The organism is Chryseobacterium sp. FW101-FHT12H09 (genome assembly GCF_058790395.1).
In genome coordinates this window covers 1-185677 of the sequence record NZ_JBYTCP010000001.1, presented here as the reverse complement: position 1 = coordinate 185677, position 185677 = coordinate 1, and the positions used below count along the sequence as shown (strand labels likewise).

General features: G+C 35.1%; 154 protein-coding genes, 1 tRNA gene and 2 pseudogenes. 84 read left to right on the top strand and 73 right to left on the bottom strand.

The window, feature by feature from the left end:
* Window positions 1-573: 573 nt before the first annotated feature.
* Together AC3WRL_RS00785 and AC3WRL_RS00780 are read right to left on the bottom strand one after the other, a co-directional pair.
* Complete coding sequence (locus tag AC3WRL_RS00785; protein ID WP_492329518.1) at window positions 574-1482, bottom strand: helix-turn-helix domain-containing protein; 909 nt, start codon at window positions 1480-1482, stop codon at window positions 574-576.
* A 96-nt stretch (window positions 1483-1578) separates the two neighbouring features.
* Window positions 1579-2562: an aldo/keto reductase gene (locus AC3WRL_RS00780; protein ID WP_492329517.1), complete on the bottom strand. Its 984-nt coding sequence runs from the start codon at window positions 2560-2562 to the stop codon at window positions 1579-1581.
* A 290-nt stretch (window positions 2563-2852) separates the two neighbouring features.
* On the opposite strand from AC3WRL_RS00780, the gene AC3WRL_RS00775 reads away from it, so the two are divergent.
* Window positions 2853-3797 carry an alpha/beta fold hydrolase gene (locus AC3WRL_RS00775; RefSeq protein WP_492329516.1) on the top strand — a complete coding sequence of 315 codons (945 nt, stop codon included), beginning with the start codon at window positions 2853-2855 and terminating at the stop codon, window positions 3795-3797.
* A 43-nt stretch (window positions 3798-3840) separates the two neighbouring features.
* Here AC3WRL_RS00775 and AC3WRL_RS00770 read toward each other — a convergent pair whose 3' ends face one another.
* The 6 genes from AC3WRL_RS00770 to AC3WRL_RS00745 all read right to left on the bottom strand — a co-directional run bounded on the left by AC3WRL_RS00770 (window position 3841) and on the right by AC3WRL_RS00745 (window position 9735).
* Window positions 3841-5355 (bottom strand): hypothetical protein, encoded by a 1515-nt coding sequence (locus AC3WRL_RS00770; RefSeq protein ID WP_492329515.1) that lies wholly within the window; start codon window positions 5353-5355, stop codon window positions 3841-3843.
* Window positions 5356-5542: 187 nt separating this feature from the next.
* A complete protein-coding gene (locus AC3WRL_RS00765; protein WP_492329514.1) occupies window positions 5543-7060 on the bottom strand; it encodes an amidohydrolase family protein in 1518 nt (505 codons plus the stop codon).
* A 102-nt stretch (window positions 7061-7162) separates the two neighbouring features.
* Entirely contained in the window at window positions 7163-7903 is a 741-nt protein-coding gene (locus AC3WRL_RS00760; RefSeq protein WP_492329513.1) for a LytTR family DNA-binding domain-containing protein, read from the bottom strand.
* Between the two features lie 64 nt (window positions 7904-7967).
* Window positions 7968-8228 carry a hypothetical protein gene (locus tag AC3WRL_RS00755; protein WP_492329512.1) on the bottom strand — a complete coding sequence of 87 codons (261 nt, stop codon included), beginning with the start codon at window positions 8226-8228 and terminating at the stop codon, window positions 7968-7970.
* Between the two features lie 191 nt (window positions 8229-8419).
* Window positions 8420-8926, bottom strand: a complete 507-nt coding sequence (locus AC3WRL_RS00750; RefSeq protein ID WP_492329511.1) for a hypothetical protein — start codon at window positions 8924-8926, stop codon at window positions 8420-8422.
* A gap of 176 nt (window positions 8927-9102) precedes the next feature.
* Entirely contained in the window at window positions 9103-9735 is a 633-nt protein-coding gene (locus AC3WRL_RS00745) for an NAD(P)H-dependent oxidoreductase (protein WP_261511618.1), read from the bottom strand.
* Window positions 9736-9914: 179 nt separating this feature from the next.
* Here AC3WRL_RS00745 and AC3WRL_RS00740 point away from each other — a divergent pair, with 179 nt between their 5' ends.
* A complete protein-coding gene (locus AC3WRL_RS00740) occupies window positions 9915-10301 on the top strand; it encodes a winged helix-turn-helix transcriptional regulator (RefSeq protein ID WP_214831737.1) in 387 nt (128 codons plus the stop codon).
* Window positions 10302-10457: 156 nt separating this feature from the next.
* Here AC3WRL_RS00740 and AC3WRL_RS00735 read toward each other — a convergent pair whose 3' ends face one another.
* A complete protein-coding gene (locus AC3WRL_RS00735; RefSeq protein WP_492329510.1) occupies window positions 10458-11414 on the bottom strand; it encodes an AraC family transcriptional regulator in 957 nt (318 codons plus the stop codon).
* Between the two features lie 102 nt (window positions 11415-11516).
* Between AC3WRL_RS00735 and AC3WRL_RS00730 the strand changes: the two genes are divergently transcribed.
* The 20 genes from AC3WRL_RS00730 to AC3WRL_RS00635 all read left to right on the top strand — a co-directional run bounded on the left by AC3WRL_RS00730 (window position 11517) and on the right by AC3WRL_RS00635 (window position 38239).
* The gene (locus AC3WRL_RS00730; protein ID WP_492329509.1) at window positions 11517-12632 is read left to right on the top strand and encodes an FAD-dependent monooxygenase; all 1116 of its coding nucleotides are present in this window, start codon (window positions 11517-11519) and stop codon (window positions 12630-12632) included.
* A 275-nt stretch (window positions 12633-12907) separates the two neighbouring features.
* Window positions 12908-13468, top strand: a complete 561-nt coding sequence (locus AC3WRL_RS00725) for a recombinase family protein (RefSeq protein ID WP_492329508.1) — start codon at window positions 12908-12910, stop codon at window positions 13466-13468.
* A 59-nt stretch (window positions 13469-13527) separates the two neighbouring features.
* Window positions 13528-15102 carry an SIR2 family protein gene (locus AC3WRL_RS00720; RefSeq protein WP_492329507.1) on the top strand — a complete coding sequence of 525 codons (1575 nt, stop codon included), beginning with the start codon at window positions 13528-13530 and terminating at the stop codon, window positions 15100-15102.
* A 184-nt stretch (window positions 15103-15286) separates the two neighbouring features.
* Window positions 15287-16087, top strand: coding sequence for an ABC-three component system protein (locus AC3WRL_RS00715; protein ID WP_492329506.1), 801 nt, complete (start codon window positions 15287-15289; stop codon window positions 16085-16087).
* Window positions 16084-16317, top strand: a complete 234-nt coding sequence (locus AC3WRL_RS00710) for an ABC-three component system middle component 6 (protein WP_492329505.1) — start codon at window positions 16084-16086, stop codon at window positions 16315-16317. Before AC3WRL_RS00715 ends, AC3WRL_RS00710 begins: the two co-directional genes overlap by 4 nt.
* Window positions 16308-18002, top strand: a complete 1695-nt coding sequence (locus AC3WRL_RS00705) for a DUF2326 domain-containing protein (protein WP_492329504.1) — start codon at window positions 16308-16310, stop codon at window positions 18000-18002. The genes AC3WRL_RS00710 and AC3WRL_RS00705 overlap by 10 nt, the downstream gene beginning before the upstream one ends.
* Before the next feature lie 266 nt (window positions 18003-18268).
* Window positions 18269-19411, top strand: a complete 1143-nt coding sequence (locus AC3WRL_RS00700; RefSeq protein ID WP_492329503.1) for a hypothetical protein — start codon at window positions 18269-18271, stop codon at window positions 19409-19411.
* Window positions 19412-19521: 110 nt separating this feature from the next.
* Window positions 19522-19824: a hypothetical protein gene (locus tag AC3WRL_RS00695; protein ID WP_492329502.1), complete on the top strand. Its 303-nt coding sequence runs from the start codon at window positions 19522-19524 to the stop codon at window positions 19822-19824.
* Window positions 19825-19863: 39 nt separating this feature from the next.
* On the top strand, window positions 19864-20340 hold the full coding sequence (locus AC3WRL_RS00690; RefSeq protein ID WP_492329501.1) for a DUF2628 domain-containing protein: 477 nt from the start codon (window positions 19864-19866) through the stop codon (window positions 20338-20340).
* 431 nt (window positions 20341-20771) lie between these two features.
* Window positions 20772-21137 (top strand): helix-turn-helix domain-containing protein, encoded by a 366-nt coding sequence (locus AC3WRL_RS00685; protein WP_492329500.1) that lies wholly within the window; start codon window positions 20772-20774, stop codon window positions 21135-21137.
* Window positions 21138-21353: 216 nt separating this feature from the next.
* A complete protein-coding gene (locus AC3WRL_RS00680) occupies window positions 21354-22304 on the top strand; it encodes a hypothetical protein (RefSeq protein ID WP_492329499.1) in 951 nt (316 codons plus the stop codon).
* A 321-nt stretch (window positions 22305-22625) separates the two neighbouring features.
* The gene (locus AC3WRL_RS00675) at window positions 22626-24167 is read left to right on the top strand and encodes a T9SS type A sorting domain-containing protein (protein ID WP_492329498.1); all 1542 of its coding nucleotides are present in this window, start codon (window positions 22626-22628) and stop codon (window positions 24165-24167) included.
* A 3-nt stretch (window positions 24168-24170) separates the two neighbouring features.
* Window positions 24171-27743, top strand: a complete 3573-nt coding sequence (locus AC3WRL_RS00670) for a DUF5977 domain-containing protein (protein WP_492329497.1) — start codon at window positions 24171-24173, stop codon at window positions 27741-27743.
* Window positions 27744-27753: 10 nt separating this feature from the next.
* On the top strand, window positions 27754-31356 hold the full coding sequence (locus AC3WRL_RS00665) for a DUF6443 domain-containing protein (RefSeq protein ID WP_492329496.1): 3603 nt from the start codon (window positions 27754-27756) through the stop codon (window positions 31354-31356).
* Window positions 31353-31883, top strand: a complete 531-nt coding sequence (locus AC3WRL_RS00660; protein ID WP_492329495.1) for a hypothetical protein — start codon at window positions 31353-31355, stop codon at window positions 31881-31883. The genes AC3WRL_RS00665 and AC3WRL_RS00660 overlap by 4 nt, the downstream gene beginning before the upstream one ends.
* Before the next feature lie 581 nt (window positions 31884-32464).
* On the top strand, window positions 32465-32956 hold the full coding sequence (locus AC3WRL_RS00655) for a hypothetical protein (protein WP_492329494.1): 492 nt from the start codon (window positions 32465-32467) through the stop codon (window positions 32954-32956).
* Window positions 32957-33311: 355 nt separating this feature from the next.
* Window positions 33312-33551 carry a hypothetical protein gene (locus AC3WRL_RS00650; RefSeq protein WP_492329493.1) on the top strand — a complete coding sequence of 80 codons (240 nt, stop codon included), beginning with the start codon at window positions 33312-33314 and terminating at the stop codon, window positions 33549-33551.
* A 399-nt stretch (window positions 33552-33950) separates the two neighbouring features.
* Complete coding sequence (locus AC3WRL_RS00645) at window positions 33951-34295, top strand: hypothetical protein (protein ID WP_492329492.1); 345 nt, start codon at window positions 33951-33953, stop codon at window positions 34293-34295.
* A 417-nt stretch (window positions 34296-34712) separates the two neighbouring features.
* Complete coding sequence (locus AC3WRL_RS00640) at window positions 34713-37079, top strand: TonB-dependent siderophore receptor (RefSeq protein WP_492329491.1); 2367 nt, start codon at window positions 34713-34715, stop codon at window positions 37077-37079.
* A 14-nt stretch (window positions 37080-37093) separates the two neighbouring features.
* Window positions 37094-38239 carry a PepSY-associated TM helix domain-containing protein gene (locus AC3WRL_RS00635; protein WP_492329490.1) on the top strand — a complete coding sequence of 382 codons (1146 nt, stop codon included), beginning with the start codon at window positions 37094-37096 and terminating at the stop codon, window positions 38237-38239.
* A 33-nt stretch (window positions 38240-38272) separates the two neighbouring features.
* Here the strand turns inward: AC3WRL_RS00635 and AC3WRL_RS00630 are convergent, their stop codons facing one another.
* Entirely contained in the window at window positions 38273-39103 is an 831-nt protein-coding gene (locus tag AC3WRL_RS00630) for a GLPGLI family protein (protein WP_261511639.1), read from the bottom strand.
* 259 nt (window positions 39104-39362) lie between these two features.
* Between AC3WRL_RS00630 and AC3WRL_RS00625 the strand changes: the two genes are divergently transcribed.
* From AC3WRL_RS00625 to AC3WRL_RS00615, 3 genes are read left to right on the top strand one after another with little or no spacing between them, the layout of a single operon-like run.
* The gene (locus AC3WRL_RS00625; protein ID WP_492329489.1) at window positions 39363-40613 is read left to right on the top strand and encodes an alkaline phosphatase family protein; all 1251 of its coding nucleotides are present in this window, start codon (window positions 39363-39365) and stop codon (window positions 40611-40613) included.
* Window positions 40614-40628: 15 nt separating this feature from the next.
* Window positions 40629-43586: a SusC/RagA family TonB-linked outer membrane protein gene (locus AC3WRL_RS00620; RefSeq protein ID WP_492329488.1), complete on the top strand. Its 2958-nt coding sequence runs from the start codon at window positions 40629-40631 to the stop codon at window positions 43584-43586.
* A 17-nt stretch (window positions 43587-43603) separates the two neighbouring features.
* Window positions 43604-45058 (top strand): SusD/RagB family nutrient-binding outer membrane lipoprotein, encoded by a 1455-nt coding sequence (locus AC3WRL_RS00615; protein ID WP_492329487.1) that lies wholly within the window; start codon window positions 43604-43606, stop codon window positions 45056-45058.
* Between the two features lie 313 nt (window positions 45059-45371).
* On the opposite strand, the gene AC3WRL_RS00610 is transcribed toward AC3WRL_RS00615, so the two are convergent.
* The 4 genes from AC3WRL_RS00610 to AC3WRL_RS00595 all read right to left on the bottom strand — a co-directional run bounded on the left by AC3WRL_RS00610 (window position 45372) and on the right by AC3WRL_RS00595 (window position 48618).
* Window positions 45372-46202 (bottom strand): universal stress protein, encoded by an 831-nt coding sequence (locus AC3WRL_RS00610; RefSeq protein WP_492329486.1) that lies wholly within the window; start codon window positions 46200-46202, stop codon window positions 45372-45374.
* A 44-nt stretch (window positions 46203-46246) separates the two neighbouring features.
* Window positions 46247-47662: an inorganic phosphate transporter gene (locus AC3WRL_RS00605; protein WP_492329485.1), complete on the bottom strand. Its 1416-nt coding sequence runs from the start codon at window positions 47660-47662 to the stop codon at window positions 46247-46249.
* A gap of 93 nt (window positions 47663-47755) precedes the next feature.
* The gene (locus tag AC3WRL_RS00600; RefSeq protein WP_261511644.1) at window positions 47756-48004 is read right to left on the bottom strand and encodes a hypothetical protein; all 249 of its coding nucleotides are present in this window, start codon (window positions 48002-48004) and stop codon (window positions 47756-47758) included.
* A 218-nt stretch (window positions 48005-48222) separates the two neighbouring features.
* The gene (locus tag AC3WRL_RS00595) at window positions 48223-48618 is read right to left on the bottom strand and encodes a VOC family protein (RefSeq protein ID WP_214834103.1); all 396 of its coding nucleotides are present in this window, start codon (window positions 48616-48618) and stop codon (window positions 48223-48225) included.
* A gap of 227 nt (window positions 48619-48845) precedes the next feature.
* On the opposite strand from AC3WRL_RS00595, the gene AC3WRL_RS00590 reads away from it, so the two are divergent.
* From AC3WRL_RS00590 to AC3WRL_RS00575, 4 genes are all read left to right on the top strand, one after another.
* On the top strand, window positions 48846-49595 hold the full coding sequence (locus AC3WRL_RS00590) for a hypothetical protein (RefSeq protein WP_492329484.1): 750 nt from the start codon (window positions 48846-48848) through the stop codon (window positions 49593-49595).
* A gap of 155 nt (window positions 49596-49750) precedes the next feature.
* Window positions 49751-50260 (top strand): GNAT family N-acetyltransferase, encoded by a 510-nt coding sequence (locus tag AC3WRL_RS00585; protein ID WP_492329483.1) that lies wholly within the window; start codon window positions 49751-49753, stop codon window positions 50258-50260.
* Between the two features lie 29 nt (window positions 50261-50289).
* A complete protein-coding gene (locus AC3WRL_RS00580; RefSeq protein ID WP_261511646.1) occupies window positions 50290-50874 on the top strand; it encodes a Crp/Fnr family transcriptional regulator in 585 nt (194 codons plus the stop codon).
* 61 nt (window positions 50875-50935) lie between these two features.
* Window positions 50936-51562, top strand: coding sequence for an FMN-dependent NADH-azoreductase (locus tag AC3WRL_RS00575; RefSeq protein WP_492329482.1), 627 nt, complete (start codon window positions 50936-50938; stop codon window positions 51560-51562).
* A gap of 16 nt (window positions 51563-51578) precedes the next feature.
* Here the strand turns inward: AC3WRL_RS00575 and AC3WRL_RS00570 are convergent, their stop codons facing one another.
* Window positions 51579-52895: a sensor histidine kinase gene (locus AC3WRL_RS00570; RefSeq protein WP_492329481.1), complete on the bottom strand. Its 1317-nt coding sequence runs from the start codon at window positions 52893-52895 to the stop codon at window positions 51579-51581.
* Between the two features lie 101 nt (window positions 52896-52996).
* Window positions 52997-54340: a sigma-54-dependent transcriptional regulator gene (locus AC3WRL_RS00565; protein WP_492329480.1), complete on the bottom strand. Its 1344-nt coding sequence runs from the start codon at window positions 54338-54340 to the stop codon at window positions 52997-52999.
* Window positions 54341-54549: 209 nt separating this feature from the next.
* On the opposite strand from AC3WRL_RS00565, the gene AC3WRL_RS00560 reads away from it, so the two are divergent.
* The 4 genes from AC3WRL_RS00560 to AC3WRL_RS00545 all read left to right on the top strand — a co-directional run bounded on the left by AC3WRL_RS00560 (window position 54550) and on the right by AC3WRL_RS00545 (window position 60495).
* Window positions 54550-55791: an efflux RND transporter periplasmic adaptor subunit gene (locus tag AC3WRL_RS00560; RefSeq protein ID WP_492329479.1), complete on the top strand. Its 1242-nt coding sequence runs from the start codon at window positions 54550-54552 to the stop codon at window positions 55789-55791.
* Window positions 55792-55926: 135 nt separating this feature from the next.
* Window positions 55927-56649 carry an ABC transporter ATP-binding protein gene (locus AC3WRL_RS00555; RefSeq protein WP_214834127.1) on the top strand — a complete coding sequence of 241 codons (723 nt, stop codon included), beginning with the start codon at window positions 55927-55929 and terminating at the stop codon, window positions 56647-56649.
* A gap of 78 nt (window positions 56650-56727) precedes the next feature.
* Window positions 56728-59142, top strand: a complete 2415-nt coding sequence (locus AC3WRL_RS00550) for an ABC transporter permease (protein WP_261511651.1) — start codon at window positions 56728-56730, stop codon at window positions 59140-59142.
* A gap of 54 nt (window positions 59143-59196) precedes the next feature.
* Window positions 59197-60495, top strand: coding sequence for a TolC family protein (locus AC3WRL_RS00545; protein WP_214834132.1), 1299 nt, complete (start codon window positions 59197-59199; stop codon window positions 60493-60495).
* 107 nt (window positions 60496-60602) lie between these two features.
* Here the strand turns inward: AC3WRL_RS00545 and AC3WRL_RS00540 are convergent, their stop codons facing one another.
* On the bottom strand, window positions 60603-61418 hold the full coding sequence (locus AC3WRL_RS00540) for a DUF4249 domain-containing protein (protein WP_214834135.1): 816 nt from the start codon (window positions 61416-61418) through the stop codon (window positions 60603-60605).
* Between the two features lie 3 nt (window positions 61419-61421).
* The gene (locus AC3WRL_RS00535; protein ID WP_214834138.1) at window positions 61422-63764 is read right to left on the bottom strand and encodes a TonB-dependent receptor; all 2343 of its coding nucleotides are present in this window, start codon (window positions 63762-63764) and stop codon (window positions 61422-61424) included.
* Window positions 63765-64222: 458 nt separating this feature from the next.
* Between AC3WRL_RS00535 and AC3WRL_RS00530 the strand changes: the two genes are divergently transcribed.
* Window positions 64223-64597 (top strand): VOC family protein, encoded by a 375-nt coding sequence (locus AC3WRL_RS00530; RefSeq protein WP_214834140.1) that lies wholly within the window; start codon window positions 64223-64225, stop codon window positions 64595-64597.
* A 139-nt stretch (window positions 64598-64736) separates the two neighbouring features.
* Here AC3WRL_RS00530 and AC3WRL_RS00525 read toward each other — a convergent pair whose 3' ends face one another.
* The 5 genes from AC3WRL_RS00525 to AC3WRL_RS00505 all read right to left on the bottom strand — a co-directional run bounded on the left by AC3WRL_RS00525 (window position 64737) and on the right by AC3WRL_RS00505 (window position 68702).
* On the bottom strand, window positions 64737-66347 hold the full coding sequence (locus AC3WRL_RS00525) for a serine hydrolase domain-containing protein (protein WP_492329478.1): 1611 nt from the start codon (window positions 66345-66347) through the stop codon (window positions 64737-64739).
* Window positions 66348-66553: 206 nt separating this feature from the next.
* Complete coding sequence (locus AC3WRL_RS00520; protein ID WP_214834146.1) at window positions 66554-66901, bottom strand: 4Fe-4S dicluster domain-containing protein; 348 nt, start codon at window positions 66899-66901, stop codon at window positions 66554-66556.
* A gap of 74 nt (window positions 66902-66975) precedes the next feature.
* Window positions 66976-67542, bottom strand: a complete 567-nt coding sequence (locus AC3WRL_RS00515) for an NADPH-dependent FMN reductase (protein WP_492329477.1) — start codon at window positions 67540-67542, stop codon at window positions 66976-66978.
* A gap of 6 nt (window positions 67543-67548) precedes the next feature.
* A complete protein-coding gene (locus AC3WRL_RS00510; RefSeq protein WP_492329476.1) occupies window positions 67549-68049 on the bottom strand; it encodes a DUF2480 family protein in 501 nt (166 codons plus the stop codon).
* 26 nt (window positions 68050-68075) lie between these two features.
* The gene (locus tag AC3WRL_RS00505) at window positions 68076-68702 is read right to left on the bottom strand and encodes a superoxide dismutase (RefSeq protein ID WP_492329475.1); all 627 of its coding nucleotides are present in this window, start codon (window positions 68700-68702) and stop codon (window positions 68076-68078) included.
* Between the two features lie 191 nt (window positions 68703-68893).
* On the opposite strand from AC3WRL_RS00505, the gene AC3WRL_RS00500 reads away from it, so the two are divergent.
* Complete coding sequence (locus AC3WRL_RS00500) at window positions 68894-69514, top strand: helix-turn-helix transcriptional regulator (protein WP_214834157.1); 621 nt, start codon at window positions 68894-68896, stop codon at window positions 69512-69514.
* A 100-nt stretch (window positions 69515-69614) separates the two neighbouring features.
* Complete coding sequence (locus tag AC3WRL_RS00495; protein WP_261511656.1) at window positions 69615-70382, top strand: hypothetical protein; 768 nt, start codon at window positions 69615-69617, stop codon at window positions 70380-70382.
* Window positions 70383-70407: 25 nt separating this feature from the next.
* Here the strand turns inward: AC3WRL_RS00495 and AC3WRL_RS00490 are convergent, their stop codons facing one another.
* The gene (locus AC3WRL_RS00490) at window positions 70408-70911 is read right to left on the bottom strand and encodes a DinB family protein (RefSeq protein ID WP_214834163.1); all 504 of its coding nucleotides are present in this window, start codon (window positions 70909-70911) and stop codon (window positions 70408-70410) included.
* Window positions 70912-71317: 406 nt separating this feature from the next.
* Between AC3WRL_RS00490 and AC3WRL_RS00485 the strand changes: the two genes are divergently transcribed.
* Window positions 71318-73450 carry a S8 family peptidase gene (locus tag AC3WRL_RS00485; RefSeq protein WP_492329474.1) on the top strand — a complete coding sequence of 711 codons (2133 nt, stop codon included), beginning with the start codon at window positions 71318-71320 and terminating at the stop codon, window positions 73448-73450.
* 198 nt (window positions 73451-73648) lie between these two features.
* Window positions 73649-75097, top strand: a complete 1449-nt coding sequence (locus AC3WRL_RS00480; protein WP_492329473.1) for a serine hydrolase — start codon at window positions 73649-73651, stop codon at window positions 75095-75097.
* 16 nt (window positions 75098-75113) lie between these two features.
* On the opposite strand, the gene AC3WRL_RS00475 is transcribed toward AC3WRL_RS00480, so the two are convergent.
* Entirely contained in the window at window positions 75114-75740 is a 627-nt protein-coding gene (locus tag AC3WRL_RS00475; protein WP_214834172.1) for an RNA polymerase sigma factor, read from the bottom strand.
* 267 nt (window positions 75741-76007) lie between these two features.
* Between AC3WRL_RS00475 and AC3WRL_RS00470 the strand changes: the two genes are divergently transcribed.
* The 16 genes from AC3WRL_RS00470 (at window position 76008) to AC3WRL_RS00395 (ending at window position 95477) form a co-directional block, all read left to right on the top strand.
* Window positions 76008-76955 (top strand): FecR family protein, encoded by a 948-nt coding sequence (locus AC3WRL_RS00470; RefSeq protein ID WP_261511661.1) that lies wholly within the window; start codon window positions 76008-76010, stop codon window positions 76953-76955.
* Window positions 76956-77027: 72 nt separating this feature from the next.
* The gene (locus AC3WRL_RS00465; RefSeq protein WP_492329472.1) at window positions 77028-80324 is read left to right on the top strand and encodes a TonB-dependent receptor; all 3297 of its coding nucleotides are present in this window, start codon (window positions 77028-77030) and stop codon (window positions 80322-80324) included.
* 339 nt (window positions 80325-80663) lie between these two features.
* Window positions 80664-81980, top strand: coding sequence for a beta-helix domain-containing protein (locus AC3WRL_RS00460; protein ID WP_214834177.1), 1317 nt, complete (start codon window positions 80664-80666; stop codon window positions 81978-81980).
* 64 nt (window positions 81981-82044) lie between these two features.
* Window positions 82045-82965, top strand: a complete 921-nt coding sequence (locus AC3WRL_RS00455; RefSeq protein WP_261511663.1) for a T9SS-dependent choice-of-anchor J family protein — start codon at window positions 82045-82047, stop codon at window positions 82963-82965.
* A 184-nt stretch (window positions 82966-83149) separates the two neighbouring features.
* A complete protein-coding gene (locus AC3WRL_RS00450) occupies window positions 83150-83887 on the top strand; it encodes a hypothetical protein (RefSeq protein ID WP_214834183.1) in 738 nt (245 codons plus the stop codon).
* A gap of 46 nt (window positions 83888-83933) precedes the next feature.
* Complete coding sequence (locus AC3WRL_RS00445) at window positions 83934-85262, top strand: S41 family peptidase (protein WP_492329471.1); 1329 nt, start codon at window positions 83934-83936, stop codon at window positions 85260-85262.
* 83 nt (window positions 85263-85345) lie between these two features.
* Entirely contained in the window at window positions 85346-85624 is a 279-nt protein-coding gene (locus tag AC3WRL_RS00440; RefSeq protein WP_214834185.1) for a hypothetical protein, read from the top strand.
* A 248-nt stretch (window positions 85625-85872) separates the two neighbouring features.
* The gene (locus AC3WRL_RS00435; protein ID WP_492329470.1) at window positions 85873-87342 is read left to right on the top strand and encodes a hybrid sensor histidine kinase/response regulator; all 1470 of its coding nucleotides are present in this window, start codon (window positions 85873-85875) and stop codon (window positions 87340-87342) included.
* A gap of 6 nt (window positions 87343-87348) precedes the next feature.
* Window positions 87349-90969, top strand: a complete 3621-nt coding sequence (locus AC3WRL_RS00430; RefSeq protein ID WP_261511665.1) for a response regulator — start codon at window positions 87349-87351, stop codon at window positions 90967-90969.
* Window positions 90970-90983: 14 nt separating this feature from the next.
* Entirely contained in the window at window positions 90984-91349 is a 366-nt protein-coding gene (locus AC3WRL_RS00425; protein WP_214834194.1) for a response regulator, read from the top strand.
* Window positions 91350-92180: a CheR family methyltransferase gene (locus AC3WRL_RS00420; RefSeq protein WP_492329469.1), complete on the top strand. Its 831-nt coding sequence runs from the start codon at window positions 91350-91352 to the stop codon at window positions 92178-92180.
* Window positions 92181-92189: 9 nt separating this feature from the next.
* On the top strand, window positions 92190-92771 hold the full coding sequence (locus tag AC3WRL_RS00415) for a chemotaxis protein CheB (protein WP_261511666.1): 582 nt from the start codon (window positions 92190-92192) through the stop codon (window positions 92769-92771).
* Between the two features lie 18 nt (window positions 92772-92789).
* A complete protein-coding gene (locus tag AC3WRL_RS00410) occupies window positions 92790-93155 on the top strand; it encodes a response regulator (RefSeq protein ID WP_214834203.1) in 366 nt (121 codons plus the stop codon).
* A gap of 161 nt (window positions 93156-93316) precedes the next feature.
* Window positions 93317-93808 carry a MarR family winged helix-turn-helix transcriptional regulator gene (locus AC3WRL_RS00405; RefSeq protein ID WP_261511667.1) on the top strand — a complete coding sequence of 164 codons (492 nt, stop codon included), beginning with the start codon at window positions 93317-93319 and terminating at the stop codon, window positions 93806-93808.
* Window positions 93809-93813: 5 nt separating this feature from the next.
* Window positions 93814-94572 carry a hypothetical protein gene (locus AC3WRL_RS00400; RefSeq protein ID WP_261511668.1) on the top strand — a complete coding sequence of 253 codons (759 nt, stop codon included), beginning with the start codon at window positions 93814-93816 and terminating at the stop codon, window positions 94570-94572.
* Between the two features lie 176 nt (window positions 94573-94748).
* Entirely contained in the window at window positions 94749-95477 is a 729-nt protein-coding gene (locus tag AC3WRL_RS00395; RefSeq protein WP_261511669.1) for a sterol desaturase family protein, read from the top strand.
* Window positions 95478-95484: 7 nt separating this feature from the next.
* Here AC3WRL_RS00395 and AC3WRL_RS00390 read toward each other — a convergent pair whose 3' ends face one another.
* From AC3WRL_RS00390 to AC3WRL_RS00380, 3 genes are all read right to left on the bottom strand, one after another.
* Entirely contained in the window at window positions 95485-96348 is an 864-nt protein-coding gene (locus AC3WRL_RS00390) for an NAD(P)-dependent oxidoreductase (RefSeq protein WP_492329468.1), read from the bottom strand.
* A gap of 190 nt (window positions 96349-96538) precedes the next feature.
* Window positions 96539-97489, bottom strand: coding sequence for an NAD(P)H-dependent oxidoreductase (locus tag AC3WRL_RS00385; RefSeq protein ID WP_261511671.1), 951 nt, complete (start codon window positions 97487-97489; stop codon window positions 96539-96541).
* A 46-nt stretch (window positions 97490-97535) separates the two neighbouring features.
* The gene (locus tag AC3WRL_RS00380) at window positions 97536-98369 is read right to left on the bottom strand and encodes a sigma-70 family RNA polymerase sigma factor (protein ID WP_261511672.1); all 834 of its coding nucleotides are present in this window, start codon (window positions 98367-98369) and stop codon (window positions 97536-97538) included.
* Window positions 98370-98476: 107 nt separating this feature from the next.
* Between AC3WRL_RS00380 and AC3WRL_RS00375 the strand changes: the two genes are divergently transcribed.
* Together AC3WRL_RS00375 and AC3WRL_RS00370 are read left to right on the top strand one after the other, a co-directional pair.
* Window positions 98477-99040: a Crp/Fnr family transcriptional regulator gene (locus AC3WRL_RS00375; RefSeq protein ID WP_214834221.1), complete on the top strand. Its 564-nt coding sequence runs from the start codon at window positions 98477-98479 to the stop codon at window positions 99038-99040.
* A 98-nt stretch (window positions 99041-99138) separates the two neighbouring features.
* Window positions 99139-99528 carry a RidA family protein gene (locus AC3WRL_RS00370; protein ID WP_214834224.1) on the top strand — a complete coding sequence of 130 codons (390 nt, stop codon included), beginning with the start codon at window positions 99139-99141 and terminating at the stop codon, window positions 99526-99528.
* Between the two features lie 173 nt (window positions 99529-99701).
* On the opposite strand, the gene AC3WRL_RS00365 is transcribed toward AC3WRL_RS00370, so the two are convergent.
* Window positions 99702-100763 carry an NADH:flavin oxidoreductase gene (locus AC3WRL_RS00365; protein ID WP_492329467.1) on the bottom strand — a complete coding sequence of 354 codons (1062 nt, stop codon included), beginning with the start codon at window positions 100761-100763 and terminating at the stop codon, window positions 99702-99704.
* A 133-nt stretch (window positions 100764-100896) separates the two neighbouring features.
* Between AC3WRL_RS00365 and AC3WRL_RS00360 the strand changes: the two genes are divergently transcribed.
* The 3 genes from AC3WRL_RS00360 to AC3WRL_RS00350 all read left to right on the top strand — a co-directional run bounded on the left by AC3WRL_RS00360 (window position 100897) and on the right by AC3WRL_RS00350 (window position 102813).
* A complete protein-coding gene (locus AC3WRL_RS00360; RefSeq protein WP_214834230.1) occupies window positions 100897-101244 on the top strand; it encodes a winged helix-turn-helix transcriptional regulator in 348 nt (115 codons plus the stop codon).
* A 238-nt stretch (window positions 101245-101482) separates the two neighbouring features.
* The gene (locus AC3WRL_RS00355; RefSeq protein ID WP_492329466.1) at window positions 101483-102541 is read left to right on the top strand and encodes a 3-oxoacyl-ACP synthase III family protein; all 1059 of its coding nucleotides are present in this window, start codon (window positions 101483-101485) and stop codon (window positions 102539-102541) included.
* A 187-nt stretch (window positions 102542-102728) separates the two neighbouring features.
* Window positions 102729-102813 (top strand) — tRNA-Ser (locus AC3WRL_RS00350).
* Between the two features lie 725 nt (window positions 102814-103538).
* Here the strand turns inward: AC3WRL_RS00350 and AC3WRL_RS00345 are convergent.
* Both AC3WRL_RS00345 and AC3WRL_RS00340 read right to left on the bottom strand, forming a co-directional pair.
* Window positions 103539-104291, bottom strand: a pseudogene (locus tag AC3WRL_RS00345) (recombinase family protein); the annotation flags it as partial.
* On the bottom strand, window positions 104278-104472 hold the full coding sequence (locus AC3WRL_RS00340) for a hypothetical protein (RefSeq protein WP_492329465.1): 195 nt from the start codon (window positions 104470-104472) through the stop codon (window positions 104278-104280). The pseudogene AC3WRL_RS00345 and the gene AC3WRL_RS00340, both read right to left, overlap by 14 nt.
* Window positions 104473-105090: 618 nt before the next feature.
* Between AC3WRL_RS00340 and AC3WRL_RS00335 the strand changes: the two genes are divergently transcribed.
* Entirely contained in the window at window positions 105091-105534 is a 444-nt protein-coding gene (locus AC3WRL_RS00335) for a JAB domain-containing protein (RefSeq protein WP_492329464.1), read from the top strand.
* A 204-nt stretch (window positions 105535-105738) separates the two neighbouring features.
* Here AC3WRL_RS00335 and traN read toward each other — a convergent pair whose 3' ends face one another.
* The 12 genes from traN to AC3WRL_RS00275 form a co-directional block, all read right to left on the bottom strand.
* Window positions 105739-106626, bottom strand: a complete 888-nt coding sequence (traN, locus tag AC3WRL_RS00330; RefSeq protein ID WP_492329463.1) for a conjugative transposon protein TraN — start codon at window positions 106624-106626, stop codon at window positions 105739-105741.
* Between the two features lie 20 nt (window positions 106627-106646).
* Window positions 106647-107954 carry a conjugative transposon protein TraM gene (traM, locus tag AC3WRL_RS00325; protein ID WP_492329462.1) on the bottom strand — a complete coding sequence of 436 codons (1308 nt, stop codon included), beginning with the start codon at window positions 107952-107954 and terminating at the stop codon, window positions 106647-106649.
* A 272-nt stretch (window positions 107955-108226) separates the two neighbouring features.
* Window positions 108227-108850: a conjugative transposon protein TraK gene (gene traK, locus AC3WRL_RS00320; protein WP_492329461.1), complete on the bottom strand. Its 624-nt coding sequence runs from the start codon at window positions 108848-108850 to the stop codon at window positions 108227-108229.
* Between the two features lie 15 nt (window positions 108851-108865).
* Window positions 108866-109858 (bottom strand): conjugative transposon protein TraJ, encoded by a 993-nt coding sequence (gene traJ, locus AC3WRL_RS00315; protein ID WP_492329460.1) that lies wholly within the window; start codon window positions 109856-109858, stop codon window positions 108866-108868.
* 1 nt (window position 109859) lies between these two features.
* Window positions 109860-110492: a DUF4141 domain-containing protein gene (locus AC3WRL_RS00310; RefSeq protein ID WP_492329459.1), complete on the bottom strand. Its 633-nt coding sequence runs from the start codon at window positions 110490-110492 to the stop codon at window positions 109860-109862.
* An 11-nt stretch (window positions 110493-110503) separates the two neighbouring features.
* Window positions 110504-113020: a TraG family conjugative transposon ATPase gene (locus AC3WRL_RS00305; RefSeq protein WP_492329458.1), complete on the bottom strand. Its 2517-nt coding sequence runs from the start codon at window positions 113018-113020 to the stop codon at window positions 110504-110506.
* Window positions 112983-113348, bottom strand: a complete 366-nt coding sequence (locus AC3WRL_RS00300; protein WP_492329457.1) for a DUF4133 domain-containing protein — start codon at window positions 113346-113348, stop codon at window positions 112983-112985. The genes AC3WRL_RS00305 and AC3WRL_RS00300 overlap by 38 nt, the downstream gene beginning before the upstream one ends.
* Window positions 113349-113359: 11 nt before the next feature.
* The gene (locus AC3WRL_RS00295) at window positions 113360-113665 is read right to left on the bottom strand and encodes a DUF4134 domain-containing protein (RefSeq protein ID WP_214834259.1); all 306 of its coding nucleotides are present in this window, start codon (window positions 113663-113665) and stop codon (window positions 113360-113362) included.
* Between the two features lie 686 nt (window positions 113666-114351).
* Window positions 114352-114591 carry a hypothetical protein gene (locus tag AC3WRL_RS00290; protein ID WP_492329456.1) on the bottom strand — a complete coding sequence of 80 codons (240 nt, stop codon included), beginning with the start codon at window positions 114589-114591 and terminating at the stop codon, window positions 114352-114354.
* A gap of 381 nt (window positions 114592-114972) precedes the next feature.
* On the bottom strand, window positions 114973-115524 hold the full coding sequence (locus AC3WRL_RS00285; RefSeq protein WP_492329455.1) for a conjugal transfer protein TraD: 552 nt from the start codon (window positions 115522-115524) through the stop codon (window positions 114973-114975).
* 3 nt (window positions 115525-115527) lie between these two features.
* Window positions 115528-115953 carry a DUF3408 domain-containing protein gene (locus tag AC3WRL_RS00280; RefSeq protein ID WP_492329454.1) on the bottom strand — a complete coding sequence of 142 codons (426 nt, stop codon included), beginning with the start codon at window positions 115951-115953 and terminating at the stop codon, window positions 115528-115530.
* Between the two features lie 4 nt (window positions 115954-115957).
* Window positions 115958-116725: a ParA family protein gene (locus tag AC3WRL_RS00275; protein WP_492329453.1), complete on the bottom strand. Its 768-nt coding sequence runs from the start codon at window positions 116723-116725 to the stop codon at window positions 115958-115960.
* 667 nt (window positions 116726-117392) lie between these two features.
* On the opposite strand from AC3WRL_RS00275, the gene mobA reads away from it, so the two are divergent.
* Both mobA and mobB read left to right on the top strand, forming a co-directional pair.
* Window positions 117393-117824 carry a conjugal transfer protein MobA gene (gene mobA, locus AC3WRL_RS00270; RefSeq protein ID WP_214834266.1) on the top strand — a complete coding sequence of 144 codons (432 nt, stop codon included), beginning with the start codon at window positions 117393-117395 and terminating at the stop codon, window positions 117822-117824.
* A gap of 7 nt (window positions 117825-117831) precedes the next feature.
* A complete protein-coding gene (gene mobB / locus AC3WRL_RS00265) occupies window positions 117832-119112 on the top strand; it encodes a conjugal transfer protein MobB (RefSeq protein ID WP_492329452.1) in 1281 nt (426 codons plus the stop codon).
* 29 nt (window positions 119113-119141) lie between these two features.
* Here the strand turns inward: mobB and AC3WRL_RS00260 are convergent, their stop codons facing one another.
* A complete protein-coding gene (locus AC3WRL_RS00260; RefSeq protein ID WP_492329451.1) occupies window positions 119142-120149 on the bottom strand; it encodes a PDDEXK nuclease domain-containing protein in 1008 nt (335 codons plus the stop codon).
* Between the two features lie 176 nt (window positions 120150-120325).
* Here AC3WRL_RS00260 and mobC point away from each other — a divergent pair, with 176 nt between their 5' ends.
* On the top strand, window positions 120326-122326 hold the full coding sequence (gene mobC, locus AC3WRL_RS00255) for a conjugal transfer protein MobC (protein ID WP_492329450.1): 2001 nt from the start codon (window positions 120326-120328) through the stop codon (window positions 122324-122326).
* Window positions 122327-122407: 81 nt separating this feature from the next.
* Here the strand turns inward: mobC and AC3WRL_RS00250 are convergent, their stop codons facing one another.
* The 9 genes from AC3WRL_RS00250 to AC3WRL_RS00210 all read right to left on the bottom strand — a co-directional run bounded on the left by AC3WRL_RS00250 (window position 122408) and on the right by AC3WRL_RS00210 (window position 131888).
* On the bottom strand, window positions 122408-124483 hold the full coding sequence (locus tag AC3WRL_RS00250) for a type IA DNA topoisomerase (RefSeq protein ID WP_492329449.1): 2076 nt from the start codon (window positions 124481-124483) through the stop codon (window positions 122408-122410).
* A gap of 3 nt (window positions 124484-124486) precedes the next feature.
* Window positions 124487-125542, bottom strand: coding sequence for a DUF3945 domain-containing protein (locus AC3WRL_RS00245; protein ID WP_492329448.1), 1056 nt, complete (start codon window positions 125540-125542; stop codon window positions 124487-124489).
* Between the two features lie 24 nt (window positions 125543-125566).
* Complete coding sequence (locus AC3WRL_RS00240; RefSeq protein WP_492329447.1) at window positions 125567-125794, bottom strand: hypothetical protein; 228 nt, start codon at window positions 125792-125794, stop codon at window positions 125567-125569.
* Window positions 125795-126204: 410 nt separating this feature from the next.
* On the bottom strand, window positions 126205-127449 hold the full coding sequence (locus tag AC3WRL_RS00235; RefSeq protein ID WP_492329446.1) for a chloride channel protein: 1245 nt from the start codon (window positions 127447-127449) through the stop codon (window positions 126205-126207).
* Window positions 127450-127792: 343 nt separating this feature from the next.
* A complete protein-coding gene (locus tag AC3WRL_RS00230) occupies window positions 127793-128194 on the bottom strand; it encodes a cytochrome C (RefSeq protein WP_492329445.1) in 402 nt (133 codons plus the stop codon).
* A gap of 11 nt (window positions 128195-128205) precedes the next feature.
* On the bottom strand, window positions 128206-128466 hold the full coding sequence (locus tag AC3WRL_RS00225; protein ID WP_492329444.1) for a hypothetical protein: 261 nt from the start codon (window positions 128464-128466) through the stop codon (window positions 128206-128208).
* 1 nt (window position 128467) lies between these two features.
* Window positions 128468-129457: a cytochrome c gene (locus AC3WRL_RS00220; protein WP_492329443.1), complete on the bottom strand. Its 990-nt coding sequence runs from the start codon at window positions 129455-129457 to the stop codon at window positions 128468-128470.
* Window positions 129457-131190, bottom strand: coding sequence for a cbb3-type cytochrome c oxidase subunit I (locus tag AC3WRL_RS00215; RefSeq protein WP_492329442.1), 1734 nt, complete (start codon window positions 131188-131190; stop codon window positions 129457-129459). Before AC3WRL_RS00215 ends, AC3WRL_RS00220 begins: the two co-directional genes overlap by 1 nt.
* Window positions 131191-131288: 98 nt before the next feature.
* Window positions 131289-131888 carry a Crp/Fnr family transcriptional regulator gene (locus tag AC3WRL_RS00210; RefSeq protein ID WP_492329441.1) on the bottom strand — a complete coding sequence of 200 codons (600 nt, stop codon included), beginning with the start codon at window positions 131886-131888 and terminating at the stop codon, window positions 131289-131291.
* A gap of 516 nt (window positions 131889-132404) precedes the next feature.
* Between AC3WRL_RS00210 and AC3WRL_RS00205 the strand changes: the two genes are divergently transcribed.
* Window positions 132405-133217 (top strand): hypothetical protein, encoded by an 813-nt coding sequence (locus AC3WRL_RS00205; RefSeq protein ID WP_492329440.1) that lies wholly within the window; start codon window positions 132405-132407, stop codon window positions 133215-133217.
* 411 nt (window positions 133218-133628) lie between these two features.
* A pseudogene (locus AC3WRL_RS00200) lies at window positions 133629-133733 on the top strand (helix-turn-helix domain-containing protein); the annotation flags it as partial.
* On the opposite strand, the gene AC3WRL_RS00195 reads toward AC3WRL_RS00200, so the two are convergent.
* Window positions 133721-134899 (bottom strand): NUMOD4 domain-containing protein, encoded by a 1179-nt coding sequence (locus AC3WRL_RS00195; protein ID WP_492329439.1) that lies wholly within the window; start codon window positions 134897-134899, stop codon window positions 133721-133723. The pseudogene AC3WRL_RS00200 and the gene AC3WRL_RS00195 overlap by 13 nt on opposite strands.
* A gap of 215 nt (window positions 134900-135114) precedes the next feature.
* The gene (locus AC3WRL_RS00190) at window positions 135115-136536 is read right to left on the bottom strand and encodes a hypothetical protein (RefSeq protein ID WP_492329438.1); all 1422 of its coding nucleotides are present in this window, start codon (window positions 136534-136536) and stop codon (window positions 135115-135117) included.
* 322 nt (window positions 136537-136858) lie between these two features.
* On the opposite strand from AC3WRL_RS00190, the gene AC3WRL_RS00185 reads away from it, so the two are divergent.
* Genes AC3WRL_RS00185 through AC3WRL_RS00175 form a run of 3 tightly spaced genes read left to right on the top strand, consistent with a single transcriptional unit; the run spans window position 136859 to window position 145685 of the window.
* The gene (locus tag AC3WRL_RS00185) at window positions 136859-138403 is read left to right on the top strand and encodes a T9SS type A sorting domain-containing protein (RefSeq protein ID WP_492329437.1); all 1545 of its coding nucleotides are present in this window, start codon (window positions 136859-136861) and stop codon (window positions 138401-138403) included.
* Window positions 138403-142089 carry a DUF5977 domain-containing protein gene (locus tag AC3WRL_RS00180; protein WP_492329436.1) on the top strand — a complete coding sequence of 1229 codons (3687 nt, stop codon included), beginning with the start codon at window positions 138403-138405 and terminating at the stop codon, window positions 142087-142089. The genes AC3WRL_RS00185 and AC3WRL_RS00180 overlap by 1 nt, the downstream gene beginning before the upstream one ends.
* Window positions 142090-142100: 11 nt before the next feature.
* On the top strand, window positions 142101-145685 hold the full coding sequence (locus tag AC3WRL_RS00175; RefSeq protein ID WP_492329435.1) for a DUF6443 domain-containing protein: 3585 nt from the start codon (window positions 142101-142103) through the stop codon (window positions 145683-145685).
* 487 nt (window positions 145686-146172) lie between these two features.
* On the opposite strand, the gene AC3WRL_RS00170 is transcribed toward AC3WRL_RS00175, so the two are convergent.
* The gene (locus tag AC3WRL_RS00170) at window positions 146173-147447 is read right to left on the bottom strand and encodes a hypothetical protein (RefSeq protein WP_492329434.1); all 1275 of its coding nucleotides are present in this window, start codon (window positions 147445-147447) and stop codon (window positions 146173-146175) included.
* Window positions 147448-147794: 347 nt separating this feature from the next.
* On the opposite strand from AC3WRL_RS00170, the gene AC3WRL_RS00165 reads away from it, so the two are divergent.
* Window positions 147795-149066 carry a serine hydrolase domain-containing protein gene (locus AC3WRL_RS00165; protein WP_492329433.1) on the top strand — a complete coding sequence of 424 codons (1272 nt, stop codon included), beginning with the start codon at window positions 147795-147797 and terminating at the stop codon, window positions 149064-149066.
* 194 nt (window positions 149067-149260) lie between these two features.
* Window positions 149261-150193, top strand: a complete 933-nt coding sequence (locus AC3WRL_RS00160) for an alpha/beta fold hydrolase (RefSeq protein ID WP_492329432.1) — start codon at window positions 149261-149263, stop codon at window positions 150191-150193.
* 65 nt (window positions 150194-150258) lie between these two features.
* Here the strand turns inward: AC3WRL_RS00160 and AC3WRL_RS00155 are convergent, their stop codons facing one another.
* The gene (locus tag AC3WRL_RS00155; RefSeq protein ID WP_492329431.1) at window positions 150259-150933 is read right to left on the bottom strand and encodes an NUMOD4 domain-containing protein; all 675 of its coding nucleotides are present in this window, start codon (window positions 150931-150933) and stop codon (window positions 150259-150261) included.
* A gap of 313 nt (window positions 150934-151246) precedes the next feature.
* Between AC3WRL_RS00155 and AC3WRL_RS00150 the strand changes: the two genes are divergently transcribed.
* Genes AC3WRL_RS00150 through AC3WRL_RS00135 form a run of 4 tightly spaced genes read left to right on the top strand, consistent with a single transcriptional unit; the run spans window position 151247 to window position 160320 of the window.
* The gene (locus tag AC3WRL_RS00150; RefSeq protein WP_492329430.1) at window positions 151247-152779 is read left to right on the top strand and encodes a T9SS type A sorting domain-containing protein; all 1533 of its coding nucleotides are present in this window, start codon (window positions 151247-151249) and stop codon (window positions 152777-152779) included.
* Between the two features lie 6 nt (window positions 152780-152785).
* A complete protein-coding gene (locus AC3WRL_RS00145) occupies window positions 152786-156493 on the top strand; it encodes a DUF5977 domain-containing protein (RefSeq protein ID WP_492329429.1) in 3708 nt (1235 codons plus the stop codon).
* A 12-nt stretch (window positions 156494-156505) separates the two neighbouring features.
* Complete coding sequence (locus AC3WRL_RS00140; RefSeq protein ID WP_492329428.1) at window positions 156506-159955, top strand: DUF6443 domain-containing protein; 3450 nt, start codon at window positions 156506-156508, stop codon at window positions 159953-159955.
* A 44-nt stretch (window positions 159956-159999) separates the two neighbouring features.
* Window positions 160000-160320, top strand: coding sequence for an immunity 53 family protein (locus AC3WRL_RS00135; RefSeq protein ID WP_492329427.1), 321 nt, complete (start codon window positions 160000-160002; stop codon window positions 160318-160320).
* Between the two features lie 109 nt (window positions 160321-160429).
* Here AC3WRL_RS00135 and AC3WRL_RS00130 read toward each other — a convergent pair whose 3' ends face one another.
* The gene (locus AC3WRL_RS00130; RefSeq protein ID WP_492329426.1) at window positions 160430-160762 is read right to left on the bottom strand and encodes a helix-turn-helix domain-containing protein; all 333 of its coding nucleotides are present in this window, start codon (window positions 160760-160762) and stop codon (window positions 160430-160432) included.
* 161 nt (window positions 160763-160923) lie between these two features.
* On the opposite strand from AC3WRL_RS00130, the gene AC3WRL_RS00125 reads away from it, so the two are divergent.
* From AC3WRL_RS00125 to AC3WRL_RS00110, 4 genes are read left to right on the top strand one after another with little or no spacing between them, the layout of a single operon-like run.
* Complete coding sequence (locus AC3WRL_RS00125; RefSeq protein WP_492329425.1) at window positions 160924-161244, top strand: CHC2 zinc finger domain-containing protein; 321 nt, start codon at window positions 160924-160926, stop codon at window positions 161242-161244.
* Window positions 161245-161273: 29 nt separating this feature from the next.
* Complete coding sequence (locus AC3WRL_RS00120) at window positions 161274-162008, top strand: toprim domain-containing protein (RefSeq protein WP_492329424.1); 735 nt, start codon at window positions 161274-161276, stop codon at window positions 162006-162008.
* Window positions 161992-162159: a hypothetical protein gene (locus tag AC3WRL_RS00115; protein ID WP_492329423.1), complete on the top strand. Its 168-nt coding sequence runs from the start codon at window positions 161992-161994 to the stop codon at window positions 162157-162159. Before AC3WRL_RS00120 ends, AC3WRL_RS00115 begins: the two co-directional genes overlap by 17 nt.
* Window positions 162135-162446 (top strand): N-acetylmuramidase domain-containing protein, encoded by a 312-nt coding sequence (locus tag AC3WRL_RS00110; RefSeq protein WP_492329422.1) that lies wholly within the window; start codon window positions 162135-162137, stop codon window positions 162444-162446. The genes AC3WRL_RS00115 and AC3WRL_RS00110 overlap by 25 nt, the downstream gene beginning before the upstream one ends.
* A gap of 9 nt (window positions 162447-162455) precedes the next feature.
* On the opposite strand, the gene AC3WRL_RS00105 is transcribed toward AC3WRL_RS00110, so the two are convergent.
* The 3 genes from AC3WRL_RS00105 to AC3WRL_RS00095 form a co-directional block, all read right to left on the bottom strand.
* Complete coding sequence (locus tag AC3WRL_RS00105) at window positions 162456-162794, bottom strand: hypothetical protein (RefSeq protein WP_492329421.1); 339 nt, start codon at window positions 162792-162794, stop codon at window positions 162456-162458.
* A 4-nt stretch (window positions 162795-162798) separates the two neighbouring features.
* Window positions 162799-163743 (bottom strand): toll/interleukin-1 receptor domain-containing protein, encoded by a 945-nt coding sequence (locus AC3WRL_RS00100; protein WP_492329420.1) that lies wholly within the window; start codon window positions 163741-163743, stop codon window positions 162799-162801.
* Window positions 163744-163823: 80 nt separating this feature from the next.
* Window positions 163824-164093: a hypothetical protein gene (locus AC3WRL_RS00095; RefSeq protein ID WP_492329419.1), complete on the bottom strand. Its 270-nt coding sequence runs from the start codon at window positions 164091-164093 to the stop codon at window positions 163824-163826.
* 268 nt (window positions 164094-164361) lie between these two features.
* Between AC3WRL_RS00095 and AC3WRL_RS00090 the strand changes: the two genes are divergently transcribed.
* Entirely contained in the window at window positions 164362-164634 is a 273-nt protein-coding gene (locus AC3WRL_RS00090; RefSeq protein ID WP_492329418.1) for a hypothetical protein, read from the top strand.
* A 65-nt stretch (window positions 164635-164699) separates the two neighbouring features.
* On the opposite strand, the gene AC3WRL_RS00085 is transcribed toward AC3WRL_RS00090, so the two are convergent.
* Window positions 164700-165914 (bottom strand): AbiH family protein, encoded by a 1215-nt coding sequence (locus AC3WRL_RS00085; protein WP_492329417.1) that lies wholly within the window; start codon window positions 165912-165914, stop codon window positions 164700-164702.
* A gap of 404 nt (window positions 165915-166318) precedes the next feature.
* Between AC3WRL_RS00085 and AC3WRL_RS00080 the strand changes: the two genes are divergently transcribed.
* Window positions 166319-166648: a hypothetical protein gene (locus AC3WRL_RS00080; protein WP_492329416.1), complete on the top strand. Its 330-nt coding sequence runs from the start codon at window positions 166319-166321 to the stop codon at window positions 166646-166648.
* Between the two features lie 122 nt (window positions 166649-166770).
* Here AC3WRL_RS00080 and AC3WRL_RS00075 read toward each other — a convergent pair whose 3' ends face one another.
* Window positions 166771-167079, bottom strand: coding sequence for a helix-turn-helix domain-containing protein (locus AC3WRL_RS00075; protein ID WP_492329415.1), 309 nt, complete (start codon window positions 167077-167079; stop codon window positions 166771-166773).
* Window positions 167080-167775: 696 nt separating this feature from the next.
* Here AC3WRL_RS00075 and AC3WRL_RS00070 point away from each other — a divergent pair.
* From AC3WRL_RS00070 to AC3WRL_RS00060, 3 genes are read left to right on the top strand one after another with little or no spacing between them, the layout of a single operon-like run.
* A complete protein-coding gene (locus AC3WRL_RS00070; RefSeq protein ID WP_492329414.1) occupies window positions 167776-170718 on the top strand; it encodes a SusC/RagA family TonB-linked outer membrane protein in 2943 nt (980 codons plus the stop codon).
* Between the two features lie 2 nt (window positions 170719-170720).
* Window positions 170721-172118 (top strand): RagB/SusD family nutrient uptake outer membrane protein, encoded by a 1398-nt coding sequence (locus tag AC3WRL_RS00065; protein WP_492329413.1) that lies wholly within the window; start codon window positions 170721-170723, stop codon window positions 172116-172118.
* On the top strand, window positions 172105-174570 hold the full coding sequence (locus AC3WRL_RS00060) for an alpha/beta hydrolase family protein (RefSeq protein ID WP_492329412.1): 2466 nt from the start codon (window positions 172105-172107) through the stop codon (window positions 174568-174570). Before AC3WRL_RS00065 ends, AC3WRL_RS00060 begins: the two co-directional genes overlap by 14 nt.
* A 284-nt stretch (window positions 174571-174854) precedes the next feature.
* On the opposite strand, the gene AC3WRL_RS00055 is transcribed toward AC3WRL_RS00060, so the two are convergent.
* The 10 genes from AC3WRL_RS00055 to AC3WRL_RS00010 form a co-directional block, all read right to left on the bottom strand.
* A complete protein-coding gene (locus AC3WRL_RS00055; protein ID WP_492329411.1) occupies window positions 174855-175619 on the bottom strand; it encodes a T9SS type A sorting domain-containing protein in 765 nt (254 codons plus the stop codon).
* A gap of 473 nt (window positions 175620-176092) precedes the next feature.
* On the bottom strand, window positions 176093-176788 hold the full coding sequence (locus AC3WRL_RS00050; protein WP_492329410.1) for an ABC transporter ATP-binding protein: 696 nt from the start codon (window positions 176786-176788) through the stop codon (window positions 176093-176095).
* Window positions 176782-178128 (bottom strand): DUF3526 domain-containing protein, encoded by a 1347-nt coding sequence (locus AC3WRL_RS00045; RefSeq protein WP_492329409.1) that lies wholly within the window; start codon window positions 178126-178128, stop codon window positions 176782-176784. Before AC3WRL_RS00045 ends, AC3WRL_RS00050 begins: the two co-directional genes overlap by 7 nt.
* Window positions 178129-179574, bottom strand: a complete 1446-nt coding sequence (locus AC3WRL_RS00040) for an ABC transporter permease (RefSeq protein ID WP_492329408.1) — start codon at window positions 179572-179574, stop codon at window positions 178129-178131. It lies immediately after the preceding gene.
* A 3-nt stretch (window positions 179575-179577) separates the two neighbouring features.
* Window positions 179578-181893 (bottom strand): TonB-dependent siderophore receptor, encoded by a 2316-nt coding sequence (locus tag AC3WRL_RS00035; protein ID WP_492329407.1) that lies wholly within the window; start codon window positions 181891-181893, stop codon window positions 179578-179580.
* Window positions 181894-182018: 125 nt separating this feature from the next.
* Window positions 182019-182372 carry a hypothetical protein gene (locus AC3WRL_RS00030; RefSeq protein ID WP_492329406.1) on the bottom strand — a complete coding sequence of 118 codons (354 nt, stop codon included), beginning with the start codon at window positions 182370-182372 and terminating at the stop codon, window positions 182019-182021.
* Between the two features lie 133 nt (window positions 182373-182505).
* The gene (locus AC3WRL_RS00025; protein WP_492329405.1) at window positions 182506-182772 is read right to left on the bottom strand and encodes a DUF6520 family protein; all 267 of its coding nucleotides are present in this window, start codon (window positions 182770-182772) and stop codon (window positions 182506-182508) included.
* A 24-nt stretch (window positions 182773-182796) separates the two neighbouring features.
* Window positions 182797-184302 carry a MauE/DoxX family redox-associated membrane protein gene (locus AC3WRL_RS00020; RefSeq protein ID WP_492329404.1) on the bottom strand — a complete coding sequence of 502 codons (1506 nt, stop codon included), beginning with the start codon at window positions 184300-184302 and terminating at the stop codon, window positions 182797-182799.
* Window positions 184303-184326: 24 nt separating this feature from the next.
* On the bottom strand, window positions 184327-184503 hold the full coding sequence (locus AC3WRL_RS00015; protein WP_492329403.1) for a hypothetical protein: 177 nt from the start codon (window positions 184501-184503) through the stop codon (window positions 184327-184329).
* A 4-nt stretch (window positions 184504-184507) separates the two neighbouring features.
* Entirely contained in the window at window positions 184508-184714 is a 207-nt protein-coding gene (locus AC3WRL_RS00010; protein ID WP_492329402.1) for a hypothetical protein, read from the bottom strand.
* A 458-nt stretch (window positions 184715-185172) separates the two neighbouring features.
* Here AC3WRL_RS00010 and AC3WRL_RS00005 point away from each other — a divergent pair, with 458 nt between their 5' ends.
* Window positions 185173-185514 (top strand): hypothetical protein, encoded by a 342-nt coding sequence (locus tag AC3WRL_RS00005; protein WP_492329401.1) that lies wholly within the window; start codon window positions 185173-185175, stop codon window positions 185512-185514.
* Window positions 185515-185677 lie beyond the last annotated feature (163 nt).

Genomic DNA, 185677 nt, shown 5'->3' with positions numbered 1-185677 from the left:
AGTCTTGAACTTTTGGTCCATTTTGCTTCAAGGCAAAAGGACAGATAAAAATAAAGAAATATTTATTGAGATTGCTTGGTGCCTCGCAATGACGATGGGATCTGTCTCTCGCAGATTATGCAGATTACGCAGATTAAAACGACAAATATTTAAAACATAAACCACCACCACTAAACGACCTAGGAAGCTGCAGCGTTAAAAAAATAAGTTCTGTGAACGTAAAAAAAATTCTACTGTCCGAAGCGCGGGACCTCAAATTCAATAATAAATTCACATTAAATCCGCGCAAGTTTAGAATTTTTAGTTAACAGACCTTATTTTTAGCGAAAGTTTCCAGTCTTGAACTTTTGGTCCATTTTGCTTCAAGGCAAAAGGACAGATAAAAATAAAGAAATATTTATTGAGATTGCTTCGTACCTCGCAATGACGGTGGGGTCTGTCTCTCACAGATTAGGTCCATTTTGCTTCAAGGCAAAAGGACATAAAAAAATAAAAAAATATTTATTGAGATTGCTTCGTTCCTCACAATGACGATATAGCAATTACCTGGGAAGATAAGATTGATTAAAAAACTTAATTAAACGACTCCCTGAACTCAAGGGGAGTCCTCTTCGTCATTTTCTTAAAAAATTTACTAAAAGATTGCGGATGTTCAAATCCCAGTTCATAAGCAATTTCACTTATAGATAAACTGCTAACAGACAGTTTTTCCTTTGCCAGATTACTTAATTTATGATGAATATGCTGTTGTGTACTTTGCCCAGTAAGGGAACGTAACAAGTCACTCAGATAGCTTGGCGAAATATTTAACTTTTCGGCAAGGAAATGCACGGTAGGAATTCCTTGTTCCAGTAAAGCGGAGTTGTTGAAATAATCGTTCAGAGTCTCTTCAAATTTTTCCAGTAAGCTGTGATTGACAGCTTTTCGGGTAATAAACTGTCGTTTATAAAAACGGTTGCTATAGCTTAACAGAAGTTCTATTTGTGCGATCATTACATCCTGACTAAAATCGTCTATTCTGTTATTTAATTCTTCCTCAATAATGGTAAAAACTGATAAGATGGTTTCCTTTTCTTTTTCAGAAAGGTGTAAAGCTTCATTGGTGGTATAAGAAAAGAATCCATATTCCTTGATTTTTTTAGCCAAAGGATAGGACAGAAGAAGATCGGGATGGAAAAACAGGAGATAGCCGGAATTGGCTTTATTATTAGGACTTTCAAAGACCTGATTGGGAGCCGTGAACACCAATCCACCTTCTCCGAAATCATAATAATTCTGTCCATATCTTGCCTGACTGCACAGATCTGTTTTATAAGCAACTTTATAAAAATTCAGCATCATGGTTGGAGACAGCTCATCCGGATTAATTTTAATGTCTTTGATATTGATAAAACTTACCAAAGGATGTAAGGGCTTTTTCAGCCCAAACACCTTATGTAATTCGGATAAAGATTCAAATTTTTGTGGAATATTTTTATCCATTTCAAATGAATGTATTAATGTTGTTTTCTTATTCAGGGAATTTAATGACAATTTAGGAATAAATCTCTTTTACCAGTCCATTCCTGTGTTGTAAAATTAATCTTTTAATGTTCGCAATTTGATAAGATCTTCATCTCTTCGGTTACCGTGAATCTGAATGGTCGATAATGCAGTTTCTATTTGGTTAAATTCATCCTCACTCAGTACAATTTCAGCTGAAACCATATTCTCCTGAATCCTTTTCAGATTTCTTGAACCAGGAATAGGCACGATAAAATCATTTTTATGAAGCATCCAAGCCAGGGAAACCTGTGCCGGAGTCGCTTCTTTTATGGTGGCAAACTGATGCAATACTTCTAACAAAGGCTGGTTGGCAATGATATTGTCCTTCTCAAAACGGGTAATAACCCTTCTGGCATCAATTCCCTTAAACTGTGTTTCTGCATTCACCTGGCCAGATAAGAAACCATTAGCAAGGGGTGAAAAGGCAACAAAACCAATTCCAAGTTCCCCACAGGTTGGAATGACATCCTTTTCAAACTGTCGCGCCATGATGGAATATTCACTCTGAATGGCAGTGATTGGAGTCACCGCATGAGCCCTTCTGATTTCCTCTTCCGTTGACTGTGATTGACCCCAACCCAATATTTTTCCTTCTTTGATCAGTTCACCCATGCAATAAGCAATGTCTTCAACTGGAATATCTTTATTGACCCGATGCTGATAATACAATTCGATATGGTCTGTTTTCAGTCTTTTTAATGAGTTTTCTAGTTTGTTTTTAATGATACTCATTAATTTTTCTGTGGAATAATCTTCGATACTTTCCTGAATCCAGAACTTAGTGGCAATGCTGACTTTATTTCGGATGTCGGCTAAAGCCTCACCCAACAATTCTTCATTGGCTCCCATTGCGTAGGCTTCAGCAGTATCAAAAAAGGTACAGCCAAGATCATAAGTGTTTCGAATTAATTCAATAGATTCCTTTCGATCCGGTACTGATCCATACCCCTGACTTAGTCCCATACTTCCATAGCCGATTGCCGATACTTCCAGGTCTCTTAATTTTCTTGATTTCATTTTTTCTTATTTAAAGTTTACTAAGCAAAGGTCATCTTATCGTAAGACTTGCACGTAGCCTGATTGAGGGATCACGTAGCCTGATTGCGGAAAGTAAGTTGAATTAAATAAAATTAAAGTTTTGAGCATTTCTAAAATACCAAAGCGAATACCAAAGAATATCTCCGTAATTTTTGAGATTCCGAAATGTCTGATTAACCCCTGAAAATGTCTGTTTAAAGTACTTTGTACGTGATCCGCTTGCCTGTACTTTTTAAGTTTGCATCATAATCATACAAAAATAAACGATAATGAAAGCATTCAGAACAATTTCAGCAGCAAGTATTTTATGTGTAACTCTTTTTACTGTAGTTACCGTATCGTGCACAGAGGAGAGTGAGGTGATCACCCAGGAAGTACAGGTATTAAATCACCGTAACGCTAAAACTAAATTTGTAAAAGTCAAAGGTAATGATTTTGCGTACCGTACCTGGGGTAAAGAAGATGGAATTCCTTTGGTATTGTTACCGGGATTAGGAGGTTCTATGGACGATTGGGATCCTGCAGTAACGGACGGACTGGCGCAGAAGTATAAGATCATCATCTTCGATAACCAAGGAGTCGCAGCTTCCAAAGGAACTACCCCAAACACCGTACAGGCTATGGCAGATGATGCCATCGATTTTATCAAAGCTTTAAACTTTACTAAAGTCAATATCATGGGATTCTCTATGGGTGGATTTGTAGCGCAAAGAGTGGTTTTAACCCAACCCACACTGATCAACAAAGTGATCCTAACAGGGACGGGACCAAAAGGAGCAATAGGATTATCCAATTTACCTAATATCATTGCCGGAACAGCAGGATTAAGTGCTGAAGAATCTTTCCTGAAATTCGGATTTACACAATCTGCAGCGAGTATTGCAGCTGGAAAAGCGTCGTATGCCAGAATCCAGCTTCGTACCACCGACAGAGATCTTCCATTAAGTGATGCCACTTCCAATTCACAGTTTACTGCGGTTTTAAGTTGGGCACAGCCTGATGCCAATTCACTTGAAGATATAAAAATGATTAAAAATCCTGTGCTTATCGTTCATGGAGAAAATGATCTTCCCATATCGGTTCAGAATGCACAAAATATGAAGCAAAATTTAGAACATGGCGAACTTCTGGTTTTTCCGGATTCAGGTCATGCGTCTTTCTTCCAGAATCATGACGCGTTTGTAGCGAAAGCTGTTGCGTTTTTAGGTGAGTAGTTTTGTTTTTGTGGTTAAGAGCTTACCGTTTATCGGTAGGCTTTTAATTTTTATATAACCTTAATTCAAAAATGTATTTGCTGAGTGATAATTCAACTGATTTATTGCCATTCTTCCATTTCACAGTTGAATTTTCTTTATCCCGATTATTTAAAATAGGACTTCCTAGTTTTCGCGTTAGAAAAGAAAAGAGCCAGTCAAATTTTGATTTATATAACTTTTGTGTATCGATATTAGAGGTAGTTCGATCTTCTTCTACACTATCAAAATGTGATTTAATACCCCATTCAAATTCTATCAATTCAATTGATTTTTCCTTTGCTGTATAATAATACATTGTTATCAGATGAATAGAAGGACTTTCCTTTTTTCGATAAATTCTAGGAGTTTCTATATCTTTTCCGTCAAGTAGGTAGTGAGAGATTTTGTGACTCTGGGTTAAGTCCCTTGCATTTTCCTTTTGCTCAATATCATCAATTTTATCTAAAGACAAGGTATCTAAGTTAGAATAGAAGTAATCGAAATTTTTTTCAACCCAGCTCCTTGCCCAGTCTTCATCCATAATAGGTTCCTTGTAAGAATTTTTAAATGAAGTCACATTGATTTGATCTTTTTTAATTTCAATGATCCCAAAAGTATTTTTATCGTTAGTAGCAAACTGAATAGTTTGATATAGATTGTTCTGTATTGGGTTTCTTGTATCATAATACCATTTGAACGGGCGGAGATCATATTTAAAATCAAAAATTGGTATTAACTTTTTATTCTCGAGTCTTCCGATTTTTGTTGAAATACCATCGTTAAATAAATGATAAAATTTATTGTTCGCTACAAAAGAGGTTGCTATCGAACGTTTAGATTTATCATCAGTTGTATCAATATATATAACTTCACCTCCTTTCATTGAGACGCTCCCTTCTCTGAAATAACGTTCTGCTAATACTGCTTTTTTATAATCGTAAGTTTTTTTACTTATTGCTAATTTTCTAGGATCTGATACTCTAAGGATGTATTTACTTGTCGTTAAATAATAGGCATTATCAAATTTATTGATCACTGGATCTGTTGCGGCTATTTCATATTGTTTATGAGTTAAATTATCTTTGAACCAAGTTACCCCGCCCCATTCCCCGAAGTCGCGAGCATATATGGTGTATTTTTTATCTTGATATACAAGATCAATTCCTTTTTTAGTTTCAATCCATTCTTTATTTTTTTCATCAAGATAAAAAGTATGATGATTATAATACTCTGTGGTAAAGATGGAATCATTTTTTATATATAAATCGTAGTAATAGGTTTGGAGCTTTTCAGGAACACTTATTTTAGAATTAACTTTTCCTTCCTCATCTAAAATGTAAAAGTTGTGATTAGAACCAGAGCTGAATTTATCATTATCAGTCTGAAAATAACAATAATATTTGGAATTATATTTTAACCAGGGTCCAGGACTTCCGGGAATATTAATTTCTATGGTTTTATAGTCAACTTTTAATTCTTGTGAATGACAAGATTGTATAGAAAATATTACGATAAAAATGAGGATAATGTTTTTCATGGAGCTAACTGTAATGATGCTAACTTACTATTAATTCTGAGATTAATTTATATTCTACTTGCTGAAAATCTTAGATTTTCTTACGCCTTAAAAACAGCATAATATTCGAAATTCCCTTGCGCCTTTGCGATTAACTAAATGAAACTCAGTAATAGGTTAGCCCTTTTTATAATCTCTAATCTCTTTTTCAATGTAAATATTCATTAATGCTTATATCCCTGTTTTTATTATTGGCCTCTTCTATAGCCTTTAAGATCGTTTTTATTTGAATTTTATCGATCATGTATTGATCAAAAAACACATATTCAATCGTTTTTGTGTTTTTAATATTTTCTAAAGGATCTTTTGTAAGAAGTACCAAATCAGATTGATATCCTTTTTTTATTTTTCCCGTATTGCTTTTCATCCAATTACCTGGAGCGACGGTTGCGGAATAGATTGCCTGTGAATTGGTCATTCCGGATTTAGATAAAGATTCCAGTTCATTATGAAGGGAAAAACCGGGAACAACAGTTGCTACATTGGCATCTGTACCAGCCATAATGTTTACTTTTTGATCGACCAATGCTTTGGTCATGATGTGAATTGCTTTTGTATAGGTATTCCAAAAAACCTTAGAGGCCTCTTTTGCATCTGGTTCATCTTTTCCAGAATATTCATATCCATTTTTACCAGGTAACCAACCTAATTTGTAAAGTGGTGTTCCTTCGATAATTTTGGGATTTACATATTTTAATTCTATTGTTTTAAGCTTAGACTTTAAGTCAAATTTTTGGCTTAGAAAACCTTCACATAACCAAACCGTTGAGGTAACACTAATGTTATTCTTTTTTAACTTTTTTGCAATTTCGGGGGCACGTGCTTTTAGAAAATTGAGGTATTCTTCAGGGTTTTTAGAAATTGATTTTCCAAAATCATCAATCGTTTTAACGGTTAATTCTTCAATGTGAGCAACTTCATTTTGACCTGACTGATAAAGAGTTTCTAAATCCACTAATGGGATATGACCAATAACAGGAATGTTATTTTCTTTGGCAATCTCTATGGTTGTTTTAAACATTTCCGGATTTACGAAGCCATACATTTTAATGGCATCATAACCTTGTTCCTTGATTTTTTTTATTGCTTTTTGAGCATCCTTTTTATTGGAGTAATTAATAGAATGTCTGGTCCAGCTGTAATAATAACCTGCCAATCCGCGCTCACTAAATATTGGGGGAGAGGCAATAAACATTCCCGGACCCATGTTATTTTTCTGTATTGATTTTCTCCATTCTAAATTGACAGGCTGTCCGGCCATCTCTCTAACATAGGTAACACCATTTACTAAATACAAAAATAGATCATTCTTACTTTCTTTTAAATGAACATGACTGTCTACAAGACCTGGAATGAGGTATTTGTTGGTGCCATCAATGATTGTTGCTGTATTATTTAGTGGTTGATTTTTGCCTAAACGAATGATGATACCATCTTGAATGAGTACATCCTGGTTTTTAATAAAATGGGTACAATCTTCTGAAAGAATACTGACGTTTTTTATCTGAATTATTTTGGCTGGTTTAACGATCGAAGATATATTGATGAGCTCAGTAGACTTACCCAAAACCTTATTTAATTCATGATCTGCCCATATAAAAACGACCATAAGAATACCGGACAATATAATGACCGAATACAGAACTCTTCTTAACCAAAGTTTCATAAATTATTTATTTTTATCTGCGACAAAAGTAAATGGAAATTGATCCTTAGAGGTTATGAATAGGGGAATTAGGTACGAAATAAGCCGTTTTAGGGACGAGAATTATAAGGCCAATAGATCTTTCCTGTAATTTTTAGAAACAGGCAATTCAATTTGAGTAAGAGAAATGGTATCCTGATTTTTCCATGCCTTAAAATGAACGGGATTTATTAAATGTGACCGATGGACCTGAATTAAAAAATCAAAATCATTCTGGACTTTTTTTAATGTACTCCGAATTAATTTCTTTTTCATTTGACTTCCATCGGTAAAGAAGATCTCGACATAATTTTGTGAATTTGAAACACAGATCAAATCCCCTTTTTTTATTTTTAAAATGTCCAGTTTATTTTCTCCCCGGATAATGATGATATCGTCTTCAGCAGGAATTAAAGAGACCACATATATTCTTGCCAAAATTATTATGGGAGTGGAAATCAGGGCTGATTTAAGAATGATCATTTTAAAAAATTTAAAAAAATCATATCCACCATGTAAAACAGGACTTTTATAAAAGCAGTATGTGCTTACCCAAAAAAGGAGCTGGAAAAAAAAGAGACTGGCTATTTCAAAACCAATATTCCATTTTGAGAGTTTCTGATAAATACTTTTTTGAATGACTGAAAGCAATGCATAACAGAAAAATGCAATCACGCTAAATCCAATACTGATAATTACCCATACTTTAAAACTTACCGTCCCATCGTCAAATGGCCTTATAAAAAAAGCGAAGACAAAGAGCCAGGTACTGATGAAAATTCCTATCAGTAAATGATGCTTAATCGAAGGGTTTAATTTTTTCATTGAGTAAAAAGAGGTCTGCCGTATCTTGAAATATTTGTTTCTGGAAGTCTTTGGTTGAGGGATATTATTGCAGGTTTCGGGATGCTATTTCTTGCTTTACTTTCTTTTCTAAGATGGTATTGCTTGCAAAACTCCTGGCGATCAGAATTGCTGCGACCAAAGTAAAGAAAGTGAAAAATCCAAACCCATTTTTTACGGCACTATACACTACAATTCCGATAGTAACTCCGATAATGGTAGCATTAATTAATTTATCGGTTTTTAAGTTTTTTAGTTTCTTTAAAAGCTCTTCATTGCTTAACGCTGTCAGGTTTTCAGGTTTCATGGATTTAGTTTTTACTAAGGGCTAAAATAAAATAATTTTGGTTAATGTACATCTACGTTTGAGTGAATAGTTATTATTTTAAGTAAATAAAAAAGTTCACCGATAATCAGTGAACTTTTTTTTTGGATTAATGAATCAGGATCTTATTTTTTAAGATCATCAATCTTATTTTTAGCTTCTACAAAAGCAGCTTATATTGTATCTCCATTATCGATAAATAAGGTGTTGTCTGAACCATACTTTTCTAATTTAATATACCATTTAGCCTTCCCCTGACTTACATAATATCCAACCTGAAAACCATCTACAGTTACAAATTTATTTTCCATATAATCTGGATTGGAGATAATATCACTATTAACTTCTGCTTTTAATATGGCTATGGCTTTTAAAACTTCGATCAAGTCACTATATTCAATAGATGCAGTTGTATTATTGTATTTACCTGTTTTTTCAATTTGATAGAAATAAGCGTTTGACGAACCATTTGAGATCTTTCTGACTCTTGTTTCAGAGGACTCATAAGTAGCCTTTAATTTAGGGAGTTTAGTGTCTACAAATTTTGTAATGCTTCCTGTTTTTGATGCAAAAACATCCATTTTGGTTTTTACAGGTTCTGATTCCTTTTTCACATCTTGTCCATAGGATGTTATTGAAATAAAAATGATTGCACTAATGGAGAGTATTTTTTTTACCATTTTATCTATTTTTTAATGTGAAACAAATTTGGTTGTTTAATTCTTTTATCTGATACGGAAATCCACAGTGTCTAAAAATAATTTTTAGGATATTAGAAATAAACCCATCTTATGAAAATAATAAAAACCCCATTAATGTTAATTTAATAGGGTTTCAAATCTTAAGGTTTTGAATTCTAATTGAGTTCAATAAACAGCTCCTCGTTAGACCGCCTTACTTTTTTAAGATTCACCAGCCAGTCATTCTCTTCATCTCGGTATCCTAAAGCCATAAGAACTGTACTCTTTAATCCCTGCTCACGAAGATGAAGGATCTCATCATAAGCTTCACTGTCAAATCCTTCCAAAGGAGTGGCATCTACTTTGAGATGGGCCGCGGCAAGAAGACCAAATCCCAATGCGAGGTAAGCCTGATGGGCGGCACCTACAAAATGCTGGTCCTTACTTCTTTGATCCAGGATACCAAGAAGTTTTAAACGGTAGTCATCAGTAGCACTGGAAGGCAGGTTACGTTCCTTATTGCTGAATTCAAAAAATGTATTCACTCTTTCCGGGGTGTACTCATCCCATGCGGCAAAAACCAGCAGGTGAGAAGCCTGAAGAATCTGCTTCTGTTCCCATGATACGGGATATAACTTTTCCTTTAATTCCTGATTGGTGATCACAAAAACTTTAAAAGGCTGTAAGCCTGAACTCGAAGGCGACAAACGGATCGCTTCCAGGATCTGGTCGATCTTTTCATTTTCTATTGTTTTCCCATTAAAACTTTTTGTGGCAAATCTCCATTGTAATGTTTCCTGTAATGACATAATGTTGCGTGTTTTTTATTAAAAATCTGTTGAGGTTTTAATCTCATTTATGGGTACAAAGTTAGGGTGTTTAGGTTTCCAAAATACACCTGTTCCCTGTTGGTAACCAGTTACAAAAAAGTAACCAGGTGAATTTTTATAGGAAGATTTGCGTAATTTTGATTAATAATTTTCAGGGTATGAAAAAAGATAAAATTGAAATCGGCGAAAAATGTAAAAGCCACATTCGCGGAGTAAAGGATACTATGGATCTGCTTGATGGAAAATGGAAAACCCTTATTATAAGCCAATTATACTACATTGGGAAATTGCGTTTTATGGATTTGAAAAGGCAGGTAGAAGGTATCGCTTCAAAAACCCTTTCCAAGGAATTGAAGGATCTGGAAATGAATAACCTTATCAAAAGAACGCAGAATAATACCATGCCCGTTTCTGTGGATTATGAACTGACCTGTTTTGGAGAAAGCCTGCATACGATTATTGATACGATGGGTGAGTGGGGGATCAAGTACAGGAAAGATTTGTTAGGAAAAGAGACTAAAGTGGTTGCTGAAGTTGTAAATTGATCCGTAAGGTTTATTTTCTCGGATCTATTATTATGTTTTCGTTTAAATTTGTAATTAAAGAATGCATAACGAATCCGACATTCACGAAAGCGATATAGGCATAACCTATCTGGTATATGATCAAATTCGCTATAGTTGAGTTATTTTTGCCTTCCTTTATTTCAGGTTATTACTGTATTTTTTCGGCTTTTGGCCTATATGTTTTTCAAATACCCTTGAGAAATGACTTAGGTTTTCAAAACCCATTTGATAGCCTGCTTCTGATACGGACAGTTTTTCATCCCGCAAAAGCCGGGCAGCCTCTTTCATGCGTAAGTGCTGATAGTAATCGTAAATTCCCATACCGAAAATCTGGGTGAATATTCTGCGGAGCTTAAGTTCATTCATTCCTGCAATCTGTTTCATCTCTGCAATGCTGGTCGGTTGGCTTAATGAGGAAACTATTTTGTCGCGTACCTGGTAAATAGATTTTATTTCCTTTCCGCTTAGTTTTTGGTGGACTGAACCTTCCCGTTTGCGCAAACTTTCAAATAAATAAAAAAGAAGTTCCATCGCCTTGATTTTGTAGTAATAACTTTTCATTGTGCTTGGTGCTTCTTTTTTCACAATATCGTTTACGGTGCGCAAAATATCATCGGTCATCAATTCTTCAATCAGAAAACTGTTGGTATCATCGAACAGGAATTGAAAATAGGGAGACTCCTCTTTTAAAAAGCTTTTCAAATAATCGGCACTGATGCTGATGGAAACATAGGTGGCCTGTGTATTTTTTGTAAAATTGATTTTCTGCTGTATCGTAAATGGGAATATCCGTACAAATGGTGCATCTCCGGACAGTTTGATTGTACTTATACCAGAAGAGGTCTGATCATCCTCAAAAATGTTGTAAAATAAAAAACCAATACTGTCTTTGATTGATGATGTCGCGGTTTTGCGGATAAAATTCTTTTTAATGTTAAACGTACCAAAATGCATGGCTATATCCGGCAAAAACGTGAAGGCTTTAAAAAGTTTGACCTCGACATACTGTAGCTCGTCCAGTGTAGTCAGTCCTACTTTGGCTGCATAATCAAGAATTCTGTGGTCTATATCTTTATGATCTGCTCCACTCATAATTTTTACGACTATTTTTAATAGGTATTGGAGTATTTTAATCGTAAAGTTACTGCTAATTTTGATCTATCAATGTTACAATGACAATTAAATTTTCAAGCTATGAAAAAACAAGTTTTGATCTCAGGGGCAAGCTTTGCCGGATTAACGTTAGCCTATTGGTTAAACAAATTTGGCTGTAAGGTGACGGTCGTAGAAATCGGCCAGGATCTTAGAAAAGGTGGTTCGCCTATCGATGTCCGTGGAAAAGCCCTGGATATTGTAAAAGAAATGGGAATATTGCAAAAAATAAAGGATCATGAATTTATCCATACCGATGAGGTTGTCAATACCAAAGGCGAAACACTGACTACTTTTTCAATCAACGCACTGGAAGAATATCTCGGTGATATTGAAATCCATCGCAGCGACCTGGTCGATATTATTTTCGATATTGTTCCTAAGGATGAAGTCGAAATTGTTTTCGGCAACAGCATAAAAGCGTTGATCCAGCATGAGGATCGCGTTGATGTATCCTTTGAACATGGAGCGGATAGAAGTTTTGATTTCGTATTTGGAGCAGACGGTACGCACTCTATCGTAAGGAAACTTGTATTTGGTCCTGAAGAAAATTTCAAAAAGTTTTTCGGGGTTTACTTTGCTTTTGCTAAAGCAGATCATATCCAAACAGGCAAGTCAGGTAACACGGGAATCGTATACCGGGAGCTGGGCAAACAGGCGGTTATCTACCATTTCAAAGAGGGAGCGAATGCTATACTCATGTTTAGGGCACCTCAATTGGATTGGGATTATAGAAATGATGACCAACACAAGCAAATTCTAAAAGAATATTTTGGCAATAATACAAATTGGAAAATCCCTGAAATATTAGACACCATGCTTCATTCCGATAATTTGTATTTTGATGAAGCCTGTCAAATTCATATGCCGGACTGGACAAAAGGACGTGTTGCCCTGATTGGCGATGCTGCGCATGCACCAAGTTTTTTTACTGGTATGGGTACAAGTCTGGCTTTACAGGGCGCAACGTTATTAGCAAAAGAGCTTAACAAAAATGACGACTATAGAACTGCTTTTGAGAAGTATCATGAAATCTTCAAACCAGTTGCAGAAGACATTCAATCCCGCATTACACGAGGGTTAAAAGTTCAGCTACCCGAAACAGAAGAAGAGTTAGAGGCATCTTTCGCAGCGATGACTAATAATAAGCCGTCTTAATTGCCGAAATTGAAAGGGTTTAAAAGAAATCTCACATTCGGTCATCCATCCTTATTCGTGTCCAATGAATAACATCTTACATAATAATTCGGGAAACTTAAGTATCTCGAATTTTTCATTATTTTTTCGGTTGCATTTATAATAAAAAAAGAGTCGGTTTTCTGTACTAGTTTTGATGAAGGATATCAAAGCTTATTTATTTTCATTTTAGTCCATTTTCGTTGTACATAAAATCAAATTACATTATATTTGATTATAATGAGTAAAGTGAACTTATGTTAATTGGATATGCAAGAGTAAGCAAGTTTGAACAGAATCTTGATTTACAAACTGATGCCTTAAAGAGTTTAGGAATTGAAAAAATTTTTATTGACAAGGTTAGTGGTGTTAAATCAGAAAAGCCGCAGCTTAACGATTTATTAAATTTCGTACGAAAAGGGGATACTTTAGCAGTGTGGAGATTAGACAGGATCGGGAGGACTACAGTTGGGCTAATTCAGTTTGTGACAGAGCTGAACGAAAAAGGAATATATTTTAAATCTATTTCTGAAAACATTGATACAAGTTCAGCAAGTGGAAAATTAATTTTCCAGATTTTCTGTGTTTTAGCTGAGCACGAAAGAAATGTTTTGATTGAGAGAACAAATGCAGGATTGAAGTCAGCGAGGGCAAGAGGGAAAAACGGAGGAAGACCAAAGGGTATGACCGAAAAATATAAAAAAATTGCACCTTTAGTAAAGAGCTCCTATGAAAGTAAGAATGTTCCAATTGAGGAAATTATGAAAGCATTTAATATTGGAAGTAAAGCAACTTTTTATAAAATAGTTAAAAGTTAGTATTATAAAAGAAAATAATCAATTATATCAAAATTTAAAAGCTAATAAAAATTTCGAAATTGAAAAAATTACCGAATATTCTTCATTTGGAAAAAGGTATTACAATTACAACACTTAAAAAAAATATAAAAATAACCATGATCATTGAGGAATTTATAAGCCATTATAGAAATCATCCCGTGCTATTTATTGGAACCGGCATAAGCCTTAGATATCTGAAAAATTCATTTACCTGGGATGGATTATTAAAGCAAATATGCATAGATTTTAAAGGCAATAAAGAATATTATTTAGATATTAAGTCTCAATTTGAGAAGGATGGGGCATTTGACTATACAAAAATTGCGACTGTTATTGAGAAGGAATTTAATGAAAGCTTAATGGTAGATCGCAATGGTAAATTCAAGGAAATAAATGATATTTTTTATCAGAAAATGGATGAAGGAATTAGCTTAAGTCGATTCAAAATTTACATTTCAAAATTATTGTCAAATCTAGAATTAAAGAATGATAAAGAACCAGAACTACGTATTTTTAAAAAAATAAGAAAAAATATTGGCTCTATAATAACTACAAATTATGATGGTTTAATTGAGTATGTCTTTGAATTTGATAAACTTATTGGCAATAACATACTTCTTAGCAATCCTTATGGTTCGGTGTATAAAATTCACGGATGTTTTGAAAATCCAGAAAAAATTATAATTACGGAGTCTGACTATGAGTTTTTTGAGAAAAGATATGAATTAATCCGAGCACAATTACTTTCATTATTTATACATAATCCAATAATATTTTTAGGTTATGGAGTAGGTGATGAAAACATAAAGAAAATTCTTAGAACTATATTTTCATATGTACAGCCAAATTCAGAAGCAGCGACCCAGATAAAACGAAACTTCCTCTTAATTGAGTATGGAGAAAATATTGAACAAGTTGATGTTGTAGAGCATGATATTGTTTTAGAAAATAATTTAACTATCCAAATTAATAAAGTAAGAACAGACAATTATAGCCGTATTTATGAGGCGATTTCTAACTTAAATTTACCTGTAAGTGCTTTAGACATTAGAAAAGTTCAAAATATTGTTAAAGAGATTTATGCAGGAGGAGATATTAAAGTAAGTATTACAGAAGATTTGGATGACTTAAAAAGTAGTGATAAGGTTCTTGCAATTGGATCAGATAAAACAATCAAATATCACTTTCATACTGCAAAGGAATTACTATCAAAATACTTTGAAATAATTGATGAAGCAAATTCACAAATGTTAGAGTGTATAGATCATTACAATATTCAATCTAGCCAATATTTTCCAGTTTTTGGTTTTGAGAAAATAAATCCAAATTTGGAGTCTATAAAAGAATTGAAGACTCAGCAAGAAAAGAATTTACAATCCCACTTGACAAAAATTACTGATTCTGCAAAAAAAACACATAACTCAATAAATGATATTTTTGAAGATGAATTTGTTGCATCTACGCATAAAATAAATTGTATATTTTGGAATTTATTAAATGATAATGTTAGTAGTAATGATGTAGAAGTGTTTCTTAGGGAAAATATAAATGATTCAACTAGACCAGATTTTAGAAAACTTTTAAGTGCTTATGACTATAAAAAATATGCTTGATTGCGGAAGATGTTTTAGTGTATAAATAATCTTAAAAAACGATCAAATAAATTTTTATATTAGTGACGTAAATGGTTTTTACGAAATTATTATAGTTTGGATTGACGCAATGCTCAAAGACAAACGTTATCGGTAATTTTAAACCCACACAACTAGAATTAACTTAAATTTTTAACTTTGCAAAATGGGAAAAGGACCGAGAAATTATTCAGATAAGACACTAAAAAGACTATTTGGTCTATCAGGAAATAAATGCGCTTTCCCAGGATGTGAAATAATTTTAGTAAATAGAGATAATGCTTTAGATTCAAATATTTGTCATATTGAAGCTGCTTACGAAGGTGGAGAAAGATATAATGAAAAAATGACTGATTCAGAACGAGCAGATTATGCAAATTTAATATTATTATGTAGGCATTGTCATGACAAAACTAATGATGTTTCAGTTTATACAGTTGACATTTTGAAAAAAATGAAAAACGACCATGAAAGTTACTACTTACTTCAAAAATTAAACAACAACCCTTCAATGCTAAAAAATGCAATAAATGCAATAGCTAGTATTAATTTGGATTCAATTGAAGATCCAAAGGATTTCAAAACATATGATCTAAAAGAAAAATTATCGTATAATGGAATCAAAGATTGTTGTGTAACTATTGACTCTTATAAAGTATATCAAGGTAAAATAAATTCATTATATGAAGAACTTGAAAATCAAGGGTCAATAAAAAAAGAAAAATTATTATCTGTTATACATCAAACATATAATAGAGTCAAAGGTCAATTTATAAAAGATTCATTAGATTCAATTGATATTATCAGACAAAACTCTGATAAAATTTATAATATAGTATATGATGAAATTTATAAGCAAATGAAAGATTCTGCTTTCTTTGAAGAAGATTTAGTTTTAGGAATAAATATTATTTTAGTCGATGCATTTATTAGATGTAAAATTTTTGAAGAGCCTGTAAGTTTATGATAGTAAGCAGAGATATTAATCCAGAAAAAGATTTTTACTATTTAGGTGGTAAAATAATTGAGATTCTATCTAAGACAGATGAAATCAAAGTAGACTTTTTCAATGTTTATAATACATTAAAAGTTAATGAAAATATCAGTATTAATTTATTTACATTAACTCTAGATTGGCTATTTTTAATTGGTGCTATAGAGAAATCAGAAAAATCACACATTGTAAAATGTTTTTAGAAAGTTTAGTAATACGAAATAAAGAAACAATTATTAGAGAAATCCCTTTCCATAAAGGTATCAATCTAATCGTTGACGAAACTCTTAGCCCAAATAAAACTGAATCTGGTAATGGTGTTGGTAAAACAACAGTTTTGAGGTTAATCGATTTTTGTTTGGATGGTGATGGAAAAAATATCTATATAGATCCAGAGTTTAAAAATACTAATCAAAAAATTGAATCATTTTTAAAAGAAAATAATATAATTATAACTTTAACTCTTGTTGAAGATATTGATGATCCTAAATCACACAGAATAGTTATAGATAGAAATTTTTTGAATTACAAAAACAAAATTCAAAGAATTAATGGGGAAAGTTTATCGAATGAGGAATTTTCATCTAAGCTAAAAGAACTAATATTTGATTCAACTGCTAAAAACCCTACACTTAAGCAGTTAAAATCAAAAAACATAAGAGATGAAAAAAATAAATTAACTCAAACCATTAGAGTTTTACCTCAAAATGTAACAACAGATGCAATATATGAATCTTTACATTTATTTTGGTTTGGGATAGATATAGATACATCAAAAGATCAGCTTGTTAGAGATAAAAATATTGAAGAAAGATTACAATCTAGACTAAGAAAAGAAAGTAATTTGTCTCAAATCAATCAATCTTTAGTTATCATAAATAAGCAAATAGAAGCATTAAATTTGAAAAAGAATCAATTTAATATTAATGAAAAATATGAAGAAGATTTAAATAAATTAAATGATATTAAAGCAAGTATAAATAAAATTTCAACAATTATTTCTCGTTTAGAATTGCGCAGAGAATTGATTATTGAAAGCAAAAATGATCTTGAAAATGATTTAAGTAATATTAATACTAATCAGATAAAAAGATTATATGAAAAAGCAAAATTATTAATTCCTGATTTACAAAAATCTTTCGAAGAAACTGTGAATTTTCATAATCAAATGATTAAACAAAAAGTTGAGTACATAACAGAAGAGTTACCTACACTCGATCATGAAATTCGTAAACATAAAAGAGAATTAAATTTATTAATATCTAATGAAAAGGAACTGTCTATAGCACTAGGTAAATCAGGAGCTATTGAAGACTTACAGTTAATTATTAATGAACTTAATGAATATTATGAAAAGAAAGGTAATCTGGAAGAATTGAAAAGATTATGGGAAAAATCTAACGAAAACTTAAAAAGCATTAACGATCGTATAGAAACTATAAATACTAATATTGTTTCAAAAGATGAAGTTATCCAAAAAAGAATTGAAGAATTTAACGAATATTTTTCTGAAATTTCAAACAAATTAGATGGTGTTCATTCATATTTAAGCGCCGATAATGATGGAGGTATATATAAGTTTAAAATTTCCACTTTAGAAGAAAATCCTGGTACTGGTAGTAAAAAAAGCCAAATGGCTTCATTTGATTTAGCATATATTAAATTTGCAGATGCGAATAATATACCGTGTCTACATTTTATTTTGCAAGACCAAATTGAAAACGTTCATTCAAATCAAATTACTAATTTATTAACAGAAATTGTAGATGATGTGAATTGTCAATATATTCTATCAGTTTTAAGAGATAAGTTACCAAGTAGTATAAATATTTCTAGTTATCAAATAGTTTCTCTTTCACAGAATGATAAATTGTTTAAAGTACAATAAAAACTGCCTTTAACATCGTAATGGCGAAATGGCAGATTAAGGGAGAAATGAAAGTTTCTTTTTTTTTGTATCAACAGCCTTTTATATATCCTTTTTTCATAAACTTAGAAAATGATAAAAGGCTTTTGCTTAGGGTAGTGCAAGTCTAAAAGTTTTGGCTTTCTAATTCGGCGCTATCGCCAAAATGCAACCCGTTATATATCATATTAAATCTCAGAAAACGATTATAAGAAATCGACTGAAAAACTTGATGCATTAACATTTATATGGATAATATTTACAAAAAACTAGAGACAATTAGGGATGTTTGGAATTTTAATATCTGGGATTATCCATATTGTCAAAGCGAAATAAATTTTAATGAAGATGCCAAAACAAATTATTTTGGTGATATGATGGGATATTTTCACGATACACTTGATATGTTGAAAATATCTGTTGATAGAAGCGGTCTGCCAGAAGTTTTTTCATATCATATTAGTTTACTACAGATTGTATATGTACAGCAAGACTTTATAGAGGATATGCTAAGATTGTTTTCAACTAATTTTAATAAGGGGGATTTAAAGAATGATGAAAATTATGCAATTAATAGAGACATAAGAAATGAATTGGTGGGTCATCCTATTCGACGTGATAAAATAGGAAAACTAGTGTCTTCTTCTTTATTTTCTTACGAGGCACTTCAAGGGAAAATCGAATATCTCAGATATCATAAGGATAATGATTTTAGGTTTGAATTAATAGAGCATAACATTAGTGACGTTTTGAGCAGGCATGAACTTTTTTTGAATGCATGGTTAGATATAATTATTGAAAAATTGAGTTTTGTTGTTAGTAAACATAAATCAGAACTCAATAAAGTACTTAAAAAAGTATCAGATATTAGATTTGAAAGTTTGATTAAATTATTAGAACAAAAATTTCAGACATTCTTGAATGGAACATATCTATATGACAGTAAATCGATTCTAAAGATTTTTAATAAGCGCGAGGATCACCAACGGTATAATAATATTTACGAACAATTTCTTGAAGATTTAAATTTACATTTAGTTGATGCAATAAAATACTGCGATGATATCTTTATAAGGCGTTTCATTGTCTACGAGCCATTATCTATCATTGAAACACCCTTATTTGTTGATGTCGTAGGAGACAATGTAGATGAGTCACCTTCTTTAAATATTATAAAGCCAGCTAAGGATTTTAATTATGCTTTGCAAAAATTAATTGATCCACACAGAAGAAATTATAATGATTTTGATTTTTTCAGCAGATTAATTTCCTCGCAAACTAATGATGTTGATGTAGAAGCAGAACTTAAAAGAATGAGAGAAAATATTTATGATGATGTCGAATATATTTCTTCTTGTAGATTAATTGGAAAAATATTAAAAAATGAATAAATGAATCTCAAAAAACGATAATAAAAACTCAATATTTATGAAAAAAAAGAAACTCTTTATTTTCGCAGTAATAGCAACGATTATCTTATTTCTAGCACTTTTTTCTAATTATGAAAAAGTTGTCAAAGTGGGAACCTGGGGAATTAATAGATCGATTAACTGGTAATGATACTATGGAAGATAAATTAATTGATCGGATTTTAAAAGCTATAGAATCAGAGACTGGTATCAATAGGTTAGATTTCATTTCTAATTCTAGAAAAGAAGCTTATTTAGATGCTAGGAAAAAAGCAACAAAACTTTTAATTGAAGAAGCTCAATTATCAGATGAAGGAATTGCAAAGGTTTTGGGCGTTTCAAAAAGCACAGCGAATACTTATAGAATTAGTCTAGGTTATCGTCGTAGATACTAAGACATAATCTCAAAAAAAGATAAAATACTAATTAAACTAATGGATAAAATACAACTGTATGAAATTTTTTTTCAAAAAAGTAACTCCTACTATCTGGAGCAATTAAAATACTATGAACAAGGAAAAAAGTTTAGGTTTAGTTATTCAGCTTTAATATTTGGTGCCTTGTGGTTTCTATATCGAAAAATGTATCTGGAATTTTCTATTATTTTTTTTGTTTTTTATTTGGAAACAATTTTTGAAAATTTAGTTTTAACAAAGCTTATTGGAATTGAGCAAACAAAGCTGGTAAATTTTTCGGCTACTATTGTTTTTTTAATAACTTTAGGAGTTATTGGAAATAATTTATATATCAAAAAAGCGAAAAGAACTCTAAGAAATGCTGAAGAAAAATATTTCGAAATCGAAAAACAAAGAGGATATATCTTTAAGAAAGGAGGGACAAGCTATATTTATGTAACAATTTTACTAGCTTTATTTATTCTTGCAATATTCTTTAGTTTAAAAAATATCTGATAACAAGAGTTTTTTGTCAGAGGGCTCAAGTGCAAAACTAAACGGCAGTTTTTTAATTGAATAATATAAATGCTATTAAAGTAAATATCATACGAAAGTTTCTTTATTTAATATGTCGTGAGATATCGAATAAATCCAAACTATTTTTAAAGAAACAAAAGTTTTAGAAATCAAGAAATATTTTCGAAATTGGCCTCGTACAAATTCATGTATGAGTTTTTTTTTAATCCGTGGAGATTCCGTTGAGTTTGGAAATAAAAAAACCTCTGATCCTTGTTAGAATCAGAGGTTAAACCATAAGGTTTAGTAGCCCGTAGGTTAATCCTATTTAAGACATCATCAACTTCTTAAAAGATTTCTTTTAACTAGACAGCCAATCCCTCACATAAAAACATTTTTCTCTATATTTGTACAAAGCACAACAAACCACTATGGAAAAGCTAAGAAGTCTAAGAAAGCAGCGAGGATACACTCAGGAATACATGTCAAACATCTTATCAACGGATGTTTCCAATTATTGCCGAAAGGAGAGTGGGGATGTCAAAATATTTGAGGACGAGTGGGAGAAGTTGGCTAAGGCTTTGGATGTTTCTGTAGAGGATATTAAAGAAGAAAGAGGAGCTCAGATTCAGCATAACGAGAACTCTACTTTAAATGATAATTCAAGTATCAATTATAATCAGTTCTGTAATGTTCCTAATTACTTATTAGAAAACCAACAGGAATATATCAACCTTCTAAAAGAGCAGATCGAAGCTTTAAAAGAAGAAAATAAAAGATTAAAATCTGGAAAATAAATCTGTTCAAAAAAACAGATCATCAATATACATACTGTTTCCAACGAGGCAGTATTTTTTTGTGGTAAAATGGAGTGTTTTTCAGCTCTACGTGTTTCTACGTAACTCACCATTTGGTTATTTATACTATAGCATCTCCGGCTTTTTCTTCGTTATTTTGACCTGTTCGCAGAACTGAAAGCCTTATGATTAAAGTTAAAAACTAAAACATTTACCATGAAAACCATTACCCTCACATTACCTTTATCTCCGGATTATCACAATGAGTCCGCAGATCTTCAGAAAACCGGATACACCATATCCTTTGAGATACAAAACGGAACGCATACCGTAGATACGCATCCCATACCAGTTGGAAAACTTTTATACCTTAACAATACCAATCTGATGGCGCAGCTTTCTTTTACCTACAACTACGAGGAAGAAAATCAGGTAATCACCATCAGCGGCCCGGAATATGTGGCAGAAGATGCTGTCTGCCTGACCACCTACCCGGAAGGAACCATGGAATATGCTTACCAAAGAGGATCGGAAACCAAGATCAGTACTCAAAAAGCACTGTATAATCCCAACTGGAATTACAATACACCCATGACCCCTAACTTGGATCAGCTTTTCGCGAATACCGTGAAAGAGGCCAATCAGGCTTTGATCGATGCTTTTCTGAAGGAAGATCTTACGGTTCAGGTGAAGACGCCGCCACCCGCACTCAGTCCCGAAGAGAATGATGATCTTCAATTGCTCTATAAGAATGGCTTGTTTGCCGGCTTTTATAACCCTGAAGAGCATTATGGAAATGAATTCGTAAAAAGATCTATTTATTCCGTCTGGGGTGGGGAAGTAACCTTCAACAAAAATGAGAATTTTGCCAATGTCATCGGCAGTACCAACGATCCTAAGATCGCCAGTAAAACATGGCTCAGATTGTGGAGCGATCAGTACGGAAATCCTACGAATTGTACTTCCCTTAATTACAGTCCGGTTACCTGTAACACAAACTTGGTTGGAGGTCATGTAATCCTGGGAAAGACCGCAAAAGCAGAGCCCAAGGGCTCTAACTCTGTTTACATCATGCCGATTTGCAGCGCGCATAACAACAATAACAATGTGTATATGGCCGCGATTATGTACCAGAAAGGGGTTTGGCTGAAGAATTATTTGAATTAGGAGTTTAAAAGAAATAAAATACAAAGAATACTGCTTTATTTGAAGCAGTATTCTTTATTATGTCAAGTTTTCATGTAAGTAAATTTAAAAGCTCTCCAACTTTTTCTTTGTTATTTGCATCTATATTATAACACGACAGGTTCTGTCGCTTTGCTGGAATAGCTTTGTAATATCTGAAATGTAATAATTTAAAGATAAGTCAAAAACATGATGTAATTCATATTAATTCTTTTTAATGTGAAATTAATGAATGCTAAAAAGTGTTAAATTTGAACGGTTTTAAAATAACCAATAAGTAAAACTAAAAACAAACAGATAACCATGTATAAACTCTATATGAGTGCATTAACCTTATGCGTTACTGCTACATTATATTCTCAAGATATAGTTTGGGAAAAGAACATCAAATCCTCTACTCAGGATTTCCTAAGTCAGGTGACGACAACAATCGATCAGCAGTATTTGATTACGGGGAGTACTATTCAATCACAGAAACTCTCAACGGAAAACAAACAGAATAACGGTTACGATTTTCATTTGGTAAAACTCAATCAACGAGGTGAAGAGGTCTGGGAAAAGTTTTTCTCTGGACAAAATCATGATTTTTTATCGGCAACAGTGAATACCCAGGAAGGAGGATTTCTTCTTGCTGGAACTTCTTATAGTGGAAAGGCGTTAGATAAAAAAGAAGAATCAAAGGGCGGATCAGATATCTGGGTAATCAGAATCAATGAATTTGGGGATGAATTATGGCAGAAGACAATTGGAGGAACGTCCGATGAAGAAGCAAGAACAGTAATTCAGACTACCGATTTAGGATTTTTTGTAGCTGGAAATATTCAAAATTCAGCAAAAGGTTATGGATCTAAAGATGTTTTGATCGTAAGATTAGATAAAAACGGGAAAGAATTATCTCAATTAGTTTTAGGTGGAAATGGACTGGACGAGGTTGAAAAAATGATTCCTACAAAAGATGGTGGAGCTCTGTTGGGAGCTTATTCCAGAAGTAATCAAGGTGAATCCAAGAAGACGGAAAACTTTGGAGAAGGCGATTACTGGATCATTAAGCTTAATAAAGATGGAAAAGTAGAATGGGAAAAGAACTATGGAGGAAAAGGTGATGATCATGTAAGAACACTTGCTTTAACTTCAAACGGATATATCATTGGTGGCGAATCAAGATCAGAGAGATCAGGAAATAAAACCGTTGGGATTGAAGAGGGAGCAGACTTGTGGTTAATCTCTTTAAACGAAAGAGGTGACGAACAGTGGCAAAAATCTTACAATTTCAAAAACAGAGATGTTTTAATGGGAATGAGTGTGATTCATTCTGGTGATGATAAAACTTCAAAAGGGATTCTTTTAGGCGGTTATACACAAGCGGAAGGAAGAATAGAAACAGATGATGAAACATTCTGGATGTTGTATTTAAATGAGGATGGAAATGAGCAGTGGAGAAAACATGTAAAAGGAGAATCCAGAAAAAGAGAAGAAAGGTTATCTGATATTAAATTAAACAGAGACGGATCGATTGTTTTAGCAGGAACAAGTGCAGAGGAATTAGGTGAAGAGAACTGGAAGATTGTCAAACTTGGAGATAAGCAAATTGATCAATTGATCGAAAAACAAGATATTAAAATTTATCCGAATCCTGTATCGGATTATGCTTATGTGGAAATAGGATTTGATTTTAAAGAAGCTGATATCACCTTGTATGATATGGGCGGAAGACAATTACAAAGCTTGAAAACCAAGAATAAAGTGACCAAGATGAATACTCAGAATCTGATTCAAGGTGCTTATCTCATCACGATTAAAACAGACACGAATAAAACCGCAAATGCAAAAATTATTAAAAAGTAAATTATGAAATTTTTTTTTCTATTTTGTCTCATTTCAATATCATTAGTAAAAGGACAGTTTAATGGTGAGGAGGGCTTTTATAGTCCTGAATTTTCTAAAAGCCCAAACTCTAGTGAATTTAAAGTATATGGAGGAACTAATTTAAATCATGCGTTAGGTAAGCCTGATATCAATATCAGTTTACTATCCTTAAAAATTGATCATGTAAACAATTTTGATTTAAATCTTAATTACGATATTGCCTTCAATAAGCCCGATACTTATCCTTCATGGACGGGCTTGGCATGGAATTTAAGCGCTTCAGGGACTATTACAAGAAATTTGAGCGGTGTGGCAGATGAATCTGATCCAGAAGCTTATTATTATAAATATGGTCTTTTGAATTCAGGGGATTGGAATTCGTTAGATAAGCTAAAATCATATTCATCTGGATATGAATATAATGAAAAAGCATTAAATCCTGATACTTTTAGCTTTTCTATCAATGGCATATCTGGTACTTTTATTAAAAATCATGAAGGAAAATGGATTGTAAACTCTGACACACCTAATTTGTCCATTACAAACACATTAAAAGATAATGAGTACGGTATGGACCATTTCATATATTCCTTTATCATTACGGATGGATTTGGGAACAAGTATACTTTTGGAAATCAATATTCAGCAATTGAGGTTTATCGAAGTAGAAAAAAGACTCAAAATCCAAAGATTGCTGCAGCATTTTATAAATATGTTAAAAATTGGCATTTAACTAAAATCGAATATTCAACCGGAAAAAATGTTGATTTTAGTTACAATAAATCTGCAGAACTCATCTATTTTAGAAGCTCATATTCGGGGTACAAACGTTTTACATATGGTGGTTATAGTTCTAGCGGTTGCGTAAAAGATCTTGATAACAGTAATTGTTTTAATCTTTCAAGCTTTGAAGAAGGAGAGTTTTGTTATTTAGATAAGGTTAATTTTAATAATGCTGAGATAAAATTTAATAGATCTTTGGCAAATAGCCTTGAATTTACCAACGAAAATGTATACCTAAGTGATGGAAATGAAATTAAGCCTCCTGATAGCTATTATAATTCTAAACATTGGAACAAACTTGATAATATTTCCTATGCTGTAAACAATAAGAATGTGGAAACTATCCGCTTTGAGTATGATGAAAACCCTGCAAGACGATTAAAATTAAAAAAAATAAAAATTGGTGAAGCAGAAAACAATAAATATGAATTCCAGTATAATAATAACTTATTCCCAAAATTTAATAGCGGAAATACTGATCACTGGGGGTATTTCAATGATAAGACATTTAATTTCTATGCGGTAAATTCCTCAGATTTTAATACTATAGCGGCGGCATATCGACAAGCAAAAGAACCGAATTTTAAATTAAACGAAATTTTAGAAAAAATTTCTTATCCAACTGGGGGAAGCACTCGTTTTTATTATGAACCTCATGATTATACAAAAATAACTAATTATAACAATGATTTTTTCATCAGTGAGGTTTATCCCAGAGGGTTAGCAGGAGGTTTCAGAGTGAGCCAGATGATTGATTATAGTTTTTCAAATGTGCCTACCCAGAGAAAGTTTTACTATATTAAGGATCTTATGGCTAGCAACTTAAATTCTAGCGGGGTTTTGTCAAATACGACAGATTACAATCATATGCAAGGTGTTTATAGGGAGATTTCACCTGTAGGTTGGCCATTAAATTACACTAATGGGTCCCATATTGTATATTCAAAAGTTTACGAAGAAGAAAGTAATGGAGGAGTTACTGAATATGCATTCAGTAACCAAGATAATGGCTTTATTGATCAAAAACCTGATAACGTGGTAATGTCTATGGCGCAAAGGCAAAGGATCACACAAGGACCCAATAATTATGTATGGATCGGTCCATATACGGACTATTCTGAAAATAATGGTACTAGAATAAATTCTTTCAGCTCTCTCCAAAAAGAAAGAATGAAGATATTGTTTAAAAAGGAGTATACGAACACTAAGGAATTATTAGCTGAAACAACGTATAATTATAACAGTACGCCTGCAAGGTTTTCACAACATGCCAGAATAATCGAAATTAATGGACGCCCTTTTGGTCCTGTTCCAATGGGTTGGAATGGGCAAGGTCAAGCTTTAGATAACACCTGTGATGTCATTAATGCTTCGGCTTATAAATTTTATTTTTACAATCATTATTTAGATTCGGAGACGAGAAAAGATTATTTCAATAATGGAAATGTCACCACTAATACAAAGTATTTTTATGATGACTCTAATGATGACGTTCTAAAGAAAGAAGAAACAACCTATCCTGACAATAAAGTAATCTCTAAAACATATCACTATGCAAATGATGTTACAATAAATAATCAATATTTGATTGGCAAGAATATGGTGGGAATTCCGTTGGTTACAGAGACAACGAAAATAGACAATCCTACAAATAAAATTCTAACCAAGTGGGAAACAGTTTATCCTGTTTCTCAAGCAGATGCTAATATACATACTAATGGTTTGCCTCTACCAAAATCGGTATTATCATATAATCTTAAAGATTTGAATAGTCCTACTCCTGTTCCAACTACACAAATCACCTATGACTTATATGATCCCAAGGGTAATATTCTACAATATACCAGTAAAGATGGCAAACCAACCACAATTATTTGGGGATATAACCAAACTTTACCTATTGTTAAAATAGAAGGTGAAACATATAGTAATATAATGTCTATTTTAGGTGTAAACAGCTCATCTTCAGGATATACAGACCTGCCTATTTACATAAAATCTAACGCAGATATTGATATACCTTCTGAGCAATTGCTCATTGAGGCGCTGGATAATTTTAGAAAAACCCCTGCTTTTGCAAACTACAACATAACAACCTATACTTATAATCCATTAATCGGGGTGACAAGTATTACTCCTCCAAATGGAATAAGAGAAAACTATAGTTATGATTTGGCCAATCGATTAGAGAAAGTTGTGGATAATAAGGGAAAAGTACTTAAAGAATATAAATATAATAATGCCCCAACAACATATTATAATGCTACGAAAAGCCAGCCATTTACAAAAAATAATTGTGCTGCTGGTATGATATCAAGTTCTATAACCTATACCGTTCCTGAAGGTAAGCATTTGTCCACCATAAGTCAGGAAGACGCTGATCAAAAAGCTTTAGATGACATTAATCTAAATGGTCAGAATTATGCTAATTCAAATTTAACTTGTTATTATCCATATTGTAATTTCAATGCTCTGGCTTCCAGTCAGTATATTATGATACAATATGCACCTTTTCAAAAAGTAAATAATGTTGTTAATGCTCAATTAAACTTTATGGTTACTTCAAATCAAGGTGTGAATTGGTCCGATTCAGTACAATTAGGAAATATACCTAGTCTATGTTGGCCAACTACCACAGTTAGTAAATCTTCTGGAAATTGGCAGGTCACTCTATATCCTGGATCAGGACAGACTGTATTAAGATGGCTAGGTAGCGGAAGTCCTTCTACAGGTACTCCATATAACATTACTTTTAGTTATAACGTCTATTAAAAACAAATCCATGAAAAAAATAATAATTCCTATAGGTGCTTTACTATTTTCAAATATAACATATGCGCAGTTAGATATAAAAGAAAACTATGTTTACAGCAAGACTTATCTTGACTATAATGGAACTACTCCAACAAAAAGCACAGAAACCGTTCAATATTTTGATGGGCTAGGCAGACCTAAGCAGATAGTCAATATAAAAACATCTCCTTTAGGGAAAGATGTTGTAACGCCTATTTTATATGATGGATTTGGAAGACAGACCAGAGAATATCTGCCTGTACCACAGCAATCAACAAATGATGGAGCAATTTATCCCCAGACTCTAGGGTTGAGTGATTTTCCTGTAGGTGACCCCACAGGAACATACACGAACGAAAAAGCTTTTTCGGAGAAACAACTGGAAAACTCTCCATTAGACCGTATTCTTAGACAAAAGCAGTTCGGAATTGCCTGGGATAACAAACCTGTCCAGTTCGGTTATGATACCAATACCACTGGAGATGCCGTTAAAAAATATACCATCGTTACTGCTTGGGAGGACAAAGCAATCAAAAACAGTGTTAGCCAATCTATTAACTATGGAAATGCTCAATTGTACAAAAATATTGTAACTGATGAGGATGGTAATGTAACGATAGAATTTAAAAACGCAGAAGGACAGGTCTTATTGGTGAGAAAAGCAATTAGTGCTACAGAAAATGCAGATACCTATTATGTTTATAATGAATATAATCAGCTTGCCTTTGTTATTCCGCCAAAAGCGGCTGTTGTTTTAGATCCCAATTCTGTACTTAATGATCTTTGTTATCAATACCGTTATGACAGCTGGAATAGACTGGTTGAAAAGAAACTGCCAGGCAAGGGTTGGGAATATATGGTGTATGATAAAGCAGACCGATTAGTAATGACTCAAGATGCTGTTATGAAGCCATCGGGGAAGTGGGTGTTTACTAAATATGATAAATTTTCAAGAGTAGTTTATACTGGGATAGCTGATATTGGTGCTCAGTTTGTAAGAATTCAAGTTCAAGATAGTGTGGATTATTATATCAATCAGGGACAGCCTTCTAATGAAGATCGTAATACGACAGGATTTACAAACAGTGGAATGTCTGTGTATTATGGGAATTCAGTATATCCTACTACCATAGATAAGGTTTTAAGTGTTAATTACTATGACACGTATCCAAGCTATGATTTTAATCCTGCTTTTCCAACAGATATTTTAAACGAGCCAACTTTAACAGGTACTCTTGATCCAGATGGGTTGAGTACCAAAAGTCTTCCTGTCATGAATTTGATAAAGAACATAGAAGACGATAATTGGACAAAAAACTATACTTACTATGATAAAAAAGGAAGAACTGTTGGATCCTACTCTATTAATCATTTAGGAGGACGTACAAAAGTTGACTCTAAACTGACTTTTGCAGGAGTCGTTCAGCAGACGGTTACTAGACACAAAAGGTTAGATACTAATACGGACAGATTAATCACAGAAAACTTCACCTATGACACTCAAAACAGATTATTGACTCATACCCATCAGGTTGACAATAATCTTGTTGAGTATTTGACTCAGAATACATACAACGAACTTTCTCAGATTACTAATAAAAAAGTCGGAGGAATTACAGTTTCCAGTCCTTTGCAGGATATCATATATAACTATAATATCCGTGGCTGGATGACCAAGATTAATGATCCAGCCAATCTTAACGGAAAATTGTTTGGATATGAAATGAGATACAATAATCCTGTGTCTTCAAATATAGCTCCAGGAAGCTTTAACGGGAATATCGCAGAGGTTGACTGGGCAAATTCAAAAGATGGTATTTTAAAAAGATATAATTATGAATATGACAATCTGAACAGGCTGAAAAATGCTTTCTACAAAGAGCCAACAACAGGAAATTCAAATTATTTTGATGAATATCTGACATATGACTTGAATGGAAATATTATGACCCTGAAAAGATTTGCTCCACTGGCATTTTCATTAACAGCTACAAAGATTGATGATCTCGAATATCAATATGCAGGAAATCGTCTGGATCAAGTTATTGAAAACGACCCAAACAATACAGGTTACGAAGGTGGAAACAATTTTATTGATTATGACCTGAATGGAAGCATGATTAATATGAAAGATAAAGGTATCAATGCAATTGGTTATAACTACCTTAGCTTATCGGATTCATATTCCATCACACAGAGTAATCCGTTTGGAGGAGTTAGCAGTTTTGGATTGGATTATTTATACAGGGCAGATGGCGTAAAGGTTCGTAAAACCAATACTAGTGGAGGGAATAAAGGGAATCCCACGATAACGACTAATATAACCGATTATTTGGATGGCTTTCAGTACACATATTCTGAAATTACTCAGTGTACCTGGTGTCGTACAAGTGTTGCATTTGAGCAGGAAGCTTTTAAGGATGGTGGTCTTATTGACTCTACAAAACCCATAACTCCACAATGGGTTCTCGACTTTGTTCCAACTTCTGAAGGTTTCTATAGCTTCACAGAAAATCGCTATATTTACCAGTATAGAGATCATCTGGGAAATGCAAGGGTAAGTTATGCTAAAAACAGTGATGGAATTCTTGAAATTACAGATACGAATAACTATTATGCTTTTGGCGCAAACCATATAGGCGGAAGTAAATCCAGTTTAGGAGGATATCGTAATTACAAATATAATGGGAAGGAATTGCAAGAGACTGGTTTTTATGACTATGGAGCAAGATTCTACATGGCTGATTTAGGAAGATGGGGAGTTGTGGATCCTTTGGCAGATAAAATGAGAAGATATTCTCCTTATAATTATGCATTTGATAACCCAATCAGATTTATTGACCCTGATGGAAGAGCTCCTTTTGGAGATATTTATTCAAAATCCGGAAAATACTTAGGATGGGATGGGATCAATGATCAAAAAGTATATGTTATTGATGATAGCAAATTCCGCACAGATTCTCGTGGAAAGCATCATTATGCTAAAAAAGACTTAGTAGAATTAGAAGGAATTAATAATGAGGTATTTTTAGGTTTAGCTTCTGCAATAAATCGAGAATCGGATGGAGATAGAACAGAATCATTAGCAATTGGTAATGTTATAATGAATTATTTAAAAGCTGGTGGTTCCAGAGATTTGAACTCTCTAGAAAATATCGTTATGTACGACAATAGCTTTGCCCAAGGAGCAACCCAAAAAGACTTTTCTAATTTTGTGAATTCAAGCTTTAGTGAGAGAAACTCTAAATTTGCAATTGAATCTGCAATAAATGCTTATGGATATTCCAAGGGACTAAGTGGTTTTAAAGATTATAGTAATGGTGCAAATGCTTGGGATGGAACAGATTTGATTTTCTCTACATGGCCAAACTCTCATAGAAATTATACATGGAGTGAATCGTCAAAAGGTTTATTGACAAAATTTAAAAATGATAATGGTGGAGCAGTGGATGTTTCTCAATTTAATTATAGCCCCAATAACTATGATATTTCCGCAACAAAAATATTAGGAGGAACAATTTATGAAAATATTACTGGCGGGAGAGGAGAAAAGATACAGAATAAAACTAGATTTAATTATAAAATAAAATGAAAATAAGCTCATTCCTTTATGTTGGATTTTTTCTAATTACATTAAATTGTAAAAGTGATCAAAAAAAAATAGTAACGAAAGCTTCTATGAATATTGCTCCACAAATGAAATACAAAAAATGGTTAAAGGATACTTTAGTAACGTTAAAAAATGAGAAAAGCAGTACAAGTCTTTTTCAAACATACACTATAAATAAAGATTCTACCTCTTTGAATATAAGAACTAAGATTGACACAGTTTTAGATAGTAGAAATAATTATAGTAAAAGTTCAAGAGAATTGCAGTATGGGATTTCTTTATTACGTAGAAATCATATTTTGCCACTTAATCAGTTTCGATTAATTATGGTTAGTGATAAATATTACGATCAGCCATTTAAAGATGTTGGTCTTATATATGACTTTCAAATAGATGTTCCTAACTTTTATATAACTACAGATAAGTTAAAAAAGGAATATAAATTTGTAAAGGGTAATTTAACAGATAGTACGACTATTTCTTCATTGCCAAATATTAAAACTTTATAAAAGAAAAAAAATCAATATACAATAATGAAAAATTTCTAATTATAGAGGGAATTAATAAAAAAAATAGATTATGAAGAAAATTTTAGCGATAATTTATCTATTAATTTTAACAACTAGTTGTCATAGTATTGTCCTATCACAAGATAAATGCATATATGAAAGTATCATCTCTACTTATTTTGAAGATATGACTTCTAACAAGCATATTGATCCCCCCAGCTGGCGCGAGCGTCACGCTCGTGTCTGAATAAAGATTAACAATCTATAAATAAATCCGAGAAGGTATACTTTCTCGGATTTTTATTTATGATTAAAAGTTAAGTGAGTCTGAAAGTAGTTTTGTAACAGAGCCTTATGAATGGGAATATAGTAGTGTAAGAAATTACTATAATAATGATCAGGAAATTTTGGAAATAGATTTAAATTTGTAATTTGTGAATGGGCAACGAGCGTGACGCTCGCGCCAGCTAGGGGAGATAGAGTAACCCAAGAAAATTTACTGGAAAATTACGGTAGCCAGATCAAAGCTAATCCATGGATATACATATCAAATCCAGATAACAGACCACATTTTATATATTATGATACAACATCTTTTAGAAGAAAGTAAAGTACTTTTGGTCTTTCTCGTTTTGTTTTCTTGTAAAGAAAAGAAAGAGGAAAATATTACGGAATATTCCTATCCAAGTATAATAATTAATAATATCCTTAAAAAAGAGATTTTATCTTACAAAGAGGATTTAAGGAGAATGCAAGCAGAAGAGTCAAATAGCATATGCCTTTTTTTTTCAAAAAGGAATGATAGTACTTTTATTGAAATAGGAGATTATAAACCTAATTTTAAAATGATACATATGAAAGGTGTTGAAATTTTAAAAAAGGATACTATATATTTACTTGTTGAGAATGAGCATATAGATGTCAATAACTTTTATAAGAATAAATCCGCTGAAAAAGTAAAAATTATATATAAATTCAAACCGAGTTTTGATCATTATGATCCTCATTATAGATGTCTTTACAGCAATAATAAAAATATTACTGTACTTTCTTACAATAATAAATGTAGGTAAAATTATGTTTAGATATTAATGAAATAATTCACAAACGGGTAACTTAAAAATTACCCGTTATTTTTATACGGCAAGATAAAAATATGGGTATTTTATTTGATTTTCAAATAGATGTGGTTAGTTAAAAGGTAAATTAAAAAAGAGTATAAATTTATGAATGGAGTTGCTAACTTTGTTAGGACATAATTTTTATTCCTTATCTCTAATAGTAAATCAGAAAAATTAAAAAAAACCACTGCAACTAGCAGTGGTTTTTTAATTTAAGTTATTAAAACTTAAAGCCAAACAAAGACAGTTAATGCGATATTTTAAATGATATTGAGTTGGTTTACTAATTTGTGTTTTTAAGTTACGAATGAGAACCTCCATTAATTTCAAAGCTGTTAAGTCCGATTCAGAAACTCATAATTTCAGAAGAAAGACTTTCGATTATATCCGAAAAGACTTGACAGAAAAAAATGAATATTGGCTGGAAGAAAAAATTTCAGATAGGCTTCAAAAAATAGAATTGTATTGTAAAGAAAAATCGGGAAGGAAATTACAGAAAAATGCTCTTCCCCCAGCTGGCGCGAGCGTCACGCTCGTGTCCGAATAAAGATTAACAATCTATAAATAAATCCGAGAAGGTATACTTTCTCGAATTTTTATTTATGATTAAAAGTTAAGTGAGTCTGAAAGTAGTTTTGTAACAGAGCCTTATGAATGGAAATATAGTAGTGTAAGAAATTACTATAATAATGATCAGGAAATTTTGGAAATAGATTCAAATTTGTAATTAGTGAATGGGCAACGAGCGTGACGCTAGCGCCAGCGAGGGAGAACCCAGGAAATAATTACAGGGGGACTGACGTTAAAACAACAGATGTATTGTCTAATAAAATCAAAAAATAAAATGTATAGAATATTTTTATGTCTATTACTAATGTTAATGTTTTCTTGTAAAACAAAAAATAATAGCACTAGTGATTCGTCTAAAACACAAATAGTGAAATTTATGGGGATTGATATGTATTCTACTGAAATAAGTAAAAAAAAGTTTTGGCTATATGATGATGAACATATGTTTTTGTTTATGCAAAAAGCAGATTTTTTAAATAATATAGAGACCTATCGAGAAGAAAAACAAAGTTCACTTAAAGAGTATGCATATGCAATTATAACGCCTTCTAAGGATACTTTATATTCAGATTATTCACTTAAACCTTGGATATTGATCAGAAAGAGAAAAGAAAAATATTATTATGACGACGAAGGTAAAACAGTGAAATTTTTAAAAACTGTTTACCCCTTTTTTAGAGATTGTCCAGATATAGTAAACTTGCAGCCGGCCAGCAAATAAGAATGAAACCTTGCATTTTGCGTGGTTTTTGTGTTTTATACTTCATATAAATGATAAAATAACTCCAAATGGTCTTGCAATAAAGTAATAAAAAATCATTGTTAGTAGGGATTCTTTGGATTGGCTCATTGATAAAATAATATTGGAATAAAAGAGTATCAATACCAAATGAAGAATAAATCTCTCCCTGTTCAAAAAAACAACAAACAAAACACACCCGATCCTGCTTGAATAAAGCAGGATCGTTTTTTTAGAGTTATTTCCAATAAACCACTGTATCGCATAACCTCTAACCACCCACCAATCAGGGATATATTTAATTTTATTATAATTTCCTTAAACTCAAATTTTGTCTTGTTTTAGTGAGTTTAATTCCAGTAATTTGCACGCTATTAATAATAAGACTAAATAATAATAATGAAATTGAAATTACTTATTTTGTTTGCCTTCATTTCTTCAATGGCTATGGCACAGGAGAAAGCGGGAAACAATGGCTCTGTTACAGGTACTGTAACAACAGCTGACGGAAACACTGGACAAGGCGTTGACGTAAAAGTAAAGGAACTGAATATAACCACTACTGCAGGAGCAGGCGGAAATTTTGAACTCAAAAATCTTCCACCGGGAAAATATACGATACAGGTTGCAAAGGGTGGATCTGATGGATATTCCCAGGAAATAGAAATTACTCCTGAAAAAGAAAATGTACTTTTAAATATACAACTGGATTATTCTTCCCAAAAACTGGAAGAGGTGATCGTAAGTTCCGGAGGAAACCGTTTCGCTAAAAAAGAAAGTGATGACGTTTCCAAAATGCCTTTAAAAAACATGGAAAATCCACAGGTGTATTCCATTGTAAGCAAGGAGCTGATGAAAGAGCAGAATATTACAGATTATAACAGTGCTTTCAAAAATATTCCCGGAGCAGGTATTGCGGAAGTAAGAAACCAGGGAAGAACAACCAATATGTCCCGCGGATTTCCAACGCCACAGTTGGTGAGAAATGGAGTAGGCAGTTTTACCTATAACACGATCGATCCGGCGAACCTGGAGCGTATCGAAGTGATCAAAGGACCTTCAGCGACTTTATTTGGAAGTACGATATCTTCATTTGGAGGTTTGTTCAACAGGGTAACGAAAAAACCTTTCGATACTTTCAAAGGAGAAATTTCCTATTCAGCAGGAAGCTGGGATCTGAACCGTTTCACGGCAGATATCAATACTCCGCTGAACCCGGAAAAAACAATGTTATTGAGATTCAATACGGCTTTTCATAGCGAAAACAGTTTCCAGGATGCAGGATTCAACAGAAGCTTTTTATTAGCACCAAGTTTTTCTTATGCGGTCAACGACAGACTGACTTTCTTATTGGATGTAGAATTCGGTGTATTGAAAGGAACTTCCCCCACAAGATTAGCACCATACATTAGCAAAGATCCGACTAAACCGGCACTGGCAACGAGCATAGAGGATATGAATATCCCTTATAGCCGTTCTTTTGCCAATAATACGGTAAACTATAACGGACAGCAGTACAACATTTTTGCGCAGATGAAGTATAAAATATCGGATACCTGGAACTCACAAACGATCGTTTCCCGCACGAGGTCTTCTTCGGAAGGATATGTGGTATCATTATCTGCTTTATCGGATACAACACTGAGACAGTCGGTGACGAAGCAGGATTACCCTTATTACGGAACGGATATTCAACAGAATTTTATTGGAGACTTTAAAATTGGAGAGCATAGAAACAGAGTGGTTGCAGGTGTGGATTTTTACAGCCTGAAAGCCTACCGTAATGATGCGACGGTAAATATGCCGGCTATTGATTACAGAAACCCGGGAGCGGCTTACAATAATTTTACGATATCGAAAATAGAGCCATTATTCAATAATGTGACCTTCAATAACTTTACATCGAACAACGAACAGACGTACAGCGCGTATGTGTCTGATGTTTTTAATGTGACCGATAAGTTCATTGCGATGGCCGGAGTAAGATTAGACCGATATTTCAATAAAGGGTCATATTACCCGGAGAAAGATCTGACGGTTGGGGATTATAATCAGACGGCGTTTTCTCCGAGATTCGGTTTGTTGTACCAGTTAATTGACAAAAAATTATCCTTGTTTACCAATTACATGAATGGTTTCAACAACGTAGGAGGTTCTGATTTTAATGGAAATCCTTTTAAGCCAAGCCAGGCCAATCAATGGGAAGGTGGGGTGAAACTGGATCTTAATAAGATCAGTGCCACAGTGAGTTACTACAATATCAGAGTAACGAATATGACCCGTCCTGACCTGGATCATACGGAAGGCAGTTTCCTGATTCAGGATGGAACACAGATCAGCAAAGGTTTCGAAGTTGAATTGATTGCCAATCCGGTTCCAGGATTAAATATTGTGGCAGGATTCAGCTACAACGATAGTAAATATGCGAAAGCGAGTGCTGATGTAGATGGTTTAAGACCTTCCACAGCAAGTTCTCCAACGATGGCGAACCTTTGGGCGAGTTACCGTTTTATCAATGGACCGTTGAGCGGTTTAGGTGTTGGGATCGGTGGAATTTACGGAAGTAAATATTATCAGACGAATACCCATACCTTTACCTTCAGTATTCCGGAATACACGGTATTGGATGCTTCAGTTTTTTATGACAGACCTAAATTCAGAATCGGTTTTAAAATCGATAACTTAACCAACGAAAAATATTGGTCGTACCGTCTGGCAGCTCAGAATCCGACCAGAGTGACAGGAAGTTTTACATTTAAATTTTAATAATCAGGGATCCGGTGGCGAACAAGAAATTTAAAAAAGCAATACGACAGATTCATTTGTGGCTGGGTTTAGTGACCGGGATTATCGTCTTTGTGATTTGTATCACCGGATCCCTGTATGTTTTTGAAGAGGAGATACGGGATTCAATGGGTAAAGAATTTCTGCATGTCGAACCCGAATCAAAACCTTTTATAGGGCTTGAAAAGATCATCCTGAATTTCCAGGAGATCGCCCCGAAAGAGAAGATCAATTCGATCAGAATAAGCGAAAATGAACCTGGTGCAACTGTTCAGATCCTGAACAAAAAGAAACAGGTCTTTTATTTTAATCCATATACCGGAGATTTGGTTGGCAAACAAGGCAGTGATTGGCTCAATGTGGTTTATGATCTGCATACTTCCCTGATGCTGGGCGAAACGGGTAAAATGATTCAGGGCTGGAGCGTCGTGATCTTTTTATGCATGCTGATAACCGGCTTAATCCTTTGGTATCCTGCAAAAGTAAAACAGGCGAAACAAAGTTTAACGATCAAATGGGAAGCTTCTGTAAAACGGAAAATTTATGATCTGCATAATGTATTAGGATTCTATGCCTCGATCTTTCTGATCATTATCGCGCTTACAGGAACTTATTTTGCTTTTTCAGGGGTTAAAACGGCTGTAGAGTTTGTAACCAACTCCAAATTAAGTAAGGGAGATCATTCAATGAAGATGACTATTGATCCGAAAGCTAATTTAGCAGTAAGATATAATGCGATCTATAAAACACTTACTGAAACTTACCCGGGTGCTATTTCAATGACTTATTCAATTAGGAAAAAAGATGAAATGCGTGTGCGGATGATCTATCCTTACCAATGGTCGGCCCGTAAACAAAATACTTTCTTTTTTAACCAGAAAACAGGAGAACTCTTACGTGGCAAGCTATACAAAAACAATAACGCAGCAGATACGGTGGAAGCGGCTAATTACGATCTTCATACAGGAAAATTTTTCGGAATTATAGGAAAGGTCTTATGGCTTTTGGCATCATTGATCGGAGCATCTTTACCTGTCACCGGTTTTATCATGTGGTGGAACAAAAGAAAAGCGAAAAAGAAAAAACCGAGAAAGCATCATCACCAGCATAGAATTTTGAAAAAACTGGAGGTAAAACAATAGATAACTTACGCTTTGGGATTTAAAAAAATCACTCTATTTTATAATATCATACTTCAAAAGGTTATTCGTCTTTTTTAGGGCATTTTTGTTATTCTGCTCCATAATTCTGTAAAATTCGGAGCTTGAAACTTCTTTACCTTCCATATAAAAAGTCATCTTTTTACCATTATCCTGATGAGCTTCATCATTCATTTGTACAGAAGGTTTCTCATAAAAATTTTTAATAGCTTTTTTTAAATCATTTTCATTAATCGATAATAGATCTGACTGGAAATAATAGGGTATTTCATTGATGTTGAATTGAGGCAATGATTTTATTTCAATCAGACTAAATGAAATACCTTTGTTTTCATCTTCCGCTTTTATGATCAGACCAGGCAAACCCTGAAGCAGGTAAGGGCCATCCTGCACCGGAATATCAGTGGTAAACCATACCGTCCATTTTCTTTTGTATAAGGTAGTGGTTGCTTTTTGAGCAGAGTATCCCAAAATATTCTTTTTCTCAGGAAAAATCTTCCAGTCCAATTTCTTTTGTAAACTTACTTTATAATCAATAAGGCAGTTTGTATAGAAATTGATGTCAAAGCCAGGATAATTTTTTATAACGACATCCAAAAAATTGATGTTCTGATAAGGGAAATCACCCATTGGGGTTTCTTTATTTTTTATTAAAGAATCCAGTTTTAAAACTTCAGCAGCATAAAACTTAGATCCTTGTTGCCCTATATCCAGATTTAAAAATTCTTTTTCTTTAATTTCCAGATGGGTTGAATCCTTTGCTAAAAAATATTCATACACAAAACGTTTATTTTGAGCGTTAATAATTGATGAAACAAATAAGAAAAGGAAGATGAGTTTATACATTTCTTAAAATTAAAGGTCAGTTATACTTGAGTTAATATATTGTTTTTTAATATAATAAATGTAAAAATAGTAAAATTTAAAGTTTAATCTGGATATTGTGATATAATTTATTAACGCTGATCAATAAAGGCTTATATCTGTATTTTAACGTATGCCAAAGGGTTTAATGAAAGTTAATATATTATTTAAACTTGTTAATGTTTTGTTAAAAGATAGTGCGTGTTTTTTGTGGAATTTTGCCAGGATAAAAAAAGATAAAATGAAGTTCCTGAAAAATCCCGTAATTATTCTTATTTCTCTTCTTAGCTGCAATGCTTTTGCTCAAAAGAATACACCCCAGAAAAAAGTAGTTTTTATCATTGTAGATGGTATCGCTGAAGATATGCTGAACAAAGCTGATATTCCCAATCTTAACAGGATTAAAAAAGATGGTGCATTACTGAAAGCTTATGTAGGTGGAGAAAAAGGGAGCTATAGCGAAACGCCAACCATTTCTGCAGTAGGATATAACAGCTTGCTGACAGGAACATGGGTAAACAAGCATAATGTGTTTGATAACGATATTAAAGATCCTAATTACAGTTACCCAACGATTTTCAGACTTTTCAAGGATCAGTTTCCCAATAAAAAGACGGCTGTATTTTCAACTTGGGAAGACAACCGTACAAAGCTGATTGGTGAAAACCTTGATGCTACAAGGAAAATAAAAATGGATTTTTCCTACGATGGAATGGAAAAGGACACCCTGCATTTTCCACATGATAAGCAAAGTGGATACATCCGTAAGATCGATAGTCTGGTAGCCGGAAAAGCAGCCAGTTATATCAAAGAAAATGCACCGGATCTATCATGGGTTTATTTAGAATTTACAGATGATATGGGACATCGTCATGGTGATGGTGATATTTTATATAAAGCGATTTCTTATGAAGACCGTTTGATCGGAAAAATATATGATGCGGTAAAAGAACGTGAAGCGAAACATGGGGAAGACTGGTTATTCGTCGTGACTACAGATCACGGAAGATCTGCAAGCAATGGAAAAGGTCATGGCGGACAGAGTGATAGAGAGCGTAACACATGGATCGCTATTAACAAGCCAACGATAAATACCTATGCAAAGAATAACCGGGTTGGAGTTACGGATATTTTACCTACCATCACAGATTTTATGAGCCTGAGTGTTCCCGAAACATTTCAGCAGGAAATAGATGGTATTGACTTACTTAAAAACAGAACTGCTTATCAGTTAAAGGCTTCTTTAACCTCTGATAAAACACTGGAACTTACCTGGAAAACAACGGGTCCTTCTAAAGAACTTGGTGAAGTATATATTACAGATACCAATAATTTCAAAACCGGAGGTAAAGATCTTTACCAGTTATTGGGACAGGCAAATCTTGGCAGTGGTAAGTTTAGTTCTACATTAAAAATTAACAATTCCAATATCTATAAGATCGTTCTCAAAACCAAAGAAGGTTTTCTGAATACCTGGATCACAACCAAATAAATAAGGAATCTACTTATGAAATTACACCTTTTAATCGGCCTGGGCTTAGTCACAGGCTTAGAAGTTTATGGTCAAAATGTACAGAAGATAGATGCTGCTGATACGATAGCGACCCACGAAAAAAAGATCGATGAAGTTGTTATTACAGCTTTAGGAATCAAGAAAGAAAAGAAAACATTAGGGTATGCAGTACAGGAGGTAAAAGGCGAAGTTTTCGAAAAAGCAAAAGAATCGAACTTTGTCAACTCACTCTCAGGACGTGTTGCAGGACTAACGATTAAGAACAGTACCGATCTTTTTCAGGATCCGGGAATTAATTTAAGAGGGTCTAAACCACTTATCGTTATCGATGGAATTCCAGACAGGACGGCTGACGTATGGAGAATCAATGCCGATGACATTGATAATATCAGTGTGTTGAAAGGACCTACTGCTTCCGCATTATATGGATCTGTGGGTAAAGATGGAGCGATTATGATTACAACTAAGAAGGGAAAAAAAGGAAGGATGACTATTTCCTTTAATAACTCTACGATGTTTCAAAGCTCTTTTATCCGTATTCCAAAAGTTCAAACGGTTTATGGTGGCGGAAATAACGGGAAATATGCTTACATAGATGGAAGCGGCTCTGGAAGCGAAGGAGGTGGATGGATCTGGGGGCCAAAATTAGATCAGAAAGATCCTTCTACGCCAAGCGGATATTATGAAACCCCACAATACAACAGCCCGATTGATCCGACAACCGGAAAACCAATACCACTACCATGGATCTCCCGCGGAAAGAATAATATTAAAAATTTCTTCGATACCGGAATTATTCAGTCCAATAACATCAGTGTGGACTGGGGAAATGACAAAGCAACTTTCAGGCTTTCCCTTTCCAATATTTACCAGAAAGGTATTGTTCCGAATACAGATCTGAAAACAACATCAATAAGTTTGGCAGGTTCTGTAAACCCTATTGAAGGCCTTACGATCAATTCTTCCTTAACCTACAATAGAGAATATACTTCCAATTTCCCGGAAGTAGGCTATGGGCCGACCAACTATCTTTATAACCTGGTATTATGGACGGGTGCTGATGTAGATGTAAGAGATTTAAGAAATTATTGGGTAGCAGGAAAAGAAGGTTATCAGCAAAGACATTACAACGTGTCTTATTATAATAACCCCTACTTTCAGGCTTATGAATACCAAAGACCTTATTATAAGGACAATGTAATGGGCAATGTAAATATGGAATATCAGATTATTCCGAAATTATCTGCCAAAGCTCGTGTCGGAACCAATGTATATGCTTTGAACCGTGAGTATAAGGAGCCTAAAAGTTATATTGGATATGGTAATAAATCATTAGGAAACTATACCCAGATAAATGGGAATTATTTTGATATCACCTCCGAGCTAGGTCTTAAATACCAGAATAGGTTTTCTGAAAACTTTATGCTGACAGGAGAGGGCTATGTATCCAATTATTACAGAGAGCTTAAGAAAAGTGAAATACGTACCGATGGTTTGGTAAATCCAGGCTGGTATAACCTTTTTAACAGTGTAGGGCCTTTATTTGCTCCAAAGGAGGGAAATAGAAAAGAATATGAACTGATCAATAGTGTGTATGGTTATGTAGATATGGAGATTTACAAAGCGTTCTTCCTGAATATGACTGCACGTTATGACAAAGTATCCACGCTTCCGGATGGAAATAATGCCTATTTCTATCCATCTGTTTCCGGATCAGTAATGCTGAATCAGCTGGTCACTCTTCCTGAATGGATAAGTTTTGCTAAACTGAGAGGATCTTTAGCACAGGTTTCCAACGGTAAAATATCCGATGATACCTATGGCTATATTTCTGCATTTACAAAAAATGATATCAGTTGGAATGGGCAGTCAACATTTTCTTTTGGCAATACCCTCATCAACGCGAATATAAAACCTGAAACCTCAAACTCATGGGAGATAGGGACTAATATCGCGGTGTTGAAAAATAGGATCAATTTAGATGTGGCTTACTATCAAACCCGCGATTATAATAATCTGACCAATATTCCTTTGTCAGAAAGTGCAGGTTATGATTATTTTAAAACAAATGGAAATGTTTTCCAAAGAAAAGGAGTGGAGATTACCGTAAATGCGGATATTGTTAAGAAATCAGATTTTAGATGGAGTACTCAGCTGAATTTGAGTCATTACCGTAGATATCTAAAAGAAGCCTATGGAGGAAATGGATATACAACGATTTATAATCCTGCTAATGGCAGGGAGAATTTCATCAGAGAAGGTCAGAGGGCGGATCAATTAACTGCAATACCTTATGAAACCTCACCTGATGGGCAACTGGTTCTGAAAAACGGATATCCTGTGAATTCTACAGCGCCTTTCGAATCCAATATGGGTTATTCTGATCCGGATTGGACCTATGGATTCTCTCATAACTTTGGGTATAAAAATTTCTCACTCTCATTACTGTTTGATGGAAGAATTGGTGGAACAATGTATTCTACAACCAACCAGAAAATGTGGTGGGGTGGTATTGATCCGGGAACAGTGAATCAGTACAGGGATGATGCTAATGCAGGAAATAATACCTATATCGCACCAGGGGTAAGAGTGGTTAGTGGCTCTATTACATACGATCAGAATGGGAATATAAAATCTGATACCCGTGTTTTCGCTCAAAATGATGTTGCAGTAAATTACAATGCCTATATGCAAAGTACGAGCAACGCTTTTGAACGCAATTACCATTATTACAAACAAACTTTTATTAAATTAAGAGAAGTTACCCTTACCTACAATTTCGAAAAATCTTTTGCAGAAAAACTGAATGTCTCTTCAGCGAGTATTTCTCTGATCGGAAGAAACCTCTGGTTGGCTTCAAAGATTAAAAATGTGGATCCCGATTCCGGGGTAGACCAACTTCAGACTCCGGCGACCAGAAGTTTTGGGGTAAATCTTAATGTAAAATTCTAATTATAAAAACAAAAGAAATGAAAGCAGCTAGAATATACATATTCCTATTAATATCAGCAGCAAGCGTAATAAGTTGCAGCAAGACTGAAGATTTTCAGGATGATCCCAATCGTCAAACAAGTGTGGATGCCGAAAATATCCTTCCCGGAATTGAAGTAAGTGCCTTTAGTAATATTAAGGCTGAAGCTGCCCTGGCATCCAGGCAGCTCACCTACATCAATGGAGTGAATGCTCAACAGTATTACAACTGGCAGAGAGGATCTTTTGATGCTTATGACAATATTAAGCAGGTGGAAAAGATGGTAGAGCAAGCGAATAAAAAAGGGGGGAAGGAGTATGTAGCATTGGCTCGTTTTTTCAAGGCTTATTATTTTATCTCATTATCTGAAACTTTTGGTGATATTCCTTATAATGAAGCAATAAAAATGGATAATTTTTATCCAAAATATGATGATCAGAAAAGCATTTATAAAAATGTTCTTGCTGAACTGGCCTTGGCTAATACGGAGCTTGCTAATATGAGTACAGTGATAAGAGGCGATATTATCTATAATGGAGATTTGTTTAAGTGGAGAAAACTGATCAATTCTTACCGTTTGAGAATTTTAATGGATTTGTCCAAAAAGACAAATGATACAGATCTGAATGTGAAACAGACATTTGCTGATATTGTAAATAATCCTGCACAAAATCCAATTATGGAAACGAGTGAAGAAAGTGGGCAATTATCCTTCTATAATCTTGTCAATAACCGGTATCCATTTTTTAACAGTAATGATTTGAAAACAGCTTATTATATGGAACAGAGTTTTGTAGATAAGCTTAGAACTTCTAAAGATCCAAGGTTATTTAAAATGGCCGAAAAGAAAACGAGCACGGTAGGAACCACACCGACAGATCCTTTTAGTTTCTATGATGGATTGTACGGCAGTGGAGATTTAGGGCAAAATTCTATAAAAGCTTCTAATGGGTTGGCATCAAGGATTAATCCAAGATATTTTGATGATCCGATCAACGAACCTACATTACTAATGGGGTATTCAGAACTGCAGTTTGTTTTAGCTGAAGCGGTTGTACGTGGATGGATCAGTGGAAATGCAAATACCTATTATTTAAAAGCAATTAATGCTTCTATGAGCTTTTATAAAATAAATCCAACTGATGTTAGTGCCTATTTAGCACAACCATCCATCAATCTGCAACCTGGAAAAGAGATCGAACAGATCATGGATCAAAAGCATACGGCATTGTTCTTTAATACGGGCTGGAGAATATTTTATGATCAGAGAAGGACGGGGTTTCCTAAGTTCAATACAGACGGACCAGGTATTTTGAATAATGGAAAAATTCCTAAAAGATGGATGTACCCTGCATCAGAAAATAGCACGAACAATGCAAATCTTAACAGTGCCATTACCAAGCAATATCCGGGTGGTGATGATATTAATGAAACCATGTGGCTGATTAAATAAAAGATAAATAAACTTAATGGTTATTTAAATAGATCTCGATACATTTTCCTCCATTTCATTACGAAAAACACTCGATCTGACGGTAGAAGAATGTTTGTATTGTGAGGAGAAAATGAACAACGTCACTTCGAGTAGATTTTGAAAAAATCGTATCGAGAAGTATTTACTTTTGAAATAGTAAGATTATAAAAATTTGATTTCAAACAGAACTTCTTTAAAGTTTAAAGCTTAATTAAAACTGATCATAAATAAAACTCCTGTCTCAATGAGGCAGGAGTTTTTTATCGTGGCATATAAAGAGATCAGTTTCATTTTATTCATGAAGTATCAATATGGCTTTGATGGATTTATTTAATACCTCATTTACGGTGCTGCTTGCAAATAGACGGTAAATGATATTATGATTTCGTTTTACCAGACATAATATATCGGTTTCATTTTGCTCTATAAAATCGATGATTCCATTTGATGTTTTACCATCATCCTCAACATAGTTAAAGTTAATTTCTACCGAAGGAAGCTGTTCTTTTAATTTTTTTTCACCATTTTTTATGGATTTAGGATCCATATCTTTTTCGGAAATATGAAGGATCTCCAGTTTCTTTGGCTTGGTTGCCTTCAGTATCTGGTTGAGTGCTTTAACATCCCTTACTGATAATCTGGTTGTTTTATAATCCGTAGCCAGGGTGACCACCGGAACAGATGGTAAAGTACTTTCTAAAGGCACAATTAATGTTGGAATACGCATTTTTGTAACCGCCATGCTGGCATTGCTACCCACAATTCCTTTAATACCAGTAGCTCCTGTAACTCCCATTACTAAGAATGATACCGAATTATACTCTACATATTTGGTGATTACCTTGCGTAAAAAACCTACATCACAGATGGTTTTAACCTGCACATCTTTATAGTATTCATTTTGCTTAAATGTTTCGGCCCATTCTTTTAAGGCAGATCTTTTTTTAGCGTAATAATCTTCAATGAAAATAGCATTGTATGTGCTGTTATTGATGCCTTCTGTTGGATGTATAGCATGAATAACCGCAATTTCCATCTGTAGGATTTTAGCAAGAGATAATGCGTATACCATCGCATTGCTGGCACTGTTTGAAAAATCTGAGGCAACAAGTATTTGTTTCATTTTTTTTCGGTTTTAATAAAGTGAATTAATCAAAATTTGTGATCTTATATAAACAGATGGAAGAATAGAAATAACAATAAAGATAATAAAATAGAAACAGGTAAGGTAAGTACCCAGGCAAGACCGATACTTTTTAATGTACCTGCATTCAGGTTGCTTTTACCGCCTGATGCAACCATGGAACCTGCTATACCACTTGATAATACATGGGTCGTACTTACAGGTAACCCCAAAAGTGTGCTCATACCAATAGTGGATGCTGCCACAATTTCACTTGAAGCGCCCTGGGCATAATTTAAATGTTCATTTCCTATTTTTTCTCCGATGGTTACTGCAATCCTTTTCCAGCCTATCATTGTACCTAATCCCAATGAAACAGAAATTGCAATAATAACCCAGATGGGAGCGAATTCGGTTAGTTTTTTAAGTTCAGATGCCTGATGGTTAAGGGCTGTTCTATTACTTTCATTAATGACGAGGACTTTATTTTCATTAAGTGCTTTAATTGATTCTACCAGCGCTTCTACTTGTTTTCTGAATTTATAAGTCCCTTCCTTATCTTTTTCACTTTTAAATTTAAGATGTGTTTTTACAGCATTAATATCAGTATTGAGCTTGGTGAATTCTGTACTATTTTTCGTGTTGTCTGCAGCAATTGTTTGCAAAATCCTTTCCGTTTGGTGTAGCGTAGTGATAATTTTATCGTTAGGAATACTATGATCGATTGCAAATTTGGCAGGTAGAAAAGCAATTAATATCAACATAAAAAGACCTACTCCTTTTTGTCCGTCATTACTGCCATGAAAGAAGCTCACTAAAGTACAGGTCGTTATCAGAATAGCTCTGATTAATAAAGGAGGTCTGTCATTTTCGCCCTCAGGGATATGAAAAAGAGCTTTATATCTGACTACATGTTTTAAAAATAGCATCAGTAAAACGGCTAAACCAAATCCAACAATCGGAGAAAGAATAAGGGACAAGCCGATTTCCTCAGCTTTATGCCAGTTTACTCCTTTGCCTCCGTAATACCATGTAAAGCCTAAGCCGGCACCGATCAAAGCACCAATAAGAGTATGTGAACTTGAACAAGGGATGCCTAAATACCAGGTACCTAAATTCCAAATAATAGCGGCAAGTAACACAGCAAGAACAAGGCTTGCTCCAACAGCGGTCGGTAAGGTCATTAAAGTGTCCATCGGAACCAGTTTCAATATTCCCATAGCGACAGCAATTCCACCAGTAAAAACGCCTAAGAAATTCCATAATCCCGACCATGGAATAGCTATGACTGGTTTAAGTGCTTTCGTATAAATGACGGTTGCTACTGCGTTGGCTGTATCATGGAATCCATTAACGAATTCAAATGCTACCACGGCAAGCATACAAAGTGCAAAAACGATGACAAGACCTGTAGTTAAATCTGATTCCCCTAAGAAAGGGATGAGTTTATTTAAAAGCATAATGTGCGTTTTCTTGTTTAAATTGAGTTAAGTTGATCGTTTGGGATAGGTCGTCAGAACTTTTAATGGATATACTATGCACTACACCAACTATCAGAGGTATCGCAATCGAGCTCTAAGAGCATCATCTTTAAGATCATTGGTAATATTTTTAAAATTTGTGAAACGATTATCTGAATCAGAAGGAAGGATAATCTCAGGAAATTGTGTGTTTTGAAATTGAATTTGTAGATACTCCCTGGTTTTACGATCGTGTAGATTGTAATTTAATGGAGTATTGTTGTTTTGCGCTGCAGAGATAACAGATAGAGCCAGCATTAATAGCAACAGATCTTTTTTCATTTCTGTAAAAGTAGAATGTCTATATTATTCTAATGTCAATAAATGATTAACCTTCTGTTACATATTTTTGAAAAGAGAATCTATTTCGCTTAGTAAATCGTTTTATTTAGAAATAAAAAAGACCCGGGAAGGCTCCCAGGTCTAAAAGAATATTAAAATAATGAGTGGTGACAGATTTAAATGGGAAGGCTCAAATCATTTTGCCTTCAGGAGAATACTTAGCTGAATTTTTTAATGGCTTCCGGTGTTACTGGAGTGAAAAAGTTGATTAAATTTCCATCAGGATCACAGAATAGGAGCGACCGGTTACCCCAGGGCATGGTAGTCGGAGTCTGAATAATGTTATCTGTCATATTTTTAATCCTTTCATATTCGTCATCAACATTGGCAACAAGAAATTCTATAATGCTGCTTTTACTACCAGTTGATTCTGTCATATTTTCACTAAACATCTTCATAGTGCGGGTGCTTCCGATAGCCAGAGTAATTGAATCTGTTGAGAGTTCAGCAAAATCTTCTGTAAACCATTGAGCCGTTAATCCGATTGCCATTTCATAAAATTGAACAGATTGTTTGATGTCTTTTGTAATAATTCTTAATGAGGTTAACTTCATAATGTTTTAAATATTTAAACAAAAGTAAGGCAGGGTTATGACAACAGCGTGTCAGGAGGTTTGGACTTTTTTATAAAAGCTTTTATCTAAATAAAATGTTTAAAGACAAGTTTCTTAATAAAGTATTGGATTTAGAGAATTCTTCAACTTTTTAGAAAGGCTGATTCTCAGGTAGATGATATTTTGTACATTGTCAATTAATTAAACATGAGTAAAATACATAGCTTATGAAGACAAAATATATCTTCTGTAGTTTCATCCTTTTACTGTTACTGAGTTGTGGCAAAAAGGAAACGATATATAAGGGACAATATCAAAATCAGCCAGTTACAGTGAATATGAAGTCAACCCCAAACTTCAGCTCAAATACAGTTGATTATTATGTTCAACTTGGAGACTTAGAGCCGGTAACTATTAATGCCCATACAATAGATCTTTATGGCAGGCCTTACAGCTATTCTATTTTTAAGGATATTCCTTATTTTATGATTGAGCCAGATACCGTTACCTACAAAAACAGAACCGGAAATAATGACATAAAAACAACCATGCTCTATATAGATCCCAAAGAGCATGACGTGAAAAGCTTTACTGCCTATGCCGGTTTTTTTTCTAAAGAATGGCCTCAGATACAAGAAAAATTACGTAAACTTCCCAATATTTACTTTGATATAAATCTTATAGGCGTTGCATATACCCAAAATAAAGACCTTATACAGTATTTTGAAGGAGAGAAAAATGGTAAACCTTATTTCTTTGATATCACTCCGGATGGTGTTATCTCATTTCATGAAGGAACGCCTGAGAAAAATGACTTCAATCTCCAAGGAAGTGGTTTGGCAGAAAAAGTAGAAATGCCAGGCAAGGTGATCAATATGATTGATACTACCTTTTATAATCGATCCACATTACGACAGTTTAAAGACAGCTATGGTAAGAGCATGGAAGATTATTTTACAATCAAAACAAAGCAATAGTCTTTCCTTTTCTTACTAAAGATTAAATAGAAATATTTCGATATTCATTCGCTGAATTTTCAATCTTAAAATTAGATGTATTTTTATACATTCGCAATCTAATGGTACTGCCTGGGTAAAAGGTTTCATTAGTAAAACCATGAAATACAGATATAATGATCAGTACAAAACTTTTTCAGTATGATAATTTCCCCAATATCAATGGGGATAGAATATCACTAAGACAGATTTTAGACAAAGATATTCCTGAGCTTGTTGAAATATCTTTCTATGATGCTATTCAGGCAGAGACTGTTGAGCAAGCAGCAGAAATGCAGTCTAAAATTAACACAGATTATATCAATGGAAACTCAATTCATTGGGCTATCGTAGATCATGCGATCGATAAGATTGTTGGAACCTGCGGCTATTACAGGGGTTTTAATAAAGGAGAAGGAGAATTAGGCTGTGTTTTATTACCCCAATATAAAGGGAAAGGGTATATGACGGATGCCATGTTATTGGCCATTGATTTTGGCCTTCATCAGATCGGGCTCAAACGTATCTGGGCTGCCACAAGTCAACAAAACACAAAAGCAATACAGCTTCTGGAAAGACTGGGATTTAAGAAAATTGCGGATCTGGATGATAATGAAATCGAATTTGAGTTAAGTCAAAAGAGTTGATAATAAACTAATTATTAAGTGACCATGTTATGAAAGAGGATGCTTTAATAAAAAATATTTCCAAATATGTAACCCTGACACCGGAAGAGATTTTAATTTTTAAAAGTTTCTGGACTGAAAAGACTTTGGAAAAAGGAGACTATCTTTTGAGAAACGGAGATGTTTGCCGATATGATAATTACGTGGTTTCAGGATTATTAAAAGCATTTTATATCAATTCTGAAAACGGGAACGAGGAAATTCTCTATTTCTCAATCGATGACTGGTGGGCTACCGATCTGGACAGTTTTTCCAGACAAAAGGCTTCTATTTACAATATACAGGCACTTGAGAAAACCATTCTTTTACAGATCAATTATCACTCTTTTCAAAAGCTTTTAGTAAAAATACCACAGTTGGAGCGGTATTTTCGGCTTATATTGGAAGGATATCTTGTCGCATTGCAAAAAAGAATTATTTACAATAATATATATGATGCCGAACACAGATATTTTGATTTTCTAGAAACCTATCCGAATATCGCTTCAAAAGTACCTCAATATTTAATTGCTTCCTATTTAGGGATCTCTGCAGAATTTATCAGCAGACTGCGAAAAAAAAATAAATCATCTTGAACTAGATCAATTTTTCTACATTTTATAATTGGGAATTTTGCTTCATAATAATTACGAAGCAATGAAAAAAGTATTGATCATTAACGCAAGCGTTAGAAATGAAAGGTCCTACAGCCGAAAACTTTCACAACTTTTTGTTGATAACTGGAAATCGAAATATCCACTGGATATATTTAGTTACCGGGAAGTGGGAACTGATATAATTCCGGGGATTGATGAGTCCTGGATTGCGGGAGCATTTATAAAGCCCGCAGATAGAAGTGAAGCCAGTGAAAGAGCATTAAGTCTAAGTAATGAGCTGGTGAATGAATTGAAAGAACATGATATCTATGTTATTGCTACACCCATGTATAATTGGTCGATACCAAGTGGGTTGAAGGCATATATAGATCAGATTATGAGATTCAATAAAACCTGGAAATTCAGATCCGGAGTTCCTGATGGTGATTATGTAGGTCTACTTGAAAACAAAAAGATGTTTATATTGTCAAGCAGAGGCGATACCGGTTATGGCGAAAATGAGAAAAATGGGCACATGAATTTTCAGACTACCTATTTGAAATTTATTTTCGGTATTATGGGAATAGAAGATATGACCATCTTTTCGTTGGATAACGAAGAATTTGGTGGTGAGATATTTGAAAAATCTAAAAATGAAATCTTTGAAACGATAAGTTCAATAGAATAAAATCAGGCTTAATAAATCATCCTAAAAACCACAGTTCAAAGCTGCTTCCTTCCTCCAGTGCCTGATAATTGAGGTATCCGCCATGCGCTTCCATAATACTTTTAGTAAGGGTAAGCCCAATTCCGGAACCGTTATCTCTTGTAGTGAAGAATGGAAGGAAGATCTTGTCTTTGATCTCGGTCGTAACCCCTAAACCATTGTCGGTTACACTCACTATAATACGATTGTTATGAGATCGAACGGTTGTTTTGATTATTTTATGTTCTTTGTCAGAAACAGCAAAAATAGCGTTAAGGTAAAGGTTAATAAGACTTCGTTCTATCATTTTCTCATCTGCTGAAACGATAAAATCTTCTATTTCCAAAACAGGCAGAATATGTTGTTTTTCAAATTCACGTTTCAGAAAACTAACGGCAGACTCAATCACTTTTTTCAAAGAAACACGGGCAAGGACAGGTTTAGGTAATTCTGCAACCTGTCGGTAATTATCTACAAAGCTTAAAAGTTGTCTTGATTTAGAATTAATGATCATCAGGCTTTCTCTCATTTCCTGCTGATCTTCTTGATCTACAGTCTCCTGATTGCTGATATATTCCAGATTCTGGATCAGGCTGTTAACAGGAGTCAGGGTATTCAGAAGTTCATGAGAAATAACCTTCATCAGATTATTCCAGGCCATCTTTTCTTTTTGTTCAATGATTTTTTGAACAGATTCCAGAGTAATAACATAAAATCGATGTTGCGTATTTCTTACCTGTTTGGTTCTGAGAGAAAAGGACTGTTTCGAATTTCCCCGAATAGAAATATCAAAAAATTCCTGAGAACTGTTATATCCGGTATCTTCAATAATTTTATAGAACTCCGGGACTTTTGAGGCATAGAAATTCCAGCTGTTATATTTAGGGATTTGTAGAATATCAAGAAAAGCATCATTTACATAAAAGACATCCCAATCTTTACTATTTTCTGAAAGAATCATAAGACCCGTTTCCATCTGATCCAGAATACTTTCATAGAGGAGTTTGTAGGAGGATAAAGAAAATTGCTCCTCTTTGCTTTGGTAATATAATCGTATGCTGTTGTCCAGAAGTTCTGTTCCGTCTTCTTTGGGAAATAGTGAAAAATCTTTTCTTCTGATCGATGAGATGATTTTTTCGGTTTTTGAAATCTGTGTTGTTAATGAGGAATTAATTAAAACTACGAAAACGATCATTATGCCACCAAAAAAAATAGCGCTAAACCATTTCTCTTCCAAAAAGAAATGGTAACATACGATTCCACTTATTATAGCAAGGAAGTTATAAATTAACCATAGGTAATTGTATTTACTCATAATTTACCAATATTTTAATAATAAAAAATAACAATTTTGTACTCGCTTTTTTTTTATTTCACGATTAAGGCCCGACATCTGATATCTGGTATCCGCTTCTATCATATTCCAAATTTCTCCATTCTCCTGTAAAGAGCAGCCCGGGAGAGTCCCAGATCTTCTGCGGCTAAAGAAATATTTCCGGTATGCTTTTTTAAAGCTTTTTTAATCAGGATCTCTTCCATTTCTTCAATATTGAGATTGGTGATTGTATTTTCATTTTCTTCGGGCTGAGGCATTAATAGCTGAAGATTGATATCTGTTGAAAGAATAACACTTCTCTCAATGGAATGATCCAGTTCCCGGATATTTCCCGGCCATGGATAATTTTTTAGGATAAGCAGTAAATCATCATTAAGTTCCAGATTAGGTTTATGATATTTCTGCTTATAACGATCCAGAAAATACTCTGCTAAAAGGGCAATATCTTCCTGTCTTTTCCTTAAAGCAGGAATCTGAATTTCTACCGTATTGATTCTATAATACAGATCCTGACGAAAACGGTTTTCAGCAACTGCTTTTTTCAAATTTTCATTGGTTGCAAAAATAAAACGCACATCCAACAAACGCTCTTTAGATTCTCCTAATCTCGATAACTTTCTATTCTGGATCAGACTTAGTAGCTTCGTTTGAAGTTGGAGGGGAAGATTTCCAATCTCATCAAGAAAAACGGTTCCATTTTGAGCATTCTCGATTTTTCCGGCGTAATCCTGATAGGCATCTGTAAATGCACCTTTTTTATAACCAAATAATTCTGATTCAAAAAGACTTTCCGAAATACTCCCTAAATCAATATGAACAAATGGTTGATTTTTTCTATCAGACTGCTCATGTATGGATTCTGCCAGTACATATTTTCCGGTTCCGTTTTCTCCCAAAAGAAGGATGTTAGCATCTGTAGGAGCTACTTTTCTGATCTGCTCAAGAACTTCCTGCATTTTCAGGGAATGACTTTCCAGTTGATACTGGTTGTTTTTTTGACTCACATTTTCCCATTGGCTAAGCTTTTTATTTTTTCTGGAAATATCTACAGCAAGATTAACAGAAGCATATAACTTCTCATTATTCCAGGGTTTTAGAATGAAATCCGAAGCTCCATTTTTTAAAGCTTCTACAGCCAGTTCTACTTCGCCATATGCAGTCATTAAAATAATAGGAAGATGAGGTTCAAGTGTTTTGATTTCGTTCATCCAATATAGGCCATCCTGTCCATTCTCAAAACCTTTTCTGAAGTTCATATCCAATACAACAGCATCGATTTGATTTTCGATAATGAATTTCATGATCTGAGCAGGCTTACTGAGACAGCTCACTTCTGAAAAAAACTTTTTAAGCCAGACCCTTGCAGAGAACAGAATATCTTCATCATCATCTACAATTAAAATATGAGCTTCTTTTTTACGCATGTTATTTTTTATTGAATGTATTAAAGCTAGTTCTTTATTATTAAAAATCCTCGGTTAAGTGTTCATTTTCGCACAAGAAGTGTCCGATAATGAACAGTTAATACCCTGTTGTCAAAAGTATTATTTCAGATTTTCAGGGACTTATAGGTTTATATTTTTCTGGCACTTCTGTTGTGTAATCTATTGTAATAAAAAGAGTTATCTTTATTATGGATACGAAAATAGTAAAAAAGAAATCGAAATTAAAATTTGTTTTAGGTGGATTGGGAGCAGTAGTCATATTATCGTTGTCGGGAATGTATTTTAGCCAACAGAAAAAAACCTATAATGTGGCTTCAGAAGATATTCAGACGGATAAGGTTACCCAGGGTAAGTTTGAAGATATGCTGATGGTTACTGCACAGACACAGTCTCTTAATTCCTCTCTGGTAAATGTTCTGGAAGGAGGTGCTGTTAAAGAAATTTTTGCTGAAGATGGGCAGATGCTTACGAAAGGGCAGCCTATTGCAAGGGTGTATAATCCCAATACAGAATTCAACTATATGAATCAGGAAACTGGGGTTATGCAGCAGATCAGTCAGATGAGGACAACGCTCCTTGAACTGAAAAATCAGGAACTGGCTCAGGATAAAGAAGTACTGCAGGCACAGAATGACTACAATACGGCACTTCAAAATTTTAATCTTCAGAAGCGTCTTTATGATGCTGAGATTGGAAAAAAAACAGATTATGACATCAGTATGCAGAATCTTAATTACCAGAAACAACGAAAATCAATTGTAGAAAACGGATCTTCCAGTGAGAAAAAGTCCCGAAGCTCCCAGATGTCAGCGATTAACACTTCGATCGGGCAAATGGATAAAAGTCTCCAGATCTTGCGCTCTAACAAGAATAATTTCCTGATTATGGCTCCAGCTTCCGGAAGGCTCTCGTCCTTTACGATTACAGAAGGAGAGAACCTGACCAGCGGTCAGAGTATTGGAAAGATTGACCTGATGGACGGTTATAAGCTGGTCGCGAAGGTAGATGAGTATTACATCAATAAACTCCAGAATGGGATCAAAGGAATCCTTGATAATGACAGCCAGCCTTATGAAGTAGTGATCACAAAAATTCTTCCAGAAGTAAAAGACGGACAATTTTCTGCTGAGCTTAATTTTACCAATAAGAAGCCTGCAAATCTGAAAATAGGGATGACTTTTGGAGTAAAACTAAAACTTTCGGCAGATACGCAAAGTACCATGATTCCTAAGGGAAATTTTTCCAAAGACACGAACGGAAAATGGGTATTTGTTGTAAAAGGAAATAAAGCTGAAAAAAGAAATATCAGTCTGGGAAGAGAGAATCCATTATATTATGAGGTGAAATCGGGACTGAAGGCTGGGGAAACAGTTATTGTATCCGATTATTCTGATCTTAAAAAATATGAGATCCTCAACATTAAAAATTAAAAATATGAATACTTTTAATTTCATAGAAGTGTATGATTAATAAAAGTATTCCTTTAACATAATAAAATTTCACTGATGAGCCTTAAACAGCGCGTAGTCAGTATTATAAATACTAAAATTTAAAAAATAATTAAAATGATCAATATTCATAATCTTTCAAAAATTTATCAATCAGAAGATGTACAAACTCATGCATTAAATAAAGTGAGTCTTAGCATTAAAGAAGGAGAATTTTTAGCTATAATGGGACCTTCAGGTTGTGGTAAATCAACATTTCTAAATATCCTTGGGCTTTTGGATTCTGCTTCAGCAGGTTCTTACCAATTTTCAGAAGTGGAAATGGTAGGACTTAATGAAAAAAGAAAATCAGATGTTCGTAAAAGAAATATAGGTTTTATTTTCCAGAATTTTAATCTGATAGATGAATTAACGGTCTATGAAAATATCGAACTTCCTTTGATCTATAACGGAATTTCACCTTCAGAAAGAAAGAGGAGGGTAGAAGAAATTATGGAGAAAATTAACATCAGCCACCGTGCAAAACATTATCCACAGCAGCTTTCGGGAGGTCAGCAGCAAAGAGCAGCTGTAGCAAGAGCTTTGGTAACAAAACCTAAACTGATCCTTGCTGATGAGCCAACAGGAAACCTGGATAGTTCAAATGGAAATGAAGTGATGAACCTTCTGGCAGAACTTCACAGAGAAGGTTCTACTATTGTGATGGTAACGCACTCTTCATATGACGCGGGGTATGCTTCCAGAATTATCAATATGAAAGACGGAGAAATTTTTAATGAGGAACATGCTTCCCAGAGGAAAGATGTATTTGCAAAAGCAGATGCTGCAGAATTTGAATAAATCAGGAGATTTTCCGGCTTGTATTACTCAGATCATACCAAAATGATCTATAACATTCATTATTAATAACATACAATTATGCTTAAGAACTGGCTCAAAATTGCTTTGGTCAATTATAAAAAAAACGCATTATCCACGATCATCAATATATTTGGACTCACCGTAGGTCTTACAGGATTTATGATGATCCTGATGCATTGGAATGATGAGGAATCTTATGAAAAATGGAATCCTAAAAAAGATCAGGTTTATGCTTTTCAGCTTTATACCAAAAAAGATAATGCTTATGGAAGTACTATATCTTATCCAATGGCCTTTAGTGCTTCAAAAAAAATCCCAGAAGTTCAGGATTATTTGCTTTTCAGCAGCCCAACAGGCTATAAGATGACGACAAAATACCGGACAGCTTATCAGCAAGACGGACTTTTATCATCAGAAAGCTTCTTTAATTTCTTCCCGTTTAAAATAATTTCAGGAGAACCTAAAGATGCTTTAAAAACAGAAACATCTATTGCTATTTCTAAGCAAACGGCAATAAAATTATTTGGAAGGACCAACGTTACCGGAGAATCAATAAAAATTGAAAATAAGGAGTACATCGTTACGGCGGTTTATGAAATTCCAGAAGGAAACAGCCAGGTAAAGCCGGAATTTATTATCAATCCCGTAGAGCAGTTGAGAAATGACAGGGAGCATTGGAGCGACTTCAAGTACGGATCTTTCTTTATGCTAAAAAAAGGAACAGATCCTGCTGTTTTTGAACAGAAATTCAATAGAGATATTATTGAAATGAGGGCGGCTATTGAAGCTAAGGCTTCTGGTATAAGTGTACAGGAGTTTTTGGAGAAGTATGGCCCAAACAATGGTTTTCTGACTCCTTTAGATGAAATTAGACTCCATGCAAAAGCATCATGGTTTGGAGTTGGAGATTTCAAAACGATACTCATTCTATTTTTCCTATCAGTGATGATCGTGGTTTTATCTGCCATCAATTTTATTAATTTAAAAACGGCAGAAGCTTCACAGAGAGGAAAAGAAGTAGGTGTAAGAAAGGCGATCGGAGGGACAAGGTTTTCTCTGATGATGCAGTTCCTTTTAGAGACCTTTATGATATGTATACTGTCGTATTTTCTTTCGTTGGCACTAACGGAACTTTTACTTCCCAATTTCAATAAGTTCTTTGATAAAGAAGTAAAACTGAATGATTGGCATATCTTCATCTATTCATTGGGAATGGTACTTGTAGTCACTTTAATATCCGGACTCATTCCTGCCTTCTATCTTTCAAGCTTCAAAGCCATTGAAACCCTTAAAGGAAACTTTTCACGAAGCAAACATGGGATCTGGTTGAGAAATGGAATTCTTACCCTCCAATTAATGATTTCTTCATTTTTTATTATCGGTGGCCTGATTGTAAACAGCCAGGTAAAACATATGATGAATAAAGATTTAGGTTTTAATGGAAAACAGATCATGCTCATTACCTTCAACGAAAATAATCCGAAACCATGGTTAAAATATGAACGTCTTAAAACTCAACTTTCAAAGATAAATGGAGTAGAAGCAGTTTCTTATGGTGAAGCTGTTGCAGGAAGCAATCGGAGAAGCAGTTCAAATATGGATTGTATGAACCAGACGATTAATTCAGATTACAGTTCAATGGATTATAATTATCTCGAATTTATGGGTATAAAACTATTGAAGGGACGGTGGCTGAATCCTGAACTTGCCTCCGATACGATCAACAATATGATTGTAAATGAAGCGTTCGTAAGAAAATTTGGCTGGAAGGACGATCAGATACTTCAGGGTAGCTTCACTCCGGGATTTGATGACAGTAAAAAATACAGAGTTGTAGGAATTGTCAAAGATTTTAATTTCAGAAATCTAAAACTTAAAGTAGAGCCGATCGCGTTTTTCCATTATAAAGAAACCGATCGCAAAAGATTTGATGTGTATAATATTCAGGTGAAAATTAAACCTGATGATATCGAAGGGACAGTTAATGGGATTAAAAAATACTGGGAAAATTCTGTAGAGCCGGGGTATCCTTTTGAGTATTATTTTGTCAGCCAGCGTTTTGCCAGAACTTTTGTGCAATACGAGAAACAGAAAACCACATTTTCTATTCTTAATGCGATGGTATTGATGGTTGCTTTATTAGGACTTTTCGCACTTTCTTCCTTAATGATTGAGCAAAAACTGAAAGAAGTAGCGATCAGAAAAACATTGGGAGCATCAGACCGTATTTTGGTTTTTGGATTAACGAAACAATTCCTTTGGATCGCAGTCATAGCGGTATTTATGAGTATTCCGATCTGCTATTACCTGATGAATGAATGGTTGAAAGATTTTGCTTACAGGATTGATATGCCGGTCTGGCCATTTATTGTGAGTTTCTGTGTCCTGTTGGCATTAACGTTTGCTGTTGTAAGTATCAAAGCTTATAAAGCAACAAAAGTGAATTTAGTGAAATATCTGAAATATGAATAATTAAGTTCCTCATTAAAAATTGCTTTTAAAATATATTTAAATCAGAACGTACTCATGAAAAATTTCATTTTCATATTTTTTATCAGTCTTTATCCCGGACAGCAGTCCTGGAATCTGCAACAATGCCTGGACTATGCCTCTGCAAATCATCCATTGATCAAGCAGGCGACTGTTGCGGTTAAGAAAAACGAAAGACTGATCAGCGCATCACAAGGGATGTTGCTTCCTTCTATAGGAGCAGGCGTTAATCATACATACAGCTTTGGTTCTTCAATTAACCAATCGAGCAATCAAAGAGGAAAGCTAAATACTCAATATGATGAGTTTAATGTAAAAGCGGATTGGGAACTTTTTAATTGGAAAAATTTTCTTACTATTTCTCTGTCCAGGCTTAATAAAGAAACCAGTAACTACAAGCTTAAACAAGCTCAGAACGACGTAAAGCTTAATGTTATTCAGATGTTTTTTGCTTATCAGAACAGCAGAAGCTGGCTTGAAGTTTTGGAAACTCAGATCTCAGGAATTGAAGATCAGATCAAGCGTACTGAAAAGGAAGTAGAGATAGGGAACAGGCCTAAAAGTGATGTATATGACATCAAAGCCAATTTAGGAACTCTTCAAGAACAATGGGTGTCTGCAAAAAACCAACGTGATCTGTCCAAAATTAATCTTCTCAATGCGATGGCTGTTACTAAGGATTCAATCGATTTTGTGATGAATGATGATGGGGTCTTTTCTGAAGCCGAATTTCAGGATCCGGATTTTACAAAAAAGTTATTGGAGAAAAATCCTGCCTATCAATCGGTAATGGCAGAGATCGATGCTCAGAAAAAGAGAGCAGACGTTGCAAGAGCAGATTATTTACCTACGATCAATGGCAGATACAGCTGGTCCAGCTTTTATAATAAAGTTTTAGGAAAAGATGATGCTTCTGCAATAGGATTCTCAGATCAGTTTGCACAAAACAAAAATCAGTCTTTATCTTTTGGACTCAATATCCCGATTTTCAATAAATTACAGGTGAAGAACAATGTGGAAATAGCCAAACTGAATGTGATCAATTCCAATTACGACAAGGAATTGGTTGTCAATAATCTTACACAGAGTATTAACTCTATTAAGGCTCAGTTTCTGAATGCCCAGGAGAAATATCATCTTCTGGATCTAAATTTTGAAAATCAAAAACTGTCTTTCCAGAAGTCTGAAGAAAAATATAAGGAAGGATTAATGGATGCCTATACCTTTTTCGTGGTGCGGAATGGATGGCTTCAGGCCAATTATAATCTGATAAGCAGCAAGAATGATGTTATCCAACAAACTGAGCTGTTAAAAGTATTGGAATCCGGTTTATAGATTTGAAAAACGAATTTCAGTATTAAAAAAAATAACCCTATTTAACATTCATTATATTGAAGAGGCTATTTCGGAATTTCCGAAATAGCCTTTTTTATCTGATATTATTAATTGGGTTGCTGGATAACAAAATCTCTTTTGCTAAGCGTATGCGCTGAAAAATATCCTAAAGCACCATTATTAATATTGCTTGGTGGATTGGCAGGGGTAACACCAGCACCACCGTCATCCATAATTTGAAGCAAAGCACTATAATAAGTAAATACATTATTGTCTATGGATTGCATTTCAACATGAATGGTATCTCCAACTACTACGAGAACATCATCAGGATCATCGCCGTCATCATTAGGCAGGAATAATGGCCTTTGGTTGGGTAATCCGTTATTTACATTATCTGAAAATACATTAAAGGTCTTCTTTGGTTTGTTGTTGACCGTAAAAGTAAAAAGATAGCGGTTTCCTAACGCTATAGGATCCGTAAAAATAGGTAAAAGGGTAAAAGTCGTTGTACCTCCGAAAACAAAAGAATCTTGTTTCAGACCTTCAAAATCTACGGCTGCAGGCATGGTACTCTGAGCAGTATATTGTTTTCCTTCGGCCTGTATTTTCAGACTATAGGTTCTACCGCTTACCCCGGTAAAAGCGTTCGTCTGGTATTTTCCGTCACCTATATACTGTAAGGTTTCTGTTTGGCCTGTATTATCACTTACAATAACCTCAGCATTGGTCACTGCGGGATATTGATTATTTTGTGTGAAACTAACGGATTTTGTTATTCTCACAATATAAGGTCCCGGTTGATCAGTAATATTTCCTTCAATGACAATGTTTCCACTTTTGTCAGCAAGATCAAGGTCGATCTCTTTTTCACAAGAGTTTAGTAAAAACAGGGATAATATGATAAAAAATGTATTCTTCATGATTTAAAATTTGAAATTATAAGTGATGTTTGGTACCCAACGGAATAATGAGGTCTGCATGGCGCGGGTTGTTCCCGGATTATTTGGATTATCTTCAAAAGTAATGGTGTAAGCATTCTCACGACCATAAATATTATAAATACCAAAGGACCATGAACCACGGAAACGTTTGTTAGAGTTAGAACTTGGCTCATATGTAGCACTTAAATCCATTCTGTGATAAGCCGGCATTCTATCCGCATTTCTACTGCTGTATTGAAAAACAGTTTCTCCGTTCAGCTCATATTTTCCTGTAGGGAAAGTAACAGCATTTCCTGTACTGTAAACAAATAATCCTGAGAAAGACCATTTTGGATTCAGTTGATAGGTGGCAACGATAGATAAATCATGGGTTTTATCCATTCTTGCATTATACCACTCATTATCATTGATTCCATTTATTTTTCTTTCAGTTTTAGATAAAGTATAGGAGATCCAACCTGTTAGTTTTCCGCTTTTCTTTTTTGCTATCAATTCTAAACCATAAGCTCTTCCTTTTCCAAACAGTAATTCACTTTCTACATCAGCTGCAGTATCAAAGGTGATTTGTGCACCATTTTTAAAGTCGATCTGATTTTGCATTGATTTGTAATAGATTTCAGCATTCAATTCGTAATTGTTATTATTGAAATTTCTGCTGTATCCTACGCTCACCTGATCTGCAATTTCAGGTTTTACTGTATAGCTGCTTCCAATCCACTGATCAGTAGGGTTTCCACTGCTGCTGTTGCTTAAAAGGTGCAGGTTTTGGGTATTACGGGAATATCCTCCCTTTACACTACTGACTTCGTTGATACGGTAATTGGCAGTAATACGTGGTTCAAGGTTGACATAGGTCTTTCCAAATTTCCCTTTTTCCAGAAATCGACTGTCTGTAAGAACTCCATTTTCGTATGAATTAAAAGTATCACCTCCTAAAACACTGAATCCGGAAAGTCTCAAACCATAATTAACGGTTAGTTTTTCTGTTGCTTTAAAATCATCATTGATATATACCGCATTTTCCCATGAGTATCTTGGATTTCTTGGAAAACTGCTTACACTGGTACCTGAAGCACTGCTCGGGGTAAGCGTATGATAAATCGATTGAAGACCAAAACGAACAGAATGTTTATTTCCTGCAAACCATGTAAAATCCTGTTTAAGATTCCAGTCCTGGATCTCAGAATTTAAACCAAATTTATTATCATTACTTTCCAGACTGATTTTATAGTTATAATCGCTGTAAATAAAGGATGTGTTGGAGAATAACTTACTGCTGATAATGCTATTCCAACGCAATGTCGCTGTTGTATTTCCCCAGTCTGTTGCGAAGGTTTTACCTACTCCCAGTACATCTCTTCCAAAATATCCGGATAGATAAAGACGGTTACTTTCGTTGATCTGATAATTCGCTTTTAAATTAAGATCATAGAAATACAATTTACTGTCTTTATAATCATCACTTCCCTTAAGAAATAAGTCAGCATAGGTTCTTCTTCCTGAAACAATAAATGAAGATTTTTCTTTTTGAATAGGTCCTTCTACACTCAGCCTGCTGCTGATTAATCCTATTCCGCCGTTGACATTATAATCCTTATTATTCCCATCCTTCATCTTCACATCCATTACTGAAGAAAGACGGCCACCATATTGCGCCGGACTGTTTCCCTTAATAATACTTGCATCTTTTAAAGCATCACTATTGAATGTACTAAAAAAACCAAGTAAGTGTGAGGCATTATAAACCGGTGCCTCATCCAATAATATCAGATTCTGATCGGTTGCTCCACCTCTTACACTGAATCCACTGCTTCCTTCACCATTACTTTTAATACCCGGCAATAACTGAATGGTCTTCATTACATCTTTTTCTCCAAATAAAACCGGCAGTTTTTCGATATTTTTAATACTTAATGTTTCAGTACCCATCTGGGCAGTTGAAAGATTCTTATCTTTTTTTACACCTGTAATAATAACTTCATCAATCTTTGCTGTTCTTTCTACCTCTTCTTCCTGACTGAGAGGGAGATCCAGCTTGATATTCTGATCAACTTTTATAGTTTGTTCAAAATCTTTGTAGCCGGGATAAGAAATAATCATGGTATAATTTCCTTCTGGCAAGGATAAAGAGTAGAAGCCATATTCATTGGCTACAACATTAATCGAAGGGTCTTCAGCTACTTTTACAGCAACTCCGATCATGAGTTCCCCGTTTTTCTGGTCTTTTATAGTCCCACTAACGGAAAATTTTTGTTGCGCTATAGCCACAGTGCTGAAACAGAGCGCAGCAGAGGCAGCAGCAATTTTAAAAAAAGATGTTTGCATTCAGTTTATTTTTTAAAGTAGTAGAGTTTTTTAAATAGTAGTAGAATTTATTTGGTGTTTGTTACATGGGGAAAGAAGAGAAGTTCAATTTTACCGAGAAACCAGTATGAAGATCTACTGAGAAACCAGTATAAAGAAAAAATTGATTACAATTTTACAGGTTTTAGTGAATGGTTTTTAGGTTAAAATAGTTTCTTTGAAAATCTGCAATGCGAAAATAGGTATTTTAGTTTTTAAAATGTACTCAGGTATATTATTTTTCAAACAAATGTGATTTTTCCCCTTTGGCTGTAGCCTAATGAGAGGTCATTTACGAAATTCGTTTCATCTTGTTGCAGAGATTTAATAGTTGGTTATCAAGGTCTATAACTGAGAAATCATAAAAATATTTGATCAATGATCAAAAAAAATAATAATTTTAACGCCTGTGCTAATTTTTAAACACTAAAACAATAAACATGAAAAAAGTAACAGGTATTGGTGGCATATTTTTCAAATGCAAAGATCCTAAACAAATGCAAGAGTGGTATAAAACCCATCTTGGCTTAGACACAAATGACTATGGTGCGACTTTTGAATGGCGAGAGGCTGAGGATCCTAGCAAAGAAGGAGCTACACAATGGAGTCCTTTTGCTGAGAATACAAAATATTTTGAACCCTCCACAAAAGAATTTATGATCAATTACAGAGTGGCAGATCTTGAAGCTCTCGTTGAAGAGCTTAAGAAAGAAGGAGTAACGATTGTAGATGAAGTAGCAACCTATGACTATGGAAAATTTGTTCACATTATCGATGTGGAAGGAAATAAGATTGAGTTGTGGGAGCCAAAATAAGTTGAGTTCGAAATATAACAGGAAATCAACAAAATTTCAAACCCATTATTGAAGATTAAAGTATCCCTTACTGGATTAGTAGGGGATATTTTTATAAAAATACGTTTGATGATTTCAGTGAAACTTTAGTGTGTTACTCTTATTTAGAGTCTTTTAGCAGCAGAATACCCCAGAAAAAATGATCTGGTGGCAATGAATCCCAATAATTGTAGGCGTGTCCGGAATCTGATTTGTAATGAAGCGTATATTGTCCACGGGGTAAAATAATTTCCTCGCAGACCTTTTGATTTTTAAATGCACCGCCTGCTGATGTGGAAGGTTTTCCCTGCATGCGCCAGACAGTTTGACCGGCATTGTTATCTATCCATCCATAATCGCACCAGGAACTGCCATCTCCTGAACAATTTTCACCTACAGCGTACACTTTTATAGAAGTAGCATGTAAGAGTTTGAAAGTGCGGTTTATATCCTTATTAATTCCAACATTTCTAATATCGGCGATAATCTTACCATTGGGGATATGATTTTCCTTGGCATCATATTTTTTTTGATAAACATTATAAAGTTGTTGTGCTTTTAAAGTATCTCCTTTTTTCAATGCCATCGTAGCATTAGTAATTAATTCTTTGTTTTCCAGATCATTTTCCGTCTTTTCATTGTTATTAATAAAACAGAGATAAAGCAACTGACCTACAGGAGACATTAGCAGATCACCGTCGCCCAGTGGAAAAGGCTGACTAAGCTGATCCATATTACACATAACGATTAAGGTCAGATGTATTGAAGGTATCTTTACAAAAAGTGCAGATTCTCCTGTTGATTGTCCGTAATGCCAGTAATAGTCTACGCCTTTATAGGATTGTACAAACCATCCCAGTCCATAAGGAGTAGCAATTCCGTTATTGGTTTTATGGGCTGTATAAACTTCCTTTTGTGAAGCAGCTGAGATAAATTGATTGTGATCAATCGCATCTGAATACTTTAAAATATCACTTACACTGGTAGCTAAACCACCAAAGGCACCGAATTCATTTAGATATTCACTGTGGATAGCATGACCCGAATTATCCACTTCGTAAGGCTTAGCCAGGCGGTTGAATGTTGTGTCAAAGAAAGGCAATACATTGGGATTTAGTTTGCTGTAGTCATAGAATTGATCTAAGGTTATTGCAGGAGCTGAAGATGTCATTTTTAAAGGGATGATGATTCTTTCCATGAGCAGACTGTAAAATGGTTTACCAGATGCTTTTTCAATGACCTTTCCCAAAAGTCCGTAGCGATAGCCGTTATATTGAAAATAGGTTCCCGGAATACCCTCGGAAGTATGTGTTAATAGGTGTCTTACAGTAATTTTGGAATTACCTAAATCGATGCCATATTGAGTGACAGGATCGTCAAGGTTTAGTTTATGCTGTTCCACTAATTCCATAAGTAATGTAGAAGTGAACGTTTTGGTAACTGATGCTACACGGAAAGAAGTTTGAGGAGTAGCAGGAATATTTTGTTCCATATCTGCATATCCATAACCTTGTTCCAGTAGAATGGCATTTCCCTGTTGTACTGCTGCAGCCATTCCTGGGATCTTTAACTGTATACGAATAGAATCTAGCTTAGCACTGAATAGCTCAGCACTTGTTTGTTTTTGTGCGCAGATAGTTTTAACAGCAGCGATCGATAATAAAAAGACTGCATATTTTATAAACTTGTTATTAAAGTATTGATAATGGATTGATTGGGTCACTTTTTCCATTTTTTCCAGAATAAAACTAATCAGATTCTTTTGGTCGTGCAAGTGTAAATTTCATTTTGTTGACTGATACGGGTGAGATTCTTTTCCAACCGTTCTTTGCGTGAAATAAAATTAGCTTATCAAGTATGAAAAAATGCAGATAAAGCAGAAAAGAATCTAAAAATTAGATTCTTTTCTTATACTTTAACTTAAAGTCATTTCATTTGTCAGGTATGCAGAAATCTCTGCCGATTAAGTAATACTTCCTCCGTTTCCCGATGATCGGGATCATCTACACAACAGTCTACAGGACATACCGCCTTACATTGTGGCTCATCGTGAAACCCTTTGCATTCTGTACATTTTCCGGCAACGATGTAATAAACGTCGTCAGAAACAGCTTCATTAAAGGCACTGGCATCTACTTCTGTACCATCAGGAAATACTGTTTTTCCGGAAAGTTTTGTTTTATCCTGCCATCGCCAGTCAATGGCACCCTCATAAATAGCGGAATTAGGACATTCAGGTTCGCAAGCTCCGCAGTTAATGCATGCGTCTGTTATTGTTATTGCCATTTCATCAATACTTTAGATTCTATGATCAGTAAATAATCTAGCATGATTCGTGCCGATGATTAATTTTATCCGTCTTAATCTGCATTATTATATATTATCTTTTCTATCCTGTTGGTGGTAGCGATATGAATCAGCCTGTCGAGCTTATCTGAATACATGGAAGAAATTTTATTGTCCTGATCAAATAAAGAGGTTCTGATCATTGGAACACTAAAAGGTAATGGCCACGCCCGTAATGATTTTGCAATAGCATCCATTGTATTGATCCCCTGCATAGCCTGTAGCCCATCGGCCCAACAAACTAAACCAACCGTTTTATCTGTAAGGTATGGCTGATCCCTGTCAGCAGTTACTTCAAGCCAGTCCAGACAGTTTTTCATAACTCCCGGAATACTTCCGTGATAAAGAGGTGCCAACCAGAAATGGATATCAGCATCAAGAAATAATTGAGTCATGCGTTCTACTGCTAACGGTGTTTTGGTAAGTGTGATATCATAAAGAGGAATACCAGAATCTGCAAGAGCAAAAGTTTCATGGGTAACACCCAGTAGATCAAGTTTCTCAGTAAAGTATTTTGAAATGAGCCCGGAAGTTGATTTTGGTCTTCTTTCCAGGGCACCATTAAATATAATTGCTTTCATTTTGTTTTAATTTTTAAATATAACTTTTGGCAGGCCTATTTCACCATACATGAGGCTTTTAACAAAAGGTTTCAGTAGTCGGGTTGCTAATAAATAAAGTGCGGGATCGGTATCTGATCTTGCCTTAATAACTACTTTTTGATCCTTATATTGTCTGAGATCAGCATTGATAAGTTTATCTTTCCAAAGATCTAAAAGAACTTTTTCCACGCTGTTTAGATCAGTATAAATAGTATGGGGATATAGTTTATCCATTATTAACATAAAAGCCCATGGTGGAATGATAGCCTCCGTAGAACAGATTAAAGCTACGGCTTTTCCGGCATATACAGAGTAATCTATTGCGGATATTGATTCTTTAAATTCTTTCTCTTTGACAATCATTCCCATGAAAAGATGTTCTTTGAGATCGAGTTCAGCAATATCTACTGAAGGTTTGTAATCCCAAAGGTCAAATGATATAATTCCTGAGGTTTCTGCCTTATTGATTAAAATTTTCTGATCCATAATTAAATGTCAAAACTTTTTAATAGCTATTTGATTTTTGAAAGAGCTTCTTCATATTTTTTTTCTACCGATGACCAGTCCAGAACTGACCAGAAAGAATCCAGATAGTCTGCTCTTTTGTTTTGATAAGCCAAATAGTATGCATGTTCCCAGACATCTATTCCAAGAATAGGGAAGCCTCTGTTCGCCGATTGAAGATCCATCATAGGGTTATCCTGATTAGGAGTTGAACTAATAGCAAGTGAGCCACTGAATTTAACATACAGCCAAACCCATCCGGATCCAAACTGACCAAGCCCGGATTTTTTCATTTCTGCTTTAAGATTTTCCAGATTGCCAAAAGCCGTGGTAATAGCTTCACCTAATTTTCCTTCTGGATTTAATTTCGGTTGTGGGGATAAGGTTTCCCAAAATAAAGAGTGATTGTAATGTCCACCACCATTATTTCTGATGGCAGGGCTGTATTCACTTATTCTTTGTAATAGAGAATCCAAATCAGAATCTGTTTCCCCAGCCTGGTCAAGGGCAGCATTAAGATTATCAACATATGCTTTATGATGCTTCTGATGATGAATGGTCATCGTTTCTTTATCTATAAATGGTTCCAATGCATCGTAAGCATAAGAAAGCTCTGGTAATGTAAATGAGTTCATTATTTTGATTTTTTGATTAACGTGTTTCAAAGGTAATAATATATTTTAATTAAACAACTAATAAGTTGGTTAATTGCTTAAATGAAATAACTCTCAATACACTGATAATTATAATATTAAGTGATATTATAGTTAATTATAGAAAATGACTATATTTGTTGTAGGAAATAAAACAACTTATATATTGTCAAATGAATAAGCCAGCAACAGATCGTATCCTGATGTTTTTAAAGATGAGAGGCGAAGCTACTTCACTTCTTATCTCTAAAGAATTGTCTATAACAAAGGAAGGAGCGAGAAAGCATTTATTAAACCTTGCCCAGGAAGGATTGATTAAATCCGTTGCCAAAAGCGAAGGGGTAGGTCGTCCTTCTACATATTATGTGCTTACTGAAAAAGGATTAGCACAATTTCCTGATACACACGCAGATGTTACGGTACAGCTTCTTCGATCTGTAAAAAATCTTTTGGGTGAGAATGCTTTGGATTTGTTGATCAATGATCGGGAAAAGAATACATATCAGCGTTATGAAAAAGCATTGATTAAAGCTTCATCACTAGAACAACGTCTGGATATTCTGGCAAAGATCCGTAATGATGAAGGATATATGGCTGAGTGGAAAAAGGAAGGGCATGACTATTTTTTGATTGAAAATCATTGTCCTATCTGTGCTGCTGCTAGCGAGTGCCAGGGATTCTGTCGTGCAGAATTGTCTAATTTCCAGAATTTAATAGGTTCCCAATATAAAGTAGAACGGATAAAACATATTCTTTCAGGTGCGCAGCGTTGTGTATATAAGATCAGTGGATAATATATACTTTTAATCTCTTTCCGGAATTTGAAATAGGAATTGTATAAGTGAAACTTTCTAAATATGTAAATTGCATCAACCATACTCATGTAAAATTCATATGAATAAAAATATTTTAAGCCTTCCGTACTTTAAATGGGTTTTTATCATTTCGCTTATTGTAAATTATGGGTGCTCTAAAACGCCTAAAAAGCAAACTTTAAATGAAAGTAAAAGAAATTTAAATCCTGCTTTAAAGCCTCAAAAAGAGAATCCCATAATTGATATTAAAAAAGAACCTGCTGATTTTTTACCAAATGGGTACGTGATCTTTGAAAAATCCTATGGTGATTTAAATAAAGACGGAGTAGATGATTGTATTCTCATCATCAAAAAGACGGATCAAAGTAAAATTATTACAGATGAATACCGCGGAAAACTGGATCGCAACCGTAGGGGTATTATTATTCTCTTTAAGAAAAATGAAGGCTATGAATTGGCTTCAAAAAATTATGATTGTTTTTCATCGGAAAATGAAGATGGCGGAGTGTATTATGCTCCTGAACTATCTGTCTCTGCTGAAAAAGGAAATCTATATATTCATTATGCCCATGGACGATACGGATATTGGAGCTATACATTCAGATATAAAAATCCAGATTTTGAATTAATAGGCTACGATGAAAGCTCAAATACAGGTCCTGTAATTAACAGTGAAACCAGTATTAATTTTTTAACGGGAAAAAAACTTATTAAGGTCAATGTAAATGAAGGCGCTGAAAGTGGTGAAGAAAAATTTGAAAATACCTGGTCAAAACTTAAGTCATTAAAGAATTTTAATCTTTCAGAAATTAAAGATTTTGATGAGCTTGATTTCTCGGAATATTAGCAGATATTCATTCATTTATTTATTGTCAGATTTTACTACTCATTTCCTGAACTTCTTCTGCAGAAAAGCCATAGATCTGAGGTGTTTTTACATCAAGTAAATTAAGATAAATATAAAGTTCTCCTCTATGATGGATCTCATGTTCTATCATGGCACGAAGCCATTTCCATATGGTGATCTCATTATTTGCCGGAGTTAAACATTTTCGGTTGAGATCCTCATCAGAAAGGCTGCTAATAATTTCGATGGTTTGCCTGTGCATTTCATTAAAGTAGCTGATAATATTGTCATAGCCATCTGCCAATTCTTTTCCGCAACCCTGATAAGCACTTTTTCTTCCCAAAATAGTTTCCCCATACATAGACCTTTCAATAGCCGCAATATGCCTGATCTGATCACCGACGGTAAACTTTCCGGGTTTATATGAGAAATCCAGATGTTCAGGTCTGATAACCTCAATTAATCGATTGGTTCTTGCCCTAACTTTTTCATAATAATCAATAAATGATTGTGCGGATCTTATTTCCATTGTATTAATTTTTGTTTTATAGCACACGAAAAGAAATTATAATTGAGCCGAAAACTTTTTGTGAATATAAGAAAATATACTTTCTGTTAAAGCTAACAACTCTTGTAAGCGATCTGGAATACATTAAAATGATCATTTAACTAATTTTTTTTGCACAGCTGACGGTTGCACTATTTAATTATAAATAATTTTTTTTAAAATTTTAATTGCAACATTGTTGCGGTTTGTGTTTTTTTTATTATTATTGCAATTGAATTGCATTAATTTAAATTGATCTTACTGAAATGAAGAAATAAATCATTGATTAGTAAGAAATGCAGAATACTAAACAAATAAAGTTGTAGGACTGTGTTTGTATTTTCAGATAGCCTTTAATTTAAAAAACATACTTAACATTTTATCAATTATGAAAAAACAATTACTAGTAATTGGCGTTCTGTTCGCTGTTTTGGTCAGTGCCCAAGCCAATGATGATCTAAAAAGAGCATTTGAAAAACAAAACATACAGAACAACGAGAAGTTTGATTCTTATGCTGCAAAACACTACGGCTCGGCTAAGGCACCTGAGGTTCAAAAAGAAATTGAAGAGCAAAGAAGCAACTTAGCGGGTTTCCTACCGAATGGTAAGCCTTATTTCTATAAGAATCAGGATATAAGACAAGTACAGAATTCCAATGCTGATGCTTTAAATACGGTGGGCGGCGTAACTGGATTGACCAATGCTTATAAAGGAGAAAATATTAAGTTCACTATTTTTGATGGCGGAAGAGTATATGCCGGACATCCTGCATTTGATAATGCAGTTGGCAGAATTTCCAATAAAGAAGCAGCGACTCAAATTTATAGTGAACACTCAACAGGTGTCGCTGGTTTTATAGGAAGTAGGGCTTTAAATATCCAAGGAAATCTGAATGGAGTACCAGTTACAGGTAATATTCAGGGAGTTGCTGTGAATTCAACTATTGATTCCTACAGGTTTGCCCAGACAGTATTGCCCGGAAACACTACAGCGAGTAATGTATTTCAGAAGATATTGGCAGCACAGCCAAAAATTTCTAATCATTCATATGGGATCAATGCAGGCTGGGATATAAAAACTGCAGATGACGGCAGTTATTTCTGGTTATGGAATGGTGCTTTTGACAGTCCGGGTACTTCTTATGATACACAGGGAACTTACTTATCAAATGATCAGAATTATGATCAGATTGTATATAATAATCCTTCCTACATTATTATAAAATCTGCAGGAAACTATTTCGGAGACGGTCCTGATCGCCCGGGAACAACTACGTTTCCCAGATATTATGAAGATAATAATGGAAATTTAGTTCAATTTGCTTCTACAGATACTCTGCCAGCAACAAATTGTGCTCAGGGTTTTGATTGTATAGGGCAGGGCTCATTAGCGAAAAATATAATTGTTGTGGGTGCCACAGATGTGATCTCAACTAATAATTTCAAATATTCAACAGCAGCTGATGTTGTACATTCTGATTACAGCAGTGCCGGACCAAGGGATGATGGTGCGATAAAACCAGATATTGCAACGACCGGGACTAATGTGTTTTCCGCTTCTACTGCGGAGAATACAACAGGTAGTGTAAAGTATGATTATGGCAGTGGAACCTCATATTCAGCACCAGTTGTAACGGGAGTTATTGGTTTGTGGACACAGATTTATAAAGATCTTTTTTCTAATCAATTGTTAAATGCTGCCAGTGCCAAAACATTAATGGTTCATTCGGCTTCTGAAGCAGGAAACGTTGGCCCTGATCCATGGTTTGGATGGGGTTATATCAATGCCAGAAAAGGAGCTGAATTATTGGTCGGAAAAACTAATAACACTGTTATTTTTAATAATGAAACATTAAATAATGGTGTTGCCAATACTAAAATTATTAAAGCATCAGGATCGGAACCTCTTAAAGTGACTATCTCATGGATCGATCCCGCATATAACGTTCCAGCTAACTTAACCTGGGGACAGGTCTACAATAATAGAAGCTCCAGATTGGTCAATGATCTGGATTTAAGAATTATAGATACCACTACCAATACGGTATACACTCCCTGGAAACTTGATGCAAACAGTCCAATGACTCCGGCTACTAAAGGAGATAATACAGTAGATAATGTAGAGCAAGTAGTGATTGATGCTCCGGTTACAGGCAGAAATTACAGAGTGGAAATTACCAATAAAGGCAATTTAGTTAATAATGCCGGCGCTGGTGCTCCTCAGGATTATTCTATTATAGCCACCGGTTTTAGTCAGGAAGTTCTTGCAACCAGTGAGAAAGGAAAAGAAGAAAGCAATATAGTAATTGCCCCTACGATTACCAAAGATATCGTTAAAGTATTGAAAGCCCCGAGAAATTCAACGTTCAATATTTATGATCTTTCCGGGAAGAAGATACAAAGTGGAATAATTAATAATGATGAAGTAAGTGTAGATCTGTCTTCAAGTGTAAAAGGTATTTATATCATTGAAGTAAAAACAAATAAAGAAACAATCTCTAAAAAGATTATTAAAGAATAAACCGTAATTCTCTATTCTACTATTTTTTATGTGTGCAAAGACATTATTATGCTAAATAATAGTTTTAATTCTATGAAGTAGCTATTAGATGACCTTGCTTATTTACGATAACCTGCAGTATTATGTTGCAGGTTATTTATTTGGTATTTATATGTAATACATTTGTTGTTAGTATTGTCTTATTACAAACTACCCAGAATGAAAACTTACTTTTTGCTTATTATTTCTATGCTTTCACCCTTCTTTTATGGTCAGAGCACGACAGCAGCTGTTGATGCTATTATTAAAAGAGAAATGACTGAGCGAAAAATTCCGGGATTACAGATCGCCGTTGTGCAAAACGGAAAAATTATTTTAAAAAAATCGTATGGTACAGCGTATGTACAGGATCATATTCCTGTTACAGATACAACCATTTTTCCTATTAACTCGTGTACAAAAGTGTTTACAGCTACAGCTATCATGCAGTTGACGGAGGAAGGGAAAGTAGATTTATCAGCTCCTGTTTCGAAATATCTGGATGACCTTCCAGAAACATGGAAAAAAGTGACAGTTGAGCAAATGATGACTCATATTTCGGGATTTCCCGATTTGCTAAGACTGTTTGATCCCAATACAGGTAACGCATCGAAAACTGAAAAAGAAATATGGGAGGAGCTAAAGACGGTTCCTATGATTTTTAAAACAGGAGACCAGTTCAGTTATAACCAAACGAATTATTATTTGTTAGGGAAGATCATTGAAAAATTTAGTGGAGAACCTTTTGATCAGTTTTTTAAAAATCGACAGTTTCAACAGGTTGGTATGACTAATACTTTATTTGGAGATTCAAGAGATGTTATTCCTCATTTTGCACCCACTTACCGGTATAGAAGCCTAAACGGAACCCAGGGAAAATGGGTGAATGATTACTTTATATTTCCGGATTTCAGCAGAACAGGTTCGGGAGTCAACAGTACCGCTGAAGATATGGCAAAATGGATTATTGCTTTGGAAAGTGGTAAACTCCTGAAAACCCCTGAAGCATTAAACAGAATGTGGTCACCTATAAAAATGAATGATGGAAGCCCCACAGCCTGGGCTCCAGGATGGGGTATCGCGAAATTCCGGACCAAACACAAAGCAGTAGGGATGTCAGGAGGTAGTAGGTCTGCATTTCTGGTTTATCCTGATGATCATTTAGCGGTCATTGTTCTTACTAATCTGGGAGGAAGTTCTCCTGAAGATTTTCTTGAAGAGCTTGCAGCCGTTTATAATCCAGACATTATAAAAGCCGATCCCGTTACTTTTCTCAGAATGAATTTAAAAAAGATTGGTTTTGATAAAGCCATAGAATTAGTTGATTCCGAAAAGAAAAGAAATCCTGATTTTAAGCCACAGGAATTTGAGCTTAATGAATGGGGCTACAGAATGATGTCAAGAAATGAGCTCAAAAATGCATCTGAAATTTTTAAGTTAAATGTCTATCTATTTCCAGATAGCTCGAATGCTTATGACAGCTATGGAGAAGTATTACTAAAGTTAGGGAGTAAAGATCAGGCAGTTAAAATGTATCAAAGATCAATGGATATGAATCCTGACAATGAAAATGGGAAAAATGTTCTGAAGAAGTTAAGTGAAGAAAGATCTAAATCTATTTCTAAATAATAATTTTAAAGAAACTCTAAGAATAAAAATTAGGCATCATTTCCATAAGAACCAGTAATGAAATTAGCTTTTTAGAGGATTCGTAATTCGGATTTAGCTGTTCCCTTATTTCATTTAAAGCCTTACTTAAATTGTTACTGACCGTTTTATTACTTAAATTAAGTGCTTCTGCGGTTTCAACAACAGACATATTCTTTCGGATACGTAAGTCGTATACCTTCTGCTCAGTCGGGGTAAGGTGAGAAATTACTTCGTCTATCATTGTAAAGAGTTCGGCAATATCATTATCTTCAAGTATCTCTGCATACTCAGAATCGGTTATTTCAGATAAAAAATCTTCTGACTCATCCACATATACTTCCTGTATTTTTTTAATACTTGCGTAATAATCAAGAATACGGTAGTGTATAAAACGGAATAAATAACCTTTAGCACTTTCATCTTCATCGGTCTGTACGAATTCAGGATTTTCAAGAATTCTGATCCATAGGTTTTGCAATAGCTCTTCCGTAGCTTCTCTATCCTTCGTACGCATAAAGATCATCGTATAGAAACTATCCCAATATCGTTCATACAATATCACAAAAGCAGGGCGGTCGCCTGATTTTATTTTCTTTAATAAAATATCGTCTGTAGGTTTCATAATTTCTAGTACAAATTTACCTAAACTAATATTAATGTTTTATGAATTATCCAGCCTGTAAGGTTAAATATTTCTGAAAAAAAATCACGTTTTCCATCTTTAATGTGTAGGATTGTTCATAAATGTATTGTTTTTGTTGAAAAAATGACGCCAATGTTAATGATATATTAAATAGCGTTTGGGAAGTTTTTCTTTTTGCCCAGTATTATAAGTGAGGGTATTTACGAAACTAATACAACAGAAAAACTAATACAACAAAATTATAAAGTGAAGAAATTGAACTACAGCAAGGCCGAGGCATTTGTTTTTAAATTATGGGGCAGGGAAGTATCCGGCGATAAGATCTCAGAGAAAGAATCAGAAGTCTTGGAATTGTGGAAGAATGAAACTATAAAAGATCTGGATAAAAAACATGTTCAGGAATCCAAAATAAGAGTACTCTCAGGTTTGGAATCCTACTTTGCAAGTCCGGTGAGAAACAATGTGTTTTATCTGAGAAAGAAATTTTATAGTGCCGCTGCTGTATTTCTTATTCTATTTGGTCTTACGGGTTTCTTTACTTATCAATTTTTCATTAAACCTGATGTATATGTCGCTGTAGATGCTAACCGTACTATAAAACTGGAAGACGGATCTACAGTAATGCTTTTGCCTGGTGCAAAACTTACCGTTGAAAAATCTTTTCCAGCTAAAACAAGGATAGTGGATTTACAAGGGGATGCCATATTTAAAGTAGCTAAATCCAAAATCCATCCATTTATAGTTCGTGCAGATGGTTTCAGTACAAGAGTAATGGGTACGGTATTCAAGGTAATGCAGAGAGGAGGACAAAAAACAGTGGAATTGTATGAAGGTAAAGTTGCTGTTTCTTCACCAGGAACTGCTGTTTCTTACCTTACCCCTAATCAGAGATGGACAAACTTTGGAGCTCCACATACGGCCGCGGTAATTACTGAGAAAACTGATATAAAATCTGGAAAAAAGACTTCAGTATTACTGACGCTGACCTTCAATGATGTCACGTTCAGGAGTATCATGGAGGTTTTATATAAAAACTATGGAATCAGTATCAAATACCCGGAAGAAATAGCTGAAAAGAAAATTACAGCAGATCTTACAGGAAGCAGCTGGGATGAAAATGTAGAAGCACTCGCATTTATAACGGGGCTTGAGGTGCATAAAGAAAATAATACCACTTATATATTAAAAAAATAGTAACAGGATTATTAGATGGAGTTTACGAACAGAATTATGAGTCAGTCAGTAATAAAAAGTGGTGTTAAAAATATGAGAAACTTGAAATGCAGTCTTACAGTAGCGGTGATCTTCTTTGCCACAACAATAGACGCGCAGGAGCTAACAATGAAAGTGTCTTTTTCTGCTCCGGCAGGAAGACCTTTGATCAGCACATTAGAAGAATTAGCAGATAAAGCAAGGATGCGTTTGGTCTACTCAAAATCAGATATAAAAGATCTTAAAGTGGGAGAGGTAAAGTGTGATAACATTCCTGTAACCGACTGTCTGAAGAATATTACAGATAATCTTCCGGTAGCGGTGCGCCAAAGAGGAGAACTGATCTCAATACGATATCAGGGATCTAATAGGTCTGTGTCTTCTGTACAAGGAAATGGAAAACTTACCGGAAAGATCGTAGATGAAGTGGGAAATCCAGTTGTAGATGCAGAGGTAAATGTAGCAGGTAAAACAACAGTAACAGATAACAACGGAGATTTTAATTTCAGTATTCCTTCAGGGATTTATACACTGACCGTTAAAGCATCTGGTTACAGCTCTTTAAGAGTGGAGAAATTAAAGATAGGTAATGAGGAAACGAATATGGTTTCTTTCGCCATGAAACATATTTCTTCAGATAAAGAAACCAGTATTAAAGAAGTCGTGATTACCGGAACACGTAAAGCAGATACCCAGGCAGGGCTTTTGGCACAGCAAAAGAAGGCTGCCCAAATGAGTGATGGAATTTCGGCTGAACAAATTTCCAAAACACCGGATAGCGATGTTGGGGGAACCCTAAAAAGAGTAACAGGGATTACCACGATAGATAATAAATATGTGGTCGTTCGGTCAATGGGAGAGCGATGGAATACCGCTGCAATGGACGGGATTAATCTACCAAGTACAGAAGCTTATAATCAGAACTTTTCTTTTGATATTATCCCTACTGCAATGGTAGAAAGTGTTGTAGTAAGTAAAACAGCAACGCCGGATATGAATGCCAGTTTTGCCGGTGGATATGTGGAAGTAAGGACGAAAGATATTCCGAATGAAAATTTTACGACGGTGAATGTAGGTTCTTCTTACAATGATGTCACGACATTTAAAGAATTCATTTCCAAAAAACGGGGGAAATACGATTACTGGGGTTATGATGACGGAACAAGAGATTTTCCTAAAGGCTTAGTAGCAACTGACTGGAATAACCCTTTATTTTTTGAACAGTCCAAGCAGTTTACCAATGATAATTTTACGAATTACGCTACCAAAGCTAATCTGAACTCTAATATGCAGATTGCTTTAGGGAGAAACTTTAAACTGAACAATAATAATAAATGGGGTTTTGCTGCTGCCATTACAACAAGAAACGAACAGAATAAACTGGATATTGACCACACTGGAAGAGGAGGGTGGATGGATAATGCTACTCCGGTTAACAACTGGCAAGAGCTGGGAGTTGCTCCGGTACGTTTTGCAAATTTTAAAAATAAAGGAGCTTCTTACACTTATAACTCTACGATTGGAGGAATGCTGAACTTCGGTCTACAGCTTGGAAAAAACAGAATCTCCTTCCGTAACTCTTATACCCATATTTATGATCAGACCCTGACAAGAATTACAGGATGGAATGAATATGTGGGTGGAAATGGAGATGCAACAGATTCTTACAACTATTTTTATTATGGTTTAAATCCTAATAATACAGATCCGAAACTTCTGGATAAGCCAATTACGGAAACAACTGACTATCCAGTTTATCAGACTTTGTTGCAGAACAAGCTGGAAGGTAATCATAAAATAGGAAATAAAGAAATCAGCTGGTTTGCAGCAAGAACTGGTGTGACTTCCGATACAAAAGACTATACCCAGTATCGCACAAACTATAATTTCATAGGAAATGAGATTTTGAGTTACAATCAGATTTACAATTCTCAGGATAATTTTGCAAGAGGTTATATTGCCAATAAAGAAACAGATTACAATTATGGTGCTGCATTAAAATGGAGTATGGATTCTGAAAATTTTAAAAATGATGTTAAAATAGGGTATGCCGGAGCTATAAAGAATAATACAAATCAGCAGCAAAAATTTTTCCTGAGAGTAGATGAAAACCGTGATGTTCCGAACAGTGAAAAAAACAGTCTGATCATGTATGGTTCTCTTGCTGGTTGGTTTGATGGTTCACATTATAATCCAGGTGGTATTGGATGGCAGACGAAAGCACTTTATAAAAATGATAAATATGAAGGGAAAGTTACGCAACATGCACCTTTCATTATGTTCGATAACCGTTGGAATAAACTGAGACTGGTTTGGGGAATGCGAGCTGAGTATTTCAAATATGATCTTATTTCCCAGCAACAGGATCCTAACGACCCTAAAAGTGTTATAAAAGAGCCTATTAAAGAAAAAGCATGGCAATGGATGCCATCAGCAAACTTCACCTACAGCCCTTTAAACAGTATGAATGTAAGACTGGCTTATAACAGATCTGTCATCCGTCCCCAGTTTAATGAAAGAACAGGACTACCTTATTTTGATCCGATTGCAAACGGTCTTATCTATAATACAGAAATGACATCATCGGTAATCAATAATTATGACTTCAAGTTTGAATGGTTCCCTGGATTAGGAGAGATTATTTCTGCGGGACTTTACTATAAAGATATTGACAGGCCAATAGAACGGGAAGGATATATTTCTGCAGAAGGAAACCTGTTTCTTTATAATGGAAATTCTAAAAATGCCAAATTAAAAGGATTTGAGGTGGAAGTAAGAAAGAGCCTTGGCTTTATCAGAGAAAATACTTTCCTGAAAGACCTTTTTATCAGTGGAAACTTTACATATAATGATACTAAGGTAGTTGCTTTTAAAGACAGATATAAAACGCAGGACACAGATGCAACCTATGAGGTAAGCCGTCCGCTGTATGGGCAGACTCCTTATGCTTACAACCTGGGATTATTATACAACGGAGATCGTCTGGGACTGAGCTTTTTATACAATGCAAAAGGGGATCAGTATATTACTGTGGGGTACGCTTATATTGGAGAAGAGATACAACGGCCTTATGCAGTAGCGGATGCTCAGATTTCATATAAACTTTTAAAAGATAAGAATCTGGAGTTCAAATTTAATGTAAGAAACCTATTCAACAGAGTAAGGGAATACTACAATAATTTCAATTCATATTCAGTGTCTAAGGGTGGTGGAAGCTCTTTTGATACACAAAGAGAATCATTGGGACTTTTACCCGGAGCTACAGATAAATATGATAAAGATATTGATAGAATATTGTTCAGGGCCTACAATGGAAGAACATTTGGGTTATCTGTAAGCTATAGCTTTTAGATAAGAGAAAATAGAAAATTTAGCTTTTGGCAAAAGCATTATAATATAAGATCTTATAAATGGTAAATGTTACAGGTTTCCGTATCCTGAGATCTGAGCGAATAAAAACTGATGATGCGCACTTCAGTAAACATTCAGACGAAAATGGGAAATTACTGTATCCCCGGACAGTAATTAAATCTAAGGGGAGCTTTATATAACTGCACCTCAGTTATGTAAGGTTCTAAAAACAAAGTGTAACCAAATCGCGGAGATATTTAAAGGTGAGTATCCCGTAAAACAGGAATCATCCGGACCAAAAAAATAATAACCGGATCCATATTTCTAAATTTTACAACAATGAGAAAATTAACTTTAATCGCTGTAACAGCTTTATCCCTAACAGCTTGTCGTGAGAATGATTCTATGTCAGATTCTTCTAAATTTGAAATGCAATCTGCTTCTGCAGAGTACATCACAGCTTCTGCACTTCCTGTTACGGCAGTAAGTGGTGCGATTACTACTAATACTACTTGGAGTGGTGTTGTTGAAATCGATGGTATTGTAACTGTTAAAGATGGAGCAACTTTGACTATCCAGCCAGGTACTTTCATCAAAGCAAAACCTAATACTACAAATACACCAACAGGAGTTTTGGTTATTGCTAAAACGGGTAAGATAAACGCTACTGGAACTGCTTCTCAGCCTATTATTTTTACAAGTTATAAACTTTTGGATGGAAAAGAAGCAACTAAAGCTTCTCCAGGTGATTTCGGTGGAGTTATTATGTTAGGTGATGCCCCTACCAATAAACCAACAACTACTGTTATTGAAGGATTATCAGGTGTTGATTACCAATATGGTGGAACAACAGCAGGTCATAACGGAGGAACTCTTAAATATGTACGTATTGAATTTGGAGGATTTGACCTTTTTGCTCCTAACTCAGGAAATGAGATCAACGGATTAACTTTAGGTGGAGTTGGTAATGGTACTACATTAGACCACATCCAGGTTTCTTATGGTAAAGATGATTCATTCGAATTCTTCGGAGGTACAGTAAATGCATCTAACCTGGTATCTTTTGCTCCGGATGATGACAACTTCGATTTCGATTTCGGATATTCAGGAACTATTACTTGTGCATTAGCATTAGCTGATTACAACTCTACACATAGCCAAAGTGGTGGTGTTTCTGATACAAACGGTATCGAATTGGATAACGACGGGACAGGTTCTTCAGCTTCTCCTTTTACAAATCCAACGGTTAAAAATCTTACTATCGTAGGTGCTAAGAGTCCATTAAATGGAGCATTGTATGAAAATGCTATCCACGTAAGAAGAAACGGTAAATTAACTTTAGATAACGTTGCGGTTACAGGTTATCCTGTAGGAGTATTGTTAGAAACTGTAGGTGGAGCAGCTGTGAATCTTGCAGATCTTAACTTTACATCAGTACAGGCACACGGATATACTTTCGCTACAGCTTCTAAAATAGGATCTACTACTGCAGCGCTTACTATTCCTGGAGTTACTACTTCTACAACTAACCCTGCTAACGCTTGGGGAATGACTCAGCCATTCTTTAACGACGCTCCGGCATGGAATGTTACTCCTAGAAATTGTGGAGATTTCAAAGGAACATGGACAAAATATAATTTTTCAATTGTACAATAATTGATCAATATGGGGTGGCAGAACCTGCCATCCCATTTTTTATTTCATCTTTAAAATTTGTAATATGAAAAAAATAATTTTATTATCTGTTTTGGTTTTATCAAAATTAGTGTCAGCACAATATCCGGTGTGGACCAATTCTTTTAATTCCACAAGTGATATGCAAGGCTGGTCTTTTCACGATTTGAATGGAAATGGAAATGGATGGATCCAAGGGCCGAATATTTACTATAACGGTACATCGTTAGCTTATGGTTCAGCAGGTTCTCTTCGTTATTCAATAAGTAACGTTCCTTCAGGATTTGTAACGGGATTTGCTACAGAAAATGACTGGGCTATTTCTCCTGCAATCGATCTTACTGCAGCTTCAGGAACTATTACCTTAGCAGCTTATATTGGTAGACAGCAGACCGCACATGATTTGGTTAGCAGATATCTGTATATTTATGAAAGTACAGCTCAAAAACCGGTACCAGAATTGTCAGATTTTCAGGCATTGGCAGTAGATGCTGGCGGAAATCAATTAGGAAGTCCTTATTATATAAGTGCAGGAGGAAGTAATCCTTTTCCTGCTGATTTAACTCAGTTTGTAGAAAGTCTTGTAGACCTTTCAGCATTTGCCGGGAAAAAGATCTATATTGGATTATGGTCAAACAGATTGACAGATGATGATACTAACGTTCAAAATATCAACATCAACGAAATGGCAATCTATTCATCATTTCTAAATACACAGGATGTAAAAAAAGTAAAAAATACAACTTCAATTATGCAGAATCCTGTAACAACATCATTGATGTTAAAACTTAATCCTGCATTAAAAGAAAATGCTGTTACGGTAAATATCATCAATATGGCCGGACAATCAGTTCTTACAACTCAATACAATAGAGAGATTAATGTTGCAGGTTTATCTTCAGGAAATTATATTGCTGTAGTATCAGATGGAATCCTTTCTGAGAAAGTGAAGTTTATCAAAAAATAGTTTTTTAGATGCAGGTGTACTCCTTGTTTCAATTTTTTATAGATGTAAAATAATAACCATGTCAGCAACTATCATTATAGGATTTATAGTACAACCTGCTTAATATACAATTTATAAGTATTGCCCTCAGTCTGGCTTTGGGCAATATTTCTAAATTTAGTTTTATATAATAATATCATTAAAAATGAAAAAAATAATCGCCCTTGCTATTCTTACAGGTTTGTTATCATGCACCGATGAGGTGATGCAGCCTTATGATAAATCGCAGAGACCTGCAGAAATTAATATCAAGGGATTTTCAAAACCGGATGTAATACAGCTAAGGCTTAATGGTAAGCCAATAAGCATTAATGGAAATACATCTTATACCAATAATATAGAAACCAAGCTAAGCTTTGTCGTAGATGAAGGAGAAACGGATCATATCGAAATCTATAACAATGAAAACGGAAAGCGCATAGCCAACTATAATATCAACTTTAATAATACAGATCAATATAAGAACTTAAATTTCTTTAACCTTCCGGGAATTTATCTTCAGACCTATGCTGTGAAACCTCAGGTAAATCTTGGAAAAGTAGGTTTTGAACTGCTCTTTCATAATCTGGGAGAATATTCACACTCTTCATTAGAAGGAGTAAAAGGAGTATTAAAGAAAGAGAATGGTGATGTATTGGCAGAGTTTGAAAATATTGAAAAAAATAATTTCTCACCATTGAAGATGTATAGCTTTTTCAGTGTTACAGCTCCCGTTTATTTAGAGTTGTATAAACCAGGAACAACTGATCCTTATTTTGGATCACAACTGATTAAGGTGAAAATAAAACAAGATATCGGAGCCAATATGATCGTACTGCAGGAGAAGCTGGAAAATGGAGTTGTTGTGGTGGTTGGTGATATCGATATCGTAGACTATTTATAAAAAATTCCATTAGATAACTATTATGGGTAGATTTTTAAAGTTTTATATGCTGACGTTATTGCTTTTAAGCACAATAGCTGTCAATTCCTGCAGATCTGAAGAAGAAGTTATCCCGGATTTTCCTGATGGAAGTGTGGAATCCGTTAATGTTTGGGTACAGGATAATATGAAACGTTATTATTACTGGGCAGATCAGATGCCTTCAAAACCGGACTATCATCTTCCGGTAAAGAAATTTTTTGCAAGTCTTCTATCACAAAACGATCGTTTTTCAAGCATTGTAAATACTGAGGATTCTTCAACCTATTTACGGACAGTCCGAAACATGTATGGTTTTGATTATGCCGTAATTCAGCTTGCCAATGGACAAATAACTGCTGTAATAAAGCTTGTGTTGCAAGATTCTCCTGCTCAGAATGCTGGTTTACAACGTGGAATGATCATAAAAAAGATCAACGGAAGTCTGATCACTGCATCCAATGCCGAAAGCCTTCTTAATTCTATTCCAGATAATACAACCCTCGATCTTACAGTAGGAGACTGGGAAGCCGGAAATGTGATCAATGAAAAAAATATTATAGTATACTATGGCTTTTCTCTTGATCAACCCATTGTATCAAGAATTTTTGATCAAAATGGCAAAAAAACCGGATACTTATATATATATGATTTTCCAGATGGAATGTCTCAGAGTCTTAATCAGAAATTTGCAGAATTCAAAGCTGCTGGAGTAAAAGATCTTGTTGTAGATCTTAGATATAACTATGGTGGATCAGTAGCTTCGGCTGCAGCATTATGCTCAATGATCCCTTCAGGAATAACTGCTAACTCACCATTCATAACCTATAAAGGGAATAAAAATGGTGGTGAAGTGAAAAAAACATTTGCAGAACAGGTAGCTTATGATCCTACTGCACTTAGTTTTTCGGCACTTCATACTAATTCATTGGGGTTAAGCAGAGTATTTATTCTTACCTCCAGAAATACAGCGTCAGCATCTGAGATAGTGATCAATAATCTTAAGCCTTATGTGCAGGTAATACAGGTAGGAGATACCACTTTAGGCAAAGATATGGCGGGGTTTGCAGTAACAGATGACAGTAAATCTCAGAAGATTACTTGGCAGATCCATCCTGTTATCTACAAAGTGTACAATGCAAATGGAGAAGGAGAATACAGTGGTGGAATTTCCCCTCAGATTCCCATTAATGAATATACCTCACTTCCTCTGATTCAGCTTGGAGAGTCAGAGGAGATTTTGCTTCATGCTGTATTAAATAAAATATATTCCAAATCTGTTAACCACGAGAATTCAAATAATAACGTGAAAATAATTACAGAAAGTGAGAAGCCTTTTTCAATAGTTAAACCCTAAGTAGGATCTATTGAATTAAAAAAAAGAAAAAGAAAAAACCAAATCAAACATATATTATATTTTTTTTTAAAATTGAATTCACTATGCAGGGAATAGAGCCAAAAATACATCAGGAAGTGATCAAGAGAATTAATGATCTAGAACAATTGCTAAAGCAAACACCTGAACCGGAAAGAACATATACAGATGAGATTTTTATGATGAATACAGAGCTATCAGCACTGTATGATGAATATCTTACGATAAAAAAGAGATTGGAAACTTGTATTAAACTGTACAGGTTAAGACATATTGAAATCCGAAAACAGCTTACCCAGAATATCAGGAAGCTGAGACGTGAGACAGTTAATCAAAATAGGTAAACATTTTTACCGCCATTTAGTTTTACTGATTAGTAATTTTAAAAATGAATAAATAAAATCAATATCGACATATAAAGCAAAACACAATTCCATATATATTTATACTAAAAATTATGTTTTTAGTATTTTTTTTGTTGTATCCTATATTTACGGAATATTGTTCAGAAAATAAACTATTTTTTGGGATTTTGTGAGTACTTTTGAAAACTTAAGGAAGTATGAACTCTTATTAGATTATTTTACGTTTTATGATCTTAATTGTCGATGATAACGAAAACAATATTTACTCGTTAAAGAAATTATTAGAGTCCAAAGATTTTCAGGTGGACACGGCTAATTCCGGGGAAGAAGCATTGGGAAAAGCTTTGAAAAATGATTATGCCCTGATTATTCTGGATGTGCAGATGCCTGGGATGGATGGATTTGAAGTTGCGGAAATATTTGCCGGATACAGCAAGACCAAAGAAATTCCTATTATATTTCTGTCGGCCGTAAATACCGAAAAAAGATTCATTACACGCGGTTACGCTTCTGGTGGAAAGGATTACGTTACCAAGCCGGTAGATCCGGAAATTCTTTTACTTAAGGTTAAAACATTTTACAACTTGCAGGAACAGAATCTTGCAATGAAAAAAACACAGCAGAGTTTAGAGCTGGAAGTGAAAGGAAGAAGGGAATCTCAGGTCAGCATGAAGTCTAAAATTGATCATTTTCATCTGATGCTGGAAGGCTTACCGCAAATTGCCTTTACTTTAAATGAAGAAGGAATTGTAGATTTTGTGAATGGCAGATGGTATCAGTATTCTGCTTCTGATGAAGACTTTCCGGAAACATATCCTGAAGATACAGATATTAAAGAAGAGTTTGAAAAATCTAGAAAAAAAGGGAAATCTTTTGAATTGGAGACCCGGATAAAAAATATTGAATCCGGAAATTACAGGTATCACCTGTTAAGGATATCGCCGGTATATGAAGGAGATACCGTTAAAAACTGGGTAGGAACATTCACCGATATTGATGATCAGAAAAAGGTAGAAAATGAGAAAGATGAATTTCTCAGTATTGCCAGCCATGAGCTGAAAACTCCCTTAACCAGTATTAAAGCTTATGTGCAGCTATTGGAGCGTAAGCTAAAGCTTGATAAAGATAGTGCAGAGGCAGGTTATGTAATGAAAGTACAGGATCAGATCGAAAAGCTGAACAGCCTCATCAGTGACCTTCTTGACGTTTCCAAAATAGAGAATGGTAAACTGAAGATCAATAGAAAACCTTCTAATTTGGAAAAGGTACTTGATAGTGCTATCGAAACCATACTTCAGACGCATGACGAAAATAAAGTGAAAATTCAGCGTCATGGAGAAATATCAGATATTCTCATTCCTTTTGATGAGATCCGTATAGAACAGGTGCTGATCAATTTCCTGACGAATGCCATTAAATATTCACCTCAAAATAATCAGGTTATTGTAACTACTTTTGTAGATGAACAAGAAGTAAAAGTAAGTGTTACAGACTTTGGTATCGGTATTCCTGATTTTAAGCAGAAAGCTGTATTTCAGAAATTTTATCGTGTTGAAGAATCATCATTACAATTTCAGGGAATGGGAATAGGTTTATATATCTGTTCAGAAATTATCAAGCAACATAATGGAACTATCGGATTATCGAGTATCATTAATGAAGGTTCTACATTTTATTTCACTTTACCTTTAAACTAATTTTTTATGCCGAAAAAAATTATAAGAAATCTGCAATTTGGAGTAGGAATGTCTTTGCTGATTTTAATAGCAAGCTCAGTAGCATCATATTGGAGTATTCAAAAGCAGATGGATAATCGTGAAAGTTTATCCAAAACCCGACGATCTATAACTGCAGTAAAAGATGTATTAATTGCTCTTTTAGATGCAGAAACAGCAAACAGGGGATACCAGTTAACAGGGAAACAAAATTTTTTAGAACCTTATAATAGAAGTATTGCCGAATATCCTAAAGCAATTGCCAATGCAAAATCTTTAGATGTTACAGATAAAGCACAACTCAAACGTTTAGAGGATTTAGAAGAAAATGCAAGTAGTAACATTAAGAATCTGGGGCTTTATGTTGAAAATAGACGTCATGGAGTAGAAATGACACAGGAGCAGCTTATTTTGAGCAAATCCTATATGGACAAATGCCGGAAGATCGTCCGTGATTTTGTACGATATGAAGAAATCCAGCTCGAGATAAAAAATAAGGATCTTAATCGATCATCCAATACAACCGTTATTTTTATCCTTTTTTCGGCGATTGCAGCCATAGTAGTTACGGTTTATCTCTATGTTAAATTGCGAAATGATCTGACCCGCAGAGATATATTGGAAAAAGAACTGAAAGCAAAAGACCTTGAAATCAGCAAACGGGTAAGTGCTATCCGACAGATTGCGAATAGAGTGGCAAACGGGGATTATAGCCAAAAGGCAGTTGATAATGCACAGGATGATCTTGGTGATTTAGTGGATTCACTTAATAATATGACTGATTCACTGAAAAAGTCTTTTGAAAAGATCAATAGAAGTGATTGGCATCAAAAAGGTTTAGCACTACTGAACGAATCACTAGTAGGGATTAAATCAATTAAAGAAGTTACTACCAACTCTTTGAACCATCTCATTGAATATGGAGAGGGTACAAATGGAGCTATATATTTAATTGATGAAGGAAAATTACAACTAAATACAGCAGTAGGTTTAGAGGAAAACATGAAAAAATCCTTCGAACCGGGAGAGGGAATGATTGGACAGGTTTTTCTTCAGAAAAAAACAAAGGTTTACAAAGATCTTAATGAAAATGATTTTGCTGTAACTTTTGCAAGCAGCAAAGTAAAAACTAATGGAATTGTGCTTGTACCAATTACATTGGACAGACAGAGTATTGGTGTATTGGAAATAAATTCAACGACTAATTTTGATCAGGATAAAATCAATTATTTTGTAGATAGTTGTCGGAATATTGCTACTGCCATTAGTGCGGCAAAAGGCCGCGAAATGGAACAGCGATTATTAGAAGAAACCCAGACCCAGTCAGAGGAATTACAGGTACAACATGCCGAACTTGAAAACCTGAATACTGAACTCGAAGCGCAAACTCAAAAACTACAGGCTTCAGAAGAAGAATTAAAAGTACAGCAGGAAGAATTAATGCAAACTAATGCTGAACTGGAAGAAAGGTCAAAACTCCTGGAAGAAAAAAATCATCTGATTGCCGAGCGTAATATCGAAATTCAGAAAAAAGCAGAGGAACTGGCTTTAAGTACCCAATATAAATCTGAATTCCTGGCAAATATGTCGCACGAACTGCGTACACCTTTAAATTCTATCCTTCTTCTTTCCAGGTTAATGGCGGAAAATCCTGAAGAAAACCTGAATGAAGATCAGGTAGAATCAGCAAAGGTAATTCAGAGTTCTGGAGGAAGTCTATTGACACTAATAGACGAAATTTTAGATCTTGCTAAAATTGAATCAGGTAAGATGGTCTTAGAATATGATGATGTAGCCATAGATGAGGTCGTAAAAGATCTGCGAAATCTTTTCAATCCGGTAGTACTTGAAAAAGGAGTTCAATTTGATATCCATATAGAAGATGGTCTTGAAAAAACTATCGAAACCGACCGGTTAAGATTAGATCAGGTATTACGAAACTTGCTGTCAAATGCATTTAAATTTACCACAGAAGGTAATGTAGCATTGCATATTAAAAAAGATCCTACCAATAAGAACTTCATTATTTTCAGCGTTAAAGATACTGGAATTGGTATTCCTGAAGATAAGCAAAGAATTATTTTTGAAGCATTCCAACAAGCTGACGGATCTACTCAGCGGAAGTTTGGAGGAACAGGTCTGGGCTTATCTATAAGCCGTGAAATTGCTAAGTTATTTGGTGGGGAACTATCATTAAAAAGCAAAGTGGACGAAGGAAGTGAGTTCAGCTTAATCATTCCTATGAACGCGGGTTCAGAAATATTACCGATGCCTTCTGATCTGGAATTAGTAGAAATTATACAGGAAGATGTAGAGGAGATCAAAAATATTATCGGTTATGATGAACATGAGTCTGAAATAGCAGCATCAGTTAGCGTTTTGGAAATACCCGAAGATGTAGCAGACGATCGGGATACCATTACCGATGGTGATAAAGTAATTTTGATCATTGAAGATGACACCAATTTTGCTAAAGCATTACTGAAATATGCCCATATGCAAAATTATAAAGGAGTAGTTGTAGTAAGAGGAGATCATGGATTATCTGCAGCACTGCAATATCATCCGTTAGCGATCTTACTGGATATTCAGTTGCCTGTAAAAGATGGATGGCAGGTAATGGATGAACTAAAATCAAATCCTAAAACAAAACCTATTCCGGTACACATGATGTCTTCATTGCATGTGAAAAAACAGGAAAGTCTGATGAAAGGAGCTATTGATTTCATCAATAAACCAGTTGCTTTAGAGCAGATGACCGATGTTTTCAGAAAAATTGAAGAAGCTCTCCGGAAGTCACCTCAAAAAGTTCTGATTGTTGAGGAAAGCGCCAAACATGCCAGTGCATTATCTTATTTCTTGAGTAATTTTAATATTTCATTATCAATAAAAGATAATGTAGAAGACAGTGTAAAAGCCTTAACTGAAGATCAGGTGGACTGTGTTATTTTAAACATCGGACCAACCAGAGGTAATGGCTATAAAATTATTGAATCGATCAAAAGTTATGATGGATTAGAGCATTTGCCGATTATTATTTTTACTGAAAATAATTTATCCTCATCAGAAGAGCTTAAAATCAGACAATATGCAGATTCAATTGTTGTGAAAACAGCACATTCCTATCAACGGATATTAGATGAAGTAGGTTTGTTTTTACATTTGGTCGAAGAAAAGAAAAGTTCGGAAGAAACACCTAGAAATAAGACATTAGGATCACTAACCGAAGTTTTAAGTGGTAAAAAAATTCTGATCACCGATGATGATGTCCGGAATATATTTTCATTAACGAAAACTTTGGAAAAATACAAAGTAGAAGTAATTTTGGCGATGGATGGAAAGCAGGCATTGGAGCAGATTAAAGTACATCCCGATATTGATGCCATTTTAATGGATATGATGATGCCAGAAATGGATGGCTACGAAACGATACAGGAAATAAGAAAAAAACCGATGTTTACCAGATTGCCAATTATTGCAGTAACAGCAAAATCAATGATCGGAGATCGTGAAAAATGTATCACCGCAGGGGCTTCAGATTATATATCAAAGCCTGTAGATGTTGATCAGTTATTGTCATTATTGCGCGTTTGGTTGTATGAAAGTTAAACACATGAGTTCTGATGAATAAGAAAATTTTGATTGTGGATGATGATCCACGAAATATATTTGCACTTAAATTAACACTGAAAGCCCGTGGTTATCAGATGGAAAGCTGTACTATGGCGGAGGAAGCCATTCAGCTTTTACAGAAGGATGATCAGATTTCTGTGGTGTTGATGGATATGATGATGCCCGAGATGGATGGTTATGAGGCCATTAAAATTATTCGTAATACACCATCTATTAGTAAGATACCTATCATTGCAGTTACGGCACAGGCTATGCAGGAAGATCGGCAGAAATGTCTGGATGTAGGTGCACAGGATTATGTGAAAAAACCTATTGATGTAGATTTATTATTAACAGCTATAGAAAAACTATCCTAAATGCTAGAACCGAGTATTGTAAAAGATGAAGAGGTAGAATGTCTTATAAAAGATGTTTATGAGCTATACGGATATGATTTTTCGCTATACAGTAGAGCTTCCTTCAAACGTAGAGTGAATAGGATCTGTCTGATCGATAAATTTATCAGTTTTGCAGAACTTCGGTATACCGTTCTCAATGATCCCGATTATCTCAAGCATTTTATTGAAGAAATTACAGTGAATGTTACAGAGATGTTTCGTGATCCCTATTTTTTTAAAGCATTAAGGGAAAAGATACTGCCACAACTGGGAACCTATCCTTTGATCAGAATTTGGGTAGCCGGATGTTCAACAGGTGAGGAAGCGTATTCCATGGCTATATTACTTAAAGAGGCCAATCTCTATCAAAAATCACTGATCTACGCAACAGATATTAATCCTTCCGTACTAGAAACAGCAAGAGCAGGTGTTTTTCCATTACAACAGATGAAATTATATTCTGAAAATTATATTCTCTCCGGAGGAAAAAAAGATTTTTCTGATTATTACACGGCGAATTATGATGGAGCAAGATTTGATAAGAGTCTGCAGCAGAAATTAATTCTGTCAACCCATAATCTGGTGTCCGACAGTTCCTTTAATAGCTTTCAGTTGATTATATGCCGTAATGTATTGATTTACTTTGATAAAGAATTGCAGGAACGTGTATTTCATCTTTTTGATGATAGTTTGGAAAATCTGGGCTATCTGGCCTTAGGTTCTAAGGAAACATTGAGATTCTCTAATTTAGGTAAGTCTTATCATCAGGCGGATGATCAGAAGATCTGGAAGAAAGTAGATTATAATTAAAACAGAAAGATGAGTGTAAATATTGAATTGGTTGTCATAGGAGGTTCTGCGGGAAGCTTGGAGGTTATTTTAGATATGATCAAAAAGCTTGACCAGAAGATCAGCTTTACTATACTATTGGTTGTTCATCGTAAAGTGCAATCCACAAGTATATTACCAACCTTGTTACAGCAGTTTTCCTCCATTGAAGTATCTGAAATAGAAGATAAAGAAGAAATACTAAATAACCATATTTATATTGTTCCCGCCGACTACCATCTGTTGTTTGAAAATAAGCAATTGGTGTCACTCGACAGTTCTGAGAAAATGAACTATTCCCGTCCGTCGATAGATGTGACATTTAAATCTGCAGCAGAGATGTATGGGAAAAGTCTTGTTGGTATACTGCTGTCAGGTGCCAATGCAGATGGTGTAGAAGGCTTACAATACATCAAGAAAAACGGTGGTGAAGTCTGGATTCAGGATCCTGATACGGCCGAAGTGAACTATATGCCAAAACATGCTGTAGATGGAGTCGCCTATGATCTGATCATTACTCCACAGGATCTGGCAACACATATTAATCAATTGAATACTTTAAATAAGCTTTAAAATTAAAACTAACCATATATGAACAAGAAGAAAATTTTGATTTTTGACGATGATAAAACGATTTTAGACGTAGCTACCATCATTTTTGAAGAAAGTGGTTACGAAGTTGGAATTTCTGAAACATCACATGACATTATTGACAAAGTTTCACAATTTCAACCTGATGTAATTTTAATGGATAACTGGATTCCCAATATTGGTGGAGTAGAGGCAACAAAACTGCTTAAGAGTCATGAAGAATTCAAAAAGATTCCTGTGATCTATATTACAGCCAATAATGATATTAATTCATTAGCCGAAAGTGCTCAGGCAGATGATTATATTGCAAAACCATTCAATTTAGATGATTTGGAAGAAAAAGTAGCAAAATACATGAAAGATTAAAGTTATCATTAAGTAACTTTGAAATTTAATATACAAAGGGTCTTCAGTATGAAGATCCTTTTTCTTTTATTCTTTATTAAAAAAATAATTAAAAATAAATATAGTTAACTATATAGTTGTATATATTTTTATATATTTGATCATCAGAAATTTTATTTTTAATGAATAATGATTTTATAAAAGAACTTGGTTATAAAGCACTTGATTCCCGTTTTAAGAGGATAAGTGAAAAGATGGCTTATAGTGTAAAAAAGCTTTATAAAGACCTCGATTATGATATTGAGCCCAACTGGTATCTCGTTTTTATGATACTGAGAGATAAGGGTGAACTGTCTCTTATTGATATTGCTGAAAGCCTGGGCTATTCACATCCGTCTATTGTCATCACCGTAAAAAAAATGAACAGCAATGGATACCTGATTGTAAAAAAAGATCAATCAGACAAACGAAAACAGATCGTGTCACTTTCTCCCAAAGCAATCCAGTTAATGCCTGAGTTTGAAATTCTTTGGAACAGCTGCGAAGCAGCAATCTTAAATGTACTGCAAGAAGATCTAAGCATTTTAAATTATCTGGATGACATAGAATCAGCACTGGAGGAAACTTCGTTTTATTATCGATTTAAACAGGAATATAAAAACCATTTAAAATAATCCTCATGAAAAAATATTTAATACTCCTTCTTACCATGTTTTGTCTATTTTCTTACGCCAAAGAGACAAAAATTACAATTAGGGCAAAAGCAAAAGATGCAAAATTTATAGGAAGCTCTTTAGGTGGAGCCTATGTAATTATCAGAAATAAGATCAATAATACGATTCTGGCTGAAGGAAAAACAAGTGGAAGCACCGGGAATACTGATTTGATCATGAAGGCTCCAAAACATAGAGAAAGCTCTATTGCAGATGATACTACAGGCAAGTTTCTGGCGACTCTACATATTGATGAACCGACGTTTGTGAGCATTGAAGTATTTTCACCTTTTAATCATAAGCAAGCACAAGCTAAAGTCAGTACAGAAATCTGGGTAATTCCCGGTAAAGATATTCTAGGCGATGGAATTATTCTGGAAATACCAGGCTTTATTATTGATATTTTAAAACCCCGGACCCATCAGTATATTGGCTTAAATTCTATTAGTGGAAAACCATTTCAAATTCAGGCTAATATTGTAATGATGTGTGGCTGTGTGATCGATAAAGGCGGAGTCTGGGACTCCGATAAATTTGAAACAAAGGCTATCATTAATAAAGATGGAAAACTAATTAGTGAAACCAGTTTATCATTAATTTCTACTAATCTTTTTGAAGGCAGCGTATCAATCTCTTCACCCGGGAATTATGAAATATTTGTTTATGCTTTTGATCCGAAAACTGGAAATACCGGAGTGGACAAAATAAATTATGTGATTTACTAATATAATTTTTTCATAATTAATATATAGTTGTAGTATAGTTTTTGGATTCATTTTTTTATTGAAATCACTAAAATTGACACATAAAATTAAAATATTATTATCCTGATTTTTCACTTTTCTGATGCAAATTACCTTTGAAATTCATACTTTTATACACGTATACAAGAGTCTGATAGATGATGAATTTTAATCGTTGGAGTTTTACAGAATATTTGAAAATACTTGAACATTTTTCCTTGTCAGAGTGGATTGGGTTTAGTTTGGCAGTCAATATCGCTCTATACTTATTTTCAATAGGATTATATGTCTTTATTGAAAAGACCTGTCGTAAAAATAAACTGCAGCATTTCAGTCATCCCATAGTACGTTCTGATTTTTATTTAAGCATTCTTACAATTGTTTGCAATAGCTTTGTAATGCTGCTAGGCGTTTTCTTATGGAAAAATAACTGGATCGAACTCGATGACAATTTTTCAGCAGTTTCAATTTTTTTACAAGTTGTAGCTTTAGTCCTCCTCATGGATTTTTGTATGTATCTGTTTCATTATGCAGCTCACATACCATTTGTGTACAAGAGGCTTCATGGTAAACACCACGAACATGTGAACACTAATTTTTTAAGTCTTTTCGTATTGCATCCGGCAGAGACTATAGGTTTTGGATTAATGATATTGGCATTATTAATAGGCTATGATTTCTCTGTGATTTCAATAACTCTTTATCTTTTTATCAACCTTATCTGGGGAACCATCGGGCATTTAAATAAAGAATTTTTTCCTGCAAGATTCAATACATATTTTGTAGGAACGACCCAGTTTCATAATCAGCATCATCTGGATGAAACTAAAAACTTCGGTTTCTATACCTCTATTTGGGATAAATTGTTTGGTACTTATAAAATGTAGACGTTTTTTAATGCAACTTTTTAAAGCTTTGTAAGGTATCGATAACCCCTTCAAATTTTTCGTCTTTAAAAATACCAGATTTGTACACCCTTTCAAAAGTCCCTGCAATTCCAGAAGCTACCATATTCGGTAAGTTTTCATTTTTTAACATTTCAGTAAGCCCTTTCATTTCATCAATTCTCCTGAAAATATGTTGTGGATAGGTGGGCGTTGTTTTTACAAGATCCTGATAGGTACCAGGAAGAAACTCTTTTAGACTCTCATTTAGTTCATCAAGAATACCAAAATGAGCTGCTGCAGTCATTGTTTCAAAGAATAAAGCATTCATTCCCTTATTCACCATGGAAAACAATAATTTGTAGGCAGATGCTGCCTCCGTTTTATCACCTGCATCTTTTACTTTAAAAATTTCCGAAAATTGATCAATAAATAAATTTCTGTACATGCCACTTACGATCAATGTAGAATTATCAGGAATGTCTTTTGAGGCTCCCATCACCGCTCCGTTTATAAATCTGATGTTTATAGAAGAAAACAGATTCTCAATGGATAAGGCAATTTCAGGAGTATTGGAATTCAGGTCTATGTAAATCGGATGGTTATTGGTGTTTTTTAAGCAGGAAACCGTATTTTTTGCAAGCTCCAGACTTGCTTCAGGACTGCTTAAAGAAAGAATAATATCTGCCTGCTCAACTACACTTTGCAATGAACCTCTGTCAATAATCCCGGAATCCTTTATGTTTTGTAAAGTTTTCTGTGACCTGCCTTCTCCGGCAGTAATCACATTATAGTTATTTCGGATCAATTCTTTCACAATTTGAGTTCCCATATCTCCGGGAAATAAAAGGGCAATAACTGGTTGTGCTGACATTCTTATTTATTTTTAAGTTGAAGAAGTAATTAAATGGCTTCAATTATTCTATTGCAAATCTCCTTAAAATTTTTAGATCTGTAAAACACATTATTTCGATGGATTCAATTGCTAAAACCGATTAATAATTAAAATCAATGTAGGACTGATCAGTCTTCCTATATTGATTTTAATTGAATTATTGTTAAGCTTATCTTTTTTCTATAACCGGAATATTGGTGATTACTTTCCATTTATCGTTTTCCAGTACACAAACGATGGTGGATTTAAATCTGACAATATCACTTTCCAAAGTTAATTTAGCAATGGCAATATTTCCTTTTTGTTCAACAGATTCAAAAGAAATGGTTCTCGGTCTTCCCCCAAATGTTTTGTTTCTGATATGATCAATGTATTCTTTTTTAGAAATAATAAAAATCCCTTTCTGATCAAAGAATCCATCCTGGATATTTTGATAGTCTTTGTGAAGGATTTCCTCCATAAGCACGATATCACTGTTATCGCCAGCTTTGATAAAGCTTTCAATGGCTTGTTGTATATCTTTCATGTTCTTAATAATTAAATGTTGGTTTATTTGTTTTCTCTGCTGTTCAATTTTCACTCCGGCATCATCTGGATTTATCATTCCATCCATTGGAAAATAGGTAATCTCCATAATTCCAAGCTGATTAAAAATACTGGTTAGTTGGATTTCAATAGGATTTTGTTTCTGTATGATGGGTTGAAGGATACCCATTGTAGAAATAATAAATGCTCTTTTGTTCAGGAGTAATCCTTTTATACCATTATTATCATAGGTAAATGTTTTTTTTGTCCGGACAACCAGATCGAAATAAGCCTTTAATGAAGAAGGGATTCCATAATTATACATAGGACAGGTGATAAGGATCTCATCACTGATATATAATTCCTCAATCAACTGATCCGATAGTTTAAGATGTTCAGAATAAAGGGTTTCATCAAAAAATCCATTTACGGTTTCCTGTGTTAAATGGGGCGTAGGTTCTAAGGTCACATCCCTTTCGATGATCTTTCCATTCGGGTGTTTTATTTTCCATTGCTGAACAAAATAGTCACCCATTGAACGGGAATAAGAATCTTTCATCCGGAGGCTGCTGTCAATACGGAGAAGTGTAGTCATGTTTGCTTTTTTATTAAAGACAAGCAGCTCTTCTAAAACGTGACGATTATACCAATTTTTTTAATTTTTCAGGATCAACGATAGAGTAGATTTCCCGAATCATGCCTTCATGGTCAATATCTAAAATGTGACAATTGTAGATCTGATTTTCCCGCCAAAAGCAAATAGCGTGCTGATGATTGAAAATATGAAAAGTATAGGGTTTTTGATTAAGAAATTGCTGTTGTACATAGGCAAGTAGAGTAGCAGTGGCTGATTTTCCAACTTCAACAGCTTTTATAACACGAACCCGCTGCCCTCCATCTGCAGAAAGCCTGATGTCATTTAATAATAGCTCTTCAAGCATAGAAATACTTCCTTCGCTTAATGCCCTTTGATATTGGGAAAGCGTTTCATTAGGAATGGATGAGTTGATGTGATCCGGTATATACTGTACATTTTGAAGCTGTTTACCAGCTCTACTCAGTATTTTTCTTGAATTTTCTACAGAAATATCAAGAACTTCGGCAATCTCCTGATGCGAATAATCAAAACCTTCCTTTAAAATATATACGGCACGCTCTTTTCCAGACAGGCGTTCTAAAAGTACGAGCAACGTATAACGAGCTGTTTGTTCTTTTATAAGCTTAGTTTCTGCATTTTCAAGGGATAAAGGTTCAGGTAGCCATTCACCATACACCATTTTTTTGGTGTGCCTGTTTTTAAAGTTAATGGCATGATTGATCGTACTTTTGATTAAAAAGTTCTTTTCATTCCGTATATCGGTTTTATCCAGTGAAATATATTTTTCCAGCACATCTTGCACAAGATCCTGAGCATCCTCGTAAGAACCTGTAATATTATAAGCGTACGTTAAAAGTTGACGGTAATTTTCCTGCATGCTATTTCTTTTTAAGACCCAAAAGAGGGTGAAAACGTGACATCCCATAAATAAAGATGATCAAAAAGAGTAAAAGTAGTACTTTTATATTTTTGTAACTATAAACGATGCAGGATCCATTAAGAATACATATTGAAAAAGTTATTCCTCTTAGCGATGAAGAGTTTGCATTAGTATCCTCTTATTTCACAAGAAAAAAGTATAAAAAACATCAGTTTTTAATACAGGAGGGAGAGAAAGTTATGTATAATTATTTCGTATTAAAAGGGCTTTTAAAACTGGTCTATACCGACGATACCGACAAAAGTCATATTGTTGGGTTTGCAATGGAAGATTGGTGGGAAAGTGATTTTCAGGCTTTTTATACACAAACTAAATCAACAATGTCTCTGGAGTGTGTTGAAGACACTGAAGTTTTATGCCTAAGTCTGAATGACTACAGAAAACTGTGTAATGAACTTCCAAAGATGGAACGTTTCTTTCTTGAAAAAGCCTATTTCGGTTTTATAGCAGCGCAGCAGCGTATTATCTCTACAATGACTTCCAATACTAAAGAACGGTATGATAAATTGCTTGAAAAATATCCAGCATTGGTTCAACGCGTTCCAAAGTCTCTTTTAGCTTCTTATCTGGGTGTTTCCAGAGAAACATTAAGTCGCTTTTCTTCTTAAAATGTGATCTTCCTCACTCTATAATCGTGATGAAGGTCAAGAGATGATCCTGGGTATAAATTGCAATTTTGTCCTATTAATTTTATACAGTTAAAACAATGGAAAAAAGAACAATCAATCCCTGGAATTGGCAAAAAGAACGCAGCTACTCGCAGGCTGTAGAAGTAAAAAATGTTGAAAGTACATTATACTGTTCCGGTCAGGCGGCTATTGATCCGGATGGAACATCAAGTAATAAGGATATGAAATCTCAGCTTCAGCAGGCCATTGCGAATCTGGAAGAAGTAATCACTACTGCCGGATACGAATGTAGAAATATTGTAAGGTTAAATATATATACTACATCAACTAAAGAACTATGGCCCCATTTTCCTATTCTTCAGGAATGGATAGGCAGGCATAAGATTGAGCAGGCTGTTACCATGCTGGAAGTGACCGGATTATTTGAAACATTAACGGTTGAACTGGAAGCAACTGCTGTAAAATAATTTCAAAAAGTATTTTGAAATAAAACCTTCAAATCAAAGATTTGAAGGTTTTTTATGCCAGTAATTTCTAAAAACACTAAAGAATCCTTTTGCATATGGAAGCCAGGAGATCAGGCTTCCGGTTATTGAAGAAAATTATTATGATATAAAAACAGAAAAATAGTTTTAGAAGTTTAGTATAAAACGCCCATACTTTCCGCTGCGAAGCCTGAAAGCTCTTCTATTTTTCCTTCTTTTATTTTTTTTACCCATTGGTGGTCATTCAATAAGGCACGTCCTACCGCAACTAAATCGAAATCTTCTCTTTCTAATCTGCGTACCAATTCTGTAAGATCAGACTTTTCTGAACTTTCACCTGCAAAAGCAGACATGAAATCTCCTTTAAGACCCACAGAACCTACAGTGATGGTCGGTTGTCCGGTTATTTTCTTTGCCCACCCTGCAAAATTAAGATCTGAACCTTCGAACTCAGGCTCCCAGAAACGACGTTGTGAACAATGAAAAATATCTACACCTGCTTCTTTCAGAGGAAGTAACCAATCTTCCATCTCAGCAGGCGTTGTTGCCAACCTACTTTTATAATCCTGTTGTTTCCATTGGGAAAGTCGAATGATGATCGTAAAATCTTCCCCTACGGCAGCTCTTATCGCTTTGATAACATCTGTTGCAAAACGGGTTCTTTCTTTTACTGTTTTACCTCCGTATTCATCAGTTCTGGTATTAGTAACCTCCCAAAAGAACTGATCGATAAGGTAACCGTGGGCTCCGTGTATTTCAAGACAGTCAAATCCAAGGTCTTTTGCTGACTTAGCAGAAGCTGCAAATTGTTTTATAGTGTCCTGAATATCCTCTAAAGACATGGTGGAAGCTTTCTCCATTGAAACTTCAGGGTATTCTTCTGATGCTCTGGTATCACCAACATGCCATATTTGTGGTCCCATTTTACCCCCGTTATGATGAACCTGATCGATTACGTTTTTCCAGCCTTCTAATGCCTGGGTTCCATAGAAGTCAGGGATATTCTGCATATTTTTTGAAGCCGGTCGGTTAATTACTGTTCCTTCGGAAAGGATAAGTCCTACCTCTGAAGCTGCTCTTCGTGCATAATAGTCGGCTATTTTTTGTGTTGGTACTCCATTATCTGATTGTGCTCTGGTCATAGGAGCCATTACAATTCTGTTTTTCAGTTGTAGATTTTTATAATTAAATGGACTAAATAACGCGTCTGTACTCATTTTTTATTAATTTTATTATGATGTCAATTCTTTTGTTACACAAAGTAACTAATAATAATTCGTTTTTGTACCTGGATAAGAAAAAATTGTGGTAACTTTGACGTAACAAACAATAGTAACTTCTTAGTAACTTATGAGACACAATAAAATGACCCAAGGCAGTTGCCCTCTAGGGAAAGCCATGTCAGCATTGGGAAGTAAATGGAAACCGATCATTGTGATGGTCATTAAAGACCGTGTATTGCGTTTCGGACAGATCGCTACCCGTATCCATGTTATTTCAAGAAAAGTTTTGACGGATCAGTTGAGAGAAATGGAAGAAGATGGGTTATTAATTAGACAAGAATTTAAAGAATTACCTCCGAGAGTTGAGTATTCCCTGACAAAAAAAGGGCTTGCTCTTCTACCAATCTTACATCTACTGGAAGACTGGGAGACAAAATACGACGCGAAGGAAGTTTTTGTGGATGCAGCTGTATAAGATAAGTATAGTTTATGATCGATCTTTAAATCGGTCGTTAGCATTCCTGGCTATCTGCTAATCAGGGATTAAGGAATATTTCTAAAAGTTAAATGTAAAAATGGCTATGACATGCATAGCAGATTAAAGAGAAAAATGAGAGAATATTTTTCGCGAGATACTTTTTTTTACATTTAATCGTTATATTTAACGAATTAATTCTTAAATCAAAAATGAATTAAAGCATCATAACTTTTAAATGACTAGTAAAATCATCGGTGTAGGAAACTACATTCCCCCAGAAACCATTACCAATTTATTCTTTGATAAACACAATTTTATAAACAAAAGCGGCGAGTCATTAAAAGAGAGTAATGCCATTATTGCCAGTAAGCTAAAAGACATTACAGGTATTGAAGAGAGAAGATATGCAAGTAATGATCAGGTTACTTCTGATTTAGGTTTTATTGCTGCACGGGCAGCCATTAAGAATTCCGGAATTGATCCTGAAACATTAGATTATATCATATTTGCCCATAATTTTGGTGATGTACGTTTTGGAACAGTCCAATCAGATGCAGTTCCAAGTCTTGCCTCAAGGGTAAAACATCTTTTAAAAATAAAAAATAATTTTTGCGTAGCATACGATGTATTGTTTGGGTGCCCCGGATGGATAGAAGGAGTGATTCAGGCCAATGCATTTATAAAATCTGGTATTGCTAAAAGATGCCTGGTTATTGGTGCGGAAACACTTTCAAGAGTCGTGGATATTCATGATAGAGACAGCATGATATATGCTGATGGGGCAGGAGCTGCGATACTGGAAGTTACCAATGATGATATGGGTGTAAAATCCCATGTTTCAGCATCTTTTACATTGAACGAGAAGGATTATTTATACTTCGGAAAATCATATAATAATGAAAAATGTCCGGATACAAAATATATCAAAATGGAGGGACGGAAAATTTACGAATTTGCTCTTTCCAATGTACCTCTTGCTATGAAAAAGTGCTTAGATGACAGTGGTTATAGTGTCAGTCAACTTGACAAAATCATTATACATCAGGCTAATGAAAAAATGGATGAAGCCATAGTAAAAAGGTTCTATCAGTTATATGACACACCAATGCCGGAACACATCATGCCTATGGTTATTCAAAAACTAGGAAATAGTAGTGTGGCTACAATTCCATCTCTATTAACCATGATTTTACAGGATGAGCTAGATGCTCATGAAATCAACGATGGAGATGTGGTATTATTTGCATCTGTGGGAGCTGGCATGAATGTAAATGCATTTGTATATAAATTTTAAAATAGAGAATAAAATTTCAGAGAGGATCAATATCTTTCAATTTCTAAGATCTTGATTAAGAAATCAATCCAACAACCGGAAATTTAATTTTACTATTTTTATGCATAGACTGACAAAATTATTTTGTCAGAAATAAAAAAATCTTTATATTTGCACCACTGAAAACGACGGTGTAATCGGAGTTTAAGGAGAGATGGCAGAGTGGTCGATTGCGATAGTCTTGAAAACTATTGACTGTAACAGGTCCGGGGGTTCGAATCCCTCTCTCTCCGCTAAGAGGGTCTTCTACAAGAAGATCCTTTTTTTTTTCGTATATTAATAATCCTTTCTCTTTCATTTTCAGGTGGTTATATGATAGGGTGCCTAACATTGTAGGTGTTCGATAGATGCCCTTTTCATAATAAAGGTTGCTGTCGAACACCAGGTCAACAAATTCCCGCTTTTGAAGGGTATTGGCATGTGAGTAGATATAGCGCAGATCTGTTAATAACTCTAATTTATCTTCCAGAATACTAAATGCACGACTTTGATCTTTGCCAAGTCTTTCTATTGCCCTTCTTAGATTCATTATGTCTTTATTGTATGTTGAATACCAACGATCATAAGTATCTTTATTAATTTCATTCTTTATCCATTTTTCTTCAACCGTATATAATCTTGATTCGATTTCATCTAACTCCTTTTTCTTTTCACCGATCTTTTTACGGTTAATTTCCATTTCCTTATCAATATTCAGTTTGCTTTCTGTTTTGATTTTTTTTACCCTTAAAGGGCTTAAGCTCATTAACTCACAAACGGACAGAAATTGATCGTGGGCTTTTATCGCACTGATATTATTATGTTTGGAGTGTTTGCATTTGTAATAGTAGAAGTATTTTCCCGATTTGCTTCTTGATGGGGCACCAGATAAAGGGTGTCCACAATGGCATTTTAAAATTCCGCGGAGTGGAATTTCATCATCTAAGATTGTTCTTATTTTTTCAGGTCTTTTCATTTTTTCCTGAACCATTTTCCATGTGGTAATATCAATAATAGGTTCATGGTTGCCCTGAAAAAGCCCACCTTCATGTTCTTTGAATGCAGTAACTTTTAATAGTCCTGCATATATAGGGTTTTTAAGGACCCGCTCAACAGCCATACTTCCTTTTGTAGTAAAACCGAGTTGCTGAGCTTGTTCTTTTATTAAATACAGAGGTGTATTTCTGATGTAAGAATCATAAATAAACTGAATAATCTTAGCTTCTGTTTCTTCAATAACCAATTTTCTGTCTTTTCTCTCCCCTTGCTTTCTATACCCAAAAGGAGCATTTTTAAAAACAAATCTTCCTTCCTTGGCCTTAGCGGTATAGATTCCACCCTTTACTTTAATGCTTCTATTGATATTATCTTCTTCGGCTAGCAATAATTGCAAACCGGCTCTAAAGAAGCTTCCGGGAGTTTCATAATCAAACGTAATTCCCTCAGTAACACTTACAACCTGGATGTTGTACTTTTGTTGAAGAAGCTTGACCATACTCATGGCCTCTCCGGCATCACGGCTAAAACGATCAAGTTGGTCTAGAAGCAAATAATCTACTGTTCGATGGTGTTTGGTTATGAACTCCTTTAATTTAATAAAATCAGGGCGGTCAAATGTTTTGGCGCTTTTTCCCCGATCAATAAAAGTATCAACAAGTTCAACATTATTGTTTTTCAGCCATTGATCAGTATAGAGTTCCTGCCTTTCTATGGAACCATTACTCTGTCCCATTTGGCTGAACCTTAAATATCTTATTGCACGTTTCATAATATTCCTTTAAAGTTGATGATACAACAATTTCTATAATCAATCTTTCGAATGCATCCTCTTTTTCCTGTTCTCTCTTAGTCTGTAATTCTTTAATGTTTTTATCTATCTCAGGAGTCGTTGATTCATTTTTATTAGTTCCCATTTCTTTCTATTGCTTAGATTGCCCCTTACTGCGTTTTTCAGGTTTGGTCTAAATCTAGAGGAGAAATGAAACACCTTATGTAGATAGGAAACATCTTTCGTAGTTAGGCATTTATTGACTCACCACTGCATATTGTCTTCTTATGACGGTTGAATTTACAATGATTTTAAAATAACTATTGCTTTCTAAAAAAACGCAAATTGTAAAAATAAATTACAAGTTGCCATAAAAATATTAAAAAAAACTTTAATTGAAAATTTAATAATTGAGGATTGGATTGATTCTTTTTATCATATAAATAATTTTCACAATCAACCGGTAAAAAGGCAGCCAAGATATAGCGGCCAATCCCTTTCTTTTTCCTGCCAAAAGACTACGGCATAAACGGTTTCCTCCCTAAAGGTGCCTTCCATTTATTCCGTTTCCTTTCGGCTTACTGCATTGCCCGCTTACATTATCTGCTTTCTTTTTTCCGGTTTTTCTTTTGAAAATACTTAACGAAGCCTGACAAAGACTTTAATAAAAGCAGAGGCGGAAGATTGAGAAGAGATCTAATTTGAAATTCGAAAAAAGTAAGTGCGGGAAATGAAAGTCTCTGCCGTACTCAGAGCAAAAAAGATGAAATTTAATGTTGTCAATGAAATTAAATTAAGTTATTACAGAAAAGGAAATTCTGAAAGGTTAATCACCAACTCAAAGGATGCTGTTGATGTATTTCGGGAGCATTTTGATAGTGATGAAATTGACTATCGAGAGTCATTTTACACACTGTATTTAAATCAGGCCAATAAAGTCTTAGGCATTAAGAGAATTTCGGAGTGTGGGATCACTTCGGCGATCGTAGATGTAAGGCTTATTATGCAGGCCGCTCTATTGTGTAATGCATCATCCATTATTCTCGCACATAACCATCCCTCCGGAAATCTAAAGCCTTCAGCTGAGGATATGAAAATAACTCAGAATATAAAAGCAGCTTCAAAATTTCTAAACATACAATTGCTTGATCATTGTATTTTAACCTCTACTGAGTATACATCGTTTTCCGATGAAGGAATGCTATAGGTACTTGTAAGACATAATAAAAAGAACGGCGATGTTTAATTGCCGTTCTTAGCCTATATGTATCGGGCGAAAAGAGCACTTCTTCTTTACAATCAGAAGTGCCTTTTCGCAGTAGTTAAATTGCCTTTTTTAGTATGAATTCACTGATCAATTGCCTGAAGTCATTGATCTGATCATGGTAATTTTCTGATTGTTATCTTCATCTTAGTTTAAGCTTTCGATAATTGCGGCATTAATCAAATCAGTATTTTTAACGTGAATTTTCTGATGACGGCTGCCGTCTTTTTCGACGACTTCGATTTCCAACACCTGACCTTTCAATAAAGTAAATTGATTGAGAAGATAGACAGCTTGTTCCTTTGTCTGATATCTGACTGTTTTGTCCGGCAGGAATGTTCGGAGTGGCACCAATAGTTTATCCTGTATAACCGTACGCTTCAGTTTCTTTTTATCGGTTATCTTAAAGTTGATAAAATCAATGCTATAGTTGATATTACTGAGGTTCTTAACCAACAGGATAAAATAAAATTTTCCTTCATGTACATACAACGATTTTAAACTAAGCTGAATTCCGGAACTTTTTGCCTTGATATGTTTAATGTTTTGTTTAGGGCTTTTGTGGAGCATCTTCATAATAAGTTCGGTATCTGATGACCTCTCTCCTCCAAGTTCTTCGAATTGTGCATGAGTAGAATGTTTTTTTTCTACAGTTTGTTGCAGTTTCAGGAGATCATAGTTCAGTATGTCGGGATATGAACTGTACGACACATCAAAGTTGTAGAATTTTCCATCCTGGGTAATAACGGAAAAGTTTGTTTCTTCTTCAAAGTCCCTTACGGCAGATTTTATTCTAAGTACATTTTCTATATCTTGAGCTTTATTGGCAATAAGATGTTCACTTCCTAAATCGACATATCGTATGGGCGAAGGAAACAGCAAATGGGTTGTTTTATCATACGTAACTTCCATTTTGTAAGGCTCCAATCTTGTTTTATACAGTGAAGGAGTTTCAGTAGTTTCCTGGGCTTTTATTATACATGTAAAAAACAAAATGAGCACTGCTGAAAGCCATTTATCAATTATTGTTTTCATTGCTTTATATTTTCAATTAACTATTTTTTTGAAATTAAGAATACCTGATGTCCGGCTTTTACGGTGACCTTAGGTGATTTTACCCTTTTCCGGAAATATCCTGACACTCCCTGAACCAGTCCTTTTGTAAGATCAGCGGCAATTTGTTGTCCTGCAGACTGGGTCATCATAATATTAGTTCCTGATGATTGACTCATATTAGCGAGCATATCGGTAATCGCGTTTTGTTCAGGAGAATAAGGGATATATAATCCTGATTGTCCATCATTATCATGAATGGTGATATCAACAGGTTGTATAGATCCGTCATATTCGATAGCAGATATTTTTAACTCTAGTCTGGCACCCTGGAATTTCCCCGTAGCTTTTAATAATGTTCCCGATGGAATTCTGGAATTTCCAATCATCATAGGCTCAAGAAGTCTTAGGGATAATATACTTTCAGGTGTCATTACTTGGGTTTCATGAATTACTGCACGGATGCTGTTTTTCCTTTCAAAACCTTGTGGATTTACATTTTGGATCCCTGTAAACCGGTTATGATCAGGACGGGCCAAAAGCATACTGTCAGAAGGGTAGCGGTATAAACCGGAAACGATATGATTAGTGATAGGCTTTATTGAAGCTATCTCAGCCTTATTATGATCTGTTTCTTTTTTTTGAATCTCATTATTATCAGGATCTTCATTTTTGGGTAAAGGCAGATATTTTGCTGCCATCTGATAAGATTTTTCCATTAGTTCAAGCTGATCGTTAATTCCTGAACTGACCGGAACCATATCTTTTTGCATCGCTCCATGCCTAAGTCTGCTGATCTCCTGCTTAAGTTGATCAATTTCCTGATTGTCTCTCTTGTAAAAAGAGCCTAATGTCTGCTGTGCAGCCTGGTAGCTATTAAATGCATTACGGCCTGTAACCATATTAATTTTGGAGTTTTCAGCTACATCGGGGTGGAGGGTTTGGTTCTTCAAGTCAGTGGAATGATCCGGATCATTCCAATAATCAGATAAACTGGTTAGGGCTTTTCTTTTTTCTTCATTTTTTTGCTCCAACAGATCCTGTTCATAAGCTTTCTGTTTGTCAGGCTGAAGTTGATCATTGGCCGCCTGAGGAACCGCCGTATTAAAACCCGAATTCCCGGTGATGACTTGGTTTTTATTGGGCTTAAAGATCAAATATAAACACCCGGCGCAGGCAATCCCCATTAAGAGATAGATAAGAGGCTTCTTTAATTTTTCCAATTGCTGTGTCCCGCCCTCTTGATCATCATCTGGATCTGGGGAGTTTCCTTCTGTTATTCTGATAGTGGTTTTACTTAAATCTTTCATGGTGGGAATTTTTTTCTTGAATGGGTGTCTTTTGATTCTTAGTGCGGTTTTCAATCCGGAGAGTTCTTATATGTTCCACGGGAATGGTACTATTTCGACCTGCCAGGTTCAACCCGATATGCAGTATGGAAAAAATACTTAGCAATAGGTACATTGCAAAAATGATTTTTATTATTCGCCGGCGCCTATAATTAGGTAACGTCTTCCATTGTTGTTCCATCTCCCTGGCATAGCAGTTTATCGCTTTTCTGAATTCTTTCATAGTCGTTGATTTACCGTTCAACAGTTTCGATATCCTTATTCTCAATAACACTGAATTTCTCAATGGTAAATCCCTGCGGGTTATTATCTGATCTCACTGAATTGACAAGTGAGCAGATGGTGATCAAACTTCTTATGGTCAGATTGCTTGAGCGTATAATGAACTGCCTGGCGTAGGTTTTCACTGGATACGGATAGGTGTTGAAATCAGCGATCACGCTGTCCACCTCAATCCTTTGTTGGATGTTTCCTGAAATAATTCTATTGTAATATCCTTTTTCAGAAAGGTCTTTATAATAATTAAATGCGGATTGGTCTGCCAGATTGAAAGCCCTTTTGACATTGCTTTCAATGGCATTTTTGTCAGGTGCAATGGTAAAGAATAGCTCATGGAAACGTCTTGTATGCTCTCTTGCCTCTACAGGCCGGTTGATAGACATATCCTGAGATAAGGCCAGCATTAAGGATTTTCCATTATCCAATACGTAGATTTTCTTTCTCTGCTCCTCAGCAAATCTATAAGAACGGTATATGGCAAATAGCGCAACACTCAGACAAAACACCGTAAAGACAAAAGTAAATAACCTGATCTGCTTAAAGCTGTTTTCAATATTTCTTAAGGTCTTAAATTCCATTGTAATTTGGTTTTATTATTTAAGTAATTTTCCCGATATATTGCCTGTTGCTGATCCTGCAGCAGCGCCTGCAATATTTCCAGATTTCTGGGCAGTCTGGTTGACATTGCGCATAAAATTGCCTGCGCCTCCTGCCTGGATGACCCAGCCTGTAACGGTTGGAACCGTAAAGTAGCCGATGATTCCGATGATCATATAAATGATGTATACGGTATTGGACGTATCGGGAATGAAATCAGGATCCGAGAGCATCTCGATATCCCGCTCCAGGATAAGGGATTGCATCTTGGCAAGTATCGTACTGAACATGTCTGCAACCGGAAGCCAGAGGTAAACGCTTACATATCGGGTCAGCCACTGGGTGAGGGTAGTCTGAAAACCATCCCACACAGAAATCGAAAAGGCTATCGGTCCCAGGATGGACAGTACAATGAGAAAAAATGTCCTTATGGTATCAATAACCAATGCTGCTGCCTGAAACAATATCTCCAGGAATTCACGGAATCCGTCCCTGATATCTTTTTTAATGGCAAACATTTCCCTTTCGATGTACATACCTGACATGGTAACCAAATCTGAAGGGGACCAGCCAAGCTCTTCCAGTTTTTTGTCAAACTCTTCATCAGAGATTAGATAGGCCATTTCCGGATTTCTGAGCATGGCCTCCCTTTCCAGCAGGTCTTTTTTTTGCTGCATTTCATTGAGATCAAGAACCTGGCCTTCAAGCATGGAATGACTGCCTTGTACGATAGGACTTAAAACAGCATTGATGCTTCCCAGGACAATCGTTGAAAAAAACATAATACAGATTCCGATGGCAAAAGGGCGTAACATGGGAAACAGATCAATAGGTTCGGCGCGGCTCAGTGCCTGCCAGACCTTAAGTGAAACGTAAAATAAGGCTCCCAGCCCGGCAACTCCCTTTGCCACTGCTGCCATATCAGCACAGAAGGGCATCATCTCTTCATAAACAGATCGGAGTACTTCGTGTAAGTTATTGGGTTCCATACTACCAGTATTTTTGATTGGATGTTCCGTAGAGGCTCAAAACCCTTTGTGTATTATTGTGTTTCTTAGCTCTTAAATAGCTTACCGAAATATTTTTATTCGTATAGTATCTTACCAGATTATAATACTCCTTAACCTCTTTGTATACCCTGTCAATGACATCCATACGTTCCTTGTCATTAAGTGATAAACCGGTTGAGGACACGATTTGCCTGAGCTCTTTAAGCAGTTCGGTGCTTTCGGTAAGCAGTGCCGAATATCCATTGGCTATTGCGGTCAGTTCCTGGGTGTTAAAGTTGGGGTCATTAAGCATTTTGCCAAAATTATTGACGTAGATTTCCGATACATCGCCTACCAGCAAAACCGTTTGCTGGACTTTGCGGGCATCCTTAACCAGGTTGTTGACTGCTTTTAGCTTGTCATAATATTCTTTACCCTGTTCATAGACTTTTTTAACTTCATTAAAGTTTTTGATTACATTGGAGACCGTCGATGAAGTCTGTACAATTTCATTGGCGGAATTCAGGATTCCGGAGGCAAGATTGGTGGGATCTGTAACCACAAATTGAGCTTTAACGAATGTTGTTGCAGCAATTACTGCTGCTAGTAATGTTGTAATGATTGGATTTTTCATTGTTATACATTTTAAGTGATTGGGTTGTCTTTATTTGTTCTGATTCTTTTAAGGGATATTCTTTTAATAGCATGTTCAATATTTCCGGCGAGTTCGGATGCCAGGTTCATGACCTCCATTTTTTCAGATTCTTCCGTAGTGTAAGCAAGGTATTCTTCTGTGGAAACCTCAGTTGCGTAAACGGCAGAATGAGTTCCTCCCAATCCAATCCAGACTTCTTTATAAAGCCTCTTAGGATCGTTATTCATATTGATTGAAAGGACCTGGGCTTTTTCTTTATCCGTTAATCCGAGCATAGCCTGGATATCATCGAACTTGTTCATATATTTTCGCTGGTCAAGTAAGATCTTACAATCGGAATTATTAATAATACTTTCCTTAACAATGGGGGATTGGATGATATCATCAACTTCCTGAGTGACTACAATGGCTTCTCCAAAGAATTTTCTTACGGTTTTGAATAGGTATTTGATGTATTCTGCCATGCCTTCCTTAGCAATAGCTTTCCAAGCCTCCTCAATCAGTATTAGTTTTCTGATCCCTTTAAGTCTTCGCATCTTATTGATGAAAACCTCCATGATGATAATGGTTACAATAGGGAAAAGGATCTTATGGTCTTTGATTGCATCGATCTCAAAGACGATAAAGCGCTTGGATAACAGGTCAAGCTGCCTATCTGAATTGAGAAGGTAATCGTATTCGCCACCCTGGTAATAAGGCTCTAAAACATTAAGGAAATTAGCAATATCAAAATCTTTTTCCCTGACATTCTTCTGTTCAAGGATGCTTTGGTAATCTTCTTTTATATACTTGTAAAAGCCGTTAAATGAGGGGATCTGCTTGCTGTTTTTTATTTGATCGATATAACCGCTTACGGCATTGGATAAAGCAACTTCTTCAGAACGGGAAGGCGGTTCATCATCTCTTTTCCATAAGGTGAGGATCAGGGTTTTGATGCTTTCTTTCTTTTCAATATCAAATATTCCGTCATCGGTATAAAAAGGATTAAAGGCAATGGGATGATCTTCCGTATATGTAAAATATACCCCGTCTTCTCCTTTTGTTTTACTTTTAATCAACCCACTCAGACCCTGGTAAGAATTTCCGGTATCAACCAGCAGGACATGAGCGCCCTGTTCATAATACTGCCTTACCATATGGTTGGTGAAAAATGATTTTCCGCTTCCTGAAGGCCCCAGGATGAATTTATTTCGGTTCGTGATAATTCCCCGCTTCATGGGAAGATCAGAAATATCCAAATGGATGGGTTTACCGGTAAGCCGGTCAGCCATCTTGATTCCGAAAGGAGAGGGAGAATTTTGGTAATTGGTTTCCTGAGTGAAAAAACAAAGAGCCGGCTCAATGAAGGTATAAAAGCTTTCTTCGCTTGGAAAATCACCTGCGTTTCCAGGAATTCCGGCCCAATATAGAGTTGCCGCATCAGTTGTATTATGGCGCGGTTTACACTCCATTAAGGCTAACGCGCTTCCCGTATCGTTTTTAAGTTGTTTGAGTTCACGGGTATCATCAGACCATACCATCACATTGAAATGTGCCCGGATCGACTGCAGTCCAAAAGAATGGGCTTCATTGAGGTATTTTTCTATCCATTCCTTGTTGATCTGATTGGCTCTGCTGTATCTTGCCAGTGAATGCATATTTCTGGCTGACTTTTCGAATTTTCCCAGATTATCGTCGCTGTTGTCAATGAACAGATACTGATTATAGATATGATTGCAGCTTAGTAAAAGTCCGACCGGAGAGGCAAACGATAATAAACAGTCACTACGGTCCGTACTTAACTTTTCATACCGGGCATGTGATGACACTGCTGCCGGCAGATCATCCGCATCAGATAAGGTATGAATACTGATCCGATTGTTACCGATACGAACCTCTTCAGCTCCAAGCTGCAGATCCTGAAGGGGTATGCTGGATTCTCGGGATAGGGTAAGATATTGTTCCAGGAGTCCGGACTCATTTTCAGTACCTGTAATCTCGTCTGCCGACATTTTCTTCAGATAAATGTAACCACTGTCATTCATAATCCTTTCGAACTGATCAACAGCTTCCATAAATCTACCGACAACCTCACTATCCCTGATTTCTTTCGGGATGAGTTTGCCTTTGCACAGCGATGAAAAGTTGCTTTGAGTTCTCATCCGCTCTTTAGTGGTTTTGGTGAGAAATAGATAGCAGTAATGATTCAGGAAGGGTCTTTCATTAAAATGACGTTCAAAAGATTTTGATAAAAAACTTTGGTCTTCCAATGATAAATCAGGCGTGTAATTTTCTTTAATATACCAATCCTGTTTATGAACCACCGTATAATCGGGAAGGGTCTTTACCGCTTTAAACCATGTGGAATGAATGGCTTCATATTCTGGTGATGCGATGGTAAAGAGTTCCGGTAACCTCACCTTAAAGCAGACTGTGATATCGGCATCCTTAGATATAATGCAGTTATCTTCTACAGCAAGCAGTGGGAATTTACTCTCCAGGGTCGCTGCTTTGGAGCTGTTTCTCATATGAATGTTTTTTAGGGGTTGCTTTTAAATATCTGAGTATGGGTTTGCGGCTGAGTATGTACCTGGGATGCTTTTTCTTTGCACCCAGTTTCATGAGGCCGTGCTCACCGTATTTTCTATTCAGAGAGAAAGTCTTCCAGATCAGAATACCACTGCCTGAGCTCCCTGTTAATAAACAGATATAAGTATTAATGCCTGTCATATACAGTAACATCACCAATAGCAGTATTCCCAACAGTCCACCTGCAAAAATAAACAGGTACTGTGCCTTCAGGCCTTTGAATTCGACCGATCTTCCAATTCCTTTGTTGATGAGATAAGTATTCATAATCAAAATTCTTAAAGGAAGAATGAACGCAGGATGGTCGCTGCTACAATAAGGAATATACAAGCTCCAAACCAGCTGGCAGCCGTTTTTGAGGTATCCGGGTCACCACTGCTGAACTTATTGTAGACCTTAACACCTCCGATAAGTCCCACCACGGCTCCGATAGCATAGATAAGCTTGGTCGCCGGGTCAAAATAGGAAGTGACCATCTGGGTAGCTTCCGTGATGCCGGCGCTGCCATTTCCCTGGGCCTGCAAAAATCCATTAATCAGCACAGCTACCGATAGCAGTAAAATCTTTTTTCTTTGTTTTTCCATAATTGAAATATGTTTAATTGATTGTAATGAGCCGGCTCATTGCTGGCTTCATGACAAAATTGTGGTGAAAATCGATCAGTATTGGTGAATTGGCTGTACGTACATTGGTTTGGCAGTAATTGTCTTTATAAGAATAGTGTATAAGAAAAGCAGCGCCAACTCAGTTAAGGTTGGCGCAGTTCCTATTTAAAATTGAATGATCAGATGCCTAGTCCCCCAAAATTAGTTTCTAAAAATGGGCAGGCAGCTTGTATGTTCTGAAGGTATAGTTTTTGTATTTCTATATTAAACGAACAAGATTATTCTGTATGAAGTCAAGATTTATTCTATTTTGGCAAAAATATGCTCCATACATTGAGTTATTATGGATTATACTTTTACTTATCGGGAATACCTTTATGAAATATTCCATGACCTTTAAAAGCATTGCGGTAGGTGGTTGGATTGTTTGTGTGATAATGTACATCCTTACGGAAAAAAACTATCGGACAGTACGGTTCTGGCTCTTTTTGATATTAGGCCTGATCCTTGCGATTAATCAGACTCTTCAATTGATTAATATGGCAAATTGAAATAGGAGATCAATGGAATTTCTATTTTTCCGGATGTATTTTATCCAAATAACCCAGACATGTCGCCTCGTAATAATCTAAATATCCTTTAAATAATTTTCGGCATCAATGGTTTTAATATAATCTTTGATTTTCCTGAGATTGGCTTCCTGCTTTTAATGGATAATCTACAAGAATTAAGGCCTCAACTAATAAAATTTTACCTGAGTCAATCATTTGCAGTAGTTTTTCCCGATCAGATGTTGCATCTACAACAATTTTAAAAGCAGAAAAACTATCATAAATGGCCCCTAAAGCTTCATTTCTATAAATGTCGAGGGTTTCCTGTAATGTTTGAATGTTTATTTTTTCCAAATATAATAATTAAAACTGTCTGTAACTTACTCTATTGGTTGTTGAGGGTCTGCTAAATAAAAAGCCCCTCCGGGGAAGGGCTTAAAAAACACAAATAATGTAAAGAAAATTACATTGTGATTAAAGATACTGAAAATCCTTTAAATAAACCTTTATGATTCTGGTCATAAAAGAACTTAAAATGAAAAACGTAAATTTGAGTAGAGAACCTAACTAATAATTTTTCATCGTTTTTACATCGTAGTGCTTCCCTCTTTTGGGAAGCTTTTATTTAAAACACTTTTTTAAGTATCATAAATTTCACAGCTCTTGGAGTCTTTCAATCAAGAAGGGCTTCTTTCTATGGTGGGCAATTTGAATATCATTATTCAAATTTAATCATCAGATAAACTCTTCAATATCGAAATTTTCAAAATCTTCTTTCCGTAAAATGGAAAAACTGCTTTTGTCTTCAACTGTAAAACTATTATCCAATAGTTCTGCTATTTTATGAGCGGTATCTTCCATTGAATTTTCCAGTAGGTTGAATAGTGCAGTTCCATGTATCTTTTGAAGGATAGCAGAGGTTGTTTCCTTTTGAGACGGTGCCAGGCTTTCTCTATCGAGGTCTCTCTCCACGCTGCATAGTTCTTCAAAAGTGACACCTTGGGCAAGACTGTTACCATCACTGATTATCCTGTGCTTTTTCCATTCTTTTTCCTCTTCCTCAAAATCAGGTTGGATACTTAAAATATTTTTCTGTTCTTCCTTTGGATTTTCGGTACCTTTTGATACCAAACGTTTTTTCGTTGACTTGGACTGTCCCATAATTTCAGGGGGATGTGGGACTGTTTTTTCCATATTTCTTTGTGTAACCCTTTTATTGATGTATATCTTGTCCTGTATGAGCAATACGATAATAACCATCAGGCACATCATTATTATAATTTCCATGACTTAAAGAATAGGTTTGTATTTATTGTTGAAACTAATGGTAATCTGGTCCCCAAATTCATGAAAATGATATTCAAGCAAATTATCCAAGTACGCATAGATAGTGAGCTTATCTTCACCTATGACCTGTACGATACGGGATAGTTTTTCATGAAAATCAGGTCTGATATAAACCGTTTTACCATCACGGGCGTTTGTATCGGGCTTTTTGAAAAAGAGAGTTTCATAATCGGGTACGGGTATTTTTTTTGCTTTAACCTTTTCTTTTCCGCTAGGTTTTTGATTGGGAAGGTCTGCATCATCCATATGGTCTTGGATTGGTTCCAAAGGAATTGGTAGTCTGTCAATTTTCACCCCCTCAACCATAAGGTTCATCATTAATTCTTCATCAATATCAGGTTGGGTATTTTTTGTTTTATCTTTATCCATACAGCTATAATTGAATGATTTCTAAAAACTCCTCTATGAAAATATCCAGTTGGCACGCCCTCATTAGCCGTTCATCTGAAGGGAGTAAAGTAGAACGGAAGACATTTTTGCTGTCTAATTCACTTTCTTTACGGAATTTGCTGCTTTTCTTGACCTGGCTTTTCATCAGATTTAATCCCAATTGTCCGATAAGCTTATTGTAAACCTCGTACAGAGCTGTATTCTCTCTGCCATCTACCTGGTTCCAGAACAGGTTAACGGATTTTATTGAAGTTTCTCCTTTTTCCATAATTACATTTTGCAGGAGTTGGGTAAATATAAGGGTGCTCTCCATGACCATGCGGTCTGCGGTTATAGGTGTGAAAATGTGATGCATCCCTGCCAACGTTCTGAGGATACCCGGAGTATTCACAGTTCCCGGGAGATCAAAAAATAATACATCGATAGGTATATTTGATTCGCTTATCCATTTGTGGGCGGCTTCAAGTAAATATTCCGCTTTGTGTTGCATGATAGGATAGGCTTTTTTGCCGATGGCAGTAAATTGTTTATAGGCCATTCTTTTCAGGTTCTCATTTTCCATGACCATTGCCAGATCACGGGATTTCATTTTCATAAGGCTGTGCTGAGGAAAATCCGCATCGAATACAGCGACATTATATCCCATACGGTAATGCATGATGCTTGCCACCAAAGAGGTAAATGTGCTTTTACCCACACCGCCTTTTTGAGAGGAAAAAGCGATAAATACTGGTTTGTGTTTTGAGTCCATATTATAAATATTTGTAATTGTACTTTCTTGTATTGTATCAATTTGTCTGTATCAATTTGTCTGTATCTATTTAGCTGCATATTCACTACGAGATATAGAAGTCTAATTATAGGTGGACTTCTGTACTTAGCCAGATACAAGAGTTTTTTTTTATATACCTGTGCCCGGTAGTGGGTAAATGGATAAGCAGCTATTTCTATAAACATATATTGATAATTATATTTTTCTGCTTAATACCCTGAATAGGTATCTCATTACATGTACATCCAACTTTATCCCTATATATTGTTATAAGTGCAAAGAAATGCACTTACTTATTTGCAGTACATAACGATGGAACACATTGGCGTTTAATAGGATGTATTTGGGACTCTTACGTGTTGGGTTTTACCATCAACAGGCCTTTACTTTGCAAGAGATCACAAGTGCCTGATGTAATAGAAATGACGATGAAGCATCTGGTAATTTACTTTACAGGCCAGATACATTTTTTACAGTAATAGTAAATCATTAAGGCAGCATGATTTTTTGTGTTCATCAGAACACGGCAAGTTGTGTTTTGAGTGCCTCATAACTGTTTTGGGTGCCTCAAAACAACTTGCCCTTGCAGGGAGCTTAAAACTTGCTCCGAAGTCGAAGTTTTATGAATAATTAAATAGGGGCAGACATGGAGAATAAAAACAATAATTATAAGAAGAAAGGTGGTCGAAAGCCAAAAATGAATCCAAGTATTCATCGTCATGTTTTCAGGCTTACTGATCAAGAAAATGATAGGCTGATATCGCTTTTTGAAATGTCGGGAATGACCAATAAAGCAAAGTTTATTGTCTCGGTGCTGTTTTCTAACGAAATAAAAACGGTCAGCATTGATAAAGGCTCTGTAGATTTCTACATGCGGTTAACATCCCTTTATACACAATTCCGTTCAGTGGGAGTGAATTATAATCAAATTGTGAAATTGTTGTATAGTCATTTTTCTGAGAAGAAAGCGGCGGCATTTCTTTTTAAGCTGGAAAGGCAAACCGCAGAAATGGCATTATTATGTCAAAAAATAATTGAGATAACCCAGGAATTTAACCGACATCATTTGAAAAAATAAGAAGGAAATGATAGCAAAAATTGGCAGGGGAAGTAATTTATATGGAGCCTTGGCATATAATGTGGCTAAAATTGAGAAGGGTAAAGGAGAAATTCTGTTGACAAATAAGGTAATTGAAACGCCAAGTGGCAGGTATACTGTTTCGCAATTGTCCAAATCGTTTGAGCCTTATCTTGTTGCAAACCGGAATACCGAAAAGCATACGTTACACATATCCCTCAATCCTAATCCGAAAAATGAGGTTGATGATGAATGCTTCATAGAGATGGCTCAAGACTATATGCGGGAAATGAACTATGAAAAACAGCCCTTTGTTGTATTTAAACATACTGATATTGATCGCACCCATATTCATATCGTATCAGTTTGCGTGGATGAAGATGGGAGAAAAATTTCAGATAGGTTCGAAAAAAAAAGGTCAATGAATATATGCAGGGAATTGGAAAAGAAATATGGTTTGTTATCTGCAACAGAAAAGGATTCCCTGAAAAATGAAATGATTTTTAATCCTGTGGATTACCGGACTGGAAATATTAAAAGACAGATTGCCTCTGTTGTAAGGCATTTGCCGGAATATTACCAATTTAAAACATGGGGGGAATATAATGCGCTGCTTTCCTTGTTTCATATTACGGTTGAAAAAGTAGAGGGTGAAATGAATAGCGAGATAAAGCGTGGTCTATTATATTTTCCGCTGAATCAGCATGGTGAAAGGGTAGGGAATCCTTTTAAAGCATCTCTACTGGGTAAAAATGCAGGTCTTGATACTTTGGAGATGTACTTTATAAAATGTAAAGAATTGTCAACAAATGCTAAGGCTATAGAGGATATCAAAACGGTTATAGATCATGCTGTAAGGTTTGTGGATAATGAAAGAGACTTTAAAAAGCTTGTAGCCAGTCAAGGCATCAGTACTGTAGTTCGCAGGAATGAGACAGGACGCGTATACGGGATCACTTTTATTGATCATCATTCAAGAATAGTCTGGAACGGCTCAAGCTTAGGAAAATCTTTTTCTGCGAACTCTTTTAATGAGCGATGGATGGACAGATTCCAACCTGATAAAAAACAAAAATCATGGGTGAACTCTTTAACGGATAAGGATTTTATAACCCCGGAAGACCCCCATTCTTTGTTTGCCTTTTTAAGTGCCGGACAAGTCCCTGACCCGTTTGATGACCATCTGCTTGAAGGAATAGGGGGGCTATTGGCTTTCGAAAATGAAGAAGACCATCAGGAAGAGGACTTTGCCCATCGAATGAAAAACAAAAGGAAACGGAAGCGATAGAAGGCAATAGATATTTCAGCTGTTCTCCTTTATCCTTCTTTGTCCAGTATGGCCTTCACTTTGTTTTGCAGTTCTTTTTTATCGGGTAAATAAAGCTGGTATTTAGAAACAAAGATCTTGTTTGAAATTCCACCGGTAGCATATTCTACAAGTACCTCGTCTTTTTCTGCGGAGAGGATGATACCGATGGGTTCATTATCATCTTCGACGTTTTCCTCTGATTTGAAGTAATTCAGGTAAAGATTCATCTGACCGATATCGTTATGCTCCACCTGCTTTATTTTTAAATCAATCAATACAAAGCATTTTAGAATACGATGGTAAAAAACAAGGTCAATATAGAAATGTCTGTTTCTCAGTGATATTTTATATTGTCTTCCCACAAAAGCAAAACCTTTGCCCAGCTCCAGAAGGAACATTTGCAGGTTATCGATGATTTTCTGCTCCAAAGCCTTTTCTGTTACCTGATGACTTTGAGGTAATTGAAGGAAATCAAGAATGTAAGGGTCTTTTATAGCCTCTGTGGAATGGGTAATGAGATGTCCTTTTTCTGCAAGCTGTAACACACCTTTTTTATCTTTGCTCAAGGCAAGGCGTTCAAACAGGGAAGAATTAATCTGCCGGTCAAGCTCCCTGTAGCCCCAGTTTTCCAATACGGTTTGTTTTTCGTAAAACTTTCTTGCCGTATCATCTGAAACGCCGAGTAAAGTGACCATATGGGTCCAGCTTAATTTGGCAGGCACTGCCTGCCATTTTTGATACGTAAGGTAAAACCGGCGCATATCAAGGATATTCCGCCTGCCAAATCCTTTGCCATAAAGCTTTTTAAGGTCTTTGGAAAGTGTTGATAATAGATTACTTCCGTATTCAGCTCTTTCTTGTCCATGTTGCTCAAATTCGACAATATGCCTGCCAATTTCCCAATTGGCTTTCACAAGTTCAGTATTGACTGCTCTGACCGCATTTTGCCTGGCTATCTCGATGGTTGATCCTATATTGTCAAGGAGTTCGGTGTATTTTGATTGGATGGGTGTCATCGTATTTTTTCTTAAACAAACAAATTTAAACATTCTCTGTAAAGCTTATGGATTGCCAGTGATTAAATATAGGATGGATACGCTGCCAAATACAGCCATAAAAAGCCGGTAGCTGCCACTTTTTAAAAAAGCCTGTGACAGCATCTAAATTGAAGACAGAACATTAAAATATTCAAATGCAGGGAGAAGATGACTTAAGAGGCCTGGCTAAGATCATGGCATTTATGCGAGCTGTAAGTATTCTGATCGTGCTTATGCACCTATATTGGTATTGTTATGCCTTTTTTCTGGAAAGGGGGTGGACTTTGGAAATAATTAATAAGATACTGCGCAATTTCAATAGGACCGCAGGATTATTTTACCATCCGATGCATACCAAAGTACTTGTCCTCGTGTTGCTTGCATTGAGCTGCCTGGGTACCAAAGGGGTGAAAACGGAGAAGATCACCTGGTATAGAATCAACGTAGCACTGGGAATCGGGTTTATCCTGTTTTTCCTAAACACTGCTTTGTTAGGCTTATCAACTCTGATCGGAGAATACCTTTATATACTTGCCTTTTTTTTGGGATACATTTGCTTGATGATTGCCGGTACATGGATGAGCCGTTTATTGAAAAATAACCTTATGGATGATGTTTTCAATAATGAAAATGAAAGTTTTATGCAGGAAACCAAACTGATGCAAAACGAGTACTCCATCAATCTTCCTACAAAGTTTTATTACAAAGGGAAATGGAACAAAGGCTGGATCAATATTGTAAACCCGTTCAGGGCGACCATTGTACTGGGAACACCAGGATCAGGCAAATCATACGCAATAGTGAACAATTATATTAAGCAGCAAATTGAAAAAGGCTTTTCAATGTATATCTATGATTTTAAATTCGATGACCTCTCCACTATAGCTTATAACCATTTATTGAAGAACCAGCATAAATACAAGATAAAACCACAATTTTATGTCATCAATTTTGATGATCCCAGAAAAAGCCACCGATGTAATCCTCTCAATCCGGACTTTATGACCGACATTTCGGATGCCTATGAAGCTGCTTATACCATCATGCTCAACCTTAACCGCAGCTGGATACAAAAACAGGGCGACTTTTTTGTAGAATCACCCATTATTCTTTTAGCAGCCATCATTTGGTTCTTGAAGATCTATGAGAATGGAAAGTACTGTACATTTCCCCATGCCATTGAATTGCTCAATAAAAAGTACTCCCAGGTTTTTACCATTCTGACATCTTATCCAGACCTGGAAAATTATCTTTCCCCCTTCATGGATGCATGGCAGGGGGGAGCGCAGGATCAGCTCCAGGGACAGATTGCATCTGCTAAGATCCCTTTGTCAAGGATGATTTCTCCCAGTTTATACTGGGTCATGACAGGGGATGATTTTTCATTGGATATTAATAACCCCAAAGAACCTAAAATACTTTGTGTAGGAAACAATCCGGACAGGCAGAATATCTATTCGGCGGCATTGGGCTTATACAATTCCCGCATTGTAAAGCTGATTAATAAAAAAGGGCAGCTGAAAAGCTCTGTGATCATAGATGAGCTGCCTACTATTTATTTCAGAGGATTGGATAACCTTATCGCTACGGCAAGGAGTAATAAGGTAGCGGTATGTTTGGGGTTTCAGGATTTTTCACAATTGACCAGGGATTATGGAGATAAAGAAAGCAAGGTGATCCAAAATACGGTGGGTAATATCTTTAGCGGCCAGGTAGTGGGAGAGACTGCTAAAGGCTTATCAGAAAGATTTGGTAAAGTATTGCAGAAGAGGCAAAGTATGACCGTTAACAGAAATGATAAATCGACCTCGATTTCTACTCAGCTCGATAGTCTGATACCGGCTTCCAAGATATCTGCATTGACTCAGGGAATTTTTGTAGGGGCTGTTTCTGATAATTTTGATCAACGTATCGGGCAGAAGATTTTTCATGCCGAAATTGTAGTCGATAATGAAAAAGTTACTGCTGAAACTAAAAACTATCAGAAAATACCTGAGATCATGTCTTTTAAAAATGAAATGGGAGAGGATATGATGACGCAGGAAATTCAGGGCAATTATATGCAGGTTAGGAATGATATTGTTCAGATTATTGAAACTGAGATGGAGCGTATAAAGAATGATCCGGATTTACGGTATTTACTGCAGCATGAATAACCGGCAACAATAAGAATGAGGCTGATCATGGATCGTCTCATTCCTTTAAATGATTATTGAAATACGGAATATTTGCCGGGATTATTTCTTATTGTTTTCAAATTCAAAAGAAATCGTATGATCTTCATTTAATACCAGATGGGCATCAAATTTCTTTCCTGATTTGCTTTTCATTCCTTTTATCAAATAGGTTTTTCCCTTTGCAAATAAGCTTTCAATATCATTTGGATCCATTGAAATTCCGCAAATATTGCGAAGCATCAGCCATCTGCAAGCGCCACCCGTACATTGGATGATTTTGTCCAGAATGGTTAATGGATGGGATTGGCATTTAGGACAGATTATCAGTGGTAAGTTCATCTGCCTGAGCTTTACTTGAAGCAATTCTTGGGTAATAGATGCTGCGTAAGCCTCAATTTCTTTTTGAAAACTGAGGGAATCTGTTTCGTTGTTTTCTATTTTCTGCATGGTCAGCTCCCATTTAGCCATCATTGCCGCATCTGCAATTTTTTTGTCTCTAACGAGTTCATAGATCTGCAATCCTTTTTCAGTGGGAATCAGTGACTTATTTTCCCGTCTAATGTAATCCAGGTTACATAATGTTTCAATAATGCCAGCTCTTGTTGCAGGAGTGCCGATCCCAATATTTTGTGGGATTTTCTTTTCCTCACCATCTTCGGCTCGTTTTCCTGCTGTTTCCATAGCGGAAAGAAGTGTGGCTTCCGTGTAAAGTTCAGGTGGCTTGGCTTTTTCCTCCAGGATAGCAGTCACCTTGATCTTAAGTTCATCACCTTCTTTTAAAGATGGAAGATCCTCTATTGTCCTTGTTTCGTCGGAAAACTGGCCTTTGATCAAGCGCCAGCCCGTATTCACGATCTTACAGCCTTTGGCTATAAAATCGTAATGCAAAGCATGCAATGAAACTTCGGTAATCTGCCTGATGCATGCCTCAGAAACAGATTCTAATAATCGAAAGGCAATCATATCATAAACAGCATTCTGCTCTGAAGATAATGCCGAAGGGATCTTTTCAGTAATAAGAAGTCCAGGATGATCAGTAAACATTGGATGACGGACAATATGTTTATTAAAATACCCCCATTTCATTGTGCGGATAATCTGCCCGAAATGATCCTTACTCTCCAATAGCCTGATGAGGTTGGGGATCTCAGTCCACATATCTTCAGGAATATATTTGTTCTTTGTTTTAGGATATGTGATGAATTTCTTTTCATACAAACTTTGTGCTATATTCAGGGTCTCTTCAGCTGAAAGATTCAGTTTTTGATTGGCTTCTTTTTGCAAACCTGTCAGATCAAATAATAAAGGGGGATGTTCTGTTATATTTTTATGAGTAATGGATGCAACACTTAGGGTATTGCCATTTCTCTCAATGGATCTCAAAAGGTCTTCTGCCTTTTTTTTATTATTCAGCGTGGTTTGTGAACGGCTTTTAAATTCAATGAAATCTTTGGTGTGCAGAAGTTCTATCTGCCAGCATTTCTGTACCGAGAAATCCCTGTTTTCGAAGTAACGCTTACATATCATAGCCAGTACGGGAGTCTGTACTCTTCCCGGCAAATAAATATTTTTATGTGTGACTGTGTGTAATGCTTGCGTTGAATTGATGTCTATGAGCCAGTCTGCGTAGTGACTGCATTGAGATGCTTTATATAATCCGTGAAAATCTTTTCCAGGCTTCAGGTTTTCAAAGCCCTGTTTAATCGATTTTTCAGTAAGGGAACTGATCCAAAGCCTTTCAAAGGGTTTTGTACATTTCAGGTATTGGTTGACGGACCTGAAAATAAGTTCCCCCTTTCTGTCTGCATGGGTAGCCACGATAATGCCCTCACACTGATTAAAAAGCTGCTGAATTATGCTCAGTTGTTTTAATGCGGCTATACCAAGAGCAAGGCTGTTCTCTTTCTTAAGCTTGCCGGTAGCCCGTAAATATGGCTCCGGAAGTACAGGAAGAGAATTTGTTTCAAATCCTGAAATATCTTCATTATGTGGCATTCCCAGATCTATCCAATGTTCAAAAGCCCAGGTCACACAGTAGGTATTGCCTTCCAGATAGCCTTCTTTTTTTTGAAACGGGCCCAATACGCTGGCTATTTCCTGTGCAGCACTCGGCTTTTCTGCAATGATGACTTTCATAGCTTATATTTTACGTGATCTTGGCTTAGCAGGTGTTTTAGGCTTTTGCTGTTTCTCTTGTTGTTTTTTGTCTTTAGGTGTCTGCTGAGCAGATTGTAGGGGCTCCTTGATGTTTTTAGTGGCCTCATTGGTTTTACCCTCGGAGTTGATGGCCACCTGGGTTGCATGGGCTTCAGTAGGTTTTGCCTGTTCTCCGAGATTGTTAGGGTTTTTGAAAGAAAAATCAATCTTACCTGTGTCTCTATTGAATGTGATGTAGCCTTGGTATTTCTGATCTTTTTTATCAATCAGACCATCAATGTAAATAGTTTGACCGGCTTTGAATTGATCATACTGTTCGTCATTCAGTTCCTTTCCCCTGAATGTTCTGGGGATTTCGGCAGATTGGTCTGCGATTGCATGATTGCCATGAGATTGTTGGTTGCTCATCCCTCTGTCAAATAAGAATTCTACATATTTCTTATCAGCATTAAATTGGACCGATGCATTGAATAGCTCGCCCTTTTTGGAAAGCATTCCCTCTATATAAAGGGGTTTACCCTCCATGAGCGTTTGTTTCTGTACAGCATCCAGTGGTACTCCTTTTATCTCATCAGGAATTTTAATATTTTCGGACCGGTAGGCAATAAGCTCATTGGTGAGCCGGTCTCTGCTTATGACAGAAGGGATGATCTCATCGGTTTTAGGATTGACAAGATCAACAATCCTGCCCATGTTTCCTGTTTCCATAAGGTTTTTCTTGTCTTCTTGGGTAAACTCATGTCCGAGAAACGGATAATTGAAGCTAGGTTCTTTTCTGATACTATGAAGGTTAATAACAACATCTCCGGTGTCATTGGTCTGCAATGAAAGACGGACGTCCATTTTGCTTACAGCAGTTCCCAAATTCATTGTAATGGGGACAAGACCATTGGTTTTAAATCCCCGTAATAGGGGATCTAGTGCATTTAGTTTCTCTAATTTTTCCTGGTTTAAACCGAATTTTGACATGGTATTCCAGTCAATCTGATCAGTGGAATATAGGTATTCCTTTTCTGAAGATGGGGTAGTTGCACTCATCGTTTTTATATTTTGATTGGTTGTTTAGAATGTACTGTTAAGTTTATCCAGATTTTGTATGTGAAAACTCTTAGCATCTTTAGAAGAAACATCGAACATAATAAATGACGTAGGATCCTTAAGCTGACTGAAAAAATTGAAAAAGAAATTGGAAAAAAAATCCCCTTGTTTATCGATTTTTATAAAAGAGTTGTTATTTTTTCTTGAGTTGGGAATTAAATCTATATCCCCTGGGTTTTCTAATTTTTTCATGATGTTAAATATGTATCTAACATCGAATTTAGCAGTCTTTGTTACAATTTCGTTACAGAAGGTATTTGATGGAAGGTATTGGCTTTTTTTGACTACTATTTTGGTGTTTTTTTCTTTGAATGGAATGGGAGTAAGGGTAGAGGATAAAAAAATATCTCAATTTGCAGGTTAATTTCTCTCGATGTGATCATTTAGTAAGATCATCTCATTATAACAATTAATTATTGAAATGACGATCCAAAAAAAATGAAAGCAGTTATGGTGCATGAATTTGGAGGCCTTTACAAATTGAAGAATTAACAGTTAGAGAATGAAAAAAGGTGATGCCAATGGAAAATAAGAAGTTGCTTGCTAATTAATGGTTATGGTTGAGGTACTAAAGGCTGACTTTCTATAAAGGAAAAACATTTTTATAAATTATAAGTATACACATTATAAGGTAATATCCTTTTAGCGAAATTTTTTGATATCAGGCATCCTATTAAAATAGGAAAGAACAAAATGTAACCATTGGGAGCAAGATTACAGACTAGAAAAAGTGCTGTAAAGGGAGCATAAATAGATGCCGATAAAGTAGCAGCAGCTCCGACTAAAACAAAATTGAGGTAAATTAAAGAAGTTCCCAAAAAGGTATTACAGAAAAGTGCAAATGTAAACCCAAGAAAAGCACCGGCAACAATACTTGGTGCAAAGACACCACCATCTCCCCCTGCGCCAAGGGTTAATGAAGAAGCCAAGGGTTTTAAGAGAATTAGAAAAAGAAGGAAAATAAAGGAGTAACTTTGAGGATGATTAAGAATTTCCGAGAGCGAATGATAACTGTCTCCATATAAAAAAGGAAAACAAAATATCATACCTCCTACGATTAGAGCTCCAAGATTTACCCTGTAAAAGTTATTGGAAATACCTGAAAAAAAGTCTTTAATTTTGATCACTAAAAATGTAAAATACACAGATAAAATACCACCTAACAAGCTTAACAGTATAAAAAAAGGTAGGGCATTCCATTTCCATCCGGTAATCTCGAAAGGAAGTAATGGTTCACTCTTTACAAAATGCAAAAAAACTCCCGAAATTACAGCTGATGCAGTGCAACTTATAAAAAGAGTTTTATTAAATTTCCTTGCAATTACTTCCATCGCAAAAAGCCAGCCTGCAATCGGGCTTCCAAACAAGATGGCCACTCCTGCTACAACTCCTGCGCAAATAAGTTCTAGTTTATAAATGTTAGCGGAAAATTGTTTTTCATACACTGCATTTCCAAGGGTTGCCGTTGCAACGACAGTGGAGACCTCAATTCCAGTGGAACCACCAAAGATGACTGTCAGAAATCCATTAAAATAATGTGATGGAATTTTAAAAAGTGGTAAATGGTCTTTTCTTTGATCAACGGTTTTATAAATTTCGGTGATTCCTTTATTTTTTCTGTTTAGGAAAAGATATTTTCTTAAAAAATATATAGCTGTAATTCCAATTGTCGGAAGAAAAATAAATAATATAGAATTCTCTCTTTCTACAAAATAGAATATGAGTTTTTGAAAACGTTCAGTTATGAATTTTAACGAATATCCCAGAAGAGATGCGCAGATGCTTATTAAGACTGAAACTAAAACTAACCTGAAATAATGATGTCTTTGTATTTTTTTCCTTTTCATTACCTATATGAATTCAATTTTTACAAAATTAAGTGTTGGAGAAGTGCAGTCAAAAAAATAGTACATGATATTCTATCTGACTAGGTCAAATCTTCTAAATATTTTTTAATCAAGGGGTAGCAATACTTTTTATTTTTCGCAGCATAAATCAACACGATGGTGTCCTTATTTTTATGATATTCTAGAAAATTGTTTCTGTGATTTCTTTCTTAAGTTCTGGTCCTCCAGAATATGACGGCTGTCTGGGGGTAGGATTCTTCATAAATCTAGATATCTTACAAAAACCTCGTCAGGAAGGCTATCCTGACAAGATTTAAAAAAAATAAACTAATAATAAACTAATTCAAAGACGAAAGTTCGTTACTATATAAAAAGCTGCCCAGGCTACAAAAACCAAAGCGATTACCCAAACCCAAATTGGGATCGTTCTGGGATTTTCACTTCCTTTGATAATGAAGCTCTGGTTTCTTCCTGTATCATAGGCATTGAGCATTAATGGTAAAGTCCCATTCACCGTTTCATTATCGGAAAGTCCTTCTATATGAATAATGGGACCATTACGAACTGTAAAACGGATGATCTTTAGTCCTTCTTTCTGATCAAATTTGCTTACAATTTTCAGAGTATGTTCTCCATCTGTTAATTTTGTAGTATCAAGGTTAAAAACGACAGGAGTCTGAAGTTCGGCAATTGGATTCGCTTCCTCATCCATAAATAAAAGGACAATGGCATTGTGTTTTGACATTCTTCGAAGTTTTAAAAATCCAATATTGTATTTTTGATATGTTTTCTGTTCTTTTCCCCCGGTTTAATAAGGAATCTGAAAGAATAAAGCAAAGTAATAAGTGTTATTACAGTAATACCTACGACAATACACCAGTCCCAGTTTGACTCCGGACCAGTTCCATGAGTAAAATCCTGTGTAATTTTGGGTTGCTGAAGTTTACAGGCATCACAGGCATGAACATATCCTGCCCAAAATAAAAAAACAGGTATTCCAAATTTTATCTTTTTCATATTATTTTATTTTATTCATGATTGCTTTTACTTCCTCAGCCGTTACTTTCTTACCGGTATTTCCCCAGCTTGTCCGTTCGTGATTGATTAGAGCAGCCACGTCTTCCGGAGAAAATCTCGCGTTATCGCCAACAGCAGGCATTGTTGCAAATTCCGGACGCGGATCGTATCCCTTCATAATAATGGTGACGTATAATTCCAAATTATCACCTAAAACAACGGGACTTCCCTTTAAAGGTGGAAAAGCTCCAGGCAGACCTTCTCCATTGGCCTGATGACAGGTTGCACAATTTGCCGTAAACAACGAACTTCCGTCAGGAAGGTTATCTCCGCTGGCTTTACCTTCCGTTTTTTTCTCTATTTTATATAAAAATTCTCTTGCAGGAAGACTTTTAGGAAGTTCAGTTTGTTTTAAACTCAATAAATAAGCAACTAAATCCTGAGCATCTTTTGAAGGAATAATTTTCCCTTTAATTCCGGCTTTAAATTTCTCCAGAACATTTACTTCCACGTCTCCGGTGTCAAGTCTTTCTTTTATCATAAACAACCATTTATAAGAGGGCATTATGGATTCAGGAACAACTGATCTTGGATTGAACAGATGTGAATATTGCCATTCTTTACTTGGCTGCCTGGTTCCAATACTCGTAAGATCGGGTCCGGTCCTTTCAGTTCCCATTAAGGTGGCGGTATTCTGAAAAAGATTTAACCTTTTATTTCGTACATAATCGATGGCCAAACTTGGCCTGCTTCCAAAAACCTGATCCATATCAACATTTCTTACCTGTTGTGTATGGCAGGCCACACATCCTTCACGGATATAGATTTCTTTTCCATGTCTTTCCTCTTCTGAAAGGGCTTTGCTTCCCGGCAGTGGTTGGTATGCTTTCTGATTGTTAAGTGCTGGTAAAATGCAGATAATCAAGGTTAGGAAAAGGAAAAATACCAATGCCGATGAAAATAATTTTTTATGGTCGCTGAAAAAATCCATTATGATCTTGCTTGTTTTGTGTGAAGGATTTCTAAAAGCTCTATAGGTGATTGAGGAAGTTTTATTTCCTTTCTCGGTTTTATCATTCTGTAAAAGTTATAGGCATAGACTATATGTGAAATCCACATCATTGTTCCGCCAATTGCTCTCCAAAGCCAAAAAGGAAACATCTTTATAACTCCTTCGATAAAAGGTTTTTTTTCCATCCAAAGCATTCCTTTTTCCGTAGAGCCTATCATTAAAGAGACCGTATAGACCAGTACTCCGATTAAAGCCATCCAGAAATGTAATCCTACGGTAATGCTTGGGGGATCATAGGAGGTAAGCCGCGGAACTAAGGTGTAGGTGAAAGACCATAACATAAAGGTGATGATTCCATACATTGTCAAATGTGAATGAGCTACAGTAAAATCGGTAAAATGCCATAATAAATTGGTTGCCCTAAAAGCCTCTGCTGTTCCTTGCATGGAGCCTGTAAAATAGAATATGATGGAAACCACGTAAAATGGAAGTACATAACTAAGTTTAAGGCGATGCCATGAGCCACGGATGGTCATCATAAAATTGACGCTTCCTGCTGCAACCGGAATTACCATTCCGACGCTGGCAACAATAGCGATGGTCTGCATCCACCATGGAATAGCACTGAAGATAAAATGATGAGTCCCAATCAACGTATAAAATAAAATCTGCGTCCAAAACGCAAGTATACTCAGACTGTATGAATACACCGGACTGTTAAGTTCTTGGGGTAGGAAATAATACATGAGCCCCAGGTTGAAGAACATAAACCACATCCCAACTCCCTGATGCATAAAATATCCCTGGGTAATTGTTTCACCTAGACCATCCTGCCAGAAAGGAAGATAAGCGACCACTAAAATAACAACCACAAACATCATGGCAGAAACGACATACCAGTTAGAAACATAAATTTCTTCCGTTTTCCGGAATGCTATAGTACTAATATGATTGTAAATACTAATTATAATTCCTACAGCAAAAAGTATCATAACCGGCCAAATGTATTCTCTGTATTCCCCACCACTGTTATTGATCCCTGCCATTAAACAGAGACTACCTAGAAATACGGCGGAATTCATTAATATCAAGGTAAGGTATCCTATTTTGAGATTGAAGATTTTAGTATTTCCAACTCTGGGAACAACATAATAGGAAAATCCCATCATGGCCATCGATGCCCAGCCCCAGAAAACCATATTGGTATGTACTGGCCTCAGACGTCCAAAACTCAGCCAACTGACATGGTCAGCATCGGGGGCCACGAATTTAATTCCCAGATATTCACCAACGGTAGTTCCCATAAAAAGCCAAAATACACTACATCCTAAAAACCATAATATTAATTTTTTTTCTGCTTCTGGAATTTCAATATTTCTTCCTTCTTCTCTTTTGGTCTGGAGAAAACGGATATCGTGTATTTCATTTGCCTGATCTACTAATCCCCGTGGATCTTTTACGATCTTATTAGACGAGAGTTCATTTCCTGAAAGTTGAAATTCAAGTTCCTTTTTTCGTTCTTCCAATGCTGAAATTTCCCCAGGTTGAAGGTGGCTCAGCTTCTCGTAGATTTTTTTAAGCTCATTCTTTTTTAAAGTATCAGAAATCATCCTATTAACCCTTATTAAAATAAGGATGAGTGCAAAAATTACAGGTAATGAAAATAGAATAATTGTGATTTGTAACCCAGGCTCATTGAGAAGTTTGTCCATCGTATGAATTTTAAAGAGATCAGCTTTTTTATCTCTCTTAAAGTTACACTGAAGTCCAATTTTTCAATTATGATCTCGATCACAAACGATTGTTTTATTTAATAGTAGATTTGCCGTTTTTTTATTTTAAGCAGATTGTTCTTCTCCATTAATTTAATGGTCCGAATAACAGTTTCTACCCTTAAACCGGTAAGATTGGCCATTTGCTGACGTGTTAAGGGAATCAGATATCCATCCTCCGAATTTTCTTTTATATGATTGCTGTTCTTAAAATAATCCATTAAAACTGTGAGTCTTATATTAGGGTCTTTAGAAAATAGATACTGGGACATGATCATTTTATAATATAGCCTCTTTGAAAGATTTTTGTTAATTTCTACTGCATATTCCGGATGGTCATTCAATAATTTAAAGAATTTTTGAACGGAAAGTTTTATAATCACAGTATCGGTTAAAGTAATAGCATTTGAAGGATATCGTTCGTTTACAAAAAGCAAAACCTCACCAAAACATTGGGGCGCTTCAAAGATATTCTGGATAAACTCTTTGCCATCTTCACTGTAGTTGTTAAGCTTGATTTTTCCTGATATTATCTGAAAGTAGTTCTGACACACTGTATTTTCTTCATATACAAAATCTCCACTGTCATATTGTTCTATCTTGCCATTATATTTTTTTAAAAGTTCTTCAGGAATCATCCTTAAAGATAAAGAATCCTATGGAATTTTGTCATTAGAAATCCTCTTAAATCTAATATTTCTCTACCAATCAGATAAAATAACCATTACTTACTCCTTCAGCATAGGCTTATGGCAGTGAGATACCGAATGCTGAATCTGTTATTGGGGGTAGTATTGATATTGTTTTCTTCATGTTATTTATTTTGAGCACAAGGCAAATTGGAAATTTTAACGCTTTTTCATATGAATTAGTTAAGAGCGGCATTCTCCAGGTGTATAATCCATTACATACTTTTGTGTTTTTGAAATAAATTTCCAAACTCTTGGATTACACTTATTTTAAAAATAATTACACTTATCTAAGAAATGTGAACACTTACTAGTTTATTATAACGATTTTTTTTAAAAAAAATGATCTTTGAAAAAAATGATTTAACTAAAGTTTCAAAAAAGTTGGATTAATTATTTTCAAAAGATCAATGGGCAAAAAAAGTGATTATATAATTTTATTAAACCAATAAAAAATATTAAAAAATGAAAACAAAACTTATTGCAATTGTATCAAGCATGGCGTTAGCCATCACATCTTTAATAGGCTGTACTAACAGCGATAGTAATGCTGGATTGGAAAATCAGCAACCAAGTGCTATGTCGGGTAAAACTTGTAAGACGGTTGATTTTACTGCTGCTGATCTTGGAGAATTACACAATCAATATGTTATTAGCCTGTATAATGGTGTTGATTTTTCTAATCCTACTGTTGCAAGGAGCAAAATCTTGAATAATTTCCAGAATATGGGAATAGATACATCTGTATTCAATATGTCGGAAGACGAATTTAAAAGCAAAGTTTTAAGTGTTAATGAACAGCTTTCTACTTATAAATATGATTTAAGACAATGGAGTAATAATCCTATCTCACAAAAAGAATCATATCCGTATATAGTTAGGATTCTGAATGAAACAGATAATATAAATAATTTAGATGCTTTTAATGACAAGTTAAGCTTAATAGAGCAGGAAGCTCAAGCAAATCTGAGTTGTGATGATTTAGACGTTGTCTTAGGCACGGTAAAAGTAGCTAAAAGCTCTGCAAAACTTTGGGCCCCTACTACATTAGGAGGTGATGGATTTTTTGATAGTACATTTGGACAGGATCCGCCGATGCAAATAATGAGTTGGAGAGGGGCATTAATCGGGGATGTAAGTGGTTCCGCCCAATATTTTACAGCAATTGGTGTTGCCGGAGCTGCAGGTTTAGGAGTGCCTGGTGCTAATGCAGTTATATTAGGGGGATGGGGCATTGCTGCAGCATTAGCTTCTGGTTGTGGAGCTTTAGGTTTCTAAAAGATTGAAATTTCCAGACAGTAAATCAAAAGAGATTTTTACTATTATAAAAAATCAGCAATACATACAAACCCACGTACAATTTTGTACGTGGGTTTTTTGTTCAATAAGTATGCTCATATTAACAGGTATTAGTGGTTAGCTATCACTGTTCTTGCATCTGTTATGAATAATCTAATTTAAATTCAAAGAATTAATTCTTAAATTTTTGTAATAACTATAGAGATAGCTTTAAATAATTATCCGATGTATTTTTGTTTCACTATTTGATGATTCTATATTTTTTAGAGAATAATTTTACTTTCAAATATATATTCTATCCAGTTATAGAAAATATTACCCAGTTTAATTTCTTTATGGTATTTTCTGTGGATGGATTTTTACTAAAACTGGGGTACAGAAACCGATTGAGAGTACTTGCTTGATAATCAGAATTTGTTGCAGATACTTACGATTAGTTCAAGATCACTTCAGAGATACAGGTCTTCCAGGAGGCTTCCATATTATATGTTTTCTTTTTCTTTAGACCCTGAAATTCTCGGGCGTAATCTGAGTTTTGTGATATCGAGATTCCACAACGGTTCACTTTGATTAATTATGATGAGATTTTTATCATTCATGTCAAATTTTTCAACAAAACAGTAATAAAGTAACCTTGAAATCATTAGCATTGTCATATGCTCTTTGTGATTTATACGAATATAAAAATAAGGTTTATTTCTACCAGCCTTAATTCTTATATTAAGGGACATAATTTGTTCTTTCCAAAAACTTTTATTTTTGCTTGTCGTCCAGCCACTAAGGCGTTTTACCCTTCCTTTGTTTGAAATGACATACCCGTTTTCAAGGCCAGGTATCGGTTTCCAATGTTCATCAGGGAGGTTATCAAGTGACAGGTTCATGCATGCGGGAGGGTTGTTCTCATCAATTGGAGGTTTGCCCAGCTTTTCCCAAAGAGGCTTGTTAAACACTTTACTTGTAATTGATTTATTTTCTTTAGAAATTTTAAAATCTTCTTTTTTAGGGCTATAATCTTTAAAGAACCATCGGAATCCTCCTGCAGTCAAGCGCTCTTTGTTTACTACTGCTTGAATATTTCTGCGACCAATACCAAGGGTATTGCTTGCTGCGTCAATGTTTTCAAATGTAGTTACCAGATCACCTTCTGTTGTGTACTGGTTCACAGGTCTCTTATAATAGGTTTTATCGTTTTTAGCGCTGTCCTTGTGGGATTCTTTAAAACGCGTCTTATTAAAGGAGAGCTTCTCTAAATTCTTAGCGTTTAAATTAAATCTATTATCGTCTTTAAATGAAATAATAAAGTGACTGTCATTTAGATCAAATTTTTCAACAAAATAATAATAAACCAACCGGGGGACGGATTTTCTGGTTTTTTTCCCTTTTGATGATAGTACACAGATGACATTATAAAACTGATCATCAGGATATTTATTGAAAAATTTAATGAATTGTAACTTCATCATACGTTCAGGTGCTTTCCATTTCCTACCGTTTAGTGATGTAATCCAATGCTCAAGACTTTTCACCCGCCCATAGCTGGAAACCGCATAGTTCTCGAAATTTTCGATCGACTTCCATTTCTCTCCTGGAAGGTTTTCTAAAGAAGTATTGTAAATAACTTCTTTTATATACCAATCTTCTATTTCAAGAGGTAAGTTCATAAATGGGAAATTTCTTTTGTGGATAAATAAATCCTATTTGTGTACCATAAAAAAACTAAGATAGAACAAAAATATAAAATCATGGGCATAAAATATAGATGGTAGAGAGGTATATTATTGATAAACAGTTATTTTGTTGTTGTTTTGATTTTTTATCCTGTCAGGTTAAGGACAGTATATGTGAAGCGGATCACAATAGGCTTTTATTTTTTCCATTAGTCCAATCCATACATTTTTCCAGAAACAGCTTTCCCGGTATTTTTGTCTATTTTGACTTTTATCGTTAATAAATCAGAATAGAATATTCCAACTCCTTCTATAAAACAATTCATATGTAATGTTCCTGTAAAAGTAACTTCAACAATATTTCCTGTTGTGGTGGTATCGAAATCGTCATTTTGTTGCCATTCAGTAGCTAATGTTAATCCAGAAATACTAGAAGTTACCCCTAAAATCTGATGGTCAGCTGCTGGCATTTGTTGTTTTATTTGAACATTGAGATATGCTAGCGCTCCGAGATCAAATGATAATCTCGCTGTTCTAGTGTTGTTAGCGTCCTCAAAGCTAAAACTGCCAGCATCAAGATTATTCATATTACTAATAAAGCCATTGAAATCATTAACATTATTGAAATGTACAGAATTATTAATATCTAAGTTATTGTTAATACCAATTGTACTTTGATGTTCAAAACCTAGATTTACTAACTTCCATGCAAATTTTTGAGCACTCTCAATATATTGTTGGTTTATCACGTATGCCATTATATCCTGGCACATGTAATAATTATTCATCATATATTGGAGTTTTGCTTTAAACTCATCCCTGATGCCTGCTACAGCCTCTACAGTATCTACACCGATATAGCTTTCAATAAGCCGTGCTTTAAAAAAAGGATTAACATTTAGCCATCCAGATTGTTCTTGATCCAATTGTAGTGCATTCATAAATTTTGTAACTGATAGACCACCGCCGCCTGGGTTTATGCCAATTTCAGGGTCAGTACCTGTACCTGTGCCAGGATTTTCGGGCTCAGCTTCACCGCATGAAATGGGAAATACACTTGAAGAAATACACAAGTTACATGCATCGCAAACGCCTCCTACGCAAGGTCCAGTCTTTGTGCAATGGAAAGAGTACATTGTTCCCCAACATACAGCATTCCTTGCTGAACTATTAAAAATTTCTCTGACATTGATATAATCTCCAATCTTACCATTTTTTACTATTTTTTCCAGAGAAATAATTTTTGTTTGCCATTCATTATTTAGTTTGAAATAGACTACATTAAAAATTTCGTTTTCTCCTGCGATCTCATGATTAATAGGGTACGCAAAAAAAGAATATGAAACTATTCCATTTCTTCCAGTACGTTTTTCCACTGCATGTGTATCGAGTATAAAGTCACCTACGGAGCCTGCTCCATTCAAAAGCCTGTTAATAGCTTTGTTCTTTGTTTTAAATAATGTTTGAAAATCCGTTATCCCAGTTTCGCTTTTGAACTCCTTAAAAGATATGGAATTGCCATTTTCAGAATGCGGGAGAAACTCCTTGTCAAAATCATCATTTTGACAACAATTGAGAATAAGTAGGAATCCTAAAAAGACTAGACTTTTTAGTAGTACATGATTTTTCATAAGTTTTTGGTTATTAGTTTTTTACAATAACCAATATAATGAAAAGTTTTAATCAAATATGAAAAAATAATTAATTATTTATAATTGGTACAATATATCGTCGCCAAAATTAAATAAAGTGGGACATAAAAAATCTAAACTTCATATTTTCTCAAGATAACGCATTGTTTAATTTCTTTATTCTATAAATTCTAGATACGATTTTATTTTTGTCTCAAAATGATATAATATGATAAATGTCATGTTTGTTTTGGTGTTATAGATGTTTCGCCAGTTGTCAAAATATATTAATTTCGAGCCCTATTTTAAAAACTAATAACTAATGCGAAAACTCTATATAAGTGCACTTTTCTTATGCAATTATTTTGTAGTATCTGCTCAGAATGTTGTATGGCAAAAAGATATTAAATCTTCAACACAGGATTTTCTTTCTCAGGTCACTACAACAATCGATCAGCAATACCTAATCTCCGGAAGCTCAATCCAAAGCAATAAACAACAAACAATAGGAAACAACCAAAACAACGGCTATGATTTCCATGTGATTAAACTCAACCAGCAAGGGGAAGAAGTTTGGGAAAAATTCTTTGCCGGGCAGAATCATGACTATTTATCTTCTACAGTAGCTACACAGGAAGGTGGTTTTCTGATTTCAGGCACCACTTATTCAGGAAATGCCCTGGATAAAAAGGAAGATTCTAAAGGAGGATCTGACATTTGGCTGATCAGGATCAATGAATTTGGTGATGAACTGTGGCAGAAGACCATTGGAACAGATTCTGATGAAGAAGCGAGAGCCATCATTCAAACAACCGATCTAGGCTTTTTCGTAGCCGGAAACATTCAGAACTCTACAAAGGGATATGGATTAAAGGATATTTTAATCGTAAGACTTGACAAAAACGGTAATGAATTATCACAACTTGTTTTAGGAGGTAAAGGCTTGGATGAAGTAGAGAAAATGATTCCAACGAAAGACGGAGGAGCTTTATTAGGAGCTTATTCAAGAAGCAATGTGGCAGGCTCAAAGAAATCAGAGAATTATGGAGAAGGAGATTACTGGATTATTAAACTGAACAAAGACAGCAAAGTTGAGTGGGAAAAAAGCTTTGGAGGAAAGGGAGATGATCATTTAAGAACACTTTCTTTGACATCAACTGGTTATTTAATAGGCGGTGAATCCAGATCGGAGAGATCAGGGAACAAATCTGTAGGGATTGAAGAAGGGACGGATTTATGGTTACTTTCTTTAAATGAAAAAGGAGAAGAAATCTGGCAGAAATCTTACAACTTTAAAAACAGAGATGTTTTAATGGGAATGAGTGTTCTACATTCTTCCGATGATAAGATTTCTACGGGAATTTTGTTGGGCGGGTATACCCAGGCAGAAGGGCGAATTGAGACATACGATGAAACGTTCTGGATACTTTATCTTAATGAAAAAGGTGATGAACAATGGAGAAAATATGTAAAAGGAGAATCCAGGAAGAAGGAAGAAAGACTGTCTGATATTAAGCTCAATAGAGATGGTTCAATTATTCTGGCAGGAACCAGTGCAGAGGAACTCGGAAAGGAAAACTGGAAGATCGTAAAGCTTGGAGACAAACAAATTGAAGGATTAATTGTAAAACAGGATATTAAAATTTATCCAAATCCAGTGTCAGACTATACGTATGTGGAGATTGGGTTTGAATTCAAGGAAGCTGATATTACACTCTATGACATGGGAGGAAGACAATTACAGAGTATTAAAACAAAGAATAACGTGACAAAGATAAATACTCAATCGCTCATTCAGGGCGCTTATCTTATTGTAATCAAAACGGATACAAATAAAACAGCTAATGCAAAACTTATAAAGAAATAATGAAGAAAGAATATTTTAAATTAGGCTTGCTGGCCATTTTATTAAACTTTACTTACGCAAAATCTCAAACGAGCCCATTTACAAATAGTGCTTTAGAAATGAGCAATATTCATGAGAATGAAGGACGTGCTAGTATTAATGTGCCTATTGCAAAACTTGAAATAAAAGATTACAATCTAGATATTAGTGCTAATTACGATTCAAAGGGTGTTAAAGTTAATTTTGAAAGCGGTGAAATTGGACAGAATTGGGATCTAAGTTATAAAGGAATTATAACTCGTGAGATTTACGATCAGGCAGATGAAAAGAAGATAAAAGTTTACAGAAGTGTTTACTATGGCTTTTTTGATAATGGAGCCGCTTATCCATTATGCTACAACTACTCCCAAAAAGATCAAATTGGCCTTTTATACAACTTACCTTTAGTAAAATCTAATGTAGAAAAATTCTTTAATACACCAAATCCCGCTCCGGATTATACTGGTTCTATATCACCTAAATTTTATTATAATGATTATTCAAATTTAGGATTAATAGATAAACAAAGTGATTTGTTTACAGCTGTTATTCCAGGTAAAGAGCCATTTAATTTTTATTTCGATTTGGATGGAAATATAAAACTAAATTCTAATGAAAATTATAAAATTGAATATGAAGTAGATAATTATTCATTTTTCAAGAAGTTTACATTAATTGATGAACAAAATGTTCGTTTTACTTTTGACAGTTTTGAAACAGTAAAACAAGACACTGAAAACATTATAAATGGGAAAATTTCTGTCCAAAACTTTCCTCTAAAAGGATTGACAACTTTTAATCCTAATTTCGGAAATCTTCCACAGTGTGATCCAAATAATTCATCTTTTCAATATTATTATGATAGAGTGCCAGTGTCGTGGTATTTGTCGAAAATAGAAAACAAATATGGAGAAAAAATAATATATAATTATGAGCACAAAAAAATATTATCCCTGCAAGTAAATACATATGATGAAGAATATTATTCTGATGTCTATGGCTATTCAGCTTATATCAATGAAACTCCAGTAGTAACCAGTATAAGCACTGAAACTTCATCTCTAAAATTTAATTATGCAGAAGTCAGAAAAGATTTGCTCAATTTTGATAATCCTAATTTTACAAATGTTCCTAGATTAAATTCTATATCGTCTTTTTATGGTAATGTTAAAAAGGGAACTGTTGCCTTTGATAGTAATTATATTTTATCAAATGACAGTAATGGTTTAACATTGTCAGACTCCCAGCTTGCAGTGTATAGAAGACTTTTTTTAAAAAACATTTTATTCTTGAATGTGACAGAAGATAAGGTAAAAGATAAATATGAATTTGAATATAACAATCCTCAAATATTACCTCACAAACAGTCATTTAAAATAGATCTTTGGGGATACTACAGAAATAATCCTGTTAATGGGGTGACGCCTACAACACGTCCCCTAATCTACTATTATTATGATAGTGGATTGAACAATGTAGATCATAATTACGTCTCATTTTATAAAAGAAGCACCTATACAGGAAGTGAGACTTCAACTTTAAATGATGACAAAACCCCTGTTATTGGTGATCTCTCTGTAGGTCTTCTCAACAAGGTAAAACATCAAGGGGGATATACAGCTTATCAATATGATTCGAATTACTTTACTTACTATGGAATAAAAAGAGAAGGACCAGGTGCAAGAGTAAAAACAGTAGAAGTAAATGACGGAAATACTAGCAGTTTTACAGATTATTCATATGGAGAAAACTCAGACGGTATAGGATATATTGATTCCTTACCTGTATTTGCAACAATTATGAAAGGAAAGAACGGCTTGGGGGGGTATGATAGAAATAATATTAAAAAATCTGCTAACCATTTTGCTGAAGGCACTATCTTATATAAGATTATCAAAAGTTCTAAAAGAAGTTCTAATAATTCTAATGGATATACAATCAATAGATATTCATTATTTGACACAGTTAATAACAGTACTGTTAATATTGGAGATTTTGTTTATAATTCAAATAAAAGCGATACTTATTTATTAAGATGTGTTGCAGGAAATTGTGACCATCTGGATGCAACGTATAAGATGGATGTCACTTCAACTCCTCTATTATTGCCTGAGGCTGATATGAGCAGAGTCAATGGCAAATTGATAAAACAGGAAATTTTTGATAACAATAATAATATTGTAGAATCTACAGAATATGCTTATAAGCTTAAATGGAGTCAATTAAATAGGATGCGCTTAGGAGGTTACCGCAGTGTGGCGAATTCTTCAAGTTTAGATATAGGAGTTTATGGTGGGATTGAGAAATATTATTCTTTCAATTATGATCCGAAGATTATTGTGACGAAATCATTTTATAATAATGGTATAGTACAAAAAACAAAGGAATATACTTATAATAACGAAAGAAAAGTTTCTGAGTTAAAGGAACAAATAGCAAATGACATAACCAAAACGGAATTTAAGTATGCGTATGAGTTTAACACACTAATAGGTAACGCGTTAAGGGATCAAAATAGATTAAATGAACTTCAAGAATCAACGTTAACAACTGACAAAGGAGGAATTGTTAAGAACAGGAATGTTTATAATCAGTTTACATTCCCAGCAGTGTCTGCGACGAATCAAAATGTTATTCTTGGGACTAAAGAGGAAAATAGCCTTGACGGAACCAACTTTTATAGCTCCGAGGAGGTCACTAAGATAGGTGTTAATGGAAATGTTATTGAAAAAAAATACAGCGGAAACCTATATGAGACAATAATCTGGGGATATAAACACAGTTTGCCCATAGCAAAAATTTATGGGGCATCTTATCAGCAAGTCATGCAGGCATTTAATTTAGATCCTAATAATGTTGGATCATATGTAGATTTAGATATTGTTAAGAAATCTGATCTTGATATAGATTCTTCATCAGAAGCAACTTTTGTCAACGCTTTGGACGCCTTTAAAAATAAAACTGAACTTAAAGATTTTCAGGTTACAACATATACTTATGATCCCCTTATCGGAGTTAAGAATACTATCCAGCCTTCAGGCGCAAAAGAAATTTTTGTTTATGATACGAACAATCGTTTAGAAAAAGTATTGGATAGAGATAATAATATTATCAAGGAATATAGTTATAATCTTAATAATGTTCTTACTAAATATTTTAATGTAGATAAGGGTGACTATTTTTATAGAAATAGCTCTACGTGTACTGCTCCCAGATCAGTTGGTGGACAGTATTACTACTATGTACCTGCAGGAAAGTATTATTCATATATAAATCAGGCGGATGCTGATCAAAAAGCACAGAATGATGTTAATATGAATGGTCAAACAGTTGCTAATACCGAGGGGCCATGTGGTTTCGTATCATGTGGTTTCACCCCAAATTATTATGCAAATGTAAACTATAGTTCCATACAGGAAACAGCTGTCAATCATATTTCTATGATTCTTACCTATAGTGCAAATCCACCATCTGGTATGTCATATACAGGTGGAGGTGTTTCAGTTGGATATATCGGAGCAGGATGTAGACCTTCAAGTGTAAAATATATCAATAGTGGAAACTGGAGGGTAACAATTACTCCAGATGGTTATGTCGTTGTAAGCGCAAACAGTGGATCTCCTTTACCAACTTCTATGGTTGGGTTTTCAGTAGAATATGATAAATAACTAAATCAACCATGAAAAAAATACTACTACCGATAGGGTCAATATTATTATCGGGATTAACATATGGACAAGCATCACCTAGTGATACTCAAAATTATATACAGACAAGATCATATTTGGAACCGGTAACTTCCAGCAGTACCAGTGCAAAGCAGCTTAATACTGTTAAGTATTATGATGGTTTAGGAAGGCCTAAACAAACAGTAAGTGTAAAGGCATCCCCTAAAGAAAGAGATGTTGTTAACCATATTGAGTATGATGGATTCGGAAGGCAGGCAATGGATTATTTACCAGTTCCTCAACCCGGAACTCAAAATGGGGCAATTTATTCAGCCCCTTTAATTAATGCTACTCAAAATGACCTTTACGGAACAGAAAAAATCTATGCTGAAAAGCAGTTTGAAAGCTCACCATTAAGCAGGGTATCTCAACAGAAAAATGTGGGAACAGCGTGGAATGATAAGCCGATTATATTAAATTATGATGCAAACATAGATGGCGAGGTAAAAAAATACTCAGCTTCTTTTAATTATACGACTTTTATATCTGAAATCAATTTTTCGGGAAGTTTTGGAACGGGACAGCTCTATAAAAATATTATTACCGATGAGGATAACAACAAAACAATTGAGTTTAAAAATGCTAAAGGCCAGGTTTTACTGGTAAAAAAGATGATTAGTGTATCCCAGAGTGCGGATACGTATTATGTTTACAATCAGTTTGACCAGTTAGCCTATGTGATTTCACCTGAAGCAGTTGATAAAATAAAGAATTTAACGGCAGGCACCATAGTTCCTACTATCGTACTGGATAATTTATGCTATCAGTATACATATGATAACAGAAATCGTTTGGTAGAAAAAAAGCTTCCAGGTAAGGGAAAAGAGTATTTTGTGTATGATAATGCGAACCGACTAATATTATCACAGGATACCAATCAAAAGAAGAATAATAAATGGCTAATCACTAAGTATGATAAATTTGGCAGGGTCGCTTATACAGGCTTTTTAACAGGGGGAGAAAGGGTAGACAGACAGAATGAGATTGCTAATCTTATAATTACAGAAAGCAGAAGTTCTACGGGATTTACCAGAAATGGGATCACGGTTTATTATACGGATAGTGCTTTTGTCAATGAGATTCCTACCATTCTGAGTATAAATTATTATGATACATATCCTGGATATGATTTCAATCCGGCTTTTCCAACTGCTGTATTGGGAGAAGTTCCTTTAACAGATGTCCCTAATGCAGAAGGCCTTAGTACCAAGAGCTTACCTGTCATGAAACTGGTGAAGAATATTGAGGATGATAACTGGACAAAGAATTACACTTATTATGATAAGAAAGGACGATCCATCAGGTCTTATTCTATTAATCATTTGGGAGGGCGTACACAGGTTGACTCAAAATTTGATTTTGCCGGTGCAGTACAGCAAACAGTAACAACTCATAAAAGATTAGATACAAATACGGATACCATCATTACTGAAAATTTCACTTATGATCATCAGAACAGGTTATTAACCCATACCCATCAGGTTAATAGTAATGCTGTTGAGTATCTTGCCCAGAATAAATATAATGAACTTTCTCAAATTGAGAGCAAGAAAGTAGGTGGAACAGCTGCAGGTTCATCCCTGCAGCAGATAGATTATAAGTATAACATCCGTGGATGGATGACCAAAATTAATGATCCCGTTGATCTGAATGGTAAGTTTTTTGGCTACGAAATAAAATATAACAATCCTGTAAGCTCCAATATAGCTCCGGGAAGGTTTAATGGGAATATTGCAGAAATAGATTGGAAAAATTCATTTGAGGGGGTCTTGAAAAGGTATAATTATGAGTATGATAACTTGAACAGGTTGAAAAATGCGTTTTATAAAGAACCAACGACTGGCAATAGTAATTTTTTTGACGAATATCTTACGTATGACCTAAATGGTAATATCACTAATCTCAAACGAAGTGCGATCCCGATTTCCGGGCAGACTTCAACTTTGGTTGATAATCTGGATTACATCTATGATGGAGGGAACCGTCTGATTCAGGTAATTGAAAACCAGCTGAACAGTACAGGTTATGAAGGAGGAAATAATATGATAGATTATGACCTTAATGGAAATATGACCAATATGAAAGATAAAGGTATTTCTCTTATTGAATATAATCACCTGAATCTCCCTGATGCCTATTCCATTACGCAAAATGATCTATTTGGAGGCATAGTAAGCTTCGGTCTAAGCTACTTGTATCGTGCAGATGGTACAAAAGTTCGTAAAACAAACAGTAGGGGTGGCGGGAGAGGTCAGTCTACGACCTATAATTATACTGATTATTTGGATGGGTTTCAATATAATGCTTTAGAAAATGTGGCACCATGCTTATGGTGCAGGACAGAAGTTGCATATGAAGAGCAGGCTTTCAAAGGACCTATTTTGGACCCTAATATTCCAACAGGTTGGCGACTTGATTTTATTCCAACAGCAGAAGGCTTTTATAGCTTTATAGAAAATCGTTATATTTACCAGTATCGGGATCACTTAGGAAATGCTAGGGTCACCTATGCTAAAAATAATGATGGTATACTTGAAATCAGAGATACCAATAATTATTATGCCTTTGGGGCAAACCATATTGGCAGCTTTAAGGGGAATTTAGGAAGTTTTTACAGTTATAAATATAATGGGAAAGAGATGCAGGAGAGTGGTATGTATGACTATGGTGCAAGGTTTTATATGCCTGATTTAGGAAGATGGGGTGTTGTTGATCCTTTGGCAGAAAAAGCAAATGATTGGAGCCCATACAGATATGCGTTTAATAACCCAACGAAATACATAGATACAAACGGGTTGTATGAAACAGATGGACATTTTTGGACGGTCTATTTAATGGCTACCATTATGGGTAGAAAAGATGCCTATACTTTGGCTTATTTTACTGAAGCTCCTGATAATATTATGAGTAGGAGTGGAGAAGTAATGTCTTCACCTAGTACATGGAAGGATCCTGTACTTCAAAGAAGTATGCATGCTCTAAATGGTGGACGGTCCGTAGATGCTCGAAATATAGGAAGAAGTATGGTGACTAACGCGAGTACTAATGAAGAACTGGGAACTGCCTTACATTATTTTGGTGATAGTTATGCACACTCACGACTTTCAGATGGTAATCATATGTATGCTAATGGAATAGGTCATTTAAATGACTGGCATGAGCCCGACAAAATTGCTAAAAGGCCGGATTTATATTTAGAGTATGTTAAAAATTTGTCTGATGCACTACAAACCAAGCTAGGCGGAGGGAAAGTTGATATGTTTACGTTCGAATATGTTGCTGGTCATGGAGGTAGTACTGAAGAAAACAGTGCTGTCTTTGAAACAGAAGTAAGAATACGGGAAGGAGTTAATACATTTACGGTCGCTGGTAACCAAGTCGATACAATTAATAATTACATGTATAATAGAAATGTGCATTACAAACAATTTGAAAATAAAACTAATGTAACATATACGAATGTTGATGTTTATCAACAAAATAAAGCTGGTGAATGGATTAAAACTACTGAAAAAAGAACAGTTGTAAAATTTTAAGACTATCAAAAATGAAAAAAATAATAATTTTCAACATTATATATCATATTTTCCTATTCTTGCTTCCCCTGATCGTTATTTCAATCATTGAGGGATACGGATCTGAGATGTTTGGATATACTTTGTATTTCAGTGTAAGATATTTAATTATCGGATTTATATTTGATTGCTCCATATTAGCTGCAATTGAGTATTTTAAGATTAAAAGATTTAAATGGTCTTTATTTGCCTTGGGCTCAGCAATTATTTTTGTACTTACATTTTATGGATTAATACAAAGCTAGGCAATATTTGAATGTTGGTGATATGTCAATATCGTCATCGATAATAACTGTATAGACATGGAGTTCATTAAAGTCTATTTGCTGCAAAAAATATATTTTTATGAAAAAAGTTACCTAATTAGGTAGCTTTTTTCATAAACTATCTTTTGTATTTATAATATTACAATTTTGACGCATTCCTCAAATGAGTTTCTCTCAGTAAACTAATTGATCATCTCACCAAATAAGAAATTGACACTGATCCCGACTATATGATCTGACGTTTGAAATGTGTTTATTTCTTTCCACTGTACTTCAAAGTTAACCTTAGGCTTCCCATCTTTATCTTTTAAACTGACTGGTATACCTAATTTCCAATTTGTTTTATGATATTTCCCTCCATTGAATTCAATAGCAGGACTAAATCCTATTCTGTTATTAAAAACAAAAACTGCTGGTTCGATAATTAAAGTTGTTGTTAGGAACCTATCAAAATTAGTAATATATCCATCATCTGTATTGGTAACAACGGATATATTGTTTGCACCATTTGTAATGGTTTGAAAAGGCGATGATGTAATACCATCAACGATTATATTGTTATTGTTTTTTAATGACCCCTTGATTTTAAGGAAAAATGACTGCCCTGAAGAGTATACTCTCATGTAATTTAAAGATAACGAAACACTTGCTGCATAAAATTTTTTATCTATCAAAGGACTTTCGATTAGGTTAGGTGTCGTTTTATATTTATTTTCTCCAAATGGTACATAAATATCTAAAGAAACCCACCAATCCTTTAAAGTTCTGTAGAGTTTATTATCTTCTATATAAGCGATTTCTTCTTTGGCCATTTCTAAATATAATTCATCACTTTTTTTCTCTGAGAACTCAATAATTTTTAAAGCTTCCGAGTTATTAGCAATTAATTGTTCTTGTCTTGCTATTGCCTGATTATATTCCTCGACGTTATATTTATCCGCTTTTTTGTCATATTTTTCATACAGATGCTTTCTGTTTTCTAGAATGGCCTTTTCTCTCAATATGAAATCACTACCATTTTGTTTGTCCGTGTAGTTTATGATTCCGTCAAATAAATAAGTAATTTTAAAAAAAGCTCCTACATTGTTCTCTTGGAAGTCGCCATTTTTATAAAATGTGGAAAATTGATCTTTTGCTTTCATTTTGAGCCCACCACTAAATACAAAAGATAATTTCTTCTTTTCATCATCTCTGTTATCGAAATTAGTTCCAATAGAAATTGAGTTTTCACTTGCATCTAAAGAGGCAAAAAACTTTTGTAAACTTAAATCGTTTGTCCCTCCAAATGCTGTCCCTACCTTATTGGCAAAAAGGATATTAAGCATTTTATCATTAAAAACCTGCTTTTTACCATGTATAGATGGCATATCTTTTTCATAATCGGGTATAGGAGATTTTATTTGTGCGAATAGTGATAAACTACATAAGTTGAACACTATGAAAATAGTTTTCTTCATGATTATTGAGTTTGTCTGTTATTAGTTGTAATAAAAATACGAATAAATAATAAGTATATTTTCTTCAAATATCTGTTTAGTGGACAAGACGATATGTTATTCAAACACATTTTAAGTCTGGGAAATTTTATAAGTATGTGGTTTAAAATAAGTTAAATGTAAATTTATGATCTTTGTTGCAGTCCTGTTGGTATTCACTTTGATGCTTTTTTCCAAATCAAAATTTAGTAATGTATTTTAGAGCATTTGAACAAAAGATGGACTTTTTAAAAGTATTATCACATAATAGCCAGGTTATATAAATGTAATATTTTAGCTTTGAGAAATGTCTTAATAAAAACCTCCTTATGAAAAATATAAGTCATATTATCTGTATTTTCCTGATCGGCTTGTTCCCGGCACAAAGCAACCATTCAAGAGAATTTATAAAAACTCAAAACGAACTTACCGATCAATTACAAAAAATAAGCAAAACGACAAGTTTTAATGGATTTGGAGTTGCCATGGTTAATGACAGGGATGTGCTCTATCAGAACGGATTTGGGATTGCTAATTTAGATACCCATCAGGAGTATAACGAACAAACCGTTCAAAATATCGCCTCTGTGTCAAAAACGCTTATTGGAATTGCCATCCTAAAGGCTCAGGAATTAGGCAAATTAAAACTGGATGATTCAATCAGTAAATATTTACCTTTCAATGTAATTAATCCCAATTATCCAAATATCCCAATTACAATCCGACAGCTGGCAACGCATACCTCGTCAATCACAGATAATGACTCTTATTTAAAGAATACTATTATTTTGAAAGATGATACTAATCTTGATGATAACTTAAAAATTGACATATCCCCAACAAAATTTAACCCTCCCTCTGCTAAAGTTTCTATCGAAGAATTTTTAAAAAATGTGTTGGTTGAAAACGGTAAATGGTATTCAAAAGACAACTTTACGGATAAAAAACCAGGAACTATATTTAATTATTCCAATATTGGAGCAACACTTGCTGCATTAGTACTTGAAAAAGCAACAGGAATGAGCTACGCCCAATTTACGGCAAATTACATTTTAAAACCTTTAAAAATGGATCATTCGGGATGGAGCTTTGATAAGATAAAGTTTTCTAAATATACCAGGACCTTCATGAATAAAACAACACCTTACCCTTACTACTCCCTGAATACTTATCCTGACGGCGGCCTACTCACAACGTCAGCAGATATGAGTAAATATATTTGTGAACTTATGAAGGGCTATTTTGGTAAAGGAACTCTTCTTTCTAAAGAGAGTTATAAAGAATATTTTACACCACAACTAAAGGAAGAGAATTTCATTGACAGAAGCTCCAGCGAGTATAGTGATGAATATAATATGGGTATTATGATGGGCTTTGGCTCTACTGGTAATTTTGGACATACAGGTGGTGACCCCGGACTGAATTCCGTTATCTGGTTCTTTAAAGACAAAAAAATGGGAAGATATCTGATTGTTAATACAGATTGGGATAACAAAGTCTCAGGAAAAGATCAGAAAGCAATTTATGATTTGTTGGATCTATACTTTGTAAAATTGGACCGGCTGAACAGACTTTCCCATAAATATACGCAGATAAAATAGGTTGACTACTTACTCAAGGATACTTGGATTTATGCATTTATCCAAATATGACAAATTCTAACATGATGATTTAATAAATAGTCAATAAAAATTTTAAACAACATTAGCGCAATTGCGTACAGTACATATTGTAGCATTGAGTAAATTTGGACAGTAGCGGTAATTTTAAAAACAGACAATAGGTACAAAAAGTGATGAAATCAATAATAATTTTTATATTCATAATTTTCTTTTCAAATAACTTGGTCTTTTCGCAAACGTCTGAAAGAAAATTTGTTTCAATTAATAATAAAAAAATTACATATAAAACATTTGGTCTTGAAAACAGAAAAGTCAATGAGCCAGTTGTAGTTTTTGAAGCAGGGCTTGGTTCTGGCGGCGGCGGTTATGGTGGTTTACTTTCATTCGTTGAAAAAAGATTTGCAGGTATTGTTTATGATAGAAATGGAATTGCAGACTCTGAAATCGATACTTCCCTAAAAACTGATGCAGACGTAATAAAAAGACTTCACGATTTATTAACAAAATTAGAAATTAAGCCGCCTTATTTATTGGTAGGTCATTCCATTGGCGGACCTTTTATTCGTTTATATGCCTCAATTTATCCGAATGATGTCTGCGGTTTGTTCTTCATAGATCCAACAGATTTTATGCTAACGCAGGCAGAAGATGACAAAGTAAAATTAAATACTTTGAGCAAGACGGGATACAGAGAATTATTTATAAAAAACTACGATTATATACTAAAAGACACTTCAATCTCAAATGGATTTAGATTTGAAGTTGAAAGAGAAAAGAATGAAAGTACACCTGTATTCTTTAAAAGATACACATCTTTATCACCACTAAAAGATATTCCCGTAACAATAATGATTTCTTATAATAAGCATATAGAAGATTATGAAATAGAAATGAATAAAAATCTGAACTTGGGTATCCATCTAAGTCCTTGGTGGAAAGAATTAGATTATCTTAGAATTGATCATTATGCGGAAATGATAAAAAATAACCAACACAGTAGATTGATTTTATTGCCACTTTACAGTCACGGAATCCATCAACAAGATCCAAAAATTGTAGCAGAAGCATTAATTGAAACCTATGAAAATTGCCGATCTTCAAAGTAACGGAATATCATGCTACCCTTGACAATAGAAAGAACAACAGGATTATGATTACTAATTATATGAGATCACTTGAAGTCTTCTTTTGTAGGTGTATATTCTTTTGGGAACCATCGGAATTTACCGGCAGTCAGTCTTTTTCTGTTAATCACAGGTAGGATGTTGGTGTGGGAAATACCAAGAGCTTCACTCGCGTCGTAAATGCTTTCAAAAGAAGCAACAAGATCACCAGTAGGAGTGTATTGGTTTACTGCCTGTTCATAATCACCTTTATTGCCTCTGCCGGATTTCAATGTTTTGTAATGAACATCACTTACGGATAATTTCTCTAAATTACTAGAATGTACATGAAATTGATTATCATCTTTAAACGATATAAAAAATGAGTTATCTTTTACATCAAATTTTTCAACAAAATGATGATACACCAAACGTGGCACTGACTTTCGGGATCTTCTTCCTTCCGATGATAACAGACAAGTGATATTATAAAAGTTCTCATTCAGATATTTGTTGAAAAATTTCATGAACTGTAACTTCATAATCCGATCCGGTGCTTTCCGCTCTTTCCCGTTTAGTGATGTAATCCAACGTTCAAGGCTTTTCACACGGCCATAGTTGGAAATCGCATAGTTTTCAAAATTTTCAATAGGCTTCCACTCTTCACCCGGAAGGTTTAGAAGGGAAATATTGTAAAGGACGTTTTTTACATATTGGTCTTCTAGTTCAATAGGTATTTTCATGAAAATTCTTTGCAAATGAATAACTATATATGTACCGTAAAGGCTATAATAGGGCAAAATTATAAAACTTTAACTATTAAAAAAAGACCTGACATTGTTTAAGGAAAAGTTAGATTTTATGCGACATGTTTTGGCGCTTTGGTGTACTACTTTTGCAATGGGATAAGGAATAGTGGTTTGTGAATGAATAATTAAGCATGATGAAATTCATATTAAATTATTTTAACATAAAATTAACAAATGCTAAAAAAAAGTTAAATTTGCAAGGTTTTAAATCAATATAAATAAAACTAAAAATATAAAACATAAACAGATGAAAAAACTCTACATGGGTGCATGTACTTTATGCATAAGCCTAGGCCTCTCAGCACAGGAGATAGTCTGGGAAAAGAATATCAAATCCAGTACTCAGGATTTTCTAAGCCAGGTGACGACAACCATAGATCAGCAGTATTTAATTACTGGAAGCGCTATTCAGGCTTCTAAAACTGAAGATAAACAAAACAATGGTTACGATTTTCATTTGGTAAAACTCAATCAACAGGGTCAGGAAGTTTGGGAAAAGTTCTTTGTAGGGAATAACCATGACTATCTATCATCTACAGTAGCTACACAAGACGGAGGGAATTTATTAGCAGGTACTTCTTACTCTAGTAAAGGTTTAGATAAGAAAGAAGATTCTAAAGGGGGATCAGACATATGGCTGATCAGAATCAATGAGTTCGGAGATGAATTATGGCAGAAAACTTTAGGAACTTCTGCTGATGAAGAAGCCAGGGCTGTTATTCAAACAACCGATCTTGGATTTTTTGTAGCAGGTAATGTCCAAAACTCAACTAAAGGCTATGGCTCAAAAGATATCTTAATCATCAAACTTGATAAAAACGGAAAAGAAACCTCACAACTTGTTTTAGGAGGGAAAGGGCTTGATGAAGTGGAAAAGATGATTCCTACAAAAGATGGTGGTGCATTAGTGGGTATTTATTCAAGAAGCGGTATTGGAGGATCAAAACAAACTGAGAACTTTGGTGAAGGTGATTACTGGATCATTAAGCTTAATAAAGACGGAAAAGTAGAATGGGAAAAGAATTATGGAGGCAAAGGAGATGATCATTTAAGAACAGTCGCTTTAACTTCAAATGGATATATCGTTGGTGGAGAATCAAGATCTGAAAGATCAGGAAATAAAACCGTAGGAATCGAGGAAGGAACTGATGTTTGGTTAATCTCTTTAAATGAAAGGGGTGATGAGCAGTGGCAGAAATCTTACAATTTTAAGAATAGAGATATCCTTATGGGAATGAGCGCAATTCATTCCGCAGATGATAAAACGAAAGGAGTTTTACTTGGTGGTTATACTCAGGCCGAAGGAAAAATAGAAGCTGATGATGAGAAATTCTGGATGCTATATCTGGATCAAAACGGAAATGAACAGTGGAGGAAACATGTGGAAGGGGAGTCCCGAAAGAGAGAAGAAAGATTATCTGATATCAAACTCAACAGAGATGGTTCAATCATCTTGGCAGGAACCAGTGCTGAGGAATTAGGAAAGGAGAACTGGAAGATCGTGAAATTGGGTGATAAACAATTGGATCAGTTAATAGAGAAACAAGATATCAAGATCTATCCTAACCCTGTGTCAGATTATGCTTATGTAGAAATTGGATATGATTTCAAAGAAGCTGATATTACTTTGTATGATATGGGTGGAAGACAACTACAAAACTTTAAAACGAAGAATAAAGTGACGAAGATTAATACTCAATCCCTTATTCAGGGAGCATATTTGGTAGTGATCAAAACGGATACTAATAAAACGGCGAATGCTAAAATTATTAAAAGGTAGAAACAAATGCTCAAAATAAAAAAAACAATACTTCTAATTTCAACTTTCACTGTAATATTAGCTAATTCACAGTCAATTATACAGAATACTGTTAATAATACAGCTGTCCAATCTCCTAATGCTGCAGCACTGTTCAGGTACTCTGAAACTCCGATTTCTTTATATACAGGAGTGCCTAATATCAGTATCCCTATTTACACAATCAAAGAAGGGGATATAGAAGTTCCAATATCTATTTCATATCACGCAGGGGGAATTAAAGTAAATGATGAAGCTTCTTCTGTTGGACTCGGATGGTCCTTGAACGCGGGAGGGCGGGTTTCTCATATTATAGCGGGAAGTAATGATTTTAGTACAAATGGATATTATAATATTTACCCTAAAAGTGCTAGTGGCTATATTGGCTCAATATCAGGATGCCCTACACCTCCTTGGAATAACAGCACTGCTGTAAGCTCTTATTATACTAATAATTTTCGTTTAATTACAGACCCAAATTATAGCACTCTATATCCTGGAGATGATTTTCAACCTGATTTGTTTTTAATCAATCTTCCGACTAAAAGCTATAAAGCATATTTAGATATGCCGAAAACAACTAAAACTGATTATCCAAAATTTGCAATAGCAGAACAGCCAAATATAGATTTTAAATTAATTCCTAGCTCAGGAAGCTTTATTCCACATTCTAATGGTGCAAACAAATTTACAGTTATTGATGAAACCGGCCTTAGTTATTATTTTGACAGTGTACAAGAAATTAGTACACCACTTACAGGAACTTACATTACCGGAGTTTCTCAATATCTATCTAAAATAGAAGACGTTAAAGGAAGAAAAATTAATTTTTATTATACAGCTAAATTGCATGCTGATAGAATAGCCGGATGTAGGACGACAAGATATAGTTATACTTATCCTCCCAATGACCCAAGTAATCCACATTTCACAAATAGCTCTCCGGGTTTGACACAATGTAATAAACAGACAATCGATGAAAGTTTTATCGAAAAAATAGAGTTTTCTAATGGTCGAATAGAATTTGTTTGGGTTGATAGAGAAGATGTTAATAAATCCAAAAAACTATCTTCTATTAAGATCTATAATAATTATAAATTAATAAAACAGTTTGATTTTAATTATGATTACTTCATTGCAACCGACAATCTAGATACAAATTCCTTAGTTACTTGGCTTGGAGCATCAAATAATAAAATATTTACACACAGACTTCGATTACTAGGTTTGACAGAGTCAATAACCAATGAAAAATATTTGTTTGATTATAATTCTACTTACAATTTACCCAATAAACTAAGCTTTTCTTCGGATTTTTGGGGGTACTATAATGGCCAGGCTAATAGTGATAGCTTTATTCCTAATCCAGATAAATATATAAAAGGAAGTAGTCCTTTTACAGTTAACTCATTCAATCAAGATCAATCAGGATATTGGTACAATGCATCTGTTTATTATCCAGGACCTGTTCCAGACAATGAAATACGGCATGTCAACTTTACTACTGACAATAAACATTATTTATCCGATAGAAGAGCATCACTGTATTCACTGGCAGGTCTTTTAACAAGTATAAAATATCCAACAGGCGGAAAAACAGAATTTGAATATGAACCTAATACTTTCTCTAATTATCCGATACAATCATTACTGGATAATGTAAGTCCTGGTGTTGAGCGCAATTATAGTTATGGGGGAGGTATAAGAATTAAAAGTATCAAAACAACAGAAAATGTTGGATCGAATCCCCTAATTAAGAACTATATCTATGATGAGTCTATAGATAACGGAACAAAAATTATATCGAATGGTAATTTATCTGAATTTCCAAAATTTTATGAAGTAGAGAATAGATGCTATATTGTGAAAGGAGGAAATAGTTATCAGATTTTATCCAATACAGCTTGTCCTACTGTATATATTCCCAATATTGGTGTTCCAGACCATCCTTTTAAAATTTCGGTTTTTGAAGGAGCACAATCTCAGGGAGTATCTACGCTTCCACAAGGAGGTCTTGTTGGTTATTCTAAAGTTATCGAAAAAGTAGACGGAAAAGGAAGAACAGAATCTTTTTTCACTAATACCTATAGTCCTACCTGTTTAAGTATGATACCCAGAGGTTCAGCTTTGATTATTGGAAATGGTAATCTTGTTAATGAGAGTCATTATGATAATAATAATTCTTTACTAAAAGAAACAGTTTATAATTATAAATTTAATTATCCTGATAACTTAAACACTTATTTTATCTCTGGAGCTATTTTAGAGCCTGTCACTAGATTTACACCTGAATTTGGTGGCTCACAAGATAATTATCCACCATTTGGTGGACTTATTCATAGCTATAGTGTGAATCTCTATAGATCGTTATTAGAATCTGCCACGACAAAAGAATACTTCCCCCCAGGATCTAGCAATTTTGTAAAAACGACTACCTTGAATACTTACAATAATAAATATTTGCCTAGTACACAAAAAATTACATATCCTGATAATGTCATTAAAGAAACAAGTTATAATTATGCACAAGAGGGTGGCAATCAATTAATGATCAATAAAAATATGGTAGGAATACCACTGGAAACAATTATTACACAAACAAGTAATGGAGTTACAAAAATGTTATCAAAAACAAAGAAAGTTTATCCATCCTCGTTACCTGATCCTCAAGTAGGAAATTTTGTACTACCTAAATCTATACTGTCATATGACATTTCAAACAATAATAATTCTTTTACAGAAGTAACATTAGATAAATATGATGCTACAGGAAACCTTATCCAATATACAAATAAAGAGGGAATGCCTGTTTCTATTATTTGGGGCTACAACTCAACAATGCCAATCGCAAAAATAGAAGGTACAAAATACAGTGACATTATAACTTATGTTCAGAATATTATTACATTATCAAATAGTGATGCTGCAAATCCATTAAAAGAGGCAGAACTATTGGAAGCAGGGGATAATCTAAGAAAAAATACTAATCTTAACAATTATCAAATTACAACCTACACTAATGATCCCTTAATAGGAACCACTAGTGTTACACCTCCTTCCGGAATTAGAGAATATTACAAATATGATACAACCAACAGATTGGAAAAAATTGTTGATTCAAATAATAAAATACTAAAGGAATACAAATATAGATATGCAAGTCCTTCGTCTTCCCCTATTCCAAATACTGAAAAAAGTCAAATATTTACAAGAACAAATTGCACCGGAAATACAGTTGGGGGCACTTACAATTATATAGTTCCTGCAGGTACGTATTTTTCTGATGTAAGTGAATTGGCAGCCAATCAAAAAGCATTGGATGATATAAATAGTAATGGTCAGAATGTCGCAAATCTAAATGGTCCTTGTATCCCAGTAATTTCTTGTGCATTTACATTTGCAATAAATCCTCAGTTTAGCTATAGTTCAACAAACTCAGTAGGTAATGATGTGAATTTTTATGTATCGTTTTCCAGTTACGGTATCTGGCAAAGCTGGACGAATGGCATAAATATAGGTAAAGTAGGCACAAGCTGTGTTCCTAGTGTTAATAGGGACATAACATATGATTCAGGTGGACGCCAATGGAAAGTTTTCATAGATACATCTGGAAATTGTACTGTAAGACTAATTTCAGGAACTGTTGATGCATCATCTTCTACTTCATTAAACTTTATGTTCCAATATCAAAAGTAAAGTATATAGATAATGAAAAGACACTTAATAATAAAAGCTCTATTCGTGTTTGGCCTGTTATCTATAGCAAGTCAGACCTATGCACAGACCGGTACGCAAAATTATATCGAGTCGATAACTCACCTAGACACAATAAATATAAAAAAAATACGTACCGTACAATATTTTGATGGATTAGGGAGGTCAAAGCAGATCGTTAATGTGAAGGCTTCTCCAACAGGAAAAGACGTTGTAACTCCTATTCTATATGATGGATTTGGAAGACAGACAAGGGATTATCTTCCAGTTCCTCAACAGTCAACAACCAATGGAGCTATTTATGGACAGAACTCAGATTTGATTGATTTTCCAGTGGGTGATCCAGCTGGAATTTATCAAGGAGAAAAAGCCTTTTCAGAGAAAACGCTTGAAAACTCGCCTCTTGACAGATTATTAGAACAAAAACAAGTTGGGACCGCTTGGAATGGTAAACCTGTAAAGTTTGAGTATGCCACAAATACCTCAATAGATGTCAGAAAGTATGTTACAACCACGACTTCTATAGGAGACATAACTACTTCTGTATTAAATGTATCTAATGATTCTAATTCTTTAAATGGATTTTACAAAGCCAATCAGCTTTATAAAAACTCTGTAAAAGATGAAGATGGTAATGAAACGATAGAATTTAAAAATGGACGAGGACAAACCGTTTTGGTGAGAAAAGTAATTAATGCGACAGATAATGCAGATACCTATTATATCTATAATGAATATGGTCAACTTGCATTTGTAATTCCACCAAAGGCTTCTTTTGCCATTAAAGGTTTGGGTGTGGGATTACAGATTGCCGATACTACTTTAAACGATCTTTGTTACCAATACCGTTATGATGGAAAAGGACGACTGGTAGAAAAGAAGATTCCTGGAAAAGGGCTGGAATACATGGTTTATGACAAAGCAGACAGGCTCATTTTGACACAAGATGCTGAGCTGCGCAAGATCAATAAATGGCTTGTAACAAAGTATGATCTATTGGGGCGTGTGGTTTATACCGGGATTTTCTCTTCTTTAGAAGGCAGACCAAGTCTTCAGAGTTTACTGAACAATTATGTAATTACTGAATATAGAAATGCGCAGGGATTTACCAAAAACGGAATGCAAATTTATTACAGTAAGGATTTTGTGGATATAGAAACTGTATTATCTGTTAATTATTATGATTCCTATCTCACAGGTGATCCTTTTCCTACTTTGGTATTCGACCAAACTGTACTTCCTTCGGATGTACAACAATACGGGCGGAGTACAAAAGGCCTGCCTGTTTCCAGTTTCGTGAAGAATATCGAAGATGATAGCTGGACTAAAAACTATTTTTATTACGATCTTAAAGGAAGGTCTATAAGAGAATTTACACTTAACCATTTGGGAGGATATACCAATGTAGAAAAACAATTGGATTTTTCAGGAGTAGTGAAAGAAATTTTAACCCAACATAAAAGACTCGCTACAGATACCGAAAAGACAATAAGAGAAAAATTTACTTATGACGATCAGAACAGGCTTATATCTCATAGCCATCAGGTGGGTGCTGGAGCTATTGAGTTTTTGGCAAGAAACAAATACAACGAGCTTTCCCAATTAGAATATAAAAAGGTAGGGGGTACTGTTACAGCTCCGTTTCAGCAAGTAGATTATAAATATAATATCAGAGGTTGGGTGACCCAGATCAATGATCCTAACGCCTTAGGAGGTGATTTGTTTGGATACAAAATCAAATACAATCAGGTTGAGGGACAAGAAAGTCCTAATATGGATTATTCTACTCTCAAAGTACTTCCAAAATACAATGGTAATATTGCAGAAGTAGACTGGAAAACCTCTACCGTCCCTAATGATAATCTCAGAAGATATGGATACGTATATGACAATCTGAACAGACTGGTAGCTGGGTTCTATCAAAAAGACACCAATCCTTCCGCGAAAGAATATTTCGAGATGATGGAATATGATCTTAATGGAAACATTACCAATCTGAAAAGATCGGCAGATGTACTTTCTGGGGATCCTAATACAAAATTAATAGATAATCTTAAGTATGATTATACAGGTAACAAACTGACAAAAGTAACAGAGCAACAACAAAACTCTACAGGTTACCCTTATTTTGTAGCTCCAAATGAAATTGGTTATGATTTAAATGGGAGTATGATCAGTTACAAGGACAAAGATTTAGAATTAATTGAATACAATTTTTTAAATCTCCCAAGTAAAATAACAGGAAAACCAGGTCAGACACAGAAAAACACCACTAACCTTTATAGAGCAGACGGTGTAAAAATTCGGAAGATTTTTTCTGCCAGCTCAGCTATGATAACTCAGACAGATTATTTGGATGGATTTCAATATAAAGATGCCGTATTACAGTTCATTCCTTCAGCCGAAGGTTATTATGATTTTGTAAAAAATAAGTACATTTACAATTATATAGATCATTTAGGAAATGTAAGATTGAGTTATCAGAAGGGTACATCAGGATTGGAGGTTATTGAAGAAAATAATTATTATCCATTTGGATTAAAGCATGATGGATATAATGGTTTAGCGGGTAATTCTGCTTATCAGTATAAGTACAACGGCAAAGAGTTACAAGAGACGGGAATGTATGATTATGGAGCAAGATTTTATATGCCCGATATCGGGAGATGGGGAGTTGTAGATCCTTTAAGCGAAAAATACCGAAGACATTCTACATATGCTTATGCTGTAAATAATCCAATTAGATTTATTGATCCCGATGGAATGCAAGTTTGGCCACCTGAAGGAGGAAGTGATGGACAGACTTGGAGTGACAGCGATGGAGATTTTGTCAATACGAATGGTACTTGGTATAAAGATGATGGTGCGTTGATGGGTTTTCTGTCAGGTTCCCGATATCAATCTGTAAATACAAAAAATACCGGAGGAACTCCAGGCTATGATGGAAAAACCATGCTTCCTGATTCTTCGTATGATTATACATATGATTTGATGCCTGGAAAACAAGCTGATGATATAAACTACTGGAAGAACGGAGAAAGCGGAGTGATGGTTTCAAGAGCTTTAGAAACAACTGGTAGAGATGCTACTGCTATTGAAAACAGAACTACTACTATTGATGCTGTAATTATAGTTGCTACAACTCCGAGAGGCGGCGGCGGAAGAGGCGCAAATAAACTAGAACCCAATCGCGAAGCTGTAGGAGATCATACAACTTTTCAACGAGGTACAAATGGAAAGATACACAAATATGAGACATATGAAAAAACAAATTCAGGACATTTTAATCCTACTAAAAGATATGATGGTGGAAAACCTGACGGTAGCCCTGGTGCGCCACACGTAAATAAAAAAACAGGTGAATCTATACCTACACCTCACGTTCAAGGGAAAAATATTCCTGGAGGAGCTAGAGCTGCAGAGCCGAATGAGATACCAAGATAAAACAGCAAAGTATAAGATATGGATATAATTAAAAAGTATAAGATATGGATATAATTAAATGGTTAGAAAGTTGGTATAAGCTTAATTGTGATGGAGATTGGGAACATTCTTATGGTGTAAAAATTGAAACTATAGATAATCCGGGATGGAGTGTCAAAATAGATTTGGTAAATACTTTACTAGAAAATGTTCATATTGAGTATTCTTTAATAGAGTCCTCAGAAACAGATTGGTATGGTTATTCTATAAAGAATAGTACATTTAATGCGGCTGGAGATCCAACAAAACTTCTTTTTTTAATTGAACTTTTTAAAAGTATAGTTGAAGAATATGATACTGTTTATGTATCAAAATTATTGGAATAATAATTTTGGAGTTACTATCCCCGCTACGCAAAGTCTGTGACTTTGAGTAGATAAAAATAACCCACCGCAATCGCGGTGGGTTTTATTTTTTATAGTACTGCAATATTTTTTATGAATAAGCTTTTTTAGCTTTATAATCACGAATAGTAAGGTCAAGAAATCTTGTGATCAAAGCTTTATCTTCTTCGTTCATATCCTGTATTACTTCAAATTTTTTCAAGAGTTCGATGTCTTTAATAGAAACTGTTTCATCGTTCAGCAAAGCATCACTTGAAACCCCCAGTGCATCGGCAATATTTTTAAGCGCATCCGCAGGCGGAATACTACTTCCCAGCTCGTAACGAGAAAGGCTTTTGTTATTCACTTGAGACTTTTCTGCAAGTTCCGCTTGTGAAAGTCCTTTTTGTTGTCTGTATAATCTTATACGCTCCGCAATAGTCATAAGTGAGATTTTAAAGAATTAAACATCTTATAAATGCGAATTTAAGACAAATAAGAGTAGGATAAAAATATAAATCTCGGAAAAGACTTGTTTTGTATTCTCGTAATTGTTACTTTGGGGACAAATATGAGAACGTAAAAATTTTAAAATATTTTTCTTTTATGGAAATCTCTGCAATCAAACAACGATTAAGTTTATCAGAAGTTCTGCAGCAATACAACCTTGAGCCTAAAAACTCAATGCTCAAATGTTTTATGCATGATGATAAAACAGCAAGTTTACAGGTGAACCTGGAAAAGAACTTTTATAAATGTCATGCTTGCGGAAAGACAGGCGATGTAATCCAGTTCATAGAAGATTACGAGAAACTCACGAAACACGAAGCAATCAAGAAAGCAGAAAGTTTAATCAGTTCCGAAATGTCAATTATAAGAAATCGGGAACAGAAAAAAATAATCGTCTGTCCGATACGGACTTTTTAGAAAATACATTTAGTTACTTTAGAAAAGCATTGTATTGCAGCGTTCCTGCAAAAGGTTATATAGAAAAAAGGAACTTAGACAATAGTCTTTTAGAAATCGGTTATAACTCCGGGCAGTTCCATCATGGAGAAAGGAAAAATGATGAATTAATAAAAAAAGCTTTGGAAGCAGGTCTGTTACAGGATAAAGGACTCATTAACAACAGAACCAAAGAAAAAGGCTACAGTATCTTTGCTAATAAATGCATTGCGTTCCCTCTGAAAAATAGCAAGAATGAAATTGTTAGTTTATACTTCAGAAGTATTTTAGATAAAGAGAATGGGAAGCACTTTTACCTGAAAAACCGTATTGGAATTTATCCGGGCTACCCTCATAAAGAAACCACAAAACTTATTCTGACAGAAGCCATTATCGATGCAGCTTCATTACTCCAGATCAAAGAAATCCGAGACCATTACAGTCTGATAAGCTGTTTTGGAACCAATGGATTAAATGACGAGATAGTGAACGCAATAAAAGAGCTTCAGGAACTGGAAGAAATTATCTTTTGTTTTGATAATGACAAAGCCGGAAAAGCAGCCGTAGAAAAGTATGCGAAATTATTAAAAGACGATCTGCCTTCTAAGCAGATGACTGATGAGCGCTTCCTTACCAAGGAAGAATCCCAGGAGCACCTGATGATGAGTCAGGTGATCTATAGTTTTATAGAATTACCCTGTAAAGATGTCAACGAAACATTACAGCTGCATGATGATTCAATTTGAACCTTCTTGGTTTAAAAAGAAAGATCCATACGCACCATCTGGCAAATGGTCTCTTAATAAAGTCGAAGTTCAATCAAAAGAATGGCCGGCTTTTAATGATGCTTTTCAAAGAATCCAGATGCAGCTATGGAAAGTACATCTATCGGTTTAGGCCAAATTATGGGATTCCATTTTAAAAGACTTGGATTTGATAATCTTGGAAATATGTGGGATCACGCGAAAGAATCTTTGGAAAATCAAATATGGCAGATTGCCAAATTTATAGACACAGATCAGCGATTGAAGGTAGCTACTAAAAATAAAGATTGGTTTACAATTGCTGAAATTTACAATGGTGCAGGATTCATGGAAATTGCCCGGAAGTATAGCCGAGAGCCTTACAATATTAGTATGGAAAAAGCTTACAATAATTATTTAAATATAAAAACCACTATTTAGTGGTTTTTTTTATTTAAATAAATCATTAAAATTTTTATCGAAGTTATTGAGAATTGTCTGATCTAAAAATGGGAGTAAATTTATAATTAGTATCTCTCTAACACTTGTTTTACTTTGATTTTGTCCAGTATGTTCCGCACTTAAGTCAACTCCAATTTTTTCTGCTGCTTTATTAAGGAAGTCATCATTGACTGTGTTCATAATAATTCTATATTTTGCAGCATGTAATTTAGCTTCATGAGGGTCTGTAATATGTAATTCTTTTATATGTTCTATATGTCTGTCAGACATAAGCTCTTTTTGCACGATATACTCATTAAGAAGAGCGGTAATTTTTTTTGGATCCATTGTATTAATTTTTATTATTGGAGTTATATTTATTTTCTAATTCTTCATACTTATCTCGTAATTCTACTAATGCTCCAAATGCTTTGTTTTCGGCTTCGTGAAAACTGTCCCTCTCGTTTTTAATGGCTTCAATATCATCCAAAAGTTTTTGTTTCTCGTCCTGCCATATCGCAAAAACATGACCATCGTTTGACTGTATATTACTTATTTCTTGTGTAAGCTTAGTCTCTTGTTCTGTCTTTTCTTTTAGAATATTTGTTATTTCTTTTTCCTTTTCACTCAATAATTTTTCCAATTTATCAATTTTGGTAATATTAATAGCGAGTTCGGACTTATATAAGCTTCGTAAATCTTGCACTTCATCTTTATGTTTACGCAAAATTTCCGTATTATCTGCTCTTTCCTCGTTTAATGCTTTTTTAGGTATATTATTGTCTAAGTTCTCTTGTGGTGAAAATTCTTTATTGCTGTTTTTGATGATAGCATTGACTTTCTTCTCAAATTGCGGAAAGAAAGCTTTAAAGGATTCTCTTAGTAATTTTTCTTCGATTTTTAACTCATCCATGGATGAGTTAATTGATTGTGCAAGCTTATAAAAATCAACTTTGTTGAAGTCTGTCATTTGAAACCTTGCTAGTGGACCAGTAACATCTCCCTTTTTTAATCCAAATAAAATTGGACAAACTTTTGATTTTTCTAGCCGATTAGAAAGTGCCCCCGACTCAAAATGTATCCATGGTCTCTCTGTATTTTCAGGAGTAAGGCATATTAATCCAACTAAACTTTCTTGCAATTTTAGGTTTATTTCAGATTCCCATCTATCTCCTTTTTCAATATCAGAAGCTGTATAATATGGTTTTGCGGATTGAATAATTTTCGGAATAAATTCCTTTAATTCATTTGCGATTTTCATACTTGTCTCTCCAGACCAGCTAATAAATATGTTCATGTTAGTTTTTTAACTATCGAATATACAAATTATACCCAAATACAGAGGGAAATTTTTCGCTTAACAAGGCGTATTTTCATTTAAGTAAGATTGCTTAAGTATTCAATCTTACTTTCAAGTGCTAGAACAGAACCACTATCATAAAGATCTCTATGATCTAAAAGGACTGCTAAATAAATAACAATAGAATCTAGTTGATGTCTTGATAGAAATATATTTTCCTTTCCAATTTCTTCTTCAATTTCTTCTACCCATTCAATTTCTTCATCATCAGCCCTACCTTGTAATATTTTTTCATAGTTAATAGCAGCTAGGATTAATTGTTTTTCTTCCGGCGTGAATTTTATCATAATAGTTCATTTTAGGTGACCTAAGATACGAATACTATAAATTGGAAGCCTTAAATATATTTTGTATATTTATGTTCAATGTAATTTTTTTTACATCATTTGTGTTTTTTACGCCCTTCTTCGGAGGGGCTTTTTTAATGCCGATGAAATCAGGAAAAAGTACGATTGATACAACTTGTCCCAAGAAATATTTTTAAATTGTTACAATTTGTATCAACTTTGTCGGATGGAAATTGTTGGGGTGGTACAAAAAGTTACCGATACATACATGCGAATATTAACGGTCTCCAAAAAACAGGAGATTGATGTCTTTTTTACTGAATCAAAAAGCGAGGCAATGAATGCATTGTTTGAACCGCACGTAACCGCTGTTCTTGATGTGGATGTACAGGCTATCGAAATAGGACACGTTAAGCTTGCAAAAATTTGGCTTAAACATGTTTCGTTTCCATGGTTCCCAAAGGATGATGATGATTTAAGTAGCCGCCAAAAAGAACGAAGAGAAAAGATGAGGATTCTGTATAAAGAAGAGGGTAGGTAGAATCCACGAACTAAAAGAAAAGGGTGTAACGTTTTAATCAATAAAGCCCCAATTAAGTGGTTTTATTATTCCGGTACGAAAGGTATTAATGGTTTGCTATATGATTTATTAACAACTCTGTCTCTTAACTTCGCTTTGTCATTAAAATTTCTGGATATATTTTTATATATATCTAAATAATTATCATCATCCTTGCCTCTTTCATGGTAAAATATTTTCACTGAAACACAATTATCATGCTCAAATATCGTATTTAGTAATGTCCTATCAGTGTTCCCGCAAGAATGACCAATTATATAAACCTGATAAATTCCACTATTAGTGGTTTGCAGTAATCTTTTATAATTGTCTGTTTTTGCGTAATTAGTTGATTTGACATTATCTAAAAAATCATTATCATCAAGCTTTTCTATTAACTTATAATCATCATCTAATTCATCACCATAACCAAAAATCATAGGATTTAATTTGTTATGAAGCTCACCATGTATATGAATTATTTCATCGTCACCATTTGCATAGTATTTTTCTGTATTAGTGTAATTAAAACTAAGAAAAGTACTATCAAAATCAGTGTTTTTTAAAACCTGTGTCTTTAAATATCTAAATAAATAATCGCGATCAAGCATATGACTATTCTGTTTGTTCAAAATATTTTTCTCAAATAAAGTTAAATCTGACATCTGTAGAGTTTGAATTTCTATACTAGATCCTGCATATTTTTTAATTCTATTCCAGAAATAGTCTGTTATATTATTTAAACCATATTCGGACAAGTCCCTCAAATTTATAGGCTCATATAAATTATCGTAAATACTTCTTATGTTAACCTCGTAACGATGCTTTTTTTCTATCAATTGCTTAGTTAAATAATTTTCTAGAAGAATCTTTATGTTTTCAAAATATTCATTTAGTTTAGTAATAGTCCTATTATCTTGATTTTCCTTTGCACTTTTTTTTAACCTTCTATAATAATCACTTTCGATATCAACCCAGCTTTCAGCATTGAGTTTTGATAATTCTAAAAAAAGCGGATTTTTTACTACAAAAGATCTTCGGTTTTGTGCAACATGGTACATGAATTGTGTAAAATTCCTAAGTGGGCTTTTCGATAAATACTTCGCCATCGAAAATTCAGAACATTCAAACGTATTATCGTCACTCTTACAGTATTGAGAAGTGATATTTTCCCAATAATCATCTATAAATTGACGGTAGGTTGTTTTCATATCGTGAGCTAAGTCAAACCCGTTTCCTATAAGAATAATTCGATTTATCATGCTTTAGTTTTGATAGAAGTACAATAGTATATGTATGTTTTCAAATATATTAATTTTCGTAATCTCTTCCTACAAAATAACCCAACATAAAAAAGTCGATAGGGTTAATTTCGTTTTCATCTTTTCGTGTGAATTCTATTTGAGAGTCACAATGCCCTCGAAGGATTTTAATGTCATGAGTTTCTCTAATGGCTTTGCCTAATAATAGAGTTTTCAAAGCTCCTATAGCTCCAAGGATTAAAGAGTTCTGATATTTTATTCTGATCTTTTTTATAGTGCTAATTTAGTTTTGTTGTTTGGCTTAGGGTTGAGGGTTTCCGTAAAGCATAGAAATAATTCTACATCTTTAGTTTCGGTTTAATTTTTTTGTATCTATGTTATCTAACCATAAAAACTTATTAATCATGCAAAAAATTGAAAATGACTCAATAGAGGGTTTAGAAAAAGGCAATAATATACCTATTGTGATGTCTCCATTTGGTTTTAAAGAAGGAATATTTGATGGAAAAACTTATTTAGTTCCAATGACCCAAGAAGAATACATAATTTGTATTCAGAATGATAAAGAATTGACTGAAGAACAACAAGAAAAGATAATCGAAGGCGTAAAGAACAAAACAGGCTACTGTCAAATGGCTTCATCTATGTATTGTGTTAGCTTTAATGGTTGCACATGGTGTAGGTATGTAACTGGAGGAGGAGTACGATTCTGTGAATGTATTCCTATGCCTTAACAATTGATTTTACTCAGTACTACGCCGAGTAATTTTTTTGAAGTTAATTCAAGTTGTTTCAAATTGGAGCAATACCGGATTAACTTATCTTGTTCATATAGTATCAAAAATCCTAACTTTAGTTAGGATTTTCTTTTGTTTTGATTCTTAAATTCTTTTTGTAGGAATTCAATTTCTTTGTCAATTAGCCTGATTTCTTTGTCTGTGAGTTTTGTGAATAAAACTAATATATCAATATCTAAATAATTACAAAGTTTAACAAGATTTTCTATTGTGGGATTTGTTTCAGACCTCTCGATTCTGCCGATATGATCTTTTGAAATATTTAGTTCAATTCCTAATTGAAATTGAGATAGTTCTTTTCTGAGTCTATGTAATTGGATAAATTTACCAATTTGGAGTTTCAGAATTTCTACTTGCCATTTATACATTTAGTAAATTTTGAAATTTTATTTTTTTTTCATGAAGATATATATGTCGTTTACTTCTTTTTTATTATATTTGTAAAATAGGTTACAATAAAGTAGCTTTGCGATACTTCAACGAAATAATAGAAGCTATTGCTTAGAATCTCAAATTCGAAAACTGGTAATTTTTAACATACGAGATGATAAGCAGGAAGCTCACGACCTAGGCGTGGGCTCTCTTATCTGTATGTAAGGTATACCAGTACCCCGAATTGGATAATGTAGAGTTCCACGCCGTTTTATTTCAATACACGCTATCTCTACAATCCTAAGCCGCTTCCACCAAATACAGTATCAAACGACACGATACAATAGGCTTGTACAACCTATTGCGGCTTTACAGCTTTCACGGGAACACAAATTTCATTCATATTCATTCATTTTTGATGGGTGCTAGGGCAGGAGGTTTTGCTATGTCCTTAATAAAACTTCCTCCCAAGCCTCATTAAATAAACACATAACAACTAAAAACATTATCTAAGAAACAGAAAGTACACCAGTAACCATAGAAAAAAGAAAAGCCCTTTCCACAAAAGTTGACTGCTTGAGGAGGAAAGAGCAAAGTTTAACGAATTAAACCTTTTCAAAAGTATGAAAAAAAACTTTTGCAGCCTAAGTTATCTCCAAATGACTTTTGGCTTCGCCCTGCTCGTCTCGGGCATGGCAATAGGGCAGGAGAGGAGTATTTCCGGTACTGTCACAGGGAATGATCGGCCTTTAAGTGATGTTTCTGTATTTCAGGAAGGGAGCGATAAGGTCACTATGACCAATAAAAGCGGATTTTATCAGATAACAGTTTCAGGGAAAGACCCCGTCCTTATCTTCCGGTATCCGGGTTATCCACAGCAAAGAATAGTGGTGGTTGACGACAAGCCTCTCATTAATGTTTCCTTTAATGAAAAGATTAAAGGAATTGAAGAAGTCGTGCTCAATGCAGGCTACTACAGGGTAAAAGAGAAGGAGAGTACGGGAAGTATAGCTAAGGTTTCGGCTAAGGATATAGCGAACCAACCCGTCACCAATGTGCTTTCAGCGGTACAGGGAAGACTGACAGGGGTAAACATTACCCAGAATTCAGGGGTTGCGGGTGGAGGTTATGATATACAGATCCGTGGGAGGAACAGCCTTCGGAACCTGACCAACAGTGTGGCGGATGGTAACCAGCCTTTGTATGTGATTGATGGTGTACCGATGGGTGGCCAGCTTAATTCAGCTTTCTCGGTAAGCATTATGCCCCTCCGAAATATAAGCCCTCTGAATGCCATCAGCCCTAATGATATTGAGAGCATTGAAATTTTAAAGGATGCTGATGCAACGGCTATTTACGGTTCAAGAGGAGCCAATGGGGTAGTGTTGGTTACAACCAAGAAAGGTAAAAGAGGTAAATTGGGAGTATTACTCAGTACGACCTATAGCATAAGCAGCGTGGGGAGTCATATGGATATGATGAACACCGAGCAGTATCTATCGATGCGAAGGCAGGCTTATTTGAATGATGGAATCACCGCATTGCCTGCTACCGCTTATGATGTCAATGGGGTATGGGATGTAGGCAGGTATACCGACTGGCAGAAGGAACTGATAGGGAAAAGGGCTACAGGAAGCATGACGCAGGCCAGTGTAAGCGGTGGGACGGATACCAATACTTTTTTGGTGAGCTTTTCCCATAATGACCAGTCCACGGTATTTCCTGGGGATTATCATTACAAGACCAATATTTTAAATTCATCATTCAGCCACTATTCCTCAGATAAGAAGTTCAGGATTGAAGTGTCCAATATGTTTTCATCGCTTTCCAATAATGTGGTCAATACGGATCTTACTTCCAAAGCTTTAACCTTGAGTCCCAATGCTCCTATATTGTATGATTCAAATGGCGGCCTGAATTGGGAGAACAATACCTTTACCAACCCATTAGCCTCTTTAGTCAGTACCTATTCGAATAAGGTACTGCAATGGAACAGCAATGTCAATATATCGTATAAGTTCTGGAAGGATTTTATTTTTAAGACAAACGGCGGGATCAATTACCAGAGCTTAGAGGAAGTTTCCCTGATGCCCAGTACGATGTATAATCCGGCCTATGGGATTACTCCGGAGAGTTCCTCTGCCTCGAAGAGCAACAACACAGTATTCTCTTACATCATAGAGCCCCAGCTCTCATGGTCAAAGAGACTGGGTGACCATAAAATGGATATCCTTGTCGGAACTTCTTTTCAGCAGAGCACCAGCAGGCAGTCTTCCATGACGGGCGTAGGCTTTGCCAGTAATGCACTGATTAATAATATCGGTGCTGCCACTACAAAAATTATTTCGAATCAGGTTACAAATCCCTATAAATATGCAGCCTTATATGCGCGGGTCAACTATCAATATAAAAATCGGTATATCCTCAATATAACCGGCAGGCGTGATGCGTCGAGCAGGTTTGGACCCTACAACAGGGTAGCGGACTTTGGAGCTGCGGGTGGAGCTTGGCTCTTTACCAAAGAAGCCCTGTTTGATAAAATCAAGTGGCTGAGCTTTGGTAAGCTAAGGGCAAGCTATGGGATTACGGGAAGTGATTTTATAGGGGATTACCAGTTCCTTAATACCTACACCATCGGTACTGTGAATTACAATGGGGTTACAGGATTGTATCCATCGAGGCTTTATAACCCTGCTTACAGCTGGGAGAAGACCAAAAAGCTGGAAGCGGCTCTGGAATTAGGATTTTTAAAAGATAGGATCACGCTGACCACAGCTTTTTACAGGAACCGCTCTTCAGATCAGTTGGTAGGGATTCCCCTGCCTTCTATAACAGGATTCTCCAGTGTTCTGGCCAATCTGGATGCCACTGTGGAGAACAGGGGCTGGGAAATGTCGCTTAATGTCAATGTTCTTAAATCCAGTGCATTGAAATGGGATTCCGGGATCAACCTGAGCATTCCGAAAAACAAGCTGATCTCATTTCCGGGACTGGAAGGGTCTACCTATGCCAATACGTATAAAGTAGGCTATCCGACATCGATCGTAAGGGTATTCCAGTATGAGGGTATTGATCCGGTTACCGGACAGTATACCTTTAAGGATTTTAACGGGGATGGGAAGATTTCTTCCCCCGATGATGCCCAGGCCATAGAAAACATAGGGGTTAAATATTATGGAGGCTGGCAGAACCAGGTTTCCTATAAAAATATCAGCCTTTCATTTCTTTTCTATTTCGTGAAGCAGAGAAACTGGAACTATATCCGCACCATGGCGGTTCCGGGTACAATGAACAATATGCCTGAAGAATTTGTAAACGTATGGTCCCAGGATAACCCGGGCGGAATGATCATGCCGTATTCAGCAGGTTCGAATGCGGTGGTCAACAGTCTGACCAATAACCTCAAGAACAGTACGGCTGCCATAGGGGATGCTTCATTTATCCGCCTGAAGAATGTGCAGCTTAACTACCGGATAGAAAGCAAAGATAAATTCTTTAAAGAGGTGACGCTTTATGTGCAGGGGCAGAACCTGTGGACCTGGACCAAGTATTTCGGGCTTGACCCGGAGTTCAGTGTATCGGGTTATCTGCCGCTGCTTAAAACCTTTGCTTTTGGAATGCAGTTGAACTTTTAAATATGACTATCATGAGAAACTATAAAAAAAATATACATCACATCACAGGGCTGCTGTTGATCATGCTGCTGCTCCTGCTTGGATGTGAAAAGATGGTGGAGATTGATGATCCGACCGATCAGATCAGTACGCCGTCTGTTTTTGAAGACACCCATACGGCTGATGCGGCCCTGGCAAACCTGATGGCTGAGATCAGGGATAATTCCATGTTTTCAGGGGGAAGCAGGGGAATGCCTGCTTTACTGTCAAGCTACACCGATGATTTGGATGGGTACTTTACCAATAACAACAATGCCGCTATGGATATTTATCATAACCAGCAGCTGGCTGGGAATACGAGCATTGAATCATTGTGGCGCAATGCCTATAAGGAGATCTATATCGCCAATTCGATTATAGAAGGAGTGGAAGGCTCTACCTCAATACCGGTAAAGGATCGGCAACGGATTGCCGGGGAGGCTATGCTTATGCGCTCCCTTGTCTATTTTAATCTGTATCGGATATTCGGAGACATTCCTTATACCGTAACAACAGATTTCAGCATCAACAGGAATTTAAAGAGAATGCCGGAAAACGAGCTTTTAGCGCATCTTGAAAATAACCTTCAAAAATCCTCCGGGATGTTAAGCGATGAGTATTCGGTAGCAGAGAGATTATACCCTAACCGGAAAGTGGCTCAATTGGTATTGGCTGAACTGTACTTAACAGAGCATAAATGGCAGCAGGCAGAACTAATGGCTAAAGAAGTCATCGGTAGCCCTTTGTATGTTTTTGAAACGGATATCACCAAAGTATTTTTAAAATCGGGTAAACACATCCTCTGGCAGCTAAAGCCCCAGAATACAGGTGATGCTACCGCTGAGGCATTATTGTACTACTTTAATAATGCTGCGCCGCCTTCATATGCTATGTCTAATAATCTGATATCTGCTTTTTCGGCTTCTGATCTCAGGAAGCAGAACTGGATGGTGCCTGTTACTTTTAACCAGCAGACGTGGTACAGGCCCTATAAGTACAAAAGCCTCTCACCGAATACCACAGAGCACTCGGTTGTATTCAGGCTGGAACAGGCGTATTGTATTTTGGCAGAAGCCTTAGCGGAGCAGGGAAGGGTAGCTGAAGGAGTACCCTATATCAATGCTATAAGGCAGAGGGCAGGCTTAACAGCTCTGGGGCAGAATCTTTCAAAAGAGACCTTTCTAAATGAACTGTTACAGGAAAAGCGCCGTGAGTTTTTTACAGAATCGGGGCAGCGGTTTTTTGACCTTAAGCGATTTAACCGATTGCAGGACCTTGCTGTGATAAAACCCAACTGGAAGTCCTACCATAAGGTGTGGCCGATCCCTTTAAGTGAACTATTACTGAATCCTAATTTAAACCCACAAAATGAAGGTTATTAAAATTATATACATCATTCTGTTATTCTTTTTTTCTCAGTTTAAAAGCCAGGCCATAAAAAAAGCTAGGTTGGCTCCAGGGAACCATAACCTCAGGTATACCATTGTTTTTCAGTCGACTTCCCCGGACAGGAAATGGACGGTATTCCGAAAAGCCTATGAGGAAAACAGGGATACCATTGTTTTGGTGAATCATAAAGACCCCGATATTGTCAAACAATATACAGGAATTGTAAAGTATTATTTTACGGGCCATTCCAATCTGCTTTTGGTAAGGAAGAATACCGCCGAACTTATTAGTCTTGGCAATAATGGGATAATTAAACGGTGGGATAATCTGGTTAAAACTGAATTTTTAAAGCCTCTTAATAAATTTATTATTTTGCGTCAAAAAGAAGCATCAAAAAAGGATCTGGAATTGTGGTCTGAGGATCGTATGATTGATCGGTATGAAGATATCGATCGGTTTTTTATCAAGTCAAATCTTCTCTTCTTTACAAGAAGAGAAGATGTAAAAACACTATTGTATGAACAGACCAAGCCTGAAAAACCCATTTATTCAACCGATAAAGAAATTGTAGACTGTATGTGGTCCGGTAATGGTGAAAGTGCATGGTTGGAGAAACATAAAGAGAAGAGGGACCTGGTGTATATTAACCGGGATCATAGGGCATTCCATATCAGAAATGACATAGACTTGGACTTCAACGTTGCTCCGCTCATACCGATAGGTGATGGATCACGTTTTTTGGTAAGTTTTTCTTACACAAAAGCCATTCCCGAGCAATCAATTCATCCCGATATATGGCATGCTGGGGACCGAAAGCTGGAAATAAAATTTCATGGTGGTGAATCGGAGAAAAATGTAATCTGGGAACCGGAATTACACCGGATTACAACAACTGATAATAAGCTTTCAGAGGCCATGGATATTGGCAATAGCTCATATTTAATTAGTTTTGACCCTTACTTAAAACAGGACTACATTCGCCAAGTGCCTGATTTTGATTTTTACAGGTATAACATCAAAGAAGGCAAACACGAATTCATTGGCAATGGAGGTTATACTTTTCTTTGTGGATCGACTGGGAGGTTCTTTTTGTCAAATCCCGGCAATGAGTGGAGTTTATATGATGTTAACTCGCTTAGGGTAAAAAAATTAAAAGTTGGTGATCAAAGTAATGCCTACTTTTCCGAGGATGATCAGTTTATCCTGTTTGAAGTTGAAGGAGGGTTTTTAAGATATCAGACCAATACAGGAGAGCTTGTAAAAATTTCATTGTTAAAAGGCTTTCATCCAGGTATGATAAGTTCATCCAAAGAAAATCCCAAAAGTCATTATATGATCGCGAAAAAAAGTTCATACGATAGTAAAAAGCCCTTGCTTTTAAAAATGTATGACAGGGTTAATGATAAGACAGCAGTCCTTTCTTATACCCCTCGATCCGGAAAAGTAATAACATTAGTACCTCCAACCAGGGAGAAAATAGAAACGCTGGAACAGGAAAATAACCAGCTGCTGAGTTTTACAGCAGAAGATTATAACGTTCCCTCTTATATATCGGTTGTGGAGGATAAAAAAACAAAGGTTATTTATAAAAGTAACCCAGATGATAAACTGGTGTCCCGAATCCATAGTCAAAGGATCAGTTATACCAATTCGGAAGGAGTGAAGCTTACAGGGATTCTCTATTATCCGGTTGATTATAAAGAAGGATCTACGTATCCGATGATCGTTAGTCTGTATGAAAGGCAGAGTCATTTCGGAAACCAGTATTTACGGGATGGTTTATTTGAGCGTACAGAGGGACTAAATATCAGGTTTTATCTTGAAAACTCTTATTTTGTGTTTCTTCCGGATATTGTCTTTGGTAAGTCAGGGACGGGATTTTCAGCTTTAGATTGCGTGAACAGGGCATTGGATGCTATATCCGGCAATAAGGCTATTGATTTCAAAAAGATGGGTTTGATCGGGCATTCACATGGTGGATATGAGGTTAATTTTATTGCTACGCATTCCAATAGGTTTGCTACCTATGCTTCCGGGGCAGGGAACAGTGATCTGGTCCGGTCTTACTTTTCATACAATTACCAGTTTTTAAAACCTTTTTACTGGCAATTTGAAACCGGGCAATATGAAATGCCGGGAAGTTTTGAAGACCACAAAGAGTTATATGTTCAAAATAGCCCCATCTATAATGTTTCAAAAATTAATGCACCCATTCTTTTATGGACAGGGATGCATGATAAGAACATTGACTGGAATCAGGTGATGGAATTTTATATAGCGCTAAAAAGAAATAAAAAGGATGCAGTAGCATTGTTCTATCCAGATGAAGCCCATGGTTTCTGGAAACGACCCAATCAATTGGATCTGGCAAAGAAAATAAGTGATTGGTTTGAGTATTACCTTAATAATGGAAAAAAGGCGGAGTGGATGAATAATGAAGAATAAGAAGTAAAATAGTAAGAAATAAAGGATGCCTTTTGGGGCATCCTTTTTGAATTATGGTCTTACAAAAAGTGAAGTAAGGAGACAAGGTATTGCTACTTAAGTTGAAATAGCCATTCGGGATATTTTCTAATGTGCAATACACAACACAGGAATTGTAAAATGTTTTAAGTGAATCAGACTATGATATGAGATAAAGTGTATGGATTATTATTAAAATTACGGAGTGGATACAGCTAAAAAAACTCCTGCAAAATGCAGGAGTTTTTACATGTGAACTTTAGATGTTATTTTTTTATCATTTTCAAAGTCCCGCTTTTTCCTGTACTGGATTTCCACTGAACAATATAAGTGCCTTCCAGATTATTTTGAATATCAATAGGGAGTTTGTTTGCTCCGGCTGCTACTTCTCTCGTATATGTTTTAACGACTTTACCATTAAGATCAATTATATTTATTGACACGGTTTCATTATCTGCAGCCGTATAGTAAAGTTCAGTTAATCCCATACTTGGATTGGTTAATAAAGCGGTGTCTTTATTTGAAGTTGCTTTTGAAACGGTAGTTCCTCCACCAGGCGTACATACATTGCATTCAAACCTGGTCACTCTCATGTTGTATTGGTTCGGAGCTGTACAATAAAGAGTGACACCGTATCCAAATTGGCCTGGATAATAGGTTACAGGAAGAATTGTTGTATGATCTCCTACTGTAGTTGTGAGTGCATAATATCCGCTGGATAATATTGGGTTATTAAAATTTAATTTAACATATCGAACAGGTGGAGGTGTCCCAATGGTAGAATAGATTACGGGAAAAGTATAGTTCTTTGTGGTAATCTGGTTTCTTGCAAAAGTGTTCAGCTGTTCGTTAGAGGCTATTTTGATATACAGAGTAACATCAGTATCTGCGTAACCTGGTATACCAGGTGTATAAACATCGTTTCTTGTAACGGTAATATTATAGGTGTCTTTTACAGGGCTAATAATCTGTGCAGCCAACTGATTGTAGCATACAAATACAAAAGATAACAAAAGGATAAATTTTTTCATTTTATTTAATTTAAATTGTTAGTTTCTGGTAATTAGTCTGTCTTGAATAAACTGTTATCTAATTTGGAGCTTTTTAAAGACATAATACAATGAAACTTAGCAAGTGTGAAGGAGTACCTAATAACTGTTTGCATTTGTCATATAAGTGTGAATCATTTGCCTTATTGACTGTCATTTCAGAGCTTTTCTTGGACTATATACACTTGTGGAAAGAAAAAGGAAATCGAAGAAAAGGATGCCTTTTAGGGCATCCTTTTTTAAATTAAGGTTTTACAAAAAGTGAATTAGGGCATGAAGTGTCAGTGATTCTCTAAAACAACTTTTTATTCAGTTCATCCGAAAACAGCAAAGCTCATCAGATTATCCTTACACTGCAAATCCAAATGAAATTGGTTATGGTTCATATGGAAACATGATTATAACATGAATTTGTTTCATACTCTCAAGGTCTGTTTCATATCAGTATATAAAAATCAAATCGTTTTCATGTAAATTTCCTGTAATTCCTGTGCTGTAAATGCTTTAGAAGGTAGATTCTGAACCAGTTTTCCCTGTTTCATAATGCCGATGTTGGTTGCGACACTCACGGCATTAAAGATATCGTGGGTTGCCATTAAAACAGTTCTGCCTTCTTTACCAAGCTTACTTACGATCTCTGTAAATTCTGAGGTAGCTATCGGGTCTAGCCCACTGGTGGGTTCATCAAGAAGAAGTACTTTTGCATCTTTTGCGAGAGCAATCGCAATTCCTACTTTTTGACGCATTCCTTTAGAATATCCGCCTAATGCTTTATGATAAGCTGTTTCCTGCAAACCAGTGCGCTGAAGTAATGCAGATAACTCTTCCTTATTATAATTGAATCCAGCGATTTTTGAGAAAAAATCAAGATTTTCTATTCCCGTGAGATTGGGATATAACAGTACTGTTTCAGGGATATAGGCTAAATGCTTTTTTATTTTTTGCGGATGATCTTTTACAGATATATCATTAATAAAAGCATCACCCGAAGTTGCTTTAACAAGACCCAAGATAATATTGATTGTAGTACTTTTTCCTGCTCCATTTTGTCCCAGCAGGGCGAAAATTTCACCTTTCTTTATTTCCAGATTAAGAGAATGAAGGGCTGTGAAATCATCGTATTTTTTATGTAGGTTGACTGTTTTTAACATAGTTTTCTGTATTTGTTTTGTGAAAGAATAATAAGTAAAGTAATAAGGATAAAATAGGGAAGAAAATACTGTAATAACTTAAGCTTTTCAGAAAATCTGAAAACTTGTATATCTTGCATTTTCCAGTTTACCGATTCAGTGTTTTTTCCTGAGAAAATGAGAGGATAGAAGAATAAACGCTTGTCTTCGTGAAATTTCTTTAACCGGGATGCATATTGTAAATGATTGTTCATATCCGTTTTTGCAAGAGCACTTTCAATGAGCTGTGTATGGAGGTTGGGAAGGAGATATCCTAAATATATGGCTGCCTGATTTCGTTTTAGCATTTTCTCAGTATATTGTTTTGAAGATTCCATAGATTCGAGATCTCCCATGTGCTGCATTGCATAATACCATGTCCAGGTGAATGTGTCATTTTCTTCAACAGTGAAGTGCCTGTATTGAGGATATACTTTGTAAAATTTCTCCATAGTGGGATGCTTTAATTCATCCCATTTATTGTGATAACCTTCTCTTTGCTGCATAACTGCCTTAAGGGATTCATGAACAGGATAGAACTTTTGTATCATCGCATTGCTGCTCATGGGAATAATAAAATTCATACTAAGCCATACGGTAATAAGTATTAACGCATTCTGAGCAGATGATTTTCGGAAAGAAATGATCCATCTGCACAAAGCAAACCAAAAGATAATATAAAGCCATCCGCTGGCTATAAAGGCGATGTAATATTTATCTAAAGGTATTTCTATCCAACCTAAAGCTATGATAATTAAAATTACATATACCAAGCTGACCGCCAGGAACCTTATGAGCATCTTATGATCCAGAAGTTTTTTTAGATTGTAACTTTGGACTGAAAGCAATTTCCAAGTGCCTCTTTCCTGTTCCTCAGAAATCAGGTTATAACAAAATGCAACAATAACCAATGGAAAAAGGAAAACCAAAACGAAACTGAAGTCAAAATTACCGGCAGCAGCATTAGCAGGATTATAAAAATCAGAATTATAGCGCTGTTCTTCCAGGTTTCTAATGGTAACCCCTTGAATAGAAGGATTGAGGTCGCGCAGGCCAATATTTAAAGCAGCCAGTTTTGGTGTCTCATTGACTAAGTTAAATTTGATATAGTAAAGGGCAAGGCCCAGATCATCTTTATGGAATTTTGTATTTCTTTCAATACTTTCCGTCTGAAAAGCTCCGCTTTTGGATATGATATCCTCGTTTCGGTCAAGAAATTTCTTTCCTGTGTATATAGCCATAAGACCTGCCAGGAATAAAAACAACAGAGCAATAATGTATGCCTTGTTACGATAGAATTGGATGTATAAATAATGATTCATTTAAATTAATTTTAATTTTCTTCCACTTATTTCAATAACGATTAGGCATGCTGCAAACCATGCAATTAAAGCAAGAACAGATGTAAACTGTTCTTTCAGACTCTCAAAAAGAGAAGTATACTGATAGTTAAAGTCTGGGAATTTTTTCCAATTATTTCTATCAATGATAGCAGGATGGCCTCCCTGTTCAGGTTTTATATTACTGATTTGTTCAATTTGTAAGTCATTCAGATGCTGAGCCATTTGATAACGATAATCTTCAGCCTGTTTCTGAAATTGGGTATAGGAGAAAAAATCAGTTCCTGTGGCGATCATTGAAAAGTTTTTAATGGCCATTGCGGGGTTTATGAATCCGGAAATATCCGTTAGCTTTTGTTGCTTATTGTAAATATCCTGCAACTCTTTCTGGTGCCTGATATAAATATGGGAGCTTATTTTTTCCCCTTCTTTCATAACAAACCCACCATAGTTGAAAGGAAGCTCGTCGGTAGTTTTTACCTTATAATAGGCCAATAGAGAATCCTTTATTTCTTTAAAGTGAGGATCGTCCGGGTTGTGACTGTCACCTGATTTTAAAATGTCCTTTTCCAGATTTGTCTCAAATGCAATACGGGAAGGAGCTGGATATAAGTTTTGTGCTACAAACTGAATTCCCTTAGGAAGGACAATAATGAAAAGGAGCCAGAAACCAATAAGACTAATAAGCGATGAAGAAGCGGTTTTGCTGCCTGATGAAACAACAACTGTCAGGGTACTGATGAAAAAGTAATAGACCATATAAGCCATCAACAGAAACAATAATCTTATTAAAATATCTGTCCAATCTGTTGTTTCTGATATCAATGCGGCTAAAAAGACGACAGGGATTACCGGAAGCAGAAAAAATAAAGAAAACTGCCAGAGTCCGATAATTTTACCCAAAATGAGTTCTCTTCCTGAGGCTCCCTGTACACTGATAATTTTTAACGTTGCATTTTCACGTTCCTGCACAATTAAACCGAATCCTAAAAAAAGAATGATAAGCGGTGTAATAGTCTGGAGAATAAAGGCACTACTGAAAGCTCCGAATCTAACTAAAATCCCAGAGCTTCCTGCTTCTGAGAGATTAGCTGTATTTTGTTTGTGTGCCTCAAGAAATATGACATTTCCAAGATAATCATCTAATCCGTTGTCAAAAATATCCAGGGGATGCCCCATGCGGAAGACAAGATAACCATAATGAGCCATACGGTGTGGATGCTTATCAGGTCTGTGTTCCCAGTTTTCACGAACTTCTTTCCTGTACTTTTTTACTTTTGAAAAAGCTTCGGTATATTTTGTAAATCCTATGCCAATGCTCAGCAAACAGAATAAAAGTACGATGAAAACAATATGCAGGTTTTGTTTCCCTTTAATAAGATCCTGCCTGGTTTTTTTTACGATCAGTTGTAAGTTTGAAATAGCCATAATTTAAAATTTATAGGTAGCAGTTAATAAATAATTTCTTGGTGTACCCGGAAATAGCCTGAGGTAGTTTTGGGCTCCTATCCAATACGTTTTGTTTGTCATATTATTGATATTAAGAGCCAGCTGAATATTAGATTTTGAAGGAGCATAATAGAGCGCAGTATCTATTGTAGTATATGCCGGAAGTTCAAAACTTCGGGTAAACCAGGGAATTTTTGAACTCTGATACAGCATTCCTATACCGATTCCAAAATCCTTTATTGCATGCATTGCCGAAAAGTTGTAGCGTGTCCATAGATTTACGGAATTTTTAGAAGTATTTTCTTTTCTCTTTCCCACAAGATTGATGTTGGTATCATCTACTATTTTAGCATCAATATAGCTGTAGCCTCCGTAGATATGCCACTGAGGAAGAAGATGCCCGGTAAATTCGGCTTCAAATCCACGGCTCCGGTCAGCACCTCGCTGTATAAGCTCATCAGGTTCTGAGGGGTTATTGGCATTGATTAAAATGTTTCTCTGGTTAATTTCATAAATGGCAATATTCATAGACAACTTTCCAAGCTGTGCCTTAATACCAAATTCTTTAAGATCAGATGTCAATGGCTTAAATCTGGCTGCAGATTCCGAACCTGTAAAATTCACCGTATTAGGCATTAGGGTTACTGTATTGGACTGTGGCTGATAACCTGTAAGATAGGTTCCATAAATATTAAGGTGGTCTGTTAGGCTATAGACAATACCTAATCTGTACAAAAGTTTGTTGTTGCGAAAAGAAGATTCATTATACTCTTTAAAATTGGTGATATCTTCAAACCATTCCTGGCGTATTCCGGACAATATTTTAAATTTTTTCCAAGTTAAAAGGTGTTGGATATAAGCTGCATGAGTTGTGGTAAGAGCAGACGGTAAAAGAGTATTAACGTTAATCGTATTAAAATCAGAGCCCTGATGGTTTTGTGCCCCTGGATTTAAATCAAACGGATCAACATTTGGTCTAGGTAATATTACTCCATTGTAATTGATGGTTTGATAATCATTGGCTTTAGCAGGATTATAAGATGAAACTACTGAGCCATCCTTTAAAAGAAAACCTCTTGCTGCATTTTGTTTTCCTCCTTCACGTTTTTCCCATATCTGAGTGTCATAACCTATTAGGGCAGTATGTGTAATAGGGCCGGTTGTAAAAGTGAAATTAAAATAGGCATTGATGTTGTCGACTGCCCATTTTTGTTTTCTCTGTACAAATTGCATCATCGCCAGGCTGGAAATCGGATTATTATCCATATCTGGAACAAAGGAGTTCGTGGTTCTGTGTTCTTGTAGGTTTTCTTTCCAATATTGCTTCATATAAGATGCATTAAAGCTGATGGATTGATTAAAATGATGAGCAACATTTGCCATAATGATAAGCTCTCTGGTTTTAAAAAAATCATTGGGAGCACCAAGATTCAGAGTTCTGGGGGTACTGTTAAGGTCTGTTTTTCCTGCAATAGCACCAAAAATAGGTTGTCCGCGGTCCAGGTTTCCATACAGATCGTTAAAGATCAACTCCAGATTTACAGAAGTCCTTTCATTGGGAACAAATGTCAGAGAAGGGGAGACTAAAATTCCACTATTTTTGATATTATCTCTGAATGATTTAGCGTTTTGATATGCCCCGTTAAAACGATAGAGCAGGGTTTTACTCTTGTTTAAAGGACCTGTGAGATCTGTAGTGACCCGATAGGTATCAAAACTACCCCCTGAAAAGCTGATTTGATGACGGGCATTTGGTAGCGGTTTTTTAGTAACCATATTAATAGTTCCTCCGGGATCAACACTGGACATGGTAATACTTGCCGGACCTTTGAAAATTTCTACCCGCTCTATATTTGAGGTCATTGGCTGCAAAAAATAATATTGCCTTGTTCTCATTCCATTGATAATCTGTCCTTCTTCATTTTGGCTGATTCCGCGAATATTGTATTGGTTATAATAGCTGGATGGAGAGACACCTGCTACATTTTTCATTACTTCTCCAAGCTGAAAAGCCTGGCGGTCAGTAATAAGTTCCTTAGTAACCGTATTGAGAGTTAAGGGTAAGTCTTTGTTTTTCATTGAAATCTTAGTCGCTGCAAAAGAATAGTCAGAAGTGTAATCTTTGGACTTTCTTCCTATGATTTCAACAGTCTGGACAACTGTATATAAGGAATCTTCAGTGCGGGACTGAGAGAGAAAAAATGATGGTGTGGTGATGAAGCTTAAACAAAAAAGTTTCACAGGATTTTTGGAAATAAAATGTATTATTTCCAGATAATAAAAATTACTGGTAATCATGAGTAGAATTGAATAGGCATTAATATGCCAATTAATAAAAGGATATCTGTAGTTTAAAGACAAGTATCCATGAAATAATAGTACAGATTACGGAATCTGTATAAAGAAAGTTGCAGCAGTTTAGATTAAGCTACAGTGAAAAATACGAATGGGGGGGCTCTTGAACTGAAAAAGTCAAGAAGGCAACGGTAGGATAATGCTTTTGGTTGTGGCATTTCGCTTTCGTTGGAAGTATTTATAGCAAAATTTACCTGTATTGGTTCAGGGATAAGAATATTATTCATATGCATATGAAGTGCACACTGACATTCGTCGTCCTGAGAAAAAGTAGGGATTTTCTCTTCTTTTGAACCTTTTTTATAGAACACCTTATTTTTTGCGTGTTTAGCATGCTCAAGACATGTGTTTACACCACTGACGTTTGAAACAAATATCAGAAGTAAAGAGAAAACAAAAAAGACTCTGAGAAATTTTTGCATAATTAGGTGACAAAAATACAATTTAATTTTTAAAAAAGCTTTAGTGACATTTTATATCCCAACAAATATAATTTTCTAAAAACAGATTAGGTCTACAATAAGAAAGATGCCCTTTTGGGGCATCCTTTTTAAACTAGGGTTTTACGAAAAGTGAATTGGGACATGAGGTGTCACTGATCTTTTGGAACAGCTGCTCAGGGCCATTTCCTAAATCTGCGGTACACATTACTGTACCCTCTGTATCACATTCCACATTGGCTGGGACACATTTAATTTCTTCAGCGGGACGAAATACATACCCGATTGCAGGTGATTTAGAATTGCTTTTGCTTACATTGCTTGCAAGAGCCGATGTTGCGCCTATCATTACAATGGCGACAGGCAAAATGAACTTTTTCATAATAATTAAGATTTGTTGTTTTGCCTACTCTGTGGTAAGGTTTTCGGCTTCCCCTTTTCTGAAATCCTCAGTAATCGCCTGCGCATAACGATAACGGATGATTTCATTGCCTATGAGCGTGTAGAAGTATTTTGATGTTGCGAACATTTGGATCATTTTATTCTTACCTCTGTTCTGCACATAAAAACTCCCGTTATAGCTTTTGTTATGGGTATTGTAGATGTCAATGATGGCATTGGTTTTCCACTGGTCACGGTTTTCATAACTCCCCATGAGGTTGGACTGGTTAAAAATTATACCCTTGGATGCAGTGGCCATTTTATTTACCGTAAAAGGTGGAGCGGTCATTTTTATTTTTCCATTGGATAATACTTTGCTTTGAACTTTTGCAATGCTTGTTGTATCAATGGTGTTCTGTTCGCTGAAATTTCCTGATGCCCTGATTTTAGCGATTTTGTTCCGGTAGTAATAGATGTAATAATGGTCATCTGTTTCGTTGTCGGAAATGAGCTGGCCGTCCGTATCAAATATTCCGTCCTTTTGTTTTCTGATGATTTCGGCGTTCAGATGATATTTTCCCGAGACGGGTTCTGTCATCCCCAAGGAACGTACCCTGGTATTGGGATTAAATGTTCTGAAAGCCATATGGGTGGAGTCTGTTACAGCAAGCTGGTCAAAGTAGATCTTTTTATAGCTTAATGTTTTTGCGTCAGGTTTTTCCGTGATACCTCTATAAATAATAGGAACACTGCCGTCTGCCAGATAAAAATAAGGACCGCGGGCATAAAGCCTGAGAAATTTAAATCCATAATTATAGTTATTTAGCCTGACCCTATATTGTCTGAAACGATTTAAAGATTCATCTACTTCGGTTATGGTGAGAGGGCTGGTGTAATTTCCCAGAATAATCCTTCCATTACTTATGCCTGCAAAATAGTAGGAGTTGGCACCCAGATTAAAGCTTTTTTCTTCCATGATCGGATGGTGCGGGAAGCGGCGTATAAAATTGTTATTTTTTTTGATCATCCGTTCAGAGGAAAAAAACAGGACTAATACCAAAGACGAACTGAAAAATAGGGTAGCTGTAACCAGTATGTATGTTTTCAGTAAGCGGGTTTTTAATCTCTCAAGGATATATATGCTTATTATGGCTGCAACAACACAGCATATATTAAAGATCAAATGCTCTTCCCATCTCAGTTTTTCTAGTACACCACCGCATGAACAAGGCACAAATTCACTATAGTGAATAATCAGATAGATGTATATGGTGAATGAAGCCATGATGCCCAGTGAACCATATAGTCCCCATAAGCGGTATTGTGGAAAAACAAGAAGGGCAACGATTAATAGCTCTGTGATGATTACTGCGTAAGAAATGATCCCTGCGTAGGCACTTAATAACGGAGATTGTGCAATCTGTACCTGGAAGTTCTCAAAATCCAATACTTTGCTGATACTGGCATAACAGAACAAGAGAATAAAAAAATACGCGATAAATTGGGGTAGAATAGTGACCGTTTTTTTCATGATTATAGATTTGATGTGGTTGGTTTATCCGATCTGAATGAGTTTCCAGTTGACTTTTTTGCCACAGTAGTCAGGCATTTTGGTGCCTTTCGCAATAGGGCAAGTGGTCTTAAAATTCCCCATACTCTCCCAAATACCACTGGCAGGACATGGTGAACCAGTAGGACGGATAATGGTTGATATACAGGGAATCGTTTTCATCGTTTCAGTCTATGATCTTCCAATCCTGTCCATCTTTTACGGGCGGGTCTTTTTCTGTTGTAATAGAATCAGCCTTAGAAGTGTCTTCTTTAGAAGCTCTATTCAGCTTTAGATTTTGTTGTTGATTTTCTTCAGTATCGTCTCCCTGACGACAGCTGTGTGTTGCTATAAATAACAGGATGCTGATAATAAGTGGAATATACTTTTTCATGATTCATTTTATTTAATGGTTTAAAAAAGCAATCCCGGCCGGGTTTGTCTGAATTCGTATTCCAAAATTATCCCTGATTGTCATAAGAAAAAACTCATAAGTGAAGGTGTTTAAAAATTAAGACGTCCCAATTTTTAAATCATGACAAGAATATTTTTGCAATAATTGTTTATTGCTCATATATTTTTAATGTTTGAGCTGTATTTGTTTGGTGAATTTATAATTCATGTAATTTTGATATAAATTGTTTGATTCTGTATGCAGAGTCCTATTGGACATATAATTAATATGTTACTTAATTTTTAAACCACTTAATAGGTGGACTACCAATAAAGTATATTCTCTTGTCATGTCAAATCATAAAGAAGGAAACTTTTATGATTTTTGATTTTTGTCAAGAGAGTCTTTCTATTCTTTTACTTAGTTTTGTCATATAATATTAACAAAATCAACCTGTTATGTTTATTGGGCACTTTGGACTTTTCTTTGCTGTAAAAAAAGCAGCCCCACAAGTTTCCTTAGGAATTCTTTTTATTGCCATTCAATTTGTCGATATTGTTTGGTTATGGCTGGTTGTATTCAATATTGAAAAAACAGCAATTGTACCTAACTATACAGCGACAAATGCTTTTGAATTTATTTATTACACTTATAGGCATAGCTTCCTTATGAATATAGTATGGGGAGTAATAATTGGTTCTGGACCTCTAACCTTAAACCAAGAACATCTTTCCACTTTACAATGGATTTTTCTACTTAATTGCCAACTGGCTATTATTAAATTTGTGGTTTTTTTATAAATCAGTATTTCAAATGCATCTGACTTATTTTAAGAATTATTAAGTATAAATAAATGTAGGTTTTTATTATTATTGATCAGGTGTGCTTATTTTTTCATCCAAGACTGATTGTCTTTTTTATCAGAGCGTTTTTTACCATTGTCGATATTATAAGCAAAACCAA

Bases quoted from the DNA above. Each gene is read 5' to 3' on its own strand.
- AC3WRL_RS00785 (WP_492329518.1), bottom strand. From the start codon at position 1,482: ATGGATAAAAATATTCCACAAAAATTTGAATCTTTATCCGAATTACAT.
- AC3WRL_RS00780 (WP_492329517.1), bottom strand. From the start codon at position 2,562: ATGAAATCAAGAAAATTAAGAGACCTGGAAGTATCGGCAATCGGCTAT.
- AC3WRL_RS00775 (WP_492329516.1), top strand. From the start codon at position 2,853: ATGAAAGCATTCAGAACAATTTCAGCAGCAAGTATTTTATGTGTAACT.
- AC3WRL_RS00770 (WP_492329515.1), bottom strand. From the start codon at position 5,355: ATGAAAAACATTATCCTCATTTTTATCGTAATATTTTCTATACAATCT.
- AC3WRL_RS00765 (WP_492329514.1), bottom strand. From the start codon at position 7,060: ATGAAACTTTGGTTAAGAAGAGTTCTGTATTCGGTCATTATATTGTCC.
- AC3WRL_RS00760 (WP_492329513.1), bottom strand. From the start codon at position 7,903: ATGAAAAAATTAAACCCTTCGATTAAGCATCATTTACTGATAGGAATT.
- AC3WRL_RS00755 (WP_492329512.1), bottom strand. From the start codon at position 8,228: ATGAAACCTGAAAACCTGACAGCGTTAAGCAATGAAGAGCTTTTAAAG.
- AC3WRL_RS00750 (WP_492329511.1), bottom strand. From the start codon at position 8,926: ATGGTAAAAAAAATACTCTCCATTAGTGCAATCATTTTTATTTCAATA.
- AC3WRL_RS00745 (WP_261511618.1), bottom strand. From the start codon at position 9,735: ATGTCATTACAGGAAACATTACAATGGAGATTTGCCACAAAAAGTTTT.
- AC3WRL_RS00740 (WP_214831737.1), top strand. From the start codon at position 9,915: ATGAAAAAAGATAAAATTGAAATCGGCGAAAAATGTAAAAGCCACATT.
- AC3WRL_RS00735 (WP_492329510.1), bottom strand. From the start codon at position 11,414: ATGAGTGGAGCAGATCATAAAGATATAGACCACAGAATTCTTGATTAT.
- AC3WRL_RS00730 (WP_492329509.1), top strand. From the start codon at position 11,517: ATGAAAAAACAAGTTTTGATCTCAGGGGCAAGCTTTGCCGGATTAACG.
- AC3WRL_RS00725 (WP_492329508.1), top strand. From the start codon at position 12,908: ATGTTAATTGGATATGCAAGAGTAAGCAAGTTTGAACAGAATCTTGAT.
- AC3WRL_RS00715 (WP_492329506.1), top strand. From the start codon at position 15,287: ATGGGAAAAGGACCGAGAAATTATTCAGATAAGACACTAAAAAGACTA.
- AC3WRL_RS00710 (WP_492329505.1), top strand. From the start codon at position 16,084: ATGATAGTAAGCAGAGATATTAATCCAGAAAAAGATTTTTACTATTTA.
- AC3WRL_RS00705 (WP_492329504.1), top strand. From the start codon at position 16,308: ATGTTTTTAGAAAGTTTAGTAATACGAAATAAAGAAACAATTATTAGA.
- AC3WRL_RS00700 (WP_492329503.1), top strand. From the start codon at position 18,269: ATGGATAATATTTACAAAAAACTAGAGACAATTAGGGATGTTTGGAAT.
- AC3WRL_RS00695 (WP_492329502.1), top strand. From the start codon at position 19,522: ATGAAAAAGTTGTCAAAGTGGGAACCTGGGGAATTAATAGATCGATTA.
- AC3WRL_RS00690 (WP_492329501.1), top strand. From the start codon at position 19,864: ATGGATAAAATACAACTGTATGAAATTTTTTTTCAAAAAAGTAACTCC.
- AC3WRL_RS00685 (WP_492329500.1), top strand. From the start codon at position 20,772: ATGGAAAAGCTAAGAAGTCTAAGAAAGCAGCGAGGATACACTCAGGAA.
- AC3WRL_RS00680 (WP_492329499.1), top strand. From the start codon at position 21,354: ATGAAAACCATTACCCTCACATTACCTTTATCTCCGGATTATCACAAT.
- AC3WRL_RS00675 (WP_492329498.1), top strand. From the start codon at position 22,626: ATGTATAAACTCTATATGAGTGCATTAACCTTATGCGTTACTGCTACA.
- AC3WRL_RS00670 (WP_492329497.1), top strand. From the start codon at position 24,171: ATGAAATTTTTTTTTCTATTTTGTCTCATTTCAATATCATTAGTAAAA.
- AC3WRL_RS00665 (WP_492329496.1), top strand. From the start codon at position 27,754: ATGAAAAAAATAATAATTCCTATAGGTGCTTTACTATTTTCAAATATA.
- AC3WRL_RS00660 (WP_492329495.1), top strand. From the start codon at position 31,353: ATGAAAATAAGCTCATTCCTTTATGTTGGATTTTTTCTAATTACATTA.
- AC3WRL_RS00655 (WP_492329494.1), top strand. From the start codon at position 32,465: ATGATACAACATCTTTTAGAAGAAAGTAAAGTACTTTTGGTCTTTCTC.
- AC3WRL_RS00650 (WP_492329493.1), top strand. From the start codon at position 33,312: ATGAGAACCTCCATTAATTTCAAAGCTGTTAAGTCCGATTCAGAAACT.
- AC3WRL_RS00645 (WP_492329492.1), top strand. From the start codon at position 33,951: ATGGGGATTGATATGTATTCTACTGAAATAAGTAAAAAAAAGTTTTGG.
- AC3WRL_RS00640 (WP_492329491.1), top strand. From the start codon at position 34,713: ATGAAATTGAAATTACTTATTTTGTTTGCCTTCATTTCTTCAATGGCT.
- AC3WRL_RS00630 (WP_261511639.1), bottom strand. From the start codon at position 39,103: ATGTATAAACTCATCTTCCTTTTCTTATTTGTTTCATCAATTATTAAC.
- AC3WRL_RS00625 (WP_492329489.1), top strand. From the start codon at position 39,363: ATGAAGTTCCTGAAAAATCCCGTAATTATTCTTATTTCTCTTCTTAGC.
- AC3WRL_RS00620 (WP_492329488.1), top strand. From the start codon at position 40,629: ATGAAATTACACCTTTTAATCGGCCTGGGCTTAGTCACAGGCTTAGAA.
- AC3WRL_RS00615 (WP_492329487.1), top strand. From the start codon at position 43,604: ATGAAAGCAGCTAGAATATACATATTCCTATTAATATCAGCAGCAAGC.
- AC3WRL_RS00610 (WP_492329486.1), bottom strand. From the start codon at position 46,202: ATGAAACAAATACTTGTTGCCTCAGATTTTTCAAACAGTGCCAGCAAT.
- AC3WRL_RS00605 (WP_492329485.1), bottom strand. From the start codon at position 47,662: ATGCTTTTAAATAAACTCATCCCTTTCTTAGGGGAATCAGATTTAACT.
- AC3WRL_RS00600 (WP_261511644.1), bottom strand. From the start codon at position 48,004: ATGAAAAAAGATCTGTTGCTATTAATGCTGGCTCTATCTGTTATCTCT.
- AC3WRL_RS00595 (WP_214834103.1), bottom strand. From the start codon at position 48,618: ATGAAGTTAACCTCATTAAGAATTATTACAAAAGACATCAAACAATCT.
- AC3WRL_RS00590 (WP_492329484.1), top strand. From the start codon at position 48,846: ATGAAGACAAAATATATCTTCTGTAGTTTCATCCTTTTACTGTTACTG.
- AC3WRL_RS00585 (WP_492329483.1), top strand. From the start codon at position 49,751: ATGATCAGTACAAAACTTTTTCAGTATGATAATTTCCCCAATATCAAT.
- AC3WRL_RS00580 (WP_261511646.1), top strand. From the start codon at position 50,290: ATGAAAGAGGATGCTTTAATAAAAAATATTTCCAAATATGTAACCCTG.
- AC3WRL_RS00575 (WP_492329482.1), top strand. From the start codon at position 50,936: ATGAAAAAAGTATTGATCATTAACGCAAGCGTTAGAAATGAAAGGTCC.
- AC3WRL_RS00570 (WP_492329481.1), bottom strand. From the start codon at position 52,895: ATGAGTAAATACAATTACCTATGGTTAATTTATAACTTCCTTGCTATA.
- AC3WRL_RS00565 (WP_492329480.1), bottom strand. From the start codon at position 54,340: ATGCGTAAAAAAGAAGCTCATATTTTAATTGTAGATGATGATGAAGAT.
- AC3WRL_RS00560 (WP_492329479.1), top strand. From the start codon at position 54,550: ATGGATACGAAAATAGTAAAAAAGAAATCGAAATTAAAATTTGTTTTA.
- AC3WRL_RS00555 (WP_214834127.1), top strand. From the start codon at position 55,927: ATGATCAATATTCATAATCTTTCAAAAATTTATCAATCAGAAGATGTA.
- AC3WRL_RS00550 (WP_261511651.1), top strand. From the start codon at position 56,728: ATGCTTAAGAACTGGCTCAAAATTGCTTTGGTCAATTATAAAAAAAAC.
- AC3WRL_RS00545 (WP_214834132.1), top strand. From the start codon at position 59,197: ATGAAAAATTTCATTTTCATATTTTTTATCAGTCTTTATCCCGGACAG.
- AC3WRL_RS00540 (WP_214834135.1), bottom strand. From the start codon at position 61,418: ATGAAGAATACATTTTTTATCATATTATCCCTGTTTTTACTAAACTCT.
- AC3WRL_RS00535 (WP_214834138.1), bottom strand. From the start codon at position 63,764: ATGCAAACATCTTTTTTTAAAATTGCTGCTGCCTCTGCTGCGCTCTGT.
- AC3WRL_RS00530 (WP_214834140.1), top strand. From the start codon at position 64,223: ATGAAAAAAGTAACAGGTATTGGTGGCATATTTTTCAAATGCAAAGAT.
- AC3WRL_RS00525 (WP_492329478.1), bottom strand. From the start codon at position 66,347: ATGGAAAAAGTGACCCAATCAATCCATTATCAATACTTTAATAACAAG.
- AC3WRL_RS00520 (WP_214834146.1), bottom strand. From the start codon at position 66,901: ATGGCAATAACAATAACAGACGCATGCATTAACTGCGGAGCTTGCGAA.
- AC3WRL_RS00515 (WP_492329477.1), bottom strand. From the start codon at position 67,542: ATGAAAGCAATTATATTTAATGGTGCCCTGGAAAGAAGACCAAAATCA.
- AC3WRL_RS00510 (WP_492329476.1), bottom strand. From the start codon at position 68,049: ATGGATCAGAAAATTTTAATCAATAAGGCAGAAACCTCAGGAATTATA.
- AC3WRL_RS00505 (WP_492329475.1), bottom strand. From the start codon at position 68,702: ATGAACTCATTTACATTACCAGAGCTTTCTTATGCTTACGATGCATTG.
- AC3WRL_RS00500 (WP_214834157.1), top strand. From the start codon at position 68,894: ATGAATAAGCCAGCAACAGATCGTATCCTGATGTTTTTAAAGATGAGA.
- AC3WRL_RS00495 (WP_261511656.1), top strand. From the start codon at position 69,615: ATGAATAAAAATATTTTAAGCCTTCCGTACTTTAAATGGGTTTTTATC.
- AC3WRL_RS00490 (WP_214834163.1), bottom strand. From the start codon at position 70,911: ATGGAAATAAGATCCGCACAATCATTTATTGATTATTATGAAAAAGTT.
- AC3WRL_RS00485 (WP_492329474.1), top strand. From the start codon at position 71,318: ATGAAAAAACAATTACTAGTAATTGGCGTTCTGTTCGCTGTTTTGGTC.
- AC3WRL_RS00480 (WP_492329473.1), top strand. From the start codon at position 73,649: ATGAAAACTTACTTTTTGCTTATTATTTCTATGCTTTCACCCTTCTTT.
- AC3WRL_RS00475 (WP_214834172.1), bottom strand. From the start codon at position 75,740: ATGAAACCTACAGACGATATTTTATTAAAGAAAATAAAATCAGGCGAC.
- AC3WRL_RS00465 (WP_492329472.1), top strand. From the start codon at position 77,028: ATGAGAAACTTGAAATGCAGTCTTACAGTAGCGGTGATCTTCTTTGCC.
- AC3WRL_RS00460 (WP_214834177.1), top strand. From the start codon at position 80,664: ATGAGAAAATTAACTTTAATCGCTGTAACAGCTTTATCCCTAACAGCT.
- AC3WRL_RS00455 (WP_261511663.1), top strand. From the start codon at position 82,045: ATGAAAAAAATAATTTTATTATCTGTTTTGGTTTTATCAAAATTAGTG.
- AC3WRL_RS00450 (WP_214834183.1), top strand. From the start codon at position 83,150: ATGAAAAAAATAATCGCCCTTGCTATTCTTACAGGTTTGTTATCATGC.
- AC3WRL_RS00445 (WP_492329471.1), top strand. From the start codon at position 83,934: ATGCTGACGTTATTGCTTTTAAGCACAATAGCTGTCAATTCCTGCAGA.
- AC3WRL_RS00440 (WP_214834185.1), top strand. From the start codon at position 85,346: ATGCAGGGAATAGAGCCAAAAATACATCAGGAAGTGATCAAGAGAATT.
- AC3WRL_RS00435 (WP_492329470.1), top strand. From the start codon at position 85,873: ATGATCTTAATTGTCGATGATAACGAAAACAATATTTACTCGTTAAAG.
- AC3WRL_RS00430 (WP_261511665.1), top strand. From the start codon at position 87,349: ATGCCGAAAAAAATTATAAGAAATCTGCAATTTGGAGTAGGAATGTCT.
- AC3WRL_RS00425 (WP_214834194.1), top strand. From the start codon at position 90,984: ATGAATAAGAAAATTTTGATTGTGGATGATGATCCACGAAATATATTT.
- AC3WRL_RS00420 (WP_492329469.1), top strand. From the start codon at position 91,350: ATGCTAGAACCGAGTATTGTAAAAGATGAAGAGGTAGAATGTCTTATA.
- AC3WRL_RS00415 (WP_261511666.1), top strand. From the start codon at position 92,190: ATGAGTGTAAATATTGAATTGGTTGTCATAGGAGGTTCTGCGGGAAGC.
- AC3WRL_RS00410 (WP_214834203.1), top strand. From the start codon at position 92,790: ATGAACAAGAAGAAAATTTTGATTTTTGACGATGATAAAACGATTTTA.
- AC3WRL_RS00405 (WP_261511667.1), top strand. From the start codon at position 93,317: ATGAATAATGATTTTATAAAAGAACTTGGTTATAAAGCACTTGATTCC.
- AC3WRL_RS00400 (WP_261511668.1), top strand. From the start codon at position 93,814: ATGAAAAAATATTTAATACTCCTTCTTACCATGTTTTGTCTATTTTCT.
- AC3WRL_RS00395 (WP_261511669.1), top strand. From the start codon at position 94,749: ATGATGAATTTTAATCGTTGGAGTTTTACAGAATATTTGAAAATACTT.
- AC3WRL_RS00390 (WP_492329468.1), bottom strand. From the start codon at position 96,348: ATGTCAGCACAACCAGTTATTGCCCTTTTATTTCCCGGAGATATGGGA.
- AC3WRL_RS00385 (WP_261511671.1), bottom strand. From the start codon at position 97,489: ATGACTACACTTCTCCGTATTGACAGCAGCCTCCGGATGAAAGATTCT.
- AC3WRL_RS00380 (WP_261511672.1), bottom strand. From the start codon at position 98,369: ATGCAGGAAAATTACCGTCAACTTTTAACGTACGCTTATAATATTACA.
- AC3WRL_RS00375 (WP_214834221.1), top strand. From the start codon at position 98,477: ATGCAGGATCCATTAAGAATACATATTGAAAAAGTTATTCCTCTTAGC.
- AC3WRL_RS00370 (WP_214834224.1), top strand. From the start codon at position 99,139: ATGGAAAAAAGAACAATCAATCCCTGGAATTGGCAAAAAGAACGCAGC.
- AC3WRL_RS00365 (WP_492329467.1), bottom strand. From the start codon at position 100,763: ATGAGTACAGACGCGTTATTTAGTCCATTTAATTATAAAAATCTACAA.
- AC3WRL_RS00360 (WP_214834230.1), top strand. From the start codon at position 100,897: ATGAGACACAATAAAATGACCCAAGGCAGTTGCCCTCTAGGGAAAGCC.
- AC3WRL_RS00355 (WP_492329466.1), top strand. From the start codon at position 101,483: ATGACTAGTAAAATCATCGGTGTAGGAAACTACATTCCCCCAGAAACC.
- AC3WRL_RS00340 (WP_492329465.1), bottom strand. From the start codon at position 104,472: ATGGGAACTAATAAAAATGAATCAACGACTCCTGAGATAGATAAAAAC.
- AC3WRL_RS00335 (WP_492329464.1), top strand. From the start codon at position 105,091: ATGAAATTTAATGTTGTCAATGAAATTAAATTAAGTTATTACAGAAAA.
- traN (WP_492329463.1), bottom strand. From the start codon at position 106,626: ATGAAAACAATAATTGATAAATGGCTTTCAGCAGTGCTCATTTTGTTT.
- traM (WP_492329462.1), bottom strand. From the start codon at position 107,954: ATGAAAGATTTAAGTAAAACCACTATCAGAATAACAGAAGGAAACTCC.
- traK (WP_492329461.1), bottom strand. From the start codon at position 108,850: ATGGAATTTAAGACCTTAAGAAATATTGAAAACAGCTTTAAGCAGATC.
- traJ (WP_492329460.1), bottom strand. From the start codon at position 109,858: ATGGAACCCAATAACTTACACGAAGTACTCCGATCTGTTTATGAAGAG.
- AC3WRL_RS00310 (WP_492329459.1), bottom strand. From the start codon at position 110,492: ATGAAAAATCCAATCATTACAACATTACTAGCAGCAGTAATTGCTGCA.
- AC3WRL_RS00305 (WP_492329458.1), bottom strand. From the start codon at position 113,020: ATGAGAAACAGCTCCAAAGCAGCGACCCTGGAGAGTAAATTCCCACTG.
- AC3WRL_RS00300 (WP_492329457.1), bottom strand. From the start codon at position 113,348: ATGAATACTTATCTCATCAACAAAGGAATTGGAAGATCGGTCGAATTC.
- AC3WRL_RS00295 (WP_214834259.1), bottom strand. From the start codon at position 113,665: ATGGAAAAACAAAGAAAAAAGATTTTACTGCTATCGGTAGCTGTGCTG.
- AC3WRL_RS00285 (WP_492329455.1), bottom strand. From the start codon at position 115,524: ATGGAAATTATAATAATGATGTGCCTGATGGTTATTATCGTATTGCTC.
- AC3WRL_RS00280 (WP_492329454.1), bottom strand. From the start codon at position 115,953: ATGGATAAAGATAAAACAAAAAATACCCAACCTGATATTGATGAAGAA.
- AC3WRL_RS00275 (WP_492329453.1), bottom strand. From the start codon at position 116,725: ATGGACTCAAAACACAAACCAGTATTTATCGCTTTTTCCTCTCAAAAA.
- mobA (WP_214834266.1), top strand. From the start codon at position 117,393: ATGGAGAATAAAAACAATAATTATAAGAAGAAAGGTGGTCGAAAGCCA.
- mobB (WP_492329452.1), top strand. From the start codon at position 117,832: ATGATAGCAAAAATTGGCAGGGGAAGTAATTTATATGGAGCCTTGGCA.
- AC3WRL_RS00260 (WP_492329451.1), bottom strand. From the start codon at position 120,149: ATGACACCCATCCAATCAAAATACACCGAACTCCTTGACAATATAGGA.
- mobC (WP_492329450.1), top strand. From the start codon at position 120,326: ATGCAGGGAGAAGATGACTTAAGAGGCCTGGCTAAGATCATGGCATTT.
- AC3WRL_RS00250 (WP_492329449.1), bottom strand. From the start codon at position 124,483: ATGAAAGTCATCATTGCAGAAAAGCCGAGTGCTGCACAGGAAATAGCC.
- AC3WRL_RS00245 (WP_492329448.1), bottom strand. From the start codon at position 125,542: ATGAGTGCAACTACCCCATCTTCAGAAAAGGAATACCTATATTCCACT.
- AC3WRL_RS00240 (WP_492329447.1), bottom strand. From the start codon at position 125,794: ATGAAAAAATTAGAAAACCCAGGGGATATAGATTTAATTCCCAACTCA.
- AC3WRL_RS00235 (WP_492329446.1), bottom strand. From the start codon at position 127,449: ATGAAAAGGAAAAAAATACAAAGACATCATTATTTCAGGTTAGTTTTA.
- AC3WRL_RS00230 (WP_492329445.1), bottom strand. From the start codon at position 128,194: ATGTCAAAACACAATGCCATTGTCCTTTTATTTATGGATGAGGAAGCG.
- AC3WRL_RS00225 (WP_492329444.1), bottom strand. From the start codon at position 128,466: ATGAAAAAGATAAAATTTGGAATACCTGTTTTTTTATTTTGGGCAGGA.
- AC3WRL_RS00220 (WP_492329443.1), bottom strand. From the start codon at position 129,457: ATGGATTTTTTCAGCGACCATAAAAAATTATTTTCATCGGCATTGGTA.
- AC3WRL_RS00215 (WP_492329442.1), bottom strand. From the start codon at position 131,190: ATGGACAAACTTCTCAATGAGCCTGGGTTACAAATCACAATTATTCTA.
- AC3WRL_RS00210 (WP_492329441.1), bottom strand. From the start codon at position 131,888: ATGATTCCTGAAGAACTTTTAAAAAAATATAATGGCAAGATAGAACAA.
- AC3WRL_RS00205 (WP_492329440.1), top strand. From the start codon at position 132,405: ATGAAAACAAAACTTATTGCAATTGTATCAAGCATGGCGTTAGCCATC.
- AC3WRL_RS00195 (WP_492329439.1), bottom strand. From the start codon at position 134,899: ATGAACTTACCTCTTGAAATAGAAGATTGGTATATAAAAGAAGTTATT.
- AC3WRL_RS00190 (WP_492329438.1), bottom strand. From the start codon at position 136,536: ATGAAAAATCATGTACTACTAAAAAGTCTAGTCTTTTTAGGATTCCTA.
- AC3WRL_RS00185 (WP_492329437.1), top strand. From the start codon at position 136,859: ATGCGAAAACTCTATATAAGTGCACTTTTCTTATGCAATTATTTTGTA.
- AC3WRL_RS00180 (WP_492329436.1), top strand. From the start codon at position 138,403: ATGAAGAAAGAATATTTTAAATTAGGCTTGCTGGCCATTTTATTAAAC.
- AC3WRL_RS00175 (WP_492329435.1), top strand. From the start codon at position 142,101: ATGAAAAAAATACTACTACCGATAGGGTCAATATTATTATCGGGATTA.
- AC3WRL_RS00170 (WP_492329434.1), bottom strand. From the start codon at position 147,447: ATGAAGAAAACTATTTTCATAGTGTTCAACTTATGTAGTTTATCACTA.
- AC3WRL_RS00165 (WP_492329433.1), top strand. From the start codon at position 147,795: ATGAAAAATATAAGTCATATTATCTGTATTTTCCTGATCGGCTTGTTC.
- AC3WRL_RS00160 (WP_492329432.1), top strand. From the start codon at position 149,261: ATGAAATCAATAATAATTTTTATATTCATAATTTTCTTTTCAAATAAC.
- AC3WRL_RS00155 (WP_492329431.1), bottom strand. From the start codon at position 150,933: ATGAAAATACCTATTGAACTAGAAGACCAATATGTAAAAAACGTCCTT.
- AC3WRL_RS00150 (WP_492329430.1), top strand. From the start codon at position 151,247: ATGAAAAAACTCTACATGGGTGCATGTACTTTATGCATAAGCCTAGGC.
- AC3WRL_RS00145 (WP_492329429.1), top strand. From the start codon at position 152,786: ATGCTCAAAATAAAAAAAACAATACTTCTAATTTCAACTTTCACTGTA.
- AC3WRL_RS00140 (WP_492329428.1), top strand. From the start codon at position 156,506: ATGAAAAGACACTTAATAATAAAAGCTCTATTCGTGTTTGGCCTGTTA.
- AC3WRL_RS00135 (WP_492329427.1), top strand. From the start codon at position 160,000: ATGGATATAATTAAATGGTTAGAAAGTTGGTATAAGCTTAATTGTGAT.
- AC3WRL_RS00130 (WP_492329426.1), bottom strand. From the start codon at position 160,762: ATGACTATTGCGGAGCGTATAAGATTATACAGACAACAAAAAGGACTT.
- AC3WRL_RS00125 (WP_492329425.1), top strand. From the start codon at position 160,924: ATGGAAATCTCTGCAATCAAACAACGATTAAGTTTATCAGAAGTTCTG.
- AC3WRL_RS00115 (WP_492329423.1), top strand. From the start codon at position 161,992: ATGATGATTCAATTTGAACCTTCTTGGTTTAAAAAGAAAGATCCATAC.
- AC3WRL_RS00110 (WP_492329422.1), top strand. From the start codon at position 162,135: ATGGAAAGTACATCTATCGGTTTAGGCCAAATTATGGGATTCCATTTT.
- AC3WRL_RS00105 (WP_492329421.1), bottom strand. From the start codon at position 162,794: ATGGATCCAAAAAAAATTACCGCTCTTCTTAATGAGTATATCGTGCAA.
- AC3WRL_RS00100 (WP_492329420.1), bottom strand. From the start codon at position 163,743: ATGAACATATTTATTAGCTGGTCTGGAGAGACAAGTATGAAAATCGCA.
- AC3WRL_RS00095 (WP_492329419.1), bottom strand. From the start codon at position 164,093: ATGATAAAATTCACGCCGGAAGAAAAACAATTAATCCTAGCTGCTATT.
- AC3WRL_RS00090 (WP_492329418.1), top strand. From the start codon at position 164,362: ATGCGAATATTAACGGTCTCCAAAAAACAGGAGATTGATGTCTTTTTT.
- AC3WRL_RS00085 (WP_492329417.1), bottom strand. From the start codon at position 165,914: ATGATAAATCGAATTATTCTTATAGGAAACGGGTTTGACTTAGCTCAC.
- AC3WRL_RS00080 (WP_492329416.1), top strand. From the start codon at position 166,319: ATGCAAAAAATTGAAAATGACTCAATAGAGGGTTTAGAAAAAGGCAAT.
- AC3WRL_RS00075 (WP_492329415.1), bottom strand. From the start codon at position 167,079: ATGTATAAATGGCAAGTAGAAATTCTGAAACTCCAAATTGGTAAATTT.
- AC3WRL_RS00070 (WP_492329414.1), top strand. From the start codon at position 167,776: ATGGCAATAGGGCAGGAGAGGAGTATTTCCGGTACTGTCACAGGGAAT.
- AC3WRL_RS00065 (WP_492329413.1), top strand. From the start codon at position 170,721: ATGACTATCATGAGAAACTATAAAAAAAATATACATCACATCACAGGG.
- AC3WRL_RS00060 (WP_492329412.1), top strand. From the start codon at position 172,105: ATGAAGGTTATTAAAATTATATACATCATTCTGTTATTCTTTTTTTCT.
- AC3WRL_RS00055 (WP_492329411.1), bottom strand. From the start codon at position 175,619: ATGAAAAAATTTATCCTTTTGTTATCTTTTGTATTTGTATGCTACAAT.
- AC3WRL_RS00050 (WP_492329410.1), bottom strand. From the start codon at position 176,788: ATGTTAAAAACAGTCAACCTACATAAAAAATACGATGATTTCACAGCC.
- AC3WRL_RS00045 (WP_492329409.1), bottom strand. From the start codon at position 178,128: ATGAATCATTATTTATACATCCAATTCTATCGTAACAAGGCATACATT.
- AC3WRL_RS00040 (WP_492329408.1), bottom strand. From the start codon at position 179,574: ATGGCTATTTCAAACTTACAACTGATCGTAAAAAAAACCAGGCAGGAT.
- AC3WRL_RS00035 (WP_492329407.1), bottom strand. From the start codon at position 181,893: ATGATTACCAGTAATTTTTATTATCTGGAAATAATACATTTTATTTCC.
- AC3WRL_RS00030 (WP_492329406.1), bottom strand. From the start codon at position 182,372: ATGCAAAAATTTCTCAGAGTCTTTTTTGTTTTCTCTTTACTTCTGATA.
- AC3WRL_RS00025 (WP_492329405.1), bottom strand. From the start codon at position 182,772: ATGAAAAAGTTCATTTTGCCTGTCGCCATTGTAATGATAGGCGCAACA.
- AC3WRL_RS00020 (WP_492329404.1), bottom strand. From the start codon at position 184,302: ATGAAAAAAACGGTCACTATTCTACCCCAATTTATCGCGTATTTTTTT.
- AC3WRL_RS00015 (WP_492329403.1), bottom strand. From the start codon at position 184,503: ATGAAAACGATTCCCTGTATATCAACCATTATCCGTCCTACTGGTTCA.
- AC3WRL_RS00010 (WP_492329402.1), bottom strand. From the start codon at position 184,714: ATGAAAAAGTATATTCCACTTATTATCAGCATCCTGTTATTTATAGCA.
- AC3WRL_RS00005 (WP_492329401.1), top strand. From the start codon at position 185,173: ATGTTTATTGGGCACTTTGGACTTTTCTTTGCTGTAAAAAAAGCAGCC.